At 33.1% G+C, this 230,686-nt stretch carries 224 protein-coding genes, 1 tRNA gene and 9 pseudogenes (1 of these 234 cut by a window edge); 63 read left to right on the top strand and 171 right to left on the bottom strand.

From position 1 onward, the window contains the following. Positions 1–271: 271 nt before the first annotated feature. The 6 genes from eno to AOB58_RS05730 form a co-directional block, all read right to left on the bottom strand. Positions 272–1,576 carry a surface-displayed alpha-enolase gene (gene eno / locus AOB58_RS05705; RefSeq protein ID WP_021339867.1) on the bottom strand — a complete coding sequence of 435 codons (1,305 nt, stop codon included), beginning with the start codon at positions 1,574–1,576 and terminating at the stop codon, positions 272–274. 192 nt (positions 1,577–1,768) lie between these two features. Further along, positions 1,769–3,286, bottom strand: coding sequence for a 2,3-bisphosphoglycerate-independent phosphoglycerate mutase (gene gpmI, locus AOB58_RS05710; RefSeq protein ID WP_064783067.1), 1,518 nt, complete (start codon positions 3,284–3,286; stop codon positions 1,769–1,771). A 1-nt stretch (position 3,287) separates the two neighbouring features. After that, positions 3,288–4,049 (bottom strand): triose-phosphate isomerase, encoded by a 762-nt coding sequence (gene tpiA, locus AOB58_RS05715; protein ID WP_002508253.1) that lies wholly within the window; start codon positions 4,047–4,049, stop codon positions 3,288–3,290. A 77-nt stretch (positions 4,050–4,126) separates the two neighbouring features. Further along, entirely contained in the window at positions 4,127–5,317 is a 1,191-nt protein-coding gene (locus AOB58_RS05720) for a phosphoglycerate kinase (protein WP_002508254.1), read from the bottom strand. 131 nt (positions 5,318–5,448) lie between these two features. Further along, positions 5,449–6,456 (bottom strand): type I glyceraldehyde-3-phosphate dehydrogenase, encoded by a 1,008-nt coding sequence (gene gap, locus AOB58_RS05725; protein WP_002508255.1) that lies wholly within the window; start codon positions 6,454–6,456, stop codon positions 5,449–5,451. A gap of 53 nt (positions 6,457–6,509) precedes the next feature. After that, positions 6,510–7,526, bottom strand: coding sequence for a sugar-binding transcriptional regulator (locus AOB58_RS05730; RefSeq protein ID WP_064783068.1), 1,017 nt, complete (start codon positions 7,524–7,526; stop codon positions 6,510–6,512). Positions 7,527–7,905: 379 nt separating this feature from the next. Between AOB58_RS05730 and AOB58_RS05735 the strand changes: the two genes are divergently transcribed. Further along, complete coding sequence (locus tag AOB58_RS05735; protein WP_002508257.1) at positions 7,906–8,139, top strand: hypothetical protein; 234 nt, start codon at positions 7,906–7,908, stop codon at positions 8,137–8,139. Positions 8,140–8,272: 133 nt separating this feature from the next. On the opposite strand, the gene AOB58_RS13960 is transcribed toward AOB58_RS05735, so the two are convergent. Next, positions 8,273–8,398, bottom strand: a complete 126-nt coding sequence (locus AOB58_RS13960; RefSeq protein WP_257737066.1) for a hypothetical protein — start codon at positions 8,396–8,398, stop codon at positions 8,273–8,275. 81 nt (positions 8,399–8,479) lie between these two features. After that, positions 8,480–9,139, bottom strand: coding sequence for a DUF4887 domain-containing protein (locus AOB58_RS05740; protein ID WP_021339864.1), 660 nt, complete (start codon positions 9,137–9,139; stop codon positions 8,480–8,482). 289 nt (positions 9,140–9,428) lie between these two features. Between AOB58_RS05740 and AOB58_RS05745 the strand changes: the two genes are divergently transcribed. Together AOB58_RS05745 and AOB58_RS05750 are read left to right on the top strand one after the other, a co-directional pair. Further along, a complete protein-coding gene (locus AOB58_RS05745) occupies positions 9,429–9,617 on the top strand; it encodes a hypothetical protein (RefSeq protein WP_002512176.1) in 189 nt (62 codons plus the stop codon). A gap of 377 nt (positions 9,618–9,994) precedes the next feature. Next, complete coding sequence (locus AOB58_RS05750) at positions 9,995–10,891, top strand: TIGR01777 family oxidoreductase (protein WP_002508259.1); 897 nt, start codon at positions 9,995–9,997, stop codon at positions 10,889–10,891. 69 nt (positions 10,892–10,960) lie between these two features. Here the strand turns inward: AOB58_RS05750 and clpP are convergent, their stop codons facing one another. Next, the gene (gene clpP, locus AOB58_RS05755) at positions 10,961–11,545 is read right to left on the bottom strand and encodes an ATP-dependent Clp endopeptidase proteolytic subunit ClpP (protein WP_002508260.1); all 585 of its coding nucleotides are present in this window, start codon (positions 11,543–11,545) and stop codon (positions 10,961–10,963) included. Positions 11,546–11,699: 154 nt separating this feature from the next. Here clpP and AOB58_RS05760 point away from each other — a divergent pair. Further along, a tRNA-Arg gene (locus tag AOB58_RS05760) sits at positions 11,700–11,771 on the top strand. A gap of 210 nt (positions 11,772–11,981) precedes the next feature. Here AOB58_RS05760 and AOB58_RS05765 read toward each other — a convergent pair. From AOB58_RS05765 to fakB1, 20 genes and pseudogenes are all read right to left on the bottom strand, one after another. Then, complete coding sequence (locus tag AOB58_RS05765; protein ID WP_064783069.1) at positions 11,982–12,827, bottom strand: YitT family protein; 846 nt, start codon at positions 12,825–12,827, stop codon at positions 11,982–11,984. A gap of 260 nt (positions 12,828–13,087) precedes the next feature. Next, positions 13,088–14,035 carry a DNA-binding protein WhiA gene (whiA, locus tag AOB58_RS05770; RefSeq protein ID WP_002512107.1) on the bottom strand — a complete coding sequence of 316 codons (948 nt, stop codon included), beginning with the start codon at positions 14,033–14,035 and terminating at the stop codon, positions 13,088–13,090. Between the two features lie 44 nt (positions 14,036–14,079). Next, on the bottom strand, positions 14,080–15,078 hold the full coding sequence (locus AOB58_RS05775; RefSeq protein WP_021339460.1) for a gluconeogenesis factor YvcK family protein: 999 nt from the start codon (positions 15,076–15,078) through the stop codon (positions 14,080–14,082). Next, positions 15,065–15,991, bottom strand: a complete 927-nt coding sequence (gene rapZ, locus AOB58_RS05780; protein ID WP_002508265.1) for an RNase adapter RapZ — start codon at positions 15,989–15,991, stop codon at positions 15,065–15,067. The genes AOB58_RS05775 and rapZ overlap by 14 nt, the downstream gene beginning before the upstream one ends. Before the next feature lie 338 nt (positions 15,992–16,329). Continuing rightward, positions 16,330–17,274 (bottom strand): thioredoxin-disulfide reductase, encoded by a 945-nt coding sequence (gene trxB / locus AOB58_RS05785; protein WP_002508266.1) that lies wholly within the window; start codon positions 17,272–17,274, stop codon positions 16,330–16,332. A 65-nt stretch (positions 17,275–17,339) separates the two neighbouring features. Beyond that, positions 17,340–18,776, bottom strand: coding sequence for a tetratricopeptide repeat protein (locus AOB58_RS05790; protein ID WP_002508267.1), 1,437 nt, complete (start codon positions 18,774–18,776; stop codon positions 17,340–17,342). A 24-nt stretch (positions 18,777–18,800) separates the two neighbouring features. Next, positions 18,801–19,277 (bottom strand): acyltransferase, encoded by a 477-nt coding sequence (locus AOB58_RS05795; RefSeq protein WP_021339459.1) that lies wholly within the window; start codon positions 19,275–19,277, stop codon positions 18,801–18,803. A gap of 9 nt (positions 19,278–19,286) precedes the next feature. Further along, on the bottom strand, positions 19,287–20,123 hold the full coding sequence (gene lgt, locus AOB58_RS05800; protein ID WP_021339458.1) for a prolipoprotein diacylglyceryl transferase: 837 nt from the start codon (positions 20,121–20,123) through the stop codon (positions 19,287–19,289). A 3-nt stretch (positions 20,124–20,126) separates the two neighbouring features. Continuing rightward, positions 20,127–21,062: an HPr(Ser) kinase/phosphatase gene (hprK, locus tag AOB58_RS05805; protein ID WP_002508270.1), complete on the bottom strand. Its 936-nt coding sequence runs from the start codon at positions 21,060–21,062 to the stop codon at positions 20,127–20,129. A gap of 336 nt (positions 21,063–21,398) precedes the next feature. After that, positions 21,399–24,233: an excinuclease ABC subunit UvrA gene (gene uvrA, locus AOB58_RS05810; RefSeq protein ID WP_064783070.1), complete on the bottom strand. Its 2,835-nt coding sequence runs from the start codon at positions 24,231–24,233 to the stop codon at positions 21,399–21,401. 5 nt (positions 24,234–24,238) lie between these two features. Next, complete coding sequence (gene uvrB, locus AOB58_RS05815) at positions 24,239–26,221, bottom strand: excinuclease ABC subunit UvrB (RefSeq protein WP_002512104.1); 1,983 nt, start codon at positions 26,219–26,221, stop codon at positions 24,239–24,241. 325 nt (positions 26,222–26,546) lie between these two features. Then, the gene (locus tag AOB58_RS05820) at positions 26,547–26,777 is read right to left on the bottom strand and encodes a CsbA family protein (RefSeq protein ID WP_002508273.1); all 231 of its coding nucleotides are present in this window, start codon (positions 26,775–26,777) and stop codon (positions 26,547–26,549) included. A 5-nt stretch (positions 26,778–26,782) separates the two neighbouring features. After that, positions 26,783–27,424, bottom strand: a complete 642-nt coding sequence (locus AOB58_RS05825) for a YfbR-like 5'-deoxynucleotidase (protein ID WP_002508274.1) — start codon at positions 27,422–27,424, stop codon at positions 26,783–26,785. 408 nt (positions 27,425–27,832) lie between these two features. Next, the gene (locus AOB58_RS05830) at positions 27,833–28,732 is read right to left on the bottom strand and encodes a COG3942 and LysM peptidoglycan-binding domain-containing protein (RefSeq protein WP_064783071.1); all 900 of its coding nucleotides are present in this window, start codon (positions 28,730–28,732) and stop codon (positions 27,833–27,835) included. A gap of 311 nt (positions 28,733–29,043) precedes the next feature. Further along, a protein-coding gene (gene prfB, locus AOB58_RS05835; protein WP_102134914.1) for a peptide chain release factor 2 occupies positions 29,044–30,160 on the bottom strand; the annotation gives its coding sequence in 2 pieces (ribosomal slippage) (positions 29,044–30,087 and positions 30,089–30,160; 1,116 coding nt in all). Between the two features lie 216 nt (positions 30,161–30,376). Next, the gene (gene secA / locus AOB58_RS05840; RefSeq protein WP_064783073.1) at positions 30,377–32,908 is read right to left on the bottom strand and encodes a preprotein translocase subunit SecA; all 2,532 of its coding nucleotides are present in this window, start codon (positions 32,906–32,908) and stop codon (positions 30,377–30,379) included. A gap of 297 nt (positions 32,909–33,205) precedes the next feature. Next, positions 33,206–33,772 carry a ribosome hibernation-promoting factor, HPF/YfiA family gene (hpf, locus tag AOB58_RS05845; protein ID WP_002508278.1) on the bottom strand — a complete coding sequence of 189 codons (567 nt, stop codon included), beginning with the start codon at positions 33,770–33,772 and terminating at the stop codon, positions 33,206–33,208. Between the two features lie 66 nt (positions 33,773–33,838). Next, on the bottom strand, positions 33,839–34,510 hold the full coding sequence (locus AOB58_RS05850; protein ID WP_021339453.1) for a ComF family protein: 672 nt from the start codon (positions 34,508–34,510) through the stop codon (positions 33,839–33,841). Continuing rightward, positions 34,503–35,826 (bottom strand): annotated as a pseudogene (locus tag AOB58_RS05855) (DNA/RNA helicase). Before AOB58_RS05855 ends, AOB58_RS05850 begins: the two are co-directional and overlap by 8 nt. 39 nt (positions 35,827–35,865) lie before the next feature. Continuing rightward, positions 35,866–36,729: a fatty acid kinase binding subunit FakB1 gene (gene fakB1 / locus AOB58_RS05860; RefSeq protein WP_064783074.1), complete on the bottom strand. Its 864-nt coding sequence runs from the start codon at positions 36,727–36,729 to the stop codon at positions 35,866–35,868. Positions 36,730–36,900: 171 nt separating this feature from the next. On the opposite strand from fakB1, the gene AOB58_RS05865 reads away from it, so the two are divergent. Beyond that, on the top strand, positions 36,901–37,542 hold the full coding sequence (locus AOB58_RS05865) for a YigZ family protein (protein ID WP_021339451.1): 642 nt from the start codon (positions 36,901–36,903) through the stop codon (positions 37,540–37,542). 67 nt (positions 37,543–37,609) lie between these two features. On the opposite strand, the gene AOB58_RS05870 is transcribed toward AOB58_RS05865, so the two are convergent. Further along, entirely contained in the window at positions 37,610–38,674 is a 1,065-nt protein-coding gene (locus tag AOB58_RS05870; protein ID WP_002508283.1) for a glycosyltransferase family 4 protein, read from the bottom strand. A gap of 409 nt (positions 38,675–39,083) precedes the next feature. Here AOB58_RS05870 and gdpS point away from each other — a divergent pair, with 409 nt between their 5' ends. The 4 genes from gdpS to pepT all read left to right on the top strand — a co-directional run bounded on the left by gdpS (position 39,084) and on the right by pepT (position 43,071). Further along, a complete protein-coding gene (gene gdpS / locus AOB58_RS05875) occupies positions 39,084–40,154 on the top strand; it encodes a GGDEF domain-containing protein GdpS (protein ID WP_064783075.1) in 1,071 nt (356 codons plus the stop codon). A gap of 396 nt (positions 40,155–40,550) precedes the next feature. Further along, the gene (locus tag AOB58_RS05880; RefSeq protein ID WP_002508285.1) at positions 40,551–41,312 is read left to right on the top strand and encodes a threonine/serine exporter family protein; all 762 of its coding nucleotides are present in this window, start codon (positions 40,551–40,553) and stop codon (positions 41,310–41,312) included. 14 nt (positions 41,313–41,326) lie between these two features. Continuing rightward, the gene (locus AOB58_RS05885; protein WP_002508286.1) at positions 41,327–41,827 is read left to right on the top strand and encodes a threonine/serine exporter family protein; all 501 of its coding nucleotides are present in this window, start codon (positions 41,327–41,329) and stop codon (positions 41,825–41,827) included. An 11-nt stretch (positions 41,828–41,838) separates the two neighbouring features. Then, complete coding sequence (gene pepT / locus AOB58_RS05890; RefSeq protein ID WP_002508287.1) at positions 41,839–43,071, top strand: peptidase T; 1,233 nt, start codon at positions 41,839–41,841, stop codon at positions 43,069–43,071. A 158-nt stretch (positions 43,072–43,229) separates the two neighbouring features. Here pepT and AOB58_RS05895 read toward each other — a convergent pair whose 3' ends face one another. From AOB58_RS05895 to AOB58_RS05905, 3 genes are all read right to left on the bottom strand, one after another. After that, positions 43,230–44,348, bottom strand: a complete 1,119-nt coding sequence (locus AOB58_RS05895) for a glycerate kinase (RefSeq protein ID WP_064783076.1) — start codon at positions 44,346–44,348, stop codon at positions 43,230–43,232. Between the two features lie 364 nt (positions 44,349–44,712). Further along, positions 44,713–45,033, bottom strand: coding sequence for a bacillithiol system redox-active protein YtxJ (gene ytxJ, locus AOB58_RS05900; protein ID WP_002508289.1), 321 nt, complete (start codon positions 45,031–45,033; stop codon positions 44,713–44,715). Positions 45,034–45,185: 152 nt separating this feature from the next. Continuing rightward, positions 45,186–46,079 carry an EMYY motif lipoprotein gene (locus tag AOB58_RS05905; RefSeq protein ID WP_064783077.1) on the bottom strand — a complete coding sequence of 298 codons (894 nt, stop codon included), beginning with the start codon at positions 46,077–46,079 and terminating at the stop codon, positions 45,186–45,188. Between the two features lie 127 nt (positions 46,080–46,206). On the opposite strand from AOB58_RS05905, the pseudogene AOB58_RS05910 reads away from it, so the two are divergent. The 3 genes and pseudogenes from AOB58_RS05910 (at position 46,207) to AOB58_RS05920 (ending at position 48,139) form a co-directional block, all read left to right on the top strand. Next, positions 46,207–46,743 (top strand): annotated as a pseudogene (locus AOB58_RS05910) (GrpB family protein). Between the two features lie 116 nt (positions 46,744–46,859). Beyond that, positions 46,860–47,813: a UDP-N-acetylmuramate dehydrogenase gene (gene murB, locus AOB58_RS05915; RefSeq protein WP_071562036.1), complete on the top strand. Its 954-nt coding sequence runs from the start codon at positions 46,860–46,862 to the stop codon at positions 47,811–47,813. Positions 47,814–47,824: 11 nt separating this feature from the next. After that, entirely contained in the window at positions 47,825–48,139 is a 315-nt protein-coding gene (locus AOB58_RS05920) for a CHY zinc finger protein (RefSeq protein ID WP_002508293.1), read from the top strand. Between the two features lie 183 nt (positions 48,140–48,322). Here the strand turns inward: AOB58_RS05920 and AOB58_RS05925 are convergent, their stop codons facing one another. From AOB58_RS05925 to nrdI, 8 genes and pseudogenes are all read right to left on the bottom strand, one after another. Further along, positions 48,323–48,646, bottom strand: a complete 324-nt coding sequence (locus AOB58_RS05925) for a PH domain-containing protein (RefSeq protein ID WP_002508294.1) — start codon at positions 48,644–48,646, stop codon at positions 48,323–48,325. Between the two features lie 220 nt (positions 48,647–48,866). After that, the gene (locus tag AOB58_RS05930; RefSeq protein ID WP_064783079.1) at positions 48,867–49,913 is read right to left on the bottom strand and encodes a ferrated catecholamine ABC transporter substrate-binding lipoprotein SstD; all 1,047 of its coding nucleotides are present in this window, start codon (positions 49,911–49,913) and stop codon (positions 48,867–48,869) included. 105 nt (positions 49,914–50,018) lie between these two features. Next, the gene (locus tag AOB58_RS05935; RefSeq protein WP_082920399.1) at positions 50,019–50,825 is read right to left on the bottom strand and encodes an iron ABC transporter ATP-binding protein; all 807 of its coding nucleotides are present in this window, start codon (positions 50,823–50,825) and stop codon (positions 50,019–50,021) included. A 6-nt stretch (positions 50,826–50,831) separates the two neighbouring features. Next, a pseudogene (locus tag AOB58_RS05940) lies at positions 50,832–51,773 on the bottom strand (iron chelate uptake ABC transporter family permease subunit); the annotation flags it as partial. Beyond that, on the bottom strand, positions 51,763–52,731 hold the full coding sequence (locus AOB58_RS05945) for an ABC transporter permease (RefSeq protein ID WP_021339443.1): 969 nt from the start codon (positions 52,729–52,731) through the stop codon (positions 51,763–51,765). The pseudogene AOB58_RS05940 and the gene AOB58_RS05945, both read right to left, overlap by 11 nt. Before the next feature lie 330 nt (positions 52,732–53,061). Then, positions 53,062–54,030 carry a class 1b ribonucleoside-diphosphate reductase subunit beta gene (gene nrdF / locus AOB58_RS05950; RefSeq protein ID WP_002508300.1) on the bottom strand — a complete coding sequence of 323 codons (969 nt, stop codon included), beginning with the start codon at positions 54,028–54,030 and terminating at the stop codon, positions 53,062–53,064. A gap of 116 nt (positions 54,031–54,146) precedes the next feature. Further along, a complete protein-coding gene (nrdE, locus tag AOB58_RS05955) occupies positions 54,147–56,252 on the bottom strand; it encodes a class 1b ribonucleoside-diphosphate reductase subunit alpha (protein WP_064783080.1) in 2,106 nt (701 codons plus the stop codon). Next, positions 56,215–56,613, bottom strand: coding sequence for a class Ib ribonucleoside-diphosphate reductase assembly flavoprotein NrdI (nrdI, locus tag AOB58_RS05960; RefSeq protein WP_002512096.1), 399 nt, complete (start codon positions 56,611–56,613; stop codon positions 56,215–56,217). The genes nrdE and nrdI overlap by 38 nt, the downstream gene beginning before the upstream one ends. 710 nt (positions 56,614–57,323) lie before the next feature. On the opposite strand from nrdI, the gene AOB58_RS05965 reads away from it, so the two are divergent. From AOB58_RS05965 to AOB58_RS05985, 5 genes and pseudogenes are all read left to right on the top strand, one after another. Beyond that, positions 57,324–58,211, top strand: coding sequence for a DMT family transporter (locus AOB58_RS05965; protein ID WP_021339440.1), 888 nt, complete (start codon positions 57,324–57,326; stop codon positions 58,209–58,211). Positions 58,212–58,225: 14 nt separating this feature from the next. Beyond that, positions 58,226–58,726 carry a preQ(1) synthase gene (gene queF / locus AOB58_RS05970; protein WP_064783081.1) on the top strand — a complete coding sequence of 167 codons (501 nt, stop codon included), beginning with the start codon at positions 58,226–58,228 and terminating at the stop codon, positions 58,724–58,726. Positions 58,727–59,015: 289 nt separating this feature from the next. Continuing rightward, positions 59,016–60,534, top strand: a pseudogene (locus tag AOB58_RS05975) (peptide MFS transporter). A gap of 257 nt (positions 60,535–60,791) precedes the next feature. Continuing rightward, the gene (locus AOB58_RS05980; protein WP_064783082.1) at positions 60,792–62,300 is read left to right on the top strand and encodes a peptide MFS transporter; all 1,509 of its coding nucleotides are present in this window, start codon (positions 60,792–60,794) and stop codon (positions 62,298–62,300) included. Positions 62,301–62,470: 170 nt separating this feature from the next. Continuing rightward, positions 62,471–63,430 carry a diacylglycerol/lipid kinase family protein gene (locus tag AOB58_RS05985; protein WP_064783083.1) on the top strand — a complete coding sequence of 320 codons (960 nt, stop codon included), beginning with the start codon at positions 62,471–62,473 and terminating at the stop codon, positions 63,428–63,430. 202 nt (positions 63,431–63,632) lie between these two features. On the opposite strand, the gene AOB58_RS05990 is transcribed toward AOB58_RS05985, so the two are convergent. The 6 genes from AOB58_RS05990 to AOB58_RS06015 all read right to left on the bottom strand — a co-directional run bounded on the left by AOB58_RS05990 (position 63,633) and on the right by AOB58_RS06015 (position 72,141). Further along, positions 63,633–64,181, bottom strand: coding sequence for a 5' nucleotidase, NT5C type (locus AOB58_RS05990; protein WP_002508308.1), 549 nt, complete (start codon positions 64,179–64,181; stop codon positions 63,633–63,635). A 270-nt stretch (positions 64,182–64,451) separates the two neighbouring features. Next, positions 64,452–65,507 carry a histidinol-phosphate transaminase gene (gene hisC / locus AOB58_RS05995; protein WP_064783084.1) on the bottom strand — a complete coding sequence of 352 codons (1,056 nt, stop codon included), beginning with the start codon at positions 65,505–65,507 and terminating at the stop codon, positions 64,452–64,454. A gap of 192 nt (positions 65,508–65,699) precedes the next feature. Continuing rightward, a complete protein-coding gene (locus AOB58_RS06000; protein ID WP_002508310.1) occupies positions 65,700–67,214 on the bottom strand; it encodes an ABC transporter permease/substrate-binding protein in 1,515 nt (504 codons plus the stop codon). Continuing rightward, positions 67,211–68,176: an ABC transporter ATP-binding protein gene (locus AOB58_RS06005; protein ID WP_064783085.1), complete on the bottom strand. Its 966-nt coding sequence runs from the start codon at positions 68,174–68,176 to the stop codon at positions 67,211–67,213. Before AOB58_RS06005 ends, AOB58_RS06000 begins: the two co-directional genes overlap by 4 nt. 290 nt (positions 68,177–68,466) lie before the next feature. Then, on the bottom strand, positions 68,467–70,245 hold the full coding sequence (recQ, locus tag AOB58_RS06010) for a DNA helicase RecQ (RefSeq protein ID WP_002508312.1): 1,779 nt from the start codon (positions 70,243–70,245) through the stop codon (positions 68,467–68,469). 12 nt (positions 70,246–70,257) lie between these two features. Beyond that, complete coding sequence (locus AOB58_RS06015) at positions 70,258–72,141, bottom strand: ABC-F family ATP-binding cassette domain-containing protein (protein WP_064783086.1); 1,884 nt, start codon at positions 72,139–72,141, stop codon at positions 70,258–70,260. A 128-nt stretch (positions 72,142–72,269) separates the two neighbouring features. Between AOB58_RS06015 and AOB58_RS06020 the strand changes: the two genes are divergently transcribed. Beyond that, positions 72,270–73,088, top strand: a complete 819-nt coding sequence (locus AOB58_RS06020) for a ZIP family metal transporter (RefSeq protein WP_021339431.1) — start codon at positions 72,270–72,272, stop codon at positions 73,086–73,088. A 186-nt stretch (positions 73,089–73,274) separates the two neighbouring features. Here the strand turns inward: AOB58_RS06020 and ltaS are convergent, their stop codons facing one another. The 6 genes from ltaS to AOB58_RS06055 form a co-directional block, all read right to left on the bottom strand. Further along, positions 73,275–75,215, bottom strand: coding sequence for a polyglycerol-phosphate lipoteichoic acid synthase LtaS (gene ltaS, locus AOB58_RS06025; protein WP_064783087.1), 1,941 nt, complete (start codon positions 75,213–75,215; stop codon positions 73,275–73,277). Positions 75,216–76,000: 785 nt separating this feature from the next. Then, positions 76,001–77,005 (bottom strand): 5-oxoprolinase subunit C family protein, encoded by a 1,005-nt coding sequence (locus AOB58_RS06030; protein WP_056935362.1) that lies wholly within the window; start codon positions 77,003–77,005, stop codon positions 76,001–76,003. Next, entirely contained in the window at positions 76,993–77,700 is a 708-nt protein-coding gene (gene pxpB, locus AOB58_RS06035; protein WP_064783088.1) for a 5-oxoprolinase subunit PxpB, read from the bottom strand. Before pxpB ends, AOB58_RS06030 begins: the two co-directional genes overlap by 13 nt. Before the next feature lie 462 nt (positions 77,701–78,162). Next, the gene (locus tag AOB58_RS06045; protein WP_064783089.1) at positions 78,163–78,771 is read right to left on the bottom strand and encodes an aminotransferase class IV; all 609 of its coding nucleotides are present in this window, start codon (positions 78,769–78,771) and stop codon (positions 78,163–78,165) included. Next, on the bottom strand, positions 78,771–79,913 hold the full coding sequence (locus AOB58_RS06050) for a chorismate-binding protein (RefSeq protein ID WP_064783090.1): 1,143 nt from the start codon (positions 79,911–79,913) through the stop codon (positions 78,771–78,773). The genes AOB58_RS06045 and AOB58_RS06050 overlap by 1 nt, the downstream gene beginning before the upstream one ends. After that, complete coding sequence (locus AOB58_RS06055; protein WP_064783091.1) at positions 79,897–80,490, bottom strand: anthranilate synthase component II; 594 nt, start codon at positions 80,488–80,490, stop codon at positions 79,897–79,899. Before AOB58_RS06055 ends, AOB58_RS06050 begins: the two co-directional genes overlap by 17 nt. A gap of 254 nt (positions 80,491–80,744) precedes the next feature. Between AOB58_RS06055 and queC the strand changes: the two genes are divergently transcribed. The 5 genes from queC (at position 80,745) to AOB58_RS06080 (ending at position 83,700) form a co-directional block, all read left to right on the top strand. Further along, a complete protein-coding gene (gene queC, locus AOB58_RS06060) occupies positions 80,745–81,416 on the top strand; it encodes a 7-cyano-7-deazaguanine synthase QueC (RefSeq protein WP_021339424.1) in 672 nt (223 codons plus the stop codon). 1 nt (position 81,417) lies between these two features. Beyond that, entirely contained in the window at positions 81,418–81,843 is a 426-nt protein-coding gene (gene queD, locus AOB58_RS06065; protein ID WP_021339423.1) for a 6-carboxytetrahydropterin synthase QueD, read from the top strand. Then, positions 81,836–82,552: a 7-carboxy-7-deazaguanine synthase QueE gene (queE, locus tag AOB58_RS06070; RefSeq protein ID WP_064783092.1), complete on the top strand. Its 717-nt coding sequence runs from the start codon at positions 81,836–81,838 to the stop codon at positions 82,550–82,552. The genes queD and queE overlap by 8 nt, the downstream gene beginning before the upstream one ends. A 238-nt stretch (positions 82,553–82,790) precedes the next feature. Next, a complete protein-coding gene (locus AOB58_RS06075) occupies positions 82,791–83,384 on the top strand; it encodes a hypothetical protein (RefSeq protein ID WP_064783093.1) in 594 nt (197 codons plus the stop codon). 64 nt (positions 83,385–83,448) lie between these two features. Beyond that, positions 83,449–83,700, top strand: coding sequence for a GlsB/YeaQ/YmgE family stress response membrane protein (locus AOB58_RS06080; RefSeq protein WP_021339421.1), 252 nt, complete (start codon positions 83,449–83,451; stop codon positions 83,698–83,700). A 497-nt stretch (positions 83,701–84,197) separates the two neighbouring features. Here AOB58_RS06080 and AOB58_RS06085 read toward each other — a convergent pair whose 3' ends face one another. From AOB58_RS06085 to norA, 11 genes are all read right to left on the bottom strand, one after another. After that, positions 84,198–85,262 carry a glycosyltransferase family 2 protein gene (locus AOB58_RS06085; RefSeq protein WP_064783094.1) on the bottom strand — a complete coding sequence of 355 codons (1,065 nt, stop codon included), beginning with the start codon at positions 85,260–85,262 and terminating at the stop codon, positions 84,198–84,200. 552 nt (positions 85,263–85,814) lie between these two features. Further along, positions 85,815–86,654 carry an aldo/keto reductase gene (locus AOB58_RS06090; RefSeq protein WP_021339419.1) on the bottom strand — a complete coding sequence of 280 codons (840 nt, stop codon included), beginning with the start codon at positions 86,652–86,654 and terminating at the stop codon, positions 85,815–85,817. A gap of 223 nt (positions 86,655–86,877) precedes the next feature. Beyond that, positions 86,878–88,227, bottom strand: a complete 1,350-nt coding sequence (locus AOB58_RS06095) for a hemolysin family protein (protein ID WP_002508328.1) — start codon at positions 88,225–88,227, stop codon at positions 86,878–86,880. A 303-nt stretch (positions 88,228–88,530) separates the two neighbouring features. Further along, positions 88,531–89,688, bottom strand: a complete 1,158-nt coding sequence (gene nagA, locus AOB58_RS06100; RefSeq protein ID WP_046465069.1) for an N-acetylglucosamine-6-phosphate deacetylase — start codon at positions 89,686–89,688, stop codon at positions 88,531–88,533. A 219-nt stretch (positions 89,689–89,907) separates the two neighbouring features. Continuing rightward, a complete protein-coding gene (locus AOB58_RS06105) occupies positions 89,908–91,839 on the bottom strand; it encodes a PTS fructose transporter subunit IIABC (RefSeq protein WP_064783095.1) in 1,932 nt (643 codons plus the stop codon). Position 91,840: 1 nt separating this feature from the next. Further along, the gene (gene pfkB, locus AOB58_RS06110; protein ID WP_046465068.1) at positions 91,841–92,764 is read right to left on the bottom strand and encodes a 1-phosphofructokinase; all 924 of its coding nucleotides are present in this window, start codon (positions 92,762–92,764) and stop codon (positions 91,841–91,843) included. Further along, positions 92,761–93,519 (bottom strand): DeoR/GlpR family DNA-binding transcription regulator, encoded by a 759-nt coding sequence (locus tag AOB58_RS06115; protein ID WP_064783096.1) that lies wholly within the window; start codon positions 93,517–93,519, stop codon positions 92,761–92,763. Before AOB58_RS06115 ends, pfkB begins: the two co-directional genes overlap by 4 nt. Positions 93,520–93,739: 220 nt before the next feature. Continuing rightward, positions 93,740–94,228 (bottom strand): Cys-tRNA(Pro) deacylase, encoded by a 489-nt coding sequence (gene ybaK, locus AOB58_RS06120; protein ID WP_064783097.1) that lies wholly within the window; start codon positions 94,226–94,228, stop codon positions 93,740–93,742. Positions 94,229–94,310: 82 nt separating this feature from the next. After that, positions 94,311–95,183, bottom strand: coding sequence for a UTP--glucose-1-phosphate uridylyltransferase GalU (gene galU / locus AOB58_RS06125; RefSeq protein ID WP_064783098.1), 873 nt, complete (start codon positions 95,181–95,183; stop codon positions 94,311–94,313). Positions 95,184–95,357: 174 nt separating this feature from the next. Beyond that, positions 95,358–96,098 carry a hypothetical protein gene (locus tag AOB58_RS06130; RefSeq protein WP_064783099.1) on the bottom strand — a complete coding sequence of 247 codons (741 nt, stop codon included), beginning with the start codon at positions 96,096–96,098 and terminating at the stop codon, positions 95,358–95,360. A gap of 243 nt (positions 96,099–96,341) precedes the next feature. Beyond that, positions 96,342–97,502: a multidrug efflux MFS transporter NorA gene (gene norA, locus AOB58_RS06135; protein ID WP_064783100.1), complete on the bottom strand. Its 1,161-nt coding sequence runs from the start codon at positions 97,500–97,502 to the stop codon at positions 96,342–96,344. A gap of 199 nt (positions 97,503–97,701) precedes the next feature. Here norA and AOB58_RS06140 point away from each other — a divergent pair, with 199 nt between their 5' ends. The 3 genes from AOB58_RS06140 to AOB58_RS13765 all read left to right on the top strand — a co-directional run bounded on the left by AOB58_RS06140 (position 97,702) and on the right by AOB58_RS13765 (position 99,418). Further along, positions 97,702–98,121, top strand: coding sequence for a PPC domain-containing DNA-binding protein (locus tag AOB58_RS06140; RefSeq protein ID WP_002508337.1), 420 nt, complete (start codon positions 97,702–97,704; stop codon positions 98,119–98,121). A 407-nt stretch (positions 98,122–98,528) separates the two neighbouring features. Continuing rightward, on the top strand, positions 98,529–99,146 hold the full coding sequence (locus AOB58_RS06145) for a DUF1361 domain-containing protein (protein ID WP_021339413.1): 618 nt from the start codon (positions 98,529–98,531) through the stop codon (positions 99,144–99,146). Continuing rightward, the gene (locus AOB58_RS13765) at positions 99,143–99,418 is read left to right on the top strand and encodes a hypothetical protein (protein WP_021339412.1); all 276 of its coding nucleotides are present in this window, start codon (positions 99,143–99,145) and stop codon (positions 99,416–99,418) included. The genes AOB58_RS06145 and AOB58_RS13765 overlap by 4 nt, the downstream gene beginning before the upstream one ends. Before the next feature lie 343 nt (positions 99,419–99,761). Here AOB58_RS13765 and mdh read toward each other — a convergent pair whose 3' ends face one another. The 5 genes and pseudogenes from mdh to AOB58_RS06170 form a co-directional block, all read right to left on the bottom strand. Beyond that, positions 99,762–100,697, bottom strand: a complete 936-nt coding sequence (mdh, locus tag AOB58_RS06150) for a malate dehydrogenase (protein ID WP_064783101.1) — start codon at positions 100,695–100,697, stop codon at positions 99,762–99,764. A 116-nt stretch (positions 100,698–100,813) separates the two neighbouring features. Next, entirely contained in the window at positions 100,814–101,425 is a 612-nt protein-coding gene (locus AOB58_RS06155) for a DedA family protein (protein ID WP_002508340.1), read from the bottom strand. A 59-nt stretch (positions 101,426–101,484) separates the two neighbouring features. After that, positions 101,485–101,784 (bottom strand): hypothetical protein, encoded by a 300-nt coding sequence (locus AOB58_RS06160; RefSeq protein WP_002508341.1) that lies wholly within the window; start codon positions 101,782–101,784, stop codon positions 101,485–101,487. Between the two features lie 25 nt (positions 101,785–101,809). Beyond that, positions 101,810–102,717: pseudogene (locus AOB58_RS06165) on the bottom strand (aldo/keto reductase). A 31-nt stretch (positions 102,718–102,748) separates the two neighbouring features. Beyond that, positions 102,749–103,675, bottom strand: a complete 927-nt coding sequence (locus AOB58_RS06170) for a CobW family GTP-binding protein (RefSeq protein ID WP_064783102.1) — start codon at positions 103,673–103,675, stop codon at positions 102,749–102,751. A gap of 224 nt (positions 103,676–103,899) precedes the next feature. On the opposite strand from AOB58_RS06170, the gene AOB58_RS06175 reads away from it, so the two are divergent. Then, positions 103,900–104,343, top strand: coding sequence for a global transcriptional regulator MgrA (locus tag AOB58_RS06175; protein ID WP_021339407.1), 444 nt, complete (start codon positions 103,900–103,902; stop codon positions 104,341–104,343). Between the two features lie 145 nt (positions 104,344–104,488). Here the strand turns inward: AOB58_RS06175 and cydC are convergent, their stop codons facing one another. After that, positions 104,489–106,165: a thiol reductant ABC exporter subunit CydC gene (gene cydC / locus AOB58_RS06180; RefSeq protein ID WP_021339406.1), complete on the bottom strand. Its 1,677-nt coding sequence runs from the start codon at positions 106,163–106,165 to the stop codon at positions 104,489–104,491. Continuing rightward, positions 106,162–107,793: an ABC transporter ATP-binding protein/permease gene (locus AOB58_RS06185; protein WP_064783103.1), complete on the bottom strand. Its 1,632-nt coding sequence runs from the start codon at positions 107,791–107,793 to the stop codon at positions 106,162–106,164. The genes cydC and AOB58_RS06185 overlap by 4 nt, the downstream gene beginning before the upstream one ends. 265 nt (positions 107,794–108,058) lie before the next feature. On the opposite strand from AOB58_RS06185, the gene AOB58_RS06190 reads away from it, so the two are divergent. From AOB58_RS06190 to AOB58_RS06215, 5 genes are all read left to right on the top strand, one after another. Further along, on the top strand, positions 108,059–108,934 hold the full coding sequence (locus AOB58_RS06190; protein WP_064783104.1) for an undecaprenyl-diphosphate phosphatase: 876 nt from the start codon (positions 108,059–108,061) through the stop codon (positions 108,932–108,934). Positions 108,935–109,217: 283 nt separating this feature from the next. Beyond that, a protein-coding gene (locus AOB58_RS06200) for an IS3 family transposase (protein WP_102134915.1) occupies positions 109,218–110,359 on the top strand; the annotation gives its coding sequence in 2 pieces (ribosomal slippage) (positions 109,218–109,488 and positions 109,488–110,359; 1,143 coding nt in all). Positions 110,360–110,540: 181 nt separating this feature from the next. Beyond that, on the top strand, positions 110,541–111,242 hold the full coding sequence (locus AOB58_RS06205; protein WP_064783107.1) for a hypothetical protein: 702 nt from the start codon (positions 110,541–110,543) through the stop codon (positions 111,240–111,242). A gap of 5 nt (positions 111,243–111,247) precedes the next feature. Continuing rightward, the gene (locus tag AOB58_RS06210; RefSeq protein WP_064783108.1) at positions 111,248–111,712 is read left to right on the top strand and encodes a YaiI/YqxD family protein; all 465 of its coding nucleotides are present in this window, start codon (positions 111,248–111,250) and stop codon (positions 111,710–111,712) included. A gap of 2 nt (positions 111,713–111,714) precedes the next feature. Further along, positions 111,715–112,281, top strand: a complete 567-nt coding sequence (locus AOB58_RS06215) for an LOG family protein (RefSeq protein ID WP_064783109.1) — start codon at positions 111,715–111,717, stop codon at positions 112,279–112,281. Positions 112,282–112,432: 151 nt separating this feature from the next. Here the strand turns inward: AOB58_RS06215 and AOB58_RS06220 are convergent, their stop codons facing one another. The 5 genes from AOB58_RS06220 to AOB58_RS06240 form a co-directional block, all read right to left on the bottom strand. Continuing rightward, a complete protein-coding gene (locus tag AOB58_RS06220; protein WP_002508351.1) occupies positions 112,433–113,050 on the bottom strand; it encodes a LysE/ArgO family amino acid transporter in 618 nt (205 codons plus the stop codon). 130 nt (positions 113,051–113,180) lie between these two features. Beyond that, complete coding sequence (locus tag AOB58_RS06225) at positions 113,181–113,756, bottom strand: GNAT family N-acetyltransferase (RefSeq protein ID WP_002508353.1); 576 nt, start codon at positions 113,754–113,756, stop codon at positions 113,181–113,183. 98 nt (positions 113,757–113,854) lie between these two features. Beyond that, positions 113,855–114,151 (bottom strand): hypothetical protein, encoded by a 297-nt coding sequence (locus AOB58_RS06230; RefSeq protein ID WP_002508354.1) that lies wholly within the window; start codon positions 114,149–114,151, stop codon positions 113,855–113,857. 380 nt (positions 114,152–114,531) lie between these two features. After that, positions 114,532–114,744 (bottom strand): SA0632 family lipoprotein, encoded by a 213-nt coding sequence (locus AOB58_RS06235; protein WP_064783110.1) that lies wholly within the window; start codon positions 114,742–114,744, stop codon positions 114,532–114,534. Positions 114,745–114,786: 42 nt separating this feature from the next. Beyond that, positions 114,787–115,257 (bottom strand): GNAT family N-acetyltransferase, encoded by a 471-nt coding sequence (locus AOB58_RS06240; RefSeq protein WP_064783111.1) that lies wholly within the window; start codon positions 115,255–115,257, stop codon positions 114,787–114,789. 95 nt (positions 115,258–115,352) lie between these two features. On the opposite strand from AOB58_RS06240, the gene AOB58_RS06245 reads away from it, so the two are divergent. Further along, positions 115,353–116,036, top strand: a complete 684-nt coding sequence (locus tag AOB58_RS06245) for a DUF1129 family protein (protein ID WP_002508357.1) — start codon at positions 115,353–115,355, stop codon at positions 116,034–116,036. A 234-nt stretch (positions 116,037–116,270) separates the two neighbouring features. On the opposite strand, the gene AOB58_RS06250 is transcribed toward AOB58_RS06245, so the two are convergent. The 5 genes from AOB58_RS06250 to AOB58_RS06270 form a co-directional block, all read right to left on the bottom strand. Continuing rightward, positions 116,271–117,431, bottom strand: coding sequence for an MFS transporter (locus tag AOB58_RS06250; protein WP_064783112.1), 1,161 nt, complete (start codon positions 117,429–117,431; stop codon positions 116,271–116,273). Positions 117,432–117,694: 263 nt separating this feature from the next. Beyond that, complete coding sequence (locus AOB58_RS06255) at positions 117,695–118,183, bottom strand: DUF456 domain-containing protein (RefSeq protein ID WP_064783113.1); 489 nt, start codon at positions 118,181–118,183, stop codon at positions 117,695–117,697. A gap of 6 nt (positions 118,184–118,189) precedes the next feature. Then, positions 118,190–119,398 (bottom strand): sugar efflux transporter, encoded by a 1,209-nt coding sequence (locus AOB58_RS06260; protein WP_021339395.1) that lies wholly within the window; start codon positions 119,396–119,398, stop codon positions 118,190–118,192. Positions 119,399–119,493: 95 nt separating this feature from the next. Beyond that, positions 119,494–120,348: a LysR family transcriptional regulator gene (locus AOB58_RS06265; RefSeq protein ID WP_002508361.1), complete on the bottom strand. Its 855-nt coding sequence runs from the start codon at positions 120,346–120,348 to the stop codon at positions 119,494–119,496. A gap of 188 nt (positions 120,349–120,536) precedes the next feature. Further along, a complete protein-coding gene (locus tag AOB58_RS06270; protein WP_064783114.1) occupies positions 120,537–121,262 on the bottom strand; it encodes a ribonuclease FAU-1 family protein in 726 nt (241 codons plus the stop codon). Between the two features lie 212 nt (positions 121,263–121,474). Between AOB58_RS06270 and AOB58_RS06275 the strand changes: the two genes are divergently transcribed. Beyond that, positions 121,475–122,587: a 5-methyltetrahydropteroyltriglutamate--homocysteine S-methyltransferase gene (locus tag AOB58_RS06275; protein WP_064783115.1), complete on the top strand. Its 1,113-nt coding sequence runs from the start codon at positions 121,475–121,477 to the stop codon at positions 122,585–122,587. Positions 122,588–122,696: 109 nt separating this feature from the next. On the opposite strand, the gene AOB58_RS06280 is transcribed toward AOB58_RS06275, so the two are convergent. The 4 genes from AOB58_RS06280 to AOB58_RS06295 form a co-directional block, all read right to left on the bottom strand. Beyond that, positions 122,697–123,197 carry a cupin domain-containing protein gene (locus tag AOB58_RS06280; protein WP_064783116.1) on the bottom strand — a complete coding sequence of 167 codons (501 nt, stop codon included), beginning with the start codon at positions 123,195–123,197 and terminating at the stop codon, positions 122,697–122,699. A gap of 1 nt (position 123,198) precedes the next feature. Then, positions 123,199–123,915: a YebC/PmpR family DNA-binding transcriptional regulator gene (locus AOB58_RS06285; RefSeq protein ID WP_002508365.1), complete on the bottom strand. Its 717-nt coding sequence runs from the start codon at positions 123,913–123,915 to the stop codon at positions 123,199–123,201. Between the two features lie 230 nt (positions 123,916–124,145). Further along, a complete protein-coding gene (locus AOB58_RS06290) occupies positions 124,146–124,502 on the bottom strand; it encodes a transcriptional regulator, SarA/Rot family (protein WP_021339392.1) in 357 nt (118 codons plus the stop codon). Between the two features lie 336 nt (positions 124,503–124,838). Continuing rightward, positions 124,839–125,498, bottom strand: coding sequence for a Bax inhibitor-1/YccA family protein (locus tag AOB58_RS06295; protein ID WP_064783117.1), 660 nt, complete (start codon positions 125,496–125,498; stop codon positions 124,839–124,841). Positions 125,499–125,939: 441 nt separating this feature from the next. On the opposite strand from AOB58_RS06295, the gene AOB58_RS06300 reads away from it, so the two are divergent. Then, the gene (locus tag AOB58_RS06300; protein ID WP_064783118.1) at positions 125,940–126,752 is read left to right on the top strand and encodes a LysM peptidoglycan-binding domain-containing protein; all 813 of its coding nucleotides are present in this window, start codon (positions 125,940–125,942) and stop codon (positions 126,750–126,752) included. A gap of 320 nt (positions 126,753–127,072) precedes the next feature. Here AOB58_RS06300 and AOB58_RS06305 read toward each other — a convergent pair whose 3' ends face one another. From AOB58_RS06305 to AOB58_RS06325, 5 genes and pseudogenes are all read right to left on the bottom strand, one after another. Continuing rightward, complete coding sequence (locus AOB58_RS06305; RefSeq protein ID WP_002508369.1) at positions 127,073–128,080, bottom strand: inorganic phosphate transporter; 1,008 nt, start codon at positions 128,078–128,080, stop codon at positions 127,073–127,075. A 13-nt stretch (positions 128,081–128,093) separates the two neighbouring features. Beyond that, positions 128,094–128,711: a DUF47 domain-containing protein gene (locus AOB58_RS06310; protein WP_064783119.1), complete on the bottom strand. Its 618-nt coding sequence runs from the start codon at positions 128,709–128,711 to the stop codon at positions 128,094–128,096. A gap of 564 nt (positions 128,712–129,275) precedes the next feature. Next, positions 129,276–130,304: a sensor histidine kinase gene (locus AOB58_RS06315; protein WP_064783120.1), complete on the bottom strand. Its 1,029-nt coding sequence runs from the start codon at positions 130,302–130,304 to the stop codon at positions 129,276–129,278. Then, positions 130,297–130,971 (bottom strand): response regulator transcription factor, encoded by a 675-nt coding sequence (locus tag AOB58_RS06320; RefSeq protein WP_002508372.1) that lies wholly within the window; start codon positions 130,969–130,971, stop codon positions 130,297–130,299. Before AOB58_RS06320 ends, AOB58_RS06315 begins: the two co-directional genes overlap by 8 nt. 16 nt (positions 130,972–130,987) lie before the next feature. Next, positions 130,988–131,904: pseudogene (locus AOB58_RS06325) on the bottom strand (3-beta hydroxysteroid dehydrogenase). A 121-nt stretch (positions 131,905–132,025) separates the two neighbouring features. Here AOB58_RS06325 and AOB58_RS06330 point away from each other — a divergent pair. Next, positions 132,026–132,532, top strand: a complete 507-nt coding sequence (locus tag AOB58_RS06330) for a GNAT family N-acetyltransferase (RefSeq protein WP_064783121.1) — start codon at positions 132,026–132,028, stop codon at positions 132,530–132,532. Positions 132,533–132,762: 230 nt separating this feature from the next. Here the strand turns inward: AOB58_RS06330 and AOB58_RS06335 are convergent, their stop codons facing one another. From AOB58_RS06335 to AOB58_RS06390, 12 genes are all read right to left on the bottom strand, one after another. Next, entirely contained in the window at positions 132,763–133,794 is a 1,032-nt protein-coding gene (locus AOB58_RS06335; protein ID WP_064783122.1) for an alpha/beta hydrolase, read from the bottom strand. Between the two features lie 273 nt (positions 133,795–134,067). Further along, positions 134,068–135,135: a YkvI family membrane protein gene (locus tag AOB58_RS06340; protein ID WP_021339388.1), complete on the bottom strand. Its 1,068-nt coding sequence runs from the start codon at positions 135,133–135,135 to the stop codon at positions 134,068–134,070. A gap of 466 nt (positions 135,136–135,601) precedes the next feature. Next, on the bottom strand, positions 135,602–136,102 hold the full coding sequence (locus AOB58_RS06345; protein WP_002508377.1) for a hypothetical protein: 501 nt from the start codon (positions 136,100–136,102) through the stop codon (positions 135,602–135,604). Positions 136,103–136,274: 172 nt separating this feature from the next. Next, positions 136,275–136,637, bottom strand: coding sequence for a dihydroxyacetone kinase phosphoryl donor subunit DhaM (gene dhaM, locus AOB58_RS06350; protein ID WP_064783123.1), 363 nt, complete (start codon positions 136,635–136,637; stop codon positions 136,275–136,277). 2 nt (positions 136,638–136,639) lie between these two features. Further along, on the bottom strand, positions 136,640–137,215 hold the full coding sequence (gene dhaL / locus AOB58_RS06355) for a dihydroxyacetone kinase subunit DhaL (RefSeq protein WP_021339386.1): 576 nt from the start codon (positions 137,213–137,215) through the stop codon (positions 136,640–136,642). Between the two features lie 40 nt (positions 137,216–137,255). Next, complete coding sequence (gene dhaK / locus AOB58_RS06360; RefSeq protein ID WP_021339385.1) at positions 137,256–138,221, bottom strand: dihydroxyacetone kinase subunit DhaK; 966 nt, start codon at positions 138,219–138,221, stop codon at positions 137,256–137,258. A 167-nt stretch (positions 138,222–138,388) separates the two neighbouring features. Then, a complete protein-coding gene (locus tag AOB58_RS06365) occupies positions 138,389–139,405 on the bottom strand; it encodes a FecCD family ABC transporter permease (RefSeq protein WP_002508381.1) in 1,017 nt (338 codons plus the stop codon). Next, positions 139,402–140,403, bottom strand: coding sequence for a FecCD family ABC transporter permease (locus tag AOB58_RS06370; RefSeq protein WP_002508382.1), 1,002 nt, complete (start codon positions 140,401–140,403; stop codon positions 139,402–139,404). The genes AOB58_RS06365 and AOB58_RS06370 overlap by 4 nt, the downstream gene beginning before the upstream one ends. 9 nt (positions 140,404–140,412) lie before the next feature. After that, positions 140,413–141,216 (bottom strand): ABC transporter ATP-binding protein, encoded by an 804-nt coding sequence (locus AOB58_RS06375; protein WP_002508383.1) that lies wholly within the window; start codon positions 141,214–141,216, stop codon positions 140,413–140,415. A gap of 456 nt (positions 141,217–141,672) precedes the next feature. After that, a complete protein-coding gene (locus tag AOB58_RS06380; RefSeq protein WP_021339384.1) occupies positions 141,673–142,509 on the bottom strand; it encodes a YitT family protein in 837 nt (278 codons plus the stop codon). Between the two features lie 568 nt (positions 142,510–143,077). Next, positions 143,078–144,307 carry a NupC/NupG family nucleoside CNT transporter gene (locus AOB58_RS06385; protein WP_021339383.1) on the bottom strand — a complete coding sequence of 410 codons (1,230 nt, stop codon included), beginning with the start codon at positions 144,305–144,307 and terminating at the stop codon, positions 143,078–143,080. A gap of 389 nt (positions 144,308–144,696) precedes the next feature. After that, positions 144,697–146,415 (bottom strand): ABC transporter ATP-binding protein, encoded by a 1,719-nt coding sequence (locus AOB58_RS06390; RefSeq protein WP_064783124.1) that lies wholly within the window; start codon positions 146,413–146,415, stop codon positions 144,697–144,699. 240 nt (positions 146,416–146,655) lie between these two features. Here AOB58_RS06390 and pbp4 point away from each other — a divergent pair, with 240 nt between their 5' ends. After that, positions 146,656–147,948, top strand: coding sequence for a penicillin-binding protein PBP4 (pbp4, locus tag AOB58_RS06395; RefSeq protein ID WP_021339381.1), 1,293 nt, complete (start codon positions 146,656–146,658; stop codon positions 147,946–147,948). 231 nt (positions 147,949–148,179) lie between these two features. Here pbp4 and tagD read toward each other — a convergent pair whose 3' ends face one another. The 4 genes from tagD to AOB58_RS06415 all read right to left on the bottom strand — a co-directional run bounded on the left by tagD (position 148,180) and on the right by AOB58_RS06415 (position 151,770). Beyond that, positions 148,180–148,578, bottom strand: a complete 399-nt coding sequence (gene tagD / locus AOB58_RS06400; RefSeq protein ID WP_021339380.1) for a glycerol-3-phosphate cytidylyltransferase — start codon at positions 148,576–148,578, stop codon at positions 148,180–148,182. Between the two features lie 92 nt (positions 148,579–148,670). Next, entirely contained in the window at positions 148,671–149,729 is a 1,059-nt protein-coding gene (locus AOB58_RS06405; RefSeq protein ID WP_021339379.1) for a glycosyltransferase family 2 protein, read from the bottom strand. Then, positions 149,726–150,817: a teichoic acid glycerol-phosphate primase TarB gene (tarB, locus tag AOB58_RS06410; RefSeq protein WP_031266024.1), complete on the bottom strand. Its 1,092-nt coding sequence runs from the start codon at positions 150,815–150,817 to the stop codon at positions 149,726–149,728. The genes AOB58_RS06405 and tarB overlap by 4 nt, the downstream gene beginning before the upstream one ends. Before the next feature lie 152 nt (positions 150,818–150,969). Further along, positions 150,970–151,770 carry an ABC transporter permease gene (locus AOB58_RS06415; protein ID WP_002508391.1) on the bottom strand — a complete coding sequence of 267 codons (801 nt, stop codon included), beginning with the start codon at positions 151,768–151,770 and terminating at the stop codon, positions 150,970–150,972. Between the two features lie 394 nt (positions 151,771–152,164). Here AOB58_RS06415 and tagH point away from each other — a divergent pair, with 394 nt between their 5' ends. Then, positions 152,165–152,959 (top strand): teichoic acids export ABC transporter ATP-binding subunit TagH, encoded by a 795-nt coding sequence (tagH, locus tag AOB58_RS06420; RefSeq protein WP_002508392.1) that lies wholly within the window; start codon positions 152,165–152,167, stop codon positions 152,957–152,959. 78 nt (positions 152,960–153,037) lie between these two features. On the opposite strand, the gene tarA is transcribed toward tagH, so the two are convergent. Next, positions 153,038–153,784: an N-acetylglucosaminyldiphosphoundecaprenol N-acetyl-beta-D-mannosaminyltransferase TarA gene (gene tarA / locus AOB58_RS06425; protein WP_021339617.1), complete on the bottom strand. Its 747-nt coding sequence runs from the start codon at positions 153,782–153,784 to the stop codon at positions 153,038–153,040. 242 nt (positions 153,785–154,026) lie between these two features. On the opposite strand from tarA, the gene AOB58_RS06430 reads away from it, so the two are divergent. Beyond that, positions 154,027–154,776 carry a M50 family metallopeptidase gene (locus AOB58_RS06430; RefSeq protein WP_021339616.1) on the top strand — a complete coding sequence of 250 codons (750 nt, stop codon included), beginning with the start codon at positions 154,027–154,029 and terminating at the stop codon, positions 154,774–154,776. Between the two features lie 103 nt (positions 154,777–154,879). On the opposite strand, the gene AOB58_RS06435 is transcribed toward AOB58_RS06430, so the two are convergent. Continuing rightward, positions 154,880–155,524 carry a metal-dependent transcriptional regulator gene (locus AOB58_RS06435; RefSeq protein ID WP_002508395.1) on the bottom strand — a complete coding sequence of 215 codons (645 nt, stop codon included), beginning with the start codon at positions 155,522–155,524 and terminating at the stop codon, positions 154,880–154,882. A 120-nt stretch (positions 155,525–155,644) separates the two neighbouring features. Here AOB58_RS06435 and AOB58_RS06440 point away from each other — a divergent pair, with 120 nt between their 5' ends. The 3 genes from AOB58_RS06440 to mntC are packed head-to-tail and all read left to right on the top strand — an operon-like array spanning position 155,645 to position 158,156. Continuing rightward, positions 155,645–156,367, top strand: coding sequence for a metal ABC transporter ATP-binding protein (locus AOB58_RS06440; protein WP_002508396.1), 723 nt, complete (start codon positions 155,645–155,647; stop codon positions 156,365–156,367). Positions 156,368–156,390: 23 nt separating this feature from the next. Continuing rightward, positions 156,391–157,227 carry a metal ABC transporter permease gene (locus AOB58_RS06445; RefSeq protein ID WP_031266063.1) on the top strand — a complete coding sequence of 279 codons (837 nt, stop codon included), beginning with the start codon at positions 156,391–156,393 and terminating at the stop codon, positions 157,225–157,227. Beyond that, a complete protein-coding gene (gene mntC, locus AOB58_RS06450; RefSeq protein ID WP_064783125.1) occupies positions 157,224–158,156 on the top strand; it encodes a manganese ABC transporter substrate-binding lipoprotein MntC in 933 nt (310 codons plus the stop codon). Before AOB58_RS06445 ends, mntC begins: the two co-directional genes overlap by 4 nt. A 686-nt stretch (positions 158,157–158,842) precedes the next feature. Here mntC and AOB58_RS06455 read toward each other — a convergent pair. From AOB58_RS06455 to AOB58_RS06495, 9 genes and pseudogenes are all read right to left on the bottom strand, one after another. Further along, positions 158,843–160,894, bottom strand: a pseudogene (locus tag AOB58_RS06455) (cation:proton antiporter). 422 nt (positions 160,895–161,316) lie between these two features. Further along, entirely contained in the window at positions 161,317–161,763 is a 447-nt protein-coding gene (locus AOB58_RS06460; protein WP_002508400.1) for a Na+/H+ antiporter subunit G, read from the bottom strand. Then, entirely contained in the window at positions 161,738–162,040 is a 303-nt protein-coding gene (gene mnhF2, locus AOB58_RS06465; protein WP_021339612.1) for a Na+/H+ antiporter Mnh2 subunit F, read from the bottom strand. Before mnhF2 ends, AOB58_RS06460 begins: the two co-directional genes overlap by 26 nt. After that, positions 162,037–162,519: a Na+/H+ antiporter Mnh2 subunit E gene (gene mnhE2 / locus AOB58_RS06470; RefSeq protein WP_002508402.1), complete on the bottom strand. Its 483-nt coding sequence runs from the start codon at positions 162,517–162,519 to the stop codon at positions 162,037–162,039. Before mnhE2 ends, mnhF2 begins: the two co-directional genes overlap by 4 nt. Next, complete coding sequence (gene mnhD2 / locus AOB58_RS06475; RefSeq protein WP_064783126.1) at positions 162,519–164,024, bottom strand: Na+/H+ antiporter Mnh2 subunit D; 1,506 nt, start codon at positions 164,022–164,024, stop codon at positions 162,519–162,521. Before mnhD2 ends, mnhE2 begins: the two co-directional genes overlap by 1 nt. Next, complete coding sequence (gene mnhC2 / locus AOB58_RS06480; protein ID WP_002508404.1) at positions 164,011–164,361, bottom strand: Na+/H+ antiporter Mnh2 subunit C; 351 nt, start codon at positions 164,359–164,361, stop codon at positions 164,011–164,013. The genes mnhD2 and mnhC2 overlap by 14 nt, the downstream gene beginning before the upstream one ends. Continuing rightward, positions 164,358–164,783, bottom strand: coding sequence for a Na+/H+ antiporter Mnh2 subunit B (gene mnhB2, locus AOB58_RS06485; RefSeq protein ID WP_002508405.1), 426 nt, complete (start codon positions 164,781–164,783; stop codon positions 164,358–164,360). Before mnhB2 ends, mnhC2 begins: the two co-directional genes overlap by 4 nt. Next, positions 164,770–167,166, bottom strand: a complete 2,397-nt coding sequence (locus AOB58_RS06490; RefSeq protein ID WP_064783127.1) for a DUF4040 family protein — start codon at positions 167,164–167,166, stop codon at positions 164,770–164,772. The genes mnhB2 and AOB58_RS06490 overlap by 14 nt, the downstream gene beginning before the upstream one ends. Before the next feature lie 23 nt (positions 167,167–167,189). Beyond that, on the bottom strand, positions 167,190–167,741 hold the full coding sequence (locus AOB58_RS06495; protein ID WP_021339609.1) for a tyrosine-type recombinase/integrase: 552 nt from the start codon (positions 167,739–167,741) through the stop codon (positions 167,190–167,192). Between the two features lie 148 nt (positions 167,742–167,889). On the opposite strand from AOB58_RS06495, the gene sroA reads away from it, so the two are divergent. Continuing rightward, on the top strand, positions 167,890–168,096 hold the full coding sequence (sroA, locus tag AOB58_RS06500; RefSeq protein ID WP_021339608.1) for a sigS mRNA-stabilizing protein SroA: 207 nt from the start codon (positions 167,890–167,892) through the stop codon (positions 168,094–168,096). 16 nt (positions 168,097–168,112) lie between these two features. Continuing rightward, positions 168,113–168,331 (top strand): DUF2922 domain-containing protein, encoded by a 219-nt coding sequence (locus AOB58_RS06505; protein WP_031266061.1) that lies wholly within the window; start codon positions 168,113–168,115, stop codon positions 168,329–168,331. 140 nt (positions 168,332–168,471) lie between these two features. On the opposite strand, the gene AOB58_RS06510 is transcribed toward AOB58_RS06505, so the two are convergent. Next, on the bottom strand, positions 168,472–168,705 hold the full coding sequence (locus tag AOB58_RS06510; RefSeq protein ID WP_021339607.1) for a hypothetical protein: 234 nt from the start codon (positions 168,703–168,705) through the stop codon (positions 168,472–168,474). Positions 168,706–168,935: 230 nt separating this feature from the next. On the opposite strand from AOB58_RS06510, the gene AOB58_RS06515 reads away from it, so the two are divergent. The 3 genes from AOB58_RS06515 (at position 168,936) to sarA (ending at position 171,657) form a co-directional block, all read left to right on the top strand. Continuing rightward, positions 168,936–169,865: a DMT family transporter gene (locus tag AOB58_RS06515; RefSeq protein WP_021339606.1), complete on the top strand. Its 930-nt coding sequence runs from the start codon at positions 168,936–168,938 to the stop codon at positions 169,863–169,865. A gap of 108 nt (positions 169,866–169,973) precedes the next feature. After that, positions 169,974–170,921 (top strand): efflux RND transporter periplasmic adaptor subunit, encoded by a 948-nt coding sequence (locus tag AOB58_RS06520; protein WP_237283175.1) that lies wholly within the window; start codon positions 169,974–169,976, stop codon positions 170,919–170,921. A 361-nt stretch (positions 170,922–171,282) separates the two neighbouring features. Next, a complete protein-coding gene (gene sarA, locus AOB58_RS06525; protein ID WP_021339604.1) occupies positions 171,283–171,657 on the top strand; it encodes a global transcriptional regulator SarA in 375 nt (124 codons plus the stop codon). A 266-nt stretch (positions 171,658–171,923) separates the two neighbouring features. Here sarA and AOB58_RS06530 read toward each other — a convergent pair whose 3' ends face one another. From AOB58_RS06530 to AOB58_RS06630, 21 genes are all read right to left on the bottom strand, one after another. Next, positions 171,924–172,736 carry an alpha/beta fold hydrolase gene (locus tag AOB58_RS06530; protein ID WP_064783129.1) on the bottom strand — a complete coding sequence of 271 codons (813 nt, stop codon included), beginning with the start codon at positions 172,734–172,736 and terminating at the stop codon, positions 171,924–171,926. 208 nt (positions 172,737–172,944) lie between these two features. Beyond that, the gene (locus AOB58_RS06535) at positions 172,945–173,655 is read right to left on the bottom strand and encodes a low temperature requirement protein A (RefSeq protein ID WP_002508415.1); all 711 of its coding nucleotides are present in this window, start codon (positions 173,653–173,655) and stop codon (positions 172,945–172,947) included. Positions 173,656–173,806: 151 nt separating this feature from the next. Beyond that, complete coding sequence (locus tag AOB58_RS06540) at positions 173,807–174,313, bottom strand: SA0570 family protein (protein ID WP_021339602.1); 507 nt, start codon at positions 174,311–174,313, stop codon at positions 173,807–173,809. A 132-nt stretch (positions 174,314–174,445) separates the two neighbouring features. Next, a complete protein-coding gene (locus tag AOB58_RS06545) occupies positions 174,446–175,243 on the bottom strand; it encodes an alpha/beta fold hydrolase (protein WP_021339601.1) in 798 nt (265 codons plus the stop codon). Positions 175,244–175,246: 3 nt separating this feature from the next. Next, positions 175,247–175,945 (bottom strand): HAD family hydrolase, encoded by a 699-nt coding sequence (locus AOB58_RS06550; RefSeq protein ID WP_021339600.1) that lies wholly within the window; start codon positions 175,943–175,945, stop codon positions 175,247–175,249. 74 nt (positions 175,946–176,019) lie between these two features. Further along, complete coding sequence (locus AOB58_RS06555; RefSeq protein ID WP_021339599.1) at positions 176,020–176,970, bottom strand: FecCD family ABC transporter permease; 951 nt, start codon at positions 176,968–176,970, stop codon at positions 176,020–176,022. 140 nt (positions 176,971–177,110) lie between these two features. After that, the gene (locus AOB58_RS06560) at positions 177,111–177,998 is read right to left on the bottom strand and encodes an ABC transporter substrate-binding protein (protein WP_021339598.1); all 888 of its coding nucleotides are present in this window, start codon (positions 177,996–177,998) and stop codon (positions 177,111–177,113) included. 199 nt (positions 177,999–178,197) lie between these two features. Beyond that, on the bottom strand, positions 178,198–178,968 hold the full coding sequence (locus AOB58_RS06565; RefSeq protein WP_021339597.1) for a MerR family transcriptional regulator: 771 nt from the start codon (positions 178,966–178,968) through the stop codon (positions 178,198–178,200). A gap of 60 nt (positions 178,969–179,028) precedes the next feature. Further along, positions 179,029–179,664 (bottom strand): endonuclease III domain-containing protein, encoded by a 636-nt coding sequence (locus tag AOB58_RS06570; protein WP_021339596.1) that lies wholly within the window; start codon positions 179,662–179,664, stop codon positions 179,029–179,031. A gap of 167 nt (positions 179,665–179,831) precedes the next feature. Further along, complete coding sequence (gene argS / locus AOB58_RS06575) at positions 179,832–181,499, bottom strand: arginine--tRNA ligase (RefSeq protein WP_021339595.1); 1,668 nt, start codon at positions 181,497–181,499, stop codon at positions 179,832–179,834. Continuing rightward, the gene (locus AOB58_RS06580) at positions 181,499–181,912 is read right to left on the bottom strand and encodes a YwiB family protein (protein WP_064783130.1); all 414 of its coding nucleotides are present in this window, start codon (positions 181,910–181,912) and stop codon (positions 181,499–181,501) included. The genes argS and AOB58_RS06580 overlap by 1 nt, the downstream gene beginning before the upstream one ends. A gap of 289 nt (positions 181,913–182,201) precedes the next feature. Beyond that, a complete protein-coding gene (locus AOB58_RS06585; RefSeq protein ID WP_021339593.1) occupies positions 182,202–182,714 on the bottom strand; it encodes a YwhD family protein in 513 nt (170 codons plus the stop codon). Positions 182,715–182,872: 158 nt separating this feature from the next. After that, entirely contained in the window at positions 182,873–184,189 is a 1,317-nt protein-coding gene (locus tag AOB58_RS06590) for an HD domain-containing protein (RefSeq protein WP_172457955.1), read from the bottom strand. Positions 184,190–184,206: 17 nt separating this feature from the next. Further along, complete coding sequence (locus AOB58_RS06595) at positions 184,207–184,686, bottom strand: GNAT family N-acetyltransferase (protein WP_021339592.1); 480 nt, start codon at positions 184,684–184,686, stop codon at positions 184,207–184,209. A gap of 135 nt (positions 184,687–184,821) precedes the next feature. Beyond that, positions 184,822–185,364, bottom strand: coding sequence for a flavodoxin family protein (locus tag AOB58_RS06600; RefSeq protein ID WP_002508428.1), 543 nt, complete (start codon positions 185,362–185,364; stop codon positions 184,822–184,824). Positions 185,365–185,627: 263 nt separating this feature from the next. After that, a complete protein-coding gene (locus AOB58_RS06605; RefSeq protein WP_064783131.1) occupies positions 185,628–186,563 on the bottom strand; it encodes an aldo/keto reductase in 936 nt (311 codons plus the stop codon). 454 nt (positions 186,564–187,017) lie between these two features. After that, the gene (locus tag AOB58_RS06610) at positions 187,018–187,359 is read right to left on the bottom strand and encodes a YuzB family protein (protein ID WP_064783132.1); all 342 of its coding nucleotides are present in this window, start codon (positions 187,357–187,359) and stop codon (positions 187,018–187,020) included. Positions 187,360–187,603: 244 nt separating this feature from the next. Continuing rightward, a complete protein-coding gene (locus AOB58_RS06615; protein ID WP_064783133.1) occupies positions 187,604–188,572 on the bottom strand; it encodes a sugar phosphate isomerase/epimerase family protein in 969 nt (322 codons plus the stop codon). Positions 188,573–188,602: 30 nt separating this feature from the next. Next, complete coding sequence (locus tag AOB58_RS06620) at positions 188,603–189,640, bottom strand: Gfo/Idh/MocA family protein (RefSeq protein WP_031266058.1); 1,038 nt, start codon at positions 189,638–189,640, stop codon at positions 188,603–188,605. A gap of 28 nt (positions 189,641–189,668) precedes the next feature. Beyond that, a complete protein-coding gene (locus AOB58_RS06625) occupies positions 189,669–190,385 on the bottom strand; it encodes a ThuA domain-containing protein (RefSeq protein ID WP_021339588.1) in 717 nt (238 codons plus the stop codon). A gap of 18 nt (positions 190,386–190,403) precedes the next feature. Beyond that, positions 190,404–191,486 carry a Gfo/Idh/MocA family protein gene (locus AOB58_RS06630; RefSeq protein ID WP_021339587.1) on the bottom strand — a complete coding sequence of 361 codons (1,083 nt, stop codon included), beginning with the start codon at positions 191,484–191,486 and terminating at the stop codon, positions 190,404–190,406. Between the two features lie 230 nt (positions 191,487–191,716). Between AOB58_RS06630 and AOB58_RS06635 the strand changes: the two genes are divergently transcribed. Further along, positions 191,717–192,466, top strand: coding sequence for a MurR/RpiR family transcriptional regulator (locus tag AOB58_RS06635; RefSeq protein WP_002508435.1), 750 nt, complete (start codon positions 191,717–191,719; stop codon positions 192,464–192,466). Between the two features lie 66 nt (positions 192,467–192,532). On the opposite strand, the gene AOB58_RS06640 is transcribed toward AOB58_RS06635, so the two are convergent. The 6 genes from AOB58_RS06640 to pta all read right to left on the bottom strand — a co-directional run bounded on the left by AOB58_RS06640 (position 192,533) and on the right by pta (position 199,890). Further along, positions 192,533–194,137, bottom strand: a complete 1,605-nt coding sequence (locus AOB58_RS06640; RefSeq protein WP_002508436.1) for an alpha-glucoside-specific PTS transporter subunit IIBC — start codon at positions 194,135–194,137, stop codon at positions 192,533–192,535. Positions 194,138–194,466: 329 nt separating this feature from the next. Beyond that, positions 194,467–195,543, bottom strand: a complete 1,077-nt coding sequence (locus AOB58_RS06645) for a phosphomevalonate kinase (RefSeq protein ID WP_021339586.1) — start codon at positions 195,541–195,543, stop codon at positions 194,467–194,469. Positions 195,544–195,555: 12 nt separating this feature from the next. Next, a complete protein-coding gene (mvaD, locus tag AOB58_RS06650; protein ID WP_037553093.1) occupies positions 195,556–196,539 on the bottom strand; it encodes a diphosphomevalonate decarboxylase in 984 nt (327 codons plus the stop codon). Between the two features lie 5 nt (positions 196,540–196,544). Next, the gene (gene mvk, locus AOB58_RS06655) at positions 196,545–197,468 is read right to left on the bottom strand and encodes a mevalonate kinase (RefSeq protein WP_064783134.1); all 924 of its coding nucleotides are present in this window, start codon (positions 197,466–197,468) and stop codon (positions 196,545–196,547) included. Positions 197,469–198,067: 599 nt separating this feature from the next. Beyond that, positions 198,068–198,904: a lipoate--protein ligase family protein gene (locus AOB58_RS06660; protein ID WP_064783135.1), complete on the bottom strand. Its 837-nt coding sequence runs from the start codon at positions 198,902–198,904 to the stop codon at positions 198,068–198,070. After that, a complete protein-coding gene (gene pta / locus AOB58_RS06665; protein WP_021339582.1) occupies positions 198,904–199,890 on the bottom strand; it encodes a phosphate acetyltransferase in 987 nt (328 codons plus the stop codon). Before pta ends, AOB58_RS06660 begins: the two co-directional genes overlap by 1 nt. A 169-nt stretch (positions 199,891–200,059) precedes the next feature. Between pta and hemQ the strand changes: the two genes are divergently transcribed. The 3 genes from hemQ to AOB58_RS06680 all read left to right on the top strand — a co-directional run bounded on the left by hemQ (position 200,060) and on the right by AOB58_RS06680 (position 202,624). Further along, positions 200,060–200,809 carry a hydrogen peroxide-dependent heme synthase gene (hemQ, locus tag AOB58_RS06670; RefSeq protein ID WP_064783136.1) on the top strand — a complete coding sequence of 250 codons (750 nt, stop codon included), beginning with the start codon at positions 200,060–200,062 and terminating at the stop codon, positions 200,807–200,809. 583 nt (positions 200,810–201,392) lie between these two features. Continuing rightward, positions 201,393–202,160: a threonine/serine exporter family protein gene (locus AOB58_RS06675; RefSeq protein ID WP_172457968.1), complete on the top strand. Its 768-nt coding sequence runs from the start codon at positions 201,393–201,395 to the stop codon at positions 202,158–202,160. Between the two features lie 11 nt (positions 202,161–202,171). After that, the gene (locus AOB58_RS06680) at positions 202,172–202,624 is read left to right on the top strand and encodes a threonine/serine exporter family protein (protein WP_002508444.1); all 453 of its coding nucleotides are present in this window, start codon (positions 202,172–202,174) and stop codon (positions 202,622–202,624) included. A 236-nt stretch (positions 202,625–202,860) separates the two neighbouring features. Here the strand turns inward: AOB58_RS06680 and AOB58_RS06685 are convergent, their stop codons facing one another. The 4 genes from AOB58_RS06685 to AOB58_RS06700 form a co-directional block, all read right to left on the bottom strand. After that, positions 202,861–204,348 (bottom strand): APC family permease, encoded by a 1,488-nt coding sequence (locus AOB58_RS06685; RefSeq protein WP_021339580.1) that lies wholly within the window; start codon positions 204,346–204,348, stop codon positions 202,861–202,863. 63 nt (positions 204,349–204,411) lie between these two features. Continuing rightward, positions 204,412–204,774, bottom strand: a complete 363-nt coding sequence (locus AOB58_RS06690; RefSeq protein ID WP_002508446.1) for a DUF423 domain-containing protein — start codon at positions 204,772–204,774, stop codon at positions 204,412–204,414. A gap of 24 nt (positions 204,775–204,798) precedes the next feature. Continuing rightward, positions 204,799–205,188 carry a DUF5327 family protein gene (locus tag AOB58_RS06695; protein WP_021339579.1) on the bottom strand — a complete coding sequence of 130 codons (390 nt, stop codon included), beginning with the start codon at positions 205,186–205,188 and terminating at the stop codon, positions 204,799–204,801. A 2-nt stretch (positions 205,189–205,190) separates the two neighbouring features. Next, positions 205,191–205,847: a uracil-DNA glycosylase gene (locus AOB58_RS06700; protein WP_064783137.1), complete on the bottom strand. Its 657-nt coding sequence runs from the start codon at positions 205,845–205,847 to the stop codon at positions 205,191–205,193. A 625-nt stretch (positions 205,848–206,472) separates the two neighbouring features. On the opposite strand from AOB58_RS06700, the gene thiD reads away from it, so the two are divergent. Next, the gene (gene thiD / locus AOB58_RS06705) at positions 206,473–207,303 is read left to right on the top strand and encodes a bifunctional hydroxymethylpyrimidine kinase/phosphomethylpyrimidine kinase (protein WP_021339577.1); all 831 of its coding nucleotides are present in this window, start codon (positions 206,473–206,475) and stop codon (positions 207,301–207,303) included. Between the two features lie 76 nt (positions 207,304–207,379). Here the strand turns inward: thiD and isaB are convergent. Then, positions 207,380–207,889, bottom strand: a pseudogene (gene isaB / locus AOB58_RS13995) (immunodominant staphylococcal antigen IsaB family protein). A 238-nt stretch (positions 207,890–208,127) separates the two neighbouring features. Between isaB and vraX the strand changes: the two are divergent. Next, positions 208,128–208,298: a C1q-binding complement inhibitor VraX gene (vraX, locus tag AOB58_RS13560; RefSeq protein WP_002508451.1), complete on the top strand. Its 171-nt coding sequence runs from the start codon at positions 208,128–208,130 to the stop codon at positions 208,296–208,298. 263 nt (positions 208,299–208,561) lie between these two features. Here vraX and AOB58_RS06715 read toward each other — a convergent pair whose 3' ends face one another. The 6 genes from AOB58_RS06715 to AOB58_RS06740 form a co-directional block, all read right to left on the bottom strand. After that, on the bottom strand, positions 208,562–209,002 hold the full coding sequence (locus tag AOB58_RS06715; RefSeq protein ID WP_021339574.1) for an ASCH domain-containing protein: 441 nt from the start codon (positions 209,000–209,002) through the stop codon (positions 208,562–208,564). 136 nt (positions 209,003–209,138) lie between these two features. After that, positions 209,139–209,402, bottom strand: coding sequence for a hypothetical protein (locus tag AOB58_RS06720; RefSeq protein ID WP_064783138.1), 264 nt, complete (start codon positions 209,400–209,402; stop codon positions 209,139–209,141). Between the two features lies 1 nt (position 209,403). Beyond that, complete coding sequence (locus AOB58_RS06725) at positions 209,404–209,766, bottom strand: hypothetical protein (protein ID WP_064783139.1); 363 nt, start codon at positions 209,764–209,766, stop codon at positions 209,404–209,406. After that, positions 209,738–210,880 carry a thiolase family protein gene (locus AOB58_RS06730; RefSeq protein ID WP_064783140.1) on the bottom strand — a complete coding sequence of 381 codons (1,143 nt, stop codon included), beginning with the start codon at positions 210,878–210,880 and terminating at the stop codon, positions 209,738–209,740. The genes AOB58_RS06725 and AOB58_RS06730 overlap by 29 nt, the downstream gene beginning before the upstream one ends. Then, on the bottom strand, positions 210,880–212,241 hold the full coding sequence (locus AOB58_RS06735; RefSeq protein WP_081324875.1) for an AMP-binding protein: 1,362 nt from the start codon (positions 212,239–212,241) through the stop codon (positions 210,880–210,882). Before AOB58_RS06735 ends, AOB58_RS06730 begins: the two co-directional genes overlap by 1 nt. A 280-nt stretch (positions 212,242–212,521) precedes the next feature. Beyond that, a complete protein-coding gene (locus AOB58_RS06740; protein ID WP_064783142.1) occupies positions 212,522–213,868 on the bottom strand; it encodes an alanine/glycine:cation symporter family protein in 1,347 nt (448 codons plus the stop codon). Positions 213,869–214,306: 438 nt separating this feature from the next. Here AOB58_RS06740 and AOB58_RS13965 point away from each other — a divergent pair, with 438 nt between their 5' ends. After that, entirely contained in the window at positions 214,307–214,435 is a 129-nt protein-coding gene (locus AOB58_RS13965; RefSeq protein WP_002508459.1) for a hypothetical protein, read from the top strand. Positions 214,436–214,519: 84 nt separating this feature from the next. On the opposite strand, the gene hxlB is transcribed toward AOB58_RS13965, so the two are convergent. Together hxlB and hxlA are read right to left on the bottom strand one after the other, a co-directional pair. Beyond that, positions 214,520–215,068 (bottom strand): 6-phospho-3-hexuloisomerase, encoded by a 549-nt coding sequence (gene hxlB / locus AOB58_RS06745; RefSeq protein WP_002508460.1) that lies wholly within the window; start codon positions 215,066–215,068, stop codon positions 214,520–214,522. A gap of 1 nt (position 215,069) precedes the next feature. Beyond that, on the bottom strand, positions 215,070–215,702 hold the full coding sequence (gene hxlA, locus AOB58_RS06750) for a 3-hexulose-6-phosphate synthase (protein WP_021339567.1): 633 nt from the start codon (positions 215,700–215,702) through the stop codon (positions 215,070–215,072). Positions 215,703–216,259: 557 nt separating this feature from the next. On the opposite strand from hxlA, the gene AOB58_RS06755 reads away from it, so the two are divergent. The 5 genes from AOB58_RS06755 to AOB58_RS06775 all read left to right on the top strand — a co-directional run bounded on the left by AOB58_RS06755 (position 216,260) and on the right by AOB58_RS06775 (position 219,695). Next, complete coding sequence (locus tag AOB58_RS06755; protein ID WP_162492976.1) at positions 216,260–216,622, top strand: YojF family protein; 363 nt, start codon at positions 216,260–216,262, stop codon at positions 216,620–216,622. 12 nt (positions 216,623–216,634) lie between these two features. Next, a complete protein-coding gene (gene bshB2 / locus AOB58_RS06760; protein WP_064783143.1) occupies positions 216,635–217,300 on the top strand; it encodes a bacillithiol biosynthesis deacetylase BshB2 in 666 nt (221 codons plus the stop codon). Between the two features lie 14 nt (positions 217,301–217,314). Beyond that, positions 217,315–218,193 (top strand): GTP cyclohydrolase FolE2, encoded by an 879-nt coding sequence (gene folE2 / locus AOB58_RS06765; protein ID WP_064783144.1) that lies wholly within the window; start codon positions 217,315–217,317, stop codon positions 218,191–218,193. Between the two features lie 331 nt (positions 218,194–218,524). Further along, positions 218,525–219,262 (top strand): transcriptional regulator, encoded by a 738-nt coding sequence (locus tag AOB58_RS06770; protein WP_232621035.1) that lies wholly within the window; start codon positions 218,525–218,527, stop codon positions 219,260–219,262. Between the two features lie 88 nt (positions 219,263–219,350). Further along, positions 219,351–219,695 (top strand): MarR family transcriptional regulator, encoded by a 345-nt coding sequence (locus tag AOB58_RS06775; protein ID WP_064783145.1) that lies wholly within the window; start codon positions 219,351–219,353, stop codon positions 219,693–219,695. Positions 219,696–219,767: 72 nt separating this feature from the next. Here the strand turns inward: AOB58_RS06775 and AOB58_RS06780 are convergent, their stop codons facing one another. The 3 genes from AOB58_RS06780 to tadA form a co-directional block, all read right to left on the bottom strand. Next, a complete protein-coding gene (locus AOB58_RS06780) occupies positions 219,768–220,334 on the bottom strand; it encodes an NADPH-dependent FMN reductase (RefSeq protein WP_002508467.1) in 567 nt (188 codons plus the stop codon). A gap of 18 nt (positions 220,335–220,352) precedes the next feature. Next, positions 220,353–221,225 (bottom strand): Cof-type HAD-IIB family hydrolase, encoded by an 873-nt coding sequence (locus AOB58_RS06785; RefSeq protein ID WP_002508468.1) that lies wholly within the window; start codon positions 221,223–221,225, stop codon positions 220,353–220,355. A gap of 100 nt (positions 221,226–221,325) precedes the next feature. Next, the gene (tadA, locus tag AOB58_RS06790; RefSeq protein WP_064783146.1) at positions 221,326–221,817 is read right to left on the bottom strand and encodes a tRNA adenosine(34) deaminase TadA; all 492 of its coding nucleotides are present in this window, start codon (positions 221,815–221,817) and stop codon (positions 221,326–221,328) included. 62 nt (positions 221,818–221,879) lie between these two features. Here tadA and AOB58_RS06795 point away from each other — a divergent pair, with 62 nt between their 5' ends. Both AOB58_RS06795 and AOB58_RS06800 read left to right on the top strand, forming a co-directional pair. Then, positions 221,880–222,497 (top strand): deoxynucleoside kinase, encoded by a 618-nt coding sequence (locus tag AOB58_RS06795; protein ID WP_021339561.1) that lies wholly within the window; start codon positions 221,880–221,882, stop codon positions 222,495–222,497. Then, positions 222,490–223,152, top strand: coding sequence for a deoxynucleoside kinase (locus tag AOB58_RS06800; RefSeq protein WP_021339560.1), 663 nt, complete (start codon positions 222,490–222,492; stop codon positions 223,150–223,152). Before AOB58_RS06795 ends, AOB58_RS06800 begins: the two co-directional genes overlap by 8 nt. 280 nt (positions 223,153–223,432) lie before the next feature. On the opposite strand, the gene AOB58_RS06805 is transcribed toward AOB58_RS06800, so the two are convergent. Continuing rightward, positions 223,433–223,822 carry a hypothetical protein gene (locus tag AOB58_RS06805; RefSeq protein ID WP_064783147.1) on the bottom strand — a complete coding sequence of 130 codons (390 nt, stop codon included), beginning with the start codon at positions 223,820–223,822 and terminating at the stop codon, positions 223,433–223,435. A gap of 74 nt (positions 223,823–223,896) precedes the next feature. Next, positions 223,897–224,595, bottom strand: a complete 699-nt coding sequence (locus tag AOB58_RS06810) for an HAD family hydrolase (RefSeq protein ID WP_064783148.1) — start codon at positions 224,593–224,595, stop codon at positions 223,897–223,899. A 220-nt stretch (positions 224,596–224,815) separates the two neighbouring features. Between AOB58_RS06810 and AOB58_RS06815 the strand changes: the two genes are divergently transcribed. Continuing rightward, the gene (locus AOB58_RS06815; RefSeq protein WP_064783149.1) at positions 224,816–225,031 is read left to right on the top strand and encodes a hypothetical protein; all 216 of its coding nucleotides are present in this window, start codon (positions 224,816–224,818) and stop codon (positions 225,029–225,031) included. A gap of 168 nt (positions 225,032–225,199) precedes the next feature. On the opposite strand, the gene AOB58_RS13970 is transcribed toward AOB58_RS06815, so the two are convergent. Next, positions 225,200–225,322 carry a hypothetical protein gene (locus tag AOB58_RS13970; RefSeq protein ID WP_257737061.1) on the bottom strand — a complete coding sequence of 41 codons (123 nt, stop codon included), beginning with the start codon at positions 225,320–225,322 and terminating at the stop codon, positions 225,200–225,202. Positions 225,323–225,728: 406 nt separating this feature from the next. On the opposite strand from AOB58_RS13970, the gene AOB58_RS06820 reads away from it, so the two are divergent. Next, a complete protein-coding gene (locus AOB58_RS06820) occupies positions 225,729–225,941 on the top strand; it encodes a hypothetical protein (RefSeq protein WP_046836468.1) in 213 nt (70 codons plus the stop codon). A 247-nt stretch (positions 225,942–226,188) separates the two neighbouring features. On the opposite strand, the gene merA is transcribed toward AOB58_RS06820, so the two are convergent. The 7 genes and pseudogenes from merA to AOB58_RS06850 form a co-directional block, all read right to left on the bottom strand. Further along, a complete protein-coding gene (merA, locus tag AOB58_RS06825; protein WP_064783150.1) occupies positions 226,189–227,829 on the bottom strand; it encodes a mercury(II) reductase in 1,641 nt (546 codons plus the stop codon). A gap of 163 nt (positions 227,830–227,992) precedes the next feature. Continuing rightward, complete coding sequence (gene merR1 / locus AOB58_RS06835) at positions 227,993–228,391, bottom strand: mercury resistance transcriptional regulator MerR1 (RefSeq protein WP_046836471.1); 399 nt, start codon at positions 228,389–228,391, stop codon at positions 227,993–227,995. Positions 228,392–228,581: 190 nt separating this feature from the next. Next, entirely contained in the window at positions 228,582–228,947 is a 366-nt protein-coding gene (locus tag AOB58_RS06840) for a DUF6262 family protein (RefSeq protein WP_046836472.1), read from the bottom strand. A gap of 1 nt (position 228,948) precedes the next feature. After that, a pseudogene (locus AOB58_RS13310) lies at positions 228,949–229,230 on the bottom strand (transposase); the annotation flags it as partial. Further along, positions 229,187–229,444, bottom strand: coding sequence for a redoxin family protein (locus AOB58_RS13780; RefSeq protein WP_234446432.1), 258 nt, complete (start codon positions 229,442–229,444; stop codon positions 229,187–229,189). The pseudogene AOB58_RS13310 and the gene AOB58_RS13780, both read right to left, overlap by 44 nt. 38 nt (positions 229,445–229,482) lie before the next feature. After that, entirely contained in the window at positions 229,483–229,686 is a 204-nt protein-coding gene (locus tag AOB58_RS13785) for a thioredoxin domain-containing protein (RefSeq protein WP_228070300.1), read from the bottom strand. A gap of 731 nt (positions 229,687–230,417) precedes the next feature. After that, positions 230,418–230,686: the final stretch of a CadD family cadmium resistance transporter gene (locus tag AOB58_RS06850; protein WP_064783151.1), read on the bottom strand. It continues 346 nt past the right edge of the window; the window shows 269 of its 615 coding nt (coding positions 347–615); its start codon lies beyond the right edge, outside the window; the stop codon is at positions 230,418–230,420.

Raw genomic sequence — 230,686 nt, forward strand, 5'->3', positions numbered from 1 at the left:
CGCACCACTCAAGTGGACACCTAAGGATTACAATAGCTAAAGCTATTGCATAAGAAGACCTAACCACTAAAGTGAACACCTGAGGATTACAATAGCTAAAGCTATTGCATAAGAAGACCTAACCACTAAAGTGAACACCTGAGGATTACAATAGCTAAAGCTATTGCATAAGAAGACCTAACCACTAAAGTGGTAAGGTCTTCTTTAAAAAACACGCAAGCCATAAATGACTTGCGTGTTAGCGCGTGAACTCTTTAATTTTTAAGCGGTATTATTTAGATAAGTTATAGAAAGATTTAAGTCCGTCAAACTTAGCAGTTTCGTATAATTCATCTTCAATACGTAATAATTGGTTGTATTTAGCAATACGGTCTGTTCTTGATAATGAACCTGTTTTGATTTGACCAGCATTTGTTGCAACAGCGATATCAGAAATTGAAGTATCTTCTGTTTCACCTGAACGGTGAGAAATAACTGCTGTGTAACCAGCTTTTTGAGCCATTTCAATAGCTTCAAATGTTTCAGTTAAAGTACCGATTTGGTTAACTTTAATTAGAATTGAGTTACCGATACCTTTTTCGATACCTTCTTCTAATTTAACAGTGTTTGTAACGAATAAATCGTCACCTACTAATTGTACACGATCACCGATACGTTCAGTTAATACTTTCCAACCGTCCCAGTCGTTTTCGTCCATACCGTCTTCAATAGAGATGATTGGATATTTGTTAACTAATTCTTCTAAGAAGTCAACTTGTTCTTCAGCATTACGTTTTTTACCATTTTCGCCTTCGAATTTAGCGTAGTTATAAACGCCATCTTCAAAGAACTCAGAAGATGCACAGTCAAAGCCTAAAAATACATCTTTACCTGGTTCTAAACCAACTGCTTTAATTGCTTCTAAAATAGTTTCTACTGCGTCTTCAGTGCCTTCGAATTTAGGAGCGAATCCACCTTCGTCACCAACTGATGTTTCTAAACCACGGTTTTTAAGGATTGATTTTAAGTTGTGGAAAATTTCTGCGCCCCAACGTAATGATTCTTTAAATGTTTCTGCTCCAACTGGTAATACCATGAACTCTTGGAATGCGATTGGTGCATCAGAGTGAGAACCACCATTAACAATGTTCATCATTGGTACTGGTAATTGTGTACCGTTGAATCCACCTAAATATTTGTAAAGTGGTTGGCCTAATAAATCAGCTGCTGCACGAGCTACTGCTAGTGATACACCAAGAATAGCGTTAGCACCTAATTTACCTTTGTTTTCAGTACCATCTAATTGAATCATCATTTTGTCGATAGATACTTGTTCTAGAACTGAAAATTCACCTTCAACTAACTCTGGTGCAATAATTTCGTTTACATTTTCAACTGCTTTAATAACACCTTTACCTAAGTAACGGTCTTTATCACCGTCACGTAATTCTACTGCTTCGTGTTCACCAGTAGAGGCACCTGATGGAACTAATGCGCGACCAAAAGCGCCACTCTCAGTTAATACTTCTACTTCAACTGTTGGGTTACCGCGTGAGTCTAAGACTTCGCGAGCGTAAACATCTGTAATAATTGGCATGTTTATAATCTCCTTTATAAATAAGTAGTTTAGAAATATTAAATTTCATCTTCATTATAACTTTAAATACTATAAATACAAAGTAATTTAATTCTCTTGTGTTGTTTATAGATGCTACAAATTATCAGAATAAGAAACCCTTCTATCTTAATTTATAGCATCAATTTTCACTCTAAATTTTAATTCATTAAATTAATGATTGATTAATGATTCACCAGTCATATCTTCTGGTTGGTTTACATTGAGTAAATCTAATAATGTTGGTGCTAAGTCACCTAGACGACCCGTTTCACGCAATATTACGCCTTCTTTAGTAACGATAACTGGAACTGGATTCGTCGTATGTGTAGTCATAGGTTGATCATCATCTGTTAATACCATGTCTGAGTTACCATGATCTGCAGTAACGATAGCATGACCACCCATTTCTGTAATCTTATCAACCACTTCGCCTAGACATTCGTCTACAGCTTCTATTGCTTTAATCGTTGGTTCAAGCATACCACTGTGTCCAACCATGTCAGGGTTAGCAAAGTTTAATAAGATTAAATCTAAGTCACCTTTATTTAATTCTTCAATTAATGCATCTTTAACTTCGTATGCACTCATTTCTGGTTTAAGGTCGTAAGTTGCAACTTTTGGTGAGTCGATTAGACGACGACGTTCACCTTCAAATTCAGCATTACGTCCACCACTCATGAAATAAGTGACATGTGGGAATTTTTCTGTTTCTGCAATACGCAATTGTTTTAAACCATTGTTTTGAACAACTTCACCGATAGTATTTGTTAAATCAACTTTTTCAAAAACGATTTCTGCTTTCACATTGTCGTTATATTTTGTAAATGTTGCATAAAATAAATCGTCAATTTGTTCAACTTTGAAACCTTCGAAAGCTTTGTCTGTAAATATTTCAGAAAGTTGTCCTGCTCTGTCTGGACGGAAGTTATAAAAAACAACTGCGTCGCCATCATTCACACCGTCATTTTGATCTTTTACGATAAATGGTTCAACAAACTCGTCTGTTAAATCTTTCTCGTAGTTAGCTTCGACACCAGCTTTAGCTGATTCAAAAGTTTCACCTTTAAAATTACGGATTGCATTATAAGCTTTTTCTTCTCTATCCCAACGTTTATCACGATCCATTGCGTAATAACGCCCTGAAACAGATGCAAATTGGCCAATGCCAAGTTCATCGAATTTAGCTTGCGTTTCTTCGATATATTTTAGTGATGATTTTTGATCTACGTCACGTCCATCTAAGAATGCGTGAACATAGACTTTCTCAACACCTTGCTTTTTAGCTAATTCTAATAATGCGAATAAGTGTTTATAATGACTATGAACACCACCATCAGATAATAAGCCAAAGAGATGTAGCGCTGAATTATTGTCTTTAACGTGTTGAATTGCGTTGTTTAATACTTCATTATCAAAGAAATCACCGTCTTCGATAGATTTATTGATACGCGTTAAACTTTGATAAACTACACGTCCAGCACCAATATTCATATGACCAACTTCTGAATTACCCATTTGACCTTCAGGAAGACCAACATCTAAACCACTTGCTTCGATTTGCGTTGTTGGGTATTTACTGTAGTAACGGTCGAAATTAGGCTTATTAGCTAGTTTTACAGCATTACCATGTTCTGTTTCTCTGTTTGCAAAACCATCTAAAATAATTAATGCAGTTGGTTGTTTCGCCATATTATTTTGCACCTTCTAACAATTGTACAAAATCATCCACTTTAAGTGATGCGCCGCCTACTAATGCGCCATCTATGTCTGATTGAGCCATGTATTCTTTAATGTTGTTAGGTTTAACACTACCACCATATTGAATACGAGTTGCATCTGCTACTGTTTGACTAGATAACTCAGCAACTGTTTCTCTTACAAATGCACACATTTCATTAGCATCTTCAGAAGTTGATGATTTACCAGTACCGATAGCCCAGATTGGTTCATAAGCAATAACTACTTGTTGTAATTGCTCTTCAGATAAACCTTCTACTGCTTTTTTCACTTGGTTGCCTACAACTTCGTTTGCTTTTCCACTTTCGCGTTCTTCATCAGTTTCGCCAACACAAATGATTGGTGTCATGCCATGGTTAAATACAGCATGTGCTTTTTTGTTAATGTCTTCGTCAGTTTCTTTGAAGATTTCACGACGTTCTGAATGTCCAATAACAACATATTTAACACCAAGGTCTGCTAATGCAGCTGGAGAAGTTTCACCAGTAAATGCGCCATTATCTTCGAAGTAAGCATTTTGAGCACCGATTTGTAATCCTTGTGCTTTACCATCATTTACCAAAGTAACTAATGCGTCTAATTGAATTGCTGGTGCACAAATTACAGATTCTACTTCTTTAGTATCTGGTAATGTTGGTAATGCATTAACGAAATCTTTAGCTTCTTGAACTGTTTTATTCATTTTCCAGTTACCTGCGATAATTGGTTTTCTCATTATATAACACTCCTATTAGTAATTTATGATTAATATTTTAAACACTATAATCATGTCTTGCATATTTAGTCGTGCAATTATTTGTTAGCAATTGCGATAACGCCCGGTAGCTCTTTACCTTCAAGGTATTCTAATGAAGCGCCGCCACCAGTTGAAATGTGACTGAAGTCATCTGCATATCCTAATGAAATTGCTGCTGCAGCTGAATCGCCGCCACCGATAATTGTGTTAGCATCTTTTAATTCAGCGATTGCTTCACAAATACCAATCGTACCTTTAGCAAAGTTACTTAATTCAAATACACCCATTGGTCCGTTCCATATAACTGTATGCGCACCTTGTAATTGTTCTTTAAATAATTCTACTGTTTTCGGACCAACATCCATTGCTTCTTGATCAGCTGGGATATCATCAATAGATACTTCTGTGATTTCAGCGTCATTTGAGAATTCTTTAGCAATTTTACAATCTACTGGTAATACAATTTGATCGCCAGCACGGTCTAATAATTCTTTAGCAAAGTCAACTTTATCTTCTTCTAATAATGATAAGCCAATTTCTTTACCTTGCGCTTTGAAGAATGTGTACGACATTCCGCCACCGATAAGTACTTTGTCAGCAATTTTCAATAAGTTCGTGATGACACCAATTTTGTCAGAAACTTTAGCGCCACCTAAAATTGCAACTACAGGTTTATCAGGGTTTTCAACTACGCCACCGATATATTTAATTTCTTTTTCCATTAAGAATCCTGCAACTGTTTCTAAATTAGATGCGATACCAACGTTAGACGCGTGCTCACGGTGAGCTGTACCAAAAGCATCATTTACGAATACATCGCCAAGTGAAGCCCAGTATTTGCCTAAGTCAGAATCATTTTTAGATTCTTTTTTACCCTCAACGTCTTCATAACGTGTATTTTCAACTAAAAGTACATCACCTTCGTTAAGTGCTTTAACAGATTCTTCTAGTTTTTCACCGCGTGTTTCAGGTACAAACACAACATCTTTACCTAATTTTTCTGTTAATGCTGTAGCCACTGGTTTTAAAGTTAATTCTGCTTTATCACTTTCTTCTTTAACTTTACCTAGGTGAGAGAATAATACTACTTTTCCACCTTGCTCAATAATATGTTTTATTGTTGGTAATGCTTGAACGATACGGTTATCATCAGTGATTTCGCCGTCTTTCATTGGTACGTTAAAATCTGCACGTACAAGTACAGTTTTACCTTTTAATTCTATGTCAGTTACAATTTTTTTAGCCATATAAGCTTCCTCCTCTGAATGGAACAATAAAGTAAAATAAGCGGAGAAGCGATGTGCTCCCCGCTTACTCCTAAGCTTATTGTTTAAATTTAACAACATTTAAGCTTGTTAAATTAATTTTTTAATCCGAATTATTTAGATTGGTCAGCTAAATATTCTAAAGTACGAACTAATTGTGAAGTGTAAGACATTTCGTTATCATACCAAGCAGCTATTTTAACTAATTGGTGATCTCCAACTGTCATAACACGAGTTTGCGTTGCATCGAATAATGAACCGTAAGTCATACCGATTACGTCAGAAGAAACGATTTCGTCTTCAGTGTAACCAAATGATTCGTCTGAAGCATTTTTCATTGCTGCGTTAACGTCTTCAACGCTTACGTCTTTTTCTAATACAACTGTAAGTTCAGTTAATGAACCAGTAGCAACTGGAACACGTTGAGCGCCACCGTCTAATTTACCATCGATTTCAGGGATTACTAAACCAATTGCTTTAGCAGCACCTGTTGAGTTAGGGATGATGTTTTCAGCAGCTGCACGTGCACGGCGTTTGTCGCCTTTTCTGTGTGGAGCATCTTGAGTACTTTGGTCACCAGTATATGCGTGAATAGTAGTCATGAAACCTTCAACTAAGCCGAAGTCGTCATTTAAAACTTTAGCTACTGGAGCTAATGAGTTAGTAGTACATGAAGCACCTGAAACAACTGTTTCTGAACCATCTAATTCACTGTGGTTAGTGTTATAAACGATTGTTTTTAAGTCGCCTGTTGCTGGTGCAGAGATTAATACTTTTTTAGCGCCAGCGTCAATGTGAGCTTCTGCTTTTTCTTTATCAGCGAAGAAACCAGTACATTCTAAAACAACATCGATGTCTAAATCTTTCCAAGGTAATTTACTTGGTTCAGGTTCTGAGAATGATTTAACTTCTTGTCCATTTACACGGAATCCGTCTTTTTCTACTTCAACTTCTCCTGTGAAGCGACCTTGTGTAGTGTCATATTTTAATAAATGAGCTAACATTTCGTCATCTGTTAAATCGTTAACTGCTACTACGTCAATACCTTCTACGTCTTGAATTCTTCTAAATGCTAAACGTCCAATTCTACCAAAACCATTAATTGCTACTTTAACTGCCATTATAATGGCCTCCTTTAAAATGATATTTAAAAAGTGTATTTCACCTTTTATTACTATTGTTTTGCGATTACTCTTGCCGCAGCTTCGTCTGTGATTAATACAGTGTTATTGGGTGCAATTGAAAGGTAAGCTTTAATAGCTTCTCCTTTTGATTTACCCCCAGCTACGGCAAAGATAAACTTCTTCGACTCAAGATCTTCTAATTGTAGTCCAATCGTTTTCACTTTATGGACAATGTCACCTTGATCATCGAAATAATATCCAAATGCTTCTCCCGAGGCATTGTGATGTTGAAGTTTCTCTATAACTTCACTAGGTGATTGACGTCTTCGCGCCATCTTCAGCGCATCACCAATGCCGTGGATCGTAATATTGGATTCCTTAATTTTCTCAAGTGAATGGATAACTGATGGTTCTAACATAAGCGTATTATATGTTGTCTCACTTACATTATCTGGTACATATAGTGTTGTATAATCACCGTTCGTTTGCTGCGCCATACTTGCAGCAATCGTATTCGCTTGATATACAACATTTTCACCAAGTCCTCCACGTGCAGGTACGAATAATACATTGTACGGTTGCTTGTGCATGGCTTCGCTGACATATGCCATCGTTGAACCACCAGTCACAGAAACTATTGCATGTTCGTAAAGAACATCTTCTACAAGTTGTCCCGCCTGACGTGACAACTCAATCTTAACTGTTTTATCAGCATCTGAATCGCCAGGTATGACGTAAACCTCTTTGATGTTGTACTGCTCTTTAATAACTTGCGCAAGATGATGATCGTCTGAATAAATATTGAAATAGCTATTCAATTGACAAATCGTTGTTTCACCTGCTTCAGTTATTTCCATACCTGTTGGTTTAACTTTGATAAGTTCTTGTTTCTTCAATATATCTGTTTCTGAACGCAGTACACGTTCAGTCAAATCCATGTATTCACTTAAACTTCGTCTACCTACGGGTTGATGCTTGGAGATAGTAGTGAGTATTGAAAAACGACGATACATCTTTTCAACAATTTCTGGAACTAACTTTTGTTGAATTTTTATCAAGTCCTTCACTACTATCCACCTCCATTTCCATTTAAAGGGTCAAGTTCTAACCATAGATTGACTTTTTACGTCCCTGGTGGGACAAAAAAATATAACCTCTTATAACAGCAATACTACTACTATATTTTTAAAATTGCAAGAGAAATACCTATCTATTAATTATTAACTATTGACCATTAAAATTTTTGTTACTTTTGTAACTACCTACAATAATTTAATACCCGTTAAAAACATCAATTAATCATTCATACTTATTATTTTTTAATAGTACATATTATAATATAAACACATATTATTCACATTCTTATGCTTTTACAAGCGTGAATGATTGAATGGTTGTCCTATTATCATTAAAATAGTTTTATAATACTATTTTGGAGGAAAAACTATGTCACAAAAAGATCAACCAGAGGTTATCGATCCGGATGACCAACGATATAAGGACCCAGATCATTTTAATAAGCATAGTCAAAAACCATACGCTGGTACACACCAACACCAATCATATAATTATACAAAAAATATCGGTTGTGGTTGTGGCCCATTCGGTTGTTTGAGTGGTTGCATTACCTTAATACTCTTGTCATCGCTCCTTACTTTCTTATTAAACTTCCTATTTTAATTCAATTTGATTCACATTAGCTTTTATTTTATTTGAAATTATAAGCACCCTGCCCTTCAAGTTAATTAAAATAAAGTCTGCGTTTGTCTTTATAAGGGGTCAACTAATTACTAATGATGAATGATTGATTGGTTTAAAAAATGACAACGCTTTGGTCTGACTCCTTCAAGAAAAATCCTAGCTGAATACTATAGACTAAGGCTATGACTGCAGAAATAGCATAGAAAAACGCTAGCAAAGTCGTAGTCTTTGTTGACAATATAAAAGAAGCACCCGTGAGAACGAGTGCTTCTTTTTAATAGCTTATACAACTATATTTACTAAACCGTTATGAACAACGTTAATCTTCTTCTGATGAATTCGAGTTACTATTTTGTGTTGATCTTTCTTGTGTGTCAGCTTGACTACTTCTTTCTTCTGTTGAAGGTTCAGGTGTTTGCTCTTCAGTTGAAGGTTCTGAAGTTTTTTCTTCTGTAGATGGCTCAGGTGTTTTTTCCTCTGTTGTACGCTCTTCAGTCGTGCGTTCTTCTGTAGTGCGTTCTTCAGTCGTGCGTTCTTCTGTACTACGTTCCTCTGTAGTTTGCTCTTCGGTAGAGCGTTCTTCAGTTGTTTCTTCTTTTGTTTTCTCAGGAGAGTCTTTTTCTTCTTCTGTTGTACGTTCGGCTGTTGCAGGTTGTTTTGTTTGTTGTTGAGTTTGTTGTGTCTGCTGTGTTTGTTGCGTAGTTGGAGCTTGCTGAGTTTGTTGTTGGGTTTGTTGCGTTTCTTGTGACTCTTCTGTTGATTTCTCTTTTTTCTTATCTTTTTCTTCTTTAGTCTTTTCTTTTTTCTTATCTTTTTCTTCTTGCTTTTGATCAGCTAAACGTTCGTCGGCTTGTTTCGAATGATCTACAAAGGCAAAAATGGCAAAAACTAATCCACCTACTAATAACAAGACAATAATCGCACTCACAATTTTTGCAAAACTGCTCATTTTCTTGTTATTTTGATTATGCTTTGGCATAAGCTCCCCTCACTTCAATTTATATCATAACTTTTATATTTATTCTAAATGTACTTTCATTAACAAATGTATATTTTACACTATTTTTTATACTAATCAAACCGATTAACTATTTTTTAATATGGCTGTTATCTTGATGTCATATCTGTTGTAAAATACAACTATGCTTTAACATTTTATGATTCAGTATAATATTAATCTAAATCAAACTATATTTTCAATACTTTTATTTAATTTCAATTGTTACTTTACATGTTTCACTATTATCATAACAGGATGTGAGCTAAATATGAATAAACATGATTTATTAAATGATTTTGAGCAGCAGGGTCACCCTAACAAAAAAGGCCTTCGTCAAATGATGGTTGAAAATGACAACTATGAACCAAAGCCTACTTCCAAGAAACGTAATCTTTTCTTTAGTTTTATTATTTTCCTTCTATTAGTTATTTTCAGTCTAATATTTCTTTTCATCTAATAGTAAAGCATTAAAAAATTTATTAAGGATACGTTTATATAAGCAATTTATAAATAAAAAGATAGTTATAAATCTTTAATTACGTTAGCATATAAATATAGGCCTATACGATAATCGCATAGGCCACTACTAAAGGGAGTCAAAATTTTACCTTCGTTAGTATATTATGGGGTATACTCGAAATAATTAAGAGATGATTAATTAATATCGAAGGTACCCTTATTATAACGGTATCCAATATTATTTTAAATACTTCTTAAGATGACTAAATGACATATTCTTGAACAATTTTCGAAAGAATTATGTCAGAAAAATTTAGCTTGAGTCGTTTTTTAATCATTACAGTCTAAAGCATTACTATTTTATGAGGTGATATAATGAAACACTATTTAATAACAGGTGGCACAGGTATGGTTGGTACCCAACTCGTTGAAGCTATCAAGCAAAGTGACGCGCATATAACAATTCTTACTAGACAAGACAAATCAACTTCACATCCAAAAATAACATACGTTAATTGGTCTAAAACGAATTGGGAATCTCAAATTCCTGATATTGACATCGTTATTAATCTTGCAGGTGCAAGCTTAATGAAACGTTGGACAAAAGAACATAAACAAGCAATTATGTTGAGCCGCTTACAGTCTACGCAAGCATTATTCGACTTGTTTAAAAACCGCAAACAAAAACCTTCAGTATTCTTTAATGCGAGTGCAGTTGGTTATTACAAGCCAGATTACGATCGAACTTATACAGAATTATATAAATCGCTCCCATTTGATTTCTTATCAGAAGTAGTTTACCAATGGGAACGTCGCGCACGTCAGTTTGAATCATTAGGCACACGTGTTGTGATTGGTAGATTTGGCATGATCCTAGCAGAAGATGGAGGTGCCTTACCTTTGATGAAACTACCATATGAATTTTACCTTGGTGGTAAACTCGGTTCAGGTAGACAATGGTATTCTTGGATTCATTTAGATGATTTAACAAGAGCCATACTCTATACAATTAACAACGGAAATGCACATGGCGTTTTCAACTTTACAGCGCCTATTGTTGAACATCAAAATTTATTTGGCTATACATTGGCACGCGTCACACATCGTCCCCATTTCACTTGGGTACCTGCATTAGCCTTAAGATTAGCTTTAGGCCAAATGTCTACAGTTGTATTGGACACACAAAAAGTAATACCAAATAAATTACAGGCTATAGACTTTAAATTTAAATATCCAGATTTAAAAATAGCTTTAGAAGATTTAGTAGAATAATAATTAAAAAAGACAAGCCACATGATGTGGCTTGTCTTTTTTAATTAAGCTTTTATATTAATTTTAGCGTTATGCTTCAGGAACCATAACTTGGTCAACTAGACCGTATTCTTTAGCTTCTTCAGCTGATAAGAAATTATCACGATCTGTATCTTTTTCAATTTTTTCAATTGACTGACCAGTACGCTCTGCTAAAATTTGGTTTAATTTGGCACGTGTCTTAAGAATATGATTCGCAGCAATTTCAATTTCTGTTGCTTGACCTTGCGCACCACCAAGTGGTTGGTGAATCATTACTTCAGCATTTGGTAAAGCAAAACGTTTACCTTTTGCTCCTGCTGCAAGTAGGAATGAACCCATTGAGGCAGCCATACCAATACAGATTGTTTGTACATCTGGTTTAATGTGTTGAATTGTATCATAAATTGCAAATCCAGCCGTCACACTTCCGCCTGGCGAATTGATATAAAGATAGATATCTTTTTCAGCATCTTGTGCTTGTAGGAATAATAATTGTGAAACAATAGAGTTCGCTACATTATCATCGATTTGTGAACCTAACATAATAATACGGTCTTTTAATAAACGTGAGTAAATGTCATATGCACGTTCCCCACGGTTTGTTGTTTCAATTACTGTAGGTATTAAATTCATTAATATTGCCTCCTTATTTCTAATTGATAAATTTATTTTAACTCAAAAGTCAAATATGGTCAAAAATTAAAGCTCGAAATTTCACGAAACTTACAATATTCTTATTGACCGTTACTTCTAAGATTTGTACACTTGTATTAGCGTGTTTTTTAACCCCCTCGTAGTGTAATGGATAACACGTAAGATTCCGGTTCTTAAAATGGGGGTTCGATTCCCTTCGAGGGGACTTGAATAAGATTTTCTAAACATCACCCGATACCATAGGTTATATATCTATGGTATCGGGTTTTATTTTTTATTTAAAAACACTCAACTCATTAACCACTTTTACCATATACCCTTTTTCAATATATCTAGTAATCTATGTAGTCTATAATATGCTAAAAATCTATGCAAGACAATTGTTTCTCTTTTTTAAATCAATACTTTTATAAATTTATTTTACATTTATAAAAGTACTACCTAAAACATCTCTCACATCATGGATTACTAAAAAGGCGTTTTCATCTTCTTCGTTAACAAGCTTTTTCACTCTCGTCACTTGAGACTGTGGCACTACCACGTATAGCATATGCGTCTCACTCTTAGCATAGCCGCCCTTACCAGTTAATATCGTAGAGCCTCTTCCTGTAAAAGCATTAATTTTATCGCTAATTGTTTCACTTTTACTTGATATAATCGTAACTGCTTTTTTAGGATTAAATCCTTCTATGATAAACGATGTCGCTCTTTCGGTTACAAATAGCATAATGATTGTAAATAACACATTTTGTAAAGGAAGTACCATCAAAAAGGATAGAACGACGAGTGCATCCAACACAAAGATGCCTTGCGATGTTTTAATTTCTGAGTATTTATTAATTATCTTAGCTATAACTAATGTGCCTCCAAGTGTACTACCTGTCGCAATAACTAAACCTCCGCCAATACCGATAATAGCCCCACCAAACACAGCATTAATCACGAAATTATCCACACCAAGATTTATATTTTCAGTTAAATGTAAGAACAGTGAAAGTGACGTATTTGCTATAACTGTATAGACTGCAGTTGTTTTACTCAAAAATTTCCAACCAATTAATACAACGAGTGTATTGATAATTAATGATGTCCAAGCCGGCGACAATCCAAATGAATATAATAATGCTAAAGATATACCGACAGTGCCCCCGTCTCCTAAGTTAGATCCAAGTAAAAAACAATTGACACCTATTGCGTTAATAAACGTACCTATTATACAAAGAATAATATTTTTAGAATGCTTATTAAACAGTTTTGACATTAACTCACTCCTTCGACTCCAACAACAATAGGATTTAAGCATAATTCTATTGCTATTACGCATCACAAATTGTATTAATTATATAAAAAAACACCTCTTTATAGAGGCGTTAATAATCAAAATTAAATTATACAATTATTTTATAATAATACTAGCACAACTAATTCACGTATGACTAGATTTATTTTTAATAATGCCACTAATATTTCTCGAAGGTAGAATTGAAGAGTCCAAGGTAAAATATAAAACTGTAAAGTATATTATTTCAGTTCAATTGGTTCGCCAGTTCTCAATTTATCCGCCATTTCATTCAACTTTCTTAATCGATGATTCACACCAGATTTAGATATATTGCCAGAAGTCATCATTTCTCCTAATTCTTTAAGAGACACTTCTTGGTGCTCTACCCTGAGTTTTGCAATTTCACGTAATCTTTCAGGTAAATTATCCAGACCAATTTCTTGGTCAATTAAACGAATACTTTCTACATGTTTCATAGCAGCGCTTACTGTTTTATTCAAATTAGCAGTTTCACAATTCACCAATCTGTTAACAGAGTTTCTCATATCACGTACGATACGAACATCCTCAAATTTCAAAAGTGCTTGATATCCCCCGATTAAACTTAAGAAATCAGAAATTTTTTCCGCTTCTTTTAAATAGGCAATACTACCTTTTTTTCGTTCGAGGTGCTTGGCATTCAATTCATATTTATTCATTAACTGCGTTATACCTTCAGAATGATCTTCATATAATGAAAATATTTCTAAATGATAAGATGACGTTTCTGGATTGTTTACAGAGCCACCAGCAAGAAAAGCACCACGTAAATAACTTCTTCTCATTTCATCATCATGAATCAATGCTTCATCAATTTCGTGCGTGAAGACACCACTTTTTAAAATACCTAATTCATCCAATATTTCTCTGGCACGTACTTTAATACGACAGATATAAATATTGTTCTTTTTTAATTTCATTTTCTTTCTCACAAGTAGTTCCACTTCAACATTAAATACTTTTTTAATTAACGAATATATACGTCTTGCCGTAGTAGCATTTTCGGTTTGTACGTTAATAACAAATTGTTGGTTGGAAAGACTGAGTGCACCATTCATACGAATAAGCGCACTGAGCTCTGCTTTTGCATTCTCTTCATCTACTTCTATTCTAGTCAGTTCATTTTTCATCTCGGATGCAAAGCTCATAGATTAATCAGTCCCTTCTTTAACTAAATGAAATCACTTAGTTATTATTTATCATTTTCTTTCTCACGCGTAAATTCAATCGTGTCAGTTTCCCTCATAGCTATTTCATAAATCATTTTAGATAATACTTCAGTATTATGACGCACGTAGTATTCTTCAGAAACCTCTACTAAATTAGGATGTGTAAATACTTTAATATTTTGTTCTTCCATATGATCCATATTACATTTCACTGGTGATGCTCCATCTTCCCTATAGCGCTTTAACACATCTTCAGTAAATGATTGGGTGCTACAGATAGAATAATTGATAAAGTTCTGACCAACATGATCATGTATTGCGTTCACATGATCGATTGCAGTGTAACTATTTGTTTCACCTGGTTGTGTCATAACATTTGAAACATATAATTTAGGAACATCTCCACCTAGCAGTGCATTAGAAATACCCTTCACGCATAGATTAGAAATCACACTCGTATAAAGTGAGCCAGGGCCTAATACGATTAAATCTGCCTCTTCTATTGCTTCAACTGCTTCTTCCATTGGCTCAACATCTTCTGGTTCTAAAAATACACGTTTAATCTTTTTATTCTTTTTTGGAATATTAGATTCGCCATATACAATTTCTCCATCTTCCATCACCGCATTTAAACGTACACTCGTATTGGTAGAAGGAATAACACGTCCTCTAATATTTAAAATTTGACTTAGTTCTTTCACTGCATGTCCAAAATCGTTATTGATGTTGGTTAATGCAGCAATGAGTAGATTACCTAAAGAATGACCTTCGACTTGGTTTTCTTTAAAACGATATTGAAACAATTGTTCTATTGTTGATTCTGTTTCACTTAATGCCGAAATAACGTTTCGTATATCTCCTGGAGCAGGTATATCCATTTCGCTTCGTATTTTACCCGTACTACCACCATCATCAGCTACTGTGACAATCGTCGTAATATCGATCGGATAACCCTTTAAACCACGTGCTAAAACGGATAAACCCGTACCTCCACCTATAAGTACAAGCTTAATTCTTTTCATTTTTTTGTTTCACGCCACTTTCGACATGTGCATCCCTATGTTGTACATACACATTATAGTCAAAACTCTCCCTGAGTTCTGCTCCGATACGTTTGGCTAGTGCGACAGAACGATGTTGGCCACCAGTACAACCTATTGCAATAACAAGTTGAGATTTTCCTTCTTTTTTATATCCTGGTATCATAAATTTCAATAAATCCATTAATTTTTCATAAAAAATGTTTGTTTCTTTCCATTTCATTACATATTTATATACTGCTTCATCTTCGCCAGTTAATGGTCTCAACTCATCAACATAGTGCGGATTAGGTAAAAATCTTACATCAAATACAAGATCCGCATCTATTTGTATACCATGTTTAAAACCAAAGCTAATTACATTAATATTAAATGTTTGATAGTTACTTTGATTAAAATAATCTCCCATACGTTTGCGCAATTCTTTCGGTGTCATTTGCGATGTATCAATCGTATAATTCGCTAAACTTTGTATTTCAGTCAACAACTCACGTTCTTCTTCAATAGCTTCAATTAATGAACGTTGACCTTTTTCATTTAAAGGATGTGCACGACGTGTTTCTTTATAACGAGAAATCAGTTTTTCATTCGATGCTTCCAAGAACATTAAATCAACAATAACATCTGAGTTACTCTTAATTTGGTCCATTTCTTTAATTAAAGATTTAAATAGTTCCTTACCTCTTAAATCAATAGCAATCGCTACTTTTTGTAAAGAAGGATTTCCTTGCCCCATCAATTCTACAAATTTTGGTAAAAGAATCGGTGGTAAATTATCTACACAGAAATATCCAATGTCTTCTAAACTCTGAATGACCACAGATTTTCCGGCGCCTGACAAACCAGTTACAACCAACAATTCACTCTTTACTATTTCTTTTTCTTCTCGTTGCATCTCTTTACACCATCCATTGATTATTTTAATCGCAAAATTAGTTCTACGCTGTTAATAGCTTATTTATATTGGCATTTATACAATATCTTTCATTTTTCTCAATATAAGTCTAACGAGTTAATATTATCACATTATATTTTACATGAAAAACGACTAAGGTAGTAGTTTTATCTATCAATATTATAACGCTATAGTTGTTTCATTATGTAAAAAAGCTAGAATGTTATAACTTACTATAGATCGTAAGTATAACATTCTAGCTATGACTGAATTTATCTATGATATTTTATACAATCTTTTATAATCTATGACTTTATCCCATCAATGATACAATTTATTTATGCTTCAATTGTATCGTGTAAATGCTCGATATATGCAATGGCACTTTGTGCAGCAATACTTCCATCACCAGTTGCAGTGACAATTTGACGTAACCCTTTTTCACGTACGTCGCCTGCTGCATATATACCAGGTACACTTGTACTCATGTCTTCATTCGTTAAAATGTAGCCAACTTCATTAGTAATACCTAAATCTTGGAAAGGTATTGTTAATGGTTTCATACCAATGTACACAAATACGCCATCGCCATCTAGTGTTTGTTCTGTGCCATCTTTTGTTGATTCTAATGTTACCGAACCAACTTTGCCATCTTTGTCATTAATTGTTTTTAAAGTGTGACTCCAAATAAAATCAATTTTATCGTTTTTAAATGCGCGATCTTGTAAGATTTTTTGAGCACGTAATTCATCTCTACGGTGAACAATTGTTACGCTATCAGCAAATTTTGTAAGGAATGTTCCTTCTTCTACAGCTGAGTCTCCGCCACCAATAACAAATAATTTCTTACCTTTAAAGAATGCTCCATCACATACGGCACAATAACTTACACCACGACCGCCAAGTTCTTGTTCACCAGGTACACCAATTTTTTTGTATTCTGCACCTGTTGAAATGATTACGGCGCGAGCTGTAATTTCACTATTACCAAGGTTAATCACTTTATGAGTACCTTTATCTTCTATTGATTTGATATCGCCATATTGATATTTAGCACCAAATTTTTTCGCATGTTCAAACATTTTCGTTGATAAGTCCGGACCTGTTACCATTTCAAATCCTGGGAAGTTCTCAACTTCTTCTGTGTTTGCCATTTGTCCACCTGGCATACCACGTTCAATCATTACTGTGCTTAAATTAGCACGTGATGCATAAACTGCAGCAGTCATTCCTGCTGGTCCGGCACCTATAATTGCCACATCAAAATCCACTTGTTCAGCCATTTAAATTGCCTCCTGTTTAATAATTCATTATGCGCAGTATATATGATTTCTTGCATTTCTTAAACTTATATGCTCACTAAATAATCTATCGTTTTATTTAAACGGTAAGAAGATATATCAAACCATTCGATTACTTGTTGTTTTGTTATTTTACTATCAGCATTACGATAATACATATACACAAATGCTGCAATATATTCATTTACATTTGTTAAATCTACTTTTTCAGATATAATCGCTTCTGCTTGATCAATCCATACAATAAATAAATCCTCATTATTTTTCAATGATTTCACACCATACAACATCAATAAGCCTCTATGAATGAAATCTAATTTGTTTAATTTTAAATCTTGAATAATATAGGTAAGATATAGCTTTTCGTAATCTTCCATAGATTCTAGAACTGCCCAAATTTCTTGTGTTAAAAGCACTTCGCGTCCCTTTAACTGGTTTAATAAGAAAATACCATATAACCTATGATGGCTATCGTCATGGAGTAATAATGGTAATACTTGTTCATCGAAATACATTTTACTCTCTGCAATAACCCAAGGTGCATAACCTACATCTACTTTAGTCATATCTTGCAACTTCGACCAATAATATTTACTATCCTCAATATTGTTTAAATAGTAACTATTATAACTTAACGCATTATACATTTGGATGGAAAGGAATTTTCCTTTTCTATAAAGTGGCTGTAATATTTTTTGCGAAGCTTCATATTGTTTCAAGTAACATAAAACGATGCCTAGCTTAAATGATTCATCATCATTCATCGGCATGACTTTATTTAAAATTTTTAAATAGCGTTGGTATTTTTCTTTATCATTCGTATTATAAAGTAATAAAGTATAATGACATAATGCATGTACATCCGTATTATCTTCACTAAGCAATCGCTCAAACATTTCTTTAGCAATGTCATATTCATTCATGTATAAATAACACATCGCAAGTAAATTACGCACTACGCGATGTTCTTGAATTTCATCGTTTTGATTTAAGATAAATGTTCGTGCTTCGGGTAATCTTCCCTGAGAAAATAGGTATTGGAAAATAAGTTGTACTGCAAATAGCTGACTTTCTATCTCTATTTTTTCAGCTGAATTATAAGAAACTTCAAACATTTCTTCAAGTTCTTCTTTATAATCTTCATCGTTAGACATCGTGACATAATTTATACCAAATAAAAATGCTTTATTTGCTTCATTTAATGTAATGTTTAATTGACTAAGCTGATAATAACTTTCTTCTACTAACTCTTGTTGCGCAATACTTTCATAAAATAGATGCTCTGCTTTACCACTTAGTCCTATATTCACAAGACATTCCGCGTATTTTACTTTTACATCAAAATCTTGAGGTGACATATCCAGCACTTTGCCATAATATTCTGCTGCCTTTTTATAATCTTGGTGCAGAAATTTTTGGTCTCCCAATTTTTTATAAAATTGACTATCTAATTTCATTGGTATTACTTTGCCGTTATGCGCCATCCATTATCACCTCCTAAATATTAATTAAGTTCTTATTTGCATGGGATTTCCATATGCTAATGCCGAATCAGGTATGTCTTTTGAAATAACAGCACCCGCTCCGACTTTAACATTTGATCCTATGCTTACACCTGGTAATATTGTAACATTCGCGCCAATTAAAGTATTATCACCAATTTGCACACGCCCCGTTCGAAATTCATCAACGAGAAATTCATGAGTCAAAATTGTAGTATTATAGCCAATCACACAATTTTCCCCTATGGAAATATACTCTGGGTATAATAAATCGGGAACTACTTTAAAAGCAAATGCTGTGTTTTTACCAATATTCATTTTCAATAAATTGCGATACGCCCAATGTTTTAATTTCACGTGAGGCAAGTACCTGCAAATTTCAATAATTATCGTTTGTTTAAATATTTTAAAGTATCTAATATAACGATACATATGCCAAAGTGGGTTATTGCCTTTAACTTTAACCTTTTTTAAATTACGCATGATATTTTATCACTTCACTTTTTGATTTGACCAAGTTAACGGACCAACATCTTTATATCTTGGTGCGTTATATTTCACTCTTCTTATAATCATAATCACAATACCTACTATAATCAGTATAATAGACATTAACTGCGCTACTCGAATATCACTAGTTAACATCAAGCTATCTGTACGCATGCCTTCTACGAAAAATCTGCCGATTGAATACCATATCAAATATAGACAGAAAGTATCTCCTATACGTAAATGTTTTCTAAGCAAGATTAGTATAACAAAGCCTAAAATGTCCCAAATAGATTCATATAAGAATGTTGGCTGGTAGTATTTGCCATTAATATACATATTATTAATAATAAAATCTGGAATATGTAAGTTTTCTAAGAATGTTCTTGAAACAGGACCGCCATGAGCTTCATGATTCATAAAGTTGCCCCATCTTCCAATACCTTGGCCTAAAATCATACTTGGTGCAATGACATCACCAATTTGAAACGGGTTAATATTTTTTTGTTTACAGATGATAATCCCTGTAACAAATCCACCTATTAAGCCACCGTGTATTGCAATACCACCGTGCCATATCATCGGAATTTCAATTGGGTTTTGAATATAATACGGCCACTGGAATACAACAAAATAAAGTCTCGCCATAATAAATCCAAATATTGCACTCCAAAAAATGATATCAACTAATGTATCTGTATCAAAGCCAATTCGTTTCACACCTTCTTGAGCAATAAAATAACCCAAGAGTATCCCAACAGCGATAATAATTCCGTACCAACGTACTGAAATAGGCCCAAGCTCAAGTGCAATTGGATTGATATAATTTAATGTCATCATTACCTATTTCTCCTCACTATTGCTACCATTTCGTAATATTTCAGCATTTAAGCGATCATTAAACTCTTCTGCTGTATTGATGCCCATAATATTCAGTCGGTAATTCATTGCCGCAACTTCAATAATAACCGCTACGTTACGTCCAGGTCGTACAGGAATTGTTTTTTTCGTAATTTCAGTATCTAAGATACGTAATTTTTCTTCATTTAAGCCGACTCGATCATATAATTTGTCTTTATGCCAGTTTTCTAAATGAATATTTAAACGCAATCGTTTTTCAGTTAAAATCGAACCTGCACCAAACAATGTCATTACATTAATGATACCTAAGCCTCTAATTTCTAATAAATGTTCTATTAATTTAGGTGCTCTCCCAATCAATTCGTCTTTACTAATTTCTCTAATTTCCACATTATCATCTGCTACTAATCTATGACCACGTTTTATTAATTCTAATGCCGTTTCACTTTTACCGATTCCAGAATCACCAGTAATCAGTACACCTACACCATAAACGTCGACAAGTACTCCATGCAGTGATGTTGTTCGTGCGAGTTCATGTTCTAAAAATGTAGTTAAACGACTCATTAATTGTGTAGTAGCAATCGTCGACGCAATTAAAGGCGTGTCGAGTTCTTTTGCTGCAGCGATAAGTTCCTCTGGTGGTTCTAAATCTCTCGTCACAATAATCGCTGGTGTATCTGGACGACATAACTTTCTCATACGACCTTTACGTTCTTCATCTGGTAATAAGTTATAAAAAGATAATTCCGTCGTACCTAATAATTGAATACGGTCAGAAGCATAGTGAGAAAAATAACCTGCCATTTCCAAACCTGGTCTTGAAATATCTGTATTTTTAATTTGTTTGTTTAAACCTGCTTCTCCAACAATAAGATCAAGTTCAAAGCGGTCTACTAAACTCTTGGTAGTTAACATAGTTCACCTCTATCAATATTTCTCTTACATTTGCAATATGATATTATCATATCAAAAAGAAATGATAATCCATATCAAAAAGTGTAGAAGATCGATAATTCAACACATATCTATAATATCTATCATTATATCAATTATAAACGATATCACACACCAGTGACTGATTATATTTTCAATTTATTCATTTAATTTACTACAAATCATTTTCTAGGTATTTGTTGGTAATAAATACAAAAATACCCCCTTCAAAGTTTGCACGTTAAAGTACTTACCTTGAAGAGAGCCATTTATACTTATGTTCCCGCCTTTTTGAGTGGAGTTACATACTTATATTGTTTATTTTACTGTATCTCTTTCTAGCACAGGCTTTAAGTATTGTCCTGTATAACTTTCTTTTACTTCTGCAATTTGTTCTGGCGTACCGGTAGCTACAAGCGTACCGCCCCCATCGCCACCTTCTGGACCTAAGTCAATAATATGATCTGCCATTTTAATAACATCTAAGTTATGCTCAATAATAACCACAGTATCACCATTTTCCACTAGTTTATTGAGTACTTTTAATAATCGACCAATATCATCAACATGTAAACCAGTCGTTGGTTCATCAAGAATATAGATGGAGCGACCCGTAGAACGTTTATGCAATTCAGATGCGAGTTTAACACGTTGTGCTTCCCCACCAGAAAGTGTTGTTGCTTGTTGTCCGAGTGTAACGTATCCTAGTCCAACATCAACTAATGTTTTCAATTTACGATGAATTTTTGGTACTTTTTCAAAGAAATTAGTCGCTTCTTCAGCTGTCATTGCTAAAATATCTGCAATGTTTTTACCTTTATACGTGACTTCTAGCGTTTCTCTATTGTATCTAGAACCACCACAAATTTCACACGGTACATACACATCTGGTAAGAAATGCATTTCAATTTTTATAATACCGTCACCTCTACAAGCTTCACAACGACCGCCTTTCACATTAAAGCTAAAACGGCCTTTAGTATATCCTCTTACTTTAGATTCGTTTGTTTGCGCGAAGATATCCCTAATATTATCGAATACCCCTGTATAAGTTGCTGGATTTGATCTCGGTGTTCTTCCAATAGGTGATTGATCAATATCGATTATACGTTCAAGTTCTTCTATTCCTTGAATTTCGTCACAATCACCTGGTTTTACTTTTGATTTATTAATGTGTTTTGCTAATGATTTATACAGCACTTCATTAACTAACGTACTCTTACCTGAACCAGAAACACCTGTAACTACTGTCATTGTTGATAATGGAAAATCTACGTCGATATCTTTTAAGTTATTACTTCTTGCGCCTTTAACACTGACTTTACGATCAGTTATTTCACGGCGTTCCTCAGGTACTTCTATCAGCTTTTTCCCGCTTAAATATTGACCAGTGAGTGATTTTTTCTGATTCATTACTTGTTTAGGTGTACCACTCGCGACAATTTCGCCACCATGTTCACCTGCACCTGGGCCTACATCAACCAAATAATCAGCCGCACGCATTGTATCTTCATCGTGTTCTACAACGATCAAAGTATTACCTAAGTCACGCATTTCTTTTAATGTACTTATAAGTCGATCATTATCTCTTTGGTGAAGTCCGATAGAAGGCTCATCTAACACGTAAAGTACACCTGACAGTCTAGAACCAATTTGTGTAGCAAGGCGAATTCGCTGCGCTTCCCCACCTGATAATGATCCTGATGCACGATTGAGTGTTAAATATTCTAAACCAACGTTGTATAAAAATTCTAAACGTGAGTTAATTTCCTTTAATATTTGATCTGCAATTTTTCTATCTTGATCTGACAATTCAATATGTTCATACATATGCAAAGCATCTTTAATTGAATGTTCAACAACTTCACCAATATTCTGACCAGAAACATATACAGATAACGCTTCACGGCTTAAACGTTTACCATTACAAGTTTCACAAGGTAGCTCAGTCATATATTTACTCATCATCTCTCTAACAAGTTCAGATGGTGAGTCATGATAACGACGATTAATATTATTAATCACACCTTCAAATTCCATTGTTCGTTTACGTGTTTGACCATTGCGTTGTTTAAAAGTGAACTCAATTTCTTTACCTTTAGAACCGTTTAAAATGATATCTTGTTGTCTATCTGTTAATTTTTTAAATGGTTTATCCATATTAATTTTATATACTTCACAAACACGATTTAATAATGTTGGATAAAAATCAGAACTTGAAGATTCCCAAGCTATGATTGCACCTTCATTTAAAGTTTTGTTTGTATCAGGAACCACTAAATCTAAATCTACTTTCAATTTCAATCCTAAACCATCACATGTTGGACATGCACCAAAGGGGCTGTTAAAACTGAACATACGAGGTTCTAGTTCACCAATTGAAAAACCACATATCGGACAAGCATGGTTTTCCGAGAATTTTAATTCTTCTACCCCAATTATATCAACGATTAATGTACCTTCAGCAAGTCTAATCGCAGTTTCTATAGAATCAGCAAGACGTCCTTCAATACCTGCTTTAACCACCAAGCGATCTATTACGACTTCGATAGTATGATTTTTATTTTTATCTAAATTTGGCACTTCGTTTACATCCATAATTTCACCATCAACACGTACACGTACATAGCCTTTTTTGCTAATGTCGTCTATGAGTTTTTCTTGTGCACCTTTTCTATGAGAAACCACAGGAGCCAATAGTTGGATTTTAGAACGCTCTTCAAGTTGCATCACTTGGTCTACCATTTGTTGTACAGTTTGCGATTCTATTTCAATACCATGATTGGGGCAAAATGGTTTGCCTATACGTGCGTAGAGCAACCGTATATAGTCATATATTTCAGTTACTGTCGCTACAGTTGATCTTGGATTTTTACTTGTAGTCTTTTGGTCAATTGATATCGCAGGTGATAAACCTTCAATCGTATCAACATCTGGTTTATCCATTTGACCTAAAAATTGTCTTGCATAAGCACTTAATGACTCTACATATCTACGCTGACCCTCAGCATATATTGTATCAAAGGCAAGTGAAGATTTTCCTGATCCAGACAGTCCCGTCATCACGATAAGTTTATCTTTCGGTATTTCAATATCTACACCTTTTAAATTATGGGCACGAGCCCCTTTTACTACAATGGATGGTTGTTTCATATTTGTCACCCTTCTGCTTTTAATTCAAACAACATATCTCTAAGCTCTGTTGCTTTTTCGAAATCTAAATCTTTAGCTGCTTGTTTCATTTCTTTTTCTATATTTGCGATTGTTTTTTCGCGTTCTTTTTTCGTCATTTTCTTAGGTACTTCAGTTTGTTGTTGTTCATTTGTTTCATCATTTTCGACAGTTGCACTAATAACATCATGAATTTTCTTATTAATCGTAGTAGGCGTAATATTATGTTTTTCGTTATATGCTTTTTGAATTGTACGACGTCGCTCTGTCTCATCAATGGCATAACGCATGGAATCTGTAATCTTGTCACCGTACATAATAACTTCACCGCGACTATTACGTGCTGCACGTCCACTTGTTTGAACAAGTGATCTATGTGAACGTAAGAAACCTTCTTTATCAGCATCAAGAATAACAACAAGTGATACTTCTGGTATATCGATACCCTCTCTTAATAAGTTAATTCCAACAATGACATCATAAGTTCCCATACGTAAATCACGAATAATTTCTATACGCTCCAATGTTTTAATTTCTGAATGTAGGTAATTGACCTTAACGCCAGCTTCTTTTAAATAAGTAGTTAAATCTTCACTCATTTTTTTAGTTAATGTTGTAACTAGCACACGTTCATTACGTTCAATGCGCTCATGAATTTCACTTATTAAATCGTCAATTTGATTTTCCGTTGGTCGCACTTCAATCTCAGGATCTAATAAACCTGTTGGACGAATAATTTGTTGTACCATTTCATCTGTATGTTCTAACTCAAATGGACCAGGTGTAGCAGATACATAAACGAGTTGATTGGTTTTTTCTTCGAATTCTTCAAATTTTAAAGGTCTATTATCCAAAGCGCTCGGCAAACGGAAACCATGATCAACAAGTACTTGTTTACGTGCACGGTCTCCATTATACATACCCCTAATTTGAGGTAATGTCACATGTGATTCATCAACCATTACAAGCCAATCATCGCCAAAATAATCTAATAACGTATATGGCGTTGAACCCATTGGTCTTAGTGTTAAATGCACAGAGTAGTTTTCAATACCAGAACAGAAGCCCATTTCTCGCATCATTTCTAAATCATAATTCGTACGTTGTTCTAGTCGTTGTGCCTCTAATAATTTATTTTCTGAGCGTAATTCTGTTAAGCGTTCTTCTAGTTCATTTTCAATTCTTTGTATTGCAGATTTCATTTTCTCTTCACGTGTTACGAAGTGGGATGCTGGAAAAATCACAAAGTGATCACGCTCTCTTAAAACTTCACCCGTTAAATAATTTACTTCACGGATACGATCAATTTCATCACCAAAAAATTCTACACGAATACACATTTCTTCTCTCGAAGCAGGGAAAATTTCAACTACATCTCCCCTTACACGAAATGTACCACGTCTAAAATCAATATCATTTCTCGAATATTGAACGTCTACTAATTTTTTTAAAAGTTCACTTCTGTCCATTTCCATACCAGCGCGAACACTGACTACTAAATCTCGATATTCTTCTGGATTACCTAAACCATATATACAACTGACACTCGCAATAATAATGACATCGTCTCTTTCAAAAAGTGAACTTGTCGCTGAATGTCGTAATTGGTCAATTTCATCATTTATTGAAGCATCTTTTTCAATAAAAGTATCAGTTGATGGCACATATGCCTCTGGTTGATAGTAATCATAATAACTAACAAAGTATTCTACTCTATTTTCTGGAAAGAATTCTTTAAACTCACTATATAATTGACCTGCTAATGTCTTATTGTGGGCGATAATGAGTGTGGGTTTGCCTACTTGTTTAATAACATTACTCATCGTAAAGGTTTTACCTGTACCTGTCGCACCGAGTAAGGTTTGATGACGTTTGCCCTCATTAACGCCTTCAACTATTTTCTTTATCGCATCTGGTTGATCACCCTGAGGTGTAAAATCAGATTGTAATTTAAATTGATGATGTTCCATAGTGACACATGCCTCCTATATAATTTCTAACGATACGAACATACCTGATGTGTCTATGTTTAAAATGTATATACTACTGTTGCTGTGTGTCTGCATCAAGTTTGCAGATTCATATTCTCGTTACATATTTTAACAGATTTACAAACGAAAAAGCAAACATTTGTTCGCTTTTATCTTGCTATATATAAAGAAAAACAAACATAGTTCTGTCACCATGTTTGCCTAAGTTGTATTTGTTTATTTTAAAATAAACTATATTGTTGAAGTTATACAATTATAAAATGCATATTTAACTATAGCAATTAAGTTGCTTAACATTTATTACTCAGTCATCTTCTTTTTTATGAAATTCTAATTGATCGATAATAAGGTAACCAGCCAGCAACGAGGCGACATCTATAAAAATGATCCATTCATTATGAAAAAAACCTTTTTGAACGGATGCACCAATTATAATTAATGTTAAAATCGTTCCTACCCATTTACTTCGTGTTAGCACGCTGAAAAATACCACGAAAATACATGGAAAAAAGGATGCGAGCACATACCAAATCATTCACTTCACCCATTCCTATTATTTAAAATAGCCATTGTTGTTTCACGTAATTCTGATCTTGGGATGAATTTTTCCGTTAACATTTCTGGAATAATATTATCTATAAAATCTTGTACCGAACTTAGATGATCAAATTGCATAATCGTTTCTAAGGACATCTCATATATTTCAAAAAATAGTTGTTCGGGGTTACGCTTTTGTATTTCTCCAAATGTTTCATATAATAAATCTATTTTGTCAGCTACAGAAAGTATCTGACCTTCTAATGAGTCATCTTTACCTTCTTGAAGTCTTTCTCGATATATATCTTGATAGGCTTCTGGAATTTCTTCATTTATAAAATGATCTACCATTTCTTCCTCTACTTGTGAGAAGAGTTTTTTTAATTCGCCACTTGCGTATTTAACTGGTGTTTTAATATCACCCGTAAAAATTTCAGCAAAATCATGGTTTAACGCCTTTTCATATAAACTTTTCCAATCTACTTCATTACCATGGTATTCCTCTACTGTAGCCAAATATTGGGCAATTTTTGTCACCTTAAATGAATGCGCAGCGACATTATGCTCAAAGTATTTAAATTTTCCCGGTAATCTAATTAATTTTTCTAAATCAGACAAGCGTTTAAAATATTGATGTACTCCCATGACATCGCCTCCTAGTTTGTTTAATGAATGATTATACTTAATTTTATAATATCATTCAACAATCAAAATGTCTTATCAATGTAATTGAATTTAACTAATTCAATTTATGGGGTGTCTAGTACATAAACTTATATCTCAGCCTCCGTTGTTATTTTGACAGTAATTGGCTGGGCATATACTACGAAATATTATTAGAAAAATTATATTTCTCTCCCATTACCTTATTAATGATATTATTTAAATACATTGATCTCTAAACATAGAACCACTCCAAAACATGCAGGAGTGGTTCTATGATGTACCATTTATTATACTCAGCAAAACTTACCTCTAATATAATTTCACTATTAAGCACCTTTTCTTTAGGTATTCAGATGATATTGTAGGTATATACCAATTTATGATTTGCTAATGAATATAATTATATTGACCAGTGTTGTGAATCGTTCTATAAGATTTTTGTCCTACACCTTGCCAATTCATTTCTGATACTACAATTGAGCCATCTGGGTTTTTACGTTCTACAACACCTACATGGCCATAGTTACCGGCATTACTTTGGATAATCGCACCCACTTCAGGTGTATGGTTAACTTTGTAGCCACTATTACTAGCTGCTGAAGCCCAATTATTCGCATTACCCCAAAGGTTACCTACTGATTTTCCTAATTGTTGACGGCGATCAAATGCATAATATGTGCATTGTCCCCAACTATAATAATTACTACCATTTGAAGCGACTTGTGTTGGTTTATATTGACTAGAATACATTTGTTTACTTTCATTTTGATTATTTGCTGCTTCTTTTTCCACGTAATTCCAAGTATGTTGTGTCGTTGGTACAAGGTTATTTGATGTTACTGGAACATCATTACCTTCTCTTGTTTCATTCTGTACTTGTTGTTCGTTAAAAATACTATGAAGCTGGTTATTTAAATGTGCTGAACCCTTTTCAGATACTGCCACTAATTGGCCTGGGTAAATAACTTCACCTAGATTTGGGTTTAACTGATAAATTTGTTCTAAATTAAGTTGATATTTTTCAGCAATATTTAAAACTGTATCTCCTTGTTTTATTTCTACTATATCTTTGTCTGGAAGTACTAGTTGTTCTCCTGCTTGTACAGTTACTCTTTCATTCAATTGATTTAATGACTGAATTTCATTTGTTGTTGTGGCAAATGCATGCGCTATATCAGATAATTTAGCATCTTCTTTTACTGTGTGAATTTGGTCTGCTGATGCAATACCATTAAAACCAAAAAACAATGCTGCCGATGTTACAGAAAATGTTAATCCTTTCTTCATTACATGTTCAACCCTTTACTGTCTTAAATTTTAATCAATCATAATATAGCATAAAACATTTCGTCTTTTGCGGTTGTTATTATACTGTAATGTAATAGACAATTGATACTTAATATGGGTCAATTCAATTAGCTTAAATAGCGCTTAAAACATTGATATTACAACCTTATAGAGGCTATATACATACATCATCCAAATCTAACGTGTAATATTTAAAATTGCATTTTACATGCTTTTATTCATTCTTAAAAAAACAAAAAATCTCGTCACTAGTTTAAATACTAACGACGAGATTTCTAATTTTCATTTGCTTAACTTTCTGAATGATCCATTTGACTACGTAAGTATGCTTCTATAAATGGACTTATATCTCCGTCCATAACTGCATCTACCTTACCTGATTCTTCATTTGTTCTATGATCTTTAACCATTGCATAAGGATGAAAAACATAAGATCTTATTTGACTTCCCCAGCCAATTTCTTTTTGCTCGCCACGAATTTCTGCCATTTCTTGCTCTTGTTCCTCAATTTTTAATTGATATAACTTAGCTTTCAATGTTTTCATTGCAGCTTCTCTGTTCTTAATTTGAGAGCGCTCATTTTGGTTGTTTACTACAATGCCTGTAGGTTGATGGGTAATTCTAATTGCTGATTCTGTTTTATTAATATGTTGACCACCTGCACCAGACGCTCTAAATGTATCAACATTAATATCATCTGGATTGATATCAATTTCAATTTCTGTATTATTGAATTGCGGTATAACATCACAAGAAGCGAATGACGTATGTCTACGTCCTGACGAATCAAACGGTGAAATGCGGACAAGTCGATGCACGCCTTTTTCAGCTTTCAAATAACCGTAGGCATTATGACCTTTAACAATTAGTGTAACGCTTTTAACGCCCGCTTCATCACCAGGTAGGTAATCTGCAATCTCAACTTTAAACCCTTTTTGTTCACAATACCGTTGATACATTCTTAAAAGCATATTTGTCCAATCTTGCGATTCTGTACCGCCTGCGCCAGGATGTAGTTCCATAATGGCATCGTTCGCATCATATGGACCATCAAGTAATAATTGTAGTTCAAACTTATCTAAATTTGCTTTAAAATCTATTACGTTCTGTTCCAAATCTGACTTCATATCATCATCGTCATCGTCTAATAATAGTTCTCTTGTTGTTTCCATGTCTTCTATTTCAGATTCTAATCCTCGATATGCATTTACAATCGTTTTTAAAGCATTATTCTTATCAATAATTTCCTGTGCTTTATCTTGATCATCCCAAAAAGTAGGATCAGCCATCATTTCTTCGTATTCTTGAATATTTGTCTCTTTTTCTTCTAAGTCAAAGAGACCCCCTAAGTTGCTCTAATTTTTCATTATAATAATCTATATTACGTTTAATTTCTGATAGTTCCATCACTGCATCTCTCCTGTTATCGTACGATTGAAATACTACTATTAAATTATGTCATTTTATTCAATATATCTATTCTACAAAAGTTTGCAGTTTAATTACAACTCTGCCGCTATTTTTATTTATCAAAACAAGTTAATTTTAATTTTGATAAATAAAAACCGGAAGTTGATATATGCTTTATCAAGGCTTCCGGTTTTATTTAAAATCATTTTCAAATTATGCACCATGGCAGTTTTTATATTTTTTTCCACTACCGCAAGGGCAAGGATCGTTTCTACCGATATGTTCATCTTTAACATAAGGCGATGCTTTAGCCTTTTCTTTACCATCTTCTGCAGATACGTGTTCAGCTTTACCGAAATCTGTTGTTTTATCACGTTCTAAGTCATCTTCAACGGTAACTACTGATTTCAAGATATATTTGCTGACATCTTCTTCGATGTTTTGCATCATTGTATCGAAAAGTTGGTGTCCTTCGTTTTGATAATCACGTAATGGATTTTGTTGACCATAAGAACGCAAGTGGATACCTTGACGTAATTGATCCATTGTATCTATATGGTCTGTCCAATGTAAATCGATTGAACGAAGTAAAATCATACGCTCGAATTCATCAAATTGCGTACCAATTTTCTCTTTTTGATCTTTTAAAGCGACTTCAACTTTCGACCAAACAATATCAATGATATCCTCTTGATCCTTACCTTTGATATCTTCTAGTTTTAAGTCACCTTCATTTAAGAATACATCATCAATATAGTTGATAAATGGCTCATAATCTAAATCTTCTTCATCTTCATTTATATAATAGTGAACGCTTCTATCTAATGTAGAATGGAGCATTTCATTTACTAAATCTCCGCTTTCATCATTATCAATAATACGGTTACGTTCACCATAGATAATATCACGTTGTTTACGTAATACATCGTCATATTCAAGTACACGTTTACGCGCATCAAAGTTATTACCTTCTACACGTTTTTGAGCAGATTCAACAGCACGTGACACCATTTTAGATTCTATCGGTGTAGAATCATCCATACCTAAACGATTCATCATACTTTGTAAACGTTCCGAACCAAAACGTACCATTAAATCATCCTGTAGTGATAAGTAAAAGCGACTCTCCCCTTTATCACCTTGTCGTCCAGCACGACCACGTAATTGGTCATCAATACGACGAGATTCATGTCGCTCTGTACCGATTACTGCAAGGCCGCCAATTTCTTCAACACCTGCGCCAAGTTTAATATCTGTACCTCTACCTGCCATGTTCGTAGCGATAGTAACCGCTCCACGTTGACCTGCATTAGCAACTATATCTGCTTCACGTTCATGATTTTTAGCGTTTAAAATGTCATGACGTACGCCATGTTTTTTCAATAAATTAGAAATATATTCACTGGTTTCAACTGCAACTGTACCCAATAGTACAGGTTGACCTAGTTTATGTTTTTCAATAACATCATCAACAACTGCATCAAATTTACCTTTTTGACTAATGTATATTAAGTCTGGTTTGTCCACACGTTGTATCGGTTTGTTAGTAGGAATTTGAGTTACAGTCATATTATAAATGTTTCTGAACTCTTCTTCTTCAGTTTTAGCTGTTCCTGTCATACCAGAAAGTTTGTTGTACATTCTGAAATAGTTTTGGAATGTAATAGAGGCCATTGTTTTAGATTCGTTTTGAATCTTCACGCCTTCTTTCGCTTCTATGGCTTGGTGTAAGCCTTCTGAAAAGCGACGTCCTGGCATTGTACGACCAGTAAATTGGTCAACAATTAAGACCTCACCATTATTCACCATGTAATCCACATCTCTTTGCAATGTTACATGTGCACGTAACGCAGTATTAATATGGCTAATAATATCCACATTATTCACATCATATAGATTATCAATCTTAAACATGCGTTCTGCTTTATCAATACCTTGCTCTGTTAATTGAACAGCTTTTGTTTTCTCATCGTAATTATAGTCGTCTTCATTTTTAAGCATTTTAGCAAAGACATTTGCTTGTGTATAAAGCGAAGTCGATTTCTCAGCTTCACCTGAAATGATCAGTGGCGTACGTGCTTCATCAATTAAAATTGAGTCAACTTCATCAATGATAGCAAAGTTTAAAGGTCTCATAACACGTTCTTCTGCATAGTTCACCATATTATCACGTAAATAATCGAATCCTAACTCATTATTCGTACTATACGTAATATCACTTGCGTATGCTTCTCGCTTCTCAGTTGTTGTCATACTATTGACGTTTAATCCTACAGATAACCCAAGAAATTCATATAGTTCTGCCATTTCTTCGCTTTGCGTACTAGATAAATATTCGTTTACTGTAATAACATGCACACCACGACCTAACAATGCGTTTAAATAAACTGGCATTGTAGCAGTTAACGTTTTACCTTCACCTGTTCTCATCTCAGAAATGTCGCCACCATGAATTGCAATACCACCCATAACCTGAACTTTATATGGAATCATATTGAACACACGTTTTGAACCTTCTCTTACGAGCGCAAAGGCTTCCGGTAAAATATCATCGAGCATTTTAAATTGTTTTTTTATATCTTCTTCTGCTTGTAATTGTTTTTGAAATACTTTTGTTTTCTCCCTAATTTCTTCATCAGTTAATATCGACGTATCCTCTTCTAACGCAAGGACTTTGTCGGCTAATTTACCAAGGCGTTTTATTTCTTTTTTATTGCCATCTGCAATCTTTGATAAAAAACCCATTTTGTTCGCTCCTTTAGCTTTTTAACTCTTTGCTTACAACAATTTATGATATCATTTATAAGCTTAAATTTACACTTATTAACTTTCCATTTAAACAGTTTTCTCGCTTGTTAATGCTATTTTTTATTTATTAATAGTTTTCGTTTTTTATTTTATCTCTTATCCAATAAAAATATACACAAGATCTTACCTAACTTTCAAATTATTTCATAGTAACACAACAAAAAATGAGCGTCCATGATTTAACTCAATCATGAACGCTACGGTTAGTTTAATATTGGACTTAATTAAAACAAATTATTCAGTTGTTTCAATCAAACCATATTTTCCATCTCTTCTTTTATAAACAATACTCGTACCATCAGTTTCACGATCTGTGAAAATAAAGAAATCATGTCCTAATAAATCCATTTGTAATACTGCTTCTTCTGAATCCATAGGTTTCAAACTGAAATTTTTTGAACGAATAATTTCGATATCACTTTCATTGTCATCATTTTGAATTTCTTCTGCTTCACTTTCTTGTGGTAATGATGCAAATGCTTCTTGTTCTCCACGATTTCGATTTTTACGATTTACACGCGTTTTGTATTTTCTAACTTGTCTTTCAAGTTTACCGTTAATTAAATCAATACCAGCGTATAAATCATCGTGGCGTTCTTCAGCTCTTAAAGTAACGTTTTTCAATGGAATAGTTACTTCGATTTTTGCTGCCGAATTTTGATACGTTTTTACTTTAACGTGTGCGATTGCATTTGGCACATCGTTAAAATATCTTTCTAATTTACCAATTTTCTCCTCAATATAGTTGCGAATCGCATCAGTAATAGTGAGGTTCTCCCCGTGAATTTCAAATCTGATCATAATAATCGACTCCTTTAAAACCTCTATATTGGTAATATTGCTTACTCTTATAATACCACGTTTCTCCTACCGTGCAAACGTAAACACATCGAATTTTCTGATTTTTCTAACAAACAGCAACTCTGCGGCATTATGAACTGTTAATCCTGTAGTGTAAATGTCATCTACAAGTAAAATATTTTTATTTTCTAAATCTATATTTTTTACGATTTCAAATGGATTTTTTGATTGCGCACGTAATTGTTTTCCTAAAAGTGATTGCTTTGGACGGACCCGTGTATATAGTAAAGGTTCATAATTCACACCCATTTCATCTAACACGGCCAGCACGGGATTAAACGTTCGCTCCTTATCTCTAACTAACGGTGACGGTATAGGTACAATGTAATCATATGATATTTTAGGGAACTGAAGCTGTGTTGCTAATATTTCACAAATTGCGACATCTTTCTTGAATTTATATTGATGAATAAGCGTCTTTAACATACCTTTATATTGGTATTGGCAATATAACTGATTCATTAAGTTATATTTTGTTGCTAAAAATAAACAGTCTAAGCAATTCTTCTCATTTTCGTCTAATTTCTTTAAACATCTGACACAGCGATTGAGGTGTTTAATATTGATATCATCCCATTGTTCTATGCATGATTCACATAATTTAGATGCTTTTTTATAAAATGTAAAAGCATTAAACGCTTCAGAAAAAGTATGATGACATTGAATACATCTAGCCATCTAACCATCCCCTGTTATGCGCTAATGCGTTCATTTTCTTAATGTCTTTTCGTGCTTTAAGCATGTCCATCGTAATTCCCTCATGTAAATATAATACTAATCCTGATGGTGCCTCTAATTTACGACCCACTCTTCCAGCAATTTGAACAAGTGCACTGCTTTCAAACATATGACTATTGAGCACAATAACGTCTAAGTTTGCCATAGTAAATCCTCTTTCTAAAATTGTAGTGGTAAACATAACTTTATATTCACCTTTTCTTAAAGCGCTCACTTTTTCAAAACGAAGTACATCCTCACTATGCACATAGGTCAATGAAGTTATTTCTATTTTATAACAATGATACATTTGTTTCATATGCTGTATGTCATTAAAAAACACGAGCGTATATCTATCTGCTTCAATTTGTTGTTTCAATAGTTTCATTAGAAAGCGTTGTATTTTGTGAAATTTTATTTTGTGATATTTAAACTGAGGAACTGGCAAAGGTTGCCTATGAAAACGGGCGGGTAGCGTTATTATAGACCCTTCTTTCATTTTTCTAAGTAATTTAGTTGGCGGTGTTGCAGTCATATAAATGTGGCCATGATGTTCTTTTGAAGCATGTGTTATGACATCAAAGAGTATTGGATCCATTGATAATGGAAATGCATCAACTTCATCTACAATAATCAAGTCAAAGTGATGTTTAAATCGATATAATTGATGCACCGTAGCAATCACAAAGTGTCCATTATGACATTGTCTCTGACCTTGATAGAGTACATCTATTGCTTCATCTCGAAAAGCTGCTTTAATACGCAAACTCACTTCTATAACAACATCAACTCTGGGCGATACAACCGCAACATTATAGCCTTTTCTTCTCGCAAAGCTAATACCTTCAAAAATCATTTCTGTCTTACCTGCGCCTGTCACAGCATATAATAAAATAGACGTTAAATTTTTAACCGCTTCTAAAATTTTAATTGAAGCAAAACGTTGTTGTTCTGACAATTTAAATGGTAAATGATATATTCCTCGGGACATATTTACATTTGTTTCAGTAATATATACTTCATTAATATTATCCATTCTGCCCAAATTGATACAATTTCTACAATACACAACTTCTTTATCTAATAATGTTGAAAAGTATTTGTAAAAATGACGTTTCTCTTGTGTATGACACTGTATACAATACCAACATCCTTTTTTGTTTATCACACCAGGAGAAATATGTCTGATTTTCTCATTTGATAACATATTTTTTTTCGATGATTAATTTTCCATAATGTTTTATTTCAAATAACCTCCAATAAAAAAAGACATGCATACCATTCTTGGCACAACATGTCTTTAAACGAGTTAATATTTATGATAAACGTATGTTTTTCCCTGTAAATCCTAGTCCCATACCACCAGAACCTAAATGCGCTGCAATAACAGGTCCTAACTTAGATCGGTGAAGATTATATTGTGGATATTTTTCGTGTAATTCCTTTTCCATCCAATCTGCATCTTCTGGTTTATCTCCCTCAATAATATATAATGTTACTCCATCATAATCTTTCACTTGAGCGGTAACTTTATTAATTATTTCATTGAGTGCACGTTTTTTAGTACGGACTTTTGCTTCTGGTACAATTTTGCCGTCATCAAATGTTAAAACAGGTTTCATTTTCAACATTGTACCTACCCATGCTTGCGCTCCGGTGATACGACCACTTTTCTGTAGATTTTTCAAATCATCTACCATTAAGATTGCACCAGTCACTTCACGCATAGCTTCAAGCTCTTTAATAATATCTTGGGGCTCATATCCTTGTTCTATCATTTCAACTGCAAGTAGTACATAACCACCTTCTACCATCGCAGCTAATTTTGAATCAAATGTATGCACATTGATTCCTTCCACCATTTTTCCTGCTTGCGTAGCTGTTTGATAACTGCCACTAATTCCAGATGATATAAAAACAGATATGACATCTGTATAACCTTCCTCTCGGAGTTCTTTAAAATGTTTTATAAACTCTCCAATGGCAGGTTGACTTGTCGTAGGAATTGTATTTGAAGTTTCCATTCTTTTATAAAATGCTTCCGTTGATATTGTTGCATTTTCCACAAAGTTTTCACCGTTATCGAAAGTTACGCTTAGCGGCGCAATTCTTATATTATATTTTTCTATTAGTGTTTGAGATAGATAGCTCGTTGAATCTGTCAAGACAGCAATCTTCATCTTAATCCTCCTCAATTATACTCACAACTATGATACCCTATTTTAAGTAAAAAGAAAATTTATTTTTGTATTTAATCTATAATACAATACAGTGTATAATATGTGTAATTAATGAATTTTTAAAACATACATAAATGATTGTCTGACTATACAAAGATGAGGTGACGATAAATGGATGATGCAATAATCACAGTTAAACAAGAACATACAATTGAAAATATAATCAGTAAATCACGTTTTATAGCGCACATTAAACCTGTTGAATCTGAAGATGCAGCTAAAGCTTTTATCGACGCAGTAAAATCTGAACACCGAGAAGCAACTCATAATTGTTCAGCATATACGATTGGAGACCAAATGAATATCCAAAAAGCAAACGACGATGGCGAACCAAGTGGCACAGCGGGAGTTCCTATGCTCGATATTTTAAAGAAATTAGAGATACATAATGCTGCCGTGGTTGTTACACGCTACTTTGGTGGTATTAAATTAGGCGGTGGCGGATTAATACGTGCGTATAGTGGTGCAGTACGAGATGTAATTTATGATATTGGTAGAGTAGCTATGCGTCCTGCTATACCTACAACGGTTACCATTGCTTATGATTTAACGGGTAAGTTTGAATATGAACTCGCGAGCACACCTTACTTATTACGCGAAACAAATTATACCGATAAAGTAAGTTATCACATTGATGTTGTTAAAACAGACTACGATCAATTTATAGATTTTTTAAATCGTAACACTTCAGGGAATTACGATTTAATAGAAAATGAAGTGGTACGCTTACCGTTCGATATTCCTACTTCCTAATCTTAAAATCCAAATTATACGTATGTGAGTATAAAATAAAGAGGCCTCCGTCTTGGAAGCCTCTTTATTAATGATGTTCATCGTCTTTGTTCTGTTGTTTGTTTTCAATTAATTTCATTAAAGGTCTGTAATCATCATCAATGAGACCAGTAAATTCTACAATAAGCTCAATTGTAACTAAAATAAGAATGAGCATCATGAGTACACCCCATGGTTGAGACAAATATAATATAATACTAGCAAGACTAAATAGTAATGCTATAGAATATATAAGTACTACGGTCTGGCGATGTGAATAACCTAATTCTAATAATTTATGATGTAAATGCGATTTATCTGCCTGCATAATATGCTGACCTTTCTTCACTCGACGTATCATCGCAAACAACGTATCAATAAACGGCACTGCTAAGATAACAATCGGGAAGAATAGTGAAATGAAAGTTATATTCTTAAATCCGAGTAATGATAGGAATCCTACAATAAATCCTACAAGTAATGCACCACTATCACCTAAAAATATTTTAGCTGGATGGAAATTGAAGAATAAGAATCCTAAAAGCGCACCTATTAAGACACTACAAATCATCATAATAAAAATATTTGCTTGTAATATTGCTATAAAGCCAATTGTCATTAAGGCAATCATCGATACACCAGACGCTAATCCATCTAATCCATCGATCAAGTTAATTGCATTAGTGATGGCTACAATCCAAATCACTGTGATAGGGATCCCAAATACGCCAAAATGTATCGTAGGCCCAATTGGTAAGGAGATAAAATCAATCGTCACTCCATAATAGACAACGACGAGTGCTGCAATTACTTGGCCAATTAATTTTATAACTGGTTTCAAATCATAGATATCATCTACAAGTCCCACCAAATAGATTAATACTGATCCAATAACAAGCGGTTTAACTTCGGTTTCTATCGGATGTCCTAGCCATATCCCTAATAGAAACGCAAAAAGTATTACAGTTCCGCCTAATACAGAAACGGGTTTTGTATGTACTTTTCTAAAATTCGGCTTATCTACAATGCCTAGTTTATGAGAAACCTTTATAATTATTGGTGTTAGTATTAAACTGACAATCATTGAAAAAATGATTAATAATAATGTATACATCAGTTCACCTTCATTAATATAATTCTTGATTATTTTGAATTTCAAAGTCGTTACATTGAAAATAATTTTAACTTTAAACTGCAAATTTATATTATCTATAAAATGGTCTGTGATGTTGATGCAACTCTAATAAATTGCACACCTACCATATTTAAATATTTATGCACTTAATACCATAATACCTCATACGCTTTTACTTATACAAATAGTAATGAGATAATTAATAATCTATAAACGAATTCGTTTTGATTTTTAATTATAAACTAAGTGATTTTTATATAATCACTCAGACAAATATTTTAACATGAATATTAAGTGAATGTTATAAATTTCTATTTCTATAGTGATGACAAAATGTAAGTTTTCACTTACAATAACTAAGTGTTTATTCAAAGGAGTGTAACGTTAAATGTTTGAAGCTATTATCTACAATATCTCTGTTATTGTGGCAGGAATTTACTTATTCCATCGTTTACAGTATTCAGAAAATAAAAACATGGTGTTTTCAAAAGAATACGTCACTATTTTAATGACGATAGTAGCACTTTTACTATCCGCCTATCCAGTGCCACTATTCAATGAATACGCACTCTATTTATCATTTGTGCCTATTTTATTCTTAGGTAGATACACAAATATGGTATACACCGTTCTAGCCACAGTCATTGTCTCTGTAGTCAATGTGCTAATTGGTGATTTCACTATTATTATTGCTACGATTCTCATTGTTATAGCCATCGTAGTTGGTGCAGTTGGACCATTTTTAAAACAAAGCGATATTGTTTCATTACAAATCCTTAATGCAATTACATTAGTTATTTTGGTTATTTTATCACTTATTAGCCCTTATTATGAATTAACAGAAGTGTTGTTCTTAATACCCTTATCCTTTATTTTAACGATTACTTCTTCTATCACATTTGTTGATATTTGGCATTTTTTCTCATTAGTTAATCGTTATGAAAATGAAGATAAACTGGACTATTTAACTGGCTTGGGAAATGTTAAAGAATTTGACAGACATCTAAATGAAACGACGCGTATCGCTGAAGAAAACAATGAGAGCTTAGGATTATTGCTCATTGATATAGATGGTTTCAAAGATGTAAATGATAAATTTTCACATAAATCTGGCGATGCCGTGCTTAGACAAGTAGCTCAACTATTAAAAAATTATGTACCTCAACAATTTAGTATTTATCGTAATGGCGGCGAAGAATTTTCAATTGTTTTATACGATTATACTTTAGATCAATGTGTAAAACTTAGTGAAAATATTCGTGCAGGGGTTGAACAATCTACTTTCCATATGCCAAATAAAGAAGTCATCAAATTATCTGTATCCATTGGTGTAGGTTACTTAACTCAAGAAGATTACAAATCTCAACGTAAAGTATTCAAAATTGCGGATGACATGCTGCATATGGCAAAAAATGAAGGCCGTAATCAAGTTATGTTTAATCCAATTGTTAAATTATAAAAATATTACCAAATTTAACACTGTTCAAACTGGGAGTGGATGTATGAAATCAAGGTTCAATCTTTGATTTCATACATCCACTCTTTTTTTGTGCTCGCTTTTTGTAGAGACGTTTCAAATCATTTAATTTATCTCCAGTTTCAAAAAAATAAATATGTCTAAAACAGACACAGTCAACACTTAAAGAATCTATATGTTAAAATTAAACTCTAGATTCAAGCGCATATTTCAATTGTTATTTTTTTAACTTAAAAACAACAATTGCAAAATTATGTTTGTTACAATATATAATGAAAGTTCAAAAATTAATAACATAGTATGAATCATTATTGAAAGTTACTGTTGTACGCTGTAAACTTTCAATTGTTATAAAATCATTTCAGGAGGTGACCAACTATGTCAGATACAATCACTATCATCGATGAAAACAAAGTGATTGACGTCGTACTTATTGCGGGAAGAATTTTGCTAGAAAGTGGCGCTGAAACCTATCGTGTCGAGGATACAATGACACGAATTGCTGCCAATTATGGTTTAGATGATACATATAGCTTTGTAACTTCTACAGCAATTATTTTTTCCCTTAATGATCGTACGAACACACGACTCGTACGTATTCGTGAAAGAACGACTGATTTAGAAAAGATCGCCTTAACCAATAGTTTATCGCGTAAAATTTCAAATAATCAATTAGATATAGACGAGGCAAAATCAGAGCTCATACATTTGCATCACGCATCTTTACAATTTTCATCTATTACAAAATTCTTCGCAGCAGCAGTCGCATGTGGATTCTTCTTAATCATGTTTGGCGGCGGAATTAACGACTTCTTTTTCGCAATTATTGCCGGAGCTGGTGCGTTTTTAACTTTTGATTTTGTACAACGCTATATTCAAATTAAATTCTTTTCAGAATTCCTTAGTGCAGTAGTTGTTATAACGGTCGCCGCCACATTCACTAAATTAGGTCTGGCAGAAAACCAAGACTTTATAACCATAGCTGGCGTCATGCCTCTTGTACCAGGAATATTAATCACCAATGCTATTCGTGATTTAATGGCTGGAGAATTGATTGCTGGTATGTCTCGTGGCGTTGAAGCAGCTCTCACAGCATTTGCAATTGGTGCCGGCGTTGCCATTGTTTTATTAATATTTTAAAAAGGAGTGCTTATATGCTCATCGGCTATTATGTTTTACAATTTATTGTCAGCTTTTTAGCAACAATGCTTTTTTCGATTATCTTTAACGCACCACGTCGACTCCTTTTAGCTTGTGGTTTCGTTGGCGCAATGGGCTGGATTATCTTCAAACTTACTGTGGACTTGGATTTCGGTAAAGTAATGGCTTCATTTTTAGGAAGCTTTATTTTAGCAATTATGAGTCACGTAATGAGTAGACGTTACAAACGACCTGTTATTATCTTTATTGTTCCAGGAATTATCCCATTAGTACCAGGTGGTTTAGCATATGAAGCGACGCGTTATTTAGTTAGTAATCAATATACACTCGCTACAAATACATTTCTTGAAGTCACGTTGATTTCAGGCGCGATTGCTTTTGGTATTCTATGTGCAGAAATCATCTATCATCTCAATACACGGATTAAACAACATTATGGTAGAATGAATGGTAAAACATATAAAAAATCTTACAATATGAACAATAGAGCTTAAGGGGTGTTTTTTTGAAAACTGATATAATTGATAGATTAACAAGATATGTAACAATAGATACACAATCTGATCCAGAGTCTAATACTACGCCTTCTACTGAGAAGCAATGGGATTTACTAAATTTGTTAAATGACGAATTAACGGATTTAGGTTTAGAAACTGACATTGATGAACAAGGTTATTTATTCGCAACATTAGAAAGTAATGTTGGCGAAGTTTTACCTACTGTTGGCTTTTTGGCACATGTTGATACTTCACCTGATTTCAATGCATCAAAGGTAAATCCACAAATTATAGAAAATTATGATGGCCAACCTATCAAATTAGGTGAAACGAGTCGTATATTGAGCCAAGATGTATTTCCTGCTATGAAACACGTAGAAGGTCATACGTTAATGGTCACAGATGGCACATCACTATTAGGTGCTGATGACAAAGCTGGTGTCGTTGAAATCATGGAAGCAATGAAGTATTTAACAGAACATCCAGAAGTCAAACATGGACCTATTCGTATTGCTTTTACGCCAGATGAAGAAATTGGCAGAGGTCCTCATGCCTTTGATGTTGAGCGCTTTAATGCGGATTTCGCCTACACTATGGATGGTAGTGAATTGGGCGAATTACAATATGAAAGTTTCAACGCAGCAGAAGCAATCGTTACGTGTCACGGTGTCAATGTACATCCTGGTTCTGCTAAAAATGCTATGATTAACGCTATTCTCTTGGGTCAACAATTCAATTCATTATTACCACAAAATGAAGTACCCGAAAGAACAGAAGATTACGAAGGTTTCTATCATTTAATGAAAATGAACGGTGATGTTGAAAAAACGACATTACACTATATTATTCGTGATCATGATAGAAATCATTTTGAATTACGTAAGAAGCGTCTTGTTGAGATTAAAAATGATATTAATACGCATTATACTGATGCACCAATAGAAATCGAAATCAATGATCAATACTATAATATGGGTGAAAAAATCGAACCAAACCCACATGTAATTGATATACCTAAACGTGTCTTTGAAAAGTTAGAAATCCCTGCTAATACAGCACCTATTCGTGGTGGAACAGACGGGTCTCAACTTTCATATATGGGACTACCAACCCCTAATATCTTTACAGGTTGCGCTAACTTCCACGGCCCTTTTGAATATGCTTCCATTGATGTTATGGAAAAAGCTGTAGATGTCATTATTGGCATTGCGCAAGAAGTCGTAAACACTTATAAAAAGTAAAATAAATTTGTTATATAGATCCATGTTCAATAAAAAGCGTAGATTCTCACTTTGAGAAATCTACGCTTTTTCTATTACTCATATATACTTACATTCATTCCGTGTCTACTTACAATCATTTATTTAGCATGTGTTTAAAATGATTAACACCTATCTGTTTACACTTCAAATTGTGTTTTCAATAATTTAATTGCTTGTACTGTATAGTGTCTGATTTGAATACCCATCTTGAAGTCTGTAAAGCTTTCAGGCATTTCTATAAACGTATTAAATGTAGCAGTAACACCCATTGATTCAAACAAATCAAATTTGTCATCTGTTGCACATATGGCAATAGATGGTTTATTATGTTTGGTTGCTAACTCTGCAAGACGCACTGTTGTTGTTTCTAAGATTTGGTCTGCTTCATTTACACCTTCACCGAATATAATTAAATCCGCTTGTTGTATCAAATTATCTAAATGAGTAATTTGATCAACAAGTTCGTGGCTTGTCATAATTTCGGCATCATAAAGTACATTTAAGGCTGCAGCAATACCACCACCTGCGCCACCTCTTTGAACAGGACCCATTGTCAGTTTTAGCTCACTTTTGAAAATTTCACTTAAATACCACAGTAAATTGTCTATTTCAGCAGCATCTTGACGTGTCATTCCGTATAGTTCATATGTTTGCATAATTTCACTATTTTTACCATATAGTTTACTGTCAAAATCAGACATTAACTGAAAACGTACATTTTTCAATTGTGGATGAATGCCAGAAATATCTATTTTACGTATATATTTCAACATCTTACTACCTTGACGTAAATCCACTTCTTGAGCCTCATCATCATAGAATTTAGCTCCAAGTGCTTGTAACATACCTGCACCACCGTCAAAGCTGCCTATGCCACCTAAAGACATAATAATATGTTCTGCATCATTATCTAATGCATCTAACACAATTTCGCCTAAACCATAACTTGTACGCTCAATGATTGGCTTGTCCCCTTTTAAAAACAAGTTACCTTCAATAATGGTCATATGGTTATCAGTAATGCCATAAACCGCTTCTACCTCATTCATATCTGCATCATGTGCTGGCACTTTATATTTCGTACCTGACTGCCATAAAAAGACAGAATCCATAAGTTCATGACGACCATTAAATAATGGCACTTGAACAATATCTGCTTTTTCTATTTGGCTAGCTACCGCTTCTTCCACATAACGATTGGCTTGATAGCTAGATATAATACCATTAAATTCATCCATCGCTACTAAAACTTTCATATTTGTCACCTCAAATTATTTTGTTAATAACTGTTATTTTATGATGATTATACATAACTCTAAGAAAATCATCTTCCCTCTGTAGACTTATTTATTATAATAGTACATATGTTGGTTTATATCCCTATGCGAGCATTTAAAACACACTTGCTTTGCAATTAAGCGTTCTAACTCATAACCAACGCTATAAATTATAAAGTTTAGCTCTATAAATTCGTTCACTACCAAATAGCAGTCTATATTTCTCATTCACTTATTTATTATACATGCCATTAGGAAATTTTTCACATTAAAAGAAACGCTTGCTAATCTCTTAGTGTTGATAAAAGATTAACAAGCGTTTCTAAATGTAATTAAATTTGTTTTACTCTTCAGCGTTTGCCAAAGAAGCAACATTAATTTTATCATGACTTGCATTCCAAATTGCTTGTCCCTCAACAAAATAAAATGCTTGTGGCGATTCGTGTTTCACATCTGTTTGTTCTTCTATATAATTAGATAAATCTCTCTCTTGTTGTACGATTAAGTAGTAACCATCCATATCTCTTTCATATAAAAATTTGTTGAATTGGTCCATTGCATTTGCTGAAATCGGACATGTTTCACTATGCTTCAATACAAATGCATATTTGTTTTCTTTAATAATTTGCTTAAACTGGTCAATCGAACTCAGCTTTATAGCCATTCTATTCACCTCTAAAAATATTTAACACACCCTAAGTCTCACCAAGTGTGAAAGTTCCACGATATTCTCATATCATTGTTTCCAATTATACACAATTCTCTTTTTATTGTTAACAGTTTATTCAAATTCTTATAACTTAACTTATACATCTATTAATTGTAGTTATCATTAGCTTGCTGATATTTCTTATTAAAAGTAGTTTCATACTGTTCTAGTTCTTCACCTTTTTGGGGTAACTTATTGTAATCTATTTTCGCTAATTGCTCACTAATTTCGATAGTTTCTTCTCTTGTTTCATAATAATTTTGCAAGCTATAATACATCTCAATAGCATTTTTTCGAGCGTCATTGACATAGGCATCTGTTATTTCAGCTTTATTCAAGTCTCTAATTTGCTTAGTAATTAATGGCATAATTTGCTCTTTAATAGATTTTTTTATTTCATTTGAATCTGTAGAATCAGCCTCTTCTTCTGCAGTGTTTTTTAAGTCTTTATTGTTTTGTTCTAATTTATTTTTGAAATTAGTAACATCTGTACTATTACCAACTGTACTAGCTTTTTGTATATTGTCCTCTACTTGTGATCTGTTTTTCTCAAATAGTTTTGTGTATTCTAAGATATCTTCATTTGCTTTAATCGATTGATTACATAAATCAATAAACGTTTTCAATTCATTGATTGCTGATTTTTTCTTTTTTACTGAATCTAAATAAGTAGATTTAAGCTCTTTTGTTTCATTTGAACCCGTTGGTAAATTTTTTGCTGCTGTTTCGTATTCTTCTAGTTTAGGAATCAATTTGCTATTTAATTCATTTTGCAAATCATTAAATGCTTTCTTGTTTTTATCTGTCATATCTGTCTTACTCAAATTATCTAAACGTTTTAATTGTATGTCATCCATAGCATTTCTTAGTTCTTTTTCTTTATTTTTCACGTCATTTAACGAACTATCAAAATCTTTGAATTCGTTTTCTCCTTCGTTGTTACAAGCAGCTAGTGAAATAGAAAAACAAACTAATAAAACAATGTACAGTATTTTTTTCATTTCTGAACTCCTTATCATTGCATATTATACAGAAACTTATTTAACTTGAAAATGATATATGATATATTGTTTCAGAATTTACAGTTTAACAGTTATATAATAACATTTAAAGGAGTGGTCAACCTATATGTATTCACGCAGACTATTATTTATAACTGAAGATAATAACAATCATTTCACCTAGCGATATAATTATCTCAAAAATGTTTTATTCTTTTTATTAGATAAACCTGTCAAATCAACACATCACATCGGAGGCACAAGACACTTCATGTATCCTACTGAACCTATATTAGATATTTTAGTTGGGGTAAATAATTTACATAACGTGACTTCTTTAGACGAAAAGCGTTTGAATTATGAAGGCTTATATCGATTACACCATCCATATAAGAAAAAATAGTCATGGCTCAATTTAACAATCTTATAGAGTTAAAACAAATCACACGACTACATATTATTCAAAAAGACACGCCACTCTACACTGATTATTTAGAGATGGATGATTTACTGGCTTCAAACAGTATGATTGCTATGCATTTTAATAATAAAAAAACAGCGTTTAGCAAGTCATAACGTAACCATTCGTGATTATGAAAAACACAAACTAATGTTATTTCAACAATTCATTGAACAAACAGACCACAAGTCATTATTAAAATGATTTATGATGACTTATTAATTTAATCAACAGCATAAAATTTGAATAAAACTATAAAACCTTTAATAAATTGCTTTACTATTTAGCAAAGACGGGTAATTATTGGTATAATAAACAAAATGAATTCAACAGGAAAGGATGTTCTAGACTTGCATAAAGATGACATCTTAAAAGAATTAGAAGCAATTGTTCCAAAAGAAATTATTAAAATAGACGAACCATTAAAACGTTATACATATACTGAAACTGGTGGTCAAGCAGACTATTATTTATCACCTACCCAAAATGAACATGTCCAATCTATCGTTCACTATGCATATACAAATGATATCCCGGTCACTTATTTAGGCAATGGCTCAAACATTATTATTCGTGAGGGCGGTATTAGAGGCATTGTAATTAGCTTACTCTCACTAGATTATATAGACGTTTCAGATGATGCTATTATTTCAGGCAGTGGTGCAGCGATTATCGATGTATCTCGTACTGCTAGAGACCATGCGCTAACTGGCTTAGAGTTTGCTTGTGGTATCCCAGGATCAATTGGTGGCGCTGTTTTTATGAATGCTGGTGCATATGGCGGCGAAATCAAAGATTGCATTGACTATGCGCTGTGTGTAAATGATAAAGGTGAACTCATTACATTAACTAATAAAGATTTAGAGTTAGATTACCGTAATAGTATTGTTCAAAAAGAACATTTAGTCGTTCTCGAAGCAGCATTCACTTTAATGCCTGGTGACAAACAAGCTATCCAAGAAAAAATGGATGATTTAACGGAAAGAAGAGAATCTAAGCAACCTTTAGAATATCCATCATGTGGTAGTGTGTTTCAACGTCCTCCTGGCCACTTTGCCGGTAAATTGATTCAAGATGCTGAACTACAAGGTCATCGTATTGGTGGCGTCGAAGTGTCTAAGAAACATGCTGGCTTTATGGTGAACGTAGACAATGGAAGCGCAACAGACTATGAAGATCTAATCCACCACGTTCAAAAAGTAGTAAAAGAGAAATTTGATGTTGAACTACATCGAGAAGTTAGAATTATTGGCGAACACCCAAACGATAATTAGGAGAATTGATTATGGTTAATATATATGGTTCTACTGTAGACAATGAAGCACGTTGCACGCATTATCCAACCCCATTAGACATCATCGCAATTAAATTTAAGTGTTGCGGTAAATACTATCCATGCTATAAATGTCATAACGAACATGAATCACATGCTATAAAAAGATGGGATTCTAGTGAATTTAATGAAAAAGCAATTTTATGTGGTGTATGTAGACATGAAATGACAATCAATGAATATATGATGATTGAAGCCTGTCCTAAGTGTGATGGCCACTTTAATAATCGTTGTAAATATCATTACCATCTTTATTTTTCTATATAAACTTCATGCGTTATGCTTAATAATGAATTGAAAAAGGTACTAATCCGTTAATTAATGGATTAGTACCTTTTTATATATTTAAAATAGACTTATACCGATTTTCAAGTACATGCTTAACTAAGCAAACAAATATAAAATAACTTTAAGGCTTGGCACTATGTACTTTATTTTAAAATTCTCATACTATTTTATTTGTTCTTTTACAAATTGTACAAAGGCTTCTGCATCACCTTTTTGTATTTGCTTCATTGGCATTGGTCCAATATTAAAAGTAAAATCAATTTTTTCACCATCGTAACTAATTTGTTCTACTTCTTTATAAGCAATACTTCTGTAATAAAATTCCCCATTCATATCAACATTTAAAATAATACGTTCATTTGTTGCAATAAAAGCACCTTCAAATTCTGAAGAACCTTGAACTGAATATTCTATTGTTCCTAATACACTTGGCCCCTTTTTCTCAGTTGGAAATAAATCACTTGGATTTACATTATCTAAAATCATACACTTCACTCACCCTTTTCTTTAGTTTATTATACAAGTTTTAAAAATGAATTTTCACGTACTTAATCAATTCATTTTTAGCATAACAAAGAAAATGTTTAATCTAAAGTTCCAAGCCACCCCAAACTATCTTCTTGAAACATAAAAAGTCGACAAAGCCATATGGCTTTGTCGACTTTCTGAAAGGAATTGTATCCCCCACGATTATCCTTTTTAAATATTATTTTTCAATTGCTTTTTCTACTTCTTCAATTTGTTTAATTGATGTAGTTGTAGAACCACTTGCGAAGTACCAAAGTTTTGGATCTAATTCATAAACTTTGTTTTCTTTTATAGCATCTACATTTTTGATAACGTCGTTACCTAAAGCTTGTTCAGCTGTTGACTTACCAGCAATTGCTTGTCCACGGTCCATAGCAAAGATGATATTAGGATTTTTTTCTGCTATATACTCATTCGTTACGTTTTGACCGTGTTTACTACTCTTAATATTTTCATCTGCAGCTGTGAAGCCCATTGTATCAAAAATCATTGCACCGAATCGTTCTCCAGCACCGTATGTTGATAATTCACCTTCGTTAACTAATAAGAATAATGCTTTTTCATCTTTTAAGTCTTTTGTTTTTTCTTTGATGCCAGCAATTTTATCATCTAATTTTTTAGTAAGTGATTTTGCTTCGTCTTCTTTTTGGTAAATTTTACCTAATGTTTCAGTGTTTTTCTTCATTGAATTCACTTGGTCTTTGTCGTCAGCGCCAACATATACAACTTTTGCATCTGGTGCTGCTTTTTTGAATTCATCTAGATTTTTTTGATTTGCTGTACGCCCAGAAATATAAATTACATCTGGTTTAGCTTCTGCAACTTTGTCGAAATTAACTTCTTTTAGGCTTCCTGTGTTTAAGTATTTTTCATCTTTAAAATCGCTTAAGAAATCAGGTAGTGACTTAGCTCCTTCACCTTTAGGAAGTGCTTTAACTTTATCTTCAAGTCCTAATTCTTTCAATGTATCTAATGTACCATAATCAAAAACAACTGCTTTTTCAGGGTTTGTAGGCACTTCTACTGTTTCTTTAACCGTTTTAGCATCACTGCCATCACGTTTTTCCCCACTAGCCTTATAATTATTTTCAACTTTTACAGTTTTATTTGAACCTTCACTTTCTGATTTTGCATCAGATGATTTTTTATCCTCTGATCCACCATTACTACATGCTACTAATAAAAACATTAAACCTACAACTAATAATAAAGATAATTTTTTCATGTTTCTTACGCCTCCTGATTTTCCTAATGATGTATTCCTTTTATGCCCTTAAAAAGTATAACCACGTTACAGTTGCATCACTACCTTCAAATGTTACGAATGGAATTACATTGAGTATGCGAGCTCTAAATCTTGAGTTGCTGTGAGCTCATCGAAATACACACAAATGCGTTGACCGCGGATTTCTTCAATTCTTACATCCATGTCATATAAAGCTTTTAATGTATCTGTTTGAATAACCTCATCTTTTGTACTTGCTTTGACAACTTCACCGTCTTTTAAAGCGATAATATCGTCTGAATAACAAGAAGCGAAGTTAATATCGTGAATAACAACGATTACAGTTTTATTTAAATCTTTTGCGAGTTGTCGTAATGTTTGCATAATTTGAACTGAATGTTTCATATCAAGATTATTCAATGGTTCATCTAACAAGATATAATCTGTATTTTGCGCAATTGTCATGGCTACATATGCACGTTGACGTTGCCCACCAGATAGTGTTTTTATATAGCGATTTCTAATCTCTTTAAGATGTAACAATTCCAACGCATATTCAACTTGTTCTTTATCTTCTTGTTTGAGATGACCTTTAGAATATGGAAATCGTCCAAAATTGACTAATTGCTCTACCGTAATATTGAGCTCGGTATGATTAGATTGTTTAAGTATCGATAATCTTTTAGCTATTTCATTACTTTTATAATCACTAATTGATTTACCTTCGATTTCTATAGAGCCATCTTCAAAGTCCATTAGGCGTGTAATTGCGGCTAACAATGTACTTTTCCCAGCGCCATTTGGTCCAATCATAGAAGTGAGTCGTCCTTTATTTATATCAACATTAATATCTTTTAAAATTTCTTTATCTTGAATATTTTTATTAACCCTTGTACTCGTATCAATTCGCATGTCTCCTTTTATTAATAAGTAAATGAAGTAACTTCCACCTACTAAATCAATAATTATACTTACTTGCGTCGTTGCTTGGAATAAATTCTCTACTACACCTTGTGCTATGAATAGACTTAGCCAACTCATTAGAATAGTTGCTGGTAATATGTATTTATGTTCATATGTCTTCATCAATTCATGTGCTAAGTTAACAGTTAATAATCCTAAAAATGTAATCGGACCAACGAGTGCTGTTGAAACAGATACAAGCACTGAAACGAGTATTAGCAATAATCTCGTTAACGTTTTATATGAAATACCTAAATTGATTGCTTGATCTTTTCCTAATAAAAGCACATCTAAATATGGTATAGCCCGCATCGTAATCAAAATGAGAATAACTAATATAACACCACAGAGCGTTACTAATTTAGTATTAGATGCGTCAAAGTTTGCAAACATGGAGCTTTGTACAGCCAAGAAATCTTCTGGGTTTATTATTAATTCTAAAAATCCAGTAATACTTCTGAAAAAGGTCCCGAGTATAACCCCTACGAGTAGGATGAAATAAACAGAAACATCACCAATTCTGAAGATACCTTGAAATAAAAGTAATGAAAAAACAATCATTACTAATAATGAAATAGCAAAACTGAGATACAAGTTAGTAACAAATACAGACTGTACGCCAAATGCAAACACGATTAGAACCTTCACAAACATGTATACAGAATCAAGTCCCATAATTGAAGGTGTTAGTAACCGGTTACTTGTAATCGCTTGGAATATCACTACTGAAGCTGCGATTGCGGCTCCGACTAATATCATCAGTATTAATTTTCTTAATCGGCTAGAAAATTGATACTGGAAAATATCAAAATCAATACCTATCACAAGGTAAAGACCTGCAGCTACCACTGTTACTGCAAATAAAATAGATAGTTTTGTTTTAGGGCTAGTTTGCATAGTTATGTCGTCCTTTCATCAGCAAGATTATAAAAATAACAGTGCCAAAAACACCAATTGTTAATCCAATATTGATTTCGTAAGGATACACAACAATTCTGCCGATTATATCTGAAAACATTACAAAAATAGCACCTAACATTGCTGTATGTGGCAATGCGTTTTTTAAATGATCTCCTCTGAATATAGAAACGATATTGGGAACAATCAAACCTAAAAATGGAAGTGTTCCAACTGTCACAACTACTAATGCAGTAATTGTTGCAGTAATAAATAAACCGACGTTAATTATTCTTTCATAATTAACACCTAGATTATTACTAAAATCTTTCCCCATCCCAGCAATCGTAAATTGATTCGCAAATATATATGTAAGTATTAATAAAGGAATGCTTAAGTATAATATTTCATATCTCCCGCTTGTAATAATGGCAAAATTCCCATTCATCCAGTTTCCGATACTTTGTACCGCATTCGTTCTTAAGGCAATAAATGTAGCGAAACTAGAAACGATACCACCGAGCATAATCCCTAAGAGTGGAATAAAAATGACATCAGTAAATCGAATAAATTGAACTAATTTCACAAACAGGAAGGTGCCACCAATGCTTAGCGTGACCGCAAATACTAATTTAATAATAATATTTGCTTCTGGAAATAGGATCAGCGATAATAAAATACCTAACTTAGCCCACTCCATCGTTCCTGCAGTTGTTGGACTAACAAATTTATTTTGCATCATTTGTTGCATAATCAATCCCGCAAGTGCCAACGTGCTTCCAGAAATTAATATACTTACCGTTCTCGGAATCCTACTAGATACAATTATGTTTATTTGCTCTTTAGATAAGTGGAATATGTCTGTAATTGAAACATTACTGACACCAATAAATAGAGAAAGGATAGTTAATAATAATAAAATGATAAATAGGACAATACCATTAAGTAAGAATTTCATAATGAGGTAACCTAATCCTTTCGATGTACAATAAATTCATAAACACTATTGGTTTTGATAATCATTATCAATAGTTATATTAAAATTTTAACATTTTTGGCGGTAAATTCAATAGCAATAGGCCATTTTAGTAAAAGTATTCGTAAATTATGTAAAAAAATGACCTTCCAAATTATTTTCACCAAATAAAAAGCCACCAAATTCTCCTTTCGGAAAATCTAGCAGCTCTTAAAATAGGAAGCATTGTTCCTAGTATTTTCTTGTAGCGTCATGTTATCTGGGCAGTCTTAAACAGACTTAACCAAATTACATAACTGCAACAATTTTATTTTAATCTTCAAATACAAAGTCTTCATCTTTTAATGCTTCAACATTCAACGCTAACGTATAACCGTCACCTTTAACTGAGAAAAAGTCATGGTTTTTCGTTGAAGTATCTAACGCATTTTCAATAATTGGGTTAAATTCTTTTTCTTCAAAGTATGAATCAAAGCCTAAGTTAGCTAATGCTTTATTACCATTATATCTAACATAATTTAGTACATCTTCTGCTATTCCTACTTCATCATATAGTGAATGTGTGTACGCTACTTCGTTTTTATACAAGTCATCTAACAACTTATACATGTCCTGATCTGCTTGTTGTTTTTCACTTTCTGACAGTTCATTACGCATACTTTGTGCATCCATACCTGTAAATACACCGTGGATAGATTCATCTAATAGGATTTTACGTATAATCTCACCCGATGTTGTCATTCTTCCTTGTCCTGCAAGGTAAAGTGGATAATAGAAACCAGAATAGAATAAGAATGTTTCTAAAAATACACTTGATACACGTGCCATATATTGATCATATACAGACGCATCTTTACCCCAAAGTTTGTGATAGTTATTTACAATTTTATCTGATTTGTATTTTAAATGTGGTTCTTCTAAAACCCATTTATCTAATAAATAGTTCGTTTCACTGGAAGGTAGTAACGTTGTAAAGATATGCGAATAACTTTTAGCATGGACTTGTTCCATCATACCCATAAATGAATAGACCGCTTTTTTACGTAAATCCGTTGTGTGTAACATGATAAGTGGCATACCGTCATCTGCTTGATGTGTATCCAATCCTGTTAAACCTGCTAAAGCTTTTTTGAAGGCGTTCTTTTCTGCGTCAGATAAAGTCTTCCAACTTGCAATATCTTTTGATACTTTAAACTCTGTTTCTACCCACATTTGTGAAATATTTTGTCGCCAAAACATATTTGTCATGTCTTCTTGCGTATTCCAATTGACTGCTTTCATTTAGATAAATTCCCCTATCCAGTAAAAATTTAATTAAGCAGTGATTTACAGCCTAATCTATATAAAAGACTAGGCTGTTTGTAAAAAACCACATTGCTTATCCGTTACTTAAAATTCTATATCGAACAACTTGTACATTCTTCAACGCTTAACAATTTATTTCTAGTATAATATAACGATTTTAATCCTTTGTGATGTGCGTAAACATATAGTCGAGACAGTTCACGCGTTGATATTTCTGAATTAACATAAAGAATGGTAGAAATACCTTGGTCCACATGTGTTTGAATCGTTGAGATTAAATCGATTAATTTCATTTGATCTGTATTAAATGCTGATTTATAGTACCACATTGTTTCTGGTGATAAGAAAGGCATAGGATAAAATGTTTCAGCATTACCATAAGTACGACGTTCAATTTGATCGACGATTGGCATAACAGAGCTTGTCGCATTTTGTACATAAGAAATACTTTGTGTTGGCGCAATTGCTAAACGATATGCATGGAATAAACCATTTGCTTCAACTTCTTTTTGCAATGCTTTCCAATCTTCTGGAGATGGTATCTCTAAACCATCAAATAATTTGCGTACTTTTTCAAATTTCGCTTCGAATGTTTGTGAAGTATAGAATTCAAAATATTTACCATTGGCATAATCTGATTTATCAAAGTCTTTATAAGTTTCTTGTCTTTCTTTAGCAATTTCCATTGAGCGTTCAATGGAATAATAGTTCATCATCATAAAGAAGATATTAGCAAAGTCTTTTGCTTCTTCAGACTCATAGCCAATTTTATTTTTCGCTAAATAACCATGTAAGTTCATTACACCTAAACCAACTGAATGTAACTCACTATTTGCTTTTCTTACACCTGGTGCGTTTTGAATGTCTGCTTCATCACTTACTACAGTCAATGCATCCATACCCGTGTGTACTGAATTCTTGAATTTACCTGATTCCATTACGTTAACGATATTTAACGAACCTAAGTTACAAGAGATGTCACGGTTAATTTCATCTTCTGTGCCATAATCGTTAATAATTGAAGTTTCTTGTAATTGGAAAATTTCAGTACATAAGTTACTCATTTTAATTTGGCCAATGTTTGAGTTTGCATGAACTTTATTAGCATTATCTTTAAACATTAAATAAGGATAACCAGATTGTAATTGTGTCTGAGCAATTGTGTTTAACATGTCACGTGCATCTTTTGTCTTTTTATCAATATTTGGATTTGCGACAAGTTCATCGTAATATGCATCAAGATCAATATCATCTAATGTCACACCATACTCTTTATAAATAGTATGTGGTGCAAACATATGGAAATCTTTACCTTCTTTTGCTAAATCAAAGAATTTAGACGGCACGATTAAACCTGTTGATATTGTAGATAAACGTAAATCTTCATCAGCGTTTACTTTTTTCGTATCTAAAAACTCTTCAACATCATAGTGGAAGATATTTAAATATACTGCGCCAGCACCTGGGCGTTGTCCTAGTTGATCTGCGTAACTAAAGCCACCTTCAAGTGATTTTGCAACAGGTAGTACACCTTTTGCTACACCTTTAATACCTTTGATTGCTTCACCACGCGCACGTAATTTAGACAAGTTAATCGCAACACCGCCACCAATTTTACTTAATTGTTTCGCTGTGGAATCAATGAAGTTGATAGAATTTAAACTGTCATCTGCCTCAAGTAAGAAACAAGATACAAGTTCTCCGCGGCGTGCGCGTCCAGCGTTTAAGAATGTTGGTGTTGCAGGTTGATAACGTTGTTCAACCATTGCAGAAATAAACTGTTTAGCTGTAGCTTTATGTCCATTTGCTAAATATAATGCAACAATTGCAACGTGTTGCTTGTAGTCTTCTAAATATTGACTTTTATCATTCGTTTTCAATGCATAATCTTTATAAAACTTACTTGCAGACATGTAGCTCGCAAAATTGAATGGAATGCTTTTAGCATAATCAGTGATTTCTTCTAATTCTGCCACTGAATATTTAGCAAATACATCAAAATAGAAATCATTATCAACGAGATAGTGAAGACGTTCAAGTTCAGTATCAAAATAAATTGTCTTATCCTGTATCTCTTCTAGATAGACTGCTAATGCCTCTTGATCTTTTTCTAAATCAAAAAAACCATTTTCTTTGCGCTTGGTAACTTCGTTATTTAATTCAATATGATTGTATTTCTTCTCGTCCATAATCTTCATTGAAATGCCCCACCTTATCTTTAAATTCGCTTATATCGTTCGTTGTGCCATGTAATTCAAACTTCATTAATAATGGAACTTGATACCGTTCCGAAATAGATCGTCCAGCTTTTGCAAAATTTTGTCCCCAGTTTCGGTTTCCGCTAGCTGCAACAGCTTGTAATAAGTCGTGATTAATATCTAAAAATGACTGAACAGGTGGCGGTACTTCGCCAAACCCTATTGTTCCAGTGACCAATATGAAAGGCTCATCCATTCTTTCAGAACAATTATTTTGTGTGATTTCCATTACGTTGGTAAGTTCAGTTCGCTTTATGAATCTACGCACATTGCCAGAAAATGAAAAATATACAACCTTCATCGGATCACCTACTTTCTAAAATATATTTATCTTATTATGATAAAATCATGTATTATATTTAAATGCTTAAAGACACTTTGAAAAATCAAAATAACTTAGTTTCTCGAACTAACCACAATATATAGTAATTTCTATATCTATATGTAGTTATGTAAAAACTCAATAATTAAGTATTAATGCTTGATTTGTCATGTTTAAGAGCCTAAAACAGTGTGATTTTACATAAATTTTGATTTATTATAAATAAATTGACCACGTAATAAAACACTATATATTGTGTTTCGTCCTGGTCATCAATACTATATTATGTGTTTCATTATACATAACTCAGAAGATTATTAAAAGGCTTTTATTTACGACAAAATGTTGAATAATCAATAGAAATGGCACCAATTCAACCTTAAAGTGATATTCATGAATCAAAAATTATTTTTTTGTGATTTTAAGGTTTTATTATTTGCTTTTCATAAAAATCTTGCAATGCTTGATGTGTCGTCTTTTACACAAAATCATTTTATACATTGTGTGAAATACAATGTGTCAATATCATATATTCTATTCTTATAAGTAAAAGATTCACCCTAAATAATAGAACGTTTGTTCGTATTTATATCTTAATATATTTCTCTTCGATTTTCAACCATATATACATCTTCAGAGCATATATGCTAATATGAATACGTTAAAAATTAAAAATTGAGGCGATACATGTGAATCCTAAAGTTAAAGGTATCATTGCTATCTTAGTTTCAGCAGTTGGCTTTAGTTTTATGACTGTCTTCTTCCGATTAGCCGGTGACTTGCCTGTATTTCAAAAGTCTCTCGCTCGAAATTTAGTAGCAATGTTTATACCATTATATTTTATTTTAAAGTATAAACAGCCCTTATTTGGCAAATTAAGTAGTCAACCTTTATTGATTTCTCGTTCAACGTTGGGATTGATTGGTGTGTTACTTAATATCTACGCTATCGATCACATGCTTTTAAGTGATGCAGATACATTAATGAAGCTCAATCCATTTTGGACGATACTACTAAGTATTATCTTCTTAAATGAGAAAGTACGTAATTATCAATTTGTAGCTATGATTGTAGCCATTTTTGGTATGTTGTTTGTTGTTAAACCAGAATTCTCCTCCACTATGATTCCTGCATTGGGCGGGTTATTCTCTGGTATTTTTGCAGCAAGTGCTTATACGTGTGTCAGAGCATTGAGTACACGTGAAGCACCTTACACTATTGTATTTTATTTTTCATTCTTTTCCATTATAGTATTGATACCTTTTACTGTGTTTACATTTGAACCCATGTCTACGATGCAAGTTGTTTATTTAATCGGTGCAGGATTAGCAGCTGCTGCAGGACAAATTGGTATAACACTGGCTTATAGTTACGCACCAGCTAAAGATATTTCAATATTCACGTATGCATCTATTATATTTACCGCAGTATTTGGTTTTATATTATTCGGCGAAACACCAGATTCATTCGCTATCTTAGGCTATATTATTATTATAGGTGCCAGTTACTATATGTTTGAAAAAGCACGTCGACAACCACTTACAATTCAAAAAGAAGAACAAAAACCTAAACGCTAAAGGAGCGATATGCAATGACTGAAGGACGCAATAAAGAAGAATTAGAAGATATTACATTATTAGGTAATCAAAACAATAAATATGATTTTGATTATAGACCTGATGTTTTAGAATCATTTGATAACAAACACCCTGGACGCGATTATTTTGTGAAATTCAATTGTCCAGAATTCACATCATTATGCCCTATTACAGGCCAACCTGATTTCGCAACGATTTATATTTCTTATATTCCTAATATTAAAATGGTAGAATCTAAATCGTTAAAGCTTTATTTATTTAGTTTTAGAAACCATGGTGACTTCCACGAAGACTGTATGAACATTATAATGAATGATCTAATTGATTTAATGGATCCAGATTATATTGAAGTTTGGGGCAAATTCACGCCGCGTGGTGGTATTTCAATAGATCCATATACAAACTATGGCCGTCCTGATTCTAAGTATGAAAAAATGGCAGAACATCGTTTAATGAATCATGACCTTTATCCAGAAAAAATAGATAATAGATAATAAATTACTATTTTTTTCTACTCCTCACCTACAAGGATTGAAATTTTGGGATATTAATATATGTCTACCATCATTAAACCATCGACTAAGTCACATGATTTAGCCGATGGTTTTTTGTATGCTTTCACGGGGATAAATTACTAAACTCTAATATGATATTCTCACCCTATTTTTATAATTTTTAAATGTATAGTGTAAAATTTACTTACATTTGAATAATTCAGGGACACACTTGTTTTTTTTATGAAAACAGTATAGAATAAATCCAACCATTTAAGGGAGGGAAATTATGAAAAAAGTTAATCATAATCACGAAGAAATCATGAAAAGCATTCCAAACAAAGGTTTCTTCGGACATCCAAAAGGACTAAGCACACTATTCTTGACTGAGTTTTGGGAGAGATTCAGTTACTATGGTATGAAAGCCATATTAATTTTCTATCTATATTATAGTGTTGCTGACGGTGGCTTCGGGCTTAGCCAAGCAGTCGCTATGCAAATTGTTGCTATTTACGGAACTTTAATTTATATGTCTGGTCTTATCGGAGGGTGGATTGCAGATCGGATTACTGGAACGCAAGATGCCGTCTTCTATGGTGGGTTCCTCATCATGTTTGGACATATCCTATTATCCATTCCGGGTAATTTAACAGCAGCAATGATAGCTTTACTTCTAATTATCGCAGGTACAGGGTTATTAAAACCAAATATCTCTACTACCGTTGGTGAATTATACGAACGCAATGATCCAAGACGTGATGCAGCATTTACGTTATTTTACATGGGGATTAATTTAGGGGCTTTGCTTTCACCTTTAATTACTGGGCAATTGCAAACTAGAATTGGTTTCCACGCTGGTTTTTTAGCAGCAGCAATTGGAATGTTTTTTGGTCTAATCGTTTTTGCACTCAAACGTAAAAAGAATTTAGGGTTAGCTGGTCGCAATGTGCCAATACCGTTAACAAGACCAGAAATCAAAAAATTCGTACTTATTACTGTTGGCGTTATCGTATTATTCTTAATATATTTATGGATTCTACATTTAAATAATGCCTTAACATTAGGTAACTTTAGTTTCTTAATTACACTGTTAGGTATTGTATTACCGGTATACATATTCCTTAATATGATATTAAGTAAGAATATAACAAAAGATGAACGTTCACGTGTTTATAGTTATGTACCTTTATATATTACTTCCGTGGCTTTCTGGATGATTCAAGAACAAGGTTCAACGATACTTGCAACATTTGCAGATAAAAAAACACAATTAGAAATGTCAGAATTAACAAATGGTTTAATTGATTTTTCAATACCTGCAGCATGGGCGCAGTCATTAAATCCAATTTTCATTGTGCTCTTGGCGCCAATTTTCGCAACACTTTGGATGAAATTAGGAAAGTACAACCCGCCTACCGTACATAAATTTGCTATCGGCACGATTATCGCGGGCTTCTCCTATTTAATTATGATTATTCCATTAGCTACAGGCAACGCGTTAATCAATCCATTATGGCTTGTACTAAGTTTCTTATTGATTACGATTGGTGAACTTTGTATCTCACCAGTAGGTTTGTTTATCTACAACTACTAAATTAGCACCACTAACGTTCACTGCACGTATGATGAGCCTATGGATGCTAAGTAATGCAACTGCACAAGGGCTTAACGCTCAACTTGTTGTTGTCTATACAAAGATGAATCAAAGTGACTACTTTATGTACTCAGGTCTTATCGCTGTAATCATTGGTATTCTATTACTTATGATTTCACCAAAAGTAAGACGTGCTATGAAAGGCGTTTACTAAACAATCAAAACTAAATACGATTTAAAAAAGTAGTGTCACTTCATTGTGCCACTACTTTTTTGTGTACATTATCAACAAAGACTAATTTTACTAAATGTTAATGCTTTAAAATTAAAATCAAATAAAATAACTTTAAAATATTAACAGAATTTTCCGAATATTGTTATTGTGAGAATATTATTGAAATTTAGTTTTATTAGGAGTAAAATCTATTTTATACATTTTTTTATTGGGAGCAAGAAAGGACGGGAATTTTTATGCAAAATCAGGACAAAACCCAAGACCAAGCCATCCAATCCATTCCACAAAAAGGATTCTTTGGTCACCCTAAAGGTCTAGGGGTTTTATTTTTCGTTGAATTTTGGGAGAGATTTAGTTATTACGGGATGCGCGCGTTACTTATCTTTTATATGTATTTCGCAATCAAAGATGGTGGACTCGGCATGGACAAGGGTACTGCACAATCAGTCATGGCTGTTTATGGTGCTCTAATCTATATGACTTCAGTACTTGGTGGTTGGATATCTGATAGAATCACTGGTACGCGTTCAGCCACATTTTACGGTGGCGTATTGATCATCATTGGACATATATTCTTAAGTTTACCGTTAGATATCGTCGGTTTATTCATCTCCATGTTCTTTATTATCGTGGGTTCAGGATTAATGAAACCAAGTATTTCTAATATTGTAGGTAGACTATATCCTGAGAATGATACACGTATGGATGCTGGATTCGTTATTTTCTATATGTCTGTAAATTTAGGTGGGCTACTTTCACCATTAATATTAGATCAATTTGTTAAATCAGGCGATTTCCATGCTGGCTTTTTAATTGCAGCAGTGGGTATGGCACTAGGTTTAGTTTGGTATATGATCTTCAATAAGAAAAACATTGGCGATGTAGGAACGAAGCCTACGAATCCTTTAAATCAAAGTGAGAAAAAGAAATACGGTCTAATATTCGCAGCTTCAGCCATAGTTATTGCAGCCGTATTAATCATCACTGGATTAACTGGAACACTTTCATTTAACATTGTAAGTACCACTGTATTGATACTTGGGGTCGCGTTACCTATCATTTACTTTACAATTATGATTCGCAGTAAAGAAGTTACATCTGATGAACGTTCACGTGTCATTTCCTTCATCCCCCTATTTATTTTAGGTGTGGTTTTCTGGTCAATTCAAGAACAAGGTGCAAATGTGCTCAACATTTTCGCGCTTGAAAGTAGTGATATGTCTTTAAATATATTTGGATGGACAACAGATTTTGGACCAACCTGGTTCCAATCTATTAATCCTCTATTCATCGTATTACTTGCGCCAGTACTTTCAATTATCTGGGCTAAAATGGCAAGACGTCAGCCAAGTTTAGCTACGAAATTTGTCTTAGGTGCATTTTTAGCTGGGGCTTCTTACATAATGATTGGCTTAATTGGCATTTCATCCGGTGGTGCAATGATAAGTGTAAACTGGATTATCTTGTCATATGTTATTTGTGTAATTGGTGAATTATGTTTATCACCTACTGGTAATAGTGCAGCAGTAAAACTTGCACCTAAAGCCTTTAACACACAAATGATGAGCTTATGGTTACTAACAAACGCCTGTGCTCAAGCCATTAACGGTACCTTAGTAAAACTTATCGAACCACTTGGCTATAAAAATTATTTCCTATTCCTAGGAGTAATTGCGATTGTAGTCAGCCTAATCATCCTTGCCTTTGTACCAAAAATCGTCAAAGGTATGCGCGGGGTTAAATAATAATTTAATGATTTAAGTTTGCACAGTAGCTGCCCGATATTTAGTCAGCCCTATGAGAGCGGGAATACGAAATCAAATTTCAAGTTTTGATTTCGTATTCTCCGCTCTTTTTTATTTATTTTTAGTGAAAATCGGGTAAACTTAATAGGTAAATCAAAATTCTAAGAAATATGGTGAATAAATTGACACAATCAAAATTTAAACACGGCGTATTATTTTACCATGAACACTCAGGTATAAAAGATATATATAACGGGCTCGGAGATGTAGCATCCTCACTGACAACATTTTGTAAACATCTCTCTATCCAATTAAGTGAAAATGAAGGAGACATAATTACTTATTGTAAAAAAATAAAAGAACAAAGTTATAGTGATGATGTAGATATTATCTTTATTTTAGGTGGAGACGGCACGGTAAATGAACTCGTTAATGGCATGATGCAAAGTCAGCTCGATATCCCAATCGGTATTATACCTGGCGGGACGTTTAATGATTTTGTAAAAACATTAAATTTGCACCCACGTCATAAAGTAGCAAGTGAACAACTTAAAGAAGCAGAACTAAGATCTTATGATGTTATGAAAGTAAATGATGAATATGCTTTAAACTTTGTAGGCATGGGGCTGATTGTACAAAACGCAGAGAATGTACAAAACGGTAACAAAGATGTCTTTGGTAAACTAAGTTACGTTGGTTCTACAGTGAAAACATTACTTAATCCAGAACACTTTGACTATAAAATAACTGTCGATGAAAATGAAATTGAAGGTAATACCACAATGCTTGTAGTAGCGAATGGCCCGTTCATAGGTGGCAGTCGTATACCTTTAACTGATTTATCTCCCAATGATGGTTATTTAAATACATTTATCTTCACAGAAGAAAGAACCAGTGTCTTAAACGATATATTTAAGCAACGTGACAGTATGAATTGGAATAATATGACGGATGGTATTAAACATGTATTAGCGAAGAAAATCACCATCGCTACTGACCCACAGATGAAAGTTGACATTGATGGTGAAGTTGACTTAAAAACACCGCTTCAAATCGAAGTTGTGCCTGATGCTATTCAAATACTAACACTTCCAGAACATAAACAAGTGACCGATACTGAATCAGAATAATTAAGCTTTAACGCGATGTTTTAAATTACAAACAACCACTTAGTTTCAAAAATCGTTATATTTTAACTAGCAAAGTGGCTGAGATATAAGTTTCTCAATTAACTAAAAAAACGGTGTTTTCTACGTGAAATAAAGTAGAAAACACCGTTTTTATGTTGTTATATATTTGTATCTAAAACGCATATCTCAAACACTTAAATGGTTAAATGTTGTACTCACTATCTCCTAGGAAATAATTCTCAACATCTTTCCAATTATTCACACGATCAAATCTGTCATCATTGATATTGTGCGTTGCAGTATACATAATCGGTGTACCAGTAAAGATGCTCAACTGTCTAGGATTATCGTCGATTAAATAATCCGCTTTAACAATATCTTTTCGACCACAAAATACAAAATGCTGAGGGTCTAAAAATGGAAAGAAGTGTCTTAACCAATCATACTTATCATGGAATGAAGTCGGTACATCCATTGCCGCAGTCGCAATATATACATCATAATGCTCAGTTAGTTTTTTAACGACATCTTGTGCATCATCCATAACTTGTAATCTTCTGAAAAAGCCAGGTTCCCTTAAAATTTCTGTTAGTAAGCCATCATGCTCAGGCATTGCATGTCTTAATTTTATCCCGTCTAACATCTCATATGTAATCCCTAAATCCGTGCGTTTATTCACGTCATCAAGTAATGCACCTACTGTATCAGCAAGTACCTCATCCATATCAATAGCAATCGATTTTCTCGTCATTTACTACTCTACTCCCTTTTCAATAGCTTCAATCTTTATTATATATAGCCAAAACACTATGTAAAAAGCGACTACATATAACTCCTTTTTTCACTTCTAAGTATAACAAATAACGTTCAACTAAACCAAAATTGTACTTATAAATATAATTTAAACCATGTTAAATGCTATTCACATAACACTTCTCATCATCTTAAATGAATTGGTTTATTATATTTATCTTTACATACACACTTTAGTCTCGTTGAACGTCATCATCATTGATTATAATTAAAATTCAAAGCTTTTAAGTACTTCGATCATTTTATCATTTTGTTCTGGAAAACCGATTGTCACTCGAACCCCTTTAGGAAATTCTCTTGTAATACAACCAACATTTAAAAATGCTTCATATAAATCATGCGGTTTGTCTGTATTGATATAGACAAAGTTTGTTTGACTTGGATAAAATCTATCACTTACAGCTAATTCAAAGAATTTTGCTCTCTCTTGCGCGTTATGTTCGCGAATAGATGCTAAGTATTCTTGATCTTCTAATGCTGCCAACGCTGCATACTCAGATAAGCGTCCTACATTAAATGGTGGACGTATAATATTCCATTTTTCGATCGCTTCTTTAGCTGCAACGACATAACCAATACGCATGCCTGCTAAGCCATATGCTTTAGAGAATGTGCGTAATAAAAATGCATTTGTAAATTGCTCTTGTAAGGCTAATGTATCAGGGAAATCCTCCGCAGTTACAAATTCTACATAGGCTTCGTCTATAATTACTGGAACATGACTTGGTACACGTGTTAAGAAATGTTGTAACTCTTCATGCGTAAAATAAGTGCCTGTTGGATTATTTGGATTACATAACCATACGAGTTTCGTATCATCGTCAATCTCTGCTAATATACCTTCTAAATCAAAACATCCATTTTGCATAGGCACTTGTGCTACATTTGCAGCTTCTACGGTTGCATTATGATAATACTGTCCAAACGTCATTTCACTTGTTACTATTTTATCTCCAGGAGTGAGTACCGCACGTGAAATCATTAAAATGACTTCGTCTAGGCCTGCTCCGAATAATATGCGTGATGCATCAACATTTAAGTGCTTACTGATTGCTTCTTTGATTAATGGAGAACCGGTCTCAGGATAAAATTGCAATTCATCTAAATGTGCTTGAATCGCCTCGTTAACTTTTGGTGACGGACCATATAAATTTTCATTTGAAGCTAATTTATATAATTCACCTTCAATCCCGTAACTTTCTTTCAATGCTCTAGGCGATAAACCTGGTTCATATGCTGATAATTGTTCAATTTGCTTTTTCATTGTTGCTTCGGGCCTCCTTAAATTTACAGAAATTTCAAAACTTAATAACTATTATAAACCCAATAATAGTTTAAAATCAATGTGTCCTCATCAAACAGTTTGATTTGTAATTAGTAAAAAAACGAGTTCAGATAAATTAAGCGTGTTATTCTTATCGCTCATCATCCGAACCCGTAATAAAAGAGTTAATGTTTAATCTATTAAATTATGCTTTTCTAGATATGCTTTTGCAACTTCATATGGGTCTTCTTTTTTCACAGTCACATCGTAGTTCATTTGTTGCATTTCTTCATCTGAAATTTTACCTGCTAATTTATTTAGCGGTGCTTTAATTTCAGGATGTTCTTCTAAATAGGATTCTTTAAACATAGGCGCACCTTGATATGGTGGAAAGACATCTTTATCATCCTCTAGAACGACCATATCATATTGTTTTAATTCAGCATCTGTTGAATATGCATCTATTAAATTGATATCGCCACTTTCAATTGCTTGATAACGTAATTTAGGTTCCATCGTTTTGACGTCTCCTAAATCAAGGTCATATGCTTTTTTCACAGCTGGATAGCCATCTTCACGATCATTAAATTCTAATGTAAAGCCAGGCTTGATTTTGCTACTGACTTTATTTAAATCACCAATTGTTTTAATATCATGCTCTTCTGCAAAGTCTTTTTTCACTGCTAAGGCATACGTATTATTGTATTCCATTGGTTTTAACATCGTCATATCATATTTACTTTCTAAACTCGATTTAGCTTGTTCGTATACTTCGTCTTCTTTCTTAGACTGTAGATCTTCTTTTGTTAATTCACCGAGGACTGTCCCTGTAAACTCAAGATAACCATCTATATCATCTGATTTTAAGGCGTTAAATAAGAAAGCTGTTTTACCCAATCCGTCTTCAACTTCAACAGTATGATCTGTTTCTTCTTCAATTAAAATTTTATACATATTGGTAATCACTGAAGGCTCTGAACCAAGCTTACCTGCTAAAGTCACTTTATCTCCTTTTTGCGCTAACAACGGACCAACTATAAACAATAATAAGATTAATACGATAGCACCTAATGCAATCAGTAATTTTTTGTATGACATTTTTTGCATAAAGCGTAAGGCTAAATCAAATAAGATTGCGAGCAAGGCCGCTGGAATGGCACCGATAAGTATTAATGACGTATCATTTCTATCGATACCTAATAATATAAGGTCACCTAAACCACCTGCACCAATTAAAGCTGCTAATGTTGCCGTACCAATGATTAATACCATAGCTGTGCGAATACCCGCCATAATTACCGGCATCGCAATTGGCAATTCTACTTTACTCAAACGGCGTCCTGGTTTCATACCTATACCTTTTGCTGCTTCTATTAACGAAGCATCAACTTCGTTAATACCCGTGTATGTATTTCTCAAAATAGGTAGTAGAGCATAAACGACTAAAGCAATCACGGCTGGCACTTTACCTATACCAAATAGCGGTATCATCAAACCGAGTAAAGCAAGTGATGGTATCGTTTGTAGTATAGCTGCAATATTCATCACGACTTCAGAAAGTTTACGCGTTTTTGTAAGCAGAATGCCTAAGGGAACACCAATCAGAGTCGCTATTAATAAAGCAATAAATGATATTTGCATATGTTCAAAAATAGTTGTTAATAATTGACCTTTGCGCTCTACAAGAGTGTTAATGAATTCATTCATCCATTATGACCTCCTTTGCTTTCTGACAAAACTTTAAATATATCTTCTCGTTTTAGCACATGTTGTGTAGAAGCTGCTTCGTCATCGACAATAATTGCTTCATGGTCAATTAAATGCTCATAAATATCGCGTACAAAATAATCACTTTGTACAACAGGATAACTTTCATGAGTCATTTCTGATTTATTGTTTGGTAAATTGCTAACCAGTTCAGATAATTTCATATCATTAACCGTACATTTTACTTTATCTCCCATAAACTGCTTCACAAAGTCATTTTTAGGATTTTTAATAAACCCTTCTGGTGTATCAATTTGTTCAACTCGACCCTCATTTAATAAACATATACGGTCGCCCAGTTTCATTGCTTCTTGAATATCATGTGTTACGAAAATAATCGTTTTTTTAATTTTTTGTTGTAATTCAATTAAATCATCTTGTAACTTTTCACGGCTAATCGGGTCTAGCGCACTGTATGGCTCATCCATTAATATCACTGGCGGATCGGCGGCCAATGCACGAACCACGCCTACACGTTGCTGCTGACCTCCTGACAACTCATCTGGTTTACGATTTTTATATAATTCAGGTTCTAAACCCACCATATTCAATAATTCATCCACGCGTTGATTAATATCTTTTTCTTTCCACTTTTTCATTTGTGGCACTTGAGCGATATTCTCTTTGATTGTCATGTGAGGGAAAAGTGCGATTTGTTGCAGTACATAGCCAATATCCCAACGCATTTCATAAATAGAATAATCACTAATTGGTTTATCATTAAAATAAATATATCCTTCAGATAACGAAATTAAGCGATTGACCATTTTTAAGGTCGTTGTTTTTCCACAACCTGAAGGACCAATTAACACAAAAAATTCGCCTTTTTTTATATTAAAACTGATGTCATCGACTGCAGTTTTATCTCCATATTTTTTCACTACATTTTTAAATTCTATCATTTTGTCACCTTCACTTTACTGTCCTCTATTTTAAAAAATTAGATTAAATTCACATTTACTACAACTATTCCCTATTTTCATATAATTCATGTATTTATCAAGCAATTATCAAAGTTTTTGTTTTACTTCATTAATAACTTGTTTTTACAAAAAAGCGAAGTTAACTCAAATCAAAAATATACCTATGATTTTTTGTTACATAGTATATTAAAATTTGAAATTTAACTTCGCGGTTATGGTTATATTTATTAAAAGCAGAAAGCTATGTGGCACTACAACAACTAACTTGATTATATTTTTGCTTTATAAGATTGAATGGTTTCTAAGAACATTGGACAGTAATGTTTTAATTTGTAACTACCTACGCCATCAATTAAAATCATATCTTGTTTTGATTCTGGCTTTCTTTTAGCAAATTCTTCTAGTGTAAAATCAGAGAAGATACTTACTGGCGGAATACTCAAGTCCTCACTTAGCTGCTTACGTACAGCTATAAGTTCATCAAATAGTGCACGATCCACACCTTCAACGGTATTGATATTAACTTTTTCTGTAGTTTTACGTTTAAATGGCGTCGTAAATATAGTGACTTGATCACTCAATAAACTTTTCACAGAGTTATCACAAGTTAATATTTCATCATACTCATTTAAAAAGCCTTTAAATCTCAATTCATCAATAAGATGACTTAAATCTGATGTAGTGTAGTTTTTCATAATACCATGTGTCGACAATTCATTATAATCACAGTAGCGAATATAATCAGATTCTTCGCCTCTTAATACTTGTATAATGACGCTATAGCTTTCTTTCTGTTTCATACGTGCAATACAACTCACAATCATTTTTGCTTCATTTGTCATATCGTACGTTTTATTTTCTCTTACGCAATTACTACACTGTTCACATTCTTCAAGCTTTTCATTCGGCTCAAAATAATGTACAAGTGTTGCTTCTAAACACTTTTTAGTTTTTGTATAAAGTATCATTTTATTTAATTTTTCGCCCATCTTATCTTTATAATCATCATCTGCTTTCGATGAAGATATAAAATACTGATGTAAGCCGATGTCACGTTCACTAAATAATAAAATACAATCACTATTTAAGCCATCACGACCTGCACGACCTGCTTCTTGATAGTATGATTCTAAATCGCCAGGCATATTATAATGAATAACAAATCTTACATTGGATTTGTCGATACCCATACCAAAAGCATTCGTAGCTACAACTACGCGTACACGATCATAAACAAAATCATTTTGGGCAGCTTCACGCTCTTTGTTCGATAGTCCACCATGATAGGTTGTACTCTTAATATCATTAATCGCTAACGCTTCTTGTAATTCTTCAACTTGTTTTCGTGTTGAACAATAAATAATGCCGGATTCTTTTTGATATTTTTTAACATATTCCAACACAAATTTTTGTCGTTGATATGTAGGATTGACTTGAAAGACTAGATTTCGACGTTTTGTACTTGTTTTAATCTCGTCATTTTTATTAATATTCAAGCGATCCATAATGTCTTTTTGAACTTCAATTGTCGCAGTTGCAGTAAGTGCTACAATTGTAAAATCTTGTGGTAATGCAAATACCTTATGAATCACATCTCGATAACTCGGTCTAAAATCGTGACCCCATTTAGAAATACAGTGTGCTTCATCAAAAGCAACTAACGGTATATTTAATTGTTGCACCATTTGAACAAAATAAGCATTATCGAAACGTTCAGGCGCCACATATAGAAATTGGATTTCACCTTTTCTAAGTTGTGCCTCTATTTCTTTTTGTTGTTTCTGAGTTAAACTACTGTTTAAGTACGCCGCGCGTATACCCATGGCCTTTAATTGATCAACTTGATCTTTCATTAGCGAAATTAATGGACTGATAACGATTGTCGTACCGCCCAACATTAATCCCGGAACTTGATAACAAATTGATTTTCCCCCGCCAGTAGGTAATACACCTAGCGCATTTTGATGATTCATTACTTTTGTTATAATTTCTTTTTGACCCGGACGAAATGTATCGTAGCCAAAATAATGCGATAATGTTGATTCCATGTTAACAATCCCTCATTGTTCTTTTAGTTCTTCTAGTTCACTCCATCTTGCCATATCATCTTCGTACGTCTGGTTAAGACGACGTTGTTCTTCAGTTAATTCTTTGATTTTAGCATAATCTGAACTTGCTGCAATCATTTCTTCATCGATGCTTTCTAATCTTTGCTCAGTAATTTCAATACGTTCAATAATTGTTTCATATTCTTGCTTTTCTTTAAAAGATAGCCCTTTTTTCTTATTCGTATTTTGTTTTACATGTGTTTGTTGTTTCTGTTGCTTTTGCTGTGCTTGGGCTTTATCTTGTTCTTTTTTATATGCTTCATAATCTTCAAATGTCCCTATAATACGTTCCATTGTACCATCGTGAATATACCAATATTCTTGGGCTACTTTATTCAAGAAATATCTATCATGACTTACTGTGATTACAGCGCCGCCAAATGTTTCAATATAATCTTCTAATATTGTGAGCGTTTCAGTATCTAAGTCGTTTGTTGGCTCATCTAATAGCAAGACATTCGGCTGATGGACTAATAATCTCAACAGATATAGTCTTTTTTGTTCACCACCTGATAATTTATATATTTTTTTACCATGTGTGGAACTTGGGAATAAGAAGCGTTCGAGTAGTTGTGTAATTGAAACTGAAGTACCATCTTTTTCTTTAGCTACTTCACTTTCTTCTCTTAAATAATCAATCATTCTTACATCACGATCTAATCGCTCTTCACTTTGTTTAAAGTAAGCAACTTTTACGGTCTGCCCAATTTTCAGATTACCTTCGAAGGCTTGATCTTCGCCACTCAATATATTTAACAATGTTGTTTTACCAGCACCATTAGGCCCAACAATACCAATTTGCTGACCACTTTGAATTATTTGAGTGATGTCTTCGAACAATGTCTTATCATTTATGCGCTTAGTCAGAGCATCGAATTCAAAGACTTGTTTACCCAATCTTGAATAAGCAAGATTTAAAGATGCTTTATCTTGTTGATGCTGATTTTTGACGTCTTGTTCTAAATCGTTAAATCTATTTTTACGTGCTTGTTGTTTTGTAGTTCGTGCTTTTACTCCCGCACGCATCCAAGCAAGTTCTTTTTTATATAAAGATTGTTGTTTCGATTGTTGTTTTTGTTCGATAATTTCATTTTCTGCACGTTGTGCTATATAAGCCTCATAATTACCAGCATAAGTGCGTAATTTCCCACGGTCTAATTCGATGATTCGTGAGGATACTTCATTTAAGAAATAGCGATCATGTGTGACAAATAACACCGTGTGTGGATATTGTTTCACATAATTGATTAACCAATTGATAGATTCAAAATCTAAGTGGTTAGTAGGCTCATCTAGAAGTAATAGATCAGGTTGTTCAATAAGTGTCTTCGCAAGACCCACTCTTTTTTGTTGACCACCTGAAAGTTCACTTACTTCTTTTGTCGTATCATGAATACCTAATTTAGAAAGTATCGTCTTGATTTCTGCACTGTAATCCCATGCTTGATTCGCATCCATTGCATCTTGTGCTTGCATCATTTTTTGTAAATCTGACTCACTCTGGGTCGTACTATATTGATTCAGTGCAGACTCATATGCACGTATAACTTGAAGTGTTTTAGTTTCTGAGGTTAGTACTGCTTCAAAAACAGACATATTTCGATCAAAATCTTGTTTTTGAGAAGAATAACGAACGCGATACGAATTGGGATGTGATATTTCCGCATCGTAATCTTCGTCTAGTCCTGCTATTACTTTTAACAAAGTACTCTTGCCAGTCCCATTTATACCAACGAGTCCTATTTTTTCTCCTTCAGAAATAGAGAGATGTAAATCATCGAAAATAGTCTTATCGGCATATGACTTATTTAAATGTTCAATTTTGTATGCTTCCATCATTCTACATCCTTTTTAATATCGAAATTTTTAAATATCGAAAATAGTAATTATATCTGTTAAACTTAATTTCAGTTCTATATATTATACACCTTTTTGAACTCAAATGATACAAAGGAGAGAAGCTTATGTCGGAATTTTTCCAAAACTTACCTCCTTACATCCAAGCATTAATAGCTGGTCTTATCACATGGCTACTTACTGCATTAGGAGCAGCATCGGTATTTATTTTCAAAAGAGTTAACGATAAGTTATTGAACTCAATGCAAGGTTTTGCTGCAGGCATTATGATTGCTGCAAGCTTTTGGTCATTATTACAGCCAGCCATTGCTTATGGTGAAGGCACAGCTTTCCCATGGTTACCTGCTGCTATTGGTTTTTTATTGGGTGGATTATTTATTCGTGGATTAGATTTAGTTATTCCTCATATACATCCAAATACCAAAGACACTAATCAATTTCATGAAGGTGTAGGTACTAAAAAACTCAACAAAAACACATTACTTGTATTGGCAATTACGTTACACAATATTCCAGAAGGTCTTTCTATAGGTGTAGCCTTTGGTGGTATTGTTTCTGGTAATGGTCAAGCAACATTTTTAGGCGCTGTTGGATTAGCCATCGGTATCGGGATACAGAATATTCCAGAAGGTGCAGCATTGTCAATGCCAATACGCGCTGCAGGTGCATCAAGATGGAAAGCTTTTAATTATGGACAAGCATCAGCCATCGTCGAGCCTATATTTGCTGTAGTCGGTGCTGCTGCGGTGATAATGATCACCCCTATGTTGCCATATGCTTTAGCATTTGCTGCAGGTGCAATGATATTCGTTGTGGTTGAAGAACTTATACCAGATTCTCAAGCAAGTAATAATACAGACCTTGCAACGTTAAGTCTAATGTTAGGATTCACAATCATGATGATACTTGATGTCGCACTTGGATAAGGACGTAAATTTTGTATTAAAAATGGTTTAGACATAAACCTAATTAGAAAAATAGCTATGGGCACTTGAAAAAGTACCATAGCTATTTTTTGTCATTTTTTAAATATGTAGTCGAATGAATCTAAAGTGAAATTTAAAAAGAGCCCATACACCTAAATTAGGTATATGGGCTCTATAAATTAACTATTATTTTTTCTCATTTCCTTTTGGACCTGGCTTATATTCGTACTCAGAAGGTTTCACTTTTTCGAAATCTGGATTGTCATAGAATCTCAATAAGTCACCATTAATCAAATCGTCACTCATTTGTAGATCTTTTTCAGCCTGTTGTTTACGTTTATCGAAATCTTTCGGTTCTTCTGTTACTGGTTCATTCGTTTTATTATCATAAATTCTGCCATTAACATATTTATAATCTTTCGTTATAAAGTCACCATTTCTGAAAGGCACTGTGTCGTTATGTTCTTTCGATAACATATCTGTACCCATCATTAGGTAATTCTTCGTATCAATTCCCATTAAATGAAGCAGTGTAGGCATAACGTCTGCTTGACTAGCATACGTTTCATCTACTGCGCCTTCTTTACCTGGTATTTTCAACCAGAAACCTGTACGGTTTAAGTCAGTAAATTTAGCTGGAGTAATTTCTTCACCTAATAATTTTTCCATAGCTTTATTATGGTTTTCAGAAATACCATAGTGGTCTCCGTAAATCATTATAACGGAATCTTCATAAAGACCTTTTTTCTTCAATTCATTAACAAATTCTTCTAATGATTCATCTAGATATCTAGCTGTTTGAACATAGCCATCTACCGTTGAATCTCCAGTGTTTGGCGATTCTATTGTTGCATCCTCCGGTGATACAGTAAATGGATAATGATTTGTTAATGTAATTAAATGACTATAGAATGGTTCTTTTTCTTTAGCTAAGTAATCTGCTGATTCTTTAAAGAACTCTTTATCTTTAAGACCTAGGTTTTCAAGATTTTCTTCAGACATATCATAATAGGTCGCATCATAGAATTTATCTATACCAAAGTGTCTATACACTTGGTCACGGTTCCAGAATGTTTTGTAGTCACCATGCATTACATTAGATGTATAACCTTGTTTTTGATCAAGAATTGCTGGTAATGCTTGGTAAGTGTTATCACCTTTCAATGAAAAGGCTGAACCTTGAGGTAAACCATACAAACTATTATCCAATGTAAACTCTGAGTCTGATGTTTTACCTTGACCCGTTTGATGGAAGAAGTTTGGATAATATCTATAACCTGCATTCCCTGATGATAATTTGTTTAAGAATGGTGTTACTTCTTCTCCGTTGACTTTTTTATCAATTAAGAAAGTTTGGAAACTTTCTAAGTGTATTTTTATAACATTTTTCTTTTTACCTGCACCAAAATACTCTTGGTTCGGTTCAACTCGTTTTTGTTTCGAATAATTTAACACTTTAGTTAAGTCATCTTCATTTGCTAAAGCTTTTTGTTGGTTATTTTGAATTGTTTTCACACCATCATAGACAGTGAAATTATACGGTCCTAAATATTTCACTAAATATTTGTGATCGAATGTACGTGTTAATAATTCAGGACGATCTGATTCAGCAAAAGCTAAATTCAGGAAGAATAAGGCAATTGCAGCTGCCATAACTACTGGCACAAACTTTTTACTGAATACACGTTTATCTAACCATTTTTGTTTAAATATCAAGATAAAAAGGTAAATGATTGTATCAATAAAGTATACAAAGTCATACCATTTAAATGAAGCTGTCACTGCGCCGCCCATTGAATCAACATTTCCAACTTGGTTCAATGTACTAAACGTTATAAAATCAGAGAAGAATCTGAAGTAAACAACGTTCGCGTATAGTAGGAAAGTTAAAACAAAGCCACCAATAAAGATGAACCAGAATGCTTTCTTCCCTTTAAAGAATAAGAAAATACTTAATACTAAAGCGATTAAACTGTATGGATTCATTAATAGGATTAGGTTTTGTACTAACCCTTTAACACCTAAAGAAAAATCAACATAATATGAAAAATACGTTTTAAATGCGACAGTAAGCACGGTCAGAATAAAAAACGCAAAAAGAGTTAATTTCTTTTTGTGTAGACTCATGTTTGTTTCCCCCGATATAGATTAATATAGGTTGGAAAATAATCCATACCTAGTAAAAAATTGGCAAAGTTACTGTGTTTAATATGTTGTTAGCGATGTTAGTATCCCTAACTAAACAAAGGTCGTTATTGGCAAAAGTTATCTTCTTTAGGTTAAGTTTTTTAAAATCCTGATCAGCTGTGTATGTAATTTAAATTTCTATACACTAGAATTTTATTAGCTTGTTCAATTGTGAACTAAAGTTATAGTTTTTGAAATTTTAAGTTTTATATATTCTAATTTAGAAACTTTTCATTTATCTATATAGTGTAAATTGTGTTAACGTTTTCGATTATTGCTTAACGTCATCTTCACAGTTTTTATCATTTTGTAATGTTTCCGTAACAAAACGCATATAGTTCAATGTATAAATATAAAGCAATTCCGGTCAAATTTCAAGTAAAAACACACTTTCAAACATAATTTAACGTTTTGCCACCGTTTTGTTAAAGGCTTGTTAATTGGCTGTGAATATATCATTAAGAAATAATATGCTTTTTAATTATACTCTGCTTGGTTTTTATATTAATCGGACTAGAGTCGTATATGAAATGAATTTTTATTTTAATATTTCACGAAATAATAATGCCCTTCTAGAAAGCTTTCTACAAAAACTCAAAAGTTATATATCTAAATATGCGCAATATAAAAAGCTGTAACCCTCGAAAAATTAACTTGAGGCGTTACAGCTGATCAGCAAGTCTATATATTATCCTTTATTCAGTAATATATAGACTTGCTATTTTTTATTTCAACATCTCTAACTGCATTCTATATTCAATACCATGAAACAATTGGTTTAACCAATTCGTATATTTAATTAAATTCTTTTCTGCAGTTTCAATATCTATAAATTGGAACTTTAATTTTGTACCTTGATGCTTTTGACCCAACTTAGTTAAATGATAACTCGCTATTGTCCCAATTTGTGGGTAACTGCCTATTGTATAATGGTCATTGAGTAAAATAATCGGTGTGCCATCTCTTTTAACTTGTATCGTGCCTATTTGAACAGACTGATGTGCCGGCATATCTTCATAAAAAGCCTTCACGGGCTGTCCTTCTACATACATCCCGACTCTATTTGCTTTACTCGTGACTTTATATTCTCCAAGCGTAAAGTGACTTAACGCTTCTTGTTCGAAGTCTTCTGTCCCTTTATTTTTAATGACATGAAAAACATCGGACATATAGTTAAAGGAAAGTGCATAACCATCAATACCCCAGTCTGTTTGATGTTTTTCTTCTAGATTTTCAAACAATTTAAGGTGACGTTCAGTATAGTCGCGTTTCATATTAATTTCGTCGCCTTTTTGCAATTTACGTCCATGAAAACCGCCAATTTTGACTTTGAAGTCGGTGGAGGTTGAGCCTAACCATTCATCTAATTCGAAACCACCACCGATTGCTAAATATACTCTAGAAGTGCGATTTGTCTCTGTAAATACAAGTACGTCACCTTTTTCCATTAAGTATAATTTATTTGGTAATACTTTCATATGCTCTGTTTTAGCTTTAAAACTACCACCGCTTAACGCAATCAATGTCGATTCAGTAAAACGAATGCTCGCCATTCTATTTGTCATCTCTAACGTAGCTTCACGCTTATCATTTGCAACGAGTCTGTTCGCTATTTCATGAGATAATGGATCTAGTGCGCCACCAGGAATAACACCGTTGTGCTCGTAGCCTTTACGACCAAAATCTTGGAAACTTGAGAATAATCCTTCACCTTCTATTATGATTGACATGGTTCGAAGCCTCCTAGATCCAGCGTTTCTTCTGTTATTGCTTTAAATTTAACATTATCGCCTAATTTTAGCTTAGTAAAATCTGCTAGTTCTGGGTCAAACAAACGAATAGGTGTATAGCCAATGACTAACCAATCGCCATAAGTATCTATTGTAGTAATACCTGTCTTTTTCCCTTCTATTATGACAGAACCTGCTGGAATAAATGTTTTTTTGCCACCTGTGTGGTTAACAAATAAACGCTTATCCATTCCGGTAAGATAAGGGAATCCAGGTGTAAAACCCATCATTGAGACAAAATACGTATGTTTCGTATGTAGTTTCACAAATTTATCAAAATCTAATTTATAATGCGTTAATAAAGCCGCTAAATCAGGCCCAAATTCTCCACCATAAACAACTGGAATTTCCATTGGTTCAAACGCTTGCTCTTCGTGTATAATCTCTAGTTGTACGGTTTGCATTAATGCGTTCATATATAAAAATGGTGATTTAATATTGTAGTGTTTGATCATGTCTCGCGCATCATAACAAATCATCATATCTGATTCAGTAGGTACAATTTCAGTTATAAAAGGATAATCTTTTTCTAATAAATACGTTTTTAATGCTAATAAATCTTCTGTTAAATCCTTAGAGACTTCTTTTTCAATAGAAACTACAATTGCTTGGTCTCCCTGGCTATATATTTTCATAGGCTCACCTCTTATATTCTTACTAATGATAAAACACATTTAACCCTTGTACCAAATAACCCACAAGTGCTTTCACTAGAAAATAGACTATTACAAATTGAACCATGCAAGAGATGGTAATTACGAATCTTGCAATATAAATCTGTTGTTTCTTCAGCAAACGATTTACATACCATTTTGAAAGCAAGGTTATTAAAATCATTGTCAGTATCCAAACTAATATCATCGTTATGCCCCACTCGCTGTTTATAATTTATTACGTAATTATTTAAGTGCACCCTTGTATATAGTCTATTGGGAATGCTTGTGTATCACTAAATTTAATACTATGATACGCCTTATTTTACCTATGTAAATCAAAGGCTAATTTGTCACAACTCACATATTTTCACGTTGACGATTTTCTATAATGGGTCCCGTCTCTGAATTCATAGTAAACCCAATGTTTATACTTTCTATATTCTATAGATAAATTTCAACCTCGGCAACCTCTCGCAAACTATTTATAAGAAAAACCTGTATCTGGTTTTTCAATATTTTATCTTTAAAATCATTTATATCGTAATTTTTTTGCGATAATTTCCCATCATCTATAAGTGATTGTCTCATACAACCACGCAAGAAATCTTCATTATATAGAGGTGTATAATAGCATTCATCTTCTTTTATCATGATATTTCCAATATCAAATTCTAATAATTTTCCATTTGAATCATACAACAACACAAGATCAGTCTGATGATTATGTGATAAATGTTTTCTAATAGTTGTCTTATTTATTAATTCAGGTTTATTTACATTATCTGGTAAAGGTACTAATTTTGCTGTAAATTTATTTTTATCAGATAAGGTTGCAACAACATAATCTAGTGATCCATCTTGGTCTAATAATATTTTTATGCGATACGCACCTGTTGGATAATCATTCATTAACATTTCGATTAACTGATTCCATTTCACTTCATCCAAGTTAAATTTAAGTCGCTCAGCAGACTGTTTTATTCTTTTTTTATGATAAGGCAGGCGCGGAAACTTTCCTTCTTCCAAACGCATCGTTTCAAATAACTGCATTATAACCTCTCCAATATCTTTGTTTTATCCTTAAATTCTTGCACTTCATCGTCAGGCTTAGAGTCTATAGTAATACCTGCACCCACGCCGTATATGGCTTGGTTATCCATGTATTGAATCGTTCGAATAGGCACGTTGAAAATGGACTTCCCTTCAGGCAACAACAAGGCAACTGTACCACAATAACCATTTCTCGGGGTTTGCTCTAACTTTTTAATATACTTCATAGTATTGATTTTTGGTGCTCCTGTAATAGAACCGCACGGAAATAATGCTTTTAAGATATGCATGAGTTTAGTCTCTTGATGTAACGTCCCTGTGACCATCGACGTCATTTGAAACACAGTGTTGTAGCGTTCTATATGAAATGGTTTATAGACTTTTACAGTTCCTGTCTCTGCAATACGGCTAATATCATTTCGTAACAAATCCACAATCATGACATTTTCCGCTTTATCTTTAACTGAATTCATTAACGTATGTAAATTTTGCTGATCTTGCGTTTCTGAATGTCCTCTAGCTATAGTACCTTTCATGGGCTTACTTAATAATACATCTTTGCGATTTTCAAACGGACCACGTTGGAAAAATAATTCTGGCGAAAGAGAAGCTAACTGTACTTCATCTGTATCGATTAAAGCAGAATAAAAACCATGATTTTGCTGCTGTAACACTTCATATAATGTAGCAATCGGATAATGAATGTCATCAGTCAAACGTGTCGTATAATTCACTTGATATGTATTACCTTCAATAATTGCGGATTGAACTGCTTTAATATGAGTAATTAATTGAGATTTATTTAATTGAAATTTAAAATCACATTTTGGTATGTATTGATCTTTTTTGTCAGTTAATGTTATATCTTCCTTTTTGTCAAAAACATAAGCAGCTGCAAAAACATATTCACCCTGTATTTGTATTGTAGCCATCTGTTCATTAAAAAAAGGTGCCGCTTCATACGGTAAATACAAAGCTACATAGCTACCTTGGTGTTGATGCATTTCTGCAAATTGTATAACGCTGCCTACTTCGTCTAAATGATATGCGATTAATTTATCTTTACACTGCGTAAATTGGTATTGATGGGATTCATATTCTGATTCGTCTAATAAATAGCGATAATTAAATTGTATCTGCATGAGAACCCTCCACGATTTCTATAAATAATTTTATTTGTTCAATACCATATTCACTCAGGATAGATTCAGGATGATACTGTACACCAAAAACAGGTAACGTTTTGTGTGCACACGCCATAATGATACCTTCTTGATTTGTTGCTGTAACTTTTAATATTTTTGGAAATGTCTTAGTATCAGCAATTAAAGAATGATATCGCATAACATAAAATGTATCGGCTAAACCTTTAAAAATACCACTGTTATCATGTTGAATTTGAGTTGTGTGACCATGAATCGGTTTATCACCTTTTATAATATCTCCGCCAAAATAAGTCGTTATTTGTTGAAATCCTAGACATACACCTAGAATTGGAACTTGTTCTGAAAAAACTTTTATAACTTCATTTAATATAAGATAATCATCAGGTGATCCTGGTCCTGGAGAAATAACTATAGCATCTGGAGACATTTGCGTAATCTTCTCAGTAGTAACCTCATCAACATCTACTACATTAACTGCCCCACTATAACTTTGATTAATATAGTCTACAATATTGTATGTAAATGAATCTTTATTATCAATGATTAGTATCATTTCTTCACCTCGTTATGTATCTTTCACTACCTATTATACTCATTATCCCAAATCTCAACTTGATTTTACAGTTTAAATGTATTATTCTTATCACCGTATAAATGAATATAAAGAGGTTCCTAGCTGACACCCTCTATAAAAAACTAGACACGTAAACAACGTCTATCTTTTTTATAAGGATAGGCGTTTTTTTATGGTGTCATAGCGAAAATGAGTCAAAGCTAGTATGACATTATTAAGGAGTGCAAGATATTATGACGCAACAATCTTTAAACAGTAATAAAGCCATCGTGGTTTTCAGTGGTGGACAAGATAGCACGACTTGCCTATTTTGGGCTAAACAACATTACGATGATGTAGAATTAGTGACATTTGAATATGGACAAAGGCACGATACAGAAATTAAAGTAGCAAAGCAAATTGCTGAAACACAAAATGTAAAACATCACATATTAGATATGTCCTTACTTTCTCAACTTACACCAAACGCATTAACGCAGCATGATATGGATATTGAAGTTGGCGAAGACGGCGTGCCAAATACATTTGTACCGGCCAGAAATCTTTTATTCTTATCATTTGCAGGTGCGCTTGCATATCAAACAAACGCGAAACATATTATTACTGGCGTTTGTGAAACTGATTTTTCTGGATACCCTGACTGTAGAGATAGTTTTATAAAATCAATGAATGTTACTTTATCTCTATCTATGGATAAAGATTTCGTTATACACACACCATTAATGTGGTTAGATAAAAAAGAAACTTGGGCACTAAGCGATGAACTTGGCGTACTAGACTATATTAGATACAATACGCTCACTTGCTACAATGGCGTTATCGGTGAAGGTTGTGGAGAATGCCCTGCTTGTGAATTAAGAGCACGAGGTTTAGACGCTTATCTAAAAGAAAAAGGAGCTGAATAACGTGTTCCAACAAAATTATCCTAACGTTCAACATCCTTATAGCTTTGAACTTAATAAAGACTTCAACTTTTCTGCAGCCCACTATATTCCTAGTGAAGATGCTGGAAAATGTATGCGTACACATGGTCATACCTACTTCGTAAATTTAACAATTGGTGGCGACACATTAGATCATAATGGTTTTTTAGTGAATTTTAGCGACTTAAAAAAATTAGTTCATGACCAATTCGACCACCATTTACTCAATGATTTACCTCAATTCAAAGGCAAGAGTCCATCAACAGAAATCGTTGCACAGACTATTTATGAAATGGTGCAAACTTCATTAAATGAACGAGACAACCAGCCTAAATGTCTACAAGTTTATGTTAGAGAAACGCCAACAAGTTATGTGGTCTATAGACCAAAGGAGTCCAAATATGAGTAAAATTCCTGTTTTAGAAATTTTCGGTCCAACAATTCAAGGTGAAGGCCGAGTGATTGGACGAAAAACGATGTTTGTTCGCACAGCTGGTTGCGATTATCGTTGTAGTTGGTGTGATTCAAGCTTCACTTGGGATGGTAGTGCTAAAGAAGATATACGCATGATGACCGCTGAGGAAATATACGACTCACTTTATGAAATTGCTGGTGACTCATTTAATCACGTAACAATTTCTGGAGGTAACCCTTCTCTTATAAAAGGCATTCAGGATTTAGTCGATCTTTTTGAAACTAAAAACATTTATAGCGCATTAGAAACTCAAGGGAGTAAATTCCAACCTTGGATGACACAAATTGATGACTTAACTATTAGTCCGAAACCCCCAAGTTCAAAAATGAAACCTAATCTACCAATATTAGATGAAGTTATTGAAAATTGTATACCTGCTTCTTTAAATTTAAAAGTAGTAATTTTTGATGACCAGGATTACGATTTTGCTAAAATGATGCACCATAGATACCCTACGATTCCTTTTTATTTACAAGTAGGTAATCCTTATCTAGATGGCGATTACGTTGAATCACATACTGAAAAGTTATTATCATTATATGAAACACTCGTCGATCGTGTAATGGCAAGCAGTGATATGAATAATGTTTACGTCTTACCACAGTTACACACATTGTTATGGAGTAATAAAAAAGGTGTTTAAATTGAGTATTTCGTACGATACGTTGTATAATGCTTCTTATCCACATAACGGTGTCACTCATTTTAGTGACTTTAAATCGTTAGGATAACTATCACTGCTAATATATATAAGAAAAACATATTTATTTCTATTTGACCTAATATTTTATGTAAATTTAAATAATTAATTGTTATTAAATGATTAACGTAATATTAATTGGTATAATGTTGCAGTGAAGTATCTAGGTTAGGAGAGCAACATGCTAATAAATATAATTATAAATATAGCTGCGGTATTAATTATTCTTGGAATTGATTTATATCGTCAGAATTTCAAACAACTTAAGTTTAGCTCTATACTCATTGCTTTATCTGTAAATGGTCTCATCAATTTATTTCTCGTCGGTGAATATGACTACATCGCATTTTATACAAGTGCGCAACTCATCATTTGGGCCATATTACAATTGTATATAAATAGAAAAGTAACTGTATACGTTATAACAGATCAAAAATTTATTGCGATTGTTCTTACTATTATAATGAGTACATCCTTAATACTTACTTATAGTACAAGTCATGATTCATTTTATATGTCTATTCCTTATTTAGCCCCAGCCATTTTTATCATAGGCGCTATCATGCTTTTTTATAGCACATTTCAACCAAAGGAAAAAGAACAACTTAAATTTATGAATCGTATTCGACGCCCTATTTTTGTGGGCCAAATATTAATTATTGCATCATCATCAGTAATGACACTATTAACACCTTATTGGTATGCTTTTTTAATTATTCATTTATTATTTATATCATTCTTATTATGGCAGAATATATTTTCTTCACATAAATGATTAACCTTTTATATTTCGTGGTATAGATTAGAAGTCGAACGAATAATAAAGGAGGCAAAACAATATGGGCTTTATACTTATGTTAATAGTCGGTGGTTTAATCGGTTGGATAGCTGGTGGCATCGTAGGTAAAGATATACCAGGTGGTATTTTAGGTAATATTATCGCTGGTATTGTAGGTTCCGCACTAGGCTCTTGGTTACTTGGTGATTGGGGTTGGCATTTAGGTGGCATCGCAATATTCCCAGCACTTATTGGGACAATTATTCTAGTAGCAATTGTTTCATTTATTTTCGGTAAATTACGTAAAAAATAAAATTACTAATCTAAAACATTAATAATTTAAATCAAGGCGATAAACCAAATGCTGCAAAGGCACTTGGTTTATTTTTTATAGCTATTAATTCTCTTGAGTCAATCTGTGTTTATTAATTCCATTATTTAATGCCAATTGAAAAGGCTATTGATGATGACTGACTCCTAACTACTAGTTAATAAAGCACTAGACGGATACTAAATGCTGATACTGCGCCTACAGAAAGTGTACAAAAAAAAGTGAAGTTGAGACATGTATTTTGTCTCAACCTCACTTTTTAATTTGGCAGTAGCTGACTGAATTGAAAATGCACTCATATCAATATTTTAAATAACCACACTACTTCATCTATAAAGTTAAGTTGTTATTATGCGCGCACTTCAGCTCTTGTATTCCATTTTCTAGTCATCTTTGCCGAGCTTGGCTCATACAACGAAATCTTATTTAAAAATAAATTTTTGTCCTACTCGCACTTTAAAACATCTAAGTTTTAATTATTATCTATTTTTAACAAGTTTTTTCTCTTCTTCACTTTCATTTATCTTACTTTCATAATTTTGATGATCTTGTTTAAAACGCTCATTCATAGTTTCTTCAAAGCTACGTTCCACTCGTTGACTTGAACAATTTAAGTTCGATGCTTGTACAATATATTTCGGTCGTTGTTTGACCTCATAATAAATACGTCCAATATATTCACCAACGATTCCAATTGAAATCATTTGTATACCACCTAATAGTAATATTGCAGCAATAGTTGAGAAATAACCTGGTGTTTCAATACCATTAAACACAATTCCTGCAAAACTATAACCGATATACAATAGACTGATAAAGAACACAATAAAACCAAGATAAATCATTGCACGTAAGGGTTTGTTATTAAAGGATATCAAGCCATCAATACCATAATTTAACAATTTACCAAATGACCATTTAGATTCCCCGTCTTCTCTTTCTACGTTTTCATAAGTAAACACTTTGGTGTTATACCCAATCCATTCATATAGCCCTTTTGAAAAACGGTTGTATTCATCTAAATCAGTCAATGAATGCACTGCACGTTGACTCAGCAATCTGAAATCGCCGACACCATCTTCCAATTTAATATCTTCTACAAAACGATTAATCATTTTGTAATACAATCTTGTCATGAATTTTCTAGTTGGTTTTTCATTCTTTCTGTCACGCTTCGCAACAACTTGATCATAACCGTCCATATAGCCAGCAATCATTTGGGGTATTAATTCAGGCGGGTGTTGCAGATCAGCATCTATCATAATTGCTGCGTCACAATCTTCACTATTTTGGAAACCTGCAATCATCGCAGACTCTTTTCCAAAATTGCGACTAAACGAAATAAATTTCACATGATTATCCTTAGTCGCTACATCTTGAATAAATTTTATTGTTTGATCTTTACTACCATCATCTACAAATAGTAAATCATAGTCATATTGATGATGTTGACTATCTTTTGATAATATCTCAGTCAAACGTTGATAAGTCTTTAATACTACTTCACCTTCATTATAACAGGGCACTATAACTCTTATTTGCATATTAAACACCTTCATTTCAATTACTTCAATTTCACTTTATCAATTTTTATCACTATAATGCTATACTAACCAATTAGATTTACACAATCTTTATATAGCCTTAATATTTATTGCCCAAACTTAACTTAAACAACTTATTTTTTAAAAATATATAATCATTTAAATTAGATAGATCTTAAAAAACAGAGTAAAATGATTTAAGCGTTACAAAATAAGATAATACATTGAAATTTAAATATGGTTACTAATATTGTTCAGTATTAAAATCATTAAAAGTTATAATTTGTAACTTTAGTCTATCAACTATTTGATGAATTTGGAAACAAAACCCTTTATTATCGCTACTAGAACTATTTCAATACTTATTATTATACATATATATAGCACATCGCTTTTTAAAAGTACTGGCGCATAAGGAATAGAATAAGTCAGAACTACTGACTCAATCCATATTATAAAAATTAAAAGCACCAAGCCATTAGAAAAAACTAATAGATTGATGCTTTCTATTTGAGCTTGAAATATTTATGCTCTAGGTTCTTGTATCACTTCTTATTTCAAACTACCTATACGTACATTATCTGGATCATTTCCTTGACGGTCATCACAATTCAAACGATCTATCTCAGCAATATCTGTCAATTCTAAATTAAAGTCGAAAATATCGTAATTTTCTTTAATGCGTTCTGGTGTTTTTGATTTCGGAATAATTAAGCGATCATGTGACAAATGCCAACGCAATACAATTTGGGCTGGTGTTTTACCATAGCGGCTTGCCATATCTGTGATCAACTCGTGTTCTAATAAACCTCTATTTCTCATCAAGGGCATCCATGCTGTCACAGCGATATCATGCTTATTACAAAAAGTTTGTAGTTCATGTTGATTAAAGTATGGATGCACCTCTATTTGATTCACAGCAGGTACGATATCAGTTTGGGACATTAATTTTTCTAAATGGTGCGCATTAAAGTTACAGACACCAATTGCTCGGACTTTGCCTTCTTCATATAATTTTTCCATTGCTTTATAAGTTTCAACAAATAAACCATCCGCTTCACATGGCCAATGTATTAAAAATAAATCTAAATAATCTGTTCCTAGGTTTTCTATCGATTTTGTGAAAAATTCGATTGTATTGTCATAACCTTGGTAATCATTCCAAATTTTTGATGTAAGAAATAAATCTTCGCGCGCTATTTCAGATTGTTTTAATGCTTTGCCTAACGCTATTTCATTTTTATAAAAATAAGCAGTATCAAATGCACGGTAACCCGCTTCTAAAGCAGCTGTTACTGCAGGTGCCATTTCTTCATCTGCAATTTTATATACTCCAAGACCCACTCTCGGCATTGGATAACCATTATTTAAATAATACACGTCTTCTAACATAATTAATCCCCCTTCAACTAAGTTGAAATTATTATAAAGATATATCGTTATACTCTAATCATTATAGCAATACGTAATACATGTATCACGCATAATTGTTTCAATATCAACGCCACCACTATTATGGTAGTAACCTAAGCCTTCTCATGTGAAACACATATACAAAAAAGCTATCGACAAAATCAGAGACTTTATCGATAGCTTTAAATATATAAGACAATGATTAATCGTTATCTTCATTGTCTTCATTATCTTCAGGTGTGGGACGTGTTGCATTGTATTCAACTTCTAATAAAACAGTAATAATTTGATGGTTATCGACTTCTGATATAATCCAACGATCATATTCAGTATCGACATAATCATTTTGTTGTAAGTTTGTATTATGTGCTTGCAACCAACCACCGATTGTATCAATGTCTTCAGAATCAGCAAATTCAATGCCGAGTTCATCATTTAAATCGTCTAATAATACACGACCACTAATTTGATATCTGCTGTCTGTTACTTTTACAACATCGTTTACTTCGTCGTCATCAAATTCATCACGAATTTCGCCAACGATTTCTTCTAAAATATCTTCCATCGTCAAGATACCTGCTGTACCACCATATTCATCAATAATCAAACTGATATGAACATGTTCACGTTGCATACGAACTAACGCATCGCTAATACGTGTTGTTTCAGAAATCATTGGTAAATCATGAATGTAATTACCTACTTTAATAGGTTTGCCTGAAGCATATTCTGTTAAAAACTCTTTTACATTAAGAAAACCTTTTACATGGTCTTTGTCCCCATCTTCTGTAATCGGGTAACGTGTAAATTGATGTTCTTTAATTGTGTCTAATAGCTCATTTACATTAAAGGGTTCGTTCAATGTAGTCATTTGTGTACGAGGCACCATGATATCTTTGGCTTGTCTCTCATCAAATGAGAAGATGTTTTGCATATAAGCCAATTCTGTTTGGTTTATTTCGCCACCGTTATAGCTATTGTTTATTATAATTTTTATTTCTTCTTCTGACATTGCATCGTTATTCGCATCAGGATCTACACCGAACATACGTATAATCATTCTTGAAGAACCATTCATTAGCCAGATCAACGGTTTCATAATGGCACCGAAGTAATACAATGGTCTAGCATATATCAATGCTACTTTCACAGTATGTTGAATGGCCAACGTTTTTGGTGCCAGTTCACCGAGTACTACGTGCAGGTAGGTCACAATAATAAATGCGACAATAAATGAAATTGTCGTTGTTAAGGCTTCAGGTAAATTAACTGCTTCAAATAATGGATGTAATAATTTACTAAAGGTCGGTTCACCTAACCAACCTAATCCTAAAGATGTCACTGTAATACCCAATTGACACGCTGATAAGTAGTAGTCCAAGTTTTTAATCATTTTTTTTACTATACGTGCATTACCATTGCCTTCTGCTACGAGTTGTTCAATTTTTGTCGCGCGGACTTTCACTAATGAAAATTCCGATCCTACGAATACCGTTGTTAATGCTATTAAAAAAACAAATAATGCTAAATTTATTATGGTCACAGTTTCCAATTAGTTCCCTATTTCTAGGGATTCACCTCCAAATATCGTGTCACAATAGGTGACCGTACATAAGATTTATTGCTATGTTGCATTTTCATATTATATACTAAATCCTTCCCATTTGTGACACCTCCCGAAAAATACGCATTTCTTCTATTTTATCACAATCTTAAGTCATCATGTAATTTGTACGTACGAAATTTTATTTCTCTAACTTAACATTTAAACGCAAATTTTAAGTCGCGTCAACTTTTTGATTCAATTTACACTTTACATAACACGTTTTAAAGTGAGTTAAATTTCAGATTGTTATTAAGAAAATTTGTGTATTTCGCCTGCTTTTATAGTAGTTTGGACTGTAATTTCATCATCTACTATAACGATGTCTGCGTCTTTTCCGACCTTCAAACTCCCTTTTTGCGATTCAATATTTAATGCGATTGCTTGATTTAAACTTGTTACTCGCCATAAATTATCTAGTGAATCACCCGTATATTGTATTAGATTTTTCAGTCCTTCATTCATTTTCAGTATGCTACCCGCCAGTGCGCCAGATGCTAATCGAGCTTCAGAACCTTTTACTATAACGTTTTGTCCGCCTAAATCATATTCACCATCTGGCATACCTTTCGCTCTCATTGCATCAGTAATTAAGAAAAAGCGTGTATTCCCCTTTTGTTTATAAGCAATTTGAATCGCTGTAGGGTGTGAATGAATACCATCCACGATAAGTTCAGTACTTAAGCTATCATTGGTCCATGCCGCACCAAAAACACCTGGTTCTCTATGCTCGAATGGAGTTCCAGCATTATATAAATGCGTCACATGTTTAGCGCCACGTGCTACCGCTTCATTTGTTTCATCAAAAGTTGCAACCGTATGACCAATAGAAAAACGTATTTGATCATGTAACGCCTCTAATGTTTCGTGAGCACCTTCAACCTCAGGAGCAAATGTGATCACTTTAATTTGGTTGTTAGCTGTTTTTTGAAATTGTTGTACTTTTTCTATAGAGGGTCTTTGCACATAGGCTGGGTTTTGCGCTCCTACTTTATGTTCAGAAATAAATGGTCCTTCTAAATGTATGCCTACGATGTCGGCTGCTTTTAGAACGTTCTGTTGTTTCTGATATTCGATGATGTTTTCTAATGCTTTTGTAATATTCTCGTCAGATTGTGTCATTGTTGTGGCTAAGAAACTTGTTGTGCCTTCAGATAATAGTGATTCTGCTAAATGTTTCAATCCATCATATGATGCGTCCATCGCATCTTCTCCATAGCCACCGTGCATATGAATATCTATAAACCCTGGTAAAACATGCTGACCTTGAGCATCATAAGTTGTTAACGCACCTTCATAATCCCCTTTGCCTACGTCAGTAATTTTATCGTTCTTAACAATAATATATCCGCGTTCTATTATTTCTTCTTCAGTATAAATTCTCCCATTTTCAATCACATATTCAGCCATTTTCTCTACCTTCTTTTCTTTGTTTTACCCAATGTGTCTATTTCAACACTTCGCTTTTTATTTTACCAAACTTAAGTCTTTTATTATATTCAAAAGTTTTTGAATTTCAGTATTACATATAAATAAAAACCAGCAGAAATACTCATTAACTTGTGAGCTTCTACTGGTTTTTCTAAGTTTATTCATTTTATAAAACTTTATACACTAGTTAGCTGTAACTTAAGAACTTTGTATTTCGTCTTCCGTCACTTTTGGTTTTAACAATCCATAAATGATTGCACCTACGATTGATCCTATAACAATTGCAATAAGTGATTGTATCACGTGACTGAAATCAGTACCTACTATCACAAAGATACCACCGTGTGGCGCTTGAATTGAAGAACCTAGTCCTAATGCGATTGCACCTGCAACCCCTGAACCCACCATCATTGATGGAATAACTCTTAGTGGATCAGCTGCTGCAAACGGAATTGCTCCTTCTGTAATGAAAGATAATCCCATTACATAGTTTGGTGCGATAGAACCTTTTTGCTCTTTAGTAAATTTCTTGCGGAAAATTAACATCGCTGTTGCAATTGCGATTGGTGGTACCATACCACCAATCATTGCAGCTGTAATTGGTGCAGCATTGCCTTCTGTTAACGCTGCAGTCGCAAATACGTATGCTGCTTTATTAAATGGTCCACCCATATCGATAGCCATCATTGCACCAATGACTAATCCTAAGAGCATAATATTCGTTCCTGATAAACCTTCTAAACCATTAAGTAGTAAATTATTCAACCACGACGCTGGAGGGTTTAATACATAAACCATTACTAAACCTGTGATTGTTACTGATAATACTGGGAAAATTAATGTAGGTTTCAAACCTTCTAATGATTGAGGTAACCCGCTGACAAGTTTCTTAATACCTTGTGTTAAATAACCTGCTAAGAAACCTGCAAGAATACCTCCGATAAAACCTGCATCACCTGAAATTGCTAACATACCACCAACTAAACCAGCTGCAAAACCTGGTTTATCTGCAATACTACGCGCAATATAACCAGCGAGAATTGGTATAATTAACGCAAAGGCACTCTGATTACCAATATTCCATAATTGTTCAGCAAATGCATTATACTCAGAACTATTTGGATCATACGAGTTTGGTCCAAATAAGAAAGCGATTGCCATTAAAATACCACCGGCAATAACAAGCGGTAACATATTGGAAACACCATTCATTAAGTGTTTATAAATTGTTTTACCAAAGCCTTGTTTTTCATTACTTCCAGACTGATTTGATGCTTTATGATTGCCTTTGGCTACAAATGGTTTACGAGAAGTATCTTGTGCTATATTGATCAGTTCTTCAGGGCGTTTAATACCATCTGCAACTGGTACTTCCACAACATTTTTACCATCAAAACGGTCTGTTTCCACATTTACATCTGCTGCAACAATGACGCCAGTTGCGCGACGAACATCTTCATCAGTAATGTGGTTTTTTATGCCACCTGAACCATTCGTTTCAACTTTTATTTTTACGTTCATTTTTTCAGCTTGTTTTTTTAAAGCGTCACGAGCCATATAAGTATGTGCGATACCTGTTGGACATGCCGTAACAGCTAAGATATAGGGTTCATCCGAATCTGTTGCTGGTGTAGTCGCAGCTGCTTGTGTTTCTGCTACTTCCTCTTCGGTCGCTTCATCATCTGCTTTATCTATAATTTGAAGCACTTCTTGTGGAGAATTTGCGTGAAGTAAATCTTCACGCACTTTTTCGTCCATTAAAATACCTGATAGCTTAGCTAATGCATCTAAATGAGTTTGTGCCCCACCTTCTGGCGCTGCAATCATAAAGAATAAATGTGCAGGTTGCATATCCAAACTTTGATAATCAACACCTGTTTTTGATTTGCCGAATGCAATCGCCGGTGTGTCTACTGCTGCTACTTTTGCATGGGGTATCGCGATACCTTCACCAATACCTGTAGTACTTTGTGATTCACGATTATGAATTGCTTCTTTAAACGTTGTTACATTATTGAGTTTGCCCGCTTTATCGAGTTGATTCACTAACTCATCAATAACACCATTTTTTTCTGTTGAAGAAAGGTCCATTGCAATTGTATCTTTTGTTAATAACTCGGTTATTCTCATCTTATTCACTCCCACCTAATGTTGTAATCATTACTTGTGATTTAATATTTTCAATAGACGTCCTCGTTGCCAAGTCATCGTTAAATGCTGTTGCCGTCCCAGCCGATACAGCCTGTTTAAATGCTTCTTTAATAGATAAACCAGAATTTAGCCCTGCAACCATCCCCGCTACAGTACTATCACCTGAGCCTACTGTATTTACTACTTGACCATTTGGTACAAGTGCTTTGTAACTATGTTGCTTGTCTACGTATACAGCTCCATCTCCACCGAGAGAAATAATGACTGAAGTCGCGCCCATTTTCAAAATTTCACGGCCGTAATTCATTACTTCTTTATCTGAATTGATAGTCGTATCGAACATCACTTCTAATTCATCTTTATTTGGCTTGATAAATAAAGGGTGATATTTCAAAACAGATTCAACGAGTTCTTTTTCAGCATCAACGACAAGTTTCGCGCCTGTATCTTGTGTGATTTCCGCAATTTGTTCGTATGCGTTAGCAGGTACACTTTTAGGAATGCTACCCGCAACAATAACTGTATCGTGTTCTGAAGTACTGCTGATTTGTGTTAATAAGGCTTCGAATTGTAATTGAGTTATATTAGGTCCTGGCGCGTTAATTTCTGTTTCATGACCTGTTTTCAATTTGACGTTAATACGCGTATCTTCATCAACATGCACAAAATCTGTATCAATTTCTGCTTGCTTTAATGTTTCTTCAATAAATCGACCTGGAAATCCCCCGGTAAAACCTAACGCTGTAGATTGAACACCTAATGTTTTTAAAACTCTTGAAACATTTATGCCCTTACCACCTGCAAATTTATTTGTTTCAGTTGCTCTGTTTAACCCATTAAGTTCAAATTCATTTGAAAACATAATGTAATCAATAGAAGGATTAAAGGTTACTGTATAAATCATAATGTTCCTCCAATAAAATTATATTTTTTAGCATAATATTGAAAAGTCACGCCTTGCATCGCTTTTGCAGAAGTGACTAACGCCACATTCTCTAGTAAAGGCACATGTGCGAAATATACTTTTTCATATTTAGCATGGTCTACTAATACATAAACTTGCGTTCCTAATTCCATAGCATGGTGCTTTATGATTGCTTCTTGTTCATCTGGTGTAGTCAGTCCATATTTCATGTCAATACCGTTCATACCGAGAAACACTTTATCAAAACGATATCGATTCAGCGTCTTCAGTGCACTCGCACCTACTGTAGCAAATGTTGTTGCTTTCACTTCTCCACCAAGGATGAGTGTTCTAATACCTCGTTTTAATAATTCTTCTACGTGCGTCAAACCATTTGTCACTACAATAATGTCATTTGCATTAATATATGGAATCATTTCTAAAGTTGTTGAACCCGCATCTAAAAACACACAATCGTCATCATCTATTTGGCTCGCTGCTAATCTCCCAATTTCTTGTTTTTCTCTTAGATTAGTACTTCTTTTATCAGCCAAATTAGGTTCTAACAAAGATGATTGATTTAGCTTTGCGCCACCATGTATTCTTTTTAACTTTCCCATTTGTTGCAATTTTGATAAATCGCGACGAACTGTTGAGGCACTACTACCTGTTCGATCAATCAATTCTTGTAGTGTTAAAAAGTCTTTTTGTGACAATTCAGCCAATATTAACTCGTGGCGTTTTTCCGTAATCATCGCTTCACCTCATCTCAACACCATTATAATGTTTCCGTTTTCATTTTTCAATCATTATTTACCAAAAACAATCAAAATCAATCAAAAATATGACACATTTTTTCAAAATCTCTTCATTTAGCTATCTACTTTAAAAATCAAATCAGTTTTTATTTCATAAAGCAAAAAACCATAAAGCAGGAAATAATCCGTTACTTTATGGTCATTAGCTTAATAATATTTAATTATGTTCATCATGTGTCACTTTTTTAACTTTGGCTCGTGTTGTTCTAATTAAATGCGCTACATCTATTTTAATTTGTGTACCACGTGCTCCACCACTGACATAGATAGCATCTATTTCTTCAACTTGTCGATCAATAATTGTTGGGAATTGCCGTTTCATACCAATCGGAGAACAACCGCCACGGACGTAGCCAGTCACTTTTTTTAAATCATCAAGTGGCATTAACTGTAATTTCTTTTCATTAACTGCTTGCGCTGCTGACTTCATATCAAGAGAGGCATTTACAGGAATAATAAATACAAAGTGCGCATGTTTAGCATTTTCTAACACGAGTGTTTTATAAACTTGTGATACATCTACGCCGACTTTTTCAGCTACAGTCTTTCCATCCATACGACTTTCTGATACCTCGTAAGTATTGACGCAATACTCAATTTTCAAGCGATCGAGCATACGCATTGCATTTGTTTTAACTTCCTTCATTACAACACCTCGTATCATATGTTAGTAATAGTTCACTAAGTTATAACTGATATCATTCATACTTTTATTTAAAATCTAAGATTTATTTATTTAAGTCTAAGTTTTTTATAAAACGAGTTAATTCTTCATGCATAGATTCATCTTTTAAAGCAAATTCAATTGTAGTTTTCACAAAACCTAATTTTTCACCTACATCGAATCGATCACCTTCAAAGTCGTAAGCATAAACTTGATCATGTTTATTTAATCTTTCAATTGCGTCCGTAAGTTGAATTTCTCCACCTGCACCTTTGCTTTGAGTTTTTAAATAATCAAAAATATCAGCTGTAAGAACATAGCGACCCATAATTGCTAAATTAGACGGCGCAGTGCCTTGTTTCGGTTTTTCAACGAATTCTTTCACTTCATATTTTCTACCTGATTTTTCTAATGGATCGATAATACCATAGCGATGTGTTTGGTCTTCTTCTACTTCTTGTACACCGATCACAGACTTTCCAGTTTCTTCGTAAGCTTCTATCAATTGCTTAATGGCTGGATTATCAGATTCAACAATATCATCACCTAAAAGCACCGCAAATGGCTCATCACCTATAAATTGGCGTGCAGAATAAATAGCATGACCTAAACCTTTTTGCTCTTTTTGTCTTACATAAAATATATTAGCAAGTTCTGTAGAATATTTTACTTTTTCTAGTAAGTCCGTTTTTCCTTTATCTTGTAAAATCATTTCTAATTCTTTTTGATTATCAAAATGGTCTTCAATTGCACGTTTATGTTTACCAGTAACTATAATGATATCTTCGATGCCTGCTCGTGCTGCTTCTTCTACTATGTATTGGATTGTAGGTTTATCTAATATAGGTAACATTTCTTTTGGCATAGCTTTCGTAGCTGGTAAAAATCTTGTTCCTAAGCCAGCTGCAGGTATGATTGCTTTTTTTATCTTTTTCAAAAATGCTCATCCTTTTCATTAAAATATTTTAATCTTGGTTTATATAGTTTGCACTCATTTCAATTGATAATATTATCATAACATTGATACTTACTGCTTTATACTAATTTCATAGCATAAAAAAAGCCGCGCAACTCCATTTTATCATCAGTTTACGCGACTTATATTTTACTTTTAATTTAACGATGGCTGACGAACTACGTCACCCACTTTGTTTACTACCACTTTATATTCTTTTTCTGTTTTAGACTCATAAAAAGTATAAAACATACCTTCTTTAGATGTTTTAACATTTTTGAGAACTGCATTCTCACCGAGTTCATCTTTAGCATACTTTTCAGCAATTACTTTTGATTCTTGAGGTGAAATACTAGGTGTATTAGAAGTTTGTTGCTCTTTCACGCGATATGACTTATCAAAAATGTGCGCTTTATTATTTTTATCTACCGTAACTCTATAAAAAGTGTTGGGCTGTTCTTTGTTTTCAAAAGTAAAAATATAATAATAGGCACCTTGGCATGTGCGATCAATACCATAATCATTATATGCATTAGCAGCATTATTATCTTTATTCACAAGTGTTTGTGCTTCTTTTTGTGCTTCGGAGAACTTGGGTAAATTAGAATTCCCGATTTCATTATTTTTTAAATTGTGTGTCGTTTTTTTAGCTATTGGTACATATGCTTCGGCATTATAAGGTTCTTCTTGTTCAACATCTTTCACTGCTGCACTAATAGTATTATCACTGTTGTGATTGTCGTCACCTTTAGTTTCAGTTCGTTTATCATTGTTTGAACAACTAGAAATTGTTTCATGAACTTTTGCTAGTGCTTGTTGATTTGTAGCTATAAATAAGAGAAAACATAAACAACAAGCAAGAAGGAATGCGATAATTGATAAAATTAAATTTTTCAAATTCATCCCCTTACTTACATTACTTTTTTAATATTTCCTACATATTAGCATATTTTATTAACTTAAAACTTATATAGACCACAATTTAAACCAATCGTAATCTCTGTAACATTAATATTACGCAATATGACTTTATTTAATCTTAATGTCATATTGCGAGTCATATAACGCTAAAATTATATAAATTAAAAAGAACGTACGTGAATGAGTCTACGTACGTTCTACTTTATTTATCTTTTTAAGTTATGATTTTCTAAGATTCGTTCTTATCATTTTTTCAACTAGTATAACAAACATACCAAGTATCATTACTGCAACTGCCATATATAAAGGATATTCAAAGTTAACGTCATATAACGTCCCAGCCACTAAAGGTCCTATAAAATTCCCCATACTCGTAAAAGTGGAATTTAAACCACCTGCAAAACCTTGACGATCTCCTGCAATATTAGAAAAATAATTCGTGATTGCAGGTCTAATCATATCAAAACCAATAAACACAATAAAGCTGATTACCATGATAGACCAATAACCATCCACAAATGTCAAAGCGAGTAATACAATTGCTGAATATATCAACGAATAATTGATAAATGTGAGTTCTTTAAAATGTTTCATAAATTTATCAAAGAAGAATACTTGGAATACAGCACCTAATATACCCCCACCTGTAATTGCAAATGAAATATCTAAAGGTGAATAATGTGCTTTATCTGCTGTATATAATGGGAATAATGTTTCAAATGCTGATAATCCAAAAGCGAGCACAAGTGTTAAGGTGATTGGTGTAAGGAAGACTTTCCAATCAATTTTTGTAAGTAATTCAGGTTGATACACTGTAAATCCATCTTGTGTTTCGTTTTTAGGATTTTTAATCAAGATAATAGAAAGCAGTAATGCTAAACAGCCACTAAATCCTGCTACGTAAAATGGTAGCCTATGAGAAAATTCTGCAAGAAAGCCACCTATACCTGGCCCTAAAATAAAGCCAGAGTTAATAATTGCTGACATATAGCCAAAATTCTTAGCTTTATCTTTACCTATTGAAATATCTGCAATCATTCCAGTAACACCAGGCATAACCATACCAGCACTGAACCCACCAAGAATTCTAGACACAATTAAGAGTGAGAAAGTATGACTAGCGGCAAACAAGAATTCTGATATTGCAAAAAGTCCTAACCCAATACAAATAATTAATTTCTTTCCTAATTTATCTGCTAACGTCCCACCAAATGGCGAAATAACCATTTGAGCTAATGCAAAGACGGCAACAAGAACCCCTAAATCGCTACCTTTTAATCCTAAATCTTTCAAATAAACAGGAAGAACTGGAACAACTAAACCAATACCTAAAAAGACTAGGAAAATATTAAAATATAAAATTACAAATTGCTTATTCACGTTTCTCACTCCATTCGTTTATACCATTCATATCATGATACGTTCTTTTAATATATATATATATAATATTAGAGTATTTTATAACATTTATACATCAAAAGACAATAGAAAATTTTGTTCATCTAAACACTTTTATATAAACTATAAAAAAGAACTTGTATACTATAGTTGTAATCAATTTTAAGAATGGAGGTTTCACATGGTATATCAAGTTGACGGAAAGACAATTGTGCTTGTTTTAGAACGTGGCGAAGACATTGTAGAAGCAGTGACAGATATAGCTAAAGAACAAGGCGGTAAATTCGGTACAGTAAGTGGCATTGGTGCTTGTGATGATGTAGAACTTAATTTTTATAACATCGACACTAAAACTTATGAGAAAAAATCCTTTGAAGAACCATTAGAATTAATTAGTCTTTTAGGTAATATCTCTCACATCGATGACAAACCATTTGCGCATTTACATGCAACCTTTGGGACTAATACTTACGCAACACTTAGTGGTCATTTAACGAAAGCGGTCGTTTCAGCTACAGCCGAAATTGTAATCACTATGACCGACTTAGATATTAACCGTAAACATGATGAAGCAATTGGACTTAATTTATTAAATTTATAACTGCATCCTAACCAGTGGATCACACGTAGATTAATTGCACTATCGACTCATTAAAGACTGATGAAAGGTTCCGCATATATGGATTCATCAGTCTTTACTTCTTTTCTAGCTAAAACAATTAACCTTTCATTTAGTCGTTTTTTTAAAATGTATTTATAACTACAATCATTCTTTTTTTATTCAACCGTAAATCATTTAGTTAATAACAATTCATCATTATCATTGATATTTACATTCAAAAAATGTATTATATAATCTCATATTCAAAAATACGAGTTAATTTTCCCTTAGCTTTTTTAATATTGAGAGAGGGAATTTTTATTGGCATTTTTTCAATAAAATTGCTATTACTAGTAATTTCCACAATATATTTAAATGCTTTATTCAGAAAGAAAGTAGGTGTATTTATGAAGGCTCGTTATATCGCTAGAACGGTATTTCTAATATTAATCATTATTTCTATTTTCTTTAATGATTACTATCAATTTATGACTTTAAATTTATTTCTAGCATATGTGCCATTTGAACTATGCTTACTCTTAAATCTATTTAAACCTGTACATAAATATGAATGGCCACTATTTATTATTTTTGCTCTTATTTTCTTATTTATGGTGCCTAACACACTTTATATGGTTACAGATTTAATTCACTTAAATCAATTTACATTCAATTTCTATCAAGGTTTAATATTAGTAGAATGGGCATATTTCACTTTTCTAGTATCAGCAGTGTTACTTGCATTGTATTTATTAATTTTAATGTTTTTAGAAATGGAAAAATTCACGCCTTACCTCTGGTTAAATAGAACAATAATCATTGCAATGATGTTTTTAAACGGTTTAGGCATTTATATTGGACGTTTCTTACGTTTACATTCAGTCTACCTTATTAATGAACCGCTTCGCATTATCAATAAAGTATGGTCAAATTTAAATCTTGAAGCAATATGCTTTGTGCTGTTGCTTGTAGTATTACAAGGCATATTAATTTTATTTGCGAAAGGGGTACGAAGTGCAAGATGACATTTAACATTATAATTTTGCTTATTGTGCTTATCGTATTTCAATTAATTATTGGACATCTATTGCATGATATAGGATTTTCATATACTCGTAGTATCATACTCATGTGTCTCCCTTTAGGTATTGGATTATTTTATTTACAATTATTTTATTACGAACGCCGTTTCCCTAATTGGGACGTACCAAAAAATGTAAGAGTAAGACTAAAATATATGTATATATTAACATTTTTTGAATATGTTGCTTTATACATCTGTATTTTTAGATTGTAATTAATTCGAATTTGGATTATAAGTATAAGTAAGTAAATCTAGATCATAATTTTAAATTGAATAAAGGGCTATTAAGGTTCCATAACGGAACCTTAATAGCCCTTTTTTATATTGAAATAAAATCGGGTGGTAATACATAAATCAAAAGTTGTAATTTGACCTAATATGCCCGCCCCACAAGTCTGCCTAGCAAATGGCATACAAGAGCTTAAACTCTTGCATAAGAACTAAAGGGCATTTTCAATTCACTCAGCCACTGCTAATTTAATGATTGAGGCTGAGACATGTATTTTGTCTCAGCCTCATAGTTCTAATAATCTTTCTTAGTATATTTCACTATTGTTTATTGTTTGAGTGATTTTTTTACTTCTGTAACTGCGTTTGCAGAAACTTGTAATTGTGCCTGTTCGTCTTCAGATAATTGTAATTCTACGATACGCTCTATACCTTTAGATCCTAAAATTGTTGGTACGCCTAAACATATATCAGAGAAACTGTATTCTCCCTCTAATAATGCAATGCTTGGTAATAAACGCTTCTGATCTTTTAAAATTGCTTCAACCATACTGTAGACCGCTGATGCAGGTGCATAATACGCTGAACCACTTCCAAGTAATTCTACGATTTCTGCGCCTCCTTTTCGCGTACGCTCTACAATCTGTGTAATTTGCGTATTGTTCAGAAGTTTATTCAGAGGCACGGCGTTTACATTTGTTGATGTTATTAAAGGTAACATCGTATCGCCATGGCCGCCTAACACTAATCCTCTGATATCTTTAACCGATACATTAAGTGCTTCTGCAATAAATGTTTGGTATCTAGCTGTATCTAAGACACCCGATTGTCCGATTACACGTTCCTTTGGAAAACCAGAGGCTTGTAATACAGAATAAGTCATGGCATCTACAGGATTTGTAAGTACGATTATTTTGCAATTAGGTGAATATTTTACAATTTCTTTCGTTACATCGTGCATCACAGCTTCGTTGACTTGAACTAAATCGTCACGACTCATACCAGGTTTGCGTGCCACACCAGCAGTGATGACAACTACATCAGAGTTCGCTGAATCAGCATAATCAATAGTACCTGTTACATTAACATCGAAACCATATATCGGACTACTTTCTAATATATCTAGTGCTTTTCCTTTCACAAGGCCTTCACTCTCTGGACGGTCAATGAGTACGACATCTGCGAGTTCTTGTTGGGCCACAATAAAAGCTAATGTTGCGCCAGTATTTCCAGCACCTATTATCGAAACTTTTTGCTTTGTCATAATGCAATCCCCCTATATCGTCAATACATATTGTATGTTTATTATAACATTCAAAATATGTATCGCGCTATTTAAATCATAAGAATCTAAAATTTAATCTGGGGAGAATATCAATCTTATTTTTGCGTTCTTTGTCGTTTGAACCATTTCCAAATGACAAAAATAATTAAAATAGCTAAAATAATATAAATAATACGAGAATATATATCCATATAATAAACAATCGTGTGCCAATTACCACCTACGGCTTGGCCTAAATAAATTAACACTGCGTTCCAAATGATAGTACCTACTGTAGTAAATAGTATGAATAAGGGGATATTCATACGTGTTAAACCAGCTGGTATTGAAATTAAACTTCTCAATAAAGGAACAAAGCGACAGAAAAAGACTGTCCAATAACCATATTTTTCAAACCATTGAATTGTCTTATCTAAATCTTTCGTCTTCAAACGTAAAATCTTTCCATATTTATCTACAATACGGTAGAGATTACGTTCACCAATCCAAGCGCCTATACCATATAACACAATCGCTCCGACTACAGAACCAATTGTTGAGGTAACTAGAACACCAGTATAGCCTAATCCAGATTGGGTAGTCATAAAACCACCGAACGTTAAAATGATTTCAGATGGAATTGGTGGAAATATATTTTCTAAAAAGATAAGTAGGCCTATGCCCCAATATCCATATTGTTCCATAAATTGTGTAATCCACTGTTCCATTTACTTCCTCCTATTTTGTTCGATAATACATAACCTTTATTTCTCTGGACGTTCATAAATTAAAGTAAATTATTTGCCGCTGCATATAAATATAGTGATGCACCAAATAATGCCATAGATAAAATCGTTAATATTAACGCTAGTATTGCAGTACGTTTGTAATGTTTTATAAACGCTACAAATAAAATACCCGCGTTATAAAAGAAAAACAATCCAAATAGCGTCATCATTAAAGTTATATCAGGAAATGCTAAATTTAAAATTGCGATGACAAGTGCAAATCCTAAAAATGGGAAATTAATAAAATTACGTTGAAATTTAAGTTGGTTTCTTTGATGTTGTTCGTTCTGTGTATTCATTAGTTACGCTCCTTCAATATGTACTTTAAGGGATATCGTGGCCTAGGGACGCTGTATAAATATCAAACCATTCTTGATCTGTAATTGTAACTTCTAAACCTTTTATTGCTTCGTCAATACGTTCTATTTTATGAGTGCCTAATACAGGCATTATTGTTGCTGGATGTTTATTTAACCATGCCATTACAATGCCATTCACACTAGTATGATATTTTTGTGCTAGGGGGAAATCACGGCCATAATTCGAACAGATTTTTCATCTTCTAAATCGAATAATTTACCGCCTGCCATAGGACTCCATGACATCATTTTAACATTATCTTTATACATATGATTCATTAGGCCATTTTCAAGTACATCTATAGTATATGGCGAAATTTCTAATTGGTTTAATGTAATATGCAACTTATCAGAAACAAGATGTTTGCTCAATAAATCATATTCTGATTTATTAAAATTAGAAACTCCAAATGATTTCACTTTCCCCTCGTTAACTAAAGCAGTGATTGCTTCAGTCACTTCTTGTGGATCCATCAAAGGTGATGGTCTATGAATAAGTAGTGAATCCAGATAATCTACTTGCAACTCTTGTAGAGAACGATCTACAGACTTTTGAATATGATGCTTACTATGATCATAACGGTGACCGTCTGCTTCATGTATACGTTCTGATGGCAGCACAATACCACATTTAGTAACAATCTCCATTTGTTCACGTAATTGAGGAGATAATTTCAATGCCTCTCCAAATATACCTTCACATGAGTACCCACCATATATATCAGCATGATCCATAGTAGTAATACCTCGTTCTACTAATTCATTAAGGTAACGATTTAATTGTTGTGGTGTCCACTGCCAATCTTTTGCTCTCCAGAATCCTTGTATTACTTTTGAAAATGAAACATGTTGATTAATCTTTACTTTATCCATATTACCAACACCCCTTTTAATATTTAAAAAATTAAGTGAATTGTAGCATGTCTAATTGATTGCGTATGCGATTAACATCTATTTGTTCACCTATAAGCACAATGGTTAAAGGCATGGATGCATCAATAACTTGATAGTCTGGCAAACCAAACGCATATTGAAATTCATATGTATCATTTGGCATATCACGAAACTTTACGTATCCCTTTAATCTTAAAACATTATCTGGCAAGCGTAAAATAAATTGATAGAATAGTTGCCTATCTATTGGTCCAGAAAACTGATATTGCATACTATTTATCCCATGATGATATGTATGTTGTTCTATATTTTGTCCTTTATTTTGCGTTACTGAAATTAATTGCTTCATATCTAAATTTGCATAACTCGTATAAAATGTCGGTGTATATGGATTAATTTCAAAAATTTCATTTATACGTTCTTTCTCTTTTTCATCAATTAAATCCATTTTATTGACTACAACTGTATGACTTGCATATAATTGTTCTTCCATCAATTGTGTTGTACTATGAGTATATTGGGCTCTGGTTAAAAATCTTGGAGCGTCGACTAAGCCAATAACCACTGGTGGATTAACGCTTGCGACGATTTCAGGATCTTGACATGCCGCAATTATTTCGATTGGGTGTGCTATACCTGTCGCTTCAATAATAATATGGTGCATTGCACTTTTGTTTAGAAAATGTTTTAATTGTTTTATTAAATCTTGTTGCAAGTCACAACATACGCAACCATTTAATATTGACGCAACCTCAATATCATCGCTGATTGCACGGCTATCTACATCTAAGTTACCGTATTCATTTACGATGATACTCGGGTTTTCATCATTACTTAGTAAATATTTTACATAATTACTGAGAAATGTAGTTTTTCCACTACCTAAAAAACCTGTTATGATTGTAATTGACGTTTTTGGATTTTTAATTTTTTTCATATAACCACTCATTTCTTGATACAAATGTCTGCATAAAAGTACAATTATTCGTATAATTAAACTTTTACTCGATAAAATTTTAAATTTCTTCTAAACTTTATACGTACACTACATTTTAGCATGGCACAGTGCAAAAGTGTTTGAGGAAGTGTCACACACACATCATAAGACGGATTCAGGTCCGATACAGAAGAAAACGGATAGAATGTCTGGAGGAGAACTTTATGTCTGAACCACTTAATTTAAAAGAACAACTTTGTTTCAGTTTGTATAATGCTCAAAGACAAGTAAATCGCTATTATTCAAATAATGTCTTTAAGAAATACAAATTGACTTATCCACAGTTTTTAGTTTTAACAATCTTATGGGCTGAGTCACCTGTCAATGTTAAGAAAGTCGTTACTGAATTGGCACTTGATACAGGTACTGTATCTCCATTACTTAAAAGAATGGAACAAGTTGACCTAATCAAACGCGAGCGTTCTGAAATCGATCAACGTGAAGTATTCATTCATTTAACTGATAAGAGCGAAGCAATTCGCCCTGAATTAGATACAGCTTGTCAAGACGTTGCAGTAGCATCTTCATTAAGCTCAGATGAATCTAAAGAACTAAATCGATTACTTTCAAAAGTAATCACTGCCTTCACAGAAGAAAAAGCAAAATAATTTTTCAATGGCAATGGTAAACATTAGATAGTTCTTCTATCTAAATTTATTCATTAAATATACTTGATTTATAATGAGAGCTCAAACACAAATGTGTTTGAGCTCCATTTTTTTAACTTATAAGAAAAATAATGTAACGTTTCGTTTAAGAAACATTCATTTCAACCATTTGATATAAATAGCCTCTTTCTGTAATTAGAGACTGATAACTTCCACTTTCTACGATTTCCCCTTCACTCATAACTACAATTTTATCAAAATACGGTAGCAACCTTAAATCATGTGTTGCAACAATTAAGGTTTGAGCTTTGGTATGAATGATGTCCATTACACTATCTGTATGATATATGTCGAGTGCTGTTGTAGGCTCATCCATGATCCAAATCGGTACGTCTCTTAATAATAATCTTGCAATACCAAGTCTCTGTATTTCACCGCCTGATAATGTATTACCAGATATGGTAATGTATCGATCTAAATCGATATGATCCAAACCTAAATTAGCTAGAACGTTGCGTAGTTCAACATCATCTTTGTCAGTAAACAAATTTTCTCTCACTGTACCGTCAAATAACTGTTGTGTTTGTAATAGGGCATTGATTTGACTATATTTTTCTTCATCTACAATATTTGTAATATCTTGATGATTTAATAGTATCTCACCTTTATCACTTTGATACAAACCTAACATGAGTTGCAATAACGAACTTTTACCAGATCCTGAAGGTCCAATAATAGCAACATGCTCGCCTTTATCAATTGATAATTGGATATCTTGTAATACATAACTTGATTGATTCCAATACTTGAAGTTGAGGTCTCGAACCTTATACAATGGCTCGGTAGGTAAGACTTCTAAATGCATTGCTTCCACGCCCTGCTTCATAGGATGAGCAATCACTTCATCAATATCATGGAAAGCTTCGTCAGTATCCGCTTTAAAGTAAGCTACATTACTCATAGGTATCGCTTGTTCGAAAAGCGTCAGCATCATTAATACGATACTTGTTAAATAAACAACGTCTAATTCTTGATTTTGTACTTGAACTACACCTAAATACAGTGTGAAAAATAGTGCAATCATCGAAACAATATTTAAGCTATATTCGTATAGTGATAAAAATCGTTGCTCTTTTGCTTGTGCTGCTTCATAGTCATCCAGTTGATGAAGCACTTGTTTTTTATAAAATTCTGTTCGACCAAAACGATCCAACTCTTCATAACCTTCTTTATAATCATAAAATTGGTTTAAAAAATCGCCTTGAACTTTGTTAACTTGCCTTTTCAGTATACGTGCACGCTTAGCACTTAACCACGGTATAACTACTAAGGTAGCAATCATACTAATACATATGATAATCGCATGTACATATGAGAAGTAAATCATTACGATTGTAGAAATGATTGCTGTAACACCTATTACTACAGGTGGATAATAAACACGCAAGTATATATTTTGCAGAGCTTCAACTCTGCCAATCATTCGTGCGATTAAATCACTAGAATTAAATTTTCGATATACGTCGGGAACGACCGGAATTAAATGTTTGAAAAATTGAACCCTAACGTTTCTAAGCATTGTAAAAGTCGCTCTATGTGATAACAACCTTTCAATATATCTGGCAATTGCTCTTATAAATCCAAATAATTTTACTGAAGCTATCAGAACCATCAATGCAAATAACGGGGCGCCAAGTGCACTTTGCGTTACCATATAACCACTTAAAAAGAACATGCTAAGTGCTACTAAACTTCCTATAACTCCCACAATAATCGAAAGTATCAAATCTCTATCTATTTTAAATTGAATATGTGGCTTCATGTTACGTCACCACCTTTATCATTGTTTCTTCTCTCTTGTGTATCTATCGATGTCAAATAGCCATTTTCAATATATATACGTCTATCAGCATTTTTAATAGTATTTTCTCTATGTGCAATCGTAATAACAGTTGTATCCACAAATTGTTGTGCAATTATATCTTGTATAATATTTTCTGTTTTCACATCTAAGCCAGTAGCAGGCTCATCAAAGATAAGTACGTCTGGTTGAATCATTAGTACTCGAGATAGTTCTACACGTCTCATTTGACCGCCTGAGAGCATCTCACCGCCCTCTCCAATCCATGTATCTAATCCATCCTTTAAAGATAGTACTTTTTCTTTTAAATCAACATCATCTAATACTTTTAATATTTTATTTTCATCCATCGATTGAAACATAGTAATATTATCGCGTATAGAGGCATTAAAGATATAAGGCATCTGACTTAAAAAACCTAATTTCAAATTAGCATTTTGATAAGTCACTTCACCTGACTGGGCATCGAAACGTTGTACAATAACCTGTGCAAGTGTTGATTTACCCGCACCACTTTTCCCGACGAGCGCAATTTGCTCTCCTCTAGAAATATTCAAATTAATATTATTTAAAGCATTTTGTTGTGCATCATCATATTTAAAGCTAACATTCTCCAATTTAATTAATGCAGATTGTTGTCCATTTGTACGAATCTCAGGTTTCAGCGTTTTTTCTTGTTTATCTAATAAATCGAACACAACATCGCTCGATCCTTCACTTTGCTTTCCTGTGTGAAACGATTGCCCTAAATCTTTAATAGAGTTATAAAATTCAGGCGCTAATATGATTGCAATCGCAGCTGTTTTAAAATCAATACTATTGAATAAAATCAATCCTAATCCAGCTTCTAAAGCTACAAGACCAATCCCTAGCATACTAATAAATTCAAGCATGAGTCCGGATAGAAAAGCACTTTTTAAAATACGCATAGTTAAATCTCTGAATGTCGTACTTTCTTCATATAATTCTTGTTCTGTCTGAGCTGTTTTATTAAAAAGTTTTAAAGTGATAAGTCCTTTAACTTTGTTTAAAAATTGCTGACTGAATTGGTTTAAATAGGTCATTTTATCTTTAGATTCATCACGTGTTTTTAATCCAAAAATAATATAAAAAAGAGGAATAAATGGTGCAGTGACTATCATAATTAAAGCCGTATTTAAATGAATAAAATACATAGCAACAATGATAAACAATGGAATCATCATTGATTTAAATACTTGTGGGAAATAACTATTAAAAAATGGAACAATACCATCAATACTTTCAGTCAAAGTATTCATTTGAACGCCAATTGGCTCTTTTGACTGTTTGAATATAAGTTGGCGTCGCAAATCATATTTCACTTTTGTAGACATGCGATTACCGATCATTTGATTTATTGTATTAAATGTTGCGCGTGCGATTAAAATAAATAATGTAAACAGTAATAGTATTAACAAATTTTGGTTCGTTTCCAATAACATTGCATTTAAAATTTCTGCAATAGCAATATTCTGAACGACTACGGTAATAGCTAATAATGTACTGATTACAAACATAAACATTGGGTATATTTTATATTTAAATGCTAAATTTGTTAATCTTTTCACAATTATCACCTGCCACATATTATAAACTGATTCATTGAAAATTAAATGAATTCGCTCATTATTATTAGTAATTTTTTATGCTAATTTCATATTTCAGACATAATTAGGATTTTCTCTTTTTCAATGCTTGAATTCCTTTTATTATATTAATCTCAGTCTTTAGTCTAAAATTACATTTAGATGTGGCGCATTACATTTTTATTGTGCTATCATTATAAAATGAAAATCTATGAAATTTAATTAGTAATATGAAAGTAGGTAAATTATGTTAATACTTGAATTGATTAAAGGACTTATTCTAGGTATTGTTGAAGGCTTAACAGAGTTTGCACCTGTTTCTTCAACAGGTCATATGATCCTTATCGATGACATGTGGTTAAAATCAAGTGAATTTTTAGGATCAGAATCAGCCTTCACCTTTAAAATTGTAATACAACTTGGTTCTGTTTTTGCGGGTGCATGGGTATTCCGTGAACGTTATTTCGAAATGCTTCATATTGGTAAGTACAAAGCATCTTCTATCGATGGCGTTGGTCAAAAACCGAATCGCTTAAACTTACTACATATTATTGTCGGTATGATTCCTGCAGGTATTCTTGGGTTATTATTTGATGACGTTATTCAAAAATACTTATTCAGTGTTCCAACTGTAATGATTGGATTATTTGTTGGTGCTATATATATGATCATAGCTGATATTTATAGTAAAAAAGTTGCAAATCCACAATCAGTTGACCAAATCAATTATATCCAAGCATTTGTAATTGGGCTATCACAAGCAGTTGCAATGTGGCCTGGTTTCAGTAGATCTGGATCTACAATATCTACGGGTGTATTAATGAAGATGGATCACAAATCAGCATCAGACTTCACTTTCATTATGGCTGTACCTGTTATGTTAGCAGCTAGTGGCTTGTCACTCGTTAAAAACTTTGAATATATTCATTTAGACCACTTTGGTTTTTATGCATTAGGCTTTATCGCAGCGTTCGTTGTCGGTTTAATTGCAATTAAGACATTCCTGTACTTAATTAGTAAAGTTAAATTAATTCCTTTTGCTATATATAGAATTGTTTTAGTTATTATTATCGCTATCCTTTATTTCGGTTTCGGTATTGGACAAGGTATTACAGGCGAATAATATTTCAATGGACTATATATGCTTATGCATCAATATAACTAAATGTTTTGAAACAGTGAGACTGAAATCTAATTTTTCTAATAAAGTTTCGTTGTATAAACTCAGATTAATAAAGTTGACTAGCAAAAGAATGCAAGTGTATTTTTAGTTCAGTCAGCTACTACCAAATTAATAATCGAGGCTAAGGCGTATATTTTGAACTGACCCCAATTAATGGGAGTAAAATAAAGACACTTTCGTTGAATTCATATTAAAATGAATTTATTCGGAGGTGTTTTTTTCTATGAAAAAAGTAGCATATTCAGTAGAAACTAAAAACAAAGTAATAGAAATGAAAATTCAAGGTTATTCTACTAAACATATTATGGACATTTTAAATATTAAAAATAAGACTCAAGTACAAAGATGGTGGAAATGGTATAGAGATGGTGAAAGCAACAGGTTTCCTCAACAAGTCGGAAAACAATATTCATATGGAAAGGGAATTGAAGAATTCAGTAATGAAGAGAAATTGAAATTAGAAATTAGACGTCAACAAGCTGAAATTGATGTTTTAAAAAAGTACAAGGAATTGGAAAGGAAGTGGCGCCAAAAGTAATAATACAAGTGGTTAATGCGTTGAAATCAAGGTACCCAGTTAAGGTAATATTAGATGTTTTTAAGATTCCCAAATCCACTTATTATCGTTGGAAATGTAAAAATTATGAATTAGATTCAATTGAAGAAAAAGTTAAATATATTTGTCATAAACACAACTATACCTATGGTTATAGGAAAGTAACTGCTGAATTAAATAAATTTAGCGAAATAATAGTTAACCACAAAAAAGTACAAAGAATTATGCAGGAAAATGGATTGAATTGTCGCGTTAAACCTAAGAAATCTAAAAAACCAGGTAATCCATTTTATAAAACAGATAATTTACTACAGAGAAATTTCAACGCAAACTGTCCATTAGAAGTACTTGTAACTGATATTACTTATTTACCTTTCGGTAATACAATGTTGTATCTTTCATCAATTATGGATGTCTATAACGGAGAAATTATAGCTTATTCTATAGATAATCACCAAAATCAAAGTTTAGTAAACGATACGCTTAATCAAGTGGAAATTCCTGATGGTTGTATTCTTCATACTGATCAAGGTAGTGTTTATACGTCGTATGAATATTATGAATTGTGCAAAGAAAAAGGCATTACCAGAAGCATGTCCCGTAAGGGAACGCCAGCCGATAATGCCCCGATCGAATGTTTTCATTCCTCACTAAAGTCTGAAACATTCTACTTAAACAAAGAGCTCAAGAGCTCTAATAACATTGTAATAGATATTGTCGAAAATTACATTGAAAACTATAATAAAGTTAGAATTCAACAAAAACTAGGCTACTTAGCTCCTATAGAATTCAGGAAATCAGCAGCTTAGAAAACAGTGTTTTTATTAAATTCCCATTTTAAGGGTTCAGTGCCATTTGTCTTAGCCTCTTCTTTTTATTATCGCTATGCTAAATGACGTTTAACTTTCTGTATAGACTGTATTTAGCGTTTATTTTCGTGTATTATAGGGTAATATGTAGATAGTATAAAATTAAATGGAGGCAACGAGTATGGACAAAAAGCAATTAATCAAAACAATCATCACAGTAGCACCTGTGTTTTTAGTACCGCTAATCGTTGAACGCAAACGTATTAAGGATCATCCTGATGTGAAAAAAGCAAGTGACGCAACAGTTAGTGCTTCTAAAGCAGTTGCAGATAAATCTGTACGTGTTAAAGATAATGTTGTAGAAAAATCTTCTCACGCAAAAGACTACGTTGCAGATAAAAAACATGACATGGATCAAAAACGTGAACTTAAACGTATCGCAAAAGAACATGATCCAGCCTATATTGAGAAAAAAGGCGAAAAATTAGAAAAAGAAAATCGCAAAGAAGCAGATAAAATGAACAAACTTCTGCAAAAAAATATAGACAAACGTCATAAAGAAGAAGAAAAAGCACGTCAAGATAATAAGAAACAACGTATCAAAGACATGAAAAAATCAAATAAACACATGGAAAAAGTTGGTTTAACTCCAGGTAAACTTGATGATGAAACAGAGAAAAAAGGCGAAAAGCTAGAAAAAGAAAATCGCAAAGAAGTAAGCAAATTTGATAAATTACTGCAAAAGAATATAGACAAACGTCATAAAGAAGAAGAAAAAGTGCAAGAGAAAAACAAAAAAGCACGCTTATCTGAATTCAAAAAATATAAAGACTACGTGGCCAAAAGTGTTGTTAAACAAAACAAAGAAGAAAATGGTAAATAACCCTAATGACACAAGTCATTATTGATGGAGATGCTTGTCCTGTAACCAATTCAGTAATTGAATTGACTGAGGGGACAGGCATTTTTGTTACCGTTGTTCGCAGCTTCAGTCATTTTTCTACAGTAGTACAACCAGACCACGTGAATATTATCTATGTAGACGATGGACCAGACGCTGTTGATTTTAGAATTGTAAAACTGGTACGCCCTAGTGACATTGTGATCACACAAGACTATGGCTTAGCTAGCTTACTTTTAAACAAGACGAAAATAGTTATGCATCATAAAGGTTACATCTATACGCAACAAAACATTGATACATTATTAGAGCAACGTCATGCGAGTGCTCAATTTAGAAGAAGTGGCGGACGTACAAAAGGTCCCTCAGCTTTTACTGAGCAAGATGTAGCTGAATTTGAAGCTATCTTTTCGTCTATCATTGCAAATCAGATGTCGAGCAAGGAGGAATAAATATGAAAAGCATTGCAGTGTATTGTGGTGCCAGTAATGGAAACGATGAAACCTATATTACTGAAGCTTATCAGTTGGGTAAGTATATGGCTGAACAAGGTTATGAATTAATATTTGGGGCTGGTTCTGTAGGTATCATGGGCGCTATTCAAGACGGCGTATTAGATCATGGCGGTCGTGCTGTAGGCATCATGCCAAATATGTTAAATGAAAAAGAAATTACAAGTGGAAAATTAAGCGAGTTGATATTAGTAGATTCTATGCATGAAAGAAAAAATAAAATGGCTGAATTAGCTGATGCTTTTGTAATGGCTCCAGGTGGCGCAGGTTCATTAGAAGAATTTTTTGAAATGTATAGTTGGTCCCAAATTGGTATTCACGAAAAACCTATTGCCGTGTTCAATATCAATGGGTTTTTCGAGCCCTTACAAGCACTTTTAGATCACATGATTCAAGAAGGTTTCATAGATTCTAAATACAAAAACCTCGCTCCTTTGTGCAATACGAAAGAATCACTATTCGAAGCGATAAACAATTATAAACCACTTGGTATTAGAACTTATGATTAAATATATCGTATTAAAAAACAAAACGTTGGGATATAAATCCTAAACTTCAATAGACGGGGAGTGGGACAGAAATCAAAATTTGATTTCCGCCCCACTCCCCGTCTTATGTTATTATGCACTTTCTAATTATAAAATTTGAACACTCATTACACTACAGTAAAAGCATTATTAATTGTTTTAGAATCATAACCGCAACAATTAAAATTATAATAGCAGATACTTTATTTAATATCATAATGTATTTTCCTGTTTTATCAATGTTGCCTATCATTTTTCCAGAAATTGCTAAAAAGAAAAACCAAACCCATGATATAACTACAGTTGAAATAGTAAACAAGACTTTATCCGTACCATCATATATCGCCCCACTCGTTCCAATGACACCAATTGTATCCATAATTGCATGTGGATTCAGTAGCGATACAGAAATCGCAAAACCAACTTGCTTCTTCGCTGTCATTGGTCGATAACGCTTCAATTTATCTGGCCTTGCTTTCCATAACGACCAAGCCATATATATTAAAAAAACTAAACCTATACAATAGATAGAAACTTGCAGCATGGGAAATGAGAGTAAAATAACCGACACGCCTAATACTGCTAACACAATAAGAAATGTATCACACAGACCTGCTGTAATAATGACGGGTAACGTTTTATATATACTCTTATGGTTGGCACCTTGATTAAATACAAATACATTTTGCGCACCCAATGGTAAGATTAATCCCAATGCGAGTAAGAACCCATGAGCTAATGGCTGTAACATGTCAATTCCTCATTCCTCAATTTAAAAAAACTAAGATCTCATCACTAGGTTCAATACTAATGATGAGATCTATTATTTTAAAGAAGATTATTTATACACTAAATCCATGTGTATTCACAAATTTTCGCATTTAACTACTAGATTTTAAGCTTTCATCATCTAACATAGCTAAATTTTTATAATATCTTACATGTCTATTAAGCGGATGATGTTTGCTTAATTCTGGATGTTCAAAATAATCATAAATTTCCATACCTAGTTTTTCCATGACTTTGAGTGAGGGCTCATTGCTTTCCGAAGTAAAAGCATATACCTCATTTAAACCTTGTTGTTTCGCATACTTCAGTACCGCTTCTGCACCTTCAGTAGCTAGGCCATTGCCCCAAACTTCCGGAATGAGTCGCCAACCAATTTCATAAAATGGTAACTCTTCAAATGGGAACTTGCTCTCTTCTGTCACATAATTCAGGCCTATAAAACCTAACCACCCATTAGTTTCTTTAAGTTCTACAGCAAACAAACCAATACCATCATCTAATATCATTTCATTCATTTTATTCATATCGTGTTCTGAACGTTGATAACTTAATAAGCTCGGAAAATATCTACGAACTTGTTGATTCGCATTCATTTGTTGGAATGATAATAAGTCTTCCTCTTGCCAGTCTCGTAACCTTAAACGTTCAGTTTCAATATAAACTGTCATATGTTACACCTCTATACTGGAAAAATAATTTTCTATACAAAAGTAACGCGTTATGAATCTTTTCATATCGCGCTACCATACTGTTTTTTATAATTTGTTTATGCTCTTGTAATATAGCTAATTAATTCAAGATTAACAGCTACTTCTTTTAAGCGATTACGTTCACTTTTCGGTGCAGTAAATGTTGCATCGATAAAATCATTTTTATGGTTTAATTTATAAGTAGCAACAAACGTATCTGTATCAGATTCAAAGTTAGGTAAATGCGCAATCACGCGTTTGATTTCACCTGTTGAATCTTTTATTTCTCTACCTGTAATATTTTCTAATTCTCTACCTAGTTCAGGTAAAGTAATTGAACGACCTTCTAATAAATTAAAATCTTGTTCATGCATAATGCTTACCTCTCTTTCTATATAGACGACTTATTAATCTACTTCATTCTTACAGTTGCCCTATGAAGTGAAAATCACTGAATAATAATCGACCTATATTCCAAAATTCATATTTTAAAAAATTATTTTGTATGTTTTATATTAATCTTTATTATGTTTAATGATACCCATTATACCAATTACTAAAACCATAATACAATGATTTCCTAGGAAATAAAGAAATATCATCTGAAATAGCATTAAATGTGATTTCTATATGTTATACAAATAATATTTCATTTTTCGAGAAATTTGTTCGTCAATTTTGAATCAAACACACTATTTATTACTATGGTAAATGCCTAGGTATAGTAACAACAAACACTATAACATCGTATGTTTTATGTTTCAGCGTTGATTTCTTTCTCTAAATCTTTCGACTGGTCTTGTAATTTATTTTGCTCTTTTTCCAATTTTTCTTTTTCTTTTTTCAAATCTTTATTCTTCTTCTCTAACTTATCTATATCTTTTTCTAAAGAAGCCTTTTCATCATCTTTACCACAAGCGGTTAATGCAATCGTCGATGCTAATATGAGTGCTAAACACTTTTTCATATATATACTCCTTTTTAATGCAATTATAATAAATTAATTTTATCATTTTTCTCTATTATCTTCATTATTTACCCTTAAATTTTTAGTCATTATGACTTTACTTATTTGATAGTCCATATTTCGATTTAATTGTTGCATCTGAACATTGTGACTGTCCACTGTGCTTTCAATTTTTAGAGCGCCTACTGCTCTTGCCCATGCTTCGACTTCATTTTTAAAACGCGTAGCAATCCCTTGCTTACGAAATGCTTCATTAACATATAGCATTTCTATTATCACTTTATTATAATCTTTCAAATAGCGTGCCCAAATAAAACCTATAAGTTCTTCCTTCTGTGTTTCGAGCCATACTAAATCTGTATTATATTTCAGCACATGATTTATCATTTCTTCACGTAATCCAACAGATAACCGGCTTTTACTATAATCTTCATTTTGTTTTGCAAGTTCACTTTCATGTATGTCTGCAATTTCAGTAATATATTGTTTTTGTTTAAGTGAAAGTTTTTCCATATTTTCTCCTTTAAAAAGTAAAGTTGATTTATATTGTTATATTCGTCATAATAAGCCTTATCATTACATTCTATAAAAAGGACTGCGAAATTCAAATGAAATCTACTGACAAATTAATGCGAGAAAATAATGTAAAAGCTTTGCGATTAAATAATACAGATAGAGATGCATTCGAAAATTACATGACATACGTCCGAGCAGATTTAAGTGTTAATCCTCACGATTCTGAAAAAATGTTGAATCGCATTTTAAATCAATTATTGGAAGCTGAAAAAGAAGGTATACTCGCCATGGATTTCTTTGAACATGATCCTAAGTCACATGCCAAAAAGGAACTTAAAAAATTACCAAATGAAACAATTTTAAATATATTTAAATACATAATTCAGCACATCTTTTTGTTATTTGGTATTTTTTGTTTCCTTAAAGGATTTATTGGCTTTTTCATTGGTGCGAAGCGATTATATTTATATTCATTTCCTCTTGTTGTATTAGTAGGAATTTTCATCATTTTTCTATTTATATGGATGATATTCCGAACTGTACAAATGCAGTGCTTTACAAAATCACATTGGACATGGATATTAACGTATGTCGTCATTTTATTACTATTATATGCAATATTTTATGTATTTTTCATTCCTCAATCATTTTTAGCATTTGGGCCTTATATATTAATAAGTAATTGGACCTTTATTATAATCTCATTTATCGTTATACCCATCGCTTTATTTATTGATCATCACTATACAAATAAAGATACAAATACATCTTTATAATCTTGTTGTTTAAATAATAGTGGCTATTTGGTACAGTCTCTAACCTATTAATAAAGTGCTATATCTTCAATCACTAATTTTGCGTACCAACTAGCACCCACTTTCAAAAGTGAATTATTTTAAAACAAAAAGATCTCATCACTAGTTTAAATACTAATGATGAGATCTTTTTTTGAGTCTGGATAAAATATATCTTAGACTCTTGTACGTATTGTCACGTCATATGCATTGTTATTATGGTGCCATGCCTTCTTTTCTTTCCACAGCGATACTAATAAACAAGAATATCAGACCGATTGCAGTTAGTATTGGCGCAATTAGACTTAATGATGCTATCGGTAAATTCGTCACGACAACGCCACCAATAAAGGCACCAAGCGCATTGCCTAAATTAAATGCAGATTGGTTTAATGTACTTGCAAGCGTAGGTGCATCTTTAGAAATAATCGTACTTTTAAATTGTAATGATGGACTCATACTAAAGCCGATTAAACCAAAGAAGAATATGCCTGCTACCATTAAGAAACCATTCATTTGTATAAAGTATAATAGTAAGAAGTAAACGATAAAGATTGAGAAAATAATTTGTAACGCTTTATTTAAATTCCAATCCGCAAGTTTACCACCAACGACGTTACCTAATGAAACACCTACCCCAAAAATAATTAACAGATATGAAATCAAGTTTTCTTGTACATTTGATACATCAGTCAATACTGTAGAAATATAAGTGAAGTATGCAAATACACTACTGAAACCAAATAATGTCACTGCTAAAGTTAACCACAAACGTTTTTCTTTTAAAATTTGTAGTTCTTTTTTCATTGATGATTTTACTGTATCACGTTGCATAGGCACAAAAATAATAATGCCTATAAGTGCTAGTGTTCCTATAATAGAAATAATAATAAACGTCATCGGCCAGCCAAAGTTTTGACCAATTAATGTCCCGAATGGTACACCTAAAATATTACTTAAACTTAATCCCATAAACATTAGTGCCATCGCACTTGCACGTTTCTCTGGCCGCACCATATTCGCAGCTAAAATAGAACCTATACCAAAGAATGAACCATGAGCCAACGATGTAATGATACGACTTGTCATCATAAATCCATAACTCATACTAAATGAAGCAGCAAAATTCCCTAATATAAAAATAGCCATTAAAGCTAGTAGTAAATATTTTCTATTCCATTTAATCGTCAACATAACTATGATAGGCCCGCCGATTGCAACACCTAATGCATAACCAGTTATCAGTTGCCCTGCCTGACTTACAGTTACGTCAAAATCCCGTGCAATATTAGGTAATAATCCCATAATTACAAATTCTGTCATACCTATTGCAAACGCACCGATTGCAAGCATCCATATAGCAATTGGATATTTCATTTTTGACTCCCTTCCGAAATCATATTTTTTTCACATGTTTGTGATTATACTAAAATACAGTTGCCAAAAACAAGGGAGTTGCTTGATTTTCTCCTATTTTTAAAATTAATTCGCTTACATTTAATTTAGCTGTATTCATTTAATAAATTGCTTTACATCATAATACTACCAAGAAAATTAAAAAAGTTAGCAATCGTCAAAAAAGTTAACAGTGTTTAGAACACTCAATTACCCTTCTTATGACAATAGCTAACTCGCTAATTTTAATTAATTAGTAATGCATCGATAAAGAACCACACTACCATGATAAACATGATAATCCCTTGTGCAACAGCACTCGCTAAAAATGCTACGATAGACCCAAAACTTGCTTTTAAAGCCTTTGAAAAGTTGGGTTCTTGTATCATTTCAACAACTAATACCGCGATAAATGGAATAATAATAATTCCAAATGGTGGAAATACAAAGCAACCTACGATTACACCAATGAGCGCCGCATACTCGCTAAGTTTAGAACCACCAAATTTATTTACAAAATATTTATTCATGATAAAATCTGCTACTAAAATAAACACGGTGAATAAAATCATTGATATATAGAATATCCATGATAAATTGCCATTATGAAATGCGAATTGATAAATTAAAAACCCTACCCATAATACAAGCACTGATGGAATAATAGGTTTAATTAAACCTACAAATGCTAAGACAAATGATGCGATAATTAATATCCATAAAATTACTGTCATTTTTATCTACTCCATACTTTCTTCTGTGAATTTTTGATCTTTTGTAAAGTATATTAATATCATACCTAAAAATATAGCTGTCGCTGATACAAAGAATACATTTCCCAAACCTACCCAGTGACTCATAATTCCACCTAATAAGTTCCCACATAACTGACCTATCACCATCGCGTTAGCAAAAAGTGTAGATGCATATCCTGGAAAATCTGGTAAAATATCTTGGAAATAACTGATGCCTAAACCAAGTAATATCGCTAAGAAAATAGCTAAAAATACTTGGCCGACAAACATCATCACCAAATTTTCGAACACACCAATACTAAAGTAAAACAGGCCACCAAACAATCCACCTAACATCAGTAGCACACGTGTCGTGAGTTTCGCAGATAAAATACCTAACACGACCATAAATGGAACTTCTAAACCGGCACATAGACTGGCTAAACCACCTACATACCCTTCAGCTTCATTCAAATATTTAGTGACGAACAACGGCATATTCAATGTATACATCCATTGACCAATATGTAATAAAATAAAGGCTAAAAATGGAACGAATAAGGCCTTATCATGTAACATATTAGGTGCTTTCGCCTCAATGTGATTCACATCAGTTGTGGTTTGTTTTGTTTTGATATCTTTAAAAAAGAATACCTGTAACATCAGTGTAAATAAAATAATGGTAACAGTTCCAGTAAATAACCCTGCGTAACCATTAACACCTAATAATAAAGCGCCGATTAACGGACCAAATAAGAATCCAAATGAGAACATGGAACGCAATACGGCATTAGCAAACTTCGCTCTATCTCTTGAAGCCGAAACATTGATAGACTCTCTAGCTGAAGCATACATTTGAGGCATTGCGGGCGCGAAAAACCCTTGAAAAACGGCATACATAACAATAAATATCCATACTTCATGAATATAGAAGTAAATAGAAAAACTAACAGCACCCATTAACAATGCTGTAATGATTATGACTTTCCTATTTATATTGTGTGTATCAGAAAAGCGTGCAACAATTGTGTTCATTATAAATTGGCTGATTGCTGCTAATGCTAATAGCAGACCATATTGTGTAGAAGTCATACCCAAATCATTGGTCGCAAATAAAACAAGATAAGGTACAGTGATTGAAATTCCCATACCTAAAAGCATCATATTGACTACAAATAGTTTGTAATTCTTAATATGTAATAAAGCACTAAACATATAACAAACCTCTATTCTACTAAATTAGGTGTCAATTCTCGTATATCACTTAAATAGGCAATGTATAAATGATTATGTATTAGCTACTATTGATGTTATTCAACATATTCCATCATTAAATTGATAAATGATTCTACTTGAGGCAATTGTAACATGCTAGAATCGTAACTTAAAAATGTGGAACGAATCAATGGTTTTTCATCTATATTTACGCGTCTAAATTCAAACTGGTCACGGTCTAAATGCTTCATCATGATCTCAGGCAAAATTGTTACACCGACACCATTTAACAGCATCTCTTTACACGTGGCCACTTGATCAACAGTAATCATAGCATGATAATCCTGTCCTATTTGACTCCCATACCATTCTTTAATTTGATTAATATAAATTGGATCTGCTTGAAATTCAATAAATGGCATTTTATCAACATCATCGTAACGATTTTTAGGATTAATAAAATAATGATCGTCATTAAATAAATGTGTATTACTTAAGTTCATAATTTTATTACCACGTATAATCATCACATGGTAATCTCTATGGTTTGCTTTAATTTGTTCACTCGAACCTACTTGAACTTGAATCTCTACATTAGGAAATTGGCGTGTAAATAAGTTTAATACTTGCGGTAATAAAGTCTGTCCGATTAATGAAGAACAACCGATTGAAATCGTACCGTTGACTTCACCAATGTGCGCTTGCATTTTATCTAAAAATAAACGCTCTTTGTTCAGCATATCTCTAGCATGCTCTATAATCATCGAACCTTCTGTTGTAGTAATCAATTGTTTCTTAGTACGTATAAAAACATTTACACCAAAAGTATTTTCAATTGATTTTAAACGTTGTGTTACTGCAGGTTGTGATATATATAATATTTCTGCTGCTTTCCTTAGTGTTCTTGTTTCATCTAAAGTGGTTAACAAGCGATAATCGTCAATCTTCATATTATCCCCCTATATTTTAAAAGCACTTTTAATCATTTCATTGATTGGTTATTATTCATGTTCACTTAACATTTCATAATATAATTTCAAATTTCAAATTATACGTTTTTAACATTTATCATCTAGCAGTGTCACTATAACATGATTCACAATACATGTATCATTCAATTAAATTTGTACAAATAATCTTAAAGTTCTGGTTCTGAGTCGCGATGTGTTGAATGATTTTGGTTGTGATTGCTACTTTGTTGATTGTGGTTTTCACTTTTAATATGCTTATTTGGATGTTTATGATCGTGTTGTTTAGCTTTGTATGGTTTATGTTTATGCTTTTGCTCATTATATTTGGCTTTACCATGTAATGGGTGGTGTTGATTTTTTGATTTTTGTTTAATCTTGTAATAACAATACATGATTTTATCTTTCATCGTTGAAAAATCAGCCTCAATTTTTATCATTAATTGATGCGCAATAATATATGCTTCGTGAAACTGCTTTTTAGTAATTTGTCCTTGATCTAAAGCACGTTGTAAATCGTCTTCATCTACAAGTTCATATTCCCCATTTGGCAATACAAGTACATCTAAACATAAATCTATTGTACGTGCGTTTCCTTTTTGTGTAACATTCTTAATATTTATATCAAAGTAATATTCTAATGGGTTGCCCTTGTCATCTAGCATCACTGTAATACTATATCGTTTTTTTTCGGGCAAGATTTGTAGCCATTGATAGTTATCATCCGCAACAATAATATTTTGGCCCACCACTGTCACCTCTAATGGTTCACGTACTTTTTTCATCGTCACCAAACCAATAATACCCTTGAACTTGTTGTTGTTTACTTTGACTTCTGTATACTCTTTGTCAATGATACGACGCCAGTGACGCTTATCAATATATTTTACTTTCACTGTCACCAACTCCTTGTCATTATTATATAAAACTGTTTACTTTATGTCATCTTATGGATTATACTGAACGTCTTCCAATTTTGTATCACGAATTTAATTATTATTATTGTACTATATTTCATAGTGTAAAAGCGAAATTGACAATTATAATAAAGTTTGATAGATTTTATCTATATTTTTCTGAAAATTCTATAAATAAAGGAGATAGTAACATGGCAGTCATTCAAAGACCTTTTAGAGCGGATCATGTTGGTAGTTTATTAAGACCACAACGCCTAAAAGATGCACGTAAAGATTATCAAAATGAAGTCATCGATGCACAAGCATTACGAGATATCGAGGACGAAGAAATTGAGCACATCATAGAGAAACAACTAGAAGTAGGTTTACATAGCATCACTGATGGTGAATTCCGCAGAAGCTGGTGGCATTTCGATTTCTTGGAAAATTTAGACGGTGTCAATGGCTATACTTCTGAGCGTGGTTTAGCATTTGAAGGCGTTGAAACTAGAAATCATAATGTTAAAGTTGAGAGTAAAGTCGCTTTTAACCCAAATCATCCACATTTTGAACACTTCAAATTTTTATATGACAAGGTTAATGGACGTGCAACAGCAAAAGTATCTATCCCAAGTCCAAACCAACTGTTCCATCCAAATATCTTAAATGAAGACATCTATCCTGATATCGAGGATTATGCACATGATGTTGCTCAGGCATATCGTGAAAGTTTGCTCAAATTTTATGAATTAGGCGCACGTTACATTCAATTAGATGATGTTTATTGGGCTAACCTAACTTCTGGTTCTCAGAAAACACGTGGCCGTGACCGTACTGAAGCAGACAAAGAAGCAGCACGTCAGCTTGCATATCGTGTTGTAAATGAAGCAGTCCAAGATTTACCAGAAGATCTACTCATTACTACACATATTTGTCGTGGTAATTATCAATCAACTTGGGCAATTTCAGGTGGCTATGAGCCAGTCGCACCTTATTTATTCAAAGAAAATTTAGGTGGCTTTTTCCTAGAATATGACGATGATCGTTCAGGTGATTTTGAGCCATTACGCTTTTTCCCTAAAGAAAATTCAGCAGCTGTATTAGGTCTTTTCACTTCAAAAACAGGTGACTTAGAAGATAAATCTGCCATACTTGCACGTGTTAAAGAAGCACAACAATATGTTGATTTAGATCAAATTTGTTTAAGTCCACAATGTGGCTTTGCTTCAACAGAAGAAGGCAATAAACTGACTGAAGATGAGCAATGGAAAAAACTAGCTTACGTTGTAGAAATTGCAAACGAAGTCTTTGGAACAGCAAAATAAACATACTATACTAACTCGTAAGAAGTATTAATATTAAAATTGAGAGGCCTATCAGACTTAAAATCTGATAGGCCTTCATTAATATCTAAATTTTTAAATTAAAGAACAATTAATTTCCAGCTATATCACTTTCGGATAAAGCATAGCGTTCATGTATATCTTTTAAACTTGGAAATTGATTATTCAACCATTCTTTACTCAATAGTTCAAAATGTTCAAATTCAAATGCAGGTTGGCACATACAGCCTACAAGTGCATAACCATTTTCACCTTCAATTGAAGAAGCAAAAATCGTTTCTTTTGGAACTACATATTGTAAAACATCACCCGCTTCAAGGTCTTTGCCTATTGACACACTTTGATAACGTCCATCTGAATGAATCATATGCACTGTTAAAGAATCTCCAGCGTGGTAATACCATATTTCATCTGCATCGATACGATGAAAATGCGATATATTGTCATGTGTTAACAAGAAATAAATACTTGAATATACTGGTCTTTCATTTAGATTATTTGATTTAGCTTTGATAATCTCTTTATAATAGCCCCCTTCTGGATGGGGTTGTAAATCTAGTTGATTAAGCCAATACTGGATATTTTTACCCATATTACTTCAAGTCCACATTATGGAAAACGTTTTGAACGTCTTCTAAATCTTCTAAAGCATCAACTAGTGTTTCAAAAGCTTCTTGATCTTCTTCAGATAATTCTATATCTGATTGTGGCAACATCTCAAATTCAGCAACCTTAAATTCTTCGACACCTGTTTCACGTAGAGCATCTTGAACTTGAGCAAACTGATCTGGTTCAGCGTAAATAATAGTTAACCCATTTTCTTCAACGATATCTCTCACATCGATATCTTTTTCCATCAACGCTTCTAACGTATCGTCTGCTGATTTGCCTTCAATACCAAACACAGCCGTATGATCAAACATATACGCAACTGAGCCTGAAACTCCCATATTACCGCCATTTTTACCAAAAGCTGCACGTACATCAGAAGCAGTTCTATTCACATTTTCTGTTAATGCGTCTACGATAATCATTGAACCATTTGGTCCAAAACCTTCATATCTTAATTCATCGTAGTTTTCTTCACTTGCTCCTTTAGCTTTTTCTATCGCTCGATCAATAATATGATTCGGTACAGAATAAGTCTTAGCTCTTTCTAAAGTTAATCTTAGCGCTTGGTTTGATTCCGGATCTGGTTCACCTGATTTAGCCGCTACATAAATTTCTTTACCGAATTTAGCATAAATTCGACTTGTATTTTTGTCCTTTTGCGCTTTTTTCTCTTTAATATTATTCCACTTACGTCCCATACTTTCATCACACTTTCTCGAAAAATATTTTTATTAACATGATATATTATACAATAATTTCGCTCTATTACATAGAACTACGTATATAAATGACAAATAATCGCACCTTATATATTACATAATAAAAAGACTAGCCATACACAATTGAATTTCATGTGTACCACTAGTCTTTTAAATCATCTTAAAATATGAATCAACAAGGGACATTTCTTTACTTGAAACTATATATTTTATTCAGTATATGATTCAATTTCATCTAATAATGCTTCGTAATGTGCAGCGTTCTTTTCATTCATTAATAAATATACTTTACGTTCATCTTCTGTTGAACGTAGCTTACTCACTCTATCTTGATCAATCAAACGACGAATTGAAGCAAGCACTTTGGTTCTACTCAAATCCAATTCCGCAGTAGCTATTTTTAAAAATGGCTGCATCAACATATATTTTTCACTACAATTTTGTTGAACCAATTCTAAAACTGCTACATCATTTATTGTCAATTTATATTTTTGTTCTATGTAATGCGTTAAACTTTTATATTTTTTATAAACATTTAAAAATTGAGCCTTTTTCTCTTCATTCATTGCTATCACACCTCCACATGAAATTATGATGAATGTTTCTAACGCTTACAAAAATAACACTGTTTTATTTTTATATTTTTTTATTTGAATCAACATACTTTTATCTTTACGCAATTTTGAATAAAATATTTAAATTTGTCAACACTTTTTCATTAATTTAACTAAATTATAATAAGAACTAATTAGATTGCTCTTTTTTAAATCGTGTCATCACTATATAATTGCTATATTAAAAACACCCTTAAAGTTGATTACTAAAATCTACTTTAAGGGTGTTAACATGTTAAATAATTAACTATCAAAAACCAAGTACTTTAACTGTAATTACTTCATACTTTATCTTCTAAATTTATTCGCTAGTCTTAAAACGTATTTTATAATGTGTAATAAATTGATGAATAAATTAAAGCCCATTTCTCTTGGTGAGAATTGACCCCGTTTCATACGGTTAAAGTCGTATAAGGTGTAAAGCAGGAACAATAATAGACCTACCACAGTAATAATCGTGTGGAACAATGAATTTTGAATAAACATACCAATCAAGCTTGCAACAATTAGGGCTACTAATGTTACAAATAAGTATTTACCCATACTTGCGGCATTGCCAATTACAAAAAAGCCTATAATACCAAACACCATAAATCCTGCAATGGCAAGAGTCACATTTTTATAGAATACTTCAGGTCCTAAATTTTGCATATATGTCGTAAATGTTGCGAATGATAGCAATCCTACTACAATTGCATATATGTGAGAAATTACTAAACCATATTTACGCGCTCTGTTAAAAATAACGGTGATAAGAACTAAACCAAGTAACACGAAAGATAAAGGCCTTCTCCATTCCAACGGCAAGTATTGTCCGAAGTAACAACCAATGCCAAAAATAATCCAGTAATAGACAAAAAAGAGCCATACTTTTCCGTAAGCATGAGACTTAGACTTATCTTTAGACTGTTGTTTATGCTTATTTATATGTTGTGCAGTTTCAGCCAATTGATTCACTCCTTAACTATAAAAAAATATTTAAATACTTGAATATTATAATAACATTAATAACATACTATAATCTTTCAATAAGCGTAATACTTTAACTTTCACTATTTCAAACAATACCAAACATGAACCACATAATTTTCCAAATCTCTTTAGCTGAGTCTATTTATTTATAACTACAAGCAACTTAATTGTTACAAACACGAAAAAGTTCAATACAATTATCTCTTTATAATGTCTTATAAATCGCACAAGAAACGTCTTAAAGGCACTTCATCCTTTTTGTACTCAAATGTTAATAATATTACATCTTTATAACAACACCCACAAAACACCTGATTTTTGATAGTATGGAACGTGAATTGAGATTAAAGAAACTATCACATATATTTAATACATATCTGCTTTTGGGATATATAGGAATTGAAGGAGGAGTTCTTTTTGAAAAAGTTAGCATTTGCAGTAACAGCTGCTTCAGGCGCTGCAGCGGTTATTTCCAATCATGAAGCCGATGCATCAACACAACACACAGTAAAATCTGGTGAGTCACTTTGGACAATTTCACAACAATACGGTGTATCAGTAGATGAAATCAAACAAAGTAATGATATCAATAACAATATCGTATTTCCGGGACAAGTTATTGAAATTGGTGGAAGTGGTTCACAAGAGCAAGGCTCAAGTTCAAACTCTTCTTCACAATCATCTGGTGGTTCAACGCATACTGTAGAATCTGGTGAGTCACTAAACATCATTGCCAATAATTATGGTGTTTCAGTAGATGAACTTATATCAGCAAACAATTTGAGTGGATACATAATCTATCCTAATCAAACGTTAACAATTCCAGGTGCAACTGGTGGTTCTGGCGGTTCTGGTGGTACAACAACACCAAATCCAAATACAGGTAGTTCATCAGCAAGTGATGCTAATCTATACGATTGGGGTCAATGTACGTGGCACGTATTCAATCGTAGAGCTGAGACTGGCAAACCAATCAGCACATATTGGTGGAACGCTGATCATTGGGCAAACAATGCAGCAGCAGATGGTTATACTGTAAATAATACACCAAGCATTGGTTCAATTATGCAAAATTACGAAGGCCCTATTGGTCACGTGGCTTATGTAGAACAAGTTAATCCAGATGGTAGTATTTTAATTTCAGAAATGAATTATAATACAGCACCAGGGACAGTGGATTATCGTACAATCCCAGCTTCACAAGCTTCAAGCTATAATTATATTCATTAATCTATGAATATAATATTGAATAAAAAGCAGTTAGACTTCTCTTTAGAACTCTAACTGCTTTTTAATTTGAAAAATTTTAAAGAAAATTACATATAATATCATTCATAAGCTCACTCAGTCGTCTTATGAGCGTACAAATATCTTTACTACCTCTTGTTAATATAACTTATAAAATGCTCATAACAACGCCACTGATGTCAATAAATAAGGAACACCAAATTATAAAAAGTAATAATTTGGTGTTCCTATTTTTGAGAATAGACAATCACGTCCAAACTCTTTTATTATTTCAAACGCTAATCATGCTATACCATGCCTACTTACAGGAAGATATTCACAACGAAATATACAAGGGCAGCAACAATTGCAGAAATCGGCATTGTAATAACCCATGTAACAATCATACGTTGTGCAGTATTCCATTTCACACCTTTAATACGATTAGATGAACCTACACCTAGAATAGATGAAGAAACAACATGTGTCGTTGATAACGGAAAATGTAATGAAGATGCTACAAAGATTGTTAAAGCAGATGATAAATCTGCCGCAGCACCATTAGCCGGACGAATTTTCATTATATTGCCACCAACTGTTTTAATGATTTTCCAACCACCAACAGCTGTCCCTAACCCCATAGCAGTAGCACAGGCAATTTTAACCCACAATTGTGGTTCAACAGTACCACTTGGTTGTAAGTTAGCTACGATTAAAGCTAATGTAATAATACCCATTGATTTTTGAGCATCGTTGGTACCATGTGAAAATGATTGTAACGACGCTGTGAAAATTTGGAAGAATCTAAAGTTTCTATTTGTTTTTGTTAAGTTTGCATTTTTAAATACGACTTTAACAATTGAATACATAATGAAACCTACACAAAAAGCAATTACTGGTGATATAAGTAAAACAGCAATGATTTTTGTAAAACCTTCATAGTGTAATACGGCAAATGACCCCTGAGATGCGATAGCTGCACCTGCAATGGAACCAATTAACGCATGCGAAGATGAACTCGGTATACCATAAAACCAAGTAAGCAAGTTCCAAAAAATCGCTGCAATGATAGCCGACAGCACCACAACAAGCCCATTTTCTAATTTAAATGGGTCTACAATATCTTTAGTTATTGTACCTGCAACTCCAGTAAAAGCTAATGCACCAATAAAGTTCATAACTGATGCTAATATAATAGCAGTTCTAGGCGTTAATGCACGAGTTGAAACAGCAGTAGCGACAGCATTGGCTGTATCATGAAAACCATTGATAAAGTCAAAGATAAGTGAAAAAATAACAATAGCTACTGTGATGATTAAAATATATTCCATTAGTTAGGACTCCTTAGCTATTTTTCATAATTATAGTTTCAAAGTTATTCGCTACAGCTTGACATTTATCTGCAATTTCTTCCATGCTTTCATAAATTTCTTTTATTTTAATAAGCGTTATTGGATCTGTTTCACTGTTAAAAATGTGTTTGATTGATTGACGTAAAATGCCATCACAATTTGTTTCAAATTCTTTAATATTAATAGAATGAATACGCATATGAGATAATTTTTTATCAACGAGTAAACCAACAGCTAATTTCATTTCTGTAATAGCTTTTTGGATATTATCAACAAATTCAGCCATATATTCATCTGTATATTCAATTGAATACATTTCAAACATCGCTGACGTTTCTTCTATTGCATCTAAAACATCATCAATTGCATTACATAATGAAAGGATATCCTCACGTTCAATTGGTGTGATGAAGGTCTGGTTTAAATCGGAAATCACTTGATGCATTAATTCATCACCGTGTGATTCATATTTTTTAATATTGTCTGAATAAGCTTTCAGATCTAAGTGCGTATTAAAATCCATTTTCCCAAACTCAATTGCAGCTCGATCTAAGTTAAAGACCATTTCTTCAAGTTGCACCATGAACTTATCTTTTTTCTTGTTAAACATCCAAAAAATCCTCCATTTACAGCGACTGTTTCCAATCAGCTTCAATAAATTTAAAAAATCAAAACTCTTTTAAGACAAATTAAAATTGGCAAGATTTACAATTCACTCATCATTTCATTACTTAATGTGCCCTTACCTTCATGAAAATGAGTCTTTGCTTCTATACCGGTTAAAAAATCTCGCAAATGTTGATTTGTCCTTATATGAAAATAGCACAAAATTTACAATTCCACAATTAAATTTACAATCTCTTAACATTTAGAACTTGTAAGAATAAAATATTCTTTTAAAATATAATCTTGTAAAATATATTATAGTCCCCATTTCAAATTGGCGAATTCCATAATTAACGTTTTATATTCATAATAAAAAAGCATTGAAAGTTAAAAAACTTCAATGCTTCAGAACAAGGACAATTACGATTAATTGTATTCTTTTCTTTGAAAATGGAAGTGATTGGGCTCAAGTCCATCTTAGTTAATAAAGCACTAGTCAAAGACTCCCAGATGAGACTGTGCTGACGGAAAGTGTACACAAATTACTTCCAAAAGCCGTAAGACTTTATCAATGCTTTTCAGATAGTCTTGCAATAAGTTCATTTTGATTAGGAAACATAAATGTAGCCTTTGTTCCTATTTGTTCTTCGGAAGTGATATCTACTCGTATTCCTAATTTGTCTTTAACGTTACCTACTAAATATAAACCAATGCCCGATGAAGTAGTCTCATTACGGTAAGCAGTGGAAGTAAATCCTTTATCGTAAATTCTCGGCAAATCTTTCTTACTAATTCCTCTACCTTCATCTATAATTTCAAGTGTTATATGTTTATTAACTATATGGGCTTTAATGTGAATTGTACTATACTCACTATATTTGATGGCATTAGATAAAATTTGTCTTATCATCATCCGACACCATTTTGTATCTGTATAGACATCGTAGTCCGCTTCAAAATCAAGATCGTAATCAATGCCTTTAGATTGACTAATATACCTTGTGATTTGTATTTCTTCTATAATAAGACGTTTTAATGCTACATGTTCAAAGTATAAATCATTATTTTGAAACTCTAATCTCGTTAAAAATAATTGTCTGTCTAACATTCCATTAATTCTCGACCACTCATAAAGCAAGGCGTATTTTCTCTCTACATCTCGCTCTTTTTCAATAAGTAGCTTCATTGCTGTTACTGGTGTCTTAATGTCATGCACAAAATCAGTTAATGACGCTTCAGTTGTTTGAATTTGTTGTTTTTGAGTTGTAACTAACCTTTTCTGACTAGTAATTTGATTATATAAATAATTTACCATCTCTTGTTGAAAGGGAGTATCAGCAAGAGATTTATGTTTTAGTTCTTCAGGCTCGAGGTTATTGTACAAGTGTTTGAAAAATTTTACTTCCTTTATATATGTATATAACAAAAAAATCACTGAGATTCCTAAATTCAAAATAATAATATAAAAAATACTACTTACACTGATATCGTAATCTAAATATGCGATAAATAGAAAAATGAAATGTAATAATATGAGCCAAAGTATCCAATTTAATCGAGAACGAAGGAAAATTAATAACCATTTAATGTTAGCCATGCGCCATATACCCTTTGCCTATTTTAGTTTCAATCGCATCATTCATATCAATATCAGCTAATTTTTTTCTTAAACGATTCACGTTTACAGTTAACGTGTTATCACTTACAAATGCTTCATCATCCCACAATGCTGTAATCAAAGTATCTCTAGTAACGATTTGATTTTGCTTTTTCACTAGCATTTCTAAAATAACCATTTCAGTCTTAGATAAATAGATTTGAGCATCACCTTTACTAATGCTGTCTTTAGATAAATCTAAAGTCGTTTCTTGCCAAGACAATACACGCTTCTCCTCAATACTGAATTGATAAACACGTCTATATATAGCTTGTAGTTTGGCAATAAGTACACTCGTATTAAATGGTTTTTGGACATAGTCATCTGCGCCTAATTCCATACTCATAACTTGATCCATTGGATTGTCGCGTGAAGATAAGAAAAGAATAGGTGTATTGGAGACCTCTCTAATTTTTCGAGTCCAATAAAAACCATCATACTTAGGCAATTTAACATCCATAATTACAATTGCAGCATTCACTGCTTCAAACTTTGACATAACATCATTAAAATCACTGATGCCATGCACTTGAAAGTCCCATTGCTCTAATTCTTCGCTCAGTTCTTTAAATAATGTCATATCATCTTCTACTAATAAAATGTCCACATGATCACCTTTTCAATTATTTAGTATATTTTATTTCTTCTCCTGACTGTATACGACCATTGAAATGCTTAATACGACAATCTATTTCAAATCCTCTCATCATCAAATCTTGAAATGGCGATTGGAACAAGTAATACGCCGGCCAAATGAGTTTAGGAATATAATCATATAAATGAACAATTACAGTTTGTGTACCTTCCAGTTTTCGAAATTCTAACTTTCCTTGTTTCGTTAAATTCGGTTTCACTATCGATCCACCTACTAAATTCAATGTAATCATATCACTTTCTGTTATCGTTTTATGAAGTACAAGTATTGGATTGCGTTTATCTTTTATATAAACAACAAAATTATCGCCCTCATTATAAGTATGTAGCATCGTTCCTTTAGTTTTATTTAACCAATCAAAATAATACTCCACCATCTGATTTAAGGTCCAGTTCATTGGCAGTTGTACATTAAGTGCACTGCGTACATCATCATACTTTGAAACTTGTAACTCCACTGCAACATGAGGTCGAGAAACTTTTACTTCTGTTTTTTCGACTGGCGTTCCATACGCTGACAATCGCTCTATCGACTCATTATCAAAGCGACTACCACTAATATAAATGATTTTTTTAATTCCTTTTTTAGCCGTCGCACGCCCAAAATTATCAGCAGCAATTAAATTCATATCTCTAGCTGTTGCTTTTGTCAGCTTTGCTGAATGCTTGGTTGGATCTAAATAATAGATGGCCATATCCATACCTTCCATTGACTCAAGGACATCATTATAATTATAAATATCTTTTTTTAACCATGTTACTTCTTGAAACTCATCTTCTTTAGGATATTTCGACATCGTAAAAAGCGTTGCGTCATCTTTAATGGATTGTATTAAGTTTTTCCTATATAGCCTGTTACACCTGCTAATAAAATATTAGGTTTCATAGTTATACTTCCTTTATATTAATTTGGCCCAATTCAAATATCTCCTAGTAAAATCATGCTAATGATGTTAAGTTATACTATAACTGAGTATCAGCAAAATAGAAATAAGGAGTGGACACTTATGGTTCATCAAATTCGTGAAATTGGTATCAATGATATAGATCCATTTGTAAAATTATTAACTACTATCTATGATGAATCTGAATATTTAATATATAATCCTGGTGAGTATGCTCCATCTAACAGTGATGCTGTTTCAAACTTGGAACATTATATAACATCACCGTCCAATGCAATATATGTTGCCGAAAGTAATGGTGAACTTGTTGGGTTTTCAATCGTAACAACTGAAAAATTTGAACGTACACGTCATGAAGCCAATTTTTCCATGGGTGTTATTAGACACTATCGAGAAAAAGGACTTGGTCAATCACTTATTAATTCTATTGAAGCGTGGTGTTTAAACCATAACATTCGCCGAATCGAAGTTTCTGTAGTCCCTGAAAATGAAACAGCAGTAGCTTTATTTAAAGCTGCTGGATATCAGATTGACGGCGAACTTCGAGATAAACTTTATATCGATGGACGTTATTTCAATAAATATATAATGTCTAAGTTATTACTTTAGTCTACCTCAATGTTTATATATTAAACGTTTCACTATTATAGTTTAATTATAAATTAATAAATTGGAATAGAACAGAAATCTAATTTTTCTAATAACATTTCGTTATATGAATTAAGTCTGACAAAGAAGACTAGAACTAAAAACAGCTTATAGTATCCATTACAGGAGATCTATAAGCTGTTTTTTGAATTTATTTATATAACTTTATTACTTCGAGCTAACTTAACACATTAGTAAGGATTCAATTGAACCCCATCAGGATTTTTTGATTCAGGTTTTAATTCCCTCTCTACACCAGAAGCACTTGTGTTTCTACTTAAGAAACTCAACGTATCTTTCATATTTTGCTGTGACTCTGGTAATTGCATATGAAATTGGTATTGATGTCTTAAATTATGTGATCCATCATAAAACAGTTTATCCACTGGAACATCTTTTTCTTTTAGTTTTTTATAAAAATCAATATTTTGACTATAAAATGGATCTGCATCCCCTACTGATAAAAATGTTGGTGGATAATCTTTTGTCACTTGGTTTATCGTAGACATTTCACTGATATATTTAAATTGTTGTTCCCAATCTCTCTTACCAGTGTAACTCTCCATAAAGAGCTGTATTCTTGGAAATTCTGTTTCTTTCACGGTTTTCATATCATAAAAGCCACCAAAAAAGATTGCTGCTTTGATTTGATCTGGTTCAAATTGTTGATTAAACTCCATATCTTCTCGTAATGATTCATTTGTTTGGATAGCTGTAAATTGACTGGATAATTGGGCACCTGCTGAATCACCACCGAAAACAACTTGATCAAAATCTATAGGTAACTCATGTTTGTTCTGTTTGATAAACTGAACTGCGCGATCAATTTGTTTTAACTGTGTCGGGTATTTATAGTCAGGTGCAAGTGCATAATTAATATTCACTACAATATAACCCTGTTCAGCAAATTTTGATAATAACGGGTTTTTATATTGTTTATCTCCTGCAATAAATCCTCCACCATGTAACCAAAAAATGACAGGCAATTTATTATCTTGATCTAATTCAGTAGGTGTTAAAATATCTAAGCGGCTATTGGGTATCCCACTACTATAAGTTATATTAGTAAATGCATTTACATTTTCATTATTAATTTGTACTTTTTCGTTAAATTCTTGGGCATTTTGTCGGTCATATTGTTGCTTTAGTAATATTGCAATCACAATTGCAACGATAACAAAAACAACAATAGCGATAATTGTCCATTTATGTTTTTTCTTCATGCTCGACCTTCCCTTTCGCATGCATTGTATCATAATTAATTAGTACGTAGTAGTATTTATTTGAACGATTATATTAGACAAAACTGCTATTTTCTTTATTTTAAAACCAAATTAATAAACTACCATTAATAATTATAAAATTTTCTCTATATAAGTTAATATCATATTTTAAAACAAAAAATGGCTACTAGATATCCAATAGGATTCTAACAGCCATTTATTAAATCTAGGATTTATATCCTGATTTTATTTATATACTTTATTTCATCACAATTACGCTATGTGATCTTTATTTTGATTTTTTCTTGAATAGTATTTAATAAGTACTGCAATAACTACAACTAAGCCAATTACACCCATGATTGGATATAAGAAGTTAATTAAATCTGCGAAACCTACGAAACTTAATGCATAAGCTACGAGCACCATTGCAACTATAAACACATGATAATTTTTACTATATGGCTCTGTAAATCTTGCAGCAAACGAATACGTTAAACCAAGAATTGTATTGTACATAACTGCTAACATAATAATCGATAATACCAAACCAATCCATGGATTAATTTCATTTGCTAACGTTAGTGTTGGAATCGAAGCCTCTTTAATTGTTGGATACTCTGATTGTAATGCAAAGTTGATAAGCGCTAGTAATATTGTGTATACAACACCACCAAATAACGCACCTGCACCAGATATTTTTCGTTTAGAAGCATCGCCACCGATTGCAACAATTGTACTAAAACCAACCGCGAATGCTAATCCACCATAAATAATACCGTAAAGAATACCTTTCCAAATACTCGCCTCTGGAACTGTTTTGTTCACTTCTGCAAAGGAAATATTTCCATTAAATAAGTAAAATATTGCAATGATAACAACTAAAATAATTAAGAATGGCGTTACCATACCTAATGCACGTACAATTTTGTTAAAGTCCATTAATAATGTAATATAAATAGCAATCACCATAATTAATGCACCTAACCACGTTGGTATGCCAAAACTTTCTTCAAACGTTGATCCTGCACCTGCAATCATTGTGACTGAGATACCAAATAAGAAGAAGATAAGTAAATAATCAATAATCTTACTAAATACACCACCGAATAAATAATCTAAAGTGGATTCATGATTTTGTGCATCGAATGCAGTACCAATCTTAGCAACTTGTCGACCTGCAAACCCTAATATCAATCCTGATATAATAACTCCTAGATACGACCAAAGCCCATAAGGAGTAAAGAATTGCATTACTTCTTGTCCCGTTGAAAAGCCAGCACCTACTACGATACCAACATAAGCGAAACCAATTTTTATAGCTTCTTTATTCAAGCCCATGTGATTTATAACCTCCTCTTAAGTTAACACATTGAATTATTATAACGCACTGTCATTATTTTGCAACACGACAAATTTTAAATTAACACTATTAATTATTTTTTACACTAATCATCTAGTGAATTTACATACATTTAAAAATTCACTTTAATTTTTAAATATAAATTAAAACTCTGTATTAGCGGGTTTAAAACAGATTAAAGCTTTTGTTTTTGAATTTTTATACATTTACCATACACTTATTATCACCATTTTAAAATTCTAAATTTTTTTGATTTTTTATTGCTTTCAAGTTAACTACATGTCATAGCATTTAAATCGTCGCTGTATTTCTATAATCTCAGTGAAAATTTATTATGTATATTATAATTAATAAATTTTTATAGAAAAACAAAATTAAAAACCGAAAAACTCAATTAAAAACTGAGCTTTTCGGTTAAATATGTTTTATTGCTAAGCATGTTAATTAATGTGCATTTTTATAGCGATTTAATTCATTGAAGTCTACAACGACATTATCCATACGTTTAGCCGTTTCTTTAAGCACATTACGCGCAACACTATTAGACGGATCTAATTTAAGTATTTGTCGAGACACATCAAATGCTTTCTTATCAGAAATGACTGGTTCGGGAACTGCATGTAACAATAACATTTGTAATAAACTTTTCACTTCTTTACTGTCCGTAAGTTTTATGGATGATTCTGCATGATAATAAGCTGAATCCAATGCACCTTGTAATTCACTTAATGGATAAACTAATAATAGAAAAGCCAAATCATGCATTTCTGCAGTTTCTTCTACTTTCATCATATCTAAAATACATGTATAAAACATGACGCTTTCTACTTCATGTGCACTTGAAATGTAAGCCTCTTCAAATTCCATAAAATCTGTCTGGGACATTAAACGTTTTACTGACTCGAATTCGCCGTTTAAGACATGCTTTTGTATTAAATCTTTCATGGCAATGTCCTCCTAGGTATCCAGATTTCTATAACAGTTAGGTTCTATTCTACCACATACCATTTATATATTCATATAAAAATGAATCTTTTTGCCATATTAATTGAAGACCTTATAATATTATAATTACCTAACCTATATCAATAATCTATCGGTATGAACAAGTGAATTTTTATCCGAAATTGCGTTTCAATTCTTCGACAATTTCTTTGATAGAACCGCCTACTGATAATTTAACAGCAGCTGTAAAACTACCTTCAACAATTGGTGCATCGACTTTTACTACTTGATACTTACCTTCATACATTTCAATAGCTAAATCTAAGTTCATTTCTGCGGAGCCAATATCATAGAAACAAAGTGCATCATCGTCTAAATCATTAATCATTTCTTGAATATGATCGTAAGATGTTCCAATTTTACCTTCAACGCCACCTTGTATTAATATTGAAACATCTCCTGCCATTTGTTCCAATAATGCTTTTGTACCGTTTGCAATATCTTCGCTATGACTCACAATTACAATTTTCGTCATAATTATTCATCTCCAATCAATGCGTTTAATATATAAACACTACTCTGTGCACCTGGGTCAATGTGACCTTTCGATTCTTCTTTAAAATACGATGCTCTTCCTTTTGTAGCAACGATATCTTTTGTTTCGTCTGCGTATGTTTGTAGTACATCTGCATTTAAAGTTTCGCCTTGTTGTACCGCTTCATTTGCACGTTCTATAACGTCATACATCGTTTTTTCATTTAATTCAACTTTACCTCTTTGCTTAATCGCTTCAGAAAAAGAATTCAATACTTCTTTTAAGTTTGTGGCGTCTAACTCATCACCAACAACTTGAGACATTTTCACAAAACTAAAACCATACAATGGACCTGAAGCGCCACCAATATTAGACATCAAAGTCATACCTGTAGACTTCAATAAATTTTGCATGGAACTATCATCTATTTTCTCTGGTAATGCTTTAAATCCTCTAACCATGTTCACACCATGGTCGCCATCGCCTATTGCTCGATCTAATTCTGTTAATAATGTTTCTTTTTCTTCAAACACTTCTACTAAATTAATTAATCTTTCCTTTAATTCACTTACATTCATTTGCGTTCAACTCCTTATCGTATCTATGACTAATCAACTATTAATTAAAGTAAGGACTTGCTGTAGACTGAGTTAATGCTGTTAACACTTCTTCAGTATATGGGACTAATGTTAAGGATAAGCCCTGCATATCTAATGCAGTCATATAATCTCCCACAAACCAATGTACAACATCAATGTGCTTCTCTTGGAAATTTTCTGCTACATATTTTGCTGCTATATTAAGTTCCGATAATGGTGTAGCACCCATACCATTCACCATAACGATAAGTTTTTCTGAGCTTACTTCTTCCATTAAAGCTTTAATTAATCGTTCGACAATTTGATCTACAGTTTCTACTTTTTCTCTAGATAATCCTTTTTCTCCATGGATACCTACACCGATTTCCATTTCATCACTTTCAATATCAAATCCATATTGCCCAGTTGTCGGTACCATTGGCGCAGTTAAAGCCATTCCCAACGTCTTAACACTTGGTAAAAATTGGTCTACTTTTTCTTTAATGTTAGTTAATGACTCACCCTGGTCTGCTAAATAACCTGCATATTTATGTGCTAATACTGTACCAGCAACGCCTCTTCTTTTTTCATCATCGCTTACTGCAATATCGTCCTTAACAATGACTGTTGCCACTTGTATGTCTTCCATCTCTGCCATTTCTTGTGCCATTTCAAAATTCATAACATCACCAGCATAGTTCTTCACTATAAGTAAAACACCGTCTCCATTATCAACTGTTTTAATTGCACTTAGAATTTTATCAGGTGTAGGTGATGTGAATACTTCACCACAAACAGCGGCGTCGAGCATACCTTCTGCTACATAGCCAGCATGTGCAGGTTCGTGACCACTTCCACCACCAGAAACTAGAGCAACGCCTTGCTTTTTCTTATCTTTTCTTACAACAACAGTATCTGCAATGACTCCAATTTCATTATTCGTTAACGAAAGTCCGTCCAACATATCTGTTAAAAATTGTGTTTTATCTTTAATTAGTTTTTTCATAGAGATGACCTCCTAATTTGAATGTTCATTTATAGTATACCCTACACATGAATGCAAACGCTAACATATGAAAATTGATAATGATTTCTTTTGAAATTATTATCAAAAATATTTAAATAAAAAAGCTTGAGACATATAATTATGCCCAAGCTCCTTTTTCATTTAATTTATACTGATTTGGTTTTATACATTAAATATAAGAAATAAGGTGCACCAATGATTGCGACCACAATCCCAGCTGGGATACCTGAAGGTTGTAATATCACTTGTCCTAACGTATCTGCTAACACAAGTAAAAATGCACCTATTAATATTGAAATAGGTAGAAAGAGTTGGTGTCTTGGACCAACAATCGATTTAGCAATATGTGGTCCTAATAAGCCAATAAAGCCAATTGAACCAGCTACCGAAACAGCAGTAGAAGATAATATAACTGCAACAAGCAATAATACGATGCGTTCTCTGCCAATTTTTACACCTACACCTTGAGCTATATGTTGATGTGTATTTAATAAATTTAAAACATTAGACTTAAATAATAAAAATGGAATCAATATGAGAACCCATGGTATAAATGCAATGACAAATGCCCATTCATCTCCCCATATATTACCGGCAAGCCAAGATGCAATAAACTCTGACTGAGCTTCATCAAATGTGGACATTAAAGTCATTGAACCACCACTTAACGCAGTAGCCATACCTACCCCAACAAGTACCATACTTGCAGGTGTAATTCCTTCGCCTTTATTATAACTAAATGAGAAGATGATAAATGCTGTTAAGATGCCACCAATCATGCTTACGATTGGTAGTACGTAGACAAAATTTCCAGCATCTACATTTCCTATAACCATAAATAGCGCTATGGCGAAACCACTACCTGCATTAATTCCTAATATACCTGGCTCAGCTAATGGGTTCTTGGTAACACTTTGGATAATCGCACCACTCATAGCTAATGCTGCACCAGCTAAAATCGTAATAATCATCCGTGGCATTCTAAATTCCATTAATATCAATGTATCGGTATATGCGCCTTGACCAACTAAAGTCTTGAAAAATGTACCTATCGACATTTTATACTCACCTGAAGTCATACTCCACGCACAAGCTAGCAGTACAAGTATGATCAGAATCACCATTGTTAACCATTGTTTATGTCTCAGTTTTGGATCTATCATGAGAAGCGACCTCCTCTTTTAACTAAATACAAGAAGTAAGGTACACCTATAAAGGAAATAATAGCTCCAACTGGTGCTTCACCTAACATACGTGCAACCGTATCAGCCACAAGCATCAACAAGCCACCAACCAATGCTGTGAGTGGAATAACACGGGCGTAGTCTGTACCGACTATATATCTCACAATATGTGGCACCATCAAGCCAACAAATGCAATTTGGCCTACCATAGCAACAGCTACACCAGCCATCACCATAGATAAAATTAAAGTGATAGCACGTGTAAACGCCACATTCTGTCCCAAGCCTCTAGCCAATGTTTCACCTAAATTTAAAATCGTTAACTGTTTACTCATACTAACCATAATGATAAGCGCCACCAAAATAAAAGGTGCTGCCCACATCAACTGATTCCATGTTGTTCCAGATACGCCGCCAGCACTCCAAAACGTCAAACTTTGGTTCAATCTAAATAATAGCGCTACGCCTTGACTTAAGGCTGTTAGTAACGCACTAACTGCTGCTCCGGCTAATATAATTCTCATCGGGTTAAAGCCATCGCTTCTTGATCTTCCTATCATTAAAACGAAAAAGCCACCTATGAGTGCACCAATAAAGCCTGCTAACATCAATATGATGAATGGTGCAGATGGATAAAATGCGAAGGTAAGCGCCAACATAAATGAGGCACCAGCATTTAGACCAATTAAACTTGGATCTGCTAAACCATTTTTAGTAACACCCTGAATTACAGCGCCTGAAGTTGCTAAGGCAACCCCTACTAAGATTGCTCCGAGATCTCTTGGAATACGTATTTCACTTATAATATTATGCTGTTGGTTTTTAGGATTATAATTGAAGATTGCCTCGAATATAGTAGATATATGGATTTTTGCATCTCCATATAGAATCGACACAATTAAAGCAACTACTAGTAATATAAACACTATTATAAATGTAGTTGTAAAATTCAACTTACCCTTTTTCTTTGTGGTCATCATTAGCCTCTAAACTTCCGAATAACTTTTTCTACATAAATCGTACGTCACTAGCATAGGTTTCCCTGTTCTTGGGTCCGTGCTAATTTCAACATCTATATTGAATACTTTTTCTAAAATTTCTTTAGTTAATACGTCTTCAGTCTCACCATTAGCAATAATATCTCCATTTTTCATAGTGATTAAATGATCTGAAAATCTCACCGCTTGGTTAATATCATGTAACACCATAACAATAGTACAACCTTGTTCTTTATTTAATTGTGTAATTAACTCTAAAATTTCTAATTGATGTGAAATATCTAAAAACGTCGTGGGTTCGTCTAAAAAGATTATATCTGTACGTTGTGCCAATGCCATAGCTATCCATACTCTTTGACGCTGGCCTCCACTTAAATCATTAATAGGACGTAGTCTGAATTCATATGTGCCTGTAACTGATAACGCCCAATCGATTTCTTTTTTATCTTCTGCTGAAAGACGTCCAAATCCTTTTTGATGAGGGAAACGTCCATAGGATACTAACTCTCCCACTGTAAGACCATCCGCAACTTCAGGAGATTGTGGTAAAATCGCAATTTTTTTGGCAATATCTTTGGTTGCTTGTGCGTGTAAGTTCCCACCATCTAACTTAATTTCGCCACTTTTAATAGGTAATAATCTCGATAATGCTTTCAATAATGTCGATTTCCCACAACCATTCGGCCCTATAATTGATGTGATTTTACCGTCAGGTATATGGACATCTAAGTTTTCAACAATTACATTTTCCCCATAACCGATAGTAACTTGTTCTCCTTCTAAGCGACTCATAAATTCCCTTCTTCCTATATAAATAAGCATAATGTACTATATATGTTTTTACATTTAATTTGTCTCAATTCATCGTAAATATCATTAATTCAATTTAACAAATGATAATCATTATCACAGATGGTATTATATCATTTTTTATATATTATGACTATTAAATCTCATCCTTTTTAACGCTCTTTTTGATTAATTTAATATACATTAAAAAGAGACAATATCCCTTTTATAATCTTATATAATGTTAAATTACGGTAAAAATAACTAGTTGTTTCACCATTAGTATAATAACTTCAATATCCACCAGACAGCTATCTAGATAATCTAACAAAACCCATAAATCACAGGTTTAAGCTGTGACCGCAAAAGGCGTACTAAAAAAATTGCCATGAGGTCAGGAGACTTCATGGCAGTAAAAAATCTTTATTTATATTTCAAGCACTTATATTTTAAAATAAGTTAATGTTCATCAATCAAGAAACCATTACCATAAACATCACGCACATCATGAATAACTAAAAAGGCTTCCTCATCTATATTTCTTATCAAACGCTTCGCCTTGGTAACTTGTGTTTTAGTAATTACAACATAAAGTATATCTTTATCTTGTTTAGTGAAATAACCTCTACCATTTAAAATAGTCAGTCCACGCCCAACTTGTTCATCAATGACTTTTGCTATTTCGTCAGGATTGCTTGAAATAATTGTCATTGCTTTCTTCGTATTTAGACCTTCTATTACATATTCCATTACTTTCGTACCAATATATAATGAAATAACTGTTACTAGCGCGCTAGAAATTGGAATTACTGTTAGTGAAATTGCTACTACAATTAAATCAAAGAATAGCAATGCATATGGTGTACTTATATCCAAATATTTATTAGCAATTCTTGCTAAAATCGTTGTTCCAGCTGTTGTACCACCAGCAAGTACAATAACACCGATACCCAAACCAACGCATAGACCACCAAATACCGCATTAACTAATATATTTCCAGTTTCAATTTGCCAACTTGCTGTTAATTCTAAAAATATCGATATTAATATTGTAGCCACAATCGTTAAATACATACTTCTTTTACTTAAAAATTTATAACCAATTGCAATAAGCACAGCATTAAATACAAAATTGGTAATACCAGGAGAAATATGAAAGGCATAGTATAGTACGATTGCTAAACCAGTCACTCCTCCTTCACCTAAATCAGCAGATATAATAAATGTATTTACCCCTGCCGAGAATGCAAATGATCCAAATAGGACTAATATTAAATCACGTACTGTTTTATTCACCTACACGACCCCCTTGTATTTGCTTCAATCAATTGAATGTTAGCAAAAAATGACCAATACCACAACATCCACCAGCATAAAAGCACATGAAAATTATATTCAAAAAGCAATTATAAAGCGAATTATAAAATTAAGTTTTTTCAATTTTTAAAAATTCTGAATTTTCGGTTTACTTTAGCGCATTCCTTTGCTATAATAAAATCTATCTTCTTATTGATAGCCAATAAGAAGCCATCTCCTTTGTGTTGTTTATAGTAACAAACAAAACAATTTTTGCTCGAGTATATTAATGGTACCTAGTCCTTACTATTAGTATATAATTAATTCATTTCCCGTAAAAGCCAAGTAATGATGAATGTGTCTCCTCACTTCATTTACTTGGCTTTATTTTTATGTGAAATGTTAAACTATGAAGTATTTTCAAAAACGTAAATACTACCCACAAAGTTTTATTGACTATAATTTTAGAAAATTGATAAACCACTTGTTGTAAAAGCGTGCATAGAAAAATGCCAACAAAGTCTCCGACTTTGTTGGCATTCTGAAACTATATTTTATCTACAACTTCTTACCAAGCAAACAATCCTACAAACCCTGCAGTCATTAATGACACTAAAATACCTGCAAGTAATAACATTGGTACGTATTGAGATACGAAGTCTGATGTTTTTTTATCAACAATACCTTTTAAAGTACCTATGATCATACCGATTGTTGAGAAGTTCGCGAATGATATCAAGAATGTCGTAATAACAGCTCGTCTATGAGGAGAATAAGAATCTATTACATCTTTAATTTGCCCCATTACTACAAACTCATTCGTTACAATTTTCTTCGCCATTTGTTGTGCTACAATCCATGCTTCATCCCACGGTAAACCAAGCAGTAATGCGAATGGATACATGAATGCACCTAATATTTGATCTAAGCCAAAGCTTCCTTTAAGACCTGCCCAACCACCTATAATACCTGTTAGCAAGTTGATAAAGCGATCAATCAAATCAGAAAGTGCTACAAAACTGATAACGAATGCAACAATAATTAAAATTAATTTACCTGCATTTAAAACTGAATCTCCTAAGAATGAGAAGAATGGTTGACGCTCTATTTCATCATTGCGAATACTGTAAATAATATCTTCTTTTTCCTCTACAGATACAGGATTTAAAATCGAAGACACAATAATCGCATTAATGATATTTAATGGTATTGCCGTCAATACTAAATCTCCCGGCACCATAGACACATATGCACCTACTATAGCACCAGATACCGAACTCATCGACATCATTGCGACTGTTAGTACACGCGTTTCTTTCATTCGTTTCAATTGTTCATTTGATACTGCAAGTGCTTCAGTATTACCTAAAAACATCATTTCTATCCCAAAGAATGATTCGAATTTAGGTTGGCGCGTAATTTTAGCTAATACCCAGCCAATTGCACCAATTAATTTTGGTAATATATTGAAATACATCAAAATATCAAATAATGGAACAACTAATAATATAGGAAATAACGCACTTACTGCCATATCCATCGCGCCGGGTTCTACCCAACTCGCAAAAGCGAAGCCAGTCCCTGCATGGGCAGAATCAATTACCCAAGAAATTCCATTTGCTAAACCTTGTACAGCTGTTTTTCCCCAAGTAAAAGACATAAAGAACCAAGCTAAGAATAAATTTAAAACGACTAATATCCCAATCGATTTCCATTGGATATTTTTTTTGTTTCTAGAAAATAGTACAGCAAGCCCTAAGAAAACAAATAATCCAATTATGTTAATCACTAAAAACATAATACACCCACCATTCCTTTTTAAATCGATGATAACAATGAACTTCTAAAAGTAACTTGTTGCTATGTATCGGAATAACTAAAGCAAACACATTAAATGATTGTCAAAGCAGATAATGGCACATTTATAACAATCCTTAATGTGTTTACTTTTATATTACTTATCCCTGTTTAGTTAATTCAGTTATTTATATATTTAGTTATATACTTTTCAAGTCATCGTTTCTTAATAATGCACAATAATTATAGCATGTATGGACTTTATATAAAATAACAATTTTATAATTCGATTATCACAGTGAGAAACATAATTTCAAACGGGAAATGTCCGCATTTTCTTATGAAAGCGAATACATCAATGTGGTTTTCAAACGTGTTTTTCGCTTTTTACTATTTTGATAAATTTTGCGTGCGTACAAATTGTTGATATTTTTCGTGATTTTCCATTAATTCTTGATGGCTTCCTTTACCTGTAACCTCTCCACCATCAATAAAGATAATTTGTTCTGCTTTTTTAATAGTAGAAAGTCTATGTGCAATAACAACTGTCGTACGATTTTCCATTAGTTCTTCTAATGCATCCTGAATTTTACGTTCACTTTCACTATCTAAATTGGCAGTAGCTTCATCTAGTAATAAAATATCTGGATTTTTAACAAAGCTTCGTGCAATATCTATACGTTGACGCTGTCCACCAGATAATTTCAAACCACGTTCGCCCACTATCGTATCGTAGCCATCATCAAATTGTTCGATAAACTCATGACAATTGGCTAACTGTGCATAATGGATTAGCTCATCCTCTGTCACTTCACGGTTGATACCGTACAAAATATTATCTTTAATCGTACCGTTCATTAATGCGTTAGATTGCATAACGTAACCAATTTTCTCACGCCAATCTCCTAGTGAGATATCGTAAATAGATTTACCACCATATGTAATGTGACCCTCTTCAATTTCATACATACGTTCTATAATATTAAAGATTGTACTTTTACCTGACCCCGATGGCCCAACGAATGCTGTTACTTTGCTTGGTGGTATATCAAAAGAGACATTTGAAAGTATCGGTTTAACGCCATATTTAAAATCAACATTTGCAAATGTTAGGCTACCATCAATGATTTCGCTTCCTTGATTTGACTCCAGTGGTTCGGTAGGTTCTTCCATAATTTCATAAATACGGCTACTAGCACCTACTGCTCTTTTATAATCCGTCACTAAAGTAGATAAATTAACGAGTGGCGCAGAAAGTTGAATAACATAGAAAATCATTGCAATTAATGTTCCAGCCGTAATCGCACCAGTAGAAATTCTAATCGCACCAAAACCTAAAATAATAGCTATCGTAAGTAACATGATCATTCCAGTTATAGGTTGTATGATAGCTGTAATTTTTGCTTGTTTTAAACCTAAAAAATAAATTTCTTTCAAATTTTTATGCGCATTATCCAATTCAAGCTTTTCAGTACTTGATATTTTAACTAAGCGCATTTCTGTTAATACGCGGCCAAGCAAACCACTAAAGTTAGCAATTTCTGATTGCGTTTTTTTAGATATATTTTGCATAATCTTACCTAAAGGTATCATGATAAGAATAAATAATGGGATTGTGATAAAAGTTAATAATGTCATTTTCCAATCCATTATAAAAAGCATAATTAACGAACCTATAATTGTTAATAATGAAGGTAATAAATTGGGCAATTTACGCGAGATAAATTCATTTATTACTTTTGTATCATCTGTTAAACGACTCATTAATTGACCGCTTTCGTTTTGATCAAAGAATGGCATTTTCAAATGAATAATATGTCGCCATAGGACTGAGCGAATGGCATAAATAATCTGTTCACCAATCTTACTTAATAAATATAAGCCTAAACCACTCAGTAACGCATTTATGATAAATATAGCTATAAATGCGGCAATGAACATCCAGTTAATATCTTCAAAAGAAAATTCATCAACAAGTTTACCAGTGAAAAAAGGTACGGCTAGTCCTGTGATACTACCTAATGAAGAAATTGTTACAGCAATCACAATCAGCCCCACTGGCCAAGATAATTTTTTAAATAAGTAGAACAATGGATTCTCTTGCTTCATGTTTATTACCTCTTCTAAAATTATTTTGAAATTCAGTTACTATTTAATGAAAATGAGCAGTTCACCATAATAGTAATACAGATGTTACGCATACAACTCCACACAACAAGGTTTCATACAATCATTTATCTATAGCACAACAAGGCTAAAAACCATTGTTATAACATTTTATTATTAACCTAAATGTGCTAAGATATTTCTATTGCACTAAAACTGAATATATTAAGAGGGAATGTAATTATGAGAAAGTTAATTCTGACAATCATAACTGTACTCTTCGTTGGTACAATTATAACACCTTTTGCCGATGCAGAAACAGTAACACCTACTCAAGCGGCAAACCAATATGGTCAAAGTGTTTCCGAAGACTACCAACCAGAAGGTGCAGTTAATGTTGCACAAACAGGTCAAATTCTTTATCAGTATCAGATGGATAAAGATTGGTACCCTGCTTCAATGACCAAGCTGATGACAATGCACCTCACACTTGATGCAGTCAATAAAGGAAAGTTATCTTTAGATGATACTGTAAAAATTACAGAAGATCATTATCGAATGTCCACTTTACCAAAAATTAGCAACACGAAACTATATCCAGGTGAGACATACACTATCAAAGAATTACTTCAAATAACAGTCTCAAACTCTAGTAATGCTGCTGCACTTATTTTAGCAAAAGAAGTTTCTGGTAATGTTTCAGATTTTACAGACGCAATGAATGAAAAAGCAAAATCTCTAGGCATGAAAAACACTCATTTCGTTAACCCAACAGGCGCAGAAAACACTCTGTTAAAGGATTTTACGCCAGAGAAATATAAAGATCAACAGAGTTCTACATCAACAGCGAAAGATTTTGCTATTTTATCACAACGTGCAGTTCAAGACACACCAAAAATCCTACACTTTACAAAACAACTTGCACCTACACAACACGGCGTTACTTATTACACCTTCAATCATTCACTTGAAGGTGCTGATATGAGTTTAGAAGGTACTGACGGTTTGAAAACTGGTTCAAGCGACATCGCAGATTACAACCACACCATTACAACCGAACGTGATGGTTTTAGAATTAATCAAGCTATCATGGGAGCCGGCGATTATAAGTCGCTCGGTGGAGAGAAAGAACGTAATAAGATTGGGAACGCCTTAATGAATATGTCTTTTGATCAATATAAACGTGAAAAGATATTATCTAAAGGTGAACAAGAAATTAATGGCGATACGTATTATGTAGAAAAAGACCTTTATGATGTGTTACCAAAAGAGTTTGATAAAAATGATTACAAACTCGTGGTGGAAGATGGCAAAATACATGTTGATTATGATCGAGAATTTATTTCTGATAAATATGGTCCACCAACAGTAAGTGTGAAAAAACCACTCGTTCATAAAACAACTACAGTTGTCCAATCATCATGGGATGACCATCCAATACTAACATTGCTGGGTACGGTCTTAATCATTACTGCACTTGCAATTATTGTTTATCTCATTTTAGATAAATTCAGAAAAAAATCAAAACGTAAATAATTAGTCTTGCTCGTTGAATAGCACTGCTCCTATTCAATACATTTAACTTAAAACCACTTTCATTAAATTCGATTTAAAATGAATTTATATGGAAGTGGTTTTTTTCAATATAAAAACCCAAGTCATCTCAATTTTGTGTAAACACAAAAACGAGATGACTTGGGTTAGTTAACTTTAATATTCAGTTTTAAAAAGTGATGCCTTCGACAAAAAATCTATATCAAACTCACTTTATTTTTCTGCGTCACCATAAAGCTCTTTTTTAATTTTAGTTGTTGAGATACCTTCTGTACGATTTAAGTAAATGACTTCACATTTCTCTTTCAAGAAATCAAATTCACCTTCCCAATCGTGGCCCATAACGAATGTATCTATTTCATAACGGTCAACATCGATTTCTTTTTGACCCCAACCGCCTTCAGGAATGACTAAATCAACGTAACGAATTGATTCTAACATCATTTTACGTTGTTCGTAATTGTAATATGATTTTTTATTTTTTACACGATTAAACTCATCCGTTGATAATGCTACAACTAAGTAATCGCCCATTTCTCTCGCTCTTCTCAATAATTCTATATGTCCGTAATGTAATAAATCATACGTACCATAAGTAATCACACGTTTCATAAGTATATCTCCCTTTACAGAATATTAATTTAAAATTTACATTTTTAAAAATTATAGCATATTGCTCAAAAGTTTACGAATTCTGTCATTTTTTAGCGTTTTAAATAATATTTTAATTTCATCTTTCCTCTTGATTTTGCACGCTTTGGCAGCACTTCTACTTTAAAACGATAATAATTAGGTCTACCGATTCCAACACTTAATAGTGTTTCTCTCCATTGTTGATAAAGTGCTTTATTCCATTTTTTACTCCCTTGCTCAACTACTTTAATTATTCTAAACATAGCCTTACCAGAGTAATCTGTTTTTTGCATTGCGTTGATATATGTTGTTACACTATCTAATAATTTTTTAGTAATCACATTATTCTTTTCGATATACGCTTGTAGTAAATAACTTACTATTAATTCATCCATTCGATAGCTATAATACGTTCTTTCATCTTTAGATGACAACAAGTCCATTACACGTGTTCTTACTTTTAAAGCATCTAACATGTAAGATTCAAACTGTTCTGCACGTTGATTTGTAACAGATCCTTCTATTTCATTGTATCCATATACAATATTAGGTAATAATTGAATTTTTTTCGCCTTTTTATATGCTGTTATAATAAAAAAATGTTCTTCACAAAAAACAACGTCTTCATCAAATCTTAAATCAGCAAACTGTGCACTAAACATTTTCCCACCTGGACCAATTGACTGCATGATATCAGGACATTGCGCTAACTCTACCTTCTCTAGCTTTTGAATTTCTTGATGCGTATATATTGGTTGCCACTCACCATGTTTACCTTTAGCTATTTGACCTAAAACGATATCCACATCTTCCGCTTTTTGATAAAAATCTGCCATAAAATCAATTCTACTCGTTAAAAATTCATCATCAGCATCTAAAAACATAAATACGTCACCAGTCATATGCGCAAGTCCTTTATTTCTACTTGCAGCTGCACCTTTGTTCTCCTGGTTAATTAGCGTAATATTTGGGTACTCTTTTTGTAATTGCTCTAGAACTGTTCTACTCTCATCGGTAGAGCCATCATTGATACAGATAATTTCATAATTTTGTTTCGTATCTACCGATGCAATCGCTCTACGAATTGTACTTGCTGCATTATATACAGGAATTATTATTGATATTTTCATAGTTTCACCATTTCCTCTATATAGCGAATGACTTGCGTTAAACTATCTTTAGCATTGTACTCATGCCAAGTTTCAAATAGTGGAGACCATACTATACTATTTTCTTGTAGTTTACGCACTAACTCATCTTCACTATAAGCTTTATATTGGGCGGGTATGTCATAATAAAATGAATTCAAACCGCGTTCCTTTTCATATTGCTTCTCATCGTATACATAAAATAATGTAGGTTTATCTAAAATACTTGCTTCAATTGCCAATGAACTATAATCACTTATAATCACATCTGCCATAATCATCAGAGATTGCAAGTTAATCGTTGTTTGATTATCGTTTGCTATAGAGGGATGTAATTTACTCAATAAAGTATAGTTCGGCAGTGCAGTTTCAAAATTCACTTTATCAATATTACGGTTAGATTGCTTATGTTCTCTATATGTCGGCACATATACTGCTACTTTTCCTTCTATACCATATTGTTTCTTAAGCTCTTGCTGTCTTTTTTCAACATTTAATAATGTATAAGGTACTAATCTTGGCAGGCCTGTTTTTAAAAACTGTTCGTCGGCGGCTTCAAATGCATCTTTAAAACAAGTGACCATAGGTTCTCCACCAACTAAATATTTATCTGTTGCTCGGTAAACCTTTTGATACTGATGGACCATTGGTTTATTCGATAAGTCCACTTGGTGATCTTGGAGCCCAAAGTTTTTAAGTGCACCAGCAGCGTGCCACGTTTGAATCACTGTCTGATTCGTCTTTTTCTTGAAACCACCAAACATTAAATAATACGTATCAATTATTATCACCTTGGCAGTGCTTAATGCTTTAATATGTTGAAATACTTTTTTATTACCTGCAGGTAGAAATGTCACATTTTCAAATTGTTGTATATATTTTCTATTTTCTTCGTTACCTATTACTGTAATTTTATATAATTTTCTATTTAACGCTTCTACAATGGGCAATACATCTTCTGCAAATGTCATCATGACCACGATATGATTATTCTTCAGCTTTTTTTTATTATAAATTAAATTTAATAAGCTAATGATAAACATATAAAGCTTTTTGATTATCTGTCTCACAAATTCCACCGCCAATTTAAATTTCGACTCTTATTGTTTACATTATATCTGTCTTGCACTAAAAATTATAGAAAAATCCTTTAACAACTATTTCAGTCATTAAAGGATTCATGTTAGCTCAAATAATATGAGTTAGTATTTTAAATTCAGATTTACATAAAGTCTGCAAATTGATCTCTGTAACGCATATGCATAATAGAACCTATTACGAATAAGAAGATAATAATAAACATATTGTAAAGCGTTAGTTCCCAATGCGTGATAAAGTACCATTCTTTATGTAGCACTGCAGAACGATATGCTTCTGCAAGATAATATATAGGATTTAATTTCATTACATCTTTCACAATACCTTCTGGTGGCACAATCAAAATAGAAGATGCAAAGAACACCATTCTCATTAATGCTTGAATCGCTTGTTGTGTATCTTTCACGAGTACACCAAGCGTTGAAGTAAATAATGCAATTGCTGTTGTAAGAATTAGTGCGAATGGCACATATAAAAACAGCTGCAACGTATAAATCGTAGGATAGTAACCTGCTAACATACAAAGTAAAATAACTACAACAAGTAACGCAAGATGTCCATAGAATCTACTCATTACAATATACGATGGGATAATCGATAGTGGGAAATTCATTTTTGCCACTTGATTATACTTAGTCGCTATTGATTTTGTACCTTCTAATATACCTTGGTTAACAAAGAACCACATGCTAATACCTACGAGCAACCAATAAATAAATGGTACACCATCTACTGGGCCGTTATCTCTAATTCCTAAACCAAACACGAACCAATAAACCATAATTTGCATTGCTGGATTAATCAATTCCCAGGCCGTGCCTAAATAGTTGTTTGTATTAGTGATTTTCATTTGGAACTGAGCCAATCTCTGAATAAGATAGAAATTTTTAAAATGCTCTCTAAAAACTACCCACACTGCATTCATTTTAATAAACCACACTTTCAATCGATTTACCTTATCACATTCCATTTGCGATGTTACACTTAAATTTAATATACGCTTTATTATCTATCTTAACAACTTTCATTTACTATCGTAAATCAGAATAGCTAAAAAGTGCTATAAATGATATATTTTTGTATACTAAGTGATGAAACAACGTTAATGAAAAATGAGATATAAGCTATCGTAACTTTATATTTTTCATTAATTTATCTTTATAGTTGATTTTATAACGTAAGTTCAGTAAAATTTAACAACTGTATAAAACTTCACTTCGTTAAATTGTACTCACTTACTTTACAATAGGTTTATAAATTTAACAACTAATATAATATATAATACAATAAGAGTAACTGTAAATAAGGAAGGTAAAATTATGAATGTATCGGTTGACATTAAAAATGTGACTAAAGAATATCGAATTTATCGTAATAACAAAGAACGCTTAAAGGATGTCCTTCTTCCTTTTCACGAGAATAAGACTTTTTATGCCCTAAATGACTTGTCCTTAAAAGCATACGAAGGTGATGTCATAGGTCTTGTTGGTATCAACGGTTCCGGAAAATCTACACTGAGTAATATGATTGGTGGATCATTGTCACCAACGAGTGGCGGTATCAACCGTGAAGGCGATGTAAGTGTAATCGCTATTAGTGCAGGATTAAATGGCCAACTTTCAGGTGTTGAAAACATCGAATTCAAAATGTTATGCATGGGCTTTACTAGGAAAGAAATCAAAGATTTAACCCCTGAAATCATTGAATTCAGTGAACTTGGAGAATTTATTTATCAACCCGTCAAAAAATATTCTAGCGGGATGCGTGCAAAATTAGGCTTTTCTATAAATATCACTACTAACCCAGATATTCTAGTCATCGATGAAGCTTTATCGGTTGGTGATCAAACGTTCGCCCAAAAATGTTTAGATAAAATATTTGAATATAAAAAACAAGGAAAAACTATCTTCTTCGTAAGCCATAATATGAAACAAGTCCGTGATTTTTGCACTAAGATTGCTTGGATTGAAGCAGGTAAACTTAAAAAGTTCGGTGAATTAGACGACGTATTACCTGAATATGAAAAATTCTTGAATGATTTTAAAAAACGTTCTAAAGCAGATCAAAAGAAATTTAGAAGTGATCTAGATAATTCTAGATTTGTAGTTAAATAACAGTAGGCTCACAACTAGTTTTATGAAAAATATAAAAGCGTAAATTGCAGAGAATTCAAACTGCAATTTACGCTTTTATTACTTTTTACGGGTTTCTTTAATTACTTTAAAAACAAATCGAGGTATTGATTTCATTCTTCCTAAGCGTTTCCAGTCTATAATCAGACGGTAAACCCACTCTAAATTCAAGCGTCTAAATAATGCGGGCGCTCTTTTCTTCGTGCCACTAAACACTTCTATTGAGCCACCTACGCCCATCAATACTGTTTGAGTAAATTTATTCATGTGTCGTTCAATCCAGTGTTCCTGTCTAGGATATCCCATCCCCACAAAAACATAATCAGGATTAAATGAGGTGATTTGTCTTAAGACCATTTCATCTGTTAAATCGAAAAAGCCATGATGAAAGTCAAAGTGAATGTTTGGATATTTTTGTGCTAAATTTTGTTGTGCTTTGATAACAACTTCATTATTAGAACCTAGTAAAAAGACTTTTTGATAATTCGCATTAGCGATTTTTAAACATTCTTCCATTAGTTCAATGCCAGGCACACGTTCTTTCAAGGGCGTTCTAAGTAACTTAGACGCTTTTACAACGCCTGTACCGTCTGGAATAACATAATTCGCGCTATTAATTAAATTACGATATTTAATATTATCCGTAGCGTAATCCACTATTTCTGGGTTTGCAGTAACAATAAATAAATTTTCTGGACTATTGGATAAGAAAAAATGTTTAACATTCTCTCGCATGTCCCTTAAAGTAACATTATCAAAATATACCGATAAGACATTTACTTTATTTAATTTGTTGCTCTCCGTCATTGTTGGTGATCTCCTAACTCAAAATACATCAAATGTAATTTAACATTTAGTTATTATTGCAATATTAACACATGACGCGTTTTACAGATATTTTAAAACTGTTCTTACTTTTATTCTTATAATATACATCAAAAGTCTAAATGCTTTCTTGTCTAAATTACTTTATACTATAGATTATGCTATGACAACCTTACTTTTTTTATGAATATGAGGTTGTTGAAATATTAAATCGAGGTAATCATATGACAAAAATACATGAATTTTTCAGTTCAGCTATTCAGCTCAATTTATATTGGGTTATGATTATAGCTCTACTTTATATAATCATTCATAATTATCGTAATAAACCGATAAATCGAATTTTGGATATTTATTTAAATTACATCCCTGTATTAACACATGAATTTGGACACATTTTATTCAATAAATTAAGTGGTGGGAAAGCCAAAGATTTAGTTATTGTTGCATCGCCTACTGAACGTATTGCTACGTCGCAACAAGGATTCGCTGTGACTCAATCAAAAAGTCGTTTCGGTCAATCTATCACTACATTTGGTGGTTATATCATGCCACCACTCATGTTATTTTTAGGTTTCTTAGCTATTGAATTTCAATACCCTAGTTTATTTATAAGTGCATACTTAGTTATATTTATTTATTTTTTAATACTAACCTCAAGAAAGATACTGCCAATCTTCATTGTTATTTTACTTATTGCACTACTCTATTTTTTATTCCAAAGTGATAATCAATTGATGATGTTTTACATTGTGAGCCTTACATCTCACTTTATATTGGGTGTCTTATTAGGCGAAGTCTTGCAATCTTCAGTCACTATTTTTAAACTGACATTTTCACAACAACCTGTATCTTGGGATGGTAGTACTTTAAAAGAGTTAACACATGTCCCTACCTTTATTTACAGCATGATATGGATAGCGATTAATATCTTCACAATTTATCAATTATTTCATGGGTACTTTTTTACTTAAATCACTGAGCTTGAGATGATGTTTCTAACATCTACCTCAAGCTTTTTTTATTTTTTTAAACAAAAAAGTGGATGCTAAAAGCTACCCACTCCATAAAAATCATTTATATTTCAGCGTAAATATGCGCTGCATTATCATAGCTTAAAATTGTCACATTTTCGTCTTTTTGAACAATAATCACTTTATTTGTATCGTCTTTATTAATGATTTTAATTTCTTCATCAATTAATATATCTTTGCTCGATAAATATATGAGTAATTCAGTACGATCACGAACACGTTTAATTGTCACCTTATCGTCAGCCTCAAATGAAAGTAAATTCGTAGTATAAAGTTCTTTGTATTTACTATCACGTGGTATCACGCCACCGTGTGGACAAGTAATTGGATAATCCAATAGTTTATCCAAACGTTCTACAAACAAATTAGATACTTTGTGCTCTAAAACTTCTGCTTCTTGATGTACTTCTTCCCAATTATATTTCAATATTTTTATTAAAAACAATTCAATTAAACGATGACGTTTAATGATATCCAACGTGTATGTTAAACCTTTATCTGAAAGCTGCACACCTTTATATGGTTTTGTTTCAACATACCCAGTTTTTTCTAAACGGTGAACCATTTCACTGACTGAAGGTGGTTTGATGTTTAAATATTGGGATAGTGTCTTATTTGAAACAAAAAAATGATCACCATTGTGCGTTAAAATCGCCTTTAAATAGTCTTCTTTTTCTTCAGTTAGCATTATCTCACCTCTCAACTCATTCACTTCATTGTATCACGAATCGACTTGACACGCTAAATCTTCATGGTATATTATAAGATAAATTAGGTTAGCCTAAAAATATTGTTAAGGAGGTCTAATATGTTAAGAGTTAAAAACCTAAATCTAACTTTAGGGAATAAACATGTCTTAGAAGACATTAATTTAAACATTCCTATAAAAGGCGAGATTATTGGCATAATGGGGCCAAATGGTGCTGGGAAATCATCTTTACTCAAATCTTTTATTGGGGAGTTTAAATCTACTGGGACCGCCCACTTAAACGATGATTACATACATAATTCATTAAAATCTATCACCTATATTCCACAAAAAGCGCATATTGACTTAGATTTTCCAATTGATGTCGAACATGTTGTTATATCAGGCGCATACAAAGATATCGGTTGGATTAAATGGGTAACGTCAGAAACTAAAAAAAGGTTAAATCAATTGATGAAAACCTTGGAATTAGAAAGTTTACGTCATCGTCAAATTTCACAATTAAGTGGTGGTCAATTACAGCGTGTACTTGTCGCACGTGCGCTAATGACGGAAAGTACACTTTATTTGTTAGATGAGCCCTTTGTCGGTATTGATTTCCATAGTGAACAAATCATTATGACACAACTACAAAAATTGAAAAGTGAAGGTAAATTACTTTTAATTGTCCATCACGATTTATCAAAAACTGAAGAGTATTTTGATCGTGTCATACTTTTAAACAAAACAATTCGTTATTTCGGTGACAGTAGTACTGCAATGCTACCAGAGAATTTAAATAGTACATTTTTAAATTCGAACTCAAAAATTGAAGCGACTTAAAACAACAGAAAGGAGATAAATTTATTATGGAATTCGTTCAACATTTACTCGATTATAAATTTTTAAGCAATGCCTTAATTATTTCAATCGTAGTTGGAATTGTATGTGGTACAGTTGGCTGTCTCATCGTCCTTAGAGGACTTTCGCTAATGGGTGACGCAATGAGTCATGCTGTGTTACCTGGTGTCGCCCTATCTTTCTTATTCAATATCCCTATGTTTATTGGGGCATTAATCACAGGTATGATTGCCAGCATCTTCATTGGCTTTATTACGAAAAATAGTAAAACCAAACCTGACGCTGCTATCGGTATCAGTTTTACAGCATTTTTAGCGATGGGTATTATTTTAATCAGTTTGATTAACAGTACCACTGACTTATACCATATATTATTTGGTAACTTACTCGCTGTAACTCAATCAACATTTTGGTCAACAATTGTTGTTGGTGTACTGGTTATGATATTAATCATACTATTCTACAGACCGTTAATGGTCTCAACATTTGATCCAGTATTTAGCCGAATGAGTGGTCTAAACACCACTATAACTCACTATTTTGTAATGTTATTACTATCACTTGTAATTGTAGCGAGTATTCAAACTGTCGGCATTATTTTAGTTGTCGCGTTATTAATTACGCCAGCCTCAGCAGCGTTTTTAATTGCAAAAAAATTACATACAATGATGATTATATCAAGTCTTTTTAGTACAATCAGCGCGATTGTTGGCCTCTATTTCAGCTATCTTTATAATTTGCCAAGTGGCGCAACAATAGTATTATGCGCATTCTTGATTTACATCGTTATTTTTATATTAAGTAAATTACAAATTTTTAATAAGAAGGGACAAACTATATGAAAAAAATAATAGCAATTGCACTCGTTTTCATCCTTTTTTTAAGTGCATGTAGCAATGGGAGCAATGAAAAAAGCGATACAGCTTCAAATGATAAATTAAAAATTGTTACGACAAATTCAATATTATACGATATGGTCAAAAATACTGCCGGTGATAATGTTGAAATACATAGTATTGTGCCAATTGGCCAAGACCCTCACGAATATGAAGTTAAGCCTAAAGACATCAAAGCACTAACTGATGCAGATGTTATTTTTTATAACGGTTTGAACTTAGAAACAGGAAATGGCTGGTTTGAAAAAGCATTAAGTCAAGCCAATAAGTCAACTAAAGATGATTCTGTAGTAAGACCTTCTGAAAATGTAAAACCACTGTATTTAGAAGGTGGCGAAGGTGACAAATCAAAACAAGACCCTCATGCTTGGTTAAGTTTAGACAATGGTATTAAATATGTTGAAACAATCAAAGATACAATATTAAAACACGATAAAAAACATAATGACGAAATCAAAGCTCAAAGCGAAAAGTATCTTGGAGAACTAGAACAACTTAATAAAGAAAGTCATGATAAATTCAATGATATTCCTAAAGAGCAACGCGCAATGATCACAAGTGAAGGTGCCTTCAAATATTTCTCTAAACAATATGACATCAAACCTGGTTATATTTGGGAAATTAATACTGAAAAGCAAGGTACACCTGAGCAAATGAAACAAGCAGTTCAATTTGTAAAAGATAATAATTTGAAGCATTTACTTGTTGAAACAAGCGTTGATAAGGAGAGTATGCAAAGTTTAAGCGAAGAAACGAAAAAAGACATCTTTGGCGAAGTATTTACTGATTCAATCGGTGAAAAAGGGTCTAAAGGTGATTCTTATTACAATATGATGAAAGAAAATATCGAAACAGTACATGGCAGCATGGAATAAGTCGATAGGCTATTCAAGCCTTAAATCATCTCCTTAGCTCCATCAATGGTAGATTCCTCCCCATTGATGGAGCTTTTTTTTAGCGAAACTTCTTCCTAAAAGGAAGTTAGTTTCGCTTATGCATAAAGACTTACTTTCCAATTCATTGCGATTAGTAAGTCTTACACATATGCTTTAGCATATGTGATCCACTACAACAGCTCAGGCGTTCCTTAATCTCCTACAAGGAAATTAGTTTCGCTTATACATTCGCCTTTAAGAATGTATTACTCAATCGTTTAACTCATTGATGTTATTCTAAATAACTTTTGAATAAGTAATATCTACATTAGTATTACAGGGTCTATTGATGATCTTCCATTATTTAATTTAAATATATTATTACTGTTTAAAAATGTCAGTAATTTGAGCCGAAGAATACAGGCTGAGTGCTGTGCCCGTGGAAAGCGTAAAAAAAGTGCCAACAAAGTCGGAGACTTTGTCGACACTCTGAGAGGCTGAGACAAAATACATGTCTCAGTCTCAATTATTATATTAGCGGTGGCTGACTGAACTGAAAATGCGGTTATATTAAGCTCTTGTATTCCATTTTCTAGTTAGCTTTGCTGGGTTGGCTCATACGACGAAATCTTGTTAGAAAAATTAGATTTCTGTCCCACTCCCTCATGCTATTTAAGAATCATTCATTAATCCGTTAAACTATCTACAATAATCATTTCATCATAATTTATTGCTTCACGTATTTTTAAAGCAGTAACTTCGCTTACCTCTTCATCTTCAACCATTTGATTCAATACACGGCGTTGTTCTTTAAGCGCCGTTAATTTAATTTTTGTTATTGAATTCTCGCTTTTTGCATTAAAGAAATTAGACGGCGTTAAGTTATCTATACGTATAAGATAACTATCACAGATCATACCTACTTCTAATTTATTATCTTCAGTTGTTTCTTTAGCTAAACGACTTACGACGCGATAATGTACTGTACGCATAACATTAGAGATTTCTCGCAAGTTGTCAATGATGGATAATGAAGTAGCTGCATTGGTCTTAACTTTACGTTTAATTCTGCGTTTTAAAATCATTGCTCTAAGTTCAACTTTTATACGTTGAAGTAACGAAGCTTGCTTATAGACTTGCGTACGTTCAGAATAACGCATATAGTTTTCTAGAACATTAGTAGTAATATCACCATTCTCTACTAAACCGTTTAATGTATTATTTTCAACCGCAAATGCAATATTTTGTAGTCTTTGAAGTTCCTTCGTATTTTCATCTTCGTTTTCCACAGTTTTTAAAAATGCTAATTTCTCATGATAATCCTTGATTACATTACCATATTGAAAACTAGATTCCACAGATGACATTTGATTTAAATTATCAATGACTTTTTCTAATATTAAAACACGTGCCTGCTTGAAACTCATTCCTTTTTGTTTCGGTTTTTCAGCATTTGGTGTAACTAATGGTAAGACAAATTGCGCAACAATCAAACTAATAATCACCATTCCAGATGCTATAAAAAGTAAATCATCTCTAAAAACAAAAGAATGATGATCTGCTAACATATACGGTAGAGTTAAGGCAATTGCTAACGAAATTGTGCCATGAACGCCGCACACCGTCATGACAAACGCATACATGCCACGTTTTGGAGGTGCTTCTGTCGGTTTCTGATTATCTTCATTATAAGAAATCATTTTTTGGAATGGACTGACTGGTAAGTAAAAGTAAGGATATAATATGAATACCCATAAAAATCTAAATAAATATATCGCAAGTGCAATTAAACAAGTAACGACAATTAAGAAAATTAAATTATGAGGTTCATTTTCTATAATTCTTCCTACTACTTCAGGTATTAAGTATCCTAAAATAGAAAATACAAAACCATTTAATGCATAACCTAATATATTCCAGGTGTGGTTATAACTCATTTGCAATCTCGTACGTGCTTGAGCAATACGGTCACGCTCAAAACCATGTACTAAACCTGCCACTACAGCAGCAATGATACCTGATGCATGAAACATTTCTGCCACAATATATGTCACAAAAGGTGTAACAAGCTGTATAAAAGTGAACATATTAATATTTTCAATACCACGTCTAGATAACGTTACTCTAAATCTTACTAAAGCTACCCCAATAAGAAGCCCAACAATAAAACCGCCTATTCAAGAAACAAGAAATTGTTCAACAGCATGCGTCACTGAAAACGCACCTGTAACAAGTGCTGCTACAGCAATTTTAAAAGATATGATACCCGCAGCATCATTTAAAAGTGACTCACCCTCTAAAATTGTCATAGATCCTTTTGGTAACACTTTCCCATTTGTAATAGCTTGAACTGCAACAGCATCTGTAGGGCATAATATCGCAGCAAGCGCAAAAGCTGCAGCCATTGGTAATTCCGGCCAAATCCAATGAACAAAAAGCCCTACTACAATTACAGTAGTAATGACTAAACCTAATGCCATCATTAGTACCGGTTTAATATAACGCCTTAAGTGGACACGCGAAACCTTAACCCCTTCTACAAAAAGTAATGGTGCAATTAATGCAACCATAAACAGTTCTGAATCGAAATGAAGTTCAACAGGTACAGGAATCACATACACCAACATACCGAGTATAATTTGAATAAAAGCTAAAGGTACTTTCGGTATAAAAATGTGTACAAGTGAGCTAACGATTACTAGTGCTAAAAAAATGAGTATCGTCTCAAATATTTGCAAGGTTTCACCTCTTTTCAACTTAATTATTTTTTCATAATTGTTGAGGTTGAAACAATAAATAATATCGTTTTTTAAATGAACATACCGTGTCTCAAACTCTTACACTTAATAACAAATAGTATAACCCCTATCACCTATTTGATTAATATTTTTAAAATTAACACAATTACAAATATATATTATTTTATCATTTTTTTACCCTTTGCTTAAACGTATTACACTTGGGGAGTTGAATTTTCTTTTATAACTCTCATATACAGTCTAATGCACAATTAAATAGTATTGCCTAATTTAATATTAAAATCACAATAGAATGCATATACAAAATAGCCCTGATGCATACGCGTTCGAGACAACTAAAAAATGATGAGGCTGCGACATATACTTATGTCCCAACCTCATCATTTTTTAGAATTTATATATTAGTAATCGTGTTCTTTTTCATATGTTTTACGTCTTCGTTCTTCACGATCTTCTGCACGTTTTTTCAACATATCAAATGTATTATTTTCTTTAGAACTCAACAATATATTTGTTTGTCTTGGTGCGTCACTTTTACGATACATGTAAGCCCCTGTACGATAAGCGGCACGTGATATTAAGTGTCCTCCGACTGGCGACGTTAAATTAATAAACACCAATGCCAAAATAAGTCGCACGCTTAAATAACCTTGTGAAGAAATAAAATAGATAATAACGCCTACAAGTGTCAGTAATACTGAAAGTGTAGAACTTTTAGTCGATGCGTGACTTCGTAAAAATACATCTTGAAATTTTATTAAACCTATTGCACTTATTAATGCGATAATACTTCCTAAAAACATCATAAATGCTGCGATTAAATTAACGATTTCGCTTGTTATTTGCATTGAAGACGTGCCCCCCTTCTATAAATCTAGAAATGGAAACGGTGCTTACAAATGAAATAATAGCGATTAATAGAATTGAATCAAGGAACGAGAATGTACCAAAGACAATACTGAGCATACCTACCATAGACATAAGTATGGCACTTGCGGTATCAAAAGCAACTACCCTATCAGCAGTTGTTGGTCCTTTAATCAATCTAAATAAAGTTAATAATAATGCAATTCCAAACAAAATCAGAGCACTTGTAATGAAAAAATCAATAAGGGATTCTATCATTCTGCCACCTCCAATATGAGTCCTTCATATTGTCTAATACTTTTTAACAATTTTTGTTTTTCTTTGTCTGACACATCAATTGCGTGTATAAAGAACTTTTGTTTTTCTTTTGAGATTCTAATTACTGTTGAACCAGGCGTTATAATAATTAAAATTGTTAAAAAGCTAACTTCCCAATCACTACTTAACGTTGTTTCATAAGTTACCAAGCCCGGATTTAAATCTTTAGTTTTAAATAATATATAATTGATTGTTGTCATACTAGACGTGACTAGTTGATATAGATAAACAGCTAAAAATTTAATCGTTACCCAAACTTTTTTCAGATAAAATTGCTGTCCAAAAAAGCGGTGTAAAATATAGATAACTAATAAGCCAATAAGATAACCTGAGGAGAACGTTGATGCTTTAAAAGATTCTTCATCTTGAAAAAGCACCCATAAAAAAGCAATGACAATATTAAGCAAGACTTGTTGCATTATTTATCCTCCTTCACTAAATGAGGGTTAACCATTTTTTCATATAGTCCATCCTCCATATTTAAATGTGTCGCATTATCTGTCACTTTGAAAATCAATGGCGCTGCAAGTCCCATAGCGAGTATCACTGCTGTCAATATCCCAATGAGACCTTTACGATACGTAGGTATCTTTTTAAATTCTGTTTCTTCAGCTTTCTTCTCATTACCTAGATACATCGTAAAGAAGATTCTGAACAAGCTAAACATTGCAATTAAACTTGTAATTATCATTAAAGCTAAGCCAATATAATTACCATTTTCTATAGCACCTTTAAAAATGAATACTTTACCAGGGAAACCACTAAATGGTGGTACGCCTCCGATAGCTAAGATCATAACTACAAAAGCCACACCAAAAAATGGTTCTTGTTTGGCTAGACCATTTAAATTTCTATATTGTCTGTATCCAGTAATATAGACTAAACTACCAATAATAAAGAATAGCAATGTCTTAACGACAATGTCATTGGCTAAATAGAAAATAGCGCCATTGACACCAGCGTAGGTATTTGATCCTAATCCTAATATGATAAATCCAATTGAAAGTATAACTTGATATGCTGCAATCTTTTTAATATCACGATAAGCAAGTACGCCAAATGCTCCAATCAGCATTGTAATACAAGCTAAAAATACCAGTAGTGGATGCGTAATGCCTTCATGACCATCAAAAATCAATGTAAAGAACCGGATTAATGCGTAAGCCCCTACTTTAGTCATTAATGCTGCAAACAGTGCTGCAAGTTCTGTATTTAAAACTGCATAGGCTTTAGGTAACCACATAAAGAGCACTAATGCTGCTTTAGCACCAAAGGCAATTAAAAAGACCATAGACACAATCGTTATAGCACTTTTGTCATTCATCTCATTCAATCGCTGTGCTACAAGAGCAAAGTTTAACGTACCTGTCATTTTATAAAGCAACCCAATACCTAGAAGTAACAACCATGATCCAAGTATATTAAGTACCACATAAATAATTGCAGCACGTAATTGCTCAATTGATTGTCCTAATGTGATAAGTACGAAGGATGCCAATAACATAACTTCAAACATGACATATATATTGAATAAGTCAGCTGTTAAAAATGAACCTATAACACCTACAGTTAAGAATAAGATGAAACTTGGTAGATAATAGCGTATTGCTCTTTTCTCTGTTCTACCAAAACCATAAGCCATAATTAACGTAACAACGAAACTGGATGTAGTAACCATCAATAAACTTAATGAATCACCAACAAATTGAATACCAAAAGGTGCTTCCCATCCTCCAAAATCTAAGGCAATAGGTTTGTTATACATTACGTGAATTAATAAGAACAATGAAATAACGGTTGTAACAGCCATCGTTCCAATTGAAAAAATTCGAGACAATCTGCTGTTAGTACGGATGAAGACAAGGGCTAATGCACAAACTGCTGGGAGAAGTAACGGTAGTATTAATAAATTACTCATTAGCATCGTCGTCATCACCTCTCAATACATCAATTTCATCTTCTTTTGTTACACGATACGTTCTATATACAAGTACTAATAGAAAAGCTGTCATTGCAAAGCCAATTACAATCGCCGTTAACACAATTGCCTGTAATAAAGGATCAACAAAGTTTTTACTGCCTTCTCCTATCAAAGGTTCAACCATATTCTTGCCATACTGACCCATACTCATAATAATTAAATTGCCTGCATGTGTGTAAATAGATATACCTATAACGATTCTTATTAAATTGACTGATAATATCATATACGTTCCGATAAATATTAAAAAGCCAATAACCATTAATAATATAAGATTCATGATCGACCACCACTTATAGATAACATAACCGTTACGACAACACCTACAACAGATAATACAATACCTGCTTCAAATAACGTTACGGTCGTTAAATGGACTTCACCTAACAAAGGTAATTGTACATATGCGTCAGTTTGGTAAAGGAACGGTTTACCAAAAAACATAGGTACAACTGCAGTAGCAAAAGAAACTAATGAACCTATGATCATTAATATTCTAAAATCTAAAGGCAAAGCAACTAACACTTGTTTAACATCGAAGGCCAAGAACATTAAAATAAATGCTGAGCTAAATACAAGACCACCAATAAAGCCGCCACCTGGATTATTATGACCTGCCAAAAACAGATAAAATCCAAAAGTTAACAATATAAAAACGACAATCTTGGTTACCGTTCGTAATACAACATCATTCTCTTTCATCTTGACCCCTCCGTTCTTTAAAGTTAAGTAATGTATAAATTCCTAAACCAGCAATGATGAGCACCATACCTTCAAATAAAGTATCTAGTGCACGGAAGTCACCAAGAATGGAATTTACAATGTTTTTGCCGCCTGACAACTCATATGCATCATGGTAAAATGTCGAAATTGTAGGCATCGAGTCACTTTGTTGTGCAATAAATACAAGCATGACTACAATCACTGCCATCAATAGCGATACAATAATTTTGACCGCTTCACGTTTTTTGTGAACTTTTGTACGCGGTACGTTGGGTAGTCTTGAGAAACTAACAATAAATAATATTGTTGTAATCGTTTCGACAACTAATTGTGTTAATGCTAAATCTGGTGCTTTCATTAAAATAAAGAATATCGTTACACAATAACCGATAATTCCATTTAAAATAACCATTGTTAAACGTTGACGTATAAATGTTAAAGCAATACCTAGTACAAATACAACAATTAATGTGATCACTTCTAACGGACCAAATTCACTCACATGAATTTGTTGCACTTTTGGAAATCCTGTTTGAATAACTCCATATACCACAACCATTATAAAAATAAATAAAGTTAATGTGATGTAATGATTTAAACGGTTATTCATTAAGCTACGGATTCCATATCCTGAATAATGTTCAAATTGTTTATATGACCCTAAATATAGATCTGTAATTGATGTTACTTTAATCTTATTAGCATATTTTTTCCAATCGATTTTAAATGCTGCTGTGAAGCCAACAATCATTACAATCAAACTTAAAATCAACGGTAAATTAAATCCGTGCCACTGCGATACATGTGGCGCTATTTTATCTACATTTTCTCCAATTGTGATACTTCGTAACGCCGGTAAAATAATATAATGTCCAAATATATTTGGAACAAAGAATATAATCGGTAACAAAATCATCATAATTGCAGAAGGTAGTGTGAACATGAATGGTTCATGCGGATTTTTTATCGGTAAATCTGCTTTCTGATAGTCTCCCCAGAAAACTTCCTTAATCAAGTAAACTGCATAAATCAAAGTAAATATACTTGCTACAACGCCTATCACCGCAATAATTACCGTAAGGAATATATTGAATTGGGGTAATTGGTGTGCGCTCACAAGTCCGTCAAAGAACATTTCCTTACTCAAGAAGCCATTTAAAAATGGAATACCTGCCATCGATAAAGCAGAAAGTAACATTATTATATGTGTAATGGGAAACACTTTTCTTAAACCTGATAAGCGACGAATATCTCTTGTACCTGTCTCATGGTCAATAATACCTACACCCATAAACAGCGCACCTTTAAACAAAGCATGATTCATTAAATGGAATAAAGCTGCGAACAGTATTAAACCATAAATTTTAGAAAGTTCACCTGTTGGATGTTGAGCAAACCCTCCACCTAGTCCTACCATTGATACAATCATACCTAGTTGACTAATTGTAGAATAAGCTAATATTGCTTTCATATCGACTTGACGTATCGCATTGATTGCGCCAAAAATCATTGTGATTAAACCAACGAATGTCACACAATAAATATAGAAATCACTTAAACCTAATACAGGTGTAAATCTAAATAGCAAGAATATACCTGCTTTAACCATTGTTGCCGAATGTAGATACGCACTTACTGGTGTTGGAGCAGCCATCGCTTTCGGTAACCAAATGTGAAATGGAAATTGAGCTGACTTTGTAAATGCCCCTATTAAAATGAGAATAATAATAGGTATAAACAAGTCACTCTGGGCAATTTTATCACTCTGTTCAATAATTGAAGTTATTGAATTTGTTCCTGTTACAGTATAAATCATAATGAAACCTGCTAATAATGCCAAACCACCAAAGACTGTAATCATAAATGATTGTATGGCCCCAAATTGACTATCACCTTTATTGTACCAATAGGCAATAAGCAAGAACGAAGATACACTTGTTAACTCCCAAAACACATACATAAGAATCGTATTGTTAGCAGTAACGATACCTAACATACTGAGCATAAAAAGTAATAAATATACATAAAAACGTGGTAAATTGTCATGTTCTTTAGATAAATATTGAGTTGCGTAGTAAAATACGGCTAAACCAATGAGTGAAATTAATAAACTGAAGAATAAACTCAATCCATCTAATCTAAAATCAATATTGATATCTAAGAGTGTCAGCCACGGTATCTTAACCGTTACAAAATGTCCTGCCATCACTTGAGGTATTTGCCATAAAAAGTAAATCGAAGAAATAATCGGTGCAATTAAAGCAATTTGACCTGCAAATCGCTGGAATTTAGGATTTATTAGTGTGCACAATACCGCTACCATGATTATAATCAAGGCACCCAGTAAATATATTAAGCTCATCATATCCCTCCTTTAATTATATTTTATAAATTTAAAGCTATTGTTGTTTTAGTAGTCTTTGCAGAAATACCTATGAATTTCATCGTTTCAAAAGTTGTTTGATGACCTAAATATTTTTGAATAATAGAAATAGATATACCAGATTGATAAGCATGATAAGCAAATGTCTTTCTTAACGTCGTCAAACCAATATGTAACATGCCTAACTCTTCAGCTGCAACATGGATAATACGATATGCTTGTTGTCTTGATAGACCTTTTAAAGTTCTATTTGATCGAAACAATAGCTCATCATTTTTCAGATCTTCTTCTGTAATAAAGATCATTAATTCATTCCTCAACGTGTCGGGTAATCTAATATGAATATTGGGAGCATGGTCCTCTAGCCAATACTGCTTAATATCATCGTGTTCGTCTTTGACGTCTGACACACAAAGATTTAGTAGTTCGGAAAGTTTAACGCCAGTATGTATTGCAAACTTGAATAATAAATAATCTCGTTTCGACTTATTACTTAATACTTCATACATAGACTTTATCTCTTTTATATCCCTTATAGGGTCCACTTGATTCATATATTCACCTCTTAACAAATTGAATGTTTCTTATTTAATGATATATGATATTTATGTCACATGGAAGTATTTAAACCGAATTTCCCAAAAAAATTTTGACCATTTTAGGATGTTTATTCGATATATATAGTGAAAGGAGGTTAAGCAAATGAATCAAATCAAACAGCTTGGAGTCACATTAACTCGCGTTTTGTATGATCAAGATGGAAAAGCTTCAAAGTTCAAGCGTCATTTCGCAAATTTAAATACCGAAGCAACGCCAGAACAAATAAAAAGCTTCAAGTCTATTATTGAGCAAATTACTGGTAAGCACTTTGACACTATCGAAGTTATTAAAACTGAAACAATTAATTAAGGAGGAGAAAGAAATGATGTCCCAAACATTAGAACTTATTTTCAATGATGCTGTGAATAAAACAATCAAATTGCAAATACCTAAGATCGAACATTCGGTAAACGAAGGTACGGTTAAGGAAGGAATGAATAAATTAATCACGCTTGATATTTTGAGACCAAAAACAGGCATCCCTACAAAAGTTCATTCTGCGCATATTATAGATAAGACAACCAATGTTCTATTTGAAAATTAGTTAATTCTATTATAAATATATTTACTTAGGTGATTAACTAAAAAAGGCTTGAAACAATTGTTTCAGGCCTTCTTTTTACACAGAATAATTGACGTTTTAAACTGCCCACCAATTAATCTCACTATTATTGATTTATACCATTAATCTCTATAGGGTCTTAATCTAACCGTATCACCAAAAAATATCTTTTTCTTACCTAACTTCTTGCATATTGCATATTTATTATACACTTCAACAATTTGAGCTAAATTTTTATAAGATCTTCTTGGATTCAACACTTCTATAAATTGATTTTTCTTAATGCCATCATTACTTCCTGCCCCAACAAAAAAAGTTTCCTCATCTGTTAGTCGAATTATGGAAAGCTGTTTCAATATAATTAGTCACTCACTTCTTCAAAAGCTTTTATTATTATAAAGTTATTATTACTTCATAGTTGTTAATCTTATTTCCCAAAAACCATTAACATACGTATTCTATTATATTTTGTGTGTTGTGTACATCATAATAAACTAAAAAGCTATTTTCTTTTAAAGAATTTAAACATAGGAAAAGCATAACCTTTCCTATATAATGTAATTATCCTAATAGAAAGCGTGATTTAATGTTTCTTTTATATATTATTGGGATTATCGCAGGTATGGTTGTTCCGTTCCAAACTTCAATTAATTCTAGACTAAGCCTTTATACAAAGTCTTCATTCTATGCGTCAACAATCTCATTTGCAACAGGTACAATCTTTTTAATCATACTCAATCTTATAACTAATCCTCATGTTTTTACAGCACAATTTTACAGTAACCAATCTTTTAGTTACATATGGTTTGTCGGCGGTATGCTTGGCGTCATTTTCCTAACTGGGAACTTACTCCTTTTACCCCGTTTAGGTGCATCTCTTACTGTAGTGCTCACTGTAGCTGGTCAAATCATTATGGGTGTGACAATCGACACATTTGGCTGGTTTGGAGCTGATAAAGAAGCCTTCACAGCATTTAAAGTACTGGGTATTATATTTTTAATTTTCGGTATCATTCTGATGAATTATGTTCGCAGAAACCCTAAAGACAAAAATAAAAATAGTTCAATTTATATTTGGTTGTTTATTGGGTTTATATTTGGCTTCTGTCCACCTATTCAAACTGCTATTAATAGCGCATTGGGTCAACAAATAAATTCCTCAGTAATGGCTTCACTGATATCATTTACAGTAGGTACAATTGTATTATTTATTTTGACTTTAATTTTCAATAGAAGTCTTAAACTTGCTACTTTCACACCTAGAGAAGGTCGTCTTAAACCTATTTACTTTATCGGTGGTATCCTTGGTGTGATTTTTGTGACTACAAACATTATTTTAATGCCTCACTTGGGCGCTGCATTGACTACAATTATTGTTATGCTAGGTCAAATGTTAATGGGTGTTATTATAGATCATTTCGGCTTGCTGGGCACTTACAAAAATAAAATTACTAAGAGAAAAGTTTTTGGTATTATTGCTATAATGATTGGCATTATTTTATTGAGATTATTTTAAAAATTGTTCACTCGAGTCATTTACTTTTAACATTTAGTAAATGACTTCTTTTTTTATAACAAATTCTTTGTTTTTCGCTGTATAATCAAATCATCAATACATCAAGAGGTGACATCATTGAAGAAAATCATTATTTTATTTACTGTGTTGATAATACTTTGTAGTATCGGCGCCCTAAGTTTTTACTATTTCAAAATTAAAATAACCACGAGTAAACCAGAGCATCATATTGACACTTTGAAAATAACCTATAACAAACCCTATACCTTTATAGGAAGGCAAGAGCCTGCTCAACGATTTCCAGTTCATTATGAGCCCCATAAAGGCTATATTAACGATTGGTTCGTTAAGTCACATGACAAAATAGAAAAAAACCAGCCTCTGTTTGAATATTATAATCCACGTATTGAACATCAAATTAGTAGCAAGCAAAAATACCTTTCACAATTAAAGCAAAACAATAAATCCTCCACTACCCCGGTACATTCAGAAATATTACGTCTACAAAATCAAATCGCACAACTCCAAGAACAACTTCGTATCACAGTTTATGCTCCAGCGTCTGGCATCGTTCATATTAATCAATCATGGTCTAATCAAACTAAATCTCCTGTTATGCAAATCTATGATCCTACTACAGTAATCAAAGCTAAAGTTGATGAAGTGATAATTGATAAGCTTCATTTAAAAGACAAAGTTTCTATTAAAGACAATAATCAGCAAACATTTGACGGTGAAGTGAATTATATTTCTAATTTCCCAATAAATATAGACATATCAACTAAAAATTCCAAATATTTAGTTGAGCTAAATTCAAATTCTGCCGCTGTTTTTGGTAAACATTTCACAGTAGAAATACCTAACCACATTATTGAAGTTCCCAAAACAGCAATATATGATAAGCAATTTGTTTTCATACAAAGAAATAAAAAATTTATAAAACGAGTTATTAAAACACAAAATTCGGGTAATAACAAAGATGTACTAATTCTTGAAGGATTAAATCAAGGAGATGTCATAGCTAGAAATGCCGATACTGTGCTGTCTAAAAATTAGACGTACACGTTATAAAAAGTTATCATTTTAAAATATGATAAGATTATTTAGCCTTTTTATCATATTATGGTAAATTGAAAAACAGAAAAATAAATTTCGATTAGTGTATTGGTATTTAAAGAATTGAATTAATAATAGAAATCATTAACGTAACGCTTAAACATGTTTTTGTTTACTTTCTATTTTTATTTAGTTATAATAAACTAAATAATAGTGGTTTTAATATATTTCACTTAAATATAATCGAGCCACAAATTATGACAAACACTTTGTATTTAACTTTGAATTAAGACAAATAATCATACAAAAAAATTATTAATATGTATATTTGATTGGGCATTTAGAATAGGGAGGAATTAGGATGGCTATCACCAAAATCAATGATTGCTTTGAATTATTAGCTATGGTCACATATGCTGACAAACTAAAAGGTATTATCAAAAAAGAATTTTCAGTAAGTTTCGAGGAGTTCGCTGTATTAACATATATTAGCGAGCACGAAAGTGAAGAATATTATTTAAAAGATATCATTAATCACTTGAATTACAAACAACCACAAGTTGTTAAAGCTGTTAAAAACTTATCTCAAGAAGATTATTTTGATAAGAAACGTAATGAGCAAGATGAAAGAACTGTATTAATCTTAGTTAACACTAAGCAACGTAAAAAAATCAATGAATTATTAACTCGCGTTAATAGTCGAATTAAAGAAGCTAACGACGAAAAAGAAGTTTAAGCTAATTTAAATTTCTATAATATATTCAACTTATTTTTTAAAGGGGAGTGGACATGTATTTATGTCCACTCCCCTTTTTTATATGTACTTACCTCATGTTATCAACACCACTTCAAGATCTTCATTTCATACAAAAAGTAAAAAATACCGCTGATAAAGTCCTAAGACATTATATCAACAGTATTTCATAAAAAAATAAAAAAATTGCAGTATCTATGCTCTATAAAATAACAACGTGTATTTTATAACGACTTTGCAAAACCCCTTTATACTAAATCATTCTTTTGATATTTCAAAGCATCAATAAAATCTAAATATGCCTCCACAAAATGATCGGGCTCTTCAATATGTGGCGCATGACCTGATTGCTTAAATTCTAAAATAGTTAAAGTTTGAAACGCATGATTATATCTATCCGTTGATTCTCCCATATTTAAGGGGTCATATCTTCCATTAACTAGTAGTGTTGGAACATTAACATGTTCAATCTCAATGTCTTTATTAAAAACTGGAAATCCCATTATTGCTCTTGTCGCAACAGCACTATCTTCGGCTGATTGTCTACTATAAATGAGCTGATTTTGAAACCACTTTTTAGCTTTTCTTTGATTTTTATACATATACGGTAACAATAGAATAAGTGCTTCAGATTTATCAAAGCCTTCTATTTCATCTTGATGTTCTATCATTAATTTATTTAACCCGTGTACACTGTCTATAAGATTAGATGTAATTAAAGTTAATGATGTCACCATTGATTCATATTTGTTAGTAAAACTTTTAGCTATTAAGCCACCCATATCATGTCCAATTAAATGTGCTTCTTCAACTTCTAATTTTTTCATTAATATTTTTAAATCTTCAACATGATCTTCTAAATTAAAGGAGTTCGGCTTAGAAGATTTACCATGCCCTCTCACATCGTAAACAATAACATCAAATTTATTTTTCAATGCATCTTTCAAGTTATATAAAGAAGCCATATTGCTATCTAGTCCATGTATTAATATAACAGGAAAACCTTGACCCTCACGGATATATGCTATCTCGTTGTTACAACTTGTTTCGATTTTTATCATTATGGGCCACCTCCCTTTTCAGAAGTAATATACCCTTATTTCGTGTTTATTACGCTACTATTTTTGTTTTTGTCAGAATATATCGTTTATAAATTTATTATTTTTCTATTCCAGCTATTAAAAAAAGCGCTTCAAGATGTTAACGAATTATTTCAGTTAACATTTTGAAGCGCGTTCTAAAAATATATTTATATAAACTATTTTAACTTTAGTTCCTAGATGAAATACGTATTGTGTAATAAATAATAACAATTAATAGCAAGAACCAAATAACGATAGATCCAATTTGAGCAATTTCAGGACTGCTAATCATCGCGTCTATTGTTTTTTGACAAAGTAGTAAACCAATACCAGTAAATTCTAATCTTCTAAAATAAAGACCAGCAATACTAAATATAATACCTACAAAAAATACAGCTTGGTGTCCGTATACAGTTACTGCTACGATACCCAAATTCATATTAAATGCGTGTGCAATAATGAGTATAAAAGATACACCTGCAACTACCAAGCCTATTATTCTTTCGAATTTATTACTATAAAGATAGTTTTTCCAATCAATACGTAAATATATAAAAATCGAAATTGGTAAAATAATTAAACAATAAAAGATAGACAATCCTGTTGCTGCTTGGAACGGCACAAATTGTTTATCATATAAATACGATAGCAATATAAAATTCAGTATAAAAAACACAATAGGATTCAATTGCAATGTAAACAAATTACGTTGTATCGTCAAAATTACTTCAGCGGGTGATTTTTTTCTATATTCAATATAATCTTCATCTTTTTCTTCAGATTTCTGAAAATCTTTTTTCAATTTCACTTTAATATCATCTATTAAATTTGGTGAAAGACCTTTATGAGTGAAGTAATCATTAATGTTTTCCACTAGTACTTTGTCGTTAACTCTCATGACAAGCTCCTTTAATAATATTTGAACTATATCTACTATAATTTAATTTATAATCTCATACTTACACTTATTTTAACAATAAAATAACCGACAAGTATATAGCTTTACACTTGCCGGTCAAATTATTCTTTTTAAATGCTATAAGCAATATTTATTCACCAATATCTATACGATATAGTTTAATGTTTTTATCACTTGGAGATGATGAGCTGAATTGATATGAAACTTCATCATCTTGCACATAGCCAAAGTTACCAGTTACATTATTATAATGCTCACGTGCGACCGCATCTTTGCTTACTTCATTTTTAACTTCATCATAAGCTGGGCCATCAGTATCATTATAACTCATAGAAACACGAGTAATTTCGCCTTCATTTTTCTTACCATCAGTAGCTACAACAAGTACACCATTGTCTTTTTTAAATTCGTAATAATGTTCACTGTTATCAGGTCGATGAGAATAGACTGGCGTATCATTATTTTTCAATACACTTTGAATAGACTCGCCTAATGTTGCGCCTTCTAATGTTGTATCTCCTTCTTGTAATGCCTTAACATTTTGGATAGAGTTACCTGAAGCCGCATCCACACTACCTGCACCAATTCCAGAAAACGCTAATCCTGAAACTAAAACTGCCGCAAACATTTTTTTCATAAGCGCTCTCTCCTTCTATTTAAAAGTTATTTTGTGCTCATCAACAGTGTACTATAAATATTACGTAATTAACAGGGATGTTACAAAAAGATTACATATTCATATCTTTTGTAATATAAATGTGCGGCTATTCTATATTTTTGTTTTTTCATTTGCTTTAATAAACTCTCCCACAACGTCGAGGAACTTTTCTTGCTGTTCTATAAATGGATATAAACCTGATTTTTCGAACACTTCAAACGAAACATCCCCGATATAGTCACCCACTTCCTTAGCTTCTACAACGGTTGTTCTTTCACCGTGTTGCCCAGCGATAATTAAAGTTGGTAAATGGATTTCCCCTAAATAATGCATTATTTGATTATTATTAAATGATTCCTTTACTGCTGTTAATTCAGCTTTCGTAGCAATTGCATTGGTATCATCTACTTGTTTTAAAACCTTTTTAGCTGCGCGTTTTGAATAATATAAATGCTTATCAAAAAACTTTTGTTGCGCTTCTTGTTCCCAATTACGTACTTTATCTGAATATTTGCGATACAAACGTTCTTCAGGTGTTATTTCATTAAGTAGCGTTGGATTCACTAATGTCAGTGTCGTTGCCATCTCTGAATATTGAGCAACAAATGAGGCTGCAACTGATCCGCCTAATTCATGGCCAATTAATGAACATTCTGGAATATATAAATAATCTAATAGCGCTTTAATATCTTCTGCATATGTTTTAAATTCAATACCATTTGGTTTATCTGAGTAACCATGGCCTCTTAAATCAATAAGCACAACCTGATGTGTTTTATTAAAAGCATTTTCAAGTTCATTGTAAATAGATAAATTATCTAAGGCAGTGTGTATCATTACAATAGCATTGCCCTCACCACTTGTTCTGTAATTCAAAGCGACACCATCTTTTGTTGTAAATAAATTCATTGATTATCTTCCTTTCTTCGCTATAGATAATATTTTTAATAATTCTTCAGTACTTCTAATCGTAAAATCTATTTCTTCAGGTAATGGTTCTACTTCAACATCATCGTCTTCCTTGAACCAAACGCTAATCATTCCCATCGCTCTCGCAGGTGCAACATCATTTAACGGATCATCACCCACATACATCGTTTCTTCTGGTTTTGTCCCTAATTGGGATAACATATCTTCAAAAATCTTAGGATGTGGCTTACGATAACCTACTGTTTCAGATGTAGACAAATAGTTAATCGCATCTTCTACACCTAAAGTATGCATACGAAATTGTTTAATTTTCGACTTTCCATTTGCGATTACACCCGTGAGGTAGCCATTACTTGTTAACTTTTCAAGTGTATAAAGCGTGTCGTAATAAGGAAATACATAACGATAAAAATGCATTTCAAAATCATTAAATAAGTCTTTCCACGTTAAGCGATCAACATGAAAATCTTTAATAATTGCTTTGTACAACTCTGGTTTATCATGATCTTCATCGTCATCTAATTCTATAAATTTTTTCTTAAAATCTTCAAGTTGTATACGTACTAAATAATCATGAAACCTTTCATACTGTTCTTCTATAAATTTTTCGCGTGATTTTTTTCGATCTAAAAGTGTACCTTCTAAGTCAAAGACGACCGCTTTTACTTGTGTTAAGTCCATCATCATTACCTCTTTAATTCAAACTTTTACTTTAATTCATGCTTAACTGTATATATTCATCTATTTATACTTCGTTATTCATACATGCGTGGTTGTGTAATCAAGATATAGAATAATACTGGTATACCCAGTAAAGCGAGTATAATACTTGCAGGCACTTGGAATGGTTCTAAAACAACACTTCCTAACCAATCTGAAAGCACCATAATTGTACCACCAATAATCATATTAAGTATCATTTGTTGCCCTAAATCATAATGACCACTGTGTCGCCGCACAAGTTGTGGTATAACCATACCAATAAAGCCAATAATACCAACAAAAGCAACGATTACTGCAGTTAAAATTGATGCAATCAACAACACGCTATATGTCATGCTTTGAACATTTAAACCTAATGATTTGGCTCGTAAATCGCCAAGTTGTAATAATTTAATTTTAGAAATCATGCTTAATAAAATAATAACACCAATGAGTAGCACTGTGCCAATGTATACCACTTCGTTATATTCAGCTGAAGAGAATCCACCAAACATATAATTGACAATATTATTCATTTTATTTTGATTAAATATAATGAGTATATATAGAAAGGCGTTAAATAAAGCCCCTATCATGATACCCGATAATATCAATGTTCTAATCGGATACCCCCTCGACATCGCTATCGTTAGAGCAAGGACTAAAATCAATGTAATAATACTGAATGCAACTGAAAATATTGGCAACCAAATAAATGACATTCCTAGGACGACAGCCAAGCCTGATCCAAATGTTGCCCCGCTCGCTAACCCTAATGTAAAACTATCTGCTAATGGATTATTTAATAAGGTTTGAAACATATGGCCTGCAAGTGTTAAACCAATACCTGCAAGCAATGCTTGTAGTGTTCTTGGTATTCTAACTTGAAAGAGGATAGTTTGGGTCAGTGCGTTGCCGATATCCCCAATACTCCATAATAAACTTAGCAATATGCTAGCAATGAGTACTGTTAGCCATATTATGATTGATTTATAGTACTGCATTTTTTTGCCACGCTTTCAATGAAATCTTTCAATTATTACAATATCATCTGTTAATGCTTAACACTACACCTGCCTCTATAAATGCCAGGAATTTCATAAGCTCAAGATTGTACGGTAATATGGTTATAGCGATAAATATGCTACTCTTTGTATATGGCTTCTTTTAAAGCTTTTAGTCCATCATCAATACGTGGACCGGGACGCGAAATTTCATCGCCATCCACAGCTTCAACCTGATTTTGTTGCACTGCTTTTATGTCACTAAATCCACCACGATTATTTAATATTTTTTGATATTCGGCTTTAGAAATACCCATTGTCGAAATCATAATATCTGGATTCTTCTTAATAATTGCTTCTTTACTTACTTTTTGCCAACCTTCTAAATTCGAAAAACTATTCGTTGCGTTTAATTCGCTTAACATATCATCAAAAAAAGTGTTATTACCCGCTGTAAATATTTCTGGTTCAGAAGATACTTCCATAAACACTTTTTGCGGTTTAGCATCTTTTGGTACAGATGCTTTCACTTCTTTAATATTTTGTTTTGTCTCTTTAATGAGTGCATTTGCCTCATCCTCTTTACCAGTCACCTGCCCAATTTGTTTAAATGTGCTATACATTTCAGTAATTGACTGTGCATCTTTCACGTAGACTATTTTAACGCCACTATCTTTAAGCGTATTTAATATATCACTACTTGTCGCTTTCTGGGATTCATGCGCTAAAATTAAATCTGGTTTTGCTTTTAATAAGGATTCTTTATTTAATTTCATTGCATCAAACTGCTGCTTATCTTTAACTTCTTGCGGATAATCATCAACAGTGGAGACACCCACAATATTATTTCCTAATCCTAATTCATACAATATCTCCGTATTACTAGGCATCAACGATATTATCCTATCATAAGATTGTTTGTCCGAATTCTTTGCTTTCTCTTTCGTTTGGTCTTCGTTTGTTCCACAAGCTGCTAATAAAAATACTAAAACAATAAAAAGATAAAATATTTTATGAGGTCTTTTCACGTCGTAATCTCCTAGTTCATATTTTTCTTTATCATATCAAAATTCAGCCCAATTTTAATTAACAAACCTAAATTTTTTCTATAAATACACATTTAATGGTGAAATCACTAAAAAAACACCAAACGACTGCTATCAGTCATTTGATGCCTAATTAAGCGTTTATGTCATATTTTATAAACAACTTCAATGGAAGACAAATTTAACTTAAATTATCTTCTTTATTAACAAATATACGCATTGTTTGAATTAAATAATGATGGAAATCATCGTTTCGATTTTTGTTAATATTCTTTATAAATCGCTCATCTTGTTCATACGTATGTGCCATATATTCGATAAATTGATCATCACAATTAGGCACTTGAATCGATAAAATACATTTGAGTTCTTCAATATTGTCAACTGCTTGATTAGGTGTAACACCTTTATTTTGTAGTTGATTCATTTTATTAAAAAACGCTTCAAGTTGCTGTGCTATTTTATCATAATCAGACTGTTGTTGATTTTTAGTTTTTCGAGCGTTATTTTGTTCAAATGCTTGGTAGTAATTAGAATCTTTATATTTGCTGTATGCTTCACGCTCATATTGTCCGGTTAAATCAAATCCATTGAAATCTTTAATCTCCAACGCCTCATATTGATGGTTTTCAAAATGTTCTTCTAACTTTTCTAATATACGATTGAATTGATTACGTTTGTCTAAAACAATTTCATAACGAGTACTAAGAATTTCATTCTTTTCAGTTATAGTGCTTTCAAAATATTGTTTTATTTCTTCTAACGTTAATTCTAGCGCTCTTAAAAATAAAATATGTTGTAGTTTCGTTAAATTTTCCATGTTATATGATCTGTAACCTTGCTCATATACTTGATTTGGTATTAATAGACCTATCTCATGGTAGTAACGTAATGTACGTGTACTTATACCCGTGATATTTGCAATGTCTTTCGGACTAAATTGTTGTTTCATTTATCTCGCCTCCTATAACGCAGTATGTAGTATAACGTTACGTGAAGGTCAACCTCTTTTTTAATTTTCAAAATAAGCATCTAAAAATGTATATTTTGTATTTATTTTACCGTTAAAATAATTTTTACCAAAATTATCTAACAATGCGTGGAATTCGTTAGCATCTTGATTTGAAAAATCATTTGGTAGTTTAATGTGTCGTTTTAATTGTTCATAACTGTTTGTTTGCGTATATCCTAATTTTCGATATAGCCTCCTTGAATAACTGTCTGCAATAAACTCAACGCCTCCAAAGACATATACAATGAGTACATCAGCTGTCTCACTGCCAATGCCTTTAATTGCTATCAACGCTTTTCTCAAGTCTTGTTTATAATGATCATTAATCTCCTGGTAATCAAAATCATAGTGCTCCAACCAAGTTAATAAAGAGAGAATTGTTTGCGCCTTATTTTTATAAAATCCACTCGATTTAATTAATATTTGTAACTCTTCTATCTTTAAATTCAAGATGTGTTGTGGTTCTAAATGTGTTGCTTGCTTTAAAGATTCAATTGCATATGCTGCATTTCGCCAATTCGTATTCTGAACGAGAATCGCGCCCAACATAACTTCTATTTTTGATTCTGCCGGCCACCAACCCTGTGGACCCATGTGATCATATAGTAGTTGATATAACGTTTTTGTATCCAACATAGTATCCCCCATCCCTCTTCAACTTTAAGTTTTATAATTATTTGTAAGTTAATTTATTAAAAAAGAGCGAGCAACAATTTGTTATTGGATAAGTTGCTAAACTATCTAATCCATACAAATCTATTACTCACTCTCGTTAAGTGAATCTTATCATTTTAAACTTTTACTTACATAGATTCTGGTGCATTAACGCCGACTAAATCTAATGCATTATGCATTGTGATTTTGACTGCATTAATAAGCGCGATTAACGCTGTTGTCTTTTCAACATCATCTGTTAATACTTTTTCCGCATTATAGAATTTATGGAAGTGAGATGCTAACTCTTGAATATAATTTGTAATTCTATGAGGTGCTCTTTGAACTGCTGAACTTTCAATCATTGTTTCGAATTCAGCTATTTTTTTCAATAAATCAATTGCTTTTGCATTTGTGATATATGAAAAATCCGCTTCTTTTGAAGGTTTAATCCCTCTTTCTTCAGCTTGTTTCAAAATCGAACAAATACGTGCATGTGCATACTGTGCATAATACACTGGATTGTCTTGAGATTCTTGTTTCGCTAGTTCCATATCAAAGTCAAAATGTGTATCCGGACTACGCATTGTTAAGAAATAACGCGCAGCATCTACGCCAACTTCATCCATAATTTCACGTAACGTAATTGCATTACCTGTACGTTTACTCATTTTCACTTCTTGTCCATCTTGCATTAAGCGAACCATTTGCATAATTTGGATCTCAAGGCGATCTTTTTCTACACCGAATGTTTCTAACGAAGCTTTCAAACGATTGATATAACCGTGATGGTCTGCACCAAATAAGTTGATTAACACATCGTTGCCACGTTCTATTTTATCAAAATGATAAGCGATATCTGGCAAGAAGTACGTGTAGTTGCCGTCTTTCTTAATTAATACTCTATCTTTATCATCTTTGAAATCAGTCGTACGTAACCACGTTGCACCATCTTGTTCATACGTATAGCCAAGGTTTGTCATTTTATCTAAAACTTTTTTAATTTCGCCTTTTTCGTATAAAGATGTTTCACTAAACCAACTGTCAAAGTGTGTATTGAAATCAGACAAGTCTGTTCTTAATTTTTCCATCTCATAATCGACACCGAGTTGTCTAAACGTTTTTATACGTTCGTCCTCTGAAAGGTCTTTTAACTCAGGTTGTTTGTCAGCTAAATCTTTACCGATATTAATGATATCCTTACCGTGGTAACCGCCTTCTGGCATTTCAAAAGAATCATCACCAAGCGCTTCGAAATAACGTGCTTCAATTGAGCGCGCTAAATTCGTAATTTGATTACCAGCATCGTTGATATAGTATTCTCTAGTTACTTGATAGCCTGCTGCTTCTAAGATATTTGATAATGTATCTCCGACTGCTGCATTACGGGCATGTCCAATATGTAGGTCTCCTGTTGGGTTTGCAGAAACATACTCTACTAAGATACTTTTACCATTAGCTTCTTCAGTATGGCCAAATTTGTCGCCTTTATCCATTGCTTCAGAAATGATTGCAGTTAAATACGAATTGTCTAAATAAAAATTAATAAATCCAGGACCTGCGATAGCTACTTTTTCTACTTTAGCTTTTGTTGTATCTAAATTATCTACAATAGCTTGTGCGATTTCACGTGGATTGCGTTTTGCTATTTTTGTTAAGACCATTGCAATATTTGTTGAATAGTCACCATTACTTTTATCTTTAGGAATTTCTATTTTGATTTCTGGAATTTCACTCGTATCAGCAAGTTGTGCCTGTTGGATACTGTTATTAATTTCTTCAACCAATGTTTGTTTGACTTGATCAATTATGTTCATTATGGTGTCTCCTTATAAGTAATTTCATATTGATAAGATCCCATTTTCTCTTCATCTTGAATTAAATCATAATGTACTTTCAATTTGCCACCGTCAGGCGTAACAAAATGTAAAATGGAATGTGTACGTACCGTTAGTGGGATGCGTCCGCCACTAATTTCATATAAAGTAATCGTATCTTCACCTTCAACGAAATGAAGAATCATTTTAATTTCACCGTTGCGAATGATTTTGACACCTGCTTCTTCAATTTTCACTGTCACATTTACAATAACATCATTAATTTCTTCTTGATATTGGATAAATTCAGCATTGCGTTTTTGCCAAGATCCTTGTGTATTTTGCGAAAATTTCTCTTTATTATCAAATTGTTTAACAATTTGTTTCGTCTGGATATTAACATTGTTTTCCAATGTGCGTTTCACCCTAATCTTTAAAATAATACAAACAATTATAGCATACTTGAAATAAGCAATACAGTTGCGAAAACAATTTTCAAAGCGTTAATTTCACACTAACTGAAAATATAGAATTTCTTTTTATCTACCTAAGTCAGCAGCAATATAAGAATAACTGAATAGATTTTACATGCAACACTTACAATTAAGTTGAATTCACATAATAAAAACAGCCAGAATTCAAACAATTCGGCTGTCTACTTAATCTAATACCAACATGGCTTAGATGTTACTTACATTAAATTTACTGTGTGTTTAATGCGTCATGCAAAGCTTGTTCAGAATTATTCCACATCTCTATATCATGCGCTTTAAGAAAATCTTTTAAAACTTGTTTATTTTCTTCACCGATGTGTTCAATTTCTATTTGACGTTTCATAGATTTATCCATCATATTGACGTGTTCGGGCATACTTTTATATCCTCTACGAATACTTTTATTCACCATTAAATAACAGCCTGTAACACCTGCGTAGTATGGACCATTTTCGCCTCGTTCAGTCGTAACCCAGCATAGCCAATACTCTTTGGCATCTTCACCTTCAACGACTTCTTTTTCTTTAATCCATTTAACACCTTTTTCAACACTTGCGCGCGCATGCATACCACCAATATCAATAAAGGCTTCCTTATTTTGAACATCAATAAAGACAGGCGCTACGTTATCTAAACTGATTGAACCGATATTCGTACCTTTATGTCCATCTAGTGGGTCATTCTTAATGATGTTAAATTTAAAACCTTTGCTTTCAGCCACTAGCAAACACCTCCCATAAAATAAGTTTCATAATTAATTGTAATATCTACGTTCTATTTTAAAACCACAATACGTCTCATGTATACTTAAATGGTTTTTAAAAGTTGGATTCAAAACGACAATTTAATGGCGAACACTTTTCTACCATTGGTTAATCGCTAATTCAATTCATTTAAAATGCTGATAATCGCATTTCCTATATTTTCATCTTCAATTTCAGTAATAAACTCTTTAGGATAATATAGTTTATAATCCTCCCTGTTTATACCAGTAATACTATGAATGATCAATGACTGACTACTAATTTCACGTATTTTACCATTACGGCGCAATAAATGAATAGGTTGTCTATCTGACCCAGGCCTATCATAATCGTATGGTAAATCCGAGAACGATTCACTTACAAAATAATAATTTGGATCTATACCTGCTTGTATAAACAAATCGGTTAATTCTGTAATTGTAATAATAGAACCGTCAAACGGCATGTATTTAAATAAGTCACGATTAATAAAACGACGGGATAAATCACTTAAGATTGCATCATCTTCTTTCACCCATGCTTTTAAATAATACAGTACCACGGCTTCATCTAAATCCACGTATTGTTCAATTGTCATGGACTCTTCAAAGAACGGTATGAAATCTGTAGGATGCATTTTAAATGTATAGCCTTCCTCATATAACTGCTTCGCGCGTTTCAAACAATTATTTAATAATACTTCCCCACCTCGACTTACTGGGTGGAAGTAGATTTGCCAATACATTTGGTAACGACTCATAATAAAGTTTTCTACTGCGTGCATACCACTTTCTTTAATAAGCACTTCATCTTTAGATGGGCGCATTAATCTTAAGATACGTTCCATATCAAACTGGCCATAAGATACACCTGTGAAATATGCATCACGCTGTAAATAATCCATTCTATCTGCATCAATTTGTGATGAGATCATAGAAATCACTAATTTATTCTTATGCGTTTTATTAATTACATCTGCAACTTGTTGCGGAAAATCCTCTGAGACACGCTTTAATACTTCATTTACTTCAGTTGGTCCCGTAATAATCGCTTGTGTAAATGCTTCGTGATCCGTGTTAAAAATTTTTTCGAAACTATGTGAAAATGGTCCATGCCCTAAATCATGTAATAAAGCAGCACATAAAGCTAAAGGTCTGTCATCATTATCCCATGCTTCGCGACCATCAAATGAATCATCAATCAATCTACGTACAATTTCATATACACCGAGCGAATGCCCAAATCTACTATGTTCTGCCGTATGGAATGATAAATATAATGTGCCTAACTGCTTAATACGACGCAAGCGTTGAAATTCTTTCGTCTTAATTAAATCCCAAACCACTTGATCTCTGACATGAATGTACCTATGAATCGGGTCTTTAAAAACTTTTTCTTCAGGTAACTTTTGTGTAGCATAAGTTGTAAATGTCAATGTAGTCCTCCTGTTCATACCCTATACTTTGCAGATCATTTTAATGGCTTACGTAACAACGCTAAGTCCATTGCTTCACCGTACATTACATGTGTGTATGAGCGTACTTTTTCAAAACCTTTTTGTTGGTAGAACGTCATAGCTTCTTCATTTTTATTATCTACTTCTAAATAAACTTCATTATAGTCATCTTTAAAATAATGAATACCTTCGGACAATAGATTAGAACCATAACCATGGTGTTGCCATGATGGGCTCACATAATGTGCAGACAAGAATAATTCAGTACCATAAATAAATATAGCAAAGCCAATAATATTTTCGTCTTCTTCGACTACTAAAAACAATTGATCTTCTAAACGTTTTAGTAAATGTTGTTCATTATATGAAGCAGCCAATAATTCATTTACTGTCTTAGCTGCATAAATATTTAAATACGTATTATACCAAGCTTTTGTTGCTACATCTCTGATGCTGACAACATCTTCTGCAGTTGCTTTTCTTACTTTGTGCATGTTGCTCTCCCCCTATTTAGATAGGTAATAATAGCTACATTATAACATAATTTTAGTATTCAAAATACTTTATCTATCTAGAATAAAAATAGTTTGAACAACATAAATCATTTGCTCAAACTATCTTTAATATATTTACTTTTGGCCTAATGTTTGTTGCCATTCTTGTGCACGTTTTAATGCATAAACGTCCTTTTCAATATCGCCTGGCTTTTCAGCAGTACCAATAATATAACCTGATAACGTTGCGCCAATAAATTCCAAGCTATATTTCACTTGTGTGATACATGGCTTTCCTTTAACTTTCGGGAAATCTCCACCAACGATGATTAATCTAAAATCTTTTTTCGCCATTTCTTCTTTAAAATTTTTATAATTTGGGTCCATTAATGTTTCAGACCAATGATCGAAAAATGCTTTTACTGATGCCGATAAACTGTACCAATACACCGGCGAAGCAATAATAATCGTCTCACTCGCTAATACTTTATCAATAATCTCTTTATAATCATCATTATATGATTCTATTACCTTATTATCATGTCTTACATCTCTAACTGGATTTAATTGATATTGTGTTAAATCTATCCATTCGTAGTCGTATCCTGCTATGGCCGCTTTAGTTAAATGAGCAGTGTTTCCCTCTGGTCGACTGCCCCCGAATAAAACTGTGATCATAATAATCTCCTTCTACTACTAAATTAATAATATATCTGTTGAGCTTTATAATTATACATTTTGACTATTTAGGTAAACTTAATTAATAATCCTACACTAAATAATGGAATTATTAAACAGAAAAATGAAAATACATTAATAAATTAAATTGTTTGCTCAAAAATAGTACTTTTCCAACATACTATTTATCTATATTTTTAGGTTTAAAGTTTATAAATATAAAAAGTAGATAAACACTACATGGTTCATCTACTTTAATGTTATTATTCTATTGGAAATAACTGTTCTATTTTTTCGATTTCCTCATTTTTTAATTTAAAATCAAGGGTTATTAAATTATCCACGACTTGGTTTGGTCGTTTGGCTCCTGGAATAATAACATCTAATGATGGTTTAGTAAGATAATACGCTAATACAACATGTACTACATCTACTCTATGATTATCAGCAATCACTCTGAGTTGATCTACTTTTTCTAAATTTTCTTGATATCTTTCACCTTGAAACTCTGGATTTTCAGCACGAAGATCATCAAATTTCGTGTTCTCTGTATATTTACCAGCTAATAGACCTGATACTAATGGGAAATATGGAATAAATGTAATATTATTTTCTGAAGTATATTCTAAAATCGCCTCATTTTTACGATTCAATAAATTATATTCCATTTGAACGACATCTACGTATCCATCTTTATTCGCTTCTTTTAATTGTTCTAAGCTGAAATTCGAAACGCCAATTGCTTTTATTTTGCCTTCGTCTTTTAATTCTTTTAAAGCTGCTACGGCTTCATTTTTAGGTGTTGATTCATCTGGAAAATGAATATAATACAAATCAATATAATCTAATTGTAGACGTTTTAAACTTTGTGCCACCTGCTCTTTTAAGAATTGCGGATCATTCGAGACTTGTACATTTCCGTCTTCATCAAAATAATGTGCACCCTTCGTAGCTATCGCAAATTCTTCTCTCGTAAATTCTTTTACTGTCTCCCCGACAAGTTCTTCTGAACGTTCAGGTCCATAGATAAATGCCGTATCTAATAAATTAATATCATTTCTAATTGCTGTACGTACAGTTTCTTTCCCTTGTTCTTCATCTAAATTATTATAAAAGTTATGACCACCTACTGCGTTCGTTCCTAAAGCAATGGGTGATACTTTAACATCTGATTTACCTAATTGTACTTTTTCCGCCAAACTTCTTCAGCTCCTTATATTAAATATGAATCGCGTATTTTAAAATACGCTTTCTATATTTATGCTCGTTAGCCTCGCAATATTATTGAACAACCTTTTGCACGTCTTTATAAATCAATAGCTAAAAACCGGTGTGCAAAGAACCATTAAAATTTAATTGTTTCACTAACTTCATAATTTGTATTTACCCTTTTCAGTTCATTTTATATGTGTTTTCATAAATAAATTGTATTTTTAAACCATTTCATTACTTTTATCAACAAATGAACCAAATATAATACTGTCTTTATAGAATTTATCATGATAATTCTAATATATTAAATAAATTGCTTGGACCAGAACAACACTAATTGCTATAAAAAACACAAAAAACAGCAGTGCAACTTAAATTCATAAGTCTCACCACTGCTCATTCACTTTCAAATATTATCAATATAAACATTGCATCTATATGTTATTTCGCACTTTTTCGCTGTGCGAGTTTCTCTTTCAATTTTCTATCTTGTTCTTCTTTACGACGTTTACGCAACTCATTACGCTGTCTCAAGCGCTCTTCTTCTTCTGGATCTCTTGGTTTTTGTAACTGTTTCATTACTTTTTCCATGAGTTCTTCTTCTGTTAGTGTAGCCAGCGGACGGTTATTAACAAACGCAAATGTTTTTCGTCTGCCTGGCCCACAATAGGATTGACAGCCAATCTCTATTTCAGCTTCAGGGTCTAATTTCGTCAACTTTTTTTCTAATGATTTACAATCCACGCCCTGACAATCATCACAAATCAGAAACTTATTTTGCAACTACACCCTCACCTTTCTAGTAATATACAGAGTCAAAAATCCTATGCTAATTTAATATGTATAGGTGCACGCATTCACATTTTTTGTATTTACAACTCTAATTATTTTACTCTTTTTAGTAAAAATTTCAAGTTTTTAATTATATTGTTTGCCTATTATGACTTGATTCAAGTTGTCTTATAAATAAAAAAGTGAACTTAGTATATGCTTTTATATTCGCATACTAAGTTCACTTCATCGACTTTTAAGTCCACCATAAATCTGGTGCAGGATTTTCTATATTTACTGATTTCAAATTATTTACTGCTTTAGTAAAACCTTCTTCAATCGACATAATCGGATCTTCATGTTCGATACTTACGACATAATCATAGCCATTGATTCTCAATGCGCTAATGATTTCTCCCCATACTTGTGGGTTATGACCATAGCCTACAGTTCTAAATGTCCAAGCACGCGTTTGTACATTGCCATAAGGTTGCATATCCGTTAAACCATACATATTTACATTTTCTTGATCAATGTATGTATCTTTAGCGTGAAAATGGTGAATTGCATTTTCACGACCTAAAATTTTAATTGCAGCAACTGGATCGATACCTTGCCACCACAAATGACTAGGGTCTAAGTTAGCACCAATCGCATCATTTGTCGCTGCTCTTAATTTCAACAATGTATAAGGGGTATGTACTAAAAATCCCGCATGTAGTTCAATTGCGATTTTGACACCTTGTTCTTTTGCGTAATCTGCTGCTTTTTTCCAATATGGAATTAGTTTTTCTTCCCATTGCCATTCTAATATTTCAGAATAGGCTGTTGGCCATGGCGTTACTGGCCAATTAGGATATTTTGCTGTTTCATCCGAACCAGCCACACCTGAAAAAGTATTAACCACTGGCACATTTAATAAAGCCGCTAATTTTATTGTTTTAAACAAAGTATCATGCGCATCTTGTGCATGATCTTGATTTGGTGAAATTGGATTATTGTGACAGCTAAAAGCACTAATGCCTAAACCACGTTGTTGTATTTTTTCTAAATATTCAGCTCTTTTACTTTCATCTTCTAATAATTCATCTAAAGGACAAAATTGATTACCTGGATTACCTCCAGTACCTAATTCAACCATATCAACACCCGCATCAGCTACATAGTCCAACATTTCTTCAAAAATCTTATCTTGAAATAATACTGAGAACACACCAATTTTCATAAATTAAACCCTCCTCAAAATTTTAAAACATTACAATCGAATACTATGTCCTTCTGTGCTGCTTTGATATATCGCATCTATTAATATATTAATTTTTTGCGCTTGTTCAGGTTGTACGACTAACGCTTCATGCCCTAGACAACTGTTCACAAAATTAAGTGCTTGTCTCTGGGCTGCAATTTCTTCATCATGTGCTGCATCGGCTTGTTCTGTAAAAAACGTGCCAAACCGTGGTTGGTATATTTCAAAGGGATATAAACTTATGCCACCGTCCACACCTGAAATACTTATATGTTTTGTATCTTCTTTAATATTTGCTGACCAGGAACATTCAAATTGCATCGTTGAATGATTTTCAAAAGTAATGAAGCTCGTGACATGATCATCTACATCAAACGTTTCATGATCAAATTCTCCCCAGTCATTGATTTGATTCGGCGTTTTGCTTAGTCTGTTATATGTTTTACCTAGGACTTCAATGGGTTCAACATCTTTTAATAACCATAATGACAAATCTAACAAGTGACATCCGTAATCGATCAGACTACCACCACCTTGCAATGTTTTATTCGTAAACACACCCCAACCTGGCACTTTTCTTCTACGTAAGGCTTGTACACGTGTGACAAGCGCATCACCAACCACGCCCTCATCCACAGCATTTTTTGCGGTAATCGCAGCATCCGTAAATCGATAATGATAGCCTATAGCCAATAATTTGTCAGCACGCATAGCAGCTTTAACCATCTGTTCGCATTCTAATTGATTCATCGCCATCGGTTTTTCACAAAACACATGGACACCCGCTTCTAAAGCCGCAATAGAAATTTCTGCATGGAATTTATTTGGTGTGCAAATAGCTACGGCATCAACCTTTTCAAACATAGCTTCATAACTTTCAAACACTGTACCAATTGCGAATCTATCCGCTACTGTTTTTGCCAGTGTTTGATTGACGTCTTGCACTGCCACAATTTCAGCAAGATGACTTAAATTTTGAAATGCAGGAATATGTCTGCCTTGCGCAATACCACCACAACCAATAATCCCGATTTTCAATTTTTCCACATTCTCCATAGTAATCAAACTCCCAACCCTATTTTTCTTTTATTTCTTCTAACGGTTGAGCATTGCCATATTGATGTTTCGGTGTATTGGAATTACATGCCCATTTCACACCATTTTTGATGACTTGTTGGATGTTGGCATTATAATATGTCGGATAACTTTCATGACCTGGTCTGAAATAGAATATTTTGCCATTACCCCTTTTAAAAGTTGCTCCGCTTCTAAAGACCTCTCCGCCTTCAAACCAGCTAATAAAGACTGTTTCATCAGGTGCTGGAATATCAAAATGCTCTCCGTACATTTCTTCTTTTTCTAATTCAAAATATGAATCTAAGCCTTCAGTAATCGGATGTGTCGGATCAACTACCCATAACCTCTCTTTTTCATCTGCTTCTCTCCACTTAAGGTCACAAGTGGTACCCATTAAGTTTTTGAATATTTTCGAGAAATGTCCAGAATGTAACACAACAAGCCCCATGCCATCCAATACACGTTGTTTCACTTTTTCGACAATGACATCTTCAACTTCATCATGAGCTTTATGTCCCCACCAAACTAATACATCTGTGTTTGCTAATACATCATCTGTCAGGCCATGTTCAGGTTCGTCTAGTGTCGCTGTCTTAACTTGGTGTTCAGCCTCTAGAAAAGAAGCTAATGCTTTATGAATGCCTTCTGGATAAACTTTTTTTACTTCAGCACTTTCTTGTTCATGACGAAATTCATTCCAAATTGTAATATTCAATAGTAAGCTCCCCTTTGATTAATGTTTATTTAAGTATACCGCTTTTCCTGTTTTTGCAGATTCATATATCGCTTCTAATATTTGAGTCACTACAAATGCTTCTTTCGGTTTTACGACTGGCTCAGTATCATGAATAATATTATTTATCCAAGCACGTGCTTCTTCTTCAGCTTCATCGATTTTTTCACTTTCATAAAAATCAACACCTGCATTATCTACTTCAATTTGAGATGTATATAAAGTGCCGAATGATTCACCATGGATGCGCAAACCATCTTTCATATCAGCGCCACCATGCGTACCTGACAATGCACATTTCGCTTCATCCACGTCTAATGAATTGAGTGCCCAACTAGATTCTAAGATAATCGTTGCGCCATTACGCATCTTAATAAAGCCAAACGCTGAGTCTTCAACAGTAAATTTATCTGGATCCCATGATCCCCAAGCATTTGCCGCATTGTCTTGTTTACCTAATTTATGAAAAGTAGATCCCATAACAGACTCTGGCTCGTAATTATCCATCATCCATAATGTTAAATCTAAGGCATGTGTACCAATATCAATTAATGGTCCGCCTCCTTGTTTCTCTTCATCTAGGAACACACCCCATGTAGGAACTGCACGACGTCGAATTGCTTGTGCTTTACTATAATAAATATCTCCTAAGTCTCCACGTTGCGTCACCTTCCGTAGATGTTGACTGTCTGCTCTAAATCTATTTTGATAACCAATTGTTAATTTTTTATTATTTTGCTCCGCTGCATCAATCATTTCGCGTGCTTCGTCTGAAGTTTTAGCCATTGGTTTCTCACACATTACATGTTTACCCGCATTTAATGCTGCGACTGTAATATCCTTATGTGTATTATTCGGCGTACACACATGTATGACTTCTATAGATTTATCTTCGAGTAACTGTTTGTAATCTTCATATATTGCAGCATTGTTTATACCATATGTTTCCGCTGCAGATTCAGCTTTCGCTATGTCTATATCGCAAAAAGCGACCATAGTTGCTTCTGAAATTTTTTCTAAACTTGGCAAATGCTTACCATTAGCTATGCCACCGCATCCAATTATTCCAATTTTCACATTCATAAGACTCATCCCTTTATATTAAATTTATCCAACCTTTAAAGTAACCGCTTACAAAATTTCGTATTACATTTAAGCTTTATTTCTTTTAAAAGCTTAATACATTAGTTTCATATTAAAATACAATATTAAAAATACCAATAAATTTGACGTATTTAGATTTTATATATTAACATTAGAATATATTTTCAAATTTCGGAAAATTTTCCAATGAATAGGTGGAATCTGCACATATGGTACTTGATCATCTTATAAATAAACACTTTGAAGAATTAACTGAAAATGATTTACATATCATCAATATCATACGTCAAAATATGGATGACATGTCAGCTATGAAAATTCATGATTTAAGTAAACTGACGCATACTTCCATCTCAACGATTCATAGACTCGTTAAAAAAATGGGGTTTGAAGGCTATAGCAACTTTAAGTTTTACTTAAAAATGGAAAACAACACGCAACCATCACATTTAGCAAACACTGACCCGATTGTCGAAGATGTGCAAAGAACCGTAGAACACCTTGAAATGTTCGACTATAAACTTTTAAACCGTTTATTAGAAGATGCACCTTTCGTCTATATATTCGGTACAGGCATGGCTCAGCAAAATGTGGCTCGGGAAGCCCAACGTCATATGCTTTCTATCTCTAAACGCTCTATTGTAGTTAATGATGAAAATGAATTGCGCTTAGCAATAGATCAAATGTCTCCAGAAGATTTACTTTTCATCATCTCTCTATCTGGTGAAACTAAAAATTTAAAAGAACCTATTCAACTCATTAAATCACGTGAATTGCATTACGTCTCTATCACAACACTACATGACAATTATATTGCCAAAAATGCAGCATTCAATATTTACGTCAACAGTGCGCCAATGCAATTTTTTAATAATACGGAATATTACAGTTTCACTCCATATTATGTGGTTTTTGATTTTATCGCTAGAACATATCACAACTACAAAATTTCCAAATAATGATACAAATTATATGATGTAAAGCAACGATAGTGTTGACTTTACATCATATTTAATTTTGTAGCCTTACGCATCGTGCTTAATAATTTGCTCTGCCGCTTCTCTCACTTGTGGAACCGAAAGCCCTACGATGACTTGCACGTTTTTACCACTTTTCACAAGACCATGCGCGCCACCTACTGTTTTAAAATAATCAGCTTCTTCTACTTTTTCAGGATCTTTAACAGTCACACGTAATCTCGTTGCACAATTTGTTATATCAGCAATATTTTCAGTGCCACCCAAGCCTTCTAAATAAATCGCAGCTTTTGTTTCATATTCGTTTTTATCACTATTTTTTTTATTTTTATTTTCCTTATAATCACGCTTCGTATAGAGCTTAGCATCTATATCATCATCCTTCTCTCTACCTGGCATAGGTATATCCATTTTTAGTATGATAAATCTGAATAAATAATAATAAATGAATATGAATATAATACCTATAATAAATTGAGCAACGTAAGTTCCCCAATGAGAACCAAATAGTGGAATCCAATTGGTTGCTGCAATTTCAATGAAGCCACCACCTAAATTACCTACGAGACCAAACCCATGCATAATTGTTACCATTGTTGCTCCAAGTATAGCGTGGATTAAAAATAGGAACGGTGCTATAAAGATAAACGTAAATTCTAAAGGCTCTGTAATACCTGCAAACACAGCTGTTAAAGTAGCCGCTAGTAATAATGCCCCAACTTCTTTCTTTTTATGTGCTTTTGCTGTTGAATATATCGCAAGTGCTATACCAATTGAACCGAACATTTTAATATTACCTTGTAATAAAAATCCACCACCGGGGAAAATTTCTTTTAGTGGTTTTGTTGTTTGCGAATACTCAGTTAAATGAGAAATCCAGTATGATTTTATACCACCATCGACCACTGCCGGTCCATATTCAAATGGTGTATATATGAAATGATGTAACCCTGTCGGAATTAAAATTCGTTCTAAAAAGTGGAAGAGCCATACGCCCACATAACTTGATGAAGCTAAAAATACTTGTAACGAAGCAATCCATCCTTGAACAATAGGCCATCCCCAACTTGTTAAAAAAGCTAAAGGTATCATAGCAAAAAATGCAATCATGACAACAAACGGCGAACCTTGGAATATTCCTAAAGACTCTGGCAATTTCTTATCATAATATCGATTATGTAACCAAATCGCGATGCCTGAGATGATGAGTGCACCGATAATATTTGTATCTAACGTTTTAATACCTGCAAGTTCCGTAATACCTGTGACTTCTCCAGCATCACCCTTAAAGTCCACGCCAAAAGCAGGTCCCCATGTCGTTAATATGCTATTTATAAAATAATTAAACATCATATAAGTTACTACCGAAGACATTACTGCATGACCAGCTGATTTTTTAGCTAGTGAAATAGGTAAGCCGATAACGAAAATAAGTTCTATATTTTCAAATACAGTCCATCCACCATTTTCAATTAATGACCATATTTGAAACCATAAACCATTAGGATCAGCTAGCTGACCCATAATCGCCTCGTTTTTAAACAGTGTAGCTATACCAATAATAATCCCGAAAAATGGAAATAGTAATACTGGAACAATCATTGCGCCACCAAATCTACGAATTGCATCTCCAAACTTACGTCCGAAATTCATAATAATCACCCTTCTATCACCGCACTATCGTAAGCGCTTTCTTAAGATGATCGTATGCTTTAATCTCAATGAGTTCAATAACATTTGTACATTTAGACAATTGATTTCTACAACTGAATTTATTTCCATTAAGAGGTAAATTTTCCATAGAGTGATATTAGATGTATTCTGACTAACGACTACGTATTATGAGTTGATTAGCAATGGTCGATGGGTTTGGTTTATGGGTCTGGTTGATTCGCAGTTTACTTTTATTCAATTTCAGCAAAAAAAAGACAGTAATGAGCAGGACATATATTTATGCCTCAGCTTCATACTGTTCATTTTCATTATTGACCGTGATATATATTAAACTCCAAAGGTTTTACTTCATTTTCTGACCATTCATCGTAAATGCGTTGTTTATTAATACCTTTATTGATTATCGTGATGCCACAATCTCCACCGCCTGCACCTGATGTTTTGGCAGCACCGCCATATTTTTCAGCTACAGAACACAACACTTTTAAATGCGCAGTTTCAATATCAACTGTCGCTTCTTTATCCATAGATTGAATAATTTCACGGTTGATGCGAATCATTTGTTGCACACCTTTAATATGATTCGTTTTAAAAGCATGTATCAACTTCTCAACACATAAATGAGAGCGTTCCAAGAATTTACCATAAAAGGTAGGGTCTGATTTCAAGCGTTTCACTTCACTCACTAAATGGTGTGATGAAGCTGGTGAGCCAGTCCAACCTATAAGCACTTCCATATTCTCTGGTGGCTGTAATGGTTCGATATGAAGTCCAGGCCAGTTTTTATTCAATACATCATTAACTGACGTATCTTCGATTTGCTGTGATACCCATTCATGATCAAACGTACTATAAGCTAACCAGCCAGTATAAACACTAACAGCAATATCACCACAAGAACTTAAACTCTGTAACTTCATATTTGCAATAACTGCAAGTTTGTAAATATATAAATTAGATAAATGCATACCATAAAATTCATTCAAAGCTTTAACCACTGATACCAAGACAGCTGCACTAGAACCTAAACCATATTTATGCCCATTTGTATCGTCTAAATTACTATCAATTGTTAAATTGAAATGTTTTAAAGGCATATTATTACTTCTTACAAATTGTTCAAAGATTTCAATTGCTGTGATGACATACTTCAATTGTTTAGCCGCATTTAAATCTGAAACTACAATTTTATCTTCACGTCTTTGAAATGTGACTGGTTCATGATGTAAAGTCTTAGAATGTATCGTGCCTTGAGTTGCATTTGAATCTTCAATAGAAGCAGTTACAAAGCGATCTACTGCGATTAATATTGATTTATATCCAGGTTCGACAACTGCGTATTCACCTGCAATGTATAGCTTCCCTGGTGCTTTAACTTGAATCATTTTATCTCTTCCTTACTCAATAATTTCTACGCCTGTACGTGTAATGTCGCTCGCAATGATTTGGTCTTCTTTAAACGATTTATGTAATGCATCAATAACCGCTTGTTTATTTTTCTTTTCTACTAAAATTTTAACATTAGGGCCTGCGTCCATCGTAAAGTAACAAGGATGACCCGCCTTACGACATTGGTCTACGATATCCATCACTAAGTAACTGTCATCGACCATATAAGTGAACGGCGGTTGAGCACCTAAGTTTGTTGCATGCATGCGTAAACCATTGGCTTCAATCACTTCACCTAATTGTTTAAAATCTTTTTGATTTATTGCATGTTTAACTGACGCTATGTCCTCATCCACATGGTCTAACCAATATTGATAAAAACGTGATGTATCACGTGTAAGTGACATACCGGCACGACTTGAAACTTTTTTCGATTTATTATTAATGACTACAAATATCATTGCTAAATCGTCTTCCCAATTATCTGCTTCAACAGGAACACTGTACGATGTCTCATCATCATACCCTTTTTCCCATTCTACAAAACCGCCATAGATACTTCTAGAAGCTGATCCTGACCCCCTACGTGCCAATCTAGATAACGCTTTGCCTGTTAACCCAAGATTCAAAGCTGCATCACAAGCTGCTGCTAATGCCGCATAAGCACTTGCTGAAGATGCTAATCCTGCTGCTGTAGGGACATAATTATCACTTTCAATATAGGCAAACATTGAGGTTTGACTTAAGTCGCGGAACACATCCATAAAACGGTGTATCTTAGCCGCTTCTGCGTCATTGACTGCTTGACCATTCAAAATAAGCGTATCTTTAGTATAGCTTTCATCAAATGTCACTTTAGTTTCAGTATAAAAGCGATCTAATGTAACCGACAAACTATTATTCATCGGAATAATATAAGTTTCATCAGCTTTACCCCAATATTTTATTAGCGCAATATTTGTATGTGCACGTGCTTTACCACTATTAACCAACGTCATTAACCTCCTAAATATTCAATCCATGTGTGATGTGCGCCTAAGTCTTGCGCACTTTCAACAATTCTCTCAGCCACTTCTAAGGTTGAAGCAAGTACAATCATACTACCACCGCGACCGCCGCCAGTTAATTTTCCAGCAATGGCGCCTTGTTGTTTACTTGCCTCAAGTAATGTTTCAATTTTATTATGGCTTACCGTTAATGTACGTAAGCTTTCTTGACACAAATTAAAGATAGAGGCTAATTTTTCGAAGTTATGATGCTCTATAGAGTCACTTGCTTCATATACAAGTTGACCAATATGTTTCACATGTTCTAAGTACGTACTATCTTCTTTACATAAATTATGTACATCTTCAACTGCTTGTTTCGTAGAGCCGAGTACGCCAGTATCAATAACAATCATGTAACCATTCAATTCTAATGGCTTTAATGTCGTTACTTTACCTTGCTTAAACCATACTGGCTTATTCGATACAATCGTTTGTGTATCAATGCCACTTGGTTTACCATGTGCAATACGTTCCGCCCAATTAGCTTCTTCTATCAACAACTCATCAGATAATGGTTTGTTGAGGTAATCGAAACTTGCACGCACAAAAGCAACCGCCATTGCAGCACTTGAGCCTAGTCCTCTAGATGGTGGTAAGTTTGTATCAATCGAAACTTTTATAGGTGTTTGGATTTCATATTTTTCTACAAAACGAGTTATTACTGCCTTTAAATGTTCAGGTGCATTAATTAACTCACCTTCATATACATCACTTTTAATACATGAAGAAAGAGGTTCTTCTATAGATTCTATTTTCGCTCTCACTTTCCCGGTCGTAAATGGAATCGCTATTGCTGGCTCGCCAAATGTAACAGCATGTTCACCAATTAATATTACTTTTCCATTGGCTTCCCCATATCCTTGTTGTGTCATATTCTCAATCACCTTTAGTATTTTCTTTAGTTTTATATTTTAAGTAAGCTACACATTACAGACAACACTGATTTTAATCATTTCAGAACACCACAATGCATTCTGCTTGAAATTTCCCAGGAAATTCCGTGTTTTAAAGTCTCGTTGTTAGCCAATCTAATATGTCTTTTATCATTATTAATTTGAAAAGACTGCTCGTATTCTATAGGAAAATACTCAACCTTAACTAATTTTACACACATTATTATACATTATCTCATAAATTTTATATTATGCCATACAACTCTAGTCATAGTTACTTGGTTTATTTTTAATTAAATAACAGAAAGTGCTTTTTCAAAAGTTAATACCTGCTACTAATTATAATCAATACTTTTCCATTATAAAACTCTATAGTCTTATATTCAAAAAGTTAACATGATTTTACGGAAATTTATTTAAATTAGTTAGTTTTAAACTACACTTTTCCTATATTACTTATTTAGTTTCTATAATTCAACAATTAGAAAGATTTATGTCAATATTTTTTATATTAACTCTAAAAAAGACCAGAGCCGTTACTTTAATAAAAAAGTACCGTTTCTGGTCTTAATAATGATTTAATCCATTGCTTGATTCATCTTAGCGTTACGTTCAATCATTTTTTCAAAATAACCTTCATAGCGTTGCCATTCATCATCTGTTATAGGTTCCATATTTAATCGTCCACCTAAATCTTTAAGCGCGTATAATAACTTAAACATTACGTCTTGAACAGTGATTGCTTTGCCTAATAATGACTCTAATGACGCCATGCATTGTGGATCTATATTTGGATAAGTAAATTTTGTTTCTTCATCCTTTAACGCGCGTTTATAAAAAGACTTCATCATATCGGCGCGTTCACTGCCATCACCTTCTACACAAAGATATACTTGTACAGCAATGCCGCCACGTACTCGCCTTTGTGAAATGCCTGCAAATTTTCGTCCATTAATACTTAAATCAAATTTCCCTGGACAATATGAACGTTCAATTTCGTGTGTTTCAATCTCTACGTCTTCATCTTCAAACATTTTTGAAACCAATAAATACATTACTGTAAAAGCTTCGTCTATTGTAATGTCATGTTTACCTTTAAATAGGAGAGAAATATTGAGTATACCTTGGTCTAAGACGACACCTAGGCCACCTGAATTTCTAACAATCGCATTATAGCCACGTTCTTCAGTAAGATAACGAATACCATCTTGTAAAAAAGGTAGGCGTGAATCATGGATACCTAAAATGACTGTATGTTGGTGTATCCAAGTACGTACAACATTACATGATAAATCTTTGCCAACACTTTCCGAAAATGTATCATCGAATGCAAATGATTGCATAGGCGCTAACCCAGAAGAATGGTCAATATAACGCCAATCTATATCATTAAAATATTTGCTTGCTAAATCCATTATTGTAATGTTTGCGCAGCAGTAATGATTGATAAGTTATACACGTCTTCTGTTGAACAACCACGCGATAAATCATTCACTGGAGAATTAAGTCCTTGTAGTACTGGACCTACTGCATCAAAACCGCCTAAACGTTGTGCAATTTTGTATCCAATATTACCCGCTTCTAAACTTGGGAAGATAAATACATTAGCATTACCTTGTATTTTTGCGTCTGGTGCTTTTTTCTTAGCAACTTCTGGTACGATTGCTGCGTCAAATTGGAATTCACCATCTACAACAACATCTTCAATATTGTCAGTTTCAATTTTCTCTTGCGCTAAGTTCACTGCATTTGCTACTTTTTCAACATCGTCTGATTTTGCAGAGCCTTTTGTTGAAAAACTTAACATTGCTACACGCGGTGTCATGTCAAAGCTTTTAGCAGTTTTTGCACTCTCTACTGCAATTTCAGCTAAGTCTTGTGCTTCAAGTGTTGGATTGATTGCGCAATCGCCGAAGATATATTGTTCTTCTCCTTTAATCATAAAGAAAACGCCAGATGTTTTTGAAACGCCAGGTTTTGTTTTAATAATTTGTAACGCTGGGCGAACTGTATCGCCTGTAGAATGTGCTGCACCGCTGACTAGTCCTTCAGCTTTACCAGTATAAACAAGCATTGTACCAAAGTAGTTTACATTTTTTAGCATTTCTTGTGCTTGTTCTTCAGTCGCTTTACCTTTACGGCGTTCAACGAAAGCAGTTACTAATTCTTGTTTCAATTCACTTGTTTCTGGATCGATAATCTCAATGTTAGTAATATCTAATCCTTTATCATTAGCTAAAGTCTTCACATTAGCTTCATTACCTAATACTACTGGTGTAACATATTCTGTATTTTGTAATTGTGTTGCTGCTGTTAATACGCGTTCATCTTCACCCTCAGGTAATACGATTCTCACATTTTTTCCTGAAAGTTTTTCTTGTAATACATCTAATAAAGACATAGGGGCCTCCTCGAAATTTAAATCTATTTATTTACACTATATAGTATACGTTATTTTTTATAGAATTCCATGTCACCAATTTGTAATCATTTACTTATGTTTTAACAGTTTCTTTATGGTAGAATTTTATAGTGAAGACATAGAAATTTTCACAAAGGAGCGATTTACAATGCCACAAGTACCAGAAACGTTAGACGGTTGGTATAGTTTACATTTATTATATGCTATTGATTGGACTACTTTACGTTTAGTTCCAGAGGAAGAACGTCAATCTCTCGTGGAAGAATTACAATCGTTTTTAGATAAGCACGAAGAAGCACGCACAAATAATGCAGGAGATCATGCATTTTATAATATTAATGGTCAAAAAGCAGACCTTCTTTTATGGATATTACGTCCAGAAATGAAAGATTTAAATGCTTTTGAAAATGAATTTAATAAATTGAAAATTACAGATTTCTTAATTCCAACATATTCTTATGTTTCTATCATAGAATTAGGTAATTATCTTGCAGGAAAATCTGATGAAGATCCATATGAAAATCCTCATATTAAACCAAGATTATTCCCAGAATTACCTCGTACTGAATACATTTGTTTCTATCCAATGGATAAACGTCGTGGTGAAACATATAACTGGTATATGTTACCACTTGAAGATAGAAAGAAACTTATGCATGATCATGGCATGATTGGTCGCCAATATGCAGGTAAAATCAAACAATTCATCACTGGATCTGTTGGTTTTGACGATCATGAATGGGGCGTAACACTTTTTGCAGAAGACCCACTTCAATTCAAAAAAATTGTTTATGAAATGAGATTTGATGAAACAACTGCACGCTACGGCGACTTTGGTAGTTTCTTCGTAGGTAATATCATCACAAAAGATGTCTTACAAGATCTATTTTCATTATAAAATACAATAAACGTTTCCGTTCATATTAATGGAATTGTTTAAGACTGTCGGCAAAGTATCTAACTTTGTCGACATTTTTTATACATTTTCATAATTCGTTACTTGTTCTTACTCGCTCTTACTCGCTCTAGATTTCAACATGTTGTTACTTAAGGTTCGGAAGCTTACGCTTGCATAACTCGCTCTAGCATTCAACTAGTCGAATGCAGAGCGAGTAAAAAAAGGCACACTTGCTATTGAACAAGTGTGCCTGAGTCTGTGTAGTGTGTTTGGGAGAACTTTAATCACTACTTAATTTAATATTAACTGTTAAATATTGTCGCTACTCAATATTTGTCTGAAACAGCTAACTAATATTATTTTAGCCTATTTGCGAAATTTGAAACATATTTAAATTACTTAAATTGTATAAAATGTTATATTTTAAATTTTATAAAGTGTATAAGTTACTTTCTGATTCTTCTAACAATTTTTAAGAGTAAAGTGTTACAATAAAAATTATTAACTCAATAACTTATTCCTATGCTATGAATACAAAAACATAGCTTTAGTTAAATACTTCATTATTGGTGATTAAATGACAATATACAATCAAACAGTTGAAAGTTACGATGAAAGAATGGCGAAAGATGTTATTTTGCTCGCAGGACGTATCCTGTTGGAATCTGGTGCAGAAGGTTCCAGAGTTGAAGATACAATGACTCGAATTGCAACTACATTAGGCTATCCAGAAAGCAATAGTTTCGTAACAAATACAGTAATTAACTTCATGTTACATAACGAATCTTATCCTAGGATTTTCAGGATTAAAACACGAGATACAAATCTTCATCGCATATCAAGAACAAATGGCATATCTAGGCGTCTTGCTTTAGGTGACATTTCACTTGAAGATGCCTTTCAAGAACTGCAAAAAATATATCACGAACAAAGCATTAACCATGATCTAATTTTCAAATTTATAGCTGCCGCTATTATCGCAGCGAGTTTTTTATATCTTCAAGGTGGCATCTTAACAGATGTACTTACTGCTATTTTGGCTGGGTCCTTTGGCTTCATTGTTGTAGAAACGCTTCAAAGAAAACTACATGCTCAATTCATCCCAGAATTTATGGGCGCAATTGTCATCGGCCTCATAACCGTTTCAGGGCATCATTTAATACCCGGTGGTTCGATATCTACTATCATAATAGCTTCAGTAATGCCTATCGTGCCTGGTGTATTAATCACGAATGCCATTCAAGATTTATTCGCCGGTCATATGTTACTATTTACCACTAAATCACTAGAAGCCCTAGTGACTGCTTTTGGTATAGGCGCCGGTGTTGGTACTATACTCATTATTTTTTAGGAGCAATGTCTATGTTTTGGATTTTAAATTTAATATTTAGTTATACTGCTTCCCTTTTCTTTGGTGTGATATTTGATGTACCAAAACGCCTATACAACACAGTTGGTATTGTAGGTGCGTGTGGGTGGATGTTTTATATTTTATTTTATGAAGGTTTTCAATTCCATACTATATATTCTAGTTTCTTTGGAAGTATTGCGTTAGGTATGCTGAGTCACATCATGGCTCGTTATAAAAAGGAACCCGTAATTATATTTATGGTTCCAGGTATTATTCCACTCGTTCCTGGTGGCCTTGCATTCGATGCAACAAAAAACTTAATCTTATTAGAATTTAGTAAAGCCATTAATACAATGCTAGAAGTGACTTTAATTGCTGGTGCTATCGCTTTAGGATTACTTTTTGCTGATCAAATATCAAAGCTTATTGTATCTGGTACGAAAATACGTAAAAAAAGAATTTAAAATGCATGATACTAAATCAAAAACCTGAGAAAAATCATTTGTAATAATGATTTTTCTCAGGTTTTTTGTTACTCGCCATTTCTATAATCAAACCTCTAATAATAAAAGCCCTCCAATATAAACACTTTTAATGTGTCTGTATTGAAGGGCATATATGAAATTATATAATCCAAGTTTAAATGTTAGAATTACATAATTTTACATGCAAAAAACATGATTATTATTCACAAAAATAACTAGGTGTTCGCTTTATCTGATTTATTTTTATTAATTAAATCTACTATTTCATCTTCTGATTGATTTAAAATAAGTTTACTTAATCTGTCATTATCCATATTTTTCAGTTTTGGATAGCGTACAACAAAGAAAATCAAACCAATGATTAACCAACCGCCTAATGCGATATAAGATGGTGTTGAAAGTGCCGCTGGTGACCCAGGAACTAATAATAACAGTAAGAATACAAATGAAACGATTGAACCTAATATCGCAAATACTTTGTATACAGGTCCGTATGTGTTACTTGATTTATCAAAACTAAAGAGTCTTGCTGCTGATAAACATGTAATAAAATAAGCAATTGATACACCTGTTGAAGACATATCAACAATCCATGTTAATGCAGTACGACCTAGCCACGGTGCAATTAATGTAACAGACACTAAAAAGAAAATTGCAATATAAGGTGTCTTATATTTTTTATGCAATTTACTAAATACAGAAGGCATAATGCCTGAGCGTCCCATTGAGAATAATAAACGGCTTGAACTCATCAAGAATCCATTTAAACCAGTGAATATCCCCATCATAATTGCGATTGCTAGCACTGCTAAACCAATGTAACCAAATGCCTCTTGTGTCACAGCACCTGTTAACCATAAATTACCGTTTAAACTTGTAGATGAGCTACTTAACCAACTTGTGTATAAAATCATTAATACATAAGTAAATGCTGCGGCAAGTAAACTATAAACGATTAATTTAAATGTTTTATTCGGCGCAAAATCAAATTCTTCTGCTGTTTGTGGAATATTATCAAATCCAACATATGCCCATGGCGCTACTGCCACAATCATAATAATGGATGTAAACCAACCTTCTTTTTCATTCGTTAACGGTTGTAAATTTTCAAAAGAGAAGTTATTCCCGAAGAATGAACCGAAAAATAGTAATACGATTGTTATAACCATTGCTACACAGAAATAAAATTGTAGAGATCCTGATACACTTGCACCTTTAATTGCTATAAACATAAAGACAATTAATAATAACGATGCGATAAGAATCTCAGTTATATAAACATCCCATCCTGCAATAGTATATAACTTACCAGTTTCTAATATATCTGGTAGTAAGAACTTAATTAATAAACTAAATGCTGTTGCGTTTAAAGCTACAACACATATATATCCAAAAGTTAAAAACCAGGATGAGAAGAAACTAACGTACCTTCCAAATCCTAAAAAACTAAATGCAAATGCTCCACCTGAAACTGGAAAACGTTCAACTAAAGCACCATAACTTACTGCAATCAGTATCATTAATAATGCACCAATTACAATACCTATCGCTGCAGATATAGGGCCTGATTGACCAATCCAGTCACCAGGTAGGATAAATGCACCCCAACCTATACATGAACCATAGGCTATAGCCCATACAAATTTCTCAGATAAGTTTTGTTTTAAATCTCCTCTATCTATTTGCTTATCATTTTGACTCATAAATAAAATTCACCTCATGGACTGTATTATACCCACAAGATGAATTCTATAACAATTAAAAATTTATAATTTAAATGTTCCGATAATAAGCATTAACCAACCTACTATGAATAAAACCCCACCGATTGGCGTAATTGCGCCAAGGATACGAATTTGAGTTAATGCCAAAATGTATAATGAGCCACTGAAAAAGACAATACCGAAGAACATGAGCCAACCTGCCCAATTCACGTTAATTGAAGTTGTACCACTAATGATACCAAGCGCAAGTATGCCTAAACCATGATACATTTGGTAAGTCGTTGCTTTTTCCCATACTGATAAATATTTTGCTGATAGTTTATTTTCTAAGCCATGTGCACCAAATGCGCCAGTTCCTACTGCCATCATTGTGTTCAATGCACCTAATATAATAAATACTTTCATCATGCTATTTACTTCCCTTCTTAATTAAAAATCAAATATTGAATCTCCATTACCTATTTCATCATCTGTAACCAACTTGTTAGCTGTAAGTGATGTGTCAGAAACGCTATTTTGTGGCGCTGGTTGTGATGTTTTACCGCCCATCGCTCGAATCTCTTCCTCAGATACAGCTGGTTTTTTAGAAGCTGATTGGGTTTTTGAAGTACCATTACTTACTATAGTAGATGTTTGAAATGACGAAGAAACATCATACGTATTATCTTTATAACTTTTATGCTGACTTGTCGACCCTGTAACAAGTGAAGTCAACGTATGAATAGCATAAATATGCTTTTCAAATTCAGCATTATTATTTGCTTCGTCCGCTGCTACTAATTCTTGCTCAATTAACTGTATAACCTTATCTTTTTCCATGTTTATGCCTCACCTTCACACCAATTCACTGGTGCTTTACCATTTTCTTGTAAATACATATTTGTTTGAGAATATGGTTTTGAACCAAAGAAACCACGATAAGCAGATAAAGGACTTGGATGTGGAGACTTAATAATATGATGTTTTGATGTATCTATCAATTTGACTTTTCGTTGTGCGGGTTTTCCCCATAAAATAAACACAACATTTTCTAATTGTTCAGATACTGTTTTAATCACTTCATCTGTGAAAAGTTCCCAGCCAATTTCTTTATGTGAATGTGCTTCACCTTGGCGAACAGTCAGAACTGTATTCAATAACAAAACACCTTCGCGCGCCCAATCTTGTAAATGTGGCGTTGTTCTTTCACAACCTATGTCCTCTTTAAGTTCTTTATACATATTACGCAACGAAGGTGGAAACTTAGCATCTGGTTGTACTGAGAAAGCTAAGCCATGTGCTTGATTCGGTCCGTGATATGGATCTTGACCTAATATGACAACTTTCACTTGTTCAAATGGTGTTAAATCAAATGCTTGATAAACATTCTCTCTATCTGGGTATACAATTTCTGTTGTATATTCTTTTTCTAAAAATTCGTGCATCGCACTAAAGTCATGTCGTGTAGTAATTTCATGAAAAACATCTGACCATTCCATATTCCCTCTCACCTCAGTTTGTATTTTAACATATAAAGTGGTTCTTCTTGTATTCACAAGAATAGAACCACTTATGCATGAACTTCAGCTCAGGTAATCCTTTTAAAATCCACGTGCAAGAAATTATGCGCGTGAAGAAGTAGTTCTTATGCATGTAAAGTAGTACTTCTTGCGTTAGCAAGTTTAGCGCTACTTATGCAAGTGCCTTAGCACTTGTAAACCTTTAAACCAGCGCAGGCGAACCATTATTTCTACTTTGTATTCACAAGAATAGAACCACTTATGCATGAGCTTCAGCTCAGGTAATCCTTTTAAAATCCACGTGCAAGAAATTATGCACGTGAATAAGTAGATCTTATGCATGTAAAGTAGTACTTCTTGCGTTAGCAAGTTTAGCGCTACTTATGCAAGTGCATCAGCACTTGTATACCTTTAAACCAGCTCAGGTAACCCTATAAGAAATTTTAAAAATCTTATAATTAACTCTATTTCTCTTCATCAAAAATAAAATTAATCTACCTTATACAAAGTAGTTAAATATTGCTCGCTATTTAAAAGGTCATTATTTAGAATACTCGACAAACGTGGTATGATATGTACAAAAGAAATTTAGGAGTGAAGATTCATGGCATTGAAAAAAACATTAACGATTGCAGGTTCAGACACAAGTGCAGGGGCAGGTATGCAAGCAGATTTAAAAACATTTCAAGAGTTAGAGACATACGGCATTGTTGCTCTGACATCAATCGTTACAATGGATAAAGCGACATGGTCTCATGACGTAACGCCAATTCCATTTGATGTATTTGAGAAACAATTAGAGACAGCAATCTCAATCCACCCAGATGCTGTGAAAACAGGTATGCTCGGTACACAAGAAATAATCAAACGTGCTGGTGAAGCATATGTAGAATCTGGCGCCGACTACTTTGTCGTTGATCCAGTAATGGTCTGTAAAGGCGAAAACGAAGTATTAAATCCTGGCAACACTGACGCAATGATTGAACATTTATTACCTAAAGCAACTGTCGTAACACCAAATTTATTTGAAGCAGGACAACTTGCAAACCTAGGTACTTTAAAATCAATAGATGATATGAAAAAAGCTGCTAAAATCATTCATAAACAAGGCGCACAGCATGTCATTATTAAAGGTGGAAAAGCTTTAGATCAAGATAAATCTTATGACCTTTACTATGATGGTGAACACTTCTACCAATTAACTACTGATATGTTCCAACAAAGCTATAATCATGGTGCAGGCTGTACTTTTGCTGCAGCAACTACTGCGTATTTAGCCAACGGCAAAACACCAAGAGAAGCAGTTATTGCTGCCAAAGCTTTTGTTGCTTCTGCAATTAAAAATGGTTGGAAGATGAATGACTTTGTAGGTCCGGTTGACCACGGTGCATATAACCGTGTTGAACATATTGATGTTGACGTTACAGAAGTTTAAAAACAACGCTATCAATAAAATAAACCAAGTAGAAATTAAATATATTTCTACTTGGTTTTTGTATATTAAATATGCTTTATGATACTGTCACACTCGTTACATAACCATCACTCATATGAAATACGATATAACCTTCGCCTACTTTATACCCATACAAACCATCGGAGCTATTTACTTTGTCCCCATGAAGCGGTGGTTGATATTCAAAGTTTTGTCCAAATTGCACTCTCATATCTTGTAAACTTACTGCATCTTCCGCTATCTCAAATTCTACTGAATTAGCTTTATTACCATTTACTTTTTCAAATTTTTGATCATAAATTACTTTGCTCTCAGAACCTGAATCATATTTACTATTCACTTTAATATCCTTAAAAGTAACATTACCTGCTTTCAATCCATTATAAAATGCTTAATCTAATACAAAATCTCCACCTTGAGCTGTGTAGCCTTGATACTCATAATAAGGTTGCGTCGTTTCTGCTTGTGCTTCACTTTGTGATATGTCTTCGTTAGCAATGCTTAGGCCTACTGTAGTTCCAAACACAATACTACATGCTACAAAAGTCTTTGTAATTTTTTTCATACATTATCACTCCAAGCTTGAATTTTAAAACACGATACATCTAAGTTACAATTTAGACCATGATTCAACAAAGTTCAATTCTAACCCTTTTGCTTCACTCACCATTTTCACATACTTTTTACTTTTTAAATCATATACGACATAAGACCGATACGAAGTTGATACTGAAGACTCATGTATTTTCCAAGTAAATCTATTAGTATATTAAGTGTAGAGAGAAAAAGGAGGGAATCACAGCATGATTATCTACAAACAGGCTTTTGAAAATGGTAACCCAATATATGAAATTATCACTAAAACTTTCAAAACAATTTCTGTTAAATTTGATGAAAATTTCAGCATGAATGAATTATATAAGTTACTCTCTCTACTTGAAAGTGATGTTGATAATATGAAACTAACCTATTAATAACATTTACTTTACACCTAAGACTTTTCAAAATTTAGCTTTAAACAGATTACAGAAGAACATATATGCAATAAACTCCCCTTTAGAAATTAGAAGTTTAAAAAGAATAAAGGCAACATAAGTTGTCCCCTTATGTTGCCTTGACTAACACAACCCTATAAACACTCACCCTATGAGCGGTACACAGTTAGACAAAGATTGTCCCCTTTGTTGTGCTTGGAGAGAATACTCGAAGCAGTTCTAACTTATGTACCGCTCGTTTTTTATACATACAATAACTTAAATTCTTCACACACCATGATTTCTGATTCATCAAAAGGAATACCTAATTCAGCATAATATGATTCGAAAAATTCGATATGTGCTTGGCGCCAATATGCCAATGACTTATCTCCTTCACCTTCAAGATATGCATGATGTTCAGTAACATCATTAAATGGCGTTTGATAAACACGTGTAGTTTCAATGATACATTGCGGGTTTCCTTTTTCATTTAATACAACACTGATATCACCGACTTGTGGTAACGCTTCTTCCTCTACTTTATAAGACGATAATCCACTTGTCGTCGCAGTTTTCATGCCCTTTTTCACTAAATCAGCTAATTCATCTTCGTCAACACCAAAAGACCAAGCATCAAATTGCACACCTTTATATTCAGGAAATGCTTCGATAAAAGATCTCCAATATGTTTCTACTGTCATAGTTATCCTCCTAGTATACTTGTTACTTCACTTATTATTGTATCGTACTCTTTTAAATTAACACAAAAAAGTACTCGCCAATGCATTATAACCTCATCATTTGTATACACCTTGAACACCATAATCAATTCAACATTTAGATTTTCACAATGAAAATTTTTACGTCACCGCTTTGATTAGAAATAACCATTTTTTCGTTTGTTACAAGTTCAAAATTTAAAGATTCATTTATTTCAACCGTTGCCATGTATTTCACTTTGTATGCTACCCATGCTAATTTTTTATTTGTGAATGCTAGCTGCACAATCAATTGACCAGGCACTATATGTTGATGCACTGGGTTTTGATCATTAATTAAGGCTAAATATTCATTCACTTGTTCTGTTGTTATTTGTATCATGCTATAGCTGCTCCAAAAATATTTGTTTAATAGTGATATAGTTTTCGCTATTTTTATGTACATCTAATTTAAAAGTATATTTCATAAATGATTTTATTTTCTTCTTCTCTATCATACACATATGCGCTAGATATGTTTCATTCGTTTCAAGCGATTTTGTATGGTCTATTTCTGTTTCTTTCAGCAAAATATTGCGATTAGCATATTGCTGAAACAACTGAAATTCTGGCCATAACTTAGCACAATATAGTGGCGGTACTTTATTTAATGGATATTGATTAAAATATTGATTATAAGCTATGACATCACCTTCATTAAATATGATTTCTCGCTCTTCATGTCCATCTTTCAAACAATAATGCATTGCCCATGCCACCTCCTATTCCCATTGTAGCAATTGTTCTTTGATATTCATCCATATAGAACAAGCGCGTCACTAAAGCTGCACCACTTGCACCATAGGGGTGCCCTGTAGCGATTGCGCCGCCATAAACATTTAATTTCGCATCAGTTAATCCCAACATTTCTTGACTTGCTAATACCTGTGATGCAAAGGCCTCATTCAATTCGACCGCATCAATTTCATCAATAGTATAGTGATTTTTTTCTAGTAGTCTTGTTACTGCTGGTGCAGGACCTATGCCTAAAACATTCGGGTCTACGCCTACAGTTAAACCATCAGTAAATGCTAACCCGCTATTAAAACCACATGCTTTGGCAGTTTCTTTTTCCATAATCATTAATAACACTGCACCATCATTTTTCATACAACAATTTCCAGCAGTAACTGTGCCTTCAGGTAAGAGTGGTTTCAAACGATTCAGCGTCCGTTCCGTTAACTTTGGTTTAATACTTTCATCTCGCTGAAATGTTTCACCCTTAACTTGAAATGGCATTATTTCTCGGGAAATGATTTGATGTTCATATGCAGCCATTGTTTTTTGATGGCTCATCCATGCATAATAATCTTGTGCCGTTCTTGAAATGTTGTAAGTTTGAGCTACATTTTCAGCCGCTTCAATCATTGAAGGGTCCTGTCTTTCTGGAGCAAATGATGCGCGTTCAAAAAACTCTGGTAATTGGGTATCATAAACAGATTGCGGTCGCTTTATTTTCCAAGGTGAACGGCTCGTACTTTCTACACCGCCTGCCATATAAATTGTACCTGCGCCTGCTTGTATCATACGGCAAGCTTGTAATATCGCTTCTAACCCTGAACCACACTGTCTATCGATAGTTACGCCCGGGATGTGGTGATCTAGTTCTGCTTCAAGTAAGGACTTTCTCGCCAAATTACCTCCATTACCTACGACATTACCCAGAATAACGTCATCAATATCTGACATCACATGGGAGAATGTTTCTTTGAAATGTGTAAATAATGGCTTTATGAGGTGTTCTGGCTCTATATGTTTAAGCTTTCCTCCATATTTGCCAAATGCTGTACGTTTTGCCGCAACAATCACTGCTTCTTTCATTATTTAAACTCTCCTCCTAAGTAACATTCCTTCATTTGTCTACGCGCTATTTTCCCACTTTGTGTATAGTACATTTCATCTATTTTAATCAATTTAGATGGTATTTGATATCTTGCCAAATATGATGACAAAAAACTTTTCAAAGATTGATAAGACACATATCGTGTACCTGTATAAAGTAGTACTGCAATCTCTCCGAACTTCGAATGTGGTTCACTCACTATGCACACTTCGTTAAAATATTCATATTCTTGGGCTACACGCTCAATTTCAGTTGGATAAACATTCCGACCACCAATAATCATGCGGTCACTCTGACGTCCGTGCAAATAGAGATATCCGTTATGATCAAGTGATGCAAAATCACCAATTTCCAGCCATTTACTTCGTGAAATATCTTGATTTGCATAACCACTAAACACCATATTACTTTGAATATGTAACACGCCTACACCCTGTTCATCCTGATGTGCCAAGTGTATTTTCACATTTGGAAAAGGTAAACCCACAGAATGATACGGTGCTTCATTATTGTAGTTATAACTTATAAAGCTTGCTTCAGATGTTCCGAAGAACTCTATTAATATAGTTTGCGGCATATATTGTTGAACTTTATTTCTTATTTCCAAAGGTAACTTATCACCTGTAGAAAAAATATAGCGCACTGACTCCATTTTAATATTTTCAGCCAAACACGATGTTAACATCGTCGGCACTAAAAACATGGCAACTGTTTCAGATACTTTTTCAATCGTTTGTAATAGCAATGTCGCATCAAATTGACGTTGTCCTATAAACGTTTTGCCACTATACAGCGCATAGATACAAGTATATAAAGACAATGAATGAGATAAAGGTCCAGGTGCAACGAGTATATTAATCGGCGTTCCTAAAAGCTTTTCGTTTTCTTTGTATGAATATAGCCATGATTTTTCATTGCGATAATAAGCTTTTGGTAAGCCTGTCGTTCCTGAAGTAAAACCAACATGTAATAAATCATCATGCCACTTCAATTGATTATTTTTAATATGCTTACTTATTATTTCTTGTTCCTCATTGATTACATAAGAAATCCCATAATGGTTTAGTAATGTGTCTATCTGCGCTTGTGACCATTGAAAATCTAGTATGCATGGAATACAATTTTTCTTTAACAATGCACAATAATAGATGATTGTTTCCATAGGGTCTTTCATTATGACTGCTACAAATTGATGACTAGGAATACGCGCTATATCTTCAAGCACTAATTCGATATTTATTTTTAATTGTTTATAATTGCACTTTAAATCATCAAATTGCAACGCAAGGCGTTGTGGCAGTTCTTGTGCGTGTTGATCAATCTTTTCTAATATTTCCACTTTCATGTCACCCTTTGAATTGTAAACTTTAATATAATATATATTAACATTAATTATAGTTGTTGACCTTTACACAATCACTGATAAATTTTAATCGTGGAGGCTTAGGTCATCTTCTTCCCAATTTCATTGAAAATTAAATGAAACTTACAATCCAAATCCCATTAGTAGATTAAATTTTCCGGAAATGAAATATCCAAACCCAATTTTTGAAAAATCTGCGTACCAAAAATCCCTCACTGCATTTTGTAGTGAGGGACCTTATTTTTAATAGAACAACTTATTTATAGTTTTTAAAGAAATCTATAGTTAGTGATTTTACTTTTGGTGAAAGTATAAGGACAGCAATAACGTTAGGTATAAGCACAATTGCAAGTGCTAAATCTAACAAATTCCATAGTTGTGTTGCTGCACCCAAAGCACCTACGATTAATGATAATACGTAGACGACTTTCATAATCCAACCACCTGTTAATCCAAATAAGAATTCTGCCATTCTAGAGCCGTAAAAAATCACGACGATGACCGTTGAAAATACGAAAAATACCATCGAAATCGATACAATCATACTGCCAAATTGTCCAAAAGCATCTTCAAACGCTCTGGCTGTGAGCGCTGCAGATTGTGATTTTGCGTCTTCTGCTGTCCAGACACCAGAAACAAGTACAACGAAAGCAGTCGTACTACATACGACAAGCGTATCGACTACAATTTCACTGACACTCCAAAAAGCCTGACGTACAGGATGATCCGTTTTAGCAGCTGCATGAGCAATAGGTGATGTACCAAGACCTGCCTCATTAGAATATATGCCTCGTGCAAATCCCCAACGGATGGTAGTTGCGAGCGCTGCACCGAATGTGCCGCCTAATGCTGCACTAGGATTAAACGCTTGTTCAACAACAAGTGCAATAATATTAGGCACTTGAGTGATATTCATTAGGACAATAGCAAATCCTAACAAACAATATAAACCTACCATGATTGGCACAATCTTCTCAGTAAATGACGCGATACGTTGAATACCACCAAACACGACTAATGCTGCAAGAATAGCTAGAACGACACCAGTTACACCCATATGTATATTAAATGTATCATGAACAGTCCTTGCAGCCGAATGACCTTGTACCATAATACTTGGAATAAGCTCAAGCATCAGCGCAAAAGCAAAGACAATAGAAAAAATAGCGCCTAACTTTTTATTTTTAAAACCTTTCTTCATATAATATGTAGGTCCACCAACAAATTCGCCCTTTTTATTTTTTTCACGATAATGTACACCGAGTACGTTTTCACTGAATTTTAAAGCCATGCCTAGGAATGCAATTACTATCATCCAAAAGACTGCACCTGGCCCACCCATCATAATAGCCGTAGGTACACCAACAATATTCGCAGCGCCTATCGTAGATGATAACGCAGAGGTCAATGCTTGCCTCGGTGTGATTGTACCCTCACCCTTAGGCGTTTTATTGACACTTCCAAAGGTCTGTTTCATCATATAAAAGAAATGTCTAAACTGAATAAATTTCAAGTTTATTGTTAAATATAAACTTGAAACTAATAATAATGTAACTAAAGGAAACCCCCAAAGCCAATCTGAAAAAGCAACGATTTTTTCCATTATATCTCCCCTTTAATAATGTATTAAAATCAAATTGTCATAGATCTACGTGAAAATAGTCTAAAAGTAACTAAACTATTTTTTATAGTATCCCCTATTTGTTTTATTATTAATCATTAGTTGCCATTTTAAAATTCGTTTTTAGATTCTAATTAACTTTCTTCTATAGTTTTTAAATTTATTATTTTTAATATTAAAATAAATTGTAGTATCAAAGTCTCAATACTCTATACTTTGTTATCAATCAACTGTTTAGCATAGCTATAGCACATACGCTTTAGTTGAGTTTGATTAACAATTAAACATCAGGGAAAAGGTAACATACAATAAATTTTTATCACGTCTATTTATTGTGCCTTTTTCAAAATAATAACTAGTCAAAAACGACCTTAATGCATTGTAATTCATATAAAAACTTAAACAGTTAGGATGATTAACATGAAGAAGATTTTAACTATTAACATCATCGTTTCACTTGCAATAATCGCTTTTATAACATGTAAACAATGTATAGATATGACACAAGAAAATAGTATGGAAGATCATAATAGAGTTCATTTAGATTAATTTTAATATACAGAAATAAAAAGAGAGAGGAAACTTAAATTTAGTTTCCTCTCTCTTTTTACTTTTATTCACACTTATATTTGGTTATTCCAAATTTGCGTGGTTTTGTTGCATTGCTTCTTCATCAACTTTTAACTCAGTCATTAAGTCTAAAACAATACTATCTAAAAACACTTGTGATGCTTGTTCAAATAGGCTACCTAGGGGTTGTGCTGAACCTTCAGCATCATATTTCGTCCCTGCCGGTAATTCAATAACTGCATTTGCAAGTTCACCTATCGCTGAAGCCGGGTTTGTCGACAATAATACAACTTCTGCACCAACAGCTTTAGCTTTATCTGCTAATAATCTTAAATGCTCTGTCGAACCTGATCCAGAGATAATAACAAACAAATCATTTTCAGTAATAGACGGCGTTGTAGACTCACCCACAACATGCGCGTATTTGCCTAATTGATTTAAACGCATTGCAAAACTATTTGCTACAAAGCCAGAGCGACCTTTTCCTGCAACAAATATTTGATTCGCTTCAACCACTTGTGTTAAAAACGTTTTTGCTTCACTATCTTTAACGTGTGATAGTGTATGGTCTAATTCATCTAATATTAAGCGATAATTTGTAATTTCAGTCATATTATCTGCCTTCAATCGCATCTCTACATTGTTTAGCAGCTTCAACTGGATCGTCAGCGTTAGCAATACCGCCACCAACTACAACCAAGTCTGGTTCTTCTGCTACAACTTCTTTAATTGTATCTGGTTTAATACCACCAATAACAGCTACTTTAGAATTAGAAATAACTGATTTAACTTTACGTAAACTTTCTAAAGGAGATTGACCTTCAGCTTGTAAGTCATAACCAGTATGCACAGCGATATAGTCTGCGCCTAAATCGTCTAATTCTTTAGCACGTTTTTCTAAATCTTGTACTGCAATCATATCTACTAACAATTCTTTACCACTTTTATGTGCTTCTTCAACTGCTGCTTTAATTGATGCATCTTCAGCAACACCTAAAATTGTTATTACGTCTGCACCAAATTTAACTGCTTGGCTTACTTCGTAGTCTGCAGCATCCATAATTTTTAAGTCTGCAAGTACTTTTACGCCTTCTATATTATCATTTAAATGTTGAACCGCTGGTAAACCTTCATTAATAACGATTGGTGTACCAATTTCTACGATATCTACATAATCTTTAACTTTATTCGCAAGTTTTGCCGCTTCCTCTTTATTCAATAAATCAATTGCTAGTTGTAATTCCAAAATGATCATCCCTTCTTGAATTAAATTATAGAGCCATCGTTGTGACTTAACTTACTATATAATGTTGCACTTAAGCTATTTACCCTTAGTTTTATATATTAAACGAGTAAAATAACACGATAAACACTTGTATATCCTCTACCTAAAATGAATATACCCGTTAACACCTATGTTAATACTATGTTTTATTGTTAAAACTACAGTCATAATAAATTGATTGTTATGCAAATTATATATAAATCTTATTACACTTATGCATTATACTTCTTTTATATCTTTTTAACAGGAATTGGATTCCACCTCTATTTAACTATTAAATTGAGACTTTTTAATAAAAATTGAGCAGAGTGATACATTTCTGCTGTGCTTTTTAGTAGAATGAAGAGATAATCAAAATATAAAATACAATTCTTAGATATAAAATTCACTTTTCTGGTAGAAAATGTATACGAGTCGGTTTACACTAAAGTATAGACTTATATCATAGAAATCTATTGTGTTAAGTAAATATAAATAATTGAATTTTGTAATGTTGGGTTTGGAAGCAAGGAGGCAAAATTTTGGAACAAATTAACAATGAGGAAGTACAAGCATTACTTTCTTCATATGAGCATAAACCTGTATACTTACATGTTGAAACAACAAATGGTGCATATGCTGCTCACTTTGACCAACGTGTATTTAATGCGGGAACTTTTTTGAGAAATATTCAAGTGACTTACGAACACGCTCAACTTAAAGGTGGCAACAAAGATCCTTTCCGTGTCGGTCTTAAATTGAAAGATAGCGGTTGGGTCTATGTCCAAGGATTAACACATTATGAAGTGAATGAGAATGGTGAGTTTCTGCTAGCAGGGTTTAACTATGAAGGTCAATTAGCTGCTGCTTTAGAAATTAGTACTCAACCGTTCAAAGCATAAGGAGGGCGTATCATGGCAGAGGAAAGCCAAGTATTAGTAATTTTTCCACATCCAGATGATGAATCATTCTCATCTGCAGGCACATTAGCACGCTATATCGATAATAGAGTTCCAGTCACGTACGCATGTTTGACACTCGGACAAATGGGACGCAATTTAGGCAATCCACCTTTTGCTACGCGTGAGACATTACCAGATATTCGTGAAAAAGAATTAGAAAAAGCAATGGAAGCAATAGGCATAACTGATTTACGTAAAATGGGTTTACGAGATAAAACTGTAGAGTTCGAACCACATGATGAAATGGATGCAATGGTTAAATCCCTCATTGATGAATTACAACCATCTGTCATCATTTCTTTCTATCCGCAGTTTGCTGTTCATCCTGACCATGAAGCTACTGCAGAAGCAGTCGTGAGAACGGTTGGTCGTATGCCAGTATCTGAAAGACCACGTTTACAGCTTGTAGCATTTAGTAATGACGCACATGAAAAATTAGGTGCACCAGACATTCTAAATGAGATCAGTGATTATAAAGAGGTTAAACTACGTACATTCGAAGCACATGCATCTCAAACAGGTCCATTCCTAGAGTCACTTGCAACACCTGACGTACCTGGAGAAGCACACAGTTTCTTAGAAGTAGAACCTTATTGGACTTATAACTTTGAATCTTAAGTGGAGGCAATAGCATGACAGAATTTGACTTATCTACTAGAGAAGGAAGATGGAAGCACTTTGGTTCTGTTGACCCTATCGAAGGTACGAAACCAACTGAAAAAGAAAATATGAAAGACTTACAAAGTACACATAAAGATTTCTTGTTTGAAATCGAAGAGGTAGGTATTAAAAACTTAGTTTACCCAGTACTTGTAGATCGTTTCCAAACTGCTGGAAACTTTAGTTTTTCAACAAGTTTAAATCAAGACGAAAAAGGCATTAATATGAGCCGTATATTAGAAAGTGTCGAAAAGCACTATAATAATGGCATTGAATTAAATTTTGACGCACTTTATCAATTATTACGTAGTTTACAAGTTAGCATGAAACAAAACGCTGCTGGTTTAGATGTCTCAGCTAAATGGTTCTTCGACCGTTATAGCCCAGTCACTCAAATCAAAGCTGTTGGTCATGCCGATGTAACTTATGGTTTAGCGATTGATAAAGATGATGTAACGCGTAAAGAGATTACAATCCAAGCTGCGGTGACTACACTTTGCCCTTGTTCAAAAGAAATTAGCGAGTACTCAGCACACAACCAACGTGGTATTATCACTGTAAAAGCTTTTCTAAATAAAGATGTTGATTTAATAGGTGATTATAAAGAAGTCATTTTAGATGCAATGGAAGCTAATGCAAGCTCTATTTTATATCCTATTCTAAAACGTCCTGATGAGAAAAGTGTTACAGAACACGCTTATGAAAATCCAAGATTTGTAGAAGACCTTATCCGTCTTATCGCTGCAGATTTGGTAGGTTTTGAGTGGCTTGATGGTTTTGAAATAGAATGTCGCAATGAAGAATCTATTCACCAACATGATGCTTTTGCTAAATTAAAATACCATAAATAGTTAAATACAATTTAACTCATACGCTTTATTTATTATAGGAGTACTAATATATATTTATTAGTACTCTTTTTTTGTTCAAAATTTGAATATCTCTAGTAAATGTAATTTCAATTTTTCTAGATTATCTATTTGACGTTATGTTTTTAATTATTAAAAAGTAAAATTTTAAGCGTTACTATTAAATTATTTACTCTAAAATCTAAACTCGCATATTAATTTTAAAATAATGTGTATCAAGAGTTAAATTTTGTTAATGTCCGATATACACTTTTCGTATTAAAATTATTATAGAGAAGATGCTTCTTAGTATATTGGTGTGGTGAAATAAATAATGGATTATGATTTAAAGATATATAATAATAAAACATCCAATTTTAAATGTTTACGTACTAACCATTTTTTAAATATCTATTTCGTTTTTGATGGAGAAATTACAATTCTAAAAAATAACAATTTTAAACATTACCATACAGGAGATATATTTTATATTCATGACTATGAATGTATTAATGATATCAACTTTGAAGGCACGTTATTATGTCTATCTATAAATAATTACTATTATTATAAAATTTTGAATAAGCATGCTCAAAATGAACATAATATAATAGATAAAGATAGTCCCGATTTAAAAATACTTTATAACGACGTCATTTTATCAATGTTAAATCAATCAAACACTAAAGATATAGAACGAAAATTATTATATTTAATTAAAGCGACTTATCTTAATACCATAAATACAACTCCTCGCTCTAAATCTGAACGGAATTTTAAACATATATTGATTAGAGACGTTATTCAATATATTAATAACAACTGTGAAAGAAAATTAATTTGCCAAGATATTGCGCATCAATTTTTTGTAAATAACAGCTTTTTATCGCGTGAATTTTCAGCACTTATGTGTTGTACCTTATCAAACTACATTATTGCTTCAAAAATTCACTTTTCAACATGTGCTTTATTAAATGGTGATACTTTAGATTTTGTATGGAGACAGTATCACTTCCATTCACTTAAAGATTATATATATCATTTCCAAGCAATCAAAGGTGTAAGCCCTTAAGGATTTAATAATAAACAACCTATTATAGAAGGTATTAAAAATTTCAAAATAATACAACAAAGAACAAATAACTTAATGTGGTGATAACATGAATATAATAACTTACGAAGAAAAGAGAAAATTAATTAAAAAAGTAGTAAAACAAAATTTGAACCTTACATTTGCTGAAATAATTATATTGGATAAATTACTTTATATTAACAAAGAAAGTATTGAAGCGGTAAAACTCAAAAGGTTGTTGTATAGTCACAACACACCCATTTCAATACAAATCAACAATCTCATTGAGTTGGGGCTATTAAAAAAATCTAGAGATGCATATGATGAGCGTTGCATTCATTTACATAATATAGACCTACCTAAAATAAAGTCGATTTTAGATCAATATCATACAATCGTAACTTCTATTTTAAAGCCATCAAGCTCAAAATAACATACATAAAAATAACTGTTAGGCCCTATTTAGAAACCTAACAGTTATTTTAGTATAATTTAATCATTTAACTTATTTTAAATGTTCATAAGGACTATTTTTAACAAAAGAAATGATTTGATCTACAAATAATCTAGCACGTAATTGGAATTCTTCATTATCTAAATATAATGTACCATCGTCTAATTTTTTATAATCTGTATCATGCGTAGCAATTTGTGTTGGTACTGCAATACCTAATAATGTACGTACAATTAAACGTAAATGTGATAGCGGTTCTGAACTTACGATGCCTCCACTATTACCAATAAGGCCTACAGGTTTCATTTTGAAATCATCCATAGTTAAATGATCTAAAGCATTTTTTAAAATACCAGAGTATGAACCGTGATAATTCGGAGATCCTAAGACGAAAAAGTCCGCTTCTCTTGCTTTAGCTTGTAATGTACTTAAATTATTTTTATATGTTTCACTTGGACTAGAAGCACCTGAAACATCAAGTTGGTGAATTGGATGTTCTGCAAGATCAAAAATTTCAACTTCAAAATCATGTTCTTCAAAATGCCCTTTTAAATATTGGGATAGCGCTGTTGTATGTGAACCTAATTTCGCACTCCCTACAATGATTAAACCTTTCATAATATACTTCTCCTCATACTAAATTTCATTATTTTCTTTGAGCAATTTCATAATCGCTTTTCCGACGCCACTTTGCTCATTTGTGTCTGTAGCATACTTAGACACTGCTTTTACTTCAGGCGTTGCGTTATCCATCGCTACAGAGTAACCAGCACGCTCTAGCATAGAAATATCATTCATGTTATCACCTATTGCCATAACATTTTCCATATCTATATTAAGACGCTCTGCAATCGTTTCTAACGCGATGCCTTTTTGTGCATCTGAGTGTGTAATTTCAATATTGCCTCTTGAAGAAGAAGAAATTGCAAGACTTTCTGATTGTGCTAGTTTCTCACTTGCACGGTCAATTTTCTCTAAATCACTGTCAAAAGCAAGGATTTTCATAACAATTTCTCCAGGGGTATCTTCAATCTTGTCATAATTATCTACAACTTTTAAAGTACCATTATCAATTCGTTTTTGAATACCAGCTTTAATTTTTTCTACGTCTGCTTTTTGACCAGCTCGTTCTGCAATATCTATATATATTTCTAAATCGCGTTGAGGGTTTTCAGTGTAGATACCTAAGTTTGTATAAACTTGATAATAAATATCTTCCTTATCCATCTCAGTTGTAATTCTATTAATTAACTCACGATTCAATTTAGATGTACTCATGATATTAAAAGATTCATCTCTCACTTCTGCACCATTTAAACAGATGTAAGGCACTTTCAAATCTGTTTGATTTACAGGTGAATTGGCTTCATAAAAAGCACGTCCCGTAGCAATAACTACTGTTATGCCTTGCGATTGTGCATATTGAATCGCCTTAATATTCTCTTCTGATATCTCATGTGCCGCATTTAATAATGTACCATCCATATCTGTTGCAATTAATTTTATCATTAATTTACCTCGTTTCCTTCTATGATCGATAACACAATCTTAATTACACACCATTCTCATTTGCCACAAATTTGTAACACACTCATATTCTACCAAATCTTTAGTGATTTGTATTATCGGCTGTTTGTATGATTTTTTTATTTTTTCTTAAATTTTTAAAAAATGTTTTTAATAATTGGCTACATGCTTCTTCTAATACACCTGTTTGAACCGTTGCACGATGATTAAATCTTGGTTCTTGTAACAGGTCCATGAGACTACCTGCACAGCCACCTTTGGGATCTTTGGCTCCATAAATTACATACGGAATACGGCTCATTACAATCGTTCCAGCACACATCACGCATGGTTCTAGCGTGACATAAAGTCGGCAGTTTTCTAAGCGCCAACTACCGACGACAGCAGCAGCTTTCTGAATTGCAAGATGCTCAGCGTGTGCAGTTGGGTCTTGTGATGATTCTCGCAAATTGTGTGCTCTTGCAATCACTTCATTATCTCGAACAATGACAGCACCAATAGGCACTTCACCAATATCCCCTGCTTTTTTTGCTTCTTCAATCGCAATTTTCATAAAATCTTGGTCAGTTGTCATGTGTCTTACACCTCACATATGGTACAATATTTATTGTCTATTTTAACATTGGAGCGGTAAATATGAAAAAACAATTTATTGCTGTTGAAGGCCCGATTGGTGTCGGAAAGTCTTCTTTAGCGCACAAACTTAGTCAAACTTACAATTACTATGAAGAAAAAGAAATTGTAAATGAAAATCCTTTTTTATCAGATTTCTATGAAGATATTTCTAAATGGAGTTTCCAAACAGAAATGTTCTTTTTATGTAATCGTTACAAACAATTCCAAGATCTTGTTTCAAATGAAAGTGGTATCGTTAGTGATTATCACATTTATAAAAATAAAATTTTCGCACATAATACCTTAACGAGTGCCGAATACAGTAAATTCTCAAGAATTTATGATATTTTAACTGAAGATCTGGAAATGCCCAATATTATCATCTTTTTAGATGCAGAATTAGAAACTTTAAAGGACCGTATAGCACTACGTAACCGCAGTTTTGAACATCAAATTGAGGATGACTACCTACTTAATTTAAAGCGTGATTATAATGCCTATTATAATTCGTTAAAAGCTGACGGAGAACGCGTCATTCGCATCGACACGACACGCCTTGATTTTGTTAAACACAATGATGACTATAATTATATTTTAGAATTAGTGAAGCCACTGATTGGAGGACAAATGCATGAATAAATACGGTATCCCTCAAGATGCTGTGATTACTATCGCTGGTACTGTAGGCGTAGGAAAATCAACATTAACAAAAGCTTTAGCCGAACGCCTGAATTTTAGAACTTCATTTGAAAACGTGGACCATAACCCTTACCTCGATAAGTTTTACAACGACTTTGAGCGTTGGAGTTTCCACTTACAAATTTATTTCTTAGCTGAACGTTTTAAAGAACAAAAACGCATGTTTGAATATGGCGGTGGTTTCATCCAAGACCGTTCGATTTACGAAGATGTCGACATTTTCGCTAAAATGCATGAAGAACAAGGTACAATGAGCCCAGAAGACTTTGAAACATATTCAGAATTATTTAACGCCATGGTCATGACGCCTTATTTCCCTAAACCAGATGTATTGATTTATTTAGAATGTGATTACGATGAAGTCATTGATCGCATTAAACAGCGTGGTCGCCAGATGGAAATGGAAACTGACCCAGAATATTGGCAAAAACTATTCAAACGTTACGACGACTGGATAAGCGAATTTAACGCATGTCCTGTTGTACGTGTGAATATTAATGAATATGATTTACATGAAGATCCAGACTCATTAAACCCAGTCATTGATAAGATTCGTCATATTATTGAGACACATCGTAAAGTAGATCAACGCTAATACAAATAAAGTGTCAACAAAGCATCTGACTTTGTTGGCATTTTTTTGTGCATATTTTTCTTAAATTCCGTTCCGGCTTTTCTATTTATTTCATACTCACTTGCCTAGGACACGGTCTCAGTCTGTAGTCTTTTACTATCGTTTTATTAACTCACCAGGAGTTGGCCAAATCACTGCCATCATTTAAACAAAAATTATCAAGAAGAAAAAACAGCTATAAAAAACAATGGAGTGGGACAATTATTATGTCTCACTCCTTTTTCATTGCTATAACAATGTACTACTCAATATGTTGGCGGTAGATTATTTTTTCAATTTCGTCTTCTGTCACATACTTACTATAATAATGTTCATCTGTTTGATCTAATCCAAATGAACTCGCTTTGTCTTGATCTTCTGTCCCAATATAAAGTTGTTGTTCTGTATCTTGGTATAAATCAAAAACGGCACCTTCATATCTCGCTTCTTGAAATAACGCATAAAGCTCATCAACATCATCTCTCGGGATACGTTTGAAATATAATGTATGCGCTGATTGATTTGCTGTTTGTGCTTCAAAACCATGTTCCAATGCCTTTTCGTCTTCTGTTGCTAGCACCAATTCATTACCAACAATTTCAACTACTTTATAAGTTTCGCCTTTATAATCTGCGTATTTTCCATCAATCATACAATCACCTCTATGTTTATATTAAAGAAAAAAGTCATAATATACGATACGTATATTATGACACAATTTGTGAACTACGCATATTGATTTAATATTCCTAGAACGTCATTCGCGTTATCTACAATATGGTCAGCTTTATTAAGTTCTTGTTCTAATCCTACGCCCGTTAGTACAGCAATCTTAAGGCCTAACTTAGCATTTACACCTGTTTGTATATCATTGGCGGTATCACCCACGATGATTACATCTTGTGGTGATACGTCGTAGTTGTTAAACAAGGGATTAAGCACTTCTGGATTAGGCTTTTCAACTGCATAAGCCTCCGTAGATATGACTACATCAAAGAAATGATCAAATTGAGTTACTTCTAAAAATTGTTCTACGCCTTTTTTAGAATCACTTGTTACTATACCCATTTTATAACCTTGGTTTTGTAGCGTCTCTAACGTTTCATAAATACCTTCTACCAGAACATTTTCTGGCACTCTATTATCAACAAGTGTTTGGCTCCTTTTCTGTGCCCACTTCGAAACGTCCTGACCAGCAATATCACATAACGCTTTGACCATTTCTTCTAAAGCGCCTGAAGCCATTATTGTGCCAGGTTGAATTTCTCCATCTACGATACCTAAATGCTTATATGCTGTATCTATATCATGTATATCGTCCTTGTATGCTTCCATAAAATCGTCGACGAGTTGTAAGCCAATCTTCATCCAACTACCGTCAAAATATATTAACGTGCCATCTTTATCAAATAAAATCCATTTCATCGCTTGAACAGCTCCTATGTAATAACTTCATACTAAATTATATCGCACTTTATTTTAATATAAAGATATAGCGCTAAACAAATAATGAAACTGAGAGAATAATATTATTAAATTCAATGTTTTAGAGAACGTTGAAAAAACATCTCTTTATGTTAATATTATTTCAAAGTTAAGTTAATTTTTTCTTGATATTTAATTTTTATAAAAAGGAAGATGATATATGATATATCTATTCGTAATCATTGTAGTCGCAACGTTAATTGGCATGTTTTTTTTAAAGAGACAAAAGCCTACGTCTTCCAAAAGTTGGCTTAAGGGCATTGGATTAATTATTCTTTCTATCATCATTGTAAATGGCTTTTATCATATAGATGAAATTTTAAACGGTGCTAAGAAAGAGCAAGAAGATATTCAAAATAGACAAAACCCAAAATAAAAAGTATCACTGCAATAATTACAGTGATACCTAAGCTTTCTAAAAGCTCATATTTTTAAATAATTTTCATACATTGATTATAAGACAAGTTTATGGATTTAAATAATCAAGAAAACCTTCTTTGTCACTTTAAGAAGCTTTGTGTCAAAATCGAACATTTTTAGTACTCTAATCATACATACAGAAATACTGTTTTGCTAGCATCGATAATGGTTCGATTAGGGTAGACCCTAAATAGACATAATTATATTGCTGAATATATTGCATGTCATTTTTGACGATAAATTGCATATATTTTAAGTGTTATTTTGCATAACCAACTTTAAAGCCTAGCTGTCTTTGTGAAAAGATTAGCTGGGTTTCTTAACTATAGTACAAATTATCGCCTAAATCAGTGCAAAATAACATCGAAAGTGACAGTTGGAACATAAAAGGCTGTGTTCTACCTTTTTTCAAATGTGTTATAGTGCAAAATAGCGCTTAAAAACAGGCGTAAAATAGCGTCTTAAGTGACATCCTTTTACCGTATGCACTATTTTGTGTGTAAAACGGTCGTTTTTTAAACTTAATTTTACATGTAGTTTTTGTCATATTAAATACTCATTTTATGCACGGATTCTCGAAAATTATAATCTAGTCTAATACATAAAGGAATGACAAGTTCTTTATTAAAAGTAGAAAGAAGGGATTGTAAAGTATGAGAAAAAAGAACCTATTGATAAGCTTGTTTTCTCTAATGATGGTCATTGTTTTATCAGCTTGTACAAGCAATGACGAAGAAGCATCTGTAGAAGATACTAGCAATGAAAAGAATTCAAATGAAGAGATGAACATGAATGAGGACAATGAAGGTTCTATGGAAGAAAATATGAATGGCTCCTCCAGTGAAGGAGATGCACATTATCAATAGTAAAGTACAGAAATTACAGCACAATACTTACCTTTGCTTTAACTACATGTCTTCAATGTTTCTAACATATCATATCTGATGACTTGAAAATACGTAAAAGGGGTAGCGCCATCATTTTGACATAAAACCCACGTTAAAACATTTTTCAGAAGAAAAAAAGACGATTGTCTCTACGCTAAGAGAAGAATCGTCTTTTATAAAAATTTTCATTAACTGAGGAGTATATCAAGGTTTACTGGAAAGGTGATCAACCTGCACAACAAGATAATTTTGATACATCTTTATCAAACGTAAGGGCAGCTAATTTTAATCCCTCTGCCATTGTCAAATATGGAGCCACGGTTTCTCGGAGATCCTCCACGGTTAAACCGAATTTGACAGCCAGTGTCGCCGCATAAATTACTTCTCCTGCATTTTCTGCTACCACATGTGCTCCTAATATCTTCATTGTTTTTGCGTCTGCCACTAATTTAAAAACACCTGTTGTTTCTCGATTAACCAAGGCTCTCGGAACGGCATCTAAAGGCAAGACGGATGTTTTCACTTCATAGCCTTTTTCTTTTGCTTGTTGCTCCGTTAAACCAACGGTTGCAATCGCTGGAGCTGTAAACGTAACCCCTGGAACCACTTCTAAATTCAGCTTTTTATTCAGTCCTCCGATGGCATTTCCTGCTGCAATTCCACCTTGATAAGCTGCCACATATACAAATTGAGGGCCAAGCGTCACATCTCCTGCCGCATAGATGCTTGAATTCGTTGTTTTTGAATACTCATCGATTATAATTTCACCACGGGAGCCTACTTCAACACCTGCTACCTCTAAATTCAAAGTCGTCGTATTTGGTGTTCTTCCAGTGGCAACTAGTAATTGATCTGCTTCAATGATTCGCTTCTTGCCATTGACTTCAACATGAACCTTTTTAACGTCTCCGTCCTGTTCGATTCGTTCAAAGGATGCTCCTGTTACTAAATTAATCCCTTGTTCTGTTAATGCTTGCGTGATCGCTTCTGACACTTCAGGATCGTATTCCTTTAACAGTCGTGGACTTCTTTGCATCAACGTTACTTCTGAACCCAAATGATGGAATAGTTGTCCCAATTCCATACCGATATATCCTGAACCGATGACTGTAAGACGCTTTGGAACCTGTTTTAATTCAAGTAATGTTGTACTTGTTAAATAATCTACCTCTTCTAATCCAGGAATCTTTGGTACAGCAGGTGAAGCACCTGTCGCGATTAAAAATCGTTTGGCTGATAACTGCTTGCCATTCACTTCGACGGTTTTTTCATCCACGAATTTCGCTTCACCTTTTATTAATTCAAAGCCGTAGTCATCAATTAAATCAACATATTTCGAGTTTCGAAGATCCGTCACCAAATCGTTTTTCTGCTTAATCAATGGAGCCAAATCGACATTGCCTGCTGACGTGTGCAATCCTAAAAACGGATTGTTTTTTGCTATGTGATTGATTTCTCCAGCTCTTAACATCGTCTTTGAAGGAACACATCCGATGTTCACGCATGTTCCACCCACTGTGCCACGTTCGATGATTGCCACGTTCGCTCCGTATTTCGCGGCTTCAATGGCAGATGAAAAGGATGCTCCACCAGAACCAATGATAATGTAGTCATAATCGCCTTCATCTCCAAGTTGCACCGTTTCTTGCTGTTGTACTTCTTCTGTTTCTCCTGTCTGGTATTTGGCTTCAGAAATCGCCTTTTTCGCTCTTTCCACCTCCACGTCATTCGGAAGCTCAAATACAGCTTCTTCGCGACGAAAATCCACTTCAATCTCTTTTGCACCCATGTTTTCAAGAGCAACAGCAACATGCTCTTCACAACCCGTGCAAGTCATCCCTTGAACGTTTACTCGATACTTTTTCATATTAATATTCCTCCTTTTACTCGACTCCAAGACCGAAATCCGAAATTGCCGTCTTAATTAACTGTAAATCCGTTTTCCTATCATCAAAGGAAACCGTTACTTCGCCCGTGCTTCCACTGACTTTAATGGCTGTTTTGCCAACGCCTTCTACCTGTTTCACCTCTTATTTCTTCATCAGTGTTTCAATAATGGGGCATTCGTAAATATCTTTGTTTTCGGGACATCTTTCTTTAAGATCCACCAGCATTTGTTCAATTCTTTTGAGACCTTCAATTTTACGCTGGATGTCCTCTAACTTAAGAACAGTGAAATCATACATATCACGGCACTTCGATTCATTGCGATCGACGACTCCTAATAATTTGTCAATTTCATTTAATGTAAAGCCTAGTTCCTGCATCCTTTTTATGAAATTCAATCGATCGATAATTTGTTGTGAATACATGCGGTATCCTGATTCCGTACGATCAGGTTCTGAAATTAAGCCTATACGTTCATAATATCGAATAGTCTCTTTATTAACGCTGCACTTCTCAGCCAGTTCTCCAATACGAAATTGCATTTATCTCACCTCATATAAAGTATAAACCCTGTACCATAGTACAGGGTCAAGGGAAGTATTATTTACTATATTATCGATTTGCTTTCTTATACCAAAGTGTCCCGTTATCCCAACGAGAAAAACAGAAGTTCAGATTATCAATGCACTTCTGTATTAAAATTAGAGATACATCTTAGGATGCACAATGCTGCTAAAATAGCTTGCCATGTAATATTTGAACTTGATCCTTTAATTGTTTGTTTTCTTCTTCTAGTGCCTTTATACGGTTTTTTAAGGTCTTTATTAACACATCCTCTGAACGGGGGCTTTTACTTTGTTTACGGGGGACTAACTCACTTATTTGCATCCCTCTTAATGTCTCTACTCTATTTCTAATATCTTTTTGTTTGTAAAGCCATGACTTTGAAACATTTGCCTTTTGTGCAACGGAGTTAAAATTAATCTTCTCTTTTTTCAATGCCATCTCTGAAATTGTCTTTTCAACCCTAATTCTTGTTTTCTCCGACTTTTCTTTTGATAGTTGAATTATGGCAGTTGTGTTACTCTTTCTAGTCATCTTAATTCGTCCCCTTTAACGAATGAATAATCTGCTCTAATCTATTTTTCACACGTTCGTTAGTTTCAACCTGACGCTGCCATTGGTTCTGTTTAGCCCTATTTAGTATTTCTTTAGTTCGGTCTAAGTGCTCTTCATGTTCATTTAGAAATTGTTTACTTGTACAGAAGTTCGTACAATCTAAACAAGCATTTGCGTGGGGACAAGGTCCGGCAATTACTGGTAAACGACAATAGCCATTAGGAAGTGCTTGTGCATTGATATTCTTTCTTATCCACGACAATACCGTTTTTATTGATTGCTATTGTCGTCGGCAGTGGTCCGACTTGATAAGCTTTAGTCACATCTCTGTTTCGATCCAATGCGATTGGAAAATCAAGTTTTTCATCTAAGCTGGATAAGAACTGATTAATCTGCTGCCCATCCTCCGAAACATTTATTGCAATGATCTCATAATCATCATGTCCCTCATTATAAATTCGGTTCATATCAGGCATTTCTTCACGACACGGTTTACACCAAGTCCCCCAGAAATTCAAAATAACACTTTTTCTAAATTGACATCTGATAATTGTATTGGACCACCTTTCAACGTCTCTAGTTGAAAATCTATTGCTTCATCCCCTACTTGTACAGTTTTTTTATCAGAAGTTAAATTGAACCACAAAGTGACCCCTAATAAAATAATGATACTTAGTATAATACTTACTCTAAGAATACTTCTTGTTGTTTTTTTCATAATATTATACCTCCTGTAACGATTCCTTTCATCGAACAAATCATGCATTTTTGGTTGGCTTTGAAAGATAATTTTTGTTAAAAATAAAAGTTCATTCTCACACCAATCTAAGTACAAACTTTAACTGTTAAGAAAAATTCACTCCTAATTATTTAGCTTAAGCTAAATTTTCAAAGAAACTGTGCAGTTTCTTAAGTATTTAATGTGACATTTCATATCATTAAGAGATTTTATTGGAACTCGAGAATTAGACTAATAAAATTAGCAGTTATAAGAAGTTCTCTTTACTCTTCAAATAAAACAATATTAGTCTTTAACTCGCATCAGTCTTATGTCATTCAATGTTATTAGTAATCTTTCACCTATGCTAGGATGTATAGCAATACACAATACTACATTAACTGAGAATTTGATTATAATAATCAAATTCTCAGTTAATGTGGTATGCAAAAAAATCTATAAATATATTTTTAATAATGTATGTTTTGAGCAGACCCTAAATAGACATTATATATGTATTGATATGCTTAGCTTGTCACTTTAGGAGTTATTTTGCACCTATTTTAATCGTTATTTTGCATTACAAGTTAATAAGGTTAGAGTCAGGAGGTATATAGAAGTCCAATTTCTCAGTTCTAAAATTAAGAAATTGGACTTCTATCGTGACTCCCAAAAGGCGGTCTTATATGTCAAACGAGCGCTGATTCTTATTAGAGAAAGCGTTCCGATTGTTAAAGAAATGAGGATAAAGCGTTAAATGTACCATTTTCAAACAATATATAAATCCCTAACCCAATGAATACAATAGGTACAATCCAACGTTCATATTTCTCAATTTTTTCTGATACAAAATCTAAGGAAGCTAAGCGATAGCTGACATAACATAAAACAGCAACCATAATCAAAAAGACAATAACAGCAATAAAGATTTCAGACATATTTAAGGTCGTGAAGTACGGTATATAAATCGAAAAGTCATCCGCACTGGAAGCTAATACGA

This window comes from Staphylococcus sp. AntiMn-1, from assembly GCF_001663395.1.
Lineage (GTDB): Bacteria > Bacillota > Bacilli > Staphylococcales > Staphylococcaceae > Staphylococcus > Staphylococcus equorum.

Excerpts from the sequence above, each read along its gene's own strand:
- eno (WP_021339867.1), bottom strand. The coding sequence starts at position 1,576 with ATGCCAATTATTACAGATGTTTACGCTCGCGAAGTCTTAGACTCACGC.
- gpmI (WP_064783067.1), bottom strand. The coding sequence starts at position 3,286 with ATGGCGAAACAACCAACTGCATTAATTATTTTAGATGGTTTTGCAAAC.
- tpiA (WP_002508253.1), bottom strand. The coding sequence starts at position 4,049 with ATGAGAAAACCAATTATCGCAGGTAACTGGAAAATGAATAAAACAGTT.
- AOB58_RS05720 (WP_002508254.1), bottom strand. The coding sequence starts at position 5,317 with ATGGCTAAAAAAATTGTAACTGACATAGAATTAAAAGGTAAAACTGTA.
- gap (WP_002508255.1), bottom strand. The coding sequence starts at position 6,456 with ATGGCAGTTAAAGTAGCAATTAATGGTTTTGGTAGAATTGGACGTTTA.
- AOB58_RS05735 (WP_002508257.1), top strand. The coding sequence starts at position 7,906 with ATGTCACAAAAAGATCAACCAGAGGTTATCGATCCGGATGACCAACGA.
- AOB58_RS05740 (WP_021339864.1), bottom strand. The coding sequence starts at position 9,139 with ATGCCAAAGCATAATCAAAATAACAAGAAAATGAGCAGTTTTGCAAAA.
- AOB58_RS05745 (WP_002512176.1), top strand. The coding sequence starts at position 9,429 with ATGAATAAACATGATTTATTAAATGATTTTGAGCAGCAGGGTCACCCT.
- AOB58_RS05750 (WP_002508259.1), top strand. The coding sequence starts at position 9,995 with ATGAAACACTATTTAATAACAGGTGGCACAGGTATGGTTGGTACCCAA.
- clpP (WP_002508260.1), bottom strand. The coding sequence starts at position 11,545 with ATGAATTTAATACCTACAGTAATTGAAACAACAAACCGTGGGGAACGT.
- AOB58_RS05765 (WP_064783069.1), bottom strand. The coding sequence starts at position 12,827 with ATGTCAAAACTGTTTAATAAGCATTCTAAAAATATTATTCTTTGTATA.
- whiA (WP_002512107.1), bottom strand. The coding sequence starts at position 14,035 with ATGAGCTTTGCATCCGAGATGAAAAATGAACTGACTAGAATAGAAGTA.
- AOB58_RS05775 (WP_021339460.1), bottom strand. The coding sequence starts at position 15,078 with ATGAAAAGAATTAAGCTTGTACTTATAGGTGGAGGTACGGGTTTATCC.
- rapZ (WP_002508265.1), bottom strand. The coding sequence starts at position 15,991 with ATGCAACGAGAAGAAAAAGAAATAGTAAAGAGTGAATTGTTGGTTGTA.
- trxB (WP_002508266.1), bottom strand. The coding sequence starts at position 17,274 with ATGGCTGAACAAGTGGATTTTGATGTGGCAATTATAGGTGCCGGACCA.
- AOB58_RS05790 (WP_002508267.1), bottom strand. The coding sequence starts at position 18,776 with ATGGCGCATAACGGCAAAGTAATACCAATGAAATTAGATAGTCAATTT.
- AOB58_RS05795 (WP_021339459.1), bottom strand. The coding sequence starts at position 19,277 with ATGCGTAATTTAAAAAAGGTTAAAGTTAAAGGCAATAACCCACTTTGG.
- lgt (WP_021339458.1), bottom strand. The coding sequence starts at position 20,123 with ATGATGACATTAAATTATATCAATCCAATTGCACTTGAGCTTGGGCCT.
- hprK (WP_002508270.1), bottom strand. The coding sequence starts at position 21,062 with ATGTTAACTACCAAGAGTTTAGTAGACCGCTTTGAACTTGATCTTATT.
- uvrA (WP_064783070.1), bottom strand. The coding sequence starts at position 24,233 with ATGAAACAACCATCCATTGTAGTAAAAGGGGCTCGTGCCCATAATTTA.
- uvrB (WP_002512104.1), bottom strand. The coding sequence starts at position 26,221 with ATGGAACATCATCAATTTAAATTACAATCTGATTTTACACCTCAGGGT.
- AOB58_RS05820 (WP_002508273.1), bottom strand. The coding sequence starts at position 26,777 with ATGATTTGGTATGTGCTCGCATCCTTTTTTCCATGTATTTTCGTGGTA.
- AOB58_RS05825 (WP_002508274.1), bottom strand. The coding sequence starts at position 27,424 with ATGGGAGTACATCAATATTTTAAACGCTTGTCTGATTTAGAAAAATTA.
- AOB58_RS05830 (WP_064783071.1), bottom strand. The coding sequence starts at position 28,732 with ATGAAGAAAGGATTAACATTTTCTGTAACATCGGCAGCATTGTTTTTT.
- secA (WP_064783073.1), bottom strand. The coding sequence starts at position 32,908 with ATGGGTTTTTTATCAAAGATTGCAGATGGCAATAAAAAAGAAATAAAA.
- hpf (WP_002508278.1), bottom strand. The coding sequence starts at position 33,772 with ATGATCAGATTTGAAATTCACGGGGAGAACCTCACTATTACTGATGCG.
- AOB58_RS05850 (WP_021339453.1), bottom strand. The coding sequence starts at position 34,510 with ATGGCTAGATGTATTCAATGTCATCATACTTTTTCTGAAGCGTTTAAT.
- fakB1 (WP_064783074.1), bottom strand. The coding sequence starts at position 36,729 with ATGAAGATTGCTGTCTTGACAGATTCAACGAGCTATCTATCTCAAACA.
- AOB58_RS05865 (WP_021339451.1), top strand. The coding sequence starts at position 36,901 with ATGGATGATGCAATAATCACAGTTAAACAAGAACATACAATTGAAAAT.
- AOB58_RS05870 (WP_002508283.1), bottom strand. The coding sequence starts at position 38,674 with ATGTATACATTATTATTAATCATTTTTTCAATGATTGTCAGTTTAATA.
- gdpS (WP_064783075.1), top strand. The coding sequence starts at position 39,084 with ATGTTTGAAGCTATTATCTACAATATCTCTGTTATTGTGGCAGGAATT.
- AOB58_RS05880 (WP_002508285.1), top strand. The coding sequence starts at position 40,551 with ATGTCAGATACAATCACTATCATCGATGAAAACAAAGTGATTGACGTC.
- AOB58_RS05885 (WP_002508286.1), top strand. The coding sequence starts at position 41,327 with ATGCTCATCGGCTATTATGTTTTACAATTTATTGTCAGCTTTTTAGCA.
- AOB58_RS05895 (WP_064783076.1), bottom strand. The coding sequence starts at position 44,348 with ATGAAAGTTTTAGTAGCGATGGATGAATTTAATGGTATTATATCTAGC.
- ytxJ (WP_002508289.1), bottom strand. The coding sequence starts at position 45,033 with ATGGCTATAAAGCTGAGTTCGATTGACCAGTTTAAGCAAATTATTAAA.
- AOB58_RS05905 (WP_064783077.1), bottom strand. The coding sequence starts at position 46,079 with ATGAAAAAAATACTGTACATTGTTTTATTAGTTTGTTTTTCTATTTCA.
- murB (WP_071562036.1), top strand. The coding sequence starts at position 46,860 with ATGAATTCAACAGGAAAGGATGTTCTAGACTTGCATAAAGATGACATC.
- AOB58_RS05920 (WP_002508293.1), top strand. The coding sequence starts at position 47,825 with ATGGTTAATATATATGGTTCTACTGTAGACAATGAAGCACGTTGCACG.
- AOB58_RS05925 (WP_002508294.1), bottom strand. The coding sequence starts at position 48,646 with ATGATTTTAGATAATGTAAATCCAAGTGATTTATTTCCAACTGAGAAA.
- AOB58_RS05930 (WP_064783079.1), bottom strand. The coding sequence starts at position 49,913 with ATGAAAAAATTATCTTTATTATTAGTTGTAGGTTTAATGTTTTTATTA.
- AOB58_RS05935 (WP_082920399.1), bottom strand. The coding sequence starts at position 50,825 with ATGCGAATTGATACGAGTACAAGGGTTAATAAAAATATTCAAGATAAA.
- AOB58_RS05945 (WP_021339443.1), bottom strand. The coding sequence starts at position 52,731 with ATGAAATTCTTACTTAATGGTATTGTCCTATTTATCATTTTATTATTA.
- nrdF (WP_002508300.1), bottom strand. The coding sequence starts at position 54,030 with ATGAAAGCAGTCAATTGGAATACGCAAGAAGACATGACAAATATGTTT.
- nrdE (WP_064783080.1), bottom strand. The coding sequence starts at position 56,252 with ATGAAGATTATGGACGAGAAGAAATACAATCATATTGAATTAAATAAC.
- nrdI (WP_002512096.1), bottom strand. The coding sequence starts at position 56,613 with ATGAAGGTTGTATATTTTTCATTTTCTGGCAATGTGCGTAGATTCATA.
- queF (WP_064783081.1), top strand. The coding sequence starts at position 58,226 with ATGACTGAAGGACGCAATAAAGAAGAATTAGAAGATATTACATTATTA.
- AOB58_RS05980 (WP_064783082.1), top strand. The coding sequence starts at position 60,792 with ATGCAAAATCAGGACAAAACCCAAGACCAAGCCATCCAATCCATTCCA.
- AOB58_RS05985 (WP_064783083.1), top strand. The coding sequence starts at position 62,471 with ATGGTGAATAAATTGACACAATCAAAATTTAAACACGGCGTATTATTT.
- AOB58_RS05990 (WP_002508308.1), bottom strand. The coding sequence starts at position 64,181 with ATGACGAGAAAATCGATTGCTATTGATATGGATGAGGTACTTGCTGAT.
- hisC (WP_064783084.1), bottom strand. The coding sequence starts at position 65,507 with ATGAAAAAGCAAATTGAACAATTATCAGCATATGAACCAGGTTTATCG.
- AOB58_RS06000 (WP_002508310.1), bottom strand. The coding sequence starts at position 67,214 with ATGAATGAATTCATTAACACTCTTGTAGAGCGCAAAGGTCAATTATTA.
- AOB58_RS06005 (WP_064783085.1), bottom strand. The coding sequence starts at position 68,176 with ATGATAGAATTTAAAAATGTAGTGAAAAAATATGGAGATAAAACTGCA.
- recQ (WP_002508312.1), bottom strand. The coding sequence starts at position 70,245 with ATGGAATCAACATTATCGCATTATTTTGGCTACGATACATTTCGTCCG.
- AOB58_RS06015 (WP_064783086.1), bottom strand. The coding sequence starts at position 72,141 with ATGGAAGCATACAAAATTGAACATTTAAATAAGTCATATGCCGATAAG.
- AOB58_RS06020 (WP_021339431.1), top strand. The coding sequence starts at position 72,270 with ATGTCGGAATTTTTCCAAAACTTACCTCCTTACATCCAAGCATTAATA.
- ltaS (WP_064783087.1), bottom strand. The coding sequence starts at position 75,215 with ATGAGTCTACACAAAAAGAAATTAACTCTTTTTGCGTTTTTTATTCTG.
- AOB58_RS06030 (WP_056935362.1), bottom strand. The coding sequence starts at position 77,005 with ATGTCAATCATAATAGAAGGTGAAGGATTATTCTCAAGTTTCCAAGAT.
- pxpB (WP_064783088.1), bottom strand. The coding sequence starts at position 77,700 with ATGAAAATATATAGCCAGGGAGACCAAGCAATTGTAGTTTCTATTGAA.
- AOB58_RS06045 (WP_064783089.1), bottom strand. The coding sequence starts at position 78,771 with ATGCAGTTATTTGAAACGATGCGTTTGGAAGAAGGAAAGTTTCCGCGC.
- AOB58_RS06050 (WP_064783090.1), bottom strand. The coding sequence starts at position 79,913 with ATGCAGATACAATTTAATTATCGCTATTTATTAGACGAATCAGAATAT.
- AOB58_RS06055 (WP_064783091.1), bottom strand. The coding sequence starts at position 80,490 with ATGATACTAATCATTGATAATAAAGATTCATTTACATACAATATTGTA.
- queC (WP_021339424.1), top strand. The coding sequence starts at position 80,745 with ATGACGCAACAATCTTTAAACAGTAATAAAGCCATCGTGGTTTTCAGT.
- queE (WP_064783092.1), top strand. The coding sequence starts at position 81,836 with ATGAGTAAAATTCCTGTTTTAGAAATTTTCGGTCCAACAATTCAAGGT.
- AOB58_RS06075 (WP_064783093.1), top strand. The coding sequence starts at position 82,791 with ATGCTAATAAATATAATTATAAATATAGCTGCGGTATTAATTATTCTT.
- AOB58_RS06080 (WP_021339421.1), top strand. The coding sequence starts at position 83,449 with ATGGGCTTTATACTTATGTTAATAGTCGGTGGTTTAATCGGTTGGATA.
- AOB58_RS06085 (WP_064783094.1), bottom strand. The coding sequence starts at position 85,262 with ATGCAAATAAGAGTTATAGTGCCCTGTTATAATGAAGGTGAAGTAGTA.
- AOB58_RS06090 (WP_021339419.1), bottom strand. The coding sequence starts at position 86,654 with ATGTTAGAAGACGTGTATTATTTAAATAATGGTTATCCAATGCCGAGA.
- nagA (WP_046465069.1), bottom strand. The coding sequence starts at position 89,688 with ATGGCTGAATATGTGATTGAAAATGGGAGAATTTATACTGAAGAAGAA.
- AOB58_RS06105 (WP_064783095.1), bottom strand. The coding sequence starts at position 91,839 with ATGAGAATAACCGAGTTATTAACAAAAGATACAATTGCAATGGACCTT.
- pfkB (WP_046465068.1), bottom strand. The coding sequence starts at position 92,764 with ATGATTTATACAGTAACCTTTAATCCTTCTATTGATTACATTATGTTT.
- AOB58_RS06115 (WP_064783096.1), bottom strand. The coding sequence starts at position 93,519 with ATGATTACGGAAAAACGCCACGAGTTAATATTGGCTGAATTGTCACAA.
- ybaK (WP_064783097.1), bottom strand. The coding sequence starts at position 94,228 with ATGAAGGAAGTTAAAACAAATGCAATGCGTATGCTCGATCGCTTGAAA.
- AOB58_RS06140 (WP_002508337.1), top strand. The coding sequence starts at position 97,702 with ATGGTATATCAAGTTGACGGAAAGACAATTGTGCTTGTTTTAGAACGT.
- AOB58_RS06145 (WP_021339413.1), top strand. The coding sequence starts at position 98,529 with ATGAAGGCTCGTTATATCGCTAGAACGGTATTTCTAATATTAATCATT.
- AOB58_RS13765 (WP_021339412.1), top strand. The coding sequence starts at position 99,143 with ATGACATTTAACATTATAATTTTGCTTATTGTGCTTATCGTATTTCAA.
- mdh (WP_064783101.1), bottom strand. The coding sequence starts at position 100,697 with ATGACAAAGCAAAAAGTTTCGATAATAGGTGCTGGAAATACTGGCGCA.
- AOB58_RS06155 (WP_002508340.1), bottom strand. The coding sequence starts at position 101,425 with ATGGAACAGTGGATTACACAATTTATGGAACAATATGGATATTGGGGC.
- AOB58_RS06160 (WP_002508341.1), bottom strand. The coding sequence starts at position 101,784 with ATGAATACACAGAACGAACAACATCAAAGAAACCAACTTAAATTTCAA.
- AOB58_RS06170 (WP_064783102.1), bottom strand. The coding sequence starts at position 103,675 with ATGAAAAAAATTAAAAATCCAAAAACGTCAATTACAATCATAACAGGT.
- AOB58_RS06175 (WP_021339407.1), top strand. The coding sequence starts at position 103,900 with ATGTCTGAACCACTTAATTTAAAAGAACAACTTTGTTTCAGTTTGTAT.
- cydC (WP_021339406.1), bottom strand. The coding sequence starts at position 106,165 with ATGAAGCCACATATTCAATTTAAAATAGATAGAGATTTGATACTTTCG.
- AOB58_RS06190 (WP_064783104.1), top strand. The coding sequence starts at position 108,059 with ATGTTAATACTTGAATTGATTAAAGGACTTATTCTAGGTATTGTTGAA.
- AOB58_RS06205 (WP_064783107.1), top strand. The coding sequence starts at position 110,541 with ATGGACAAAAAGCAATTAATCAAAACAATCATCACAGTAGCACCTGTG.
- AOB58_RS06210 (WP_064783108.1), top strand. The coding sequence starts at position 111,248 with ATGACACAAGTCATTATTGATGGAGATGCTTGTCCTGTAACCAATTCA.
- AOB58_RS06215 (WP_064783109.1), top strand. The coding sequence starts at position 111,715 with ATGAAAAGCATTGCAGTGTATTGTGGTGCCAGTAATGGAAACGATGAA.
- AOB58_RS06220 (WP_002508351.1), bottom strand. The coding sequence starts at position 113,050 with ATGTTACAGCCATTAGCTCATGGGTTCTTACTCGCATTGGGATTAATC.
- AOB58_RS06225 (WP_002508353.1), bottom strand. The coding sequence starts at position 113,756 with ATGACAGTTTATATTGAAACTGAACGTTTAAGGTTACGAGACTGGCAA.
- AOB58_RS06230 (WP_002508354.1), bottom strand. The coding sequence starts at position 114,151 with ATGCATGAACAAGATTTTAATTTATTAGAAGGTCGTTCAATTACTTTA.
- AOB58_RS06235 (WP_064783110.1), bottom strand. The coding sequence starts at position 114,744 with ATGAAAAAGTGTTTAGCACTCATATTAGCATCGACGATTGCATTAACC.
- AOB58_RS06240 (WP_064783111.1), bottom strand. The coding sequence starts at position 115,257 with ATGGAAAAACTTTCACTTAAACAAAAACAATATATTACTGAAATTGCA.
- AOB58_RS06245 (WP_002508357.1), top strand. The coding sequence starts at position 115,353 with ATGAAATCTACTGACAAATTAATGCGAGAAAATAATGTAAAAGCTTTG.
- AOB58_RS06250 (WP_064783112.1), bottom strand. The coding sequence starts at position 117,431 with ATGAAATATCCAATTGCTATATGGATGCTTGCAATCGGTGCGTTTGCA.
- AOB58_RS06255 (WP_064783113.1), bottom strand. The coding sequence starts at position 118,183 with ATGACAGTAATTTTATGGATATTAATTATCGCATCATTTGTCTTAGCA.
- AOB58_RS06260 (WP_021339395.1), bottom strand. The coding sequence starts at position 119,398 with ATGTTTAGTGCTTTATTACATATTAAGAATTACAAACTATTTGTAGTC.
- AOB58_RS06265 (WP_002508361.1), bottom strand. The coding sequence starts at position 120,348 with ATGAAGATTGACGATTATCGCTTGTTAACCACTTTAGATGAAACAAGA.
- AOB58_RS06275 (WP_064783115.1), top strand. The coding sequence starts at position 121,475 with ATGGCAGTCATTCAAAGACCTTTTAGAGCGGATCATGTTGGTAGTTTA.
- AOB58_RS06280 (WP_064783116.1), bottom strand. The coding sequence starts at position 123,197 with ATGGGTAAAAATATCCAGTATTGGCTTAATCAACTAGATTTACAACCC.
- AOB58_RS06285 (WP_002508365.1), bottom strand. The coding sequence starts at position 123,915 with ATGGGACGTAAGTGGAATAATATTAAAGAGAAAAAAGCGCAAAAGGAC.
- AOB58_RS06290 (WP_021339392.1), bottom strand. The coding sequence starts at position 124,502 with ATGAATGAAGAGAAAAAGGCTCAATTTTTAAATGTTTATAAAAAATAT.
- AOB58_RS06305 (WP_002508369.1), bottom strand. The coding sequence starts at position 128,080 with ATGGAATATATTTTAATCATCACAGTAGCTATTGTTATTTTTTCACTT.
- AOB58_RS06310 (WP_064783119.1), bottom strand. The coding sequence starts at position 128,711 with ATGTTTAACAAGAAAAAAGATAAGTTCATGGTGCAACTTGAAGAAATG.
- AOB58_RS06315 (WP_064783120.1), bottom strand. The coding sequence starts at position 130,304 with ATGGCTAACATTAAATGGTTATTAATTTTCCTTCGTTCTCGATTAAAT.
- AOB58_RS06330 (WP_064783121.1), top strand. The coding sequence starts at position 132,026 with ATGGTTCATCAAATTCGTGAAATTGGTATCAATGATATAGATCCATTT.
- AOB58_RS06335 (WP_064783122.1), bottom strand. The coding sequence starts at position 133,794 with ATGAAGAAAAAACATAAATGGACAATTATCGCTATTGTTGTTTTTGTT.
- AOB58_RS06340 (WP_021339388.1), bottom strand. The coding sequence starts at position 135,135 with ATGGGCTTGAATAAAGAAGCTATAAAAATTGGTTTCGCTTATGTTGGT.
- AOB58_RS06345 (WP_002508377.1), bottom strand. The coding sequence starts at position 136,102 with ATGAAAGATTTAATACAAAAGCATGTCTTAAACGGCGAATTCGAGTCA.
- dhaM (WP_064783123.1), bottom strand. The coding sequence starts at position 136,637 with ATGACGAAAATTGTAATTGTGAGTCATAGCGAAGATATTGCAAACGGT.
- dhaL (WP_021339386.1), bottom strand. The coding sequence starts at position 137,215 with ATGAATGTAAGTGAATTAAAGGAAAGATTAATTAATTTAGTAGAAGTG.
- dhaK (WP_021339385.1), bottom strand. The coding sequence starts at position 138,221 with ATGAAAAAACTAATTAAAGATAAAACACAATTTTTAACAGATATGTTG.
- AOB58_RS06365 (WP_002508381.1), bottom strand. The coding sequence starts at position 139,405 with ATGATAGATCCAAAACTGAGACATAAACAATGGTTAACAATGGTGATT.
- AOB58_RS06370 (WP_002508382.1), bottom strand. The coding sequence starts at position 140,403 with ATGACCACAAAGAAAAAGGGTAAGTTGAATTTTACAACTACATTTATA.
- AOB58_RS06375 (WP_002508383.1), bottom strand. The coding sequence starts at position 141,216 with ATGAGTCGCTTAGAAGGAGAACAAGTTACTATCGGTTATGGGGAAAAT.
- AOB58_RS06385 (WP_021339383.1), bottom strand. The coding sequence starts at position 144,307 with ATGTTTTTAGTGATTAACATAATTGGATTATTTGTTTTCTTAGGGCTT.
- AOB58_RS06390 (WP_064783124.1), bottom strand. The coding sequence starts at position 146,415 with ATGAAGCAAGAGAATCCATTGTTCTACTTATTTAAAAAATTATCTTGG.
- pbp4 (WP_021339381.1), top strand. The coding sequence starts at position 146,656 with ATGAGAAAGTTAATTCTGACAATCATAACTGTACTCTTCGTTGGTACA.
- tagD (WP_021339380.1), bottom strand. The coding sequence starts at position 148,578 with ATGAAACGTGTGATTACTTATGGTACGTATGATTTATTACATTACGGA.
- AOB58_RS06405 (WP_021339379.1), bottom strand. The coding sequence starts at position 149,729 with ATGAAAATATCAATAATAATTCCTGTATATAATGCAGCAAGTACAATT.
- AOB58_RS06415 (WP_002508391.1), bottom strand. The coding sequence starts at position 151,770 with ATGAATGCAGTGTGGGTAGTTTTTAGAGAGCATTTTAAAAATTTCTAT.
- tagH (WP_002508392.1), top strand. The coding sequence starts at position 152,165 with ATGAATGTATCGGTTGACATTAAAAATGTGACTAAAGAATATCGAATT.
- tarA (WP_021339617.1), bottom strand. The coding sequence starts at position 153,784 with ATGACGGAGAGCAACAAATTAAATAAAGTAAATGTCTTATCGGTATAT.
- AOB58_RS06430 (WP_021339616.1), top strand. The coding sequence starts at position 154,027 with ATGACAAAAATACATGAATTTTTCAGTTCAGCTATTCAGCTCAATTTA.
- AOB58_RS06435 (WP_002508395.1), bottom strand. The coding sequence starts at position 155,524 with ATGCTAACTGAAGAAAAAGAAGACTATTTAAAGGCGATTTTAACGCAC.
- AOB58_RS06440 (WP_002508396.1), top strand. The coding sequence starts at position 155,645 with ATGTTAAGAGTTAAAAACCTAAATCTAACTTTAGGGAATAAACATGTC.
- mntC (WP_064783125.1), top strand. The coding sequence starts at position 157,224 with ATGAAAAAAATAATAGCAATTGCACTCGTTTTCATCCTTTTTTTAAGT.
- AOB58_RS06460 (WP_002508400.1), bottom strand. The coding sequence starts at position 161,763 with ATGCAAATAACAAGCGAAATCGTTAATTTAATCGCAGCATTTATGATG.
- mnhF2 (WP_021339612.1), bottom strand. The coding sequence starts at position 162,040 with ATGATAGAATCCCTTATTGATTTTTTCATTACAAGTGCTCTGATTTTG.
- mnhE2 (WP_002508402.1), bottom strand. The coding sequence starts at position 162,519 with ATGCAACAAGTCTTGCTTAATATTGTCATTGCTTTTTTATGGGTGCTT.
- mnhD2 (WP_064783126.1), bottom strand. The coding sequence starts at position 164,024 with ATGCTAATGAGTAATTTATTAATACTACCGTTACTTCTCCCAGCAGTT.
- mnhC2 (WP_002508404.1), bottom strand. The coding sequence starts at position 164,361 with ATGAATCTTATATTATTAATGGTTATTGGCTTTTTAATATTTATCGGA.
- mnhB2 (WP_002508405.1), bottom strand. The coding sequence starts at position 164,783 with ATGAAAGAGAATGATGTTGTATTACGAACGGTAACCAAGATTGTCGTT.
- AOB58_RS06490 (WP_064783127.1), bottom strand. The coding sequence starts at position 167,166 with ATGAGCTTAATATATTTACTGGGTGCCTTGATTATAATCATGGTAGCG.
- AOB58_RS06495 (WP_021339609.1), bottom strand. The coding sequence starts at position 167,741 with ATGAATCAAGTGGACCCTATAAGGGATATAAAAGAGATAAAGTCTATG.
- sroA (WP_021339608.1), top strand. The coding sequence starts at position 167,890 with ATGAATCAAATCAAACAGCTTGGAGTCACATTAACTCGCGTTTTGTAT.
- AOB58_RS06505 (WP_031266061.1), top strand. The coding sequence starts at position 168,113 with ATGTCCCAAACATTAGAACTTATTTTCAATGATGCTGTGAATAAAACA.
- AOB58_RS06515 (WP_021339606.1), top strand. The coding sequence starts at position 168,936 with ATGTTTCTTTTATATATTATTGGGATTATCGCAGGTATGGTTGTTCCG.
- sarA (WP_021339604.1), top strand. The coding sequence starts at position 171,283 with ATGGCTATCACCAAAATCAATGATTGCTTTGAATTATTAGCTATGGTC.
- AOB58_RS06530 (WP_064783129.1), bottom strand. The coding sequence starts at position 172,736 with ATGATAAAAATCGAAACAAGTTGTAACAACGAGATAGCATATATCCGT.
- AOB58_RS06535 (WP_002508415.1), bottom strand. The coding sequence starts at position 173,655 with ATGAGAGTTAACGACAAAGTACTAGTGGAAAACATTAATGATTACTTC.
- AOB58_RS06540 (WP_021339602.1), bottom strand. The coding sequence starts at position 174,313 with ATGAAAAAAATGTTTGCGGCAGTTTTAGTTTCAGGATTAGCGTTTTCT.
- AOB58_RS06545 (WP_021339601.1), bottom strand. The coding sequence starts at position 175,243 with ATGAATTTATTTACAACAAAAGATGGTGTCGCTTTGAATTACAGAACA.
- AOB58_RS06550 (WP_021339600.1), bottom strand. The coding sequence starts at position 175,945 with ATGGACTTAACACAAGTAAAAGCGGTCGTCTTTGACTTAGAAGGTACA.
- AOB58_RS06555 (WP_021339599.1), bottom strand. The coding sequence starts at position 176,970 with ATGCAGTACTATAAATCAATCATAATATGGCTAACAGTACTCATTGCT.
- AOB58_RS06565 (WP_021339597.1), bottom strand. The coding sequence starts at position 178,968 with ATGAAACAACAATTTAGTCCGAAAGACATTGCAAATATCACGGGTATA.
- AOB58_RS06570 (WP_021339596.1), bottom strand. The coding sequence starts at position 179,664 with ATGTTGGATACAAAAACGTTATATCAACTACTATATGATCACATGGGT.
- argS (WP_021339595.1), bottom strand. The coding sequence starts at position 181,499 with ATGAACATAATTGATCAAGTCAAACAAACATTGGTTGAAGAAATTAAT.
- AOB58_RS06590 (WP_172457955.1), bottom strand. The coding sequence starts at position 184,189 with ATGAACAGGAGGACTACATTGACATTTACAACTTATGCTACACAAAAG.
- AOB58_RS06595 (WP_021339592.1), bottom strand. The coding sequence starts at position 184,686 with ATGCACAAAGTAAGAAAAGCAACTGCAGAAGATGTTGTCAGCATCAGA.
- AOB58_RS06600 (WP_002508428.1), bottom strand. The coding sequence starts at position 185,364 with ATGATCACAGTTTTATTCGGGGGCAGTCGACCAGAGGGAAACACTGCT.
- AOB58_RS06615 (WP_064783133.1), bottom strand. The coding sequence starts at position 188,572 with ATGAAAATTGGTGTGTTCTCAGTATTATTTCAAGATAAGATTTTTGAA.
- AOB58_RS06630 (WP_021339587.1), bottom strand. The coding sequence starts at position 191,486 with ATGAATGTGAAAATTGGAATAATTGGATGCGGTGGCATAGCTAATGGT.
- AOB58_RS06635 (WP_002508435.1), top strand. The coding sequence starts at position 191,717 with ATGGTACTTGATCATCTTATAAATAAACACTTTGAAGAATTAACTGAA.
- AOB58_RS06640 (WP_002508436.1), bottom strand. The coding sequence starts at position 194,137 with ATGAATTTCGGACGTAAGTTTGGAGATGCAATTCGTAGATTTGGTGGC.
- AOB58_RS06645 (WP_021339586.1), bottom strand. The coding sequence starts at position 195,543 with ATGATTCAAGTTAAAGCACCAGGGAAGCTATACATTGCAGGTGAATAC.
- mvk (WP_064783134.1), bottom strand. The coding sequence starts at position 197,468 with ATGACACAACAAGGATATGGGGAAGCCAATGGAAAAGTAATATTAATT.
- AOB58_RS06660 (WP_064783135.1), bottom strand. The coding sequence starts at position 198,904 with ATGGATTTAGCAAGCAAATATTTTAATGATATAGATTGGCGTTATATT.
- pta (WP_021339582.1), bottom strand. The coding sequence starts at position 199,890 with ATGTCTTTATTAGATGTATTACAAGAAAAACTTTCAGGAAAAAATGTG.
- hemQ (WP_064783136.1), top strand. The coding sequence starts at position 200,060 with ATGCCACAAGTACCAGAAACGTTAGACGGTTGGTATAGTTTACATTTA.
- AOB58_RS06680 (WP_002508444.1), top strand. The coding sequence starts at position 202,172 with ATGTTTTGGATTTTAAATTTAATATTTAGTTATACTGCTTCCCTTTTC.
- AOB58_RS06685 (WP_021339580.1), bottom strand. The coding sequence starts at position 204,348 with ATGAGTCAAAATGATAAGCAAATAGATAGAGGAGATTTAAAACAAAAC.
- AOB58_RS06690 (WP_002508446.1), bottom strand. The coding sequence starts at position 204,774 with ATGAAAGTATTTATTATATTAGGTGCATTGAACACAATGATGGCAGTA.
- AOB58_RS06695 (WP_021339579.1), bottom strand. The coding sequence starts at position 205,188 with ATGGAAAAAGATAAGGTTATACAGTTAATTGAGCAAGAATTAGTAGCA.
- AOB58_RS06700 (WP_064783137.1), bottom strand. The coding sequence starts at position 205,847 with ATGGAATGGTCAGATGTTTTTCATGAAATTACTACACGACATGACTTT.
- thiD (WP_021339577.1), top strand. The coding sequence starts at position 206,473 with ATGGCATTGAAAAAAACATTAACGATTGCAGGTTCAGACACAAGTGCA.
- vraX (WP_002508451.1), top strand. The coding sequence starts at position 208,128 with ATGATTATCTACAAACAGGCTTTTGAAAATGGTAACCCAATATATGAA.
- AOB58_RS06715 (WP_021339574.1), bottom strand. The coding sequence starts at position 209,002 with ATGACAGTAGAAACATATTGGAGATCTTTTATCGAAGCATTTCCTGAA.
- AOB58_RS06720 (WP_064783138.1), bottom strand. The coding sequence starts at position 209,402 with ATGATACAAATAACAACAGAACAAGTGAATGAATATTTAGCCTTAATT.
- AOB58_RS06725 (WP_064783139.1), bottom strand. The coding sequence starts at position 209,766 with ATGCATTATTGTTTGAAAGATGGACATGAAGAGCGAGAAATCATATTT.
- AOB58_RS06730 (WP_064783140.1), bottom strand. The coding sequence starts at position 210,880 with ATGAAAGAAGCAGTGATTGTTGCGGCAAAACGTACAGCATTTGGCAAA.
- AOB58_RS06740 (WP_064783142.1), bottom strand. The coding sequence starts at position 213,868 with ATGGAAAAAATCGTTGCTTTTTCAGATTGGCTTTGGGGGTTTCCTTTA.
- AOB58_RS13965 (WP_002508459.1), top strand. The coding sequence starts at position 214,307 with ATGAAGAAGATTTTAACTATTAACATCATCGTTTCACTTGCAATAATC.
- hxlB (WP_002508460.1), bottom strand. The coding sequence starts at position 215,068 with ATGACTGAAATTACAAATTATCGCTTAATATTAGATGAATTAGACCAT.
- bshB2 (WP_064783143.1), top strand. The coding sequence starts at position 216,635 with ATGGCAGAGGAAAGCCAAGTATTAGTAATTTTTCCACATCCAGATGAT.
- folE2 (WP_064783144.1), top strand. The coding sequence starts at position 217,315 with ATGACAGAATTTGACTTATCTACTAGAGAAGGAAGATGGAAGCACTTT.
- AOB58_RS06770 (WP_232621035.1), top strand. The coding sequence starts at position 218,525 with ATGGATTATGATTTAAAGATATATAATAATAAAACATCCAATTTTAAA.
- AOB58_RS06775 (WP_064783145.1), top strand. The coding sequence starts at position 219,351 with ATGAATATAATAACTTACGAAGAAAAGAGAAAATTAATTAAAAAAGTA.
- AOB58_RS06780 (WP_002508467.1), bottom strand. The coding sequence starts at position 220,334 with ATGAAAGGTTTAATCATTGTAGGGAGTGCGAAATTAGGTTCACATACA.
- AOB58_RS06785 (WP_002508468.1), bottom strand. The coding sequence starts at position 221,225 with ATGATAAAATTAATTGCAACAGATATGGATGGTACATTATTAAATGCG.
- tadA (WP_064783146.1), bottom strand. The coding sequence starts at position 221,817 with ATGACAACTGACCAAGATTTTATGAAAATTGCGATTGAAGAAGCAAAA.
- AOB58_RS06795 (WP_021339561.1), top strand. The coding sequence starts at position 221,880 with ATGAAAAAACAATTTATTGCTGTTGAAGGCCCGATTGGTGTCGGAAAG.
- AOB58_RS06800 (WP_021339560.1), top strand. The coding sequence starts at position 222,490 with ATGAATAAATACGGTATCCCTCAAGATGCTGTGATTACTATCGCTGGT.
- AOB58_RS06805 (WP_064783147.1), bottom strand. The coding sequence starts at position 223,822 with ATGATTGATGGAAAATACGCAGATTATAAAGGCGAAACTTATAAAGTA.
- AOB58_RS06810 (WP_064783148.1), bottom strand. The coding sequence starts at position 224,595 with ATGAAATGGATTTTATTTGATAAAGATGGCACGTTAATATATTTTGAC.
- AOB58_RS06815 (WP_064783149.1), top strand. The coding sequence starts at position 224,816 with ATGATATATCTATTCGTAATCATTGTAGTCGCAACGTTAATTGGCATG.
- AOB58_RS13970 (WP_257737061.1), bottom strand. The coding sequence starts at position 225,322 with ATGCAATTTATCGTCAAAAATGACATGCAATATATTCAGCAATATAAT.
- AOB58_RS06820 (WP_046836468.1), top strand. The coding sequence starts at position 225,729 with ATGAGAAAAAAGAACCTATTGATAAGCTTGTTTTCTCTAATGATGGTC.
- merA (WP_064783150.1), bottom strand. The coding sequence starts at position 227,829 with ATGAAAAAGTATCGAGTAAACGTTCAAGGGATGACTTGCACGGGTTGT.
- merR1 (WP_046836471.1), bottom strand. The coding sequence starts at position 228,391 with ATGCAATTTCGTATTGGAGAACTGGCTGAGAAGTGCAGCGTTAATAAA.
- AOB58_RS06840 (WP_046836472.1), bottom strand. The coding sequence starts at position 228,947 with ATGACTAGAAAGAGTAACACAACTGCCATAATTCAACTATCAAAAGAA.
- AOB58_RS13780 (WP_234446432.1), bottom strand. The coding sequence starts at position 229,444 with ATGCCTGATATGAACCGAATTTATAATGAGGGACATGATGATTATGAG.
- AOB58_RS13785 (WP_228070300.1), bottom strand. The coding sequence starts at position 229,686 with ATGAAAAAAACAACAAGAAGTATTCTTAGAGTAAGTATTATACTAAGT.